Origin of the sequence: Flavobacterium sp. GP15 (genome assembly GCF_014281985.1) — a bacterium.
Classification (GTDB): Bacteria; Bacteroidota; Bacteroidia; order Flavobacteriales; family Flavobacteriaceae; genus Flavobacterium; species Flavobacterium pygoscelis.
In genome coordinates this window covers 115,343-346,028 of record NZ_JACFTC010000002.1, presented here as the reverse complement: position 1 = coordinate 346,028, position 230,686 = coordinate 115,343, and the positions used below count along the sequence as shown (strand labels likewise).

Genomic DNA, 230,686 nt, shown 5'->3' with positions numbered 1-230,686 from the left:
GGTTTTGAAATTGAAGAAAACTCTTTAAAATCAATTACAAAAAATGCGGAACGAATCAAAATTATTTCTGGAGAGCGCATCGTAGAGGAACTCAATAAAATTCTTTCTACAGACAAACCGTCTATTGGTTTTTTACTGTTATTTAAAACTGGACTTTTAGATATTATTCTTCCGGAATTAACAGCTTTAAATCAAGTAGAAGAAATTGAAGGACATACACATAAAAATAATTTTTATCATACATTAGAAGTTGTAGATAATATTTGCCCTAATACCGATGATGTTTGGTTGCGTTGGTCCGCTTTGTTACACGATATTGGAAAAGCGCCCACCAAACGATTTAATAAAAAACAAGGCTGGACATTTCACGGACATGAATTTCTTGGTGGTAAAATGGCCAAAAAAATATTCGAACGCTTGCACATGCCATTGAATCACAAAATGAAATTTGTTCAAAAAATGGTAATGATGAGTTCTCGTCCTATCGTTTTGTCGCAAGATACCGTAACAGATTCTGCGGTTCGCCGTTTAGTTTTTGATGCTGGAGAAGATGTTGAGAACTTAATGACTTTATGTGAAGCAGATATCACTACTAAAAATCCAAATAAATTTAAAAAATACCACAATAATTTTGAAATCGTTCGAAAGAAAATTGTCGAAGTAGAAGAACGCGATCAAGTACGCAATTTTCAACCTCCTATTTCTGGTGAGGAAATCATGGTTCTTTTTAATTTAAAACCTTCTAAGGAAATCGGAATGTTGAAAGAAGCCATTAAAGAAGCCATTTTAGAAGGAGAGATTCCTAACGAATATAATGCTGCTTATGCATTTATGCTAAAGAGAGCTGCAAAAATTGGACTAAAGATTAACGCTTGTTGAATTGAGAAATAAACAGATTTCAAATACCTTTGTATAAATTAATTTTGAACAATGAAAAAAGAGAATAATTACGTGATCATCTGGTTGCTATCCGGTTGTTTATTATTGTTTATAATGGTTGTTGTTGGAGGAATCACCAGATTGACAAATTCTGGTTTGTCTATGACGGATTGGCATTTGGTAACAGATACTTTCCCTCCACTTACAGAGGCAAAATGGTTACAAACATTTGAAGAATACAAGAAATTTCCAGAATATCAAAAAATCAACATCCATAATGATTTTACGCTAAGTGACTATAAATTCATTTATTTCTGGGAATGGTTTCACCGATTTATTGGTAGAATCATTGGCCTAGTATTTATTATTCCATTCTTCTACTTTTTATTAAAAAAACGTCTTTCAAGCCCAACTATCAAAAAGTGTATCGTATTACTTTCTATGGGTGCTTTTCAAGGTTTTTTAGGATGGTTTATGGTTAAAAGTGGTTTAATTGATGATCCAGACGTAAGTCATTTTAGATTAGCATTACACCTTACTTTTGCATTTATCACGTTTGCTTATACGCTTTGGGTTGCACTAGATTTAATCTATCCAAATAAAATTGAAGTAATCGTTTCTCTACGAAATCTAGCACGAGTTGCATTAGTCTTTTTGATAATTCAAATTATTTATGGCGGATTTGTAGCGGGTTTAAACGCCGGTTTAATTCACAACCACTGGCCACTAATGAGTGATGGACAATTTATACATGACAGTGTTTTTATAGAACAAAAAACATTATTCTTGAATCTTGTTGAAGGAAAAAGTGGGGTTCAATTCGTTCACAGAACTATGGCCTATTTTGTAGTTGCTCTTATAATTGCTTTGTACATAAGAAGCAAAAAATTTGCCCTTACAAGTATTCAAAAAAGAGGAATAAACACTTTATTAATTTTCGTATTTATACAATTTACATTAGGTGTTTTCACTTTATTGTATGGCGTTCCGTTGTGGTTGGGTTTGGTACACCAAATTATGGCCTTCTTTTTACTTACAGCCATGACCTTTACCTTACACAGATTGTCTAAATAGTATTGTAAAAAACATAAATTATTTAACTTACTTTTACTAACAACCAATTGTTACACAATACCAAAAATACAACCAGACTATATTGTCGCATTTCTTTGCTTATAAACTTAAATGTCTAAACTAGCTCCTCAAGATAAATTTTTAGATTTATCAGATTATGGAAGACCTATTGGAAATTTTATTGCCAATCAACTTAAAAACACTCGCTTTACTCCTATACATGTTACGCTTGTTTTTGGTGTTTCTGGATTAATTGCCATTTACTTTATTTTAATAAATCAGTATTTATTAGCTGGTTTTTTCATCATTTTAAAGTCAATTATTGATGCAGCCGATGGTGAATTAGCACGATTAAAAAACACACCTTCTTATACCGGAAGATACTTAGATAGCGTATTTGATATCATTTTAAATTTTTTGTTTTTGATGACCATTTGCTATGTTTCAAACACTAGTATTTGGCTTACTTTAATGGCATTTATTGGCATTCAATTGCAAGGCACTTTATACAATTATTACTATGTAATTTTAAGAAATAAATCGGTTGGTGGAGATACTACGAGCAAGATTTTCGAAAATAAATCACCTCGCGCTTTACCGGGAGAGCGTCAAAAATCAGTAGATATTTTGTTCTTTATTTACACCATTGTATATGGCGCTTTCGATAAAATAATTCACCTATTAGATAATGATGCTTATAAGGTTAAGACGTTTCCTAATTGGTTCATGACATTAGTCAGTCTATACGGATTAGGATTTCAGTTATTGATTATTGCCATCATGTTACCTCTACAACTTATTGAATATATAGTTCCGTTTTTTATTGCTTACACTGGGCTTATATTTGCACTGATTGGAATCAGAAAATTAGTTTTTAAGGTCTAAAACTATCATAGTAATAATCTATTGCAGACCTTTATTTTATTATATTCCAGCCACTTATATTAGTCTATACAAATCTTTTATTTAAGTCAACATAAATATATAATTATCTGAAAGTTAGAATTATATAAAACTAAATTTTAATTCTGTAAGAGAATTTGTGAGTATATTTCTGAAATTTGTATAACACAATTATTAATTCAAAACTTAGAAATTATGCCAAATTCAAAAGAGATTAAAGGAAACTGGAATGAGTTTAAAGGAAAACTTAAACAAAAATATGCTGAATTAACTGATGATGATTTGCTTTACGATGAAGGAAAAGAAGATGAAATGTGGGGTAAATTACAGCAAAAATTAGGTAAAACAGAAAAAGAAATTAAATCATTATTTGATTAATTTTAAAAAACTGTTTAGTTAATTTGACTGTCTCAAATACTGTTGCAACTATTCATTTTGAATTGCTGCACTTAGTATCTGAGACAGTTTTTTTATTACTAATACTTAGTTTATCCATGTTTTAAAATCACTTACTTTTTCTCTACTCACCACAACCTCATCTTCTTTATATGTGGGCAAAATTATCTTTAAGCGAGAGTTACTATGCACTAAAATTTCTTTAATTGCTTTGAGAGGTATAATAAATTTTCTACTAATTCTAAAGAAATTTGCTCCATCTAAATCTTGTTCTAAAACTTCTAAAGTCGAATCTATCAAATAATTTCGATTGTCAAAAGTATGTATATAAGTTCCTTTATTTTCACTGAAAAAACATTCAATTTCTTCAACCGAAATCACTTTTAAGTGTTGACCAATTTTTACCGTAAAACGTTTTTTATAGGTTTTATCAAAAGGATTGGAAAGCATTTTTTTAATTTGTTCGAAATCAAATTGAAGCGTTTCTTGTTTGGGTAATCGAGCTTTAAATTTAGAAACAGCTACTTCCAAGTCCTCTTCATCGATAGGTTTTAAAAGATAATCAATACTATTTAATTTAAAAGCTCTTAAAGCATATTCATCGTATGCTGTTGTAAATATTACAGCACTTTTTATTGTTTGCTGCAAAGTAGAAAAATGCTCGAAAATTTCAAACGACAAACCATCTGATAATTGAATATCTAGAAAAATTAGATCAGGATGTTCATTTTTGGTAAACCAATCAATTGCTTCTTCTACTGAATGAAGCATTACTCCTACCTCTATATCTAGTTTTTGCAGCTTTCTTTGCAATAATCTTGCAGCTGGTTTTTCGTCTTCGATGATGATTATTTTCATTTTTTAATCTTAAAGTTGTAAACAAATAAATTTAGAATTATTCCCATTTCTGACTTTTTTCTTTGTCCATAAATTGCTTTATTTTTTTCTCCTCCCAATTTTCACCAAAAAATATATTTCTTCCAAAAACCGACAATCCATGAGCTACTAAGCCTATGCCCCAAAACAATGCCGTTGAATAAGTTTGCCAATTTAGAAAATCTCCATTTTGAAATGAATTTCTATTCATACTCGAAAGAATAATAAAAGCATTTACTAAAACATACACCATTAAATGAATATAAAAACCTTTAATTTTTTTTACTTTTCGGTAGGCCATTTCATATTCAGAATCCGGATTATTTAAATCCATTTCTTTTCTATCATATCTATTTTCGCGGTCTCTTTTCATGATACTTAAATTTAACTTCTTACTCTATTATTTATATTCTCTATCTCTTTCCTATCAATTCTTTTGTCTTTTTTTATTCCCAATCCTTATCAAAGTAAGGTATATAATTAAAGACTTTTATTGCTGCTACTCTTTCAACTGCTTTGGAATACTATTCTTCATTATTATATTTCTTTTCTATTATTTCTTTTTCTTTACGTTACTTATAAATTTCTTTACTGTTTTGTTTTTGCATTATCTCTTTTATTTTTCGTTCTTCCCAATTAGTACTATAACCAAATACTTTTAGAGCATGCATAATTAATCCAAAACCCCAACCTGCAGCTGAAAACCAAAACCATTGAAAATGGGGTGAATAAGTGAGATTGATAAATATTAAAATAGGAATGACAAAACAATACGATAATAAGTTTCCGTAAAATCCTTTCAGTTCTTCAACACGTTTTTTAGCTCTAAAATAAGAGTTCTCTTTTCCATAATTTATAGATGCTTCCATGATTGTTATTTTTTTTGTTAAAACTGGTATTTTGACTGCAAATACCTTTTCATTTTGATCAATTTGTATTTTTCTATTGGTAATAATTTCGTATCGACTGATAATATTTTGAAGTCCTACGCCTTGCCTTTCTTGCAAAACATCTTTTTTTTGATAATCATTTTCAACAACAAGATAATCACCTTCTAAAAATATTCTGATGTGTAAAGGTTTCTGTTCACTAACTACGTTATGCTTTACTGTGTTTTCTAGTAAAAGCTGTAAGGACAGCGGAACCACTTTTGCCTCTGGATTTATATTGGTTGTAGGCAATTCATAAAAAAGGCTATTTTCAAAACGCATTTTTAATAAGTTCATATAGGTTTTGGCGAAAGCTAATTCTTCGTCTACACTAACCAACTCTTTGTCTTTTTGTTCTAAAACATAGCGATACACTTTTGATAAGGAAGTGGTAAATCGCTGCGCATTATCTGGATTTTCTTCGATTAGAGAACTCAGGACATTCAGACTATTAAAAAGAAAGTGAGGATCTATTTGGTTTTTTAAAGTCTCAAATTTTGCCGAAGCAGTTCCTGCAATAATCTTATGTTCAATAATTTCTTTTTTAGAAGCTTGTTTCCAGTTGACCATAAAGCTTCTTGCATGAATAAAAATGGAAACTCCCAATGACAAAACGATATAAAAAAGATGAACAAAAATCATTTTCTCACTAAAAAATTGTCCCGGATCTAAATCCTGAAACATCACAAAAGTGATATAATCAATTAGTAAAACAACAGGAACGGTGTATAAAACTGTTGTAATGATTCCAAAATAAACTCTCAAATTGGTTTGTTCAAGCCAATCCCATCTTCGATCGAGGAATACGTTAATCATTCCGTTACCAAAACCAATACCGAAAGAATACAGGGAACTTACCAAGAAGGTTCGTATGACATTCTCTAATTCAAAATTCATTTGAACTATAGAAAAGACTAAAGTAAAAATTAAGCTAATTTTGAAACAAACCATGAAGCCTTTGCTAAACTCTGTAAATGTTTTGATTCTGTGATTTTCCATTATTTTATGCTGTTATTTACAATTTGCTGATGCTGCAATAGCGCTCTCCAATCCCCATTTTGGAGAAAAAGTAGTTTCAGGTTTAAAAGTAGCAAAAAGTCCAATAGCTTTTTGAATTTGAGCACACATTGGTTTGGTATCGGTTCCCCAAAATTTTGCGGCACCAATTTCAAATTGTGCTTTCTCGAAAACAACTCTCGGATTTTCTGGAGCAATAGCTAAGGCTTTGCCATACAACTCCATTACTTTTCCAGATAACTTTTGTCCGTTTGTCATGGGGTCATAAGCTATCCAAGCAGTGTGAATCATCGCTTGCAGTACTAATAATTCGGGATTATTAGGATTTTTAGCCATTTCTATAGTTACTGCATTTTGCGCTTTTGTCAACAATAAATTTATTTGCTCCTTATCTTTCGTTTGAAAAGCCGCAGTTGTATTTATTAATGCTACGTAATAATTAGGCAACCAACTTGTTTGCTCTGCAGCAGCAATTCTTTCAAATAAATCTGATGCTTCTGTATTTTTTCCTTGTCCCCAAAGCTGAAAAGCTTTTCCCATGCCTTGATCAAATTGGCTTTGAGCCGACAATAAACTACAAATAAATAAGGCGATGCTAGTGATAATTTTAGTCATGATTTCTAGTTTTTAAATGATTGTATTTTATAAATGTGTTTGATATTGATTCTCTCTAATTCTATTTCAAAAGTATGGCTATGCCTTTTCTTTTAAAATTTATACTTACTCAAGTGTTGAAATAATAGGATGAACTGTTTTTAGACCACAATTTTTAGAGAGTTAAAAGTTTTTTATTAAAGATTCTTTAATTGATTGTCTTTTTTATCTGCACTAATGGTCCAAAAGAAGCCTACAAACAAAAAGCGATCTGCAGTGGGTGTTATTGCGGTACGATTATAAATTCCATTTGAATTTGGATTTTTTGCATAATCGTAGCCATAAACGTTTTGAGTTCCTAAAACATTTGAAACAGAGAAATATAAAATCTTTTGTTGGGATAGTAAATACGCCCAATTAAAACTTAAATTATTATATGCTTTTGTTTTTCCGTTCATAAATTCCGTTTCATTGGGATTATTATACGGTCTGCCAGTGCTGAATGAATTAGTAAAACCAATTTGTGATTTCCAATCGTTAATCCAGTATTTAGCAACTAATGAAAGACTATTATTAGCAATGAAACTTGGTGTAGCTTGAGTAGGAAAGTTTTTGTAATCTCTTTGCGAATCAATGTAGGAATAAGAAATCCAATATTCTAAATTTTTAAAAGTCGTTCCATCTCTCCAAAATAAATCTAATCCTTTAGCATATCCAGAACCTGAATTATTAAAAACCGAATTGTATTGAATGGTTGGCGTATCATATTTTACTAAATTGTCATAGCTCTTAAAATACGCTTCTGCAATTAAAGTTTTCCCTGTTTTACTAAACTGATAATTAACAATATAATGAGAAGCTTTCTCACTTTCAAATTGATGAAATTTAGAATATTTGATGTATTGTGAATTTGGAGACTGGCTAAAATCTCCGTAAGCCAAAGAAAACTGACTGTTTTTTGTCATTTTGTAAGCCAGTGATATTCTAGGAGCAATTGCCGTTTCCTCCAGTAAACTATTATTTGAAAATCTCAAACCAACTTTTGCAGCCAGTTTTTTAGAAAAGTAAATATCTGATTCTGTAAAAATAGCTGCAATAGCACTATTGTATCCAACAGCATTTGCTATTCCAGTATTGGGTTTAAAATCTTCATCAAATTGGGTTATAAAATAATCAGCTCCAAAAGACATTTTAAATCGATTAGAAATATTCTTTTTTAATTTCAATTTAAAGTGCGCTGCGTTTTCATCATTATCAACATCGTCTAAATCAAACTTGATTTTATTCTTACTATAACCGTAGCTTATTCCTGAATTAATTTGCCAATTTGAACCAAAAACTCCTTTGTATGTAGTATTAAAATAAAAATTATTATTGTTTAAATTTACTCTTATTTTTTGTGGTGCATTGATGTTTTCCTGATTTACGTCAAACCTTGAGGAATCAAAAGCAGCGTAAACTTTTAAAATTCCATTCGTGAAATTATAGCGGTAAACGGTTTCTCCTGATACCGATTGAAAAGGTCTATTCCAATCTACGTTTTGTTTTATTGCATATTGATAAGGAGCTAAATTGATGTAAGAGGCATTGACCGTTAGTGCACTTTTTTTCCATTTTTGAGTATTTCCAACGCCTAAACCTACCGTCATTAAAGAAATTTCTGTTTTATTGTAATCGGCTTCATCTTTTGTATTCAGCAATAAAACACTTGATAAAGCTTCGCCATATTCTGCAGAATAACCTCCTGTAGAAAAGGAGATTCCGTCGAATAAAAAAGGAGAAAAACGACCTCTAGTAGGCAGATTTTGTGCCGAAGCACCATAAGGTTGTGCTACTCGAACTCCATCAACAAAAGTTTGTGTTTCATTGGCTTCGCCTCCACGCACAAAAAGTCTCCCGTCTTCTGCCACGTTTTGCGTTCCAGGTAATGTCTGTAATGCCGCGATAATGTTTCCAGCAGAACCAGCTGTAGTTACAATATCAAGCGCTTTTAAAACAGAAACTTTTGCTTTTCCTCCAGCCTCAAAAGTTCCTGCAGTAATTACAACCGCATCCAATGCATTGACATTGTCTTTTAGCTTGATGATTTTGTTTTGAAAATTGGAAACATCAATCTGTGTTTTAGAGGTTTCAAAAACAAGAAAACTCACAACCAAAATTTGATTGCCAGTGGTAGTAGTCTCAAAGTTAAAATCGCCTGTTTCTGAACTCGAACTTCCGTCATACGTTCCTTCAATATAAATATTTGCACCGGCAATTGGCTTTCCTTTTTGATCTACTACTTTACCAGAGATAATTGTTTGAGCAAAAAATACAGTGGAAATTAATATAAGACAAGCAGTGATTAAAATTTTCATATCATTTGATTTAGTTGATGAAGCAAATATATTGGTGCCCAACTAACATTAAAACAAAAGCTAACCGAACTGTCAATAAATGGGGATGAGTTGCGATATGAACGATTTTCTTATACATTTACAACACTAAAAATATGCTTATGAATACCGAAAAAGAGAAAATGATCGCAGGAGAAAATTATTTTTCAGGTGATCCTATTCTAGTAAAAGACAGACGAAAATCGAAAAATCTATTGCATCGTTTGAATGTAACAGAATACCGAATAACAAAAAAAGCACGAGAAATATTAAAAGAACTTATTCCTAATGCTGGAGCAAATCTTTATATAGAGCCTCCTTTTTTTTGTGATTATGGCTACAATATCATTTGTGGTGAGAATGTTTATTTTAATGTAAATTGTGTGGTATTGGATGCGGCTCAAGTAACAATTGGATCTAATGTTTTTTTTGCTCCAGGCGTTCAGTTATACACCGCGAGCCATCCACTTGATGCAGAATTACGTAAAACAGTAGCAAACGCAATGCCTATAAAAATTGGCAACGATTGCTGGATTGGCGGAAACACGGTTATTTGTCCTGGAATTACTATTGGGAATGGTTGTGTTATTGGTGCTGGATCAGTGGTTACAAAAGACATACCTGATAATAGCCTAGCTGTTGGAAATCCAGCAAATATTATTCGGAAATTAAATGAATCCCAAAAATAATTGAATTACATTTATCTAACTTTCAAACTATTAAATAAAAAATATGAAGCATTTTAAATTATTTCTAATATTTATCCTTGTTTTAATTGTCAACTCAGTTTCTGCACAATCAACTTTTGACAAATGGCCGGCTATCAAAGAATTTCATGAAGTAATGTCAGCTACTTTTCATCCTGCCGAAGAAGGAAATCTAGCTCCTATTAAATCGCGTTCGGAGGAAATGATGAATCAAGCCGCACAATTATTAAAATCAGCTATTCCTGTAGAATTTAGAACTGACAAAATTTTAGCAGCAGCACAAAAACTACAATTAAAAAGTAAAGGTTTACATAGATTAGTTCAATCTCAAGCAACTGACGATGAAATTTTGAAATCGATTACTGATTTACATAACACTTTTCATGAAATAGTTGGGCTATGTTCTGAAGAGAAAAAATAAGAACAGCAAAATAATTTTTTGATTTCTTTTTGATTAAAAACAATTTGCATTTCGTTTTGCCATTCAAAATAGCAATTAGAATTTTTAGTATTTCTACAAACAACTTACCCTTATGCTTTTATGAAAAATAAATGAATTTTGATTTTTTATAGGCTAAATAAATGAAGAAATCATAAAATACGGCAAGAACCTGTATTTTTCAATTCTATTGTGGTTTTGTTTTTTTAAATTTGTGAAACACAAACTCATTCCTTTTAAAGAATGTGCTTTCTCATCTTATCTTATCTAAACAAAAGAATACAAACTACTCACAATGAATACTACTGCAAAAATTAAAAAAAATTATCAGTTTATTAAAATTAAAAAATTAGTTATAGTATCCATTCTTATTGGTTTTCTTTCTGCTTTTTTAGGAATCGTTTTAAAGAATGCTACGGAGTATTACGAATCTATATTTTTTCACAGAGCCACTATAAATTCAGTATTTTTTGTAGTATTTCCTATTTTTGGTTTGTCTATAATCTTTTTTCTTAGAGAATATCTTTTTAAAAAAAAGGAAAACAAAGGGATCAAAGAAATTTTTGAAAGTGTAAATTCTAAATCAAAAAACTTACCCAGTTACAAAATCCCTTCCCATTTTATCAACGGATTACTGACTGTAGTTTCAGGTGGATCTACAGGAATTGAAGTATCAACGGTTGTGGCAACAGCAACTATTGGTGCGGTAGCACAACGCAAACAAAATGTTTTTAGACAATACAAAACAGAATTAATATGTGCGGGAATTTCAGCCGGAATTACAGTATTATTTAGTAGTCCTATAGCAGGAATATTATTTTCCTTTGAAGTAATTTCTAAAAAAATAACTCGAGCGTTTATACTCTCCAATGTAATTTCCGTTACAGTGGCTTATGCGCTATGCTACATATTACATGAAGAACCTTTATTTGCAGTTGATATAACAGCATGGCACTTAAAAGCGGCTCCCTATTTTATACTTTTAGGAGTTTTGGCCGCCCTTCATTCTGTATATCTTACGCGAGCGGTACTCTTTTTTAAAGCACAGTTCTATAAAATAAAAGAAGCTCATTTTAAAATAATTTTGGGGTCCTTAATACTAAGCTTATCCTTTATCTTATTCCCACAATTATACGGAGAAGGTTATCATACAATGAAAATCTTATTTTTAAATCCTAATGCGACAACACTTACGTTTTCATTAGCTTTAACATTTATCGGAATCATTTTATTAAAACCAATTGTAACTTCGGCCACCTTGGCTTCTGGAGGTGACGGAGGTGTTTTTGCTCCTAGCCTTTTTATTGGTGCTTTTTTAGGTTTATTTTTGGCCTTACTTTTAAATCGTTATTTGGATGCAAATGTGATTCCTCTAAATTTTATGATTATTGGAATGGCTGCGGTTTTGAGTTCTAGTATCCACGCTCCCTTTACCGCTATATTTTTAGTGTGTGGATTAACTAATGACTATACCTTATTTCTACCTATTTTAGTAGTTTGTTTGATTTCTAAATATACTGCAAAAATGATTTATCCTTTTACCGTATATACTTATTCACCTAGTCTAGCAAAATAAGCACATGTCATCTATTCATAAAATAAAAAGGAACTACCGCAAAACTAAATACATTCTCTATAAAGAAACATTAGTTGATTTTAAAGAACATTTTTGGGCTTTTGTAGGCGGATTTGTAGGCATGGGTATTATTGCTTATTTGCAATCTACAGTGCTTCCAAAATCAGATATGGTTTATTTAATTGGTTCTTTTGGTGCTTCTAGTGTTTTAGTGTATGGCGTTATTCAAAGCCCTTTAGCACAACCCAGAAATCTCATCGGAGGACATGTAATTTCTGCCCTGATTGGCGTTACTATTTATAAATTTTTACCAGATATCCTTTGGTTAACTGCTCCACTTGCTGTAGCTTCCTCTATTGTATTAATGCAAATTACCAAGACCTTGCATCCTCCTGGTGGCGCCACAGCATTAATTGCAATTGCGGGTTCTGAAAAAGTTAAAAATCTAGGCTATTGGTACGTTCTTTCGCCTGTCTTAAGTGGCGCATTAATCTTACTTGCAGTAGCCTTAATTACTAACAACATGGCACATAACAGACTCTATCCGAGTCATAAAAAATACCACAAATTCAGAAAAAGAATCTCCAAAGTTTTTACCAAAAAAACCTCTTTTTAAATCATTAGAAATTAGTTGTATAACCAAAAAAAGAAGTCGTTTGACACTTTTTTTAATGTGATAATAGCTAAATAAATTTTCTCTTTTATCGCTTTTGATTCTCTTCGCATACGCAAAAATCTTATCAACAAAACTAAAATCTGTCTCAAAACTTCGAGACAAAATCTAAAATTATATTTTACCTTTGACCATTCAAAAAAACAGGAACGATTATGGTTTATAAATTTAGAGTGATTCTAGACGCAGAAGAAGATGTTTTTAGAGATATTGCAATATTAGAAGAAGATACATTAGAAGATTTACACAATGCTATCTTTAATTCCTTTGGTTTTGATGGGATGGACGTTGCTTCTTTTTATACTTGCGACGAGACTTGGAATCAAGAAGATGAAATCTCTCTTTTTGATACTGGAGATGTAGTTGGTGAACAAAAAATAATGAGTGATTATCCATTATCTGAAATTTTAGATAAGGAAAATACTAAGATTATTTATGTTTATGATTTCATTAATATGTGGACATTCCTAGTAGAATTAGCAGCTATTGAAGATCCAGTTACTGGTAACAGTTATCCTGAAACTATTTTTTCTCATGGTGAAATTCCTGATGAAGCAATGGAAAAAAACTTTGAATCAGACAATGCCGATGATTACAATGATGAATATGAGGACGGCTTAGACGAAGATGATTTGGATATGTTTGAAGGAGACGACAGTTTTGAAGACTTCGGATTTGAAGAGAACTGGAATTAGTCAAAACTCGTGCTCTAGTTAAAAACAGAGTCGATCAAAACACCTAAAATTAAAACATTTCCCAAAGATGAAATGTTATTTTGTTTGCACATAATAACTTGAACTTAACACTTCTATTTATAAGTGTAAACAAATGTCAAAACCTAACTCTAAACACTTTCAAAAAAAATGATCAACCTATATAATACCCATATCGAAAACTTATCAATTCATAGAGTTGGTAACAAAAGTAGAAATGAGCCAATTTTTTTATCAGAGCAACCTTTTAATTTGAATGATGAAATTGTGCCTTTGATGAAAGAGTTCTTCTTTAAACCGTTTAGAGAAAAAGAAGAAAACTATTTTCAGTTTGCTCATGAAATCGATTTAGATTACAATGACATGTTCAAGTTTGCTACTGAAGTTTTTGATAATCCATCGACTATTCACGAAGTTTCTAAAAAAATAACAAATCATTTATTTGAGCAATCCAATCATCCACACATCAAAAACGGTGAAGTATATGTCACGTACTTAACTAACTTGAGTATTGACAATAATGTGGTTGATGCTATTGGGATTTTTAAGAGTGAAATTCAAGCTGACTTTTTACAATTTGAAGAAAAAGCAACTCACTTAGAAATGATTTTGCAACAAGGTGTAAGTTTAAATAAATTAGACAAAGGTTGTTTGATCTTTAATTACAAGAAAGAAGAAGGATATAAAATTCTTACTGTAGATAGCAACCGTTATGATGCTCGATATTGGTTAGAGCATTTCCTTTCTGTTGATGCATTTGAAGACGAAAATTTTATCACAAAAAAATATTTAAAGTTCTGTCAAAACTTTGCTAAAGATGTAGTTTTTCCTGCGGAAGATAAAAAAGAAGAGGTTATGTTCATGAACCGTTCTGTGAATTACTTTGCCAAAAATGATGAGTTTGAAGAAACTGCGTTCTTGAATGAAGTACTAGACAATCCAGACTTAATTCCGGAGTTTAAAAATTATAAAATAGATAAAGGAGAAAAATACAGCATAGAAGATGTCACTTCTTTCCCAATAGCAAATGCAGCTGTTTCTGATGCGCGTAAGTCAATCAAAAACGTAATTAATTTAGACACGCATATCCAAATTAAAATGGATTTTATTAATCCTGAAAGTGCTGAGAAATATGTTGAAAAAGGTTGGGATGAAGAAAAACAAATGTACTATTACTTAGTTTACTTTAATAAAGAACAAAAATCGTAAGGTTTATAATTAAAATAGAGAATCCCTAATTACAAAAGTAATTGGGGATTTTTTTTTAAGTGTAATTATAAAATAGTGTACAAACAGAATCCATTGTATTAAAACAGTCATTCTTTTAGTATTATTCGTAAATTTACATTTATACCATTAAAATAAAATGACAGATCATTTTTTCACAGAAAGCCCCTTCAAAACACTTATTTCCTTTCATAAACTCATTGAGAGTTTAGAGGAGATTGCCGTTTCTGATATAGATTATCGCGCTAATTATGCTAAAGCTTTATTAAAAGAAATTGAGCCATTTCCAGAATTCAGATCCGGAATTGAAAACTTAGATTTAATTTATAAAAACGAAAAGTTAATAAAAAACTTATTAGCAGATTTGTTTCCAACGGCTTTGACCCATAATGAAATTAAGGCCGTAACTATTCCTTTTCAGAATTTTAGTTTTAACTATACAGAACGCTTAAAAAAAATAGTAAAAGAAGCAGGTGTATCTTTTGATATGTCGATCAGTAATCTCAATGAACATCAGTTTTATATCATGAACTGCACCTTGATTTTAAATGAACATTATGGGCAGAAAATTGATTATAATAATCCTTTGTTTTATGACATTCCAAATCAAAATGGAATAATCAATCAATATCGGATTTTATATAATGCCGATTTTATTGAAATAACACCAACCGCTGCAGTAAAAAAATTGACACAAGATGAAATCGATTTATTAATTGATAATTATGATAACATTGCACTCTGGAAAGAGAAATTCCCTGTTAATAGCTGGATTTTAAAAGGTTTTGGAATTGCTATATTATTTGATGCTACCATAGAAAGTGCCATTTCTAAATTAAAAAGCAATTTATTAAAACCCGAAATGGAGCAAATATCACTTCAAAATAATTTTGAATCTATTTTCCGCTCTATTTTTAAAAATTCTAATTTAAGAATCGGTTTGGTTATTTACGATACCGAAGAAAATAAATTTATAAACACCAGTTTTAACGAAGATGGAAGTTCTGGAAGTTTTATACTGTCTGAAGATCAAGAATTAAATTGTGAAAATGAATTATTAGGTTGCTCTTTTGAAAAATTATTAGAAACAAAGAAACCTTTATGCATTTCTAATGTCGAAAAATTTACTTTGATTCCAGGAAATGAAAAACTAGGAAATCATTTATTAGATCAAAATATTCAGAGCTGTATATTTGCACCTATTATAAACAACAATACCATTTTGGGTATAATTGAGTTGGTTTCTTCCAATAAAAGAGAATTAAACAGTCTAAATGCGAGAAAATTAGATTTAATCATACCGTACTTGATAGATACGGCAGAGCGCCACAATTTAGACAAACAACATCAAATTGACGCCATTATTCAGAGAGAATATACTGCTATTCATCCGAGTGTTTATTGGAAATTTAGACGGGAAGCTTCAAAATACTTTGAAACAAACCGTCAAAACAAAGACTATATTTTTAAAGAAATAGTTTTCAAAGAAGTGTATCCTTTGTATGGACAGATAGACATTCAGAGTTCCTCTGAGCATAGAAATCAAACGGTAAAGCAAGACTTAATAAATCAGGTAAGTACACTAATAAAAATTCTTGACCACAGAGAATCACACTCTAGCTTGGTCGTATTAGAACAACGTAAATTTGAATTAAAATCATTTTTAAACCAACTTCAATTCCCCTTAAAAGCGGATACGGAACAGCAAATTCAGCTTTATATTGAAAATGAAATTCACCCCATTCTAAACAATAGAGAAAGTGGTTTTACAAAAGAAATTTCTGTTATCAATTATTTTGAAAGTTTAGATAAGAAATCAGGAATGTTCTATCATTCAAGAAAGAAATTTGACAATGCAGTTTCTATAATTAACAAAAAACTTGCTTCACTACTAGACGAAAAACAAGCAGAAGCACAACTTATTTTCCCTCATTATTACGAAAGATTTAAAACCGACGGAATAGAACATAATATTTATATCGGATCGTCTATTGCTCCATCAAAGACTTTTGACATTCTATACCTTCATAATTTAAGGCTTTGGCAGTTGCAAATAGTATGTGAAATGGAAATGATGCACCACCAACTTAAAAACTCCTTACCTTATGAACTGGAGGTAGCTTCATTGATATTAGTTTTTAGCTCGTCGATTTCAATTCGATTTAGGATGGACGAAAAGCGATTTGATGTTGACGGAACTTATAATGCGCGTTACGAAGTTGTAAAAAAACGGATCGACAAAGCCAATATTAAAGGAACAAAAGAGAGAATTACAGCAAAAGAAAAAATCACGATCGTGTATTCGCACAGTAATGAAAAAACCGAATATTTAAATTATATTAAATTTTTACAGTTCAAAAATATTTTAGAACCTACTATTGAACAGTTTGAAGTAGAAGAATTGCAAGGCGTATCCGGTTTGAAAGCCATACGTGTTAAAGTTCGAAATGATAATGAAATGCTGACTTTAAAAAAATATTCCTATCAAGATTTATTAAATGAATTAAACTAGGCTCCAATTGACATAAAAGCGATTACAAATGAAATAACAGACAATACAATTCCTATCATAAAAAAATTATAGGTGATTCTTAATAAACGGTATTTTCTTTCGAGAACCAGTCCCAAAAAATATAAATCCTTAATCATAGAATTGTATAAGTAATCTTTATCTTTCATCATTTCATTCATCGCCCACTGATACTCGTCTAAAGGCATTTTGTAAAAATTACCAAAGAACAATAAATTTACTTTTTTATTTTCAATATCTTGTCTTGTAAAAACGCCATTAGTTACTTTAGGTCTTGTAGAAAGTATAGCAAAAATGATAGTAATTACACTTGATAGCAACATTATAAAAGTAGGAATCAATAAATGTGCATTACTTGGGCTATCTAACTTTGGGATTAAAGTAGAAAGAGCAATCGAGATAATAATAGCATTTACAGATAACAAAATATTAGCTTTACTATCTGCAATTCCGCTTAAGGTTGTGTGATTGTTTAAAGTAATTCGAAACAAAGTATCAACAGCTCTATCTGGTTTTTCGTCTTTTTGTTTTTTCTTTGATTCTTTGGTGGTATTTAATTCCATTTTGGATTTATTTTTTTGAAGTATTTTTATCGTATTTTCTTTAGAGGGCTGCCAATTTTTTATGGCATATTCGGTATAATACTGATGTTTATTGGTTAAAAAATCAATGTTTTCTTTTGTCCATTCTGCATCAGAAAGTTTTGATTTGTTTGTATTTTCTAATTCCATTCGCAAAGCATTACAAGTAAAAGTATAGTGATTTGTTGATAAGTGGAAATAATCAGCATCGGCAATTACTTTTTCTAAAAAGTTTTGAGGCACAAAACCAAAAGTAGTAGCTTTTATCAAACTAGACACTTTTTCTATAAAGTCACCTGACATTCCATTATTTAACAGGAACTCAGTAACAATCTTTACACTAAAATCTTCGTGATTCTCGAAACCATTTACATAACCAGCATCATGAAACCAAGCGGCTACGAGTAAAGCTTGTTTGTCATCTAAATCTAAATTTGTTTGCTCAATAATTTGTTTAACTGCATTAACTACATCATGCGTATGATTTATATTGTGATAGGTATATGAAGCAGAAAGATTATCTTTGAATAATTTCTCAATAAATTTTTCTGCCTGTTCTATTAGGTTCATAGACTAATTTTTATATTACTAAATTATGAAATTATTTTCGGATAACTATTTTATTACTTTCAATAAAGCGATTTATACCTGCCTTATTTCGCTACTCCTTTTGCAATCGTGCGCTACGAAACACGAACAATATGGCAAAAACATTAAAAATCCGATTCCAATAAGTACTATTGACACATCAAAAGTAACACATACTTTCTATTTAGTAGGCGATGCTGGAAATTTGAGTAAAGAAACAACACAAAAAAAGCTGGGTACGTTATCGAATCGATTGCAAAAGGCAGATAAAAACACCACTTTATTATTTCTAGGCGATAACATATACCCTAAAGGATTACCTAGCGCCGAAAGTACAAATGAAAGATTGGTTGCTGAAAGTAAACTAAACAGTCAATTAGAATTGTCAAAAAAATTCAAAGGACAAACTATTTTTATTCCTGGAAATCACGATTGGTACAGTGGCATAAAAGGACTAGAACGCCAAGCTAAGTTTGTAACAGAATATCTCAATGATAAAAAATCTTTTCTTCCAAGAAAAGGTTGTGGTATTGATGATGTGACTATAAATGAAAATTTAGTTTTAATAACCATTGACAGTCAGTGGTTCTTAGAAGACTGGGACAAAATACCCACTATAAATGACGATTGTACTATAAAAACTAGAGAAGCTTTTTTTACTGAACTTGAAGATCTACTCAATAAAAACAAAGAAAAAACAGTCCTTTTAGCTTTACATCATCCCTTGATGAGTAACGGAACGCATGGTGGACAGTTTTCTGTTGAAAAACAACTTTTCCCTTTAGAACAAAAAATTCCGCTTCCCGTGATTGGTTCTGTTATTAATTTCATCCGAAAAACTTCAGGTATAAGTCCGCAAGACATTCAAAACAAATTCTATTTTCAGTTTGTTCAAAGAGTCAAAACACTATTACAAAGTCAAGATAATGTTATAGTAGTATCTGGTCATGATCACAATTTACAATATATAGATAACGATAATATTAAACAAATTATTAGCGGAGCTGGATCAAAATCGGAAGCAGCAAAAGCTATATATCCCAATGATTTTACTTATGGAAAAAACGGATATGCTGCACTTAAATTTTTTGATAACGGTATTGCAAAAGTTTACTTTTATAGTCAAGAAAATGGAAAAGAAAAATTACTTTTTGAACAAATAGTTTTAAATCAAAAAGACGATTACAATACCGCAATATTCCCAAAATCTTTTCCTAAAAAAACCACAGCAAAAATCTACACTGCAGAGCAAACTCAGAAATCAAAATTTTACAAATTCCTGTTTGGTAAACACTACAGAGCTTACTATAGTCTTCCAATAGAAGCTACAACAGTTACAATTGACACTCTTTTTGGAGGATTAAAACCCAAACGTTCCGGAGGAGGACATCAATCTAATTCTTTACAGTTGGTTGATAAAAATAACAAAGAATATGTAATGCGTGCTTTAAAGAAAAGCACCTCACGTTTTATACAATCTGTTGCTTTTAAAAATCAGTTTATTCAAGATCAATTTGACGGAACATTTGCTGAAAGTTTATTGTCTGACTTTTATACTACAGCACATCCTTATACCCCGTTTGCCGTTGGTAATTTAGCCGAAAAAATTGGCGTTTCTCACACCAACCCACAATTATATTATATTCCAAAGCATCATGCTTTAGGCACTTTTAATGCCAATTTTGGAAATGAGTTGTATATGGTTGAAGAGCGTCCTACAAATAGTCAAATCTCGGTAAAAAGTTTTGGAAATCCTGAAGCAATTTTAAGTACAGAAGATGTTCTAAAAAATTTACAGAAGGACGAAAAATATACTATAGATGAAGACGCGTACATAAGAGCTCGACTTTTTGATATCCTTATAGGAGATTGGGACAGACATGATGATCAATGGCGTTGGGGAGCTTATACTGTAGATCAAAAAATAGTTTACAAGCCTATTCCAAGAGATCGCGATCAAGCTTTTACAAAATATGATGGTACGTTACTTTCTTTGTTAATGAAAAGTGTGCCTTTACGTCACATGCAATCCTTTAAGGACGAAATTAAAAATGTCAAAATAATGAACCGCGAGCCTTATCCATTAGATTTAGCTGTTTTAAAAAAAGCAAGCGAAAATGACTGGATTAAACAAGCGAAATACATTGAAGACAACCTATCTGATGACGCTATAGATGCTGCCTTTACTACCTTACCAATCGCAGTTCAAGATCAGACTATAACTGATATAAAACGCAAATTAAAATTACGAAAAAAAGATTTAGAACGTGCCGCAAAGGAATACTACCTAGTATTACAACATACTGTTTTGATTGTAGGAACTAATAAAAAAGATAAGTTCGTCATTAACAACATCGAAAAAAACAAACTGGAGATTCAAGTTTTTAGATTAAAAAACGAAAAAGAGGAACTACAATATGTTAGAAATTTTGATGCTGCAGAAACAAAAAAAATATGGATTTATGGCTTAGATGATGATGATGTTTTTGAAGTAAAGGGAAAATCAAAATCAGGAATTAAGATTCGATTAATAGGGGGACAAAACCAAGATTCCTATCTTGTTGAGAATGGAAAAAAAATAAAAATACATGATTTCAAATCAAAAGAGAACACTTATTCCTTAGATCACAAGATAAAAAAATTATTATCAGATGACTACGAAACTAGTTTATATGATTACAAAAAACCGAAATATAATTTCTTCTCGTTGCTTCCAAACATCGGGTATAATCCAGACGATGGTATAAAATTAGGTATTATTACGGGTTTCAAAGTAAATGATTTCAAACAAAATCCATACACTCAGAAACATAGTTTAAAAACGAATTTTTATTTTGCTACAAAGGGATTTGAGGTTTTTTACACCGCTAATTTTCCTAAATTATTTGGGTCATGGGATTTGGATGTGGAAAGTCAATATACTAGTCCAAATTTTACAGTCAATTATTTTGGCTATGGTAATGATACGGAAAATAATGAGGAGGTTTTTGGTAAGGATTACAATCGTGTTCGCTTAAAAATGCTAAATGTATTACCGTCTATAAAAAAAGTAGGGAAACAAGGAAGTACTGTTCTCTTACAAACTAGTTTTGAAAGAATAACTGTTGAAGAAACTATTAGTAGATTTATAGAGATAGCACCAAACATAAATCCAACTGTTTTTGATAATCAATTATTTGCTGGAGCCAATTTAAAATACAGTTTCGAAAATTACGATTTTCCGGCTTATCCATCAATGGGAATGGGTCTTTCTTTGACTGCTGGTTGGAAAGTAAATTTGGAAGATACAAAAAGAAATTTCCCAACCGTAGAAGGTAAACTTAATTTTAATCATAAAATAGATGCAAACGGAAAATTAATATTAGCCACAATTCTGAAAGGGAAAACGGTGCTAAATAACAATTTCGAGTTTTACCAAGGGGCAAATTTAGGAGGAGATTACGATTTAAGAGGTTTTAGAAACCAGCGCTTTCTAGGAAACAAATCTTTTTATCAAAGTAGTGATATTCGATGGAACATCGGAAAAATTAAAAGAAATGTTATACCAATGTCTTTTGGAATTCTAGGTGGTTACGACTACGGACGAGTTTGGCAAAAAGGTGAAAATTCAGAAAAATGGCATCAATCCTTTGGAGGAGGATTATGGATTAATGGTCTAAATACACTAACAGCACGATTAACTTATTTTAAAAGTATTGGTGATGAAGAAGCCCGAATTGGATTTGGTTTAGGATTTGGATTTTAATTTTTTCAGACTAATTTCATATACGTTTCCAAAAGCATTTTTAGTACGTTCATCAGCTATAAATAAACGATCATTATCCTTGAAGCAAACTGATTCTTTTTGAGAAAAGTGGTTTAACTCGAGTGTCGTTTTTTGTCCATTTAGAAAATCATCCTTTTTAAAATTTTCAAATAGAAATAACTTATCATGTGTTAATACTACTACTTTAGTTTCATCTGGACTTATTGCAGCACTTGTAATAGCGCAACCGTTGTAAGTCCCGCAAGTATTGAATTTACCCATTAAAACAGCTTGATGAAATCCTGCTTTATTGGGAACCTTGTATAAAAATGAGGTACCGTCAAAACCTTTACTTCTATTTTTTGTGAAAAGATAAAAGTGATTTCTAAACTCAAAAAAACCTTCAACATCATAAAAAAGTTGGGATTTTTTGGGCGGAAAACTTTTTTGCTCAGGATAAGCAAATGAGATTTTGTAACTTGGTTTTACGTTTTGGGACTGTAAATCTTTTTTTTCTATTTTATAAATACTCAAATCCTTTCTAACATTATCATTATTGCCAAAATCTCCAATATAAAGATTGCCCTGATTATCTTTTGTCAAATCTTCCCAATCAATATTTTCAGTGTTGTCGATAGTAATCGTTCTTTCTATTTTACCTTTGGTATTTAAACCATAAATAGCATTTGCATTACCATGATCTTCAACGGCCCAAAGTAAATTGCTATTTGAAGCATAAATAATACCTGAGACCTCTTTTAGTTTTTTAGGTAATTGATACAATATTGGCAAAGAAGTCATCTTTTGTTGACAAGCTAATAGCACAAAAACAGCAATTAATAACGAACCTTTTTTCATAAGATAATTAATTAGAACTTATATAACATCAATTAAATTTAAATTCTATTTTTTAAGACAGCACTACTTTTATAATTCCTAACAATAAATTCAAAAGCAGCATTCATGATATTTCCCATTGATTTTGCTTTTTTGAAATTCAAATCATTAGTATAGCGATAGAGTTCCATTTTTAATTGTTCTAAATGGGATTCGGGTGCCAAAACATCTTCGCCCATTATTTGAAGCAAAATCTTTATACGATTTTCAGCAGATAGAATTCTTTTGGCAAGAACAGAGCGCTCTTCGTCTTTATATTGCTCAATAGAGCTGTTTTGAAGTTTTTCTTTGACTAATTTAACCATTGGATAATTCTCTTTGAAAAACTGAGGACGATAGACTTTAAAATTCCCTTCATAACACTGCTGATCAAAATCTATAGCCCGTATTTTATAAACTACATGATCAAAATCATGTGTAGGAACGATTACATAATTATAAGAACGCATGTCGCCTAATAAGCGTATCATACAACGTTCGTTGAACTTTACAAACTCTTTAGCAATTTGTGCTTTTTCGGTTGCAGTACAATCGGCAAGTAATGTTTTTATAAATACATCGCCAGGAATTCCCATAATATGTTCCTCTATCAAAGTGTCTTGATAAACTAAAAAATTAATTTTATCTGGAGAGAGAATGTGTTCTAATTCCAGTCCATAAACGCGAGAAGCATCAGCTTTTTTGATATAAAAATGGGTATAATTATCATTAAGAATATTTCTAACTTTTATTCTAAATGGTTTCGAATTTCCAAAAGTGCAATAATCAATAGAGTCTACATTAAGAAACTTGATAATACCTAAATTTCCATCGGAGTGTAAAAGGGAATAGATTTTTTTTAGATTTAAATCGATTTCTTGTCTTTCATATTCATTGTAATACACTCTAATCCATAACGTATCTTGATCGTTTTTATCATAAACAGTTACAGAGCCTGAAAAACGCAATAAATCATCATAAAAAATAGAAACTTTAGAGATGCGATCAAACCGTTCCAGATACTCCAAAAGAGAATCATTTATAGGATAAGAAGGCTTTTTAAAAAGCATTATTGGCTCACTCATTAGAAAAATATTTACTACAAAATTACAATAAAATAGAGAGGTAAAGAAGAATTATAAAGTACTATAGCAATAAAGAATGTAGAATAGAAAAGTAATAAAAATCTTGATTCTTAAATGGATGAATGATTTAATAATAAAAAATTAAAATATAAATTATTTCCTATAATTTTCTTAGTAGTCAAAATAGTCTAAGCAAGCGACACAATTTGATAAATTTCATAAAATTAACTCTTTATAATTGAAATTTATAAAAAAATAAAACGGATAGATAAATATATGCTTTATATTTGATAACCCAAATTAGCTATATTTTAGAACCTACTATGTCAGATAAACTCGAACTTTATTTTAAAGCAGCACAGTCCGCCAAGATTGGTATTTGGAAAATGAATTTGCAAAACAACCACATCTATTGGGATTCTGTGACCAAACATATTCTGGAAGTTCCTGATGAGTACGAACCTGTTAATGGCAATGGTATTAGTTTTTATACAGAGGGAGAAAATAGAGAAAGAATTAAAAGCCGTATTTTTAGTGCTATTTATGAAGGTATCTCCTTTAATGATAAATTCCAGATTACAACTGCCAAAAATAATATTAAATACATAGAATGCATTTGTATAGTAGAAAGTATTGATGGCAGACCTACTAACTTATTAGGTACCTTTCAGGATATTACAAATGAGCAAAATTTAATAAATGAACTTGAACTTAACGTACAAAAATTTTCTTCAATTTTTTCAAGTGCGAATGACGCCATATTTATTATTGACACTTCAAACGGAATTATAACCGATTGTAATACGAGATCAACCGCACTTACAGGATATGAAATTTCAGAATTAAAAGGCTTACACAATTCGGAATTATTCCCCGAAGAGTTCAAAAAAGAAGTCCGCTTTTTTTTAAAGTATAATTTGCATCGAAATGAATATACGGTTGATGAAACTTATATTAAAACAAAATCAGGTCATTCTTTGCCTGTAGAAATAGCATCGGGAAAAAAATTTCAAGTAGATAATGTAACTTACCTAGTCTGTTTTATCAGAGATATTAGTGAAAGAAAGAATGCAGAAAACAAACTAAATCTACTTTCTCTAGCTGCATCTGAAACTACTGATACAATTGTAATTGCTGATGATAAAGGAATTGCTGTTTGGGTAAATAAAGCCTATTTAGAGCTAACGGGTTTAACTATGGAAGAAGTACTTGGAAATAAAGTAGGTTACTTGTCTAAAGGTCCAGAAACAGACCCTCAAGCTTCATTGCTGATGCGTAAAGCAATTTTGAATAAAGAGAGTATAAAAATAACCATTCTCAATTACAGCAAAAACAACGAAAAATATTGGTTTGAATTAAATATTACCACTGCATTTGACAACAAAAACAACTTTGTCAATTTTATTGGGGTGGGTCGAAATGTAACTTCTAGAATTGAAAAAGAGTTAGAATTAAAAGCTCTTTTAGAAGTAACCAGCAATCAAAATAATAAATTATATAATTTTACCCATATCGTTTCTCACAATATTCGCTCTCATACTAGCAACTTATCAATGGTTGTCGATGTGATTGAAAACACAACAGATATTGATGAAAAAATTTCCTATTTTGACTTGTTTAAAGAAGGAACCGAGAAATTATCTGAAACTATCGAATATTTAAATGAAATTATAACTATTCAGCAAAAAACTAACATAGAAAAAAAACAAGTTTATTTAAAAGCTGAAATAGAAAAAACAAAAAAAGCCTTACGATTAGTCATAAAAGATAGTAAAATAACAATAACCGATACAATTCCTGAAGACTTGACGGTTAACGTAATCCCTGCTTATCTTGACAGTATTTTACTTAATTTATTTACAAATGCAATAAAATACAAATCACCTAATCGAAATTCAACCTTAGAAATAGGATATGAAATTATTAATGAATACATTGTCATACACTTCAAAGACAACGGTTTAGGTTTAGATTTAATCAGAAACGGTCATAAACTTTTTGGTATGTACAAAACCTTTCATGGCAATGAAGATGCCAAAGGAATTGGTTTGTTTATTACAAAAAATCAATTAGAAGCCATGAATGGTAAAATAGAAGTCGAAAGTAAAGTAGATGAAGGATCTAATTTTAAAATTTATTTAAATGAAAAATAAATTGACCTATATTATAGACGATGATAAACTGACTGTCAAATTAATGACTATTCTAATTTCTAAAAATGAATTTTGTGAGGAAATAAAATCTTTTTATAATGCACAGTTTGCATTAGAACAATTAAAACAGAATTCTGATAATCACAATATTTTACCTGATGCGATACTTTTAGATCTCAATATGCCACTAATGGATGGCTGGCAATTTCTGGATGAATTTATTCATTTATCGATTACAAAAAAGATTTCAATTTTTATAATGACCTCTTCAATCGATCCCGCTGATATAGAAAAAGCAAAGAAATATAATGTGGTTAAAAATTATATTGAAAAACCAATTACATCAAAAAAACTTGATACACTTTGCAGACTAATTAGCGACATAAATAAACCTAATTAATACAAAATAGCGGTTACATTTCTTTTATTTAAAGAAATATAAAACGGATAACATTTAATCAACAAGATGTTAGAAAATTGTAGGAGTTTGCTTTTTTTATTTAAGAAACATATTTATTTATTCTATTCTTTTAATATATTTAAAAAACAGATTTATGGTATATTTGTGGTATTATGAGATCACTAAAAAATGTATTATTCTTTATTTTCTTTTGCTATTTTTTTAATACCGCTACAGCCCAATACATTGTAGTTGACAACACATTGAATGCCCAACAACTTGTAGAAAATGTTTTAGTTAAAAGTGCCTGCGTAACTATTACTAATTCAAAAGCAAGTGGAGATGATTTTTCAGGCAGCAACACAAGCTACTCATACTTTAATGCAGGTAGTAGCAATTTCCCTTTTCAAGAAGGCGTTGTTTTAAGTACCTGGAGCAGCACAAACTCTGTTGGTCCATTTATTCGAAATAGTGGTGGTGGTTCAGAAAATTGGAAAGGGGATACTGATTTAGAACAAGCATTAAATTTGAGCAATACATTTAATTCAACTGTTTTAGAATTCGATTTTCTACCTCTAACAAATTTTGTCAGTTTCAATTATATTTTTGCTTCAAATGAATACCAAGATTATTTTCCTTGTCAATTCTCTGATGGATTTGCTTTTTTAATAAAAGAAAAAGGAACTGCAGATCCTTATATAAACATAGCAGTGTTACCTAATACTACAACTCCTGTTTCTTCTGCTAATGTTCATCCCCAAATTCCATCTTTTAATGGTTCGAATGGTGTTATAAGAGGTTGTAGTGCTAAAAATGAAAATTATTTCAATGGATACAATACAGATTCTAGTCCCATAAATTACAGTGCACAAACCAAAGTATTAAATGCTCAAAGTCCTGTGATTGCGGGCAAAACGTACCACATAAAATTAGTAATTGCGGATCATTTAAATGTAGATTATGATTCAGCTGTTTTTATAGAAGCTGGTAGTTTTTCTCCTAAAATAGATTTAGGTTTAGAACAAACTGTTTGTTTTGGAGAAAAGTCAGTTATCGATACTGGACTAAACAATAGTGCTTATACTTATAAATGGTTTAAAAACGGTACCGAATTACCCGAAACAAACGCAAGTATTACTGTAGAAAGCCCTGGAGAATATACTGTAAAAGTTGTAATTGCAGGAAGTTGCGAAGCAGAGGGTAATGTTATTATTAAGTACACAAGCCCTGTCACAACTCAACTTGCGCAATGTGGAGATGATAGTGGGAATGCGCTATTTGATTTAACCCAATTGAATACTACAGTTAATGGAGGAAATACAGACTCTGTAAACTATTACGAAACTTTGGCAGACTTAATCAATAAGAATCCAATTATAATAAACCCATCAAACTATAGTGCTGCATCCAAAACAATTTATGCTAAAGTAAGCAACACTTCCTCAGGATGTGAGAAATCTGCTGAGATACAACTTCAAGTTTTAAGGACTTCAAGTCCGGTACAAACAATTAATTTATGTGATGGCAATGTTACTCAAAATAGCTTTCGTTTATTTGACTTTAGAAAAGAAATCAGTCCGCAAATTCTACCTAAGGTTGTGGCACCAAATGCAATTCAAGGATATTATTTAAACGAAAATGACGCCATTCTAAAAACCAATATTCTCGCTAATAATTACGCTACTACAACCAATCCACAAAACATTTTTGTTCGCATTGAAAATGGATTAGACTGTTATGGTATCTATGAAATAGAGTTAAAAATAGTTCCTTATACTACAAGTGTACCGTCTATAATTACTGGAACTGAAATCAGTGATTTTTCTGGAGATACTAATTCTGTTTTAATACAAACCAATAAAACGGGTCCAATAGAATACTCGCTAGATGGAACGCAATTTCAGAAAGAACCAATCTTTAGAAATGTAAAAACTGGAATTTATACCGCATATGTTAGAGAAACTTTTAGCTGCAGTCTCTCTACAATGCTGATTTATGTGCTTGATTATCCTCGTTTTTTTACGCCAAACGGCGACGGAATTAATGATTCATGGAGCATTAAGAACTTAAATTTATTTCCCAATGCAACAATAAGCATCTTTGATCGATACGGAAAGCTATTAAAGCAAATGAGTTCAAATAACTTAGGATGGGACGGGACTTTTAATAATGTACAACTACCTTCCGATGATTATTGGTTTAATATTGATTTTAAGAATGGAAAAATCATAAAAGGAAATTTTTCGTTAAAAAGATAAGAGTTATTTTCTTATTTTTAGCAAATGAGAAAAACATTACTTATCCTTTTTATTTTTATATCAATTAGTTGCCTAGCGCAATTCAGTAAATCTCATTACATACCACCATTAACTAGCGCTGAAGGTTTAGAAGGAGATCAATACATCTATATCTCAACACCAAGTCTTGTAAAAGTAAATTTTGAAATTAAAGAAATTGGAGGAAATACAATTAAAGGAACTGTTTCTAATAATTCTCCCTATATTCATAGTATTGGGCAAGGAATTAATACACAGTTATTTGTTGACAAAAATCAAATTGGAAAAACGAGCAATAAAGGATATATAATTGAATCCGAAGATTTAATTTATGTAAGTGTAAGAGTTAATTCAGCTCGGAACCAAAATGGATCTTATAATCATGCAGGAGGACTCGTTTCTAAAGGAAATAGCGCTTTGGGCAAAACCTTTAGATTGGGCGCAATGCTAAACCCAATTTTTGACAGTACATTACTCAACTTCGCTTCGATATTATCGACAGAAAATGACACCAAAATTACTATTTCTAATATTCCAAACGGAACCCAACTTGCTAACGGCACATTAATTACTGGCCCGATAAACATTACTTTAAATAAAAACGAAAGTTATGTTTTAGCCTTGCAGAATACTGACGGCAACACGCCATCAAACAGCTCGAAAATGATTGGCGCCTTGGTTGTGTCTGACAAAGATATTGTTGTTAATTCAGGCTCTTTTGGAGGAAGCAACAGTTCAACAGTAGATAATAGAGGTAATATATCTGGTAGAGATATAGGATTTGATCAAATTGTTTCGTTAGAAAAAACAGGTAAAGAATACATTTTTGTAAAAGGAAATGGATCTGATGATATCGAACGCGTTTTGTTAGTAGCTCATCAAAATACTATTGTTTATCTAAATGGATCAACTGATCCTATCACCATTAATGCCGGAAATTATATAGCAATTGACGGATCGAGTTTTAGTAATGGTAATTTATATGTTACTTCCTCTCAAAATATTTTTGCTTACCAAAGTATAGGCGGAACAAATGCTGCAGCAAACCAAAATCTATTTTTTGTTCCGCCTATAAAATGTACTACTCCTAATACGGTCAACAATATTCCATTTATAGAATCTATTGGTAACATAAAATTTAACGGAGGTTTAAATATAGTTACAGAAGCTGGAGCAATCGTAACTATAAACGAACAACCTATAGGAGTTCTGCCTACACCAATTAGTGGAAATCCCAATTTTGTTAGCTACACAAAAAATAATTTATCTGGAAATATAACGGTAAAATCTACTAAGCAAGTCTATGTTTCTTACTTTGGTACCAACGGAGCTGCTACATACGGAGGCTATTATTCTGGATTTGACACTAAACCAGAAGTAGTTACAGAAAGAGTTTCTATTACCAATTCGAAATGCATACCCAATATAATTCTAAAAATAAGCTCTCTTTCCTCCTACGATAGTTTTCAATGGTATAAAAATGACAGTCCTATTCTTGGAGAAATATCAAATTCTTTTACTCCGACTGAACCAGGATATTATCAAGTACAAGGAACGATATCTGGATGTCCGAATACATTCCCAATATTTTCTGATAAAATACCTGTTAGCAACTGCCCTACAGATATGGACAATGATGGTACAAATGACAATGTAGATATTGACAATGATAATGATGGAATTACAAATTGTACAGAATCGTATGGAGATCTTTCAATTAACCTTTCCAACTTAGAAAGCGGAAGCATTTCTAAAGAAAACTATAATAATTCTTTTTCTGGCGTCATATCAACTTCAATCCTTGCAGTTTCTAATCCTTTGACAGGAAAAAGCAATGGAGTTTTCACATCCGAAATTCCAACAGGAAAGGACAATAGTGTTGGTTATGTAATGAATTTTGCTAAACCAATTTCTATAGCTTTAGAATATGTAAATACTGCAAATACAGCGGATCTACTAAATTCTAATGCAGAATTTATAATAAAAGCACCTATCGACAAAACAATAACGATTCTTAATCCGGACAATCAGTTGTTAATAGACACTAACTATGATGGAATTTTTGAAAGTGAAGTAAAAGAATACTCCTCTTTTGAAATTCGTTTTCGATTGAACAGCACAGTTCCTTTAGCTGCAGGAACCGGAACTTTTAGCTTGCGATCCTATTTGACCGATTCATTAACTTTCATTCACAAGAACTTATCCGATACTTCAAATAATAAAGCTACCTTTCAAATTAAAGCTACTTGTTTACCAAAGGATTCAGATGGGGATGGAATTCCAGATCAACTTGATTTAGACAGCGATAACGATGGAATACCTGATACTATTGAAGCTCAAATAGACAATGCAGTTGCGTTCTCCAATATTGACACGAACAAAAATGGTTTAGACGATGCTTTCGAACCCGGTTTTTTTCCTGTAGATACTGATAATGATGGAGTTCCCGATTATCTAGATGTAGATAGCGACAATGACGGAATATACGATTCTATTGAAACAGGAAGTTTGGGCACTGATACTGATAATGATGGCATCAAAAATTACCGTGATTTAGATAGTGACGGCGATTTTTGTTTTGATGTCATAGAAGCTGGTTTTTTAGATCCCAATTTTGATGGACTATTAGGTAACAATCCTGTAGTAGTAGATGTAAAAGGAAAAGTAATTAGTGCAACAGCATACACGGCTCCAAATAGCAATTACAATATTGCCGCTCCAATAATTATAACTATTCAACCACAACCACAAATTATTTGTGAGCTACAAAACACAACAATATCTATTACTGATAATCTTGGAAATACCTACCAATGGCAAATTTCTATGGATGGAGCAAATTGGACGGATATAACAAACAACGTTACTTATTCTGGGGTTACTACAAATACACTTTCCTTAACAAGCGTAAAAAGCGCAATGAATGGCTATAAATACCGCGTAAAACTAAATAAAATAGGTAATAGTTGTGGATTAATTTCAAATGAAATCACACTTCAAACTTATGCACTACCCATTGTCAATAACATTAACCTAGTACAATGTGACGATGATTTTGATGGGATTACCACTTTTAATCTTACAATAAAAAACAATGAAATTACAAATAACGCAACTGCACAAACCTTTACTTTTTACAAAACTTTAGTAGGTGCAAATACACAAGATGCTTTACAATTAATTGCAAATCCTTTAGCTTTCACAAATGAAATTCCTTTTAATCAATCCGTTTGGGCAAGAGTTACTAACAGCAATGGTTGCTTTAGCGTAGCACAAATTGACTTAAAAATTTCAGCAACAGCAATTCAATCTTCTTTCGAAAGGACATTTGAAACTTGTGATGATTTTATTGATTCTACAAATGATGACACTGACGGAATCGCAACATTTAATTTCAGCAGCGTCACAGATGATATAAAAAATATACTTCCGGTTGGCAATTATACTATTACCTATTACCAAAATCAAGCAGATGCTTTATCCCAATTAAATAAAATTACAAATTACACCAATTACAGAAACACAAGTAGCCCAATAAAACAACAAATTTGGGTTCGAGTAGACAGTGATTTAGACAATACTTGTTTTGGGATAAAACCTTGTATAACGCTAAAAGTCAATCCAACACCCAATATAAATCTGAATAAAGACCACAGTCAAGATCAATTAATTTGCTCTAATATCCCTACTTTATTTGTAACCTTAGATGCCGCAATTTTAGATAATTCACTCACTTCTAATTATACTTACATATGGACAAAAAATAATGTCATTTTAAACGGAGAAACCAATCCTACCCTAGCAGTAAATACCGAAGGAAATTATACTGTTGAAGTTAGCTCGGGATTAGGATGTAGCAGAATCAGAAGTATAAAAGTCAGTCCGTCAGACATCGCTACATTAACTAATATTGAAATATCAGATCTAACTGACGATAACACAATTATAGTAAATACAAAAGGACCTGGAAAATACGAATACAGTTTAGATGGTCCCACTGGCCCTTTTCAAACATCGAATACTTTTACCAATGTGCCGCCAGGAATTCATGATATCTACGTAAACGATGCAAATGGATGTGGAACAATTAGTAAAACCATAGCAGTACTTGGTATACCAAAATATTTCACTCCTAATAATGATCACTACAATGATTACTGGCAGGTAAAAGGAATAAACACTTCCTTTAATGCCAATACAACAATATATATATTTGATCGCTACGGAAAATTACTTAAGCAATTAATTGCCACAAGTGAAGGTTGGGATGGCACTTTCAACGGAATTCAGTTGCCGTCTGATGATTATTGGTACACTATAAAGTTAGAAGATGGTAGAGAATTAAAAGGACATTTTAGTTTAAAAAGATAATAAAGAATTATAGGACGTGCCACCACAAACAAAAAGGGCCAAACGCATCATAGTGATGAGTTGGCCCTTTTTGTTTGTGCTGTCGGGCTATCCACGCTACTTCGGTAGCTTGTTCCTATCCCTCACGCAAGTAAAGTGATACAAACGCTACATAAAATTCTAAAACAGTTAAGAAATATCAACAAACAAAAAACCCATTCAAATAAATGAATGGGTTTTTTAATATAATAAAAGATAAATTAGATTTTAAATCTTTTTCTATCAGTTTCAGTCAAGTAAATTTTTCTCAAACGAATAGATTTCGGAGTAACCTCAACATATTCATCTTTTTGAATGTACTCTAAAGCTTCTTCTAAAGAGAAAATGATTGGAGGAATAATTCTCGCTTTTTCATCATTTCCAGAAGAACGTACGTTAGATTGTTTTTTCTCTTTAGTTACGTTTACACACATATCATCTCCACGAGAGTTTTCTCCAATCACCTGACCTTCATAGATTTCAGCATTTGGCTCAACGAAGAATTTACCACGATCTTGTAATTTATCAATAGAATAAGGAATAGCTTTTCCTTTTTCCATAGAAATTAATGAACCTTTGTTACGTCCAGAAATTTCTCCTTTGTAAGGCTCGTATCCTATGAAACGGTGTGCCATAATAGCCTCACCAGCAGTAGCAGTAAGCAATTGATTACGCAATCCGATAATTCCACGTGATGGAATATTGAATTTTACAATCATACGCTCGCCTTTAGTTTCCATGCTTAACATTTCACCTTTACGCATCGTAACGAATTCAACTGCTCTACCTGAAAGATTTTCTGGTAAATCGATAGTTAATTCCTCTATTGGCTCACATTTTTTACCATCAATTTCTTTGATGATAACTTGTGGTTGACCGATTTGTAATTCATAACCTTCTCTTCTCATTGTTTCAATAAGAACTGACAAGTGAAGTACTCCACGACCAAAAACCATGAACTTATCAGCAGAATCAGTTTCACCCATTTTCATGGCTAAATTTTTCTCTAATTCTTTTGTTAATCTTTCACGAATATGACGAGAAGTTACAAATTTACCTTCTTTACCAAAGAAAGGTGAGTCATTAATAGTAAACAACATACTCATTGTTGGTTCGTCAATAGCAATAGATGCTAATCCTTCAGGGTTTTCATAATCAGCGATTGTATCACCAATTTCAAATCCTTCAACACCAATAATAGCACAAATATCTCCAGCAATTACTTCTTGAACTTTTTTACGTCCTAGACCTTCAAAAGTATGTAATTCTTTAATTTTTGATTTTGTTACAGTACCATCTCTTTTCACTAATGAAATTGGCATTCCTTCTTTCAAAACTCCTCTTTCCAAACGACCAATAGCGATACGACCTGTAAAAGCAGAGAAATCTAAAGAGGTAATTAACATTTGTGGAGTTCCTTCTGATACTTTTGGAGCAGGAACATTTGCAATAACCATATCCAATAATGGCTCAATGTTTTCAGTTTGAACTTTCCAGTCATCAGACATCCAGTTATTTTTAGCTGAACCGTAAACTGTTGGGAAATCCAATTGTTCTTCAGTAGCACCTAATTCAAACATTAAGTCAAAAACTTTCTCATGAACTTCTTCAGGAGTACAGTTTTCTTTATCTACTTTATTAATAACTACGCAAGGTTTTAAACCAAGGTCTAAAGCTTTTTGCAATACAAAACGCGTTTGTGGCATTGGCCCCTCAAATGCATCCACCAAAAGACAAACTCCATCAGCCATATTTAATACACGCTCTACCTCACCACCAAAATCGGCGTGACCAGGAGTATCAATAATGTTGATTTTTGTTCCTTTATACTGAACAGAAACATTCTTTGAAGTAATTGTAATACCTCTTTCGCGCTCTAAATCGTTGTTGTCAAGGATTAAGTCTCCTGTGTTTTCATTGTCACGAAACAATTGACAGTGATACATAATTTTATCAACCACTGTAGTTTTACCGTGATCGACGTGGGCAATAATTGCAATATTTCTTATAGATTCCATCTGTGTTTTTTAATGGGCGCAAATGTACAATTTTTTTTTAAATAAATAACATTTCCGTAATAGTTTCCATACGCTTAACCTATTACACCTAAAAAAGCACCCTAAAAAACTTAAAAAAATAAGTTCTAAATGATGTTTAAAAAGTTGATAATATTTATTTATATTTGAGTAATGAAAAGCAAAACCAACCAAGTAATCCTAGTTTACATCGTAATTTCGATGTTTGCTGTTATTATGAGTCATAAACTACTGCAGCACTTCCTATCTGATGATAAAAGCAACAATTATAATTTTATCAAAGAAATTCTTTTTATACTATTTACGGGAGGAATTTTCAAACTTATCCTCGCCAAAAATGATCAAAGAAACATTGCTGTTTTTAAAAAGCTAAAAAAAACCAATGAAAAAATAAAGGAGAGTAACGAAAAATACAATATCGTTGCAAAAGCAACTAGTGATACAATTTGGGATTGGAAAATACAGGACAATAGCTTTTCATGGAATAAAGGCATAGAAAGCATGTTTGGTTACACTCAAGAAGAAGTAATTAACAGTTCTGATTGGTGGTTTGACAAGATTCACCCAGAAGACAGTATAAAAATGTCTGTTAAACTTTATTCATTTTTAGAACAAAAAACTAAAAATTGGCAGGATCAATATCGTTTTAGATGTGCGGACAACTCTTATAAATATGTTTTAGATAGAGGTTTTTTATTAAAAGACAATCAAGGTAAAGCTACAAGAATGATTGGAGCAATACAAGACATTACTAAACAAAAGGAAGAAGAGCAAAGATTAAGACTACTAGAAACCGTCATCACACAATCTAAAGATTCTATTGTTATCATAGAACCAAATCCTAATGAGATTGGAGTTTCAAAAATAATATATACCAATCCCGCTTTCTCTATCATGTCTGGTTATAAAAAAGAAGAGGTATTAGGAAAAACTACAGCTATTTTTAAAGAAATGTATTCTGATCAAAACGAATACGACAAATTGATTGATGCGCTTAAAGAAAAACAGGAATGCATAATAGAGACAATAACCTATAAGAAAAACAAAGAGAAATACTGGATTAGATTTACTATGATTCCTATTTATAATTCAGAAAAGATTCTCACTCATTGGATATCGATACAAAGAGATGTATCCGAAGAAAAAAACAACGAAAAAGAAAAAGAACAATTAATTAGAGAATTAACACAGAACAATAAAGATTTAAAGCAGTTTTCATACATCACTTCCCACAATTTAAGAGCTCCTTTATCAAACCTAATTGGTCTTTTAAACTTGATCGAAGATATTCCGATTGAAAATCAAGAGTTAAATGAAATCTTAATGGGTTTTAATAAATCTACTCACCTATTAAACGATACTATAAACGATTTAGTAAAAGTTATCATTATTAAAGACAAACCGTCTATTAAAAAAGAAGAAGTACTACTTAAAGAAGTGTTTGAAAACGTGTTCAGCCAGTTGAATTTCCAAATAGAATTACATAAGCCGACTATAAAATTAGATTTTGAAAAAGCAAAAACAATTCACGCCAATAAAGCCTATATCGAAAGTATTTTATTAAACTTGATGACCAATTCAATTAAATACAAATCTGAAAATAGAAAATTAAAAATAGCCATTACCTCAAATCAAATCGACAATACAGTTATTTTAACATTCAAAGACAACGGCATAGGAATAGATTTAGTGCGCAATAGAGCTAAAGTATTTGGCTTATATCAGCGCTTTCACAATTATCCTGACAGCAAAGGACTTGGATTATACCTTGCAAAATCACAAGTAGAAACTATGGGAGGAACAATAGATATCGAAAGCGAAGTTAATATAGGAACTACATTCACATTAACATTTAAAAACAAAGAATAATGCTAGATCAAATCCTATGCATTGATGACGATCCAATAACACTGATGCTTTGCAAAAAAGTAATCAGTAAAGCTTTGTTTTCTAAAGACACCATCGCTTTGAAAAACGGAGAAGAGGCAATAAACTACTTTAGAGATCTTAGAGATAACAAAGAGAAAAATGCATCAATTTTAAAACCGCAACTTATTTTTTTAGATTTAAACATGCCCGTTATGGGTGGTTGGGGATTTCTAGACTATTTTACAAAGGAAGAATTTGCAGAATTTAATACCATAAAAGTTATCATTCTCTCCTCTACAATTGATCCAGATGATTTAGAAAAGTCTAAAACCTATCCAATGGTTATTGATTTTTTACCAAAACCAATTAGTAAATTAATGCTAGAATACTTAACCAATAAATTAGAAAAGTAAGGTATATAAAAAAAGCTCTCATAAAATGAGAGCTTTTTTTATATACACAAAATTGTATTAATTACAATTTAGAAACAAGTTTCGTTAATTTAGATTTTAAATTAGAAGCTTTGTTATCATGAATAATATTCTTTTTAGCTAATTTATCAATCATAGAAATTACATTAGATAATTTAGATGTAGCATCTGTTTTATCTGTAGCTATTCTTAGTGCTTTGATAGCATTCCGAGTAGTTTTATGTTGGTATCTATTTAATACTCTTCTCTTTTCGTTAGTTCTGATTCTCTTTAGAGCTGATTTATGATTTGCCATTTTATTACTTTTTTTTCTTTTACTAATTTTTTGTAGTCCGTAAGGGAATCGAACCCCTGTTACCAAGACGAAATCTTGGCGTCCTAACCCCTAGACGAACGGACCATTATCCCCTAAGTTTTTTCAATATGAATTGAATTGTAGCCCGTAGCGGAATCGAACCGCTCTTACATGGATGAAAACCATGCGTCCTAACCGATAGACGAACGGGCCATTTTCCCTCTAAGTTCAGGAGAACTTCATTCTGCAATAAAAATAGTAGCCCGTAGCGGAATCGAACCGCTCTTACATGGATGAAAACCATGCGTCCTAACCGATAGACGAACGGGCCCTGCTTCTCTAATGCGGATGCAAAAATACAACTATTTTTGAAACGTACAATAGCTTACGCATATTTTTTTATTTTTTTTCAATATGCCTTAGCAAACAACACTCTCCCAACGGAACTTTCCCCAGTAAGCACACAGTTTCCCGCTTCAAGAACTCTATCTAAAGGGATACATCTAATGGTTGCTTTAGTCAAGTCTTTAATCTTTTCTTCAGTAGCCGCAGTTCCGTCCCAATGTGCTGATACAAAACCTCCTTTAGTATTTAATACTTCTGTAAATTCTTCAAAACTATTCACCTCGGTGATATGCGAATTTTTATAATCTAACGCTTTATCAAATAAATCTTTTTGAATTTGAATCAATAAATCACTAATATAAACTTCGATTCCATTTTTAGAAACCACTTCTTTAGTTAAGGTATCTCTTCGAGCAACTTCAAAAGTTCCGTTTTCTAAATCTTTAGGACCTACAGCCACTCTAATTGGCACCCCTTTTAATTCCCATTCCGCAAATTTAAAACCTGGCTTTTGAGTCGTTCTATTATCAAATTTAACAGTAACATTCAATTTTCGCAAGGCTGCTGTCAAAACAGCCACTTCGGCTGCTATTAAATCCAATTGTTCCTCTGTTTTATATATAGGAACAATTACCACTTGTATCGGTGCCAAATTAGGAGGTAAAACCAATCCTTGATCATCAGAATGAGTCATTACTAACGCCCCCATCAAACGAGTTGAAACTCCCCATGATGTTCCCCAAACATATTCTTGCTTTCCTTCTGTATTAGCAAACTTCACATCAAATGCCTTAGCAAAATTTTGACCTAAAAAATGCGAAGTACCGGCCTGTAATGCTTTTCCATCTTGCATTAAAGCCTCGATACAATACGTTTCCTCAGCACCAGCAAAACGCTCCGTTTCTGTTTTTATGCCTTTTACAACTGGAATTGCCATGAAATCCTGAGCAAAATCAGCATAAACATTCATCATTTTTTCAGATTCCTCTACAGCTTCTTCTCTTGTTGCATGAGCAGTATGCCCTTCTTGCCATAGAAATTCTGCAGTACGCAAGAACAATCTAGTTCGCATTTCCCATCGCACTACATTTGCCCACTGATTAATTAATAAAGGTAAATCTCTATAAGACTGAACCCATCCTTTATAGGTAGACCAAATTATAGCTTCACTAGTAGGACGAACTATCAATTCTTCTTCTAGTTTTGCATTTGGATCAACCATCAATTTTCCAGGTTTATCTGGATCATTTTTCAATCTATAATGTGTTACAATAGCGCATTCTTTAGCAAATCCTTCTGCATTCTTCTCCTCTGCTTCAAACATACTTTTTGGCACAAATAAAGGAAAATAAGCATTTTCATGCCCCGTTTCTTTAAACTTTCGATCCAATTCGGCTTGCATTTTCTCCCATATCGCATATCCGTAAGGCTTGATCACCATACAGCCTCTCACTCCTGAGTTTTCGGCTAAATCGGCCTTGACAACCAATTCGTTATACCATTTTGAATAATCTTCTGATCTCTTAGTTAAGCTCTTACTCATATTGAATAGTTTGGCATAAATTTTGCATTAATAATTTTACGTAAATAGTTTAGCAAAACTAACTATTTTTGTAACGTCCAACAATAAAAAACTCCATAGATATGAAAACTAATACTCTTTCACCCAGAAATACATCAATATATTACTTTGTTGTTTTTTTTAGTGTCTTATTGACTTCATGCGGCTCCTACCAAAATAGTTCTTATTACGACTCTGATGGAATTTACGGAAGCAGCGCTAATAGAACAATTGAAACAAGAAGCCAAAACAACTCGTACGATAGAAACCAATATAAGGATTATTTTGCTACTTTACAGAAAGACAATACATCAGATGAAATTTTCACCAATGTTGATGACTATAGCAGTTATGATTTGAATTCTGAATCGGTTCAAAATAATGAAACAAATTATCCAGGTTGGGGAAGCAATCCGCAAAATATAAGCATTAATTTCAATGATAATAATTGGTACGGGAATTATTGGTACGGAAACAATTGGTATGGTAATAATTGGTATAGAAATTACTGGGGATGGAATGGTGGATATGGATGGGGATTAAATGTAGGTTTAGGATGGAATAATTATTACGGAAATGGTTTTTACGGAAATAGCTATTATGGAAATGGTTACTACGGGAACGCTTACTACGGAAATGGATATTACGGAAATAGTTACTATGGAAATAATTGGACAAATTCAAATTACTACAATAGTAGAACGCGTTCTTACAATTCTAGTAGAAGAGGTTCTACCTACGATAATGCAGGTATTAATGGTCGAAATTCTGGTACCTATTCAAGAACACAAAATAACAACAATAGAAGGACTATAAACTCAGAAAACAGACAATCGACTGATTTTAATAGAAATTCATCTAGTAGAACTAGTCCTACTTTTTCAAGAAATCCACAACAAACTCCAAATTACCCTCAAAACAATACACAGAGCGCTCCTAGAAGAGGTAATACAAATAATGGTCGTATTGAAAGCACTACACCAACCAAAACCTATTCACCAGAACCTAGATATGACAATTCTTCAAGATCTTACAATAACACAAGATCTTCAGGTAGTGAAACTAGATCTTCAGGAGGCGAAACTAGATCTTCGGGCAGTAGAGGTGGCAGAAGTGGCGGTAGAGGATAATTCAATTTACACTATTAAATTTAAATTTTAAATCAGATGAAAAAATATATATTTTTACTAGCATTAGGCTTTTCTGTTAGTGTGGCACAGTCTCAAGAGTTATCGGACGCGCTACTTTATTCTCAAGAAAATTTAAACGGAACGGCGAGATTTAGAGCAATGGGAGGTGCGTTTGGAGCATTGGGAGGTGATTTTTCTGCTATTACTGTAAACCCTGCAGGTTCAGCTATTTTTTCAAATAATCAAGTAGGACTTACTATAACCAACTTTAACACCAAGAATAATTCAAATTACTTTGAAAACAAGACTTCTGATAAAGAAAACACTTTTGATCTAAATCAGGCCGGAGCAGTTTTTGTATTTAACAACAGAAAAGAAAGTAACTGGAAAAAAATCTCTCTAGCAGTAAATTACGAAAACACTAATAATTTTGATAATAAACTATTTTCAGCTGGTATAAATCCAACGAATTCTATAGATAAATATTTTTTAAGTTATGCTAATACGGGTAATAACGGAGCTCCAATACCACAGGAATTTGTAACTAGAAAAAATGGAGAATCAATATCTGATCTTTACTCCTACTTAGGAAATAATTTACCCTACGGTTTTGCAGCACAACAAGCGATGATTGCATTTTATAATCAGGGTTTTATAATTGATGTCGTTGATTTTAATAATCCGAATAGCACTTACTCATCATTGGTACCCACTAGAGGTAATTATTATCAAGACAATTATACAACGAGTACGGGTTATAACGGAAAATTATCTTTTAATGCAGCTACCTCTTATAAAGATAAACTATTTTTAGGTTTAAATTTAAATTCTCATTTTACAGATTTAAAGAAATCAACAAGTTTTTACGAAGACAACAATGCACCATTAATAAGTGACTATACTATTACTTCGATACAGTTTGACAATAACTTACATACGTATGGAAATGGATTTTCGTTCCAAATGGGAGCTATCGCCAAATTAACTAACGAGGTACGTGTGGGATTAGCTTATGAATCTCCGACATGGTATACTTTAAATGATGAATTATCTCAAAAACTTATTACAGTTAGTAGTGCTACAACTGGAAATGACTTAAAAGAAACCGTTGATCCAAGAGTAGTTAATATATACGAATCATATAAATTACAGTCTCCTAGCAAATTAACTGGAAGTTTCGCCTATGTTTTTGGTAAATCTGGATTAATAAGTGTTGATTATGCTATGAAAGATTACAGTAATATTAAATTAAAAACTGGCTTTGATGGCTTAAATAAAGAAATAAATAATGTACTTACCAATACAGGTGAATTAAGAATAGGAGCTGAATATCGAATTGATGCTTTAAGCTTAAGAGCAGGTTATCGTTACGAACAAAGTCCTTTTAAAAACGGTAATACTATAGGGGATCTAACAGGTTACTCTACAGGTTTAGGATATAACTTTGGATCTACTAAGTTAGATTTAGCCTATTCTTACGCAAAAAGAAACTCACAACAAGGTTTCTTTGCACAAGGATTTACAGATGGTCCAAAAATAGATGCCATTAATAATAATATTTCTGTATCACTTATATTTGAACTATAATTATTCTAAAAATAAAATTTAAAATCCGCTTCATGTTTTTGAAACGGATTTTTTTTTAGGTTTAGAGCTACAAAAACTAATTCTATTTATACCAAATCATATTTTGGTTAGGAGTGTATTAACTCTAAAAAAAAAGGAAAAGAATAGTAAACAAGTTCAGTTTGAATAAAAAGTTGTAATTTTGCAAAATTCCCAAATTATCGGGATTCTAATGATATGAGAACGAAGTCTTTAAAAAAGAATAAAATAAATGTAATCACTCTTGGATGTTCTAAGAATGTGTATGATAGTGAAGTACTTATGGGTCAACTTCGCGCGAGCGGAAAAGAGGTGACGCATGAAGCTCCAGAAGCCGAAGAAGGAAATATAATTGTAATTAATACTTGTGGATTTATAGACAATGCCAAAGCAGAATCTGTAAATATGATACTAGAATATGCAGATAAAAAAGAAAAAGGAATAGTAGACAAAGTATTTGTTACAGGATGTTTATCGGAACGTTATAGACCTGATTTAGAAAAAGAAATCCCTAACGTAGATCAATTTTTTGGAACTACCGAACTACCTGCATTGTTGAAAGCTTTGGGAGCCGATTATAAACATGAATTGTTAGGAGAACGTTTGACAACTACTCCTAAAAATTATGCTTACTTAAAAATATCTGAAGGATGTGACAGACCGTGTAGTTTTTGTGCTATTCCTTTGATGCGAGGTAAAAACGTATCGCAAACCATTGAAAAATTGGTAAAAGAGTCTGAAGGTTTAGCAAAGAACGGTGTAAAAGAACTAATTCTTATTGCTCAAGATTTAACCTATTATGGTTTAGATATTTATAAAAAAAGAGCTTTAGGTGAATTATTAGAAGCTTTAGTTAAAGTTGAAGGTATTGAATGGATTCGTTTGCATTATGCATTTCCTACAGGCTTCCCGATGGACGTTTTAGAAATTATGAAACGTGAACCAAAAATTTGTAATTATTTAGACATTCCATTGCAACACATTTCAGATTCTATTTTGAAATCTATGCGTCGTGGAACAACACAAGATAAAACAACAAAATTATTAAAAGAATTTCGTGCTGCAGTTCCAGGAATGGCTATAAGAACTACTTTGATTGTTGGTTATCCTGGAGAAACACAAGAAGACTTTAATACTCTAAAAGATTTTGTACAAGAAATGAAGTTTGACAGAATGGGATGTTTTGCTTATTCTCATGAAGAAAATACTCATGCTTATTTACTAGAAGATGATGTTCCTGATGCGGTAAAACAAGAACGAGCTAATGAAATCATGGAATTACAGTCTCAAATTTCATGGGATTTAAACCAAGAAAAAATAGGTCAAACATTCAAATGTATCATTGATAGAAAAGAAGGCGCACATTTTGTAGGTCGCACTGAATTTGATAGTCCAGATGTAGATAATGAAGTATTAATAGATGCTTCAAAATATTACTTAAAAACAGGTGACTTTGCTATGATAAAAATTATTGAGGCAACTGAATTTGATCTTTATGGTGAACCTGCTTAAAATTTATTCTAATTGATTTAAAAAAGCTAATTATGAAACTATTACAATCCATTTTTATTATTCTAGTTGTATTTTTATTTTCTACTACTGTTTCCGCACAATATGGAAATGGTGGATATAATAACGGTTACGGAAACAATTATGGTAGTAATCGTCGAATGAATAGCGGCATGGATCAATCAATGTCTCAACAAAAACCAAAGGAAATACCTGTTGAAGTAACCGTTGCTAAAATTATTGAGCGCATAAAACCAGAATTAAATCTAGATGAACTTCAAGCAATTGCGATTTCTAACATTTTGACCGAAAATATTAGAACACAAGGAATGCTTATTAAAGCTGAAGTAAGTCAAGACGATAAAATGGCAAATATTAAAGCTCTATCAGAAGCAACAGACAGAAAAATCATGGAGTTGCTGAATAAAGAGCAAAAAGAAAAATATACTGCTTTGAATCAAGAAGCAAATAGTCCTAAAAAATCTAAGAAGAAAAAGTCTGAATAATAAATTGTAGCGCTTCGATAAACTATCCTTATGAGAAATTTTTATTATTACCTTTTTTTTGTAATCTTCGTGACTTCTTGCGCGGTTAATCCGTACAAAAAAACAGAAAAAATATACGATGAAAAACTAAAATCTTTACAAGAAACCATTTCAAATAAAGAAAGCGTAACACTACCGATGGTTAATAACTTTAAAATAACCGTTGAACCCACTTACTCTGACAATTTATTAAATATAAAAGATTCTATTTCAAAAATGGAACTTACAATTTTAAGAAATGGTGTAAATACAGAATGGATTGGAACGGTTAACTTTAACTTAAGAAAGCCAAACTTTATTATTTTACATCATACGGCTCAGGATTCTATACAGCAAACTATCAAAACCTTTACATTGGCGCGAACCCAAGTTAGCGCACATTATGTTATTGGAGATGATGGTCGTGTCGTACAAATGTTGAATGATTATTTAAGGGCTTGGCATGCCGGTAATGGTTCTTGGGGAAAAAACACAGACATTAATTCTGTATCTATTGGAATTGAATTAGACAATAATGGCTCTGAACCATTTTCTGACTTACAAATTAATAGCCTATTGGCATTATTAACAAAGTTAAAAAAAGATTATAATATTCCTGTTCAAAATATAATAGGTCACTCCGATATTGCTCCTAAACGAAAAGTAGATCCAAGTGTGCTTTTCCCTTGGAAAACTCTTGCAGAAAAAGGATTTGGAGTTTGGCCAGACGAAGAACTGGAGCCTGCGCCTGCTGATTTTAATGTAGAACAAGGTTTAAGAATCATTGGTTATGACACTAAAAATTTGTCCGCAGCGATTAGTGCTTTTAAATTACATTTCATTCAAAGTGAACTAAGTACTACTTTAGATGAGAAAACAATTAACACTATTTATTCTATTTACAAGAAGCAATAAAGGCTATTTGTAAAAAGACAAAAAAATAAAATTGTAAAAAAACGAGAGTAGAATTGGTTTAACCTATTCTACTCTCGTTTTTTATTTTTAAAATATTTAATTATTCAATTACCAATGATTTCATATTCATAAACTCTTTAATCCCAACTGCTCCTAATTCTCTCCCGTATCCTGATTTTTTTATACCTCCAAAAGGAACTTGAGAAACTGAACGAACAAGAGAGTTTACAAAAACATTCCCTGATTCTATTTTCCTAGCTAATTTATATGCCTTTTCTCTATCTTCTGTCCAAATTGCAGCGGCTAATCCATAACGATGGTTATTGGCTATTGCAATGGCATCGTTTTCATCTTTTGCTCTGATCACAGTTGCAAGTGGACCAAAAGTTTCTTGCTGAAATGCTATTGAGTCCACACTAACAAAGTCAATTAAAGTAGGTTGAAAATTACAATTTTCATATGATCCGCCTGTGACCAATTTTGCTCCCTGTTTAAGTGATTTTTGTAATTGATCTGCTAATGTATCTACTAAATCCAATCGCGCTAAAGGTCCCAAATCAATTCCATCCTGCAAAGGATTTCCTTGCTTCAAAGAGGCTATATTAGCTGAAAAAAGAGAAACAAATTCATCTGCTACTTTTTCAGTTACAATAAAACGTTTGGCACAAATACAGGCCTGACCTGCGTTTAACATTCTAGAATGTGCAGCTACCTCAGCAGCTTTACTAAGATTAGCATCTTCTAAAATAATAAAAGGATCAGATCCACCAAGCTCCATTACCGACTTTTTAATATGTTTTCCCGCTAATGAGGCTACCGAAGAACCTGCAGCTTCACTACCTGTTAAAGTAATTCCTTGCACAATATTAGAACTAATAACCGTCTCAACTTGAGATACTTCTATACTTATCTGCTGAAAAACACCTTCTGGAAATCCTGCTTCTAAAAAGGCACTTTCGATCGCTTTAGCACAACCGATAACGTTTGAGGCGTGTTTTAATAGTGTTACATTACCCGCCATAATTGCTGGAGCAGCATAACGAAGAACTTGCCAAAAAGGGTAATTCCAAGGCATCACTGCAAAAACAGCTCCCATTGGATCGTAAACAGACATACTTTTGAATGGTGTTTCATAATACACATCTTTCAGCATTTGTTCTGCATTTTCTGCATAATAATCGCAGTTTGATGAAGACTTTTCAACTTCGGCCACACTTTCTGATAAGATTTTACCCATTTCATTTGTGATGAGTAAGCCTAATTTTTGTTTATTCTCTCTAAGAATATTTGCCAATTTTTGCATCATCTCCGCTCTTTCCTGAAAGGAGGTTTGTTTCCATTTGCTAAAAGCGTTTTCAGCTAATGTAATTTTTTTGTTTAATGCTGCATTGGTTAAAGATTCATACTCTGCTATTACTTCTTGTGTAAATGGATTTATGGATTTAAATATCATCTTTACTTAATTTTATGGAATGTATTTTTAATAAATACAACAGTTTTTTTTATAATATCTAAGGTACTGAATTTAAAGAAAAGAGGTGTTTAAAGGAATAATTTTAATAAAAATTTATATGTTGTAACTACCAAACAAGTAAAATTTAATAAAACTAAACCATTCGATAATTTTTTTTTCCAGTGCTTAGAGAAAAAAATAAAGCAATTTAAAATCAATTGTGTATTTAATAAAAAAGAATAAATAGTAGTCCAATTATTGATAAATATATGATGTTTTATATAGCGCTTATTAATTTTCAACCTTACTGTTTTTCATAAAAAAACCCGCAAATTGCGGGTTTTGATCTTTTAATTTTTATTATTTAGAAAACTCTAAACTTTTTAGTTTATTCCATCCACCACGTGTAAAATCAGGAATTTCAACTGGAGCCGAATTATTATCCAGAGAAATCTCTGTCAATGGTGCCAAGCAAGACCATTCTGCTAAATCATAAACATCCATATCTAAGGGAAGTCCATTTTGAAGACAATAAATCAAACGGTAATCCATGATAAAATCCATACCACCATGACCACCAACTTTTTTGGCTTGTTCTTCAATACCTTTTACTATTGGATGTTGGTATTTTTCCATTAAAGCTTTTTTTACCTCATCAGGAACAAAACTATGTGCACTTAGATTCTCGTGATTTGGTGCTACATCTGTCCCAATACTTTTAGAATCTAATGCATAACCTTCAAATGGATATTTATTAGCAAATCCTTTAGTTCCGCTTAATTGATACATACGACTGTAAGGACGAGGCGAAGTTACATCATGCTGAATTTGGATTGTCTTTCCTTTTTCTGTACGAATCATAGTCATCGTATGATCACCGTTTCTAAAATCTTTAACCTCTTCGCCTGTTTTTTCTTTGATAAATGCAGGATTTCCAACCGCTTTAGTATCCATAGAAACTAAGAAATTCATTTTGTCTCCACGGTGAATATTTAATGCTTGACAAGCAGGTCCCATTCCGTGAGTAGCATAGATATCGCCACGGTGTTTTTTGTTATAATCCATTCTCCAGTTGTCCCAATAAGCTCCCCAAAAAGGTTGTAATCCATGAATATAAGAACCTTCTGCATGCAAAATCTCACCAAAAAGTCCTTGCTGAGCCATATTTAATGTTGTCAATTCAAAGAAGTCATACACACAGTTTTCTAACATCATACAATGTTTGCGCGTTTTCTCAGAAGTATTGATAAGATCCCAAATTTCTTTCATATTCATGGCTCCTGGAACTTCTATAGCTACATTTTTACCATCTTTCATTGCTTGAACTCCCAATTCTGCATGATGCTTCCAATCTGTAGCAATATAAACAAGATCTACATTAGGGAGAGCTGTAACTTTTCGCCAAGAATTTTCTCCATAAAACTCTTGTGCTTTAGGCAAACCTGCTTTTTCTAATATTTTATTAGCAGACTGTGTTCTGTCTTCTAACATATCGCAAAGCGCAACAATTTCAACTCCTGGAATATGTGTCATTCGCTCTACTGCACCAGGACCGCGCATTCCTAATCCTATAAAGGCAACACGGACTGTAGGAATTGGAGCTATTGCTAAACGCAAAACATCTGTTTGTCCTTTGGCTCTTTTTGGCGTTGGGGTTTTAATCATTTGGGCAGAGGCACTAGCCCATCCTAAAAACAAAAAAGCAATTAGGAAAAATTTAGAAATTGTACTTTTCATATTAAATTATTTTATTTAGTTTTCATTAAGATACCATGCTTTTTATTAGTATCATTATTACAATTATAAAGCTTAAATTATCAAAATATAAATCTTTTTTAAGGCAAGGTTTTAAAATCTATATTCGGTTTGTTGTGTGTTATTGGTCTGGTAAATAGTGTTCCCATTTCAGTATAATCGATTTTAAATCCTCCGTTTTTGAGATAGAAACCTTCTTGGTTTAAGCCTCCTGAATAATCTTTTCTATATCCCTTTTTAGCGGTGTTATCAGCAGAGAATTTCGCAGTATTTACTTCATTCCAATTTCCTTTATCATCACAATACCATTGGTTGTAAAATACAACCATTCTAGAAAAATTACCCTGCTCAGGAATAAAATTTTCTAAAAAAGAATGAAATCTTTTTAAATAAGTTTTAGTTTGCGGACGACTAAAACTTGCTATAATTTCCCAAGTCTGAGTTTCAGGCGCAAAAAAATAGGCTGTGTACGCTGTTGAATTATTTTCTTGTGGAATGCCTCTAAGTAGAAACTTGTAAGTGTTGCCAGCTACCCAATTGTATTTTAAATAGCTTTGTCCACCTGAACCTTCATTACCAAACTCTCCTACAATTACATTTTTCCCTTTTTTTAGCAATTTTATCTTATGCGATTCTGGAATACTTTTGGGATCATCTGTGGTAAAAGGACTCCAAACAGAAAATAAAACTCTTCTTTCTTCAGCAGAGTTCACTTGAATACCAAAGTAACCTTCGCCAAAACCATTTGCCATAAAGTAGGAACCTATTTTGTCTTGTCCTACAGGAACCATTAGTTCATTATAATACCATTCTGCATTTACATTTTCTGGAATTTGATAATTCAAATGCACGGATGCTCCTCGCCTGCCCCAATGATAAAAATTATCTTCATTATTTGGAACGTAATCAATTTTACCGTCAAAATCCGTACTAGTTACCACTAACGTATTGAAAGAAGGGAAATTTTTCCCTGTCTTGCTAATAGCTTTAATGGTAAGTGCTACATAACCTTCTTTATTTATATTCCAACTGCCAATGGCTATTGATTTTTTATTTGATGATGTATTAATTTTTACTTTTTTAGCGATAGCATTAATAGCAAATTCTAATTCTGTTTTTCCTGAATCGATACTAAAATCATTTATTGCAAATTGAAAATTTCCGGGTTTCGAAATTCTAAAATAAACTGTAAAATACTCCTTTGCATCGGTCCAATTTTCTATTCCATTGTCTGTAATTACAGGAACTCCTTCTGTATGCTTAGAACTGTATGCGTTTCCGGCTAAAGGAATTGCTATTTGAAAATTAGAAGTTTTTTCACTTCTTTTAAACTCAGAAAACTTATTACTGTTAGCAATAACAATTGTTACTGATAAAATAGTAAAAAACAATCCATATAAATTTTTCATTTTAAGTAATGTGCTCATTTGTTAACTATATATACATCTTTCATTATTACTATTCTAAAGTATAACCTTTCTAATTTTTACATTAGAAAGGTTAAAAACTAATTAACAAACCAACAATTATGGATTCTGTGTCAATGTTCCTGGATATGCATTTATTTCTGATTGTGGTATATATTGTACCACTCTTAAACTAGAAGCAGGATAATCTACCATTGGTGTATGAGGCCCTGGATAATGACGGGTCATTGTTTGACCGTTTCTATAAACATCATATCCGCGATGTGCTTCAAAAGCTAATTCTAATTGGCGTTCTTCATCGATTAATTGAGCTGCATTTGCAGTTGTTAAGGAACTATAACCTCCTCCAACAATTGCTCTTTCTCTAATAATATTTAAATTAGTACGGGCATTTTGATAATCTCCTTTTTTAGCATAAGCTTCTGCAAGATTCAAATACATTTCTCCTAATCTAGAAATAATTGGAGAGTGCAAATGAGAATCATTATTTTGTAAAGAACATTTAGTTACGTAAAACATAGGATAAACACGATTTAATAACATCATATAATCCTTTTCGCCCACATAGGTTTTTCCCTCATAGTTTATGGAATAACTATTTTCAGCTGCATCTACTACGGTTAAATTATATTTAACATTAGCAATAGTTATAAAAAAAGAGCCATCACTATTTTTCTCTAATGGCTGTTGCAAATAATTGTAACCCGTTTGTACACCACTATTATCTTTTAAATCGTATATAAAACGGAAGGCTTCCGTTTTTTTGTTAGACGCATCCATAGTATATTGTGGATCTATAAAAGCCCAACGTGCATCATTTTTTTTCCCTGCTTTACGCAACAAATCTAAATACTCTCCACTAGCATACATTTCGCCCCAACCTTGACCTTGTATGTTTGCGTACATACCACCTACTCCATAAAAGTGATCTTCACCTGAGAACTCTGAAGCAACCCGTTTCACTGCAAAAATAGTTTCTGTTTGTGGTGAGTCATCCGGAGCATAAGTATTGTATTTCATAAACTCAGAGCGAGATAATAAAGTGTATCTTCCGCTATTAATTACTTTATTAGAATACTCAATAGAAAGGTCAGCATACTGTTGATTTGGGTTTTGATAAGTACCACTCATGTATAAATAAACTCTAGAAAGCATGGCTTGAGCAGCTTCTTTTGTTGCATAAGCAGCATTTCTGTTTTCATTCATTAGTGCTTCTCCTTTTTTCAAATCACTGATTGCTTGTTCATAAGTCGCTTTGACGGTAGCGCGATCCGGAAGTTGTAAATTATCAATACTGTCTGGCATACCATTTACGATTGGCACTCCTAAATTAGTTTCAGGAGCATCATAATAAGGTCTTCCATAAGCACGAGTTAAATAAAAATAAATCATTCCTCTTAAATAATATGCTTCTCCCAACTTTTGATCAATTTGAGTGCTTTCGCCCTCCTTTATGATTTTTATCAAATCGCTTGATTGTGAAATAATTTTATAACTATTATTCCAAAAAACAGATAATCTGTCGTTATTAGGAATGTGTTGATAGGAAATAAAAGAATAAAATGAATCTGTAGAAGTACCTCTAATCATAACATTATCTCCTGGATATTCACCAATACGATGCATTACATCAGACCAACCTTTAAGTTGAGCATAACATCCATTTAAAAGTACATTTACCGAAGCTTCTTTATCAGCAAGAATTTTATCTTCAGTATAAGAGCTAAATGGTTCTCTGTCCAACTCACATGAGGAAAAGAAGGTAACAGATAAAATTAATATAACTATTTTTTTCATAATTTAAGTTTAAAGTGAAACATTAACTCCTAACACAATTCTACGAGTTTGAGGATATACAGAAGTGGCAACTCCTGTCACAGAGGTTGTACCATTTACATTTGCTGGTGGAATTTCAGGATCAACTCCTGAAAAATCTGAAATTGTAAATACATTCTCAGCAGACATAAACAATCTGATATTAGTTGAATTTAATGCTTTGATAGTTGGCAAATTATATCCTAGAGTTATATTTCTCATTTTTAAGTAAGTTCCTGTTTCTAAGAAACGTGAAGAAACTTTATTAGAATTGCTAGAGTTATTATAACTGGCTTGCGGATGTGTAGCAATATCGCCTGGTTTTTCCCATCGGCTCCAGCCTTTTTGAAGATTCATCTGATTGCGATCCGTGTAAGCTCCGTCAGAATCAAACTCAGCTCTTGCATAATTGTAAATCTCACCTCCAACAGAATAGCTAAAGACTGCTGATAAATCAAAGTTTTTATATACTAAATTAGTAGAGAATCCTCCGAAAAAATCAGGAGTATAAGCTCCTTTAACGATAGGATCTTTAGCAGCTTCACTGTAACTAAAAGTTTTTACGCGTTCTCCAGCAGCATTGGTTTCAAACCATTGAGGTTTTCCCGTTTGCGGATCTACACCGGCCCATTCTGGTAAGTACCAGGTATCTACATCCAGTCCTGGTTTTAATAATTTTGAGGCAGATCCAGAAATACCAGACCCATCACCCACAATTATTTCGGTTCTAGAACCATACAAACTAGTAACTTTATTTTTGTTGAATCCAATATTGGCATCCACAGACCATTTAAAGTTTTCATTATTAATAAGCTCTACATTAAGAGCAGCTTCAAACCCTTTGTTTCTAACCGCTCCAACATTTTTCCAAATACTTGTTACACCAATAACACCTGGCAAAGGCACTTGGTACAGTAAATCGGAGGTGTTTTTGTCGTAATAATCCAATGTCAAATTAAAACGTTTCAAGAAAGAAATGTCTAATCCTAAACCAGTCGTAAATGTTTTCTCCCAACTTAAATCTGGATTTGATATTTGTGAAATCAGAGCTCCTGGATTTTCATTATAACCCGTAGTTAACGAATAAAGTGCTTGATGTGGATACAAACTATTAGGACGATTTCCTACAGAACCATAACTAGCTCTTAGTTTAAGATTAGTAATATAATCTGCTTTAAAAAAAGTTTCGTTGTGAATATTCCATCCACCACTTACAGAGAAAAAGTTTCCATACTGTGCATTAGGTCCAAAATTAGAAGCACCATCTCTCCTGATTGAAAACTGTCCCAAGTAACGATTGTCATAGGAATAGTTAGTATTTGTTAGTAACGATTGAACCGCCCATTGTGATCTATTTCCTTTAACTTTTTCTGGAATAGACGCCACATCACCTACAACAAATCCTGGTGCTAATCCTGTAGCAATTCCGGTGTTCCATTTAGAGTTATACTCGTTCCATTCATACCCTGCAATCGAATTAATGGCGTGTTTGCCAAATGTTTTATTGAATTTAAAAAGTTGATTCGTATACATTCTGTTATAAGAAGAAGCATCTTGCTGAATTCTTCCTTGTACTGCTAATCCACTTGAAGAACGCGGATCTGAATAATACATCGACTCACCATTAGAAAAAATATAATTATTTGTAGAAGTGAAAGTAAGCCAATCATTAAATTTAATATCAAAATCAAAATTACTTCGTACATCATAACTTTGAGATTCCCCATAATTCCATTGCAGGTCATATAAATAGTTTGAGCCTGTAGTATTTACCCAAGTAGGATTAGGTTGATTTCCTACCAAAGTACCGTCTGGTAAATAAGGACTATCCCAAGGCATATTACCATACATTGCTCCCACAGAATGCTGTTTGTCTAATACGTCTTTGCGAGTTGCATTTACTTGTGGTCTAATGGTTAACCAATCATTTACTTTATAACTGACCTTCAAAAGTAAATTGTAACGATTAAAGTCATATCCTTTTACAGCACCAGTTTCATCGTAAGCGCCTAAAGAAACATAGGTTTTAAAATTCTCACCACCTCCACTTATAGAAATATTATGATCTCTTACTAAACCTGTTCTTGCTGCATTATCCCACCAATCAAAGTTTTGATTTCTTAATGCTGGAGTCCACCAACTATTAGTTGAAAATTGATTTTTATTAGGGAAAGAGTCATAAAGATCATAAAGTTCAGCACCATTCATAATTTTAAAGTTTCCCGTATTAAGAGTAGTAGCAGCCATTTTTGTAGAGATACTTATCACTGACTTACCACTTTTACCGCTTTTAGTAGTTACCACAATAACACCATTAGCACCTTGAGAACCATATACTGCAGTTGAAGCCGCATCTTTTAGAATCGTCATCGTCTCAATATCTGATGGATTAACATTACTAGATCCAGATCCTACAATAACACCATCAACAACCCAAAGCGGATCAGTACTACCGTTTACAGTACTTTTTCCTCTAATAATAATTTTTGCACTTCCGCCAGGCTGTCCTGAACCTGTATTTACATAAACTCCAGTTGCTTTACCTGCTAACAAATTTTCTACAGAAGAGGTAGTAGCGTCCAATAATTTTTTATCATCCAGAGTTTGTAAAGAACCTGTGAGGCTTTCCTTTTTTACACGGCTATATCCCATTATCACTACCTCATCTAATTTTTGACCTGTTTCGTTCAAAACTATACGAAGTGGACCATCTTTAACAGTAACTTCTTGATCTTCCATACCAACAAAAGAGACAATTAAAACTGTTACAGTGTTAGGGACGTCTAATGTAAAAACACCATCAAAATTAGTTTGTGTAGAAACCGTACTTCCTTTTGCAATTATATTAGCTCCAGGTAATGTTTCTCCGTTTTTATCATATACTGTTCCTGTAACTCTTCTTTGTGTTTGCTGAAAATTATTAGCAACTTTTAAATTAGCCTCATTAAAAAAACTATTTCTTTCTTTAATAATTATTCCAAAATTATTTTTTTCAGTTGCCGCTACCGATATAGGAATAGCGAATGCCAACATCGATAAACTCGTAAATTTTATGGCTTTATGCGTAATTGCATTTACCCAAATACGAGTTGGTTTGCTTTTGTTTAATAAATTCATACTTGTGAATTGGTTTTTGGTTAATATTCAATTTCAATAGGTTATTTTATTATTTATAAATGCAGTAAAAAAGACACTACAAACTTTTATTTTTTTGAAAAAAACATAATATAATCACTTATAAAACAAATACTTAATTCCTGTAAAACACAGTAACAATCAATTAAAAAGACTTTTTAATTAGCTCTTTTTTTAGGTGATTTTTTGATAGTATTTCTTTTAAGAATGACGAAACTATATATTAAAATTTAATAAAACAAGGAAACAGAACAAAAATGTGTTCGAACACATAAAAATAGTGTTATCGAACACAAAAAATCTTGTTAAAATAATTTTTATACTAATTTTTAGGATTTACTTTAAAAAAATAAGAAGAAAAAAATAAATTCGGTGATTAATTGATGCTATCCTGATTAACAAAAAAACAGATTTTGAAAATTAGGATTAAAATAAAACAATGAAGAAAAACAAAATCTAAGAAGATAGAAATCTAAAAAAAACAAAATAATGTAGTGTGTTTTGATAGGAAGAGAAAAATGGGAATTATTTTTTTTATTATAAGACAATAAGATTTCAAACTTATTATTTTTTAAATTCCAGAAAATAGGTGTGTTAAGCAACAATAATAGAGCAGAAAAATAGGTGCTGAATACTTAATATAATCACGACTAAAATTATTAGTTTATAAATAAGTCAATTTCAAAAAATTCAAACTACACAGTGTAAAAATAGATACAATCTATTTGAGTAGCGTTCCAGTATGGAAATTACAAGTTTTTAATATATATGAAACAGACAAACTATTTTTTAAGCTTTATTTATTTGAGTTATAAAAAGCAAAAACTTAAATTATCTTAACTACAATAAATGAAATAGGAAGTAAGAAATTAAGCCATATAAAAAATTGAGTTTTCACAATTGACGATATCAATAGGTAAAAGTGTAGTTCCTGGAATTGATTTGCCAAAAATAAAATGTTCAACCAAGCTAGTTAAAGCGAGATAAACTTGCCTTTTAGGATTTTGATGAATTAAAAAATCGATACTTCCTTGATGCAAGTAAGCAACATTTTCTTCTATTAAGTCATAACCAATAATAGCTATTTTGGAGCGTTGGGTTTGATTAAATATTTTTGCAATTTGGTATCCTTTCGAAGTGGTAACAAAGATCCCCTGCAAATTAGGATTCTCTTCTAGAAATTTTGTAAAGTTCAGTTCTATGCTAGGATTTTTTAATTTTAAAGTTATTATAGCTTCTTCTTGAACGCCTTTCTCTTTAAAAAAAGTTCTAAACCCTCTCTCCTTTTCTTGCATGTGCACCGCATTCTTAAACTTCTCATTGATGTGGATGATTGCAAATTTTCCATTATTAGCAATCGAATCTAACAATTTTGCGCCTACTCTACCACTTTGATACAAATCTTGTCCTACAAAATTTAGATCTTCTGCAGATTGCACTTGATTATTAAATGTACTAACGACAACTCCTTTTTCTTTATAAAGATTCATTGCCGTTATGGCTTCCTTGTAAAATAATGGAGCCAACAAAACGGCATCTGGAGATAAAGCTAAGACATTTTCATTAACCGTTATAAATGACTTTGTACTTTCTGGGTTAAAATAATGCGCTTTGATAGATAAATTGAATGCTTTAAATTCTTTGATAGCTTCTTCGATCCCTTTTACACATGGCAACCAATAAGGATCAAAAGAAGGATCTGGTAGTACAACAACTAGACTATAAATTTTATTGTTTTTTAAATTTCGGGCAATAAGATTAGGTTCATAATCTATTTCATTTAAAACAGCATTAACACTCTCAAAAGCTTTTGTAGAAACCTTGCCTCTTTTGTGCAATACCCTATCCACAGTTCCTTTTGAAACTCCTGCAAGCAAAGCAATGTCTTTAATTGTAAGTTTTTTATCCATCGTGAGCAAATATATAAAATCTTTATATTAAAAAATTTTGATTTTCTATTTCTATATTTTCTTATCAATCTATTTCCTGAAAACTAATTTTAATTCCAATAAAACTAAAACTTTTTACTTCATTTTATAACTTTGATCATTTCTTTACAAATGAAACCCATTAAGAGTAAAAACTTTTTCCAGACCATTTTGATCTATTATTTAAAAAATTAAAATTAAATCTCGAATAAAATTCTGATTCAGTGCTATTAAAAAACCACATCTAGCATACATTATAAATCTAATCAGAACATTATTTTTAAATTAAAAACCAATATAAGGAATTAAATCAAATAAAAATGTGTTCGAACACATTTTTAGCAACTTCTCTTGTTTAATTAAAATAAAAGATATAGTTTCGTCTTTTAAACCTACTTAATGCAATTTTTTTTTGGCAAATAACAGCCTGTTTTTTCAAATAAAATACCATTTAAAAAATTATTTACTACTATTTTTAACATATTTAAAGTGAAAGAAATAATCTCAATAGCTCCAGGCAGAACTTGTCTTTTTGGCGATCATCAAGACTATCTTGGACTTCCTGTAATTGCATGTGCCATTAGCAGAAGTATAAAATTAACAGCTGTTCCAAATGATGCTGGACTATTTAAAATTAACATGATCGACATTGATCAACTCAGAATTATACCTATAGATCAATTATATGATAATTTAGCTCCTCGTGACTATTTTGCTTCTTCCTTGCGTGTCCTTAGAAGATACGGATGCATTCCAAATAGCGGGTACGATATTACCATAACAGGAAATATACCAATTAATTCGGGAACCTCTAGTTCCTCTGCTTTATTAGTTGCATGGATTAATTTCTTAGTAAATGCTTTTGGAGTTGATCCAGAAATTACACCCGAATTTATTTCTAAAATGGGTTACTTATCTGAAGTTGTAGAACATGGAGAACCAGGTGGCATGATGGATCATTACAGTATTGGCGTAGGTAATATTGTTCATATAGACACTAGAGATCCTTTTTCTTGTACAGTAATAGGCACTGAATTAAACGGATTAATTACTGGTGTTTCTGGTATACCAAAAGAAACAATAGGATTAATTGGTGACTTAAAAGGAAATGCTCTGATGGCAATTAGCACTATTAAAGAACATTTTCCTGATTTTGATTTAAATAAAGCTAAAATTAATGATTTAGACAAATACCTTAATTATTTACCCGATCGCTTAAGTCCTTTTTTCGAAGCGGCTATAAAAAATCATCATTACACTAAAAAGGCTTTGATCGAATTTCAAAAACCAGTACTAGATCTAAAAAAAATTGGAGCATTAATGAATGAACATCATGTTGTATTACGAGATTTACTAAAAATAACCGTACCAAGAATTGATGCTATGATTAATGCCGCACTAAACGCAGGTGCTTACGGAGCAAAAATTGTAGGATCTGGTGGCGGAGGAAGCATTGTAGTAATGGCAGAACCCGGAAATGAAGCTCCAATTGTAAAGGCATTACTAGATGCAGGAGCTATAGAAGCCTATGCTGTAACTGTTGACCCAGGTTCTAGAATTCAATAAATTAAGTGAAATTAAAAAAAATAATCATGCATAATAATTTAGTTATTTTAGCAGGCGGCGCCTCTTCAAGGATGAAAAAAGAAGTGGCAGTAGACAATTTAACAACCGAAGAGATTGCACAAGCAAATGAAAGAAGTAAAGGATTGATAGGTGTTGGTCCAAACGGAAGACCGTTGTTAGACTATCTTTTATTAAACGCAAAAAAAGCGGGATATAAAAACATCTACATCATTATAGGGGAACAAGGAGATTTATTTAAGGAATTCTATGGTACCAAAACCAAAAACAACAATTTTCATGATTTAAACATCTCCTTTGCAACTCAGTATATTCCAAAAAACAGAGTAAAACCATTTGGAACCGCTGATGCTTTGTACCAAGCTGTAGAACAATATCCCGAATTAAATTCGCAGTCCTATTCCGTTTGCAATAGTGATAATTTATACTCTACCGCTGCTTTATTAGCCCTAAGAGAATCTATAATTACTCATGCATTTATTGCGTATGATAGAGATTCTATGGAATTCCCTTTAGAGCGAATTTCTCGATTTGCAATTGCAAAACTTAACCAAAAAGGATTTTTATTAGATATTCTTGAAAAACCTACTGCTGAAATTTTAGCCGAATATAAAGATAGCGAAGGCAAATTACGTGTGAGTATGAATGCTTTTAAGTTTGATGGAAAACTTATTTATCCTTACTTACAAAATTGCCCAGTACATCCCGAAAGACAAGAAAAAGAACTTCCAACGGTGCTTTTAAATTTCTTACAAGAACACCCTAATACAGCTCTGGGAATTCCTTTCTCTGAACATGTGCCTGATTTAACAGCTAAAGAAGATATTGCAGAAGTCAAAGAATATCTTAAAATTCATTATCCTGAATTAAACTGGCAAGACTAATGTAAGAGTAACTTCATATAGCATTCTAAATTATTATTTAAATTATTGCAAAAAAAATAAATATGTCCCACACAGAAAGTACTTCGTATAAGAATCAAAATAGTGTATTAATTCCGATGGTTATATTAACCTTGTTATTTTTCATTTTAGGATTTGTAACCTGGCTTAATGGTCCGCTTATACCTTTTTTTGAATTAGCCTGTGAACTAACCGAGTCTCAAGCCTATTTTGTGGCCTTTGCATTTTATATTGCCTACTTTGTTATGGCAATTCCTTCGTCATGGGTAATAGAAAAAGTAGGATATAAAAATGGCGTTTCGCTGGGATTAATCGTAATAGCCTTGGGCGCATTTATGTTTTATCCTGCTGCAGAAACTAGAACTTTTTTGTTTTTTCTTGTTGCCTTATTTGTAATGGGAACAGGATTAGCCATTTTGCAAACTGCGGCAAATCCTTATGTTGTCGTTATAGGTCCAAGAGAAAGTGCCGCAGCGAGAATTAGTATTTTAGGTGTTGCCAATAAGTTAGCAGGTTTTATAGCTCCATTGGCATTAACTGCTTTAGTGCTATCCAACATGAAAGAGTATACTGCAGAAAAAATAGCTGCACTAGATAGTATAGCAAAAACAAGAGCATTAGACTTATTAGCACTTCAGCTACAAACTCCTTATATTTATATGGGAATTGCAATTTTAGTACTCGCATTATTGATTCGATTATCCCCTTTACCAGAAATAGATTTAGATGAAGATGGTAGTGTGTCAAATCAGGGTCTTTTAAAACAAATGATCAATGCGTGCAAACATCCTCAACTGGTTTTGGGTGTTATAACGCTTATCTTATATGTAGCTGCAGAAGTTATTGCAGGAGATACAATAGGTAAATTTGGTAAACAATTAGGAGTTTATGGTTCTAATGGAGACTTTTATTTAAAATTAACTTCATTTACAATGACTGCAATGGTTATTGGTTATATTTTAGGCATAACATTGATTCCAAAATATGTTTCTCAAGTGAATGCATTAAAAGCTTCTGGACTATTGGGCATTGTTTTAGTATTGTTGATTGTATTTATTTCACCAACTATTAGTATTCAAATACCATTGATCCCCGCTTTGCCTTTAGTCGTAATTTTAGTTGCGCTTCTAGGACTTGCTAATGCACTTTGTTGGCCTGCCATTTGGCCTTTGGCGCTTCAAGATCTTGGAGGTTATACAAAAATAGCAGGTGCAATTTTAATAATGGGTATTATCGGTGGTGCAATTTTCCCTCTATTTTATGGCTTCTGGGCAGAAAGTATAAATCTAGCAAATGAGGCCAAAGGAATTACAGCAACTGCAAAAAGTGGGAATCAAATTGCTTATTTAATGCTTCTACCTGCTTATATAATGATTCTATTTTTTGCTATCAAAGGACATAAATATAGAAGTTGGTGTAGATAATAATTCTAATATTATAATTTTTAAATAGTAAAAGATCATGTTAAAAAGTAAAATAGACCAAGCTACAGATTTTGAAAAAAGATTCGAAAATATTGATACTGTCGTTTTTGAAAACGCTACCGAAGCCTCTAAAGCAGTTGCGCAACAAATTGCAACTATCATTAAATCTAAGCAACAAAAAAACGAATCTTGTGTTTTAGGTTTAGCTACAGGTTCCTCTCCTAAGGGTTTGTATGCCGAATTAGTTCGTTTGCATAAAGAAGAAGGGCTCAGTTTTAAAAACGTTATCACATTCAATCTTGATGAATACTATCCTATGGAACCCGACTCTATAAATAGTTACGTTCGCTTTATGAAAGAATTGTTATTAGATCACGTAGATATTTTACCCGAGAATTATAATATCCCTGACGGAACCTTATCAAAAACAGAAATTGCAAGGTATTGCGCTACTTACGAGGAAAAGATTGAAAGCTTAGGCGGAATTGATCTGCAAATATTAGGAATTGGAGGAAACGGACATATTGGTTTTAACGAATCAGGGTCATTACAAAACTCAAAAACCAGATTGGTAGCCTTAGATCACATTACAAGAGTGGCTGCTAGTAAGGATTTTTCTGGCTTGAATAATACTCCTAGAACAGCCATTACATTAGGAGTAAAAAAAATAATGGAAGCTAAACAAGTCATTTTGATGGCTTGGGGAGAAGGAAAATCAAACATTGTAAAAGCCTCTGCCGAAGGAACTGTTACCAACCAAGTTCCTGCTTCCTTTTTGCAAGAACACAATAATGCTGTTTTTGTATTGGATAAAGAAGCGGCATCAAAATTAACGAGAATCAATAGACCGTGGCTCGTTTCTACAATTGACTGGACGGAACAATTGACTCGCAAAGCTGTTTTAGGATTAGCACTCGACCTTAAAAAACCAATTTTAATGCTTACTGATGCTGATTATATCGAAAACGGAATGAGCGATTTATTGGCTGATTCTGGTCCAGCTTACGACATCAACATTAAAATTTTTAATAATTTACAAAACACTATCACTGGATGGCCTGGTGGAAAACCAAATGCAGAGGATATAAATCGCCCAGAAAGAGCAGAACCAGCTAGAAAAAGAGTCCTTATTTTTAGTCCACATCCTGATGATGATATCATTAGTATGGGAGGAACTTTTATGCGTTTGCAACAACAAGGCCATGAGGTTCATGTTGCCTACCAAACTTCTGGTAATATAGCCGTTGCAGATGATGAAGCCTTGCGGTTTGCTCGTTTTGTATGCGATTACAATGATAAATTTTCAATAAAAAGTCCCGAAGCAGAGCAGATTTATAAAAATGCAACAGCCTTCCTTAAAAATAAAAAGAACAGCGAAATAGACATTCCAGAAGTTCGCTATTTAAAAGGTTTAATTCGAAAAGGAGAAGCGCGTTCTACCAGTAATTTCGTAGGATTAACAGATGATAAAATTCATTTTATGGAACTGCCATTTTATGAAACCGGAACAATAGAGAAAAAACCTCTTGGACCAGAAGACATTCAATTAACGATGGATCTCATTGAAAAAATAAAACCACATCAAATATATGCTGCTGGAGATTTGGCAGATCCACACGGAACTCATAAAGTATGCTTAGACGATATTTTTACTGCGGTAAAAAATCTTAAATCCAAAGACTACATGAAAGATTGCTGGGTTTGGCTCTATAGAGGTGCTTGGCAAGAATGGGGAATTGATGAAGTCGAAATGGCTGTTCCTATGAGTCCTGATCAAGTATTAGCAAAAAGACATGGGATTTTTAAACATCAGTCCCAAAAAGACGGTGTTGTATTTCAAGGATCTGATGCCAGAGAATTTTGGCAAAGAGCCGAAGATCGAAATAAAGAAACAGCCGAATTGTACATTCAGTTGGGATTATCCAATTATGCTGCAATGGAAGCTTTTGTGAGATGGCATTATTAATAATTAATCTAAAATTTAAATAATAAGCGATCATAAAACTATTTAATATTTATTTTTAAATTGAAAAAACCGCATATCCTTTAGCCTCTTTTTTGTATTTTAAGAGAATGATAAAGTGATATGCGGTTCTTTTTTATCAATTTAATAGTAAACAAATTAGTCACTAATTTTTTAAAATAGATTATTCTCCAGAAATAATACAATTAAAATTTACCCATTTATAAAGTTTAAAAAAAGTCTATAAAGAAATTGATATTGTTAAATTTATTTTTACATTTGCGTTATTCTTATTTGTTCTAAATAAAGAAACGTAAATCATTACTAAATTGTATTACAATGCCTAAAAAAATATTAGTTTCATTAGCCTTGATCGTTAGTTTTTTTGTTTCTGCACAAAAAAATAGTCTTTTAGAACCTTCATTCTGGAAAACAGCTCCTACAATTACAACTGTAAAAGCAGAAATAGATAAAGGAAACAATCCTTCAGAAAAGACTAAAAATGCTTTTGATGCTGTTGTATATGCCATAAATAATGATGCACCTGCAGCAACAATTCAGTTTCTAATAGAACAACCCGGAAATGGTGTAGAAAAATTAACACACGATAATAGAAGTTACCTGCATTGGGCAACCAACAAAGGAAATTTAGAAATTGTAAATTATTTAATTACAAAAGGATCTGATATTAATTTAGAAGATAGTCATGGCGCTACTCCTATTACCTTTGCTGTAACAAATGCGCAAAGCAATATCGCAGTATATGATGCTTTTTTTAAAAAAGGATTGGATCCAAAGAAAAAATACAAAGATGGAGCTACACTTTTATTAATGGGGATTTCTAACGATAAAGAGTTAGCCTTGAGCAATTACTTTATTTCAAAGGGATTATCTTATAAAGATACCGATAGCAATGGCAATACTGCTTTTAATTATGCTGCAAGAAATGGAAACATAACGATTTTAAAATCTTTACTTCAAAAAGGAGTAAAATATACTGATAATGCGTTAATTATTGCTGCAGAAGGTTCTCGTAGGGAAGCTAATACTTTAGAACTTTACAAATATTTAGTAGAAGACTTAAAATTAAAACCAACAGTAATTTCAGCAGACGGTAAAACAGTATTACACCATATTGCTCGCAAGCCCAATCAAACAGAGATTATTAACTATTTTATAAAAAAAGGAGTAAATACTAATAAAGCAGACAATGATGGTAATACTGCTTTGATGAATGCAGCTGCAGCAAAAGATACTGAGGCATTAGAATTACTATTATCAAATACAGACAATGTAAATGTTCAAAATAAAAAAGGGGAATCTGCTTTATCATTTGCAGTTCTATCTGGAACGCCTCAGTCTGTATCACTTTTACTTAATAAAAAAGCAAATAGTAATGTTATAGATAAAGAAGGTAATAATCTAGGGTATTACTTAATTCAATCTTTTCGTCCTCAAACATTAGAGCGCGGAACAGTAATTACAAATACTTCTAAAGCAGATCCTTTTGATGTAAAATTAAAATTGCTACAAGAAAACGGATTAAACATAGCACAAGTTCAAAAAGACGGAAGTACTTTATACCATTATGCGGTTGTAAAAAATGATTTAAATTTGCTTCAAAAAATCAGCACCTTAAACATTGATATCAATGCCAAAAATAAAGATGGATTAACGGCCTTGCATCGTGCGGCTATGATTGCAAAAAATGATACTATTTTAAAATATTTACTATCTATAGGAGCAAAAAAAGACATTAAAACGGACTTTGACGAAACAGTTTATGACCTAGCCAAAGAAAACGAAACCGTACAAAAAGACAATATTTCATTAGAATTTTTAAAATAAAAAAATGAACTCATTATTTAAAACAGCACTATTATGTGCATTTATCAGCCTTATTTCTTTTCAAGCTACTGCTCAAAGCACTAAATATAAATGCATGCTTCAAATGTCTAATTACATGGGCGAAGGTGCTTATGTGGTGGTTTCTTTAGTAAATGCAAAAGGAACTTATGAAAAAACCCTTTATGTAATGGGAGAAGATAAAAAATGGTATAAAAGTCTGAAGGAATGGCATAAATTCTACTCAAAAAAACCAACGAATATTAGTGCTATTACGGGCGCTTCTGTAACTGGCGGTGATCGTAGCATTACTACTATAGAAATTGAAGATTCTAAAATAAATACTGGTTATAAACTGCGTTTTGAATCTGCTGTAGAAGATCAAAAATACAACACAACTGATATAGAAATTCCACTAACTACTGCTGCAATGTCCGAGAAAACAGAAGGTAAAGGTTATATTCGTTATGTCCGTTTAAGCAAAATATAATAGTACAATTAGATGACTCTTTCATTTTGGAGGTATTCACACCTCGCTTTGGCGGTATTCTCGTCCCTATTTTTAGTTTTAGCTTCTGTTACAGGTTCTATTCTTGCTGTAGATGCGATTCAAGAGCAACTTCCAAATTATAAGGTTGAAAATTTTGACGCGATCACATTAACTAAAAGTTTGCCTAAGCTACGTGCCATTTACCCTGAAATAAATGAAATTCAGATTGATCATAATCAGTTTGTAAGTATTCAAGCAATTGATTCTTTAGGCAATGACGTAAATGCTTATATCGATCCAGTAAACGGAAAAGTGATTGGTTCAATATCAAAAAAAAGTGATTTCATTCAATGGATTACTGCTTTGCATCGTTCCTTATTTTTACACGAAACGGGTCGTATATTTATAGGTATTAATACCTTTTTTCTCTTTTTAATCGCTATTTCTGGAAGTGTTTTAATTCTTAAAAGACAAAAAGGATTGCGCAGTTTCTTTTCTAAAATTGTAAAAGAGAATTTTAGCCAATATTATCATGTTTTCTTAGGGCGAATAGCCTTAATCCCCATCTTGATTATTGCACTCTCTGGAACTTATTTGTCTATGGAGCGTTTTCATCTTTTTGATAATAAAAAAGAAAGTGTTTCGGAAATGAATACAGTTTCTACTATAGCTGCAAAAAAAATCGATTTAAAACACACTCATTTATCAGCTGTTACTAAAATCATATTCCCTTTTTCTGACGATAAAGAAGATTATTACACGTTTGAATTAAAAGATAGGAAAATTGAAGTAGATCAATATTCAAATGAAATTATAATAGAAAATATTTTCCCCAGAGCTGTTTTATTAACCAATCTGAGTTTGGATTTGCATACAGGTAGATCGAGCATAATTTGGGCAATTATACTTGGATTAGCTTCTATAAATATTGTATTTTTTATTTATTCTGGTTTTAGAATGACGCTTAAAAGAAGAGCCAATCGTATCAAGAATAAATATAAAGCTACTGAAAGCAAATATATAGTATTAGTTGGTTCAGAAAACGGAAGCACCTTGCGTTTTGGTAATGCCATTTTAAAACAACTAAATGATCAAGGTGAAAAAGCCCATCTTGCAGAATTAAATAACTATACCAATTATCCTAAAGCTGCTCATTTAATTATTCTTACTTCTACTTATGGCTTGGGCGATCCGCCATCTAATACCACAAAATTTATATCTCTTTTAGAAAAAAATAAGCAACAACAAGAAATTAATTATTCGGTAATTGGTTTTGGTTCTACCTCTTATCCTGATTTTTGTGCTTATGCTAAAGCCATAGATAGTTTGCTAGCTAAACAATCTTGGGCGAATCGTTATATAGAATTACAAACTGTGAACGATAAATCAGCACATGAATTTGTAAACTGGGTTCAATTATGGAATGCTCAAAGTAATATATTATTTGCTTCTACTCCTTCTTTATACAATCATATTCCGAATGGCTTAGAAAAATTGGTGGTTTTAGACAAAACAATGGTTTCAGAAAAAGATCAAACTTTTTTACTCACTTTGCGAGCAGGAATTCGAAGTAAATTTACCTCTGGTGATCTTTTGGCAATTTATCCCGCGAATGACAACAGGGAACGCTTGTATTCTATTGCTAAAAATAATGGAAATATTCAGTTAGCAATAAAACTACATCCTTCAGGACTTGGTTCTAGCTATTTAAATGAGCTGAAACCTGGAGAAACAATTAAGGCTCAATTATTAAATAATAAAACTTTTCATTTTCCTAAAAAAGTAAAAAAAATAGCGCTAATATCAAATGGAACTGGAATTGCACCTTTCCTTGGAATGATTTCACAAAACAAGAAAAAATCCGAAATTCATTTGTACTCTGGTTTTCGCCAAAACACCGCAATTACCACTGTCTATCAAAATTTTGCTTCAGAAATGAAACTTAAAAACCAACTATCTAACTTTCATATAGCTTATTCTCGCGAAGAAAATCATCAATATGTAATGGATCTTATCAAAAGAGATTCTGAATTCTTTGCCGATTTATTAGTAAATAATGGTTCAATAATGATATGCGGATCACTAAAAATGCAATTTGACGTCGAAAGTGTTTTAAATTCTATTTGCTTAATCCAAAATAAAACTCCTCTCTCTGAATATAAAACTATAGGTCAGATTCTAACCGATTGTTATTAATCTAAAACTGAAAATGAAATTTAGTACTACCTATTACATATTAATACTGCTACTCTGCTCTTTTTATACACAAGCTCAAGTGTTGCGCAAAAGAACTACAGTATTGATGGGTGGCCGTTTTGAAATTACTCTAGTTGCCAAAGATTCCTTAACAGCCGAACAAAGCATTGATGAGGTTATTTCTGAAATTTCCCGTATCGAATTTTTAATCTCAGATTGGAAGTCTACGTCTCAAGTATCCGAAATTAATCAAAACGCAGGAATACGACCTGTAAAAGTCCACAAAGAAGTTTTTGATCTAACTAAAAGAGCCATTCATTTATCTCAAATCACTAACGGTGCTTTTGACATTAGCTTTGCAGCAGTAGATAAAATCTGGAAATTTGATGGCTCCATGACAGCCATGCCTTCCGAAGAAAGCATTAAAAAATCAATAGAAAAAATAGGCTATAAAAACATCATTTTAGACAGTATAAACAGCACCGTTTTTTTGAAATTAAGAGGAATGAAAATTGCTTTTGGCGCACTTGGTGAAGGCTACGCCACAAATAAATGCCAAGAAATAATGCAAGCCAAAGGAATTCAATCCGGAATCATAAATGCCACAGGAGACATGAGTGTTTGGGGTACACAACCCAACGGAAAATCGTGGAATATTGGTCTTACTAATCCTTTTCATCCCAAAGATCTGTTAGCGATCATCGCATTAAAAAATACCGCAATTACCACCTCTGGATCCTACGAAAAATTTGTTGTTTTTAATGGTAAACGCTATTCTCATATTATTAATCCAATAACAGGTTATCCTGCAACGGGGTTATGCAGTGTAACTATTTTAGGACCAAATGCAGAAATAGCCAATGGTTTTAGCACATCGGCTATGGTTTTAGGAAAAAAAGAAGCAACAAAATTATTGAATAATTTTCCTAATTATCAGTATCTTTTTATTACGGATTCTGGTAAAATAATAAAATCTAAGAATTTCCCAAAGTATCAACGAAAGAAATAAAATACTACTTGGCCAATCTACTTTTTGATTTTTAACATCTTAACAAAATGATTGTTATTTTTTAAAGATAATAGGAATTATTCATTTAGAAACGACTCAATAAAGTAGCTGTTTTATTAAGTAAATATTAATTAATTTTTCTGAATTGATTTGAATAATTATCTATATTTGATTAGTAATCTTTAAGATATCAAAAAATAAAAATAATTTAATATTTATAAAATGAAAAAAATAATAACAGTAATTGCCATTGCATTCTTTACTATTAATCTGAGTGCGCAAGAAGTAAAAACTACTAAAGAAAAAGCTAAAAAAGAATCTTGCTGTGCAAAAAAAGAGAGTAAAACTATGAGTGCATCAGAAATTGCCAAGTGTCAAGCCAAATGCAAAGCAGAAGGTAAAAAATGTGATTCTGGTTCCGGAAAAAAATGCTAATCTATACCATTTGTATTTAATATATAAAAAACGCCTCTACAATTAGAGGCGTTTTTTATATATTAATAACTAGTTGTCAATCGTATGAACTGGTTTTATTTAACTCGAACACTCCATTCAAAATCCATTTCAGATACTTGAACTCCTTTTTCATCAGTTCCAATTGATTTCATCCAGAAGGTTTTTCCTTCACCAGTTGCTACAGTTTCCTGTATTGCTTTTTCTATAAGATGTCCATCATTACATACAAAAGTAATTCTACCGGTTGCTTTTTTTGTAAAATTACCTTTATTATTAGCAACTAACATAGAAATTTTCCTTCCACTCTTTTGAATTTGAAACATTACCAGAGCACCAGTAGAAAGCTCTGCAGCCATAGCTTGCACAGCAAAATACATGGAATTAAAAGGGTTCTGGTTAATCCATCTGTGTTTTACAGATACTATGCATTTGTTCTCATCTATATTTTTTACGCGAACACCACAAATAAATGCAGAAGGCAATTTGAACAATAGAAATTTATTAAGTTTTGATACGGTAAGTTTCATTATCAGTGGTTTTTTTGCTAAAATACAAAAAAATAGTATGCGTACATACAAAAATACATTTGTTAAATTTGTGTTAAATTTAGGTACTATGCGAAACAAGATACTGTCTTTTGAACATATATTTGCATAAGAAATTACTAGGTAAGCTATCTGGTACTAAAAAAAAGAGTTTCAATCATCATCATCAAAAAATCAAAACCATGGAATCAACAACTGAAAAAAACATTGCCACATTTACGCACTTGAGTGCCTTAACGAAATACTTTATCCCTTTTGGAAATTATATTTTTCCTATAATATTGTGGACCAGTAAAAAAGACAAATCTGAACTTGTAGATGAAAGCGGAAAACAGATTCTTAATTTTCAATTGAGTTTATTACTTTACTCTTTAATACTACTTGTAATTGCAGTTCCCACTTTTTTAGTTACGCTATTTAAAAACACTTCTTTTCAAAGCTTAAACTATAACAATGATTTTGAAATCTCAAATTTTAACTTTGAAGGTAATATCGGTTTACTAACTTTAGGATTTACATGTTTGTTAATTTTTGCCCTTTTAAAAATATCAGAATTCTTTTTAATCATTTATGCTTCTATAAAAACATCAAACGGTGAAAAATATAAATATCCTATCACAATTCCATTTATAAAATAAAAAACGATCTCATCATTCGTATCATGCAAAATCAATTTTCATCTTGCCAAGAAATAATGCTGGCACATCAATCAAAAAAAGAACAGTTTAATCAACTAAAACAACAAATGAATTATGAACATTGAAAACACAAAAGCCCAAATGCGCAAAGGGGTTCTCGAGTTCTGCATCTTATCTGTATTAAAAGAGAAAGATGCCTATACATCGGAGATATTAGACACTTTAAAAAACGCAAAATTACTAGTGGTTGAGGGAACTATTTATCCGCTACTAACTAGACTTAAAAACGACGGATTACTCAACTACCGTTGGGAAGAATCGACCTCTGGACCACCCAGAAAATATTATGGACTAACCGAAATAGGCCAAACTTTCTTAAACGAACTTAATGGTACTTGGACAGAACTATCCGATGCCGTAAACCTTATAACCAACCAAAAACAATAGTCATGAATAAAACTGTAAATATAAACTTAGGCGGAATGTTCTTCCATATAGATGAAGATGCATACCAAAAACTAACTCGTTATTTTGACGCCATAAAACGTTCTTTATCAAACTCATCTGGTCGTGATGAAATAATAAAAGATATTGAAATGCGCGTTTCAGAATTATTACATGAAAAACAAATTAGTGATAAACATGTTATTGTTTTAAAAGATGTAGATGAAGTTATTGCAGTAATGGGACAACCCGAAGATTACATTATAGAAGAGGAAAATACAAGCCATACTACCTTTAATAATTCGGATACTAGAGGAACTAAAAAACTGTATCGTGACAAAGAAAAAGGAATGATTGGTGGCGTTGCTTCTGGTTTAGGATATTATTTTGGAATAGATGCCGTATGGATCAGAGTGGTACTTATTCTATTAGTATTTGCTGGGTTTGGAACTGGTATTTTAGCTTATATCATTCTGTGGATTGTAACTCCTGAGGCAATAACTACTTCCGAAAAACTAGAAATGACTGGAGAACCAGTAACAATTTCAAACATAGAGAAAAAAGTTAGAGAAGAGTTTGAGAATGTTTCAGACAAATTCAAAAACGCAGATTATGACAAATACGGAAATCAAATTAAGAGTGGTGCTGGTAAATTAGGAAATTCATTAAGTGATTTCATCGTGACTCTTTTTAATGTGTTTGCAAAATTTCTAGGAATAATTTTAATCCTATCTGGTTTAGCAATGATTATCGTTTTTTTAGTTGGCGCCTTAACTTTAGGTTCTACTAATTTTGGAAACTTTCCTTTTCACCAATTTATTGAGTCAGGAAATTTTACAGATTATCCGATTTGGGTTTTTGGAGCATTGGTTTTTATAGCAATAGCAATTCCAAATTTCTTCTTGATACTTTTAGGATTTAAATTAGTGTCACCTAACATAAAATCAATAGGAAGCATTGCTAAATATACTTTATTAGCACTTTGGATAATTGCAATGGCGTTGTTAATTTCTATTGGAGTCAAACAAGCAAGCGCATTTGCTGTAGATGGTAGAGTCGTAAAAAAAGAGATCTTAAATTTAAAACCTACTGATACTCTTTTTATAAAGTTTACGCACAGTGATTATTTCGCAAAAAACATTAATGATCGCAATGACTTTATAATTTCACAGGACTCAACAGGAACAGATGTAATTTATTCGAATGAAGTTTCTTTAAAAATAGAAAAAACGAATGAAAAACTACCTTATATTCAGATTGAGAAAGAAGCAAAAGGAAAATCATTATCTGAAGCCAAGAAAAGAGCTGAACAAATTAAATACAGCTATAAAATAGAAGGAAGTCATTTAATTTTAGACAACTATTTGTTAACAGATTTAAAAAACAAATACAGAGATCAAGAAATTGAAATCACTTTATATTTACCAAAAGGAACTTTATTAAAACCGGATGAATCTTTGCGAAACTATGACCGCACCGATGCAGATTACTTTTTGTGGAATCCAGAATCTAATACTAATGTTTACAAAGTTGAGGAGAACAAAGTAAGATGTTTAAATTGTGATACTGAAGAAGACTATAATAGTGATTACGATTCTGAAAATGATACTAAGCAAACCTCAATAACTATCAATGAGAATGGGGTATCAGTTAAAGGAGATACTATAAAAAATTCAAAAAAAGTGTTTAAAGAATTAAAAATAAATAAAGACGGTATAATAATTAAAACTAACTAGTCATGCTAAAAATTTTAACATTAATCACAAAATTTATTTTAGTAACCTTAACCGCACTGTTGTTTGCATCTTGTAATTATTCTATAAATCTCAAGTCAATTAAAGGTAGCGGAAATATTACTACTGAAAAAAGAAATGTAGAAAGTGATTTTACAAGTATTGAAGTAAACAATTCTATTGAGGTTGTAATCGAACAATCGAATACTACAAAAATAATGGTTGAAGCTGATGATAATTTGCAAAAACACATCACTACAAAAGTAGAGAATGGCACTCTTATTATTTCATGCGATAAAAATTTTCAAATCGATACGAAAACAAAAAAAGTAAGTGTTAAAATGCCGATTATTGATGAATTAGAAGCTACTAGTAATTCAAAAATCACCAGCAAAAACACTTTAAAAGGAGAAAACATTCGTTTAAATACTTCTAGTGCTGCACGCATTAACATCAATATTGAATCGGATAATATTAGTTGTGATACCAGTAGCGGAAGCATCATTATACTTAATGGTAAATCATTAAAATTAGAAGCGAATGCATCTAGTGGAAGTGAAATAATTGCTGTAAAGATGCTTGCTAATGAAGTTATTGCAGATGTATCTAGTGGAGCAAGGATTAGTGTTCATCCAATTGTTAAGTTAAATGCTGAAGCTTCTAGCGGAGGAAGTATTACATATGACATTCAGCCTAAATCGATATCTAAAAATACAAGTTCTGGCGGAAGTATCGATCAAGAATAAAAAAAAGCAGGTAAATATAAAAAAATCATCCATCAAAAAATGGATGATTTTTTTATATTTGTAAATACATTAATACAAATAATCATGAAAAAATACCTTACGCTACTCCTACTCTTTTTAGCAACAACGATCTTGTTTGCTCAAAAAAAAGAAAAGATAAAAGGATCTAAAATAGTAACCATAGAACGTAGAGAAGTTGGTAAATTTTCAGCTTTGCTGATTGAAGATAATCTTGAGGTATATTTAGAAAGAGGAGAAAAAGCAGAATTAAAGATAGAAGCTGACGAAAATTTACAGGATATTATTTCTTTTGAATTGCATGACAGCACCTTGCGTATTTTTACGACAAAGAATATCACTAATTACAAAAAAATAATAGTAAAAGTCACTTATACCGATGAATTAAATCTAATCACTTCAAAAGATGATACGACCATCAACTCGATTCAGGAACTTTTATTAAATTCAATTACGATAAAAGCACAAGATGCGTCAAAATTATTTTTAAATGCCAATACCAAAGATTTTTTACTTCAAGCAGGAGACAAAACAAAAACAGAACTGAATTTAAAATCAGAAAATGCAACTGTTGAACTAAATAAAAATGCTTCTTTAAAAGCATTGATCAACACCAGTTTTTTAAAGGTGGATCAGTATCAAAAAACAAATGCAACTATTGAAGGAACTGCTCTAAACACGGCTATTCGATTAGACAATAATGCAACCTTTGTTGGAAATAAGTTAACTACTAAAAAAGGAGACATTACAGCAGAAAGCTATTCTTCCTGCAGTTTATTTGTAGAAAAAGAAGTGATGATTGAGGCAACAAATAAATCTGAAATTCAACTCTTGGGAAATCCAAAAATAGAAATACGCAAGTTTTTAGATGAAGCTAAACTTCTTAAAAAATTGAAGTAAAAACATGTATTTTATAATTAAGAAAAATTCTTTAATACAGTATATGAAGTATAAAAAAAGAGTCCCAATTTGTAAAAATTGGGACTCTTTTTTTATACTATTTTATAATCACTTATTCTTTAGAAGCTAAATAGCGTTCTGCATCTAGAGCAGCCATACAACCTGTTCCAGCAGCAGTAATTGCTTGACGGTATACGCTGTCTGCAGCATCTCCGGCAACAAAAACACCTGGCACATTCGTTTTAGCACTTCCAGGAGTATTAACAATATATCCTGTTTCATCTAGAGTGATGTAATCCTTAAAAATATCAGTATTAGGCTTATGACCAATAGCTACGAAAAAACCTGTAGCCTCAATTGTAGCAGTTTCACCATTATTTTTATTCAACACTTTTACTCCAGTTACTACTTGCTCGTCTCCTAAAACCTCAATAGTATCGTGATTCATTAAAATGGTAATATTTTCGGTTTTGCGAACACGTTCTTCCATAATTTTAGAAGCTCTAAATTTTTCGCTTCTAACCAACATGGTTACTTTTTTACAAAGTTTAGATAAGTAATGTGCTTCTTCACAAGCAGAGTCTCCTGCTCCAACGATAACTACTTCTTGATTTCTGTAGAAAAAACCATCGCATACCGCACAGGCAGAAACTCCACCACCCATTTTTAAATAATGTTGTTCTGAAGGTAAACCTAAATATTTAGCAGAAGCTCCTGTAGAAATAATTACAGTTTCACAATGCAATTCTTTAGTTCCGTTGATCCACACTTTATGTACATTATCTGAAAAATAAACTTCAGTTGCCCAGCCATCACGTACATCTGTACCAAAACGTTTAGCTTGCGCTTCTAAACCTACCATCATCTCTGGACCCGTTATTCCTTCTGGATTTCCAGGCCAGTTTTCTACTTCATTAGTTGTTGTTAGTTGTCCACCGGGCTGCATACCTTGATATAAAACAGGATTCATATTTGCTCTTGCAGCGTATATTGCAGCTGTATAACCAGCGGGACCAGAACCTATAATAAGACATTTAATTTTTTCTATTGTATCTGACATAATGGAATTTTATAATAATTTTTATTGATGCAAATGTATGTTTTTTATTAAAAAATCGATTCAAAAACCCATCACATTTAGCTATTTAAAAATAATCGCAATCAATTTAAAACTATCACTTGTAAAACACAAAAAAAGTTTTATCTTTGCACTCGATTACGGGGTGTAGCGTAGCTCGGTTATCGCGCCTGCTTTGGGAGCAGGAGGCCGCAGGTTCGAATCCTGCCACCCCGACAAAAAAGCTGAACAGCAATGTTCGGCTTTTTTTATGGAACTAATTTAAAAAAAAGCAACTCCACTTTTCAACTTGATTTTTAAACCAAAAACGGGATTTCAAACCAATAAAAATACCCAAAAGAACAATAAAACAATTGTAAACTGTATTGATTTGTTATTGTTAGAGAATAAAACCAACCAAAACACCTTTGTTTTTAAAACCCTGAAAAACCGATAATAGGATAAAAATTCACGTCAATAGTAGGAACAACAGCTATAAAATAGTGATAGACTGTCAAAATAAAAATGGGTAAATAGCAAGGAATCAAACTTTAAGAAATGTTTACAAAATAGATTTTTTGAAACCATAAATAATTGTATTTTTACCGTTCAAAATTATAAAAATAAATGGGCAAAATCATCGCGATTGCTAATCAAAAAGGAGGAGTTGGAAAGACTACAACATCGGTTAATCTTGCTGCTTCATTAGGAGTTTTAGAAAAGAAAGTATTACTTATTGATGCTGATCCACAAGCAAATGCCAGCTCTGGAGTTGGAATTGATGTTGAATCTGTTGAAATTGGTACCTATCAAATTCTAGAACACAGTCATACTCCAAAAGAGGCTATTATAAAGTGTAATGCTATAAACGTAGATATTATTCCAGCACATATTGATCTTGTGGCTATCGAAATAGAATTGGTAGACAAAGAGAACAGAGAATATATGTTTAAAAAAGCGCTAGAAAGCATTAAAGATGACTACGACTACATCATTATTGATTGTGCTCCTTCATTAGGATTGCTAACTTTGAATGCATTGACTGCTGCTGATTCTGTAATCATTCCAATTCAATGTGAATATTTTGCATTAGAAGGTCTAGGTAAATTGTTAAATACTATAAAAAGTATCCAAAAAATACACAATCCAGATTTAGATATAGAAGGATTATTATTGACGATGTTCGATTCTAGATTGCGTTTGTCTAACCAAGTAGTAGAAGAGGTTCAAAAACATTTTAATGACATGGTTTTTGACACAATCATACAAAGAAATGTAAAATTGAGTGAAGCACCTAGTTTTGGCGAAAGCATTATAAACTATGACGCAACAAGTAAAGGGGCTATTAATTATCTGCACTTGGCTCAAGAAGTTATAAAGAAAAACAGTAAATAGTTTTATGGCAAAAGCACTTAAAAAACAAGCCTTAGGAAGAGGGTTATCAGCATTATTAAAAGATCCAGAAAACGATATAAAATCTGTTGATGATAAGAATGCAGATAAAGTAGTGGGAAATATTATTGAGCTTGAAATAGAAGCTATTGAAATAAATCCTTTTCAGCCTAGAAGTAACTTCAATGAAGAATCGCTAAGAGAACTAGCAACTTCTATTAGAGAATTAGGTGTTATTCAGCCTATTACTGTTAGAAAGCTAGAATTTAATAAGTACCAATTAATTTCTGGAGAACGTCGTCTTCGCGCTTCTACTTTAGTGGGATTGACTACTGTTCCTGCTTACATTCGTATTGCAAATGATAACGAATCGCTGGTTATGGCATTGGTAGAAAACATCCAGCGTCATGATTTAGATCCAATAGAAATTGCACTTTCTTACCAACGTTTAATTGATGAAATTCAATTAACGCAGGAGCAAATGAGTGAACGTGTGGGTAAAAAAAGATCTACAATCGCCAATTATTTACGACTATTAAAGTTAGATCCAATTATCCAAACTGGGATTCGTGATGGTTTTATTAGTATGGGTCATGGACGTGCGATAATCAATATTGAAGATCTTGATATTCAAACTGACATCTATCAAAAAATCGTAAGTCAAAACTTATCGGTACGTGATACAGAGGCATTGGTAAAAAACTATCAAGAAAGTTTAAAACCTAAACCCGAAGGAAAGCCTAAAACAGCTTCTTTTGAAATTGAGGACTCTCAAAAAAACCTCTTTGTCAATTATTTTGGAGCTAAAGTAGATGTTAAAATAGCTGGAAATGGCAAAGGTAAAATTACCATTCCTTTTGACTCTGAAGAAGATTTTAATAGAATCATTAAATTAATAAACGAATAAGTGAATAAAATTATTTTCATAGTTCTATTCTTATTTAGCCTTGGAACTGCAACTGTTTATTCGCAAAAAAAAACAGATGCAGTTCTTGTGGCTAAAGACACTTTGAAATCAAATGACATTGATCCTTTGACTCCAGCAAAAGCTGCTTTTTTCTCAGCAGTTTTACCAGGTTTAGGACAAGCCTACAACAAAAAATATTGGAAAATTCCTTTAGTTTATGGTGCTCTTGGTACCAGTCTTTATTTTTATATTGATAATAATAAAAAATACCATCAGTATAGAGATGCTTATAAAAGCAGATTAGAAGGATATGTCACCGACGATTTAGCTTTTTTAGACAATACTCGATTAATTGCTGCACAAAAATTTTACCAAAGAAATCGCGACTTATCGGCTTTAATTACAATCGCATTTTATGCGTTAAATATTATTGATGCCAATGTAGATGCCGCTTTAATCCAATTTAATGTTGATGAATCTCTATCGATACGTCCAGTACTTTACCCAAATGATGTAACATTAAAAACAAATGTTGGACTAACCCTTAATTACCGTTTTTAATAGGTAAAATTAAGAACATACAAATTTAAATAAATACCCAGTATGAGATTAAATGACAAAATAGGAAATAGGTATTATTTAATAATCATTTCGTTTCTAATTTTGATTAATTTAATAAATTACTCCAATATCAAAAGTTTTGAATCCTTAAGAATGAATGATTTTTTTTCAGGAGCATTTATTGGAATACTCATACCATTAGCTTTTGTAGGAATGCTAAATTACATAAAAACTAAATAAATGAAAATTGCGCTTTTAGGATATGGAAAAATGGGTCAAGTTATTGAGCGAATAGCGCTTGAAAGAGGCCATGAAATCGTTTTGAAAAAAGACGAAAACAGCACTTTTGAAGGACTTTCTAATGCTGATGTAGCAATTGATTTTAGTGTTCCCTCTGCTGCAGTTCAAAATATCTCTGCTTGTTTTCATGCTAATGTTCCTGTAATTTCAGGGACAACAGGTTGGCTCGAACACTATGATGAAATGGTCGCGTTGTGTAAGTCTACTAATGGTGGATTTATCTCTAGCTCTAATTTTAGTTTAGGGGTAAATATTTTCTTTGAAATCAATGAATATTTGGCAAAAATCATGTCAAAATTTGATTCTTATTCTGTAAATATGGAAGAAATTCATCATACTCAAAAATTAGATGCACCAAGCGGAACGGCAATTTCATTAGCCAGAGGAATAATCGAAAATAGTTCTTACACGGAGTGGACTTTAGAAAATGCAGCGCCAAAACAAATTCATATAGAAACCAAACGAATAGGATCAGTACCGGGAACACACACGGTAACTTACAATTCGGGCGTAGACGCAATAGAAATAAAACATACTGCTCACAATCGAGAAGGTTTTGCTCTTGGAGCCTTAATTGCTGCAGAATGGATTGTTGGCAAACAAGGCGTTTTTACTATGAAGGATGTTCTAGAACTTTAAAAGGGTTTTAATCTATTATTTTTTGTATTTATTTTATAATTTTCAATCAAATATATTAATCACAAACATTGTCGAGTTAGCTCCTGTTTAGCTTAGCAATTATTTAATCAAAAAAACATCATATTATGTCAGTATATCAATGGTTTATTTTTTTCTTGCTTATCCAAATCGTTCACTTTTTAGGAACTTGGAAATTGTATGAAAGCGCTGGTAGAAAAAAATGGGAAGCAGCAATTCCTGTGTATAATGCAATCGTTTTAATGAAAATAATAAAAAGACCTACCTGGTGGACCATTTTATTATTTCTTCCTATTATCAACTTGATTATGTTTCCTGTTGTTTGGATAGAAACGTTACGTAGTTTTGGAAAACGCTCTACTTTAGATACTTTTTTAGGAATTTTTACTCTTGGATTTTATATCTATTATGTAAACTACACACAAAAATTAGAGTTCGTATCAGACAGAAGTTTAGTTCCAAAATCAAAAACAGCAGATACGATAAGTTCTTTGCTTTTTGCAGTTATTGTAGCCACATTGGTACATACTTATTTAATTCAACCGTACACAATCCCAACTTCTTCATTAGAAAAATCATTATTAGTTGGAGATTTTCTATTTGTTAGCAAAATGAATTACGGAGCTAGAGTACCTATGACTACTATTGCATTACCGATGGTTCATGACTCAATTCCCTTGACAAAACTAAAATCCTACTTATCCTATCCTCAATTGCCGTACATGAGATTACCGGGAATTCAGAATATTAATCGTACCGATATTGTAGTTTTTAACTGGCCCGTAGATACTGTATATCGTTTTTTTGACACATCAAAAAGACGTGCTTATAAGCCTGTTGACAAAAAATCAAATTATGTAAAAAGATGTGTTGGTATACCTGGAGATTCTTTGGCTATAAAAGATGGAGTCGTTTACATTGATGGTAAAATATTACAATTACCAGAGAGAGCAAAACCACAATTCTCTTATAAAATTGCTTTTGATGGAAAAACTGCTGTTAATCTTGAATATTTATTTAAAGATTTAGACATAACAGATCCAGCTTTTTTTACAAATGACGTAAAAAGAGATACTCTTTTTTTAAGTGCATTAACAGAAGTTGGAGCGCAAAGATTTAAAGACACACCCGGAATTACAGCTGTTATAAGACAAATTTCTACTGCTCCAGACAATGGCGTTTTTCCACATATTAACAAATGGAATAAGGATAATTACGGACCAATATACATTCCGCAACAAGGAAAAACTGTTGCTTTGAACTTAGAAACGTTACCTTTTTACAAAGCGATAATAACAGATTACGAAAATAATGAGTTAAAGGTAGAGGGTTCAGAAATAAAAATTAATGGCAAAGTAGCAACTACTTATACCTTTAATCAAAATTATTATTGGATGATGGGAGACAACCGTCACAACTCTGAAGATAGCCGTTATTGGGGTTTTGTACCACAAAATCATATCGTAGGAAAACCTATTTTTATCTGGCTAAGTATTGATCCGAACGGTAAAGGAATAAATAAAATACGCTGGGATAGAGTTTTTACTACAGTTAGTGGTGAAGGACAACCTCAATCCTACTTTAAATTGTTCTTACTCGGTTTAGTAGTTTTCTTTGTAGGTGAATATTTTTGGAAAAAAAGAAAAAAGACAAAAGTGTAAACATAAGGAATTGAAAGGGTAAGGTTTAAAATAATATTAGACTTTACTCTTTACTTTTTAAACTAGTAAACAAATGAATACTTTAATACACCCTACCTATTTCCCATCGATTAGTCATTTCGTTGCTATGGCTCAGGCGGATAAAATTACTTTTGAAATTGAGGATAATTTCCAAAAACAAACCAATAGAAATAGAACTTATATCTACAGTCCAAACGGAATTTTATTACTAAACATTCCAATTAAGCATTCAAAAGAAAACCGTCAAAAAACAAAAGAAATTAGAATTGAACCTGATTTTGATTGGCAAAAACAACATTTTAAATCTTTAGAAGCAGCCTATAGAAGTTCTCCTTTTTTCGAGTTTTTTGAAGATGATCTTCGTCCTCTTTTCGAAAAAAAGTATGAGTTCTTATTAGATCTTAATTTTGAAGTATTAGATATTGTATTCAAATGTTTAAGAATGAAAGTGGAATACAATAAAACTACCGAATATTTTCATCAATTAGATCAGAATAATATGTCTGACTATAGAAATTTAGTTGAAGGAAAAAAAGACATTTCTGAATTTGAGAAATACACTCAGGTTTTTGATGATAAATATGGATTCCTTAACAACCTTAGTATTTTGGATCTATTATTCAATGAAGGCAAATATGCAATGGATTATCTTAAAGAACAAAAATTAATCATCAAATAGTAAAGTCACTTTTACTCTAATGATAATCGTGCAAGGATAGGAAAATGATCTGAATTGATAAAACTAGGGAAGCTTTCAAAACTCTTGACAGTCATTTTTTCATCAGTAAAAATATAATCAATTCTAGCGGGATAATATCTAAATTTATAGGTGCTTCCAAAACCAGTTCCAGCTTCTTCAAAACCATCCTTCATTTTCCCCTTAATACTTCTGTAAACATAAGAAAAAGCACTGTTATTCATATCTCCGCAGATGATAATTGGATAAGTACATTCCGTTTTATGAGTAGCAAATATTTCAGCTTGTTGCTGTTGTTGCTTAAAAGCTTTACTGATTCTAATAAACAACTTTTGCGATTTCTGCTGGTTAATGACATCAATATTCTCATCTATTTCATTTACATCTGGAGAAATTTTAATGGATTGCAAGTGCATGTTGTACACTCGGATAATATCCTTTCCTTTTTTTATATCTGCAAAAACAACATTATTATTAGAATTTGGAAAAATGATATTTCCCTGATTGATAATAGGAAATTTAGAGAAAATAGCTTGACCGCCTTTAATTTTATCACCTGTTGTAAAAATATAGCGGTGTGGATAAACTTTTAGATCAATATTAGCAGAAGGTGCGTATTCCTGAATGCACAAAATATCGGGATTTTTTTCATTTATAAAACCTACAATATCTGTTGGAACATCATCTCTGTCAATCCACTTAAAAACGTTTAACAGACGAACATTATAACTCATTACAGTAAAGTCATCTTCTTCTACAGAAAATTTTGGAGCAGAAAATTTGTAGAATTTATTTATAAAAGTAATTCCTAACAATAAAACTAAACCGGAAACTACCAATTGTTTTTTAAATTGAAATGCCCAATAAATAAAAAACAAAGCATTAAATATAAAAAAAAGAGGCATGAAAAGAGTTAATACTGACAACAAAGGAAAAGATTTTGGGGCCAAGAAAGGCAAAACATAAGCAATGAAAGTCACCAGTGTAAGAACAATATTTAAAAAAAACATTACTTTATTAAACCATGACAGATTTTTCATTTGCTATATTTTAGTATTATCAAACAGACATAAAAAATAGATAGGATATGGGCCAAAACTTATAAACGTATTTTATATCTAAAAGGTATTTATTTCCCCACTTTAAACAAGAATTCTTTTTCTTCTTTTGTTAAACTATCATAACCGGATTGACTAATTTTATCTAAAATCTCATCGATTTGCTGCTGAGATTTGTCTTTAGTAACTATTTTAGAAACAACTTTTTCAACGGGTTTATTGTAGTTTTTATGTACTTTTTTAAATGGTGTGCTTTGTCTTTTATTGAATAAATTTGCAAAAAAATCTAAAACTGAAGTAACAACTTTACTTAAATCAGTTCCATTTTGTAGCAATTTAATAAATATAAAACCAAAAAAAGCACCTGCAAGATGTGAAATATGTCCTCCCATATTTTCAGAACGGATTTGCATCAAGTCAATAAGAACAATCACTGCCGTTACATGCCACAATTTTACATTTCCTATGATAAACAACCGTAGCTCCATGAAAGGATTATAGGTTGCCGTTGCAACCAAAATCGCCATTATTGCTGCAGAAGCACCCACAATTGGAGCATTAATATTAAGAATATAAAATACCGAAATATAAATAATTCCAGCAAAAATTGCACTAAAGATATATAAACCCAATAATTGCTTCCCTGTAAAATACGTCATAAACAATCGGCCAGCAAAATTTAAAACAATCAAATTAAAAATAATGTGCATGAAACCACTGTGAAAAAAAGCATAGGTAAGCAAAGACCAAGGTTTCCATAATAAAAAAGAAGGATTTGACGACAAACTTACATAATCTATATAATCAATAGTAAGACCTAAGAAAGATAAAATGGCAAAAAATAACCAAGGGATTACAAATAATGAAATATTCCAGAAAATTAGCTTAATTACTATTCCTCCTGCCTTGTATTGCAATTTTAAGTCGTCTAATATATTCATATCCTTCTAGGAGTTTTATGGTATTAAATTAATTCCAACGATTTTGATTGAATTGGTTCTTCTTCCAATACCACATAATGATAAATCCAAATAAAGCACCACCAACATGGGCAAAGTGTGCAATTCCTCCACCGCCAAAAATAGACTGTCCAGAAATTCCTAAATACAAATCGATTAATACTAAACCAGGGACAAAATATTTTGCCTTAATAGGTACTGGAATAAACATTAAAGCTAACTCTGCATTTGGAAACATAAAAGCAAAAGCCACAATAGTTCCATAAATAGCACCAGAGGCTCCTACTGCAGTTCCCATGTAAGCGCTAGTAAAGTTTTGGAAATCAGAAACGGTTAAAATTTCTTGCCATCTCGTATTTATCTTTCCTTCATTTAATAATTGTAAAATTTCTTGCTTTTGAAATCCATGACTTATTAAGGTATTTAAACCATCTTGAAAGTAATAATAATTTACACCTGTGTGTAATAAAGCAGCACCTAAACCACATGATATATAGAAAAATAGAAATTTTTTGCTTCCCCAAAAGCTCTCTAAAGCAGATCCAAAAGAATACAAGGCGAACATATTAAAGAAAATGTGCATGTATCCACCATGCATAAACATATGGGTAATGGGTTGCCAAAATTGAAAACTAGGATTCTCAGGAAAATATAGCGCTAAATACTTATACGCAACATCTCCTAAAGCTAAAGTACCAACAAAAAACAAAACATTAATAATAATTAATTGTTTAACGGTCTCTGTTACATTTCTCATATTACAAATTTTTTATCTAAATCTTCCACACGCATAGTGATGAAAGTGGGTTTCTGAAATGGGGAAACATTAGGATCTTTACAAGCAAAAAGCCCGTTTACCAAATTTTCCTGTTCTTTTTCTGTCAAATGTGTCCCGGTCTTTACCGCCAGACTTTTAGCCATTGACTTGGCTATTGTATCGTTTTGACTAAAACTACTTTCGGGAATTCCGTCTTGTAAATCACTCAATAACTGTTCAAAAATTATAGATACTTCACTTTCTGTAACATTCACTGGAATTCCAGAAATAACAATATGGTCCTTATTATTCTCTTCAAAAACAAATCCAGTATTCATAAGCGATAGCTGAAGTCCACTAATAAGTTCCATTTCGGTAGTTGAATAAAACAAGTTTAACGGAAACAGCAATTGCTGACTAGAAGCTTGATTTACGGTCATATTTACCAAAAACTGTTCATATAACACCCGTTGATGAGCGCGTTGCTGATCTACAATTACCATTCCTGATTTTATTGATGAAATGATATATTTTTTATGTATTTGGTAAGTTTTATGAACTGATTGCTCAATTTCTTCATCATTAAATAAAGAAGAAGTCATCTCTTCATTCTCGAAAGTAAGATGCTCCATTTCCTGTGAATCTTGTTCTAAGCCTACATATAAACTCTCCCAATTGGCAGTTGGTTCTGGTTTTTTATAAGAAGTAAATTGTTTGCTTGGTCTTTGTTCAGCAAAGGGATTAAAACTTCCATCCACTTGTATTGTGGGAGTTTCTCCATCTAAATCTTTATAATGATAAGGCGTATCCAAATTAGAATCGCGATCAAAATCTAAAACTGGCGCAACATTAAACTGACCCAAACTATGCTTAATTGATGCTCGTAAAATAGCATATAATGCTTGTTCATCATCAAACTTGATTTCCGTTTTAGTAGGATGAATATTAATATCGATGGTGTTGGGTGGCAAAGTTAAATTCAAGAAATAACTCGGCTGTGTCCCTTCTTTTAAGATTCCATCATAAGCAGCCATCACCGCATGATGCAAATAACCACTTTTTATAAATCGATCATTTACAAAGAAAAACTGTTCTCCCCTACTTTTTTTTGCAAATTCAGGTTTACTTACAAATCCTTCAATTGTTATTATTTCGGTTTCCTCTTGTACCGGTATTAATTTTTCATTGGTTTTACCTGAAAAAACAGCAACAATTCTTTGACGCAATGTCGAAGAGGGCAAATTAAACATTTCGCTACCGTTATGATAAAAAGTAAAATGAATTTTAGGATGTGCCAAAGCTACGCGTTGAAACTCATCAATTACATGACGGTATTCAACGGTATCCGATTTCAAAAAATTGCGTCGCGCAGGAATATTAAAGAATAAATTTTTGACAGCAAATGAAGTCCCTTTTGGTAAAACAGCAACTTCTTGAGATACAAATTTACTTCCTTCAACCACAATATGAGTTCCAAGTTCCTCTTGATCTTGCTTGGTTTTCATTTCAACATGAGCAATTGCAGCAATAGAAGCCAAAGCTTCACCGCGAAAACCTTTTGTATGTAATGAAAATAAATCTTCGGCTTGACGGATTTTTGAGGTGGCATGGCGTTCAAAACACAAACGCGCATCGGTAACACTCATCCCTAAACCATTATCAATTACTTGTACTAATGCTTTCCCAGCATCTTTGATAATTAACTTGATATCGGTTGCCCTTGCATCAACAGCATTTTCAAGTAGTTCTTTGACCACCGAAGCAGGTCTTTGAACCACTTCTCCAGCAGCAATTTGATTGGCAACGTGATCAGGAAGTAATTGAATTATACTCGACATTAAAAAATTTAATTTTAAAGATTTTTGTTTTAATTTTCGAAAGTAAGAGTCGCAAATTTAATAATTTTCTACTGGGAATTGTAGCTTATTTAATCATTAATAAAACAAAACCTATACTATCAAAATAGTATAGGCTTAAATTTTTATAAATTATTTTAACAATTTATTCTTTCAATTCTAGCGGACCACCTTCTTCTATTTGAATAGGCCCTGAGGACAACAAATGTTGATTGTCTATTTGATGTGTTAGAGAAGCTTGCTGACGAATAAAAGCCATCTTTATAGCTGCTATTGCAGCTTCTGTACCTTTATTACCATGAATTCCTCCGCTTCTGTCAATAGATTGTTGCATTGTATTATCAGTCAATACACAAAAGATAACTGGAATATCAGTTTGAACGTTTAAATCTTTAATTCCCTGAGCAACTCCTTCACAAACAAAATCAAAATGCTTAGTTTGACCTTGAATAACACATCCTATGGCTATAACGGCATCAACATTTTGTGTTTGTAACATTTTTTTTGAACCATAAATAAGTTCAAAACTACCAGGAACATTCCAACGTATTATGTGATGAGCCGGAACTTGATTTTCTAAAAGTGCTTCTACAGCACCTCTACAAAGTCCTTCAGTAATCACATCATTCCATTCAGAAACAACAATCCCAAAGCGAAAGTCTTTCGCGTTTGGGATTGAATTTTTATCGTACTCTGATAAATTTTTATTTACAGTAGCCATTTGATCTCTATTTAAAATTTTAGATTATAATTTAAGTAGTTAAAGATACCATTTTGAAATCAAAAATACCTAGTCTCAAATTCAATCTTAAATCAATTTTAACTATTGCGCTAAACCAATTAAAACATCCGCTGAACCTGATTCCGGAGATCCATCGTAATTATCTTTAATATCATTTAGATATTTTAAAGCATCCGATTTATTACCCAAAGCCAATGCTGTTTTAGCTGCTTTTAATAAAAAACGTGGTGTAGTAAAATCATTTTTGTTTGTATTAGCTGCTTTAACATAAAAATCTAAAGCTTCTTTAGCTTGATTTTTTTCAGCATAAGCGTCTCCTATTGCTCCTTTAGCTAAAGCACCAAGAACAATATCATCCGACTTAAATTTATTTAAATACTCAATTGCTTCTGTATATTTTCCAGTATTCAAATACGCAATTCCAGCATAATAGTTCGCTAAATTACCAGCATCAGTTCCTGAATACTCATCTGCAATTTTCAAAAAACCAAATTTACCTTCAGCACCATTTAATGACAATTTATATAAAGAGTCGCTCGCTACACCATCAGTTGCTTTTTGAAAGTTTTGCTCTGCAAGAAACATTTCATTAGCCGCTTCTTCTTGTTTTGGTGAAGCAATAAAACGTTGATACGCCAAATAACCAATAGTAAATATCGCTGCTGCTGCAACTAATCCTATAATTATTTTTTGATTTTTAGCTACCCAATCCTCTGTCATTGAAGCCGTTTGATCTAATTTAGAAAAAACTTCAGCTGTTGTGCTGTCTTTTTCATCAATTACAGTTGCATTAACTGCATCATCTTTTACTTCTTTTTCTTTTGGTGCTTTATATCCTCGTTTATTGTACGTTGCCATTTTTTATTATTTAGTGAATCGCAAAAATAAAATTTTTATTCAAACCCACACAAGAAATATGCTTTAATATTAAAAAAAAACGTTATTAATGATTCTTTACTAGTTAAGGCAAATTATTTACCAGAGAAACAAACAGAAAAATGCTTTATATCGATAATTTTCGATAATTTGCACCCTCTTTAAAAAAATGGCCTAAAAACAGCAAAATTCTCAATACCAGCAAGCTTTATACATGTATTTAAAAAATATTTCCCTCTTCAATTACAAAAATTTTTCAGAAGCAAATTTTGATTTCGACACCAAAATAAACTGTTTTGTTGGCAAAAACGGCATTGGAAAAACTAATGTTCTCGATGCAATTTATCATTTATCTTACGGAAAAAGCTATTTTAATCCATTGGCTGTGCAAAACATCAAACATGGTGAAGAGTTTTTTGTAATTGATGCGACATTCGAAAAAAACGAGAGGAGTGAACAAATTGTTTGCAGTTTAAAAAAAGGGCAAAAAAAAATACTTAAACGAAATGGTAAATCCTATGATAAGTTTTCAGATCATATTGGTTTCATCCCTTTAGTGATTATATCACCAGCTGATAGAGATTTGATTGTTGAAGGAAGCGAAACTAGAAGAAAATTTATGGATAGTGTAATTTCGCAATTGGACGCTCAGTATTTACAGCAACTCATTCAATATCAAAAAGTAATCAACCAGCGTAATGCATTATTAAAATATTTTGCTTTAAACCATGTTTTTGAAAACGATACATTGTCTATTTATAATGAGCAACTAGACGGTTTAGGAAAATTTATTTTTGAAAAAAGAAAAGAATTTATCGAACAATTTATTCCTATTTTCAATAAGCACCATCAAGCAATAACAGGTTCACAAGAAAGCGTACGATTGGTATATGAAAGTCATTTATTCGAAAAAGAACTCCTCCTACTTTTGCAGGAAAACATCAATAAAGATCGGGCTTTGCATTATACAAGTGTCGGTATTCATAAAGATGATCTAGCTTTTGAAATCGACCATTACCCAATTAAAAAATTTGGTTCTCAGGGACAGCAAAAAACCTATCTTATCGCTCTGAAATTAGCGCAATTTGAATTTTTAAAAAAACAAAGTGGCGTAAAGCCCATTTTACTGTTTGATGACATCTTTGATAAATTAGATGAAAACCGAGTTTCAAAAATAATCGAAATGGTAAATAGCGATACTTTCGGTCAGCTTTTTATTTCTGATACGCATGCGGATCGCACAGAAGAAATTTTAAAATCTACACATCAATCCTATAAAATTTTCAATTTATAGTTTTATTTAAGACTTCATTAGCCTTGGCAAAGTGAAAAAATAACTAATTTAGCCTAATCATTTTAAAATTAAAACACCTTGAAATTCAATCTAAAAATACTCGTAATTATTTCCTTTATAATATTCTCGTGCAATGCACAAAACGCTAAGGACGTAAAAACAATAGAAGCAAAAGATTTTGCCGAAAAAATAGCCGAAACTCCAAATGCACAAATTTTAGATGTAAGAACTCCTGAGGAATTTTCGGGATCACACCTAGATAATGCCATAAATATTAATTGGTTAGGAAATAGCTTTGTGACAGATGTAGAAAAGATAGACAAAACAAAACCTGTTTTTGTGTATTGTAAAAGTGGCGGAAGAAGTCAAAATGCTGTTAATAAATTAGAAGAATTAGGTTTCAAAAACATTTATCAACTACAAGGTGGAATCTTGAAATGGGATGCTGCAGGCTTGTCTAAGCCAAGTGATAAAGTGAGCGGAATGTCTGTTCAAGAATACAACAAATTAGTAAATTCAGATAAAAAGGTACTTATTAATTTTTATGCAGAATGGTGCGCTCCTTGTAAAAAAATGGCTCCTTACCTTGCTAAAATGCAAAAAGAAGAAAATGAAAATGTTGTAATTATTAGATTAGATGCTGATAAAAACAAAACATTGATGGATGCACTGAAAATTAGTGAACTTCCTACATTATTTGTACATGAAAAAGGAGCGATAAAATGGAAACATTCTGGTTATATAAGTGAAGAAGACTTAAGAAAACAAATACAATAACCGAACATGCTTTCAAAAGAAACAATACAATTTCTAGACGATTTAAAAGCCAATAACAATAGAGATTGGTTTTTAGAAAACAAGAAAAGATATGAGGCCTTCAAAAAAGATTATCAGCAATTAGCAGCTTCCTTTCTAGACGCTCTGAAACCGCTTGATCCTTCCTTAGAAATGCTCGAAGTAAAAAATTGCACCTTTCGAATTAATCGAGACATTCGGTTTTCAAAAGACAAAACTCCCTATAAAACACATTTAGGACTTTGGTTCTCCTCAGGAAGTAAAGGTTTGAACCGTTCTGGATACTACATACATTTAGAAAAAGGCGCTAGTTTTATTGCAGGCGGACTTTACTGTCCTGAATCTGAAGACTTAAAAAAAATGCGTAAGGAAATTGCTTATTTCCATGATGATTTAGAAGCTATTCTTGAAGAAAAAAACTTTAAAACAGAATTTAAGGATTTTGATCGCAATGAAAAAAATACCCTGAAAAATCCACCTAGAGGTTACGAAAAAGAACATCCAGCTATTGAATTACTTAAATTAAAAAGTTTTGAATCCTCTCAAGCAATCGATTTTTTGTCCGTTTCCAAAAAAGACTTTGTTACTGTGATGAGTAGAAAACTAATAGCATTAAAACCTTTAAATGATTTTATAAATCGCGCCTTAACGTCGGAATAATTATAAATGAAAAAAAAGAAAATACTTTTTCTTGGAGAAACCTACAGAGCCGATGCAATTACTTGGATGAATGGTCTTCGGGAATTTGGCGATTTTGAAATTATTACGTGGGAATTAAAAACACCAAGCAATTCTAATCTAAACCGAATTTTAAGAATATTTGAGTTTCTATTTGCAATTTTTAAAATAAAGAAAATTAGCCGACTCCAAAAACCGGATATGATTATTGCTGAACGAACCACCAGTTATGGTTTTCTTGCTGCCTTATCTGGCGTAAAACCTGTAGCGATTGCTCAACAAGGCAGAACTGATTTATGGCCTGAAAAATCATTTTCGTTTCATTTAAAAAAAATGATTCAAAAATATGCATTTCAAAAAGCCGATTTAATACATGCTTGGGGACCCGTAATGACGGTTTCTATGAAGGAGAGAAATGTAGCTATGAAAAAGGTTTTGGTTCTACCAAAAGGAATTGATCTCAAAAAATTTAAAAATATAAATAGCGCTAATCCATCAAAAATTAATGCAGTACTAACTCGTTCTTTATTGCCTGAATACTGTCATGATACTATCCTTAAAGCTTTTTCATTGCTAAATGAAAAAGGTATAGATTTCTCCCTTACAATTATTGGAGACGGAAATCAATTGACAAATTTGAAAGATTTAGCCCGAAATTTAAATATTGAAAAGAAAGTTAATTTTACGGGAAGAATTGCTAATACCGAATTACCCAAAATACTTCAAAAATCAAATTTTTACATCAGTATGCCAATAACAGAAGGTGTTTCGGCCTCTTTATTTGAAGCTATGGCTTGCAATTGTTTTCCCATTGTTACCGATATTCCTGGAAATAGATCTTGGATTCAACATCGTAAAAACGGACAACTTATTCCAATTGATGATTATGAAAAGCTTGCCTCGGAATTAATATGGTCCTTTGAAAACAAGAATTTTAGAGAAGAAGCCGTAGTAAAAAATAGAAAATTTGTAGAAAAAAATGCAGATTATAATATAAATATGAAAATCATTTCTGAAAGATATCACGAGTTAATCAATACTACTAAGAATTAAAAACGAGAAATAATTCTATTGAAATTTTCAATTGAATAAGATATTATTTTTTGATTCAGTTTCAAAACATTCCCTCAAATATTTCAAAATTCATAATTGAGAAAATAATAAATTAAACATTCATAAAATTAAAAAACACATCTATGAATGAAAAATTATCCAACTAAATTATAATTATTACTTTTGGATTAAGAATTCAAAAAAGCAAACACTTTCATGGACATACAACATCAATTTTCTTTAAAAAAACACAATACTTTTGGCATTGAAGCCAAAGCAAAACAGTTTGTAGCCATTCACACACTTGAAGAACTAAAAGACATTTTAGAGTTAAAAAAATCTGATAAAAAATTCATTTTAGGAGGAGGAAGCAATATGCTTTTGACAAAAGACATAGATGCCCTTGTAATACATATCGATTTAAAAGGCAAAAAAATTATAAAAGAAAATGAAGATTTTGTTTGGGTTGAAAGTCAAGCGGGAGAAAACTGGCATGAATTTGTTCTTTGGACCATTGATCACAATTTTGGTGGTTTAGAAAACATGTCATTGATCCCGGGAAATGTAGGCACCACTCCTGTTCAAAATATAGGAGCTTATGGAACTGAAATCAAAGACACCTTCGTTTCATGTGAAGCCATTGCAGTAAAAGATCAGGTAATAAAAAACTTTACAAAAGAAGAATGCCGTTTTGGATATCGAGAAAGCATCTTCAAAAACGAGGCAAAAGACCAATACATCATTACTTCAGTTGTTTTTAAATTAACCAAAAACAATCATCAAATTAATACTTCCTACGGAGACATAATTAGTGAATTAGCAAAAAACAACATAACTAATCCTTCCTTAAAAGAGGTTAGCAATGCAGTAATTGCTATTCGTCAAAGTAAATTACCCGATCCTAAGGAGTTAGGAAATAGCGGTAGTTTTTTTAAAAATCCAATTCTTTTGAAATCAGAATTCGAACCAATAAAGCAGCAATTTCCAGAAATGAAATATTATGAAATTTCTGAAACTGAAGTTAAAGTTCCTGCTGGATGGCTAATAGAACAAGCTGGATTTAAAGGGAAGCGTTTTGGAGACGCAGGAGTTCATAAAAATCAAGCTTTAGTTTTAGTCAATTATGGCAATGCTACTGGAGCAGAAATCCTACAGGTTTCAAGGAATATTCAGGAAACTATTTTGAAAAAATTTGGTATTCGTATAGAAGCAGAAGTCAATATTATTTAAAAAAAATAATAGTATTCTATTCAAAATTTTTTTGCTTGATAAACAGTTTTTTTCAAAATTTAAATTCTTTAATAATAAAAATTCCACCATGTTTACACCAGACATATACAAAAATGAGAATCCGGAAGAAGTAAATAAATTTCTAGAGGAGAATAGTTTTGGCATATTGATCAATCAGACTAACGGAAAATTGTGGGCCACTCATATACCGCTTGAACTTGCGATTAATAATGAAGGGAAAACCATTTTAGAAGGTCATATCGCTAAGGAAAATCCACAATGGGAAGGCTTTAAGCAAAACGAAGAAGTTTTAGCAATTTTTTCTGGACCAAATTCATATATATCTTCTTCATGGTATGATCATGAAAATGCGCCAACTTGGAATTATATTGCCGTACATGTATATGGAAAAATAAAAATAATTGAAGGTGAAGCCGTTGTAAATTCGTTAAAAAGATTAGTGGATAAACACGAACAGCAGTCTGAAAAACCAATTCGTATAGAAGATTTATCTTCAAAAACGATGAGACAAGTTAATGGAATTGTTGCTTTTGAAATTGAAATTGAAGAAATTCAAGCCACTCGCAAGATGTCACAAAATCGAGACGAGAAAAATTATCAGAATATTATTCTAGAATTAGAGAAAAAAAACACAACTGAGTCTATTGCCACAGCAAAAGAGATGAAAAAATGTCCTTATGAAAAACTTTAAAATTCATAAATTTATAATTTACTAATGATAATTGTATTTCATACCTTTGCACTTTCTTAAAATTAAGGAAATAAAATTACACTAAACTCTGATGCTTATTATCATTCTTTACATTTTTATATTTATTGTTGCAGTTCAAATTTTGTATTATTTGGGTATCTTTAGCAAATTTGCTTTTGCAAAAACGCAACAGACAACACCAAATACGCTCCCTATTTCAGTTATCGTATGTGCTAAAAATGAGCAAGAAAACATAGTTCGTTTTATTCCTCTCCTTGCTGAACAGAACTATTCAAACTTTGAAATCGTATTAATTGATGACGCTTCAAGCGATAATACTTTGGCTATTTTTGAAGAATTTGAGAAGCAATATTCTAATATTAGATTAGTAAAAGTTCAAAATAACGAAGCCTTTTGGGGAAACAAAAAATATGCTTTGACATTAGGAATTAAAGCAGCTAAAAAAGAATATTTACTCTTTACAGATGCCGATTGTTATCCCACTTCAAAAGATTGGATAACCGCTATGAGTGCTCAATTTACGGCACAAAAAACAATAGTTTTAGGATATGGTAAGTATGAAAAGATAAACAACTCGTTTTTAAATAAAATAATTCGTTTTGAAACTTTATTAACTGCAATTCAATATTTTTCATGGGCAAAAGCAGGACATCCTTACATGGGTGTAGGTAGAAATTTAGCGTACAAAAAAGAAGAGTTTTTTAATGTAAACGGTTTCATAGATCACATGAGAGTTCGTTCTGGAGATGATGATTTATTTATCAATCAAGCTGCGAATTCTAAGAATACAACTATCGCATATACACCAGAAAGCATTACACTTTCTAAACCAAAAACTACGTATAAGGATTGGTTGATTCAGAAAAGAAGACATATTGCTACTGCGAATTATTACAAAAAATTTGACAAGTTTCAATTGGGACTTTTCTATTTCTCGCAACTAACTTTTTTAATACTTTCAATAGTATTATTAGCAATACAATTTGAATGGATTGTGGTACTCCTATTAATCGGTTTTCGTTACCTTATAACTTGGCTGGTGATCGGATTTTCTGCTGGAAAATTAAAAGAAAAAGATGTCGTATATTGGTATCCGGTAATTGAAATAGTATTAATATTTACGCAAATCAATATATTTGTAACAAATATATTCTCAAAACCAATACATTGGAAATAAAAAATCAAATAGAAAAAGCAAAACAAGGTGATCAAGTTGCTTTCACTTTTCTATTGAATCATTATTGGAACGAAGTGTATGGTTTCATGCTAAAACGTACTGAAAATGAAACCAACGCAGAGGATATAACTATTGAAACATTCTCAAAAGCTTTTGATAAAATTGCTTCCTACAACTCAGAATTTCAGTTTAACACTTGGTTGATTGCTATTGCAAAAAATGTTCATATCGATATTTTACGCAAAAAGAAAGCCAGTTTATTCGTAGAAATCACAGACGAAGAAGACCAACAAGCTTACAATATTGCCGATACTACTCCGTCTGCAGAGGACAAATTAATCACAGAACAAAATTTATCTTTATTACTGCAGTTTATCAAAGAATTGAAGCCACATTATCAAGAAGTAATTCAGTTACGCTACTTTCAGGAAATGACTTATCAAGAAATAGCCACTAAAATTAATGAACCCTTGAGCAATGTTAAAGTAAAATTACTTCGTGCTAAAAAATTACTGGCTGAAATAATTCAGAAAAAAAAATAATTTACTTTCAATTATTTTACACCAACAAATTCATTTCCCTCCTTAATTCGTACTATTTTAATTATAAAAAACACTATCTTTTTTTTATACAATTAAAATTATATAGCATTGAAAATTAACACTATACATCTTTTTTTAAGTAAAAAATTAATTAGCAATAATTAGATAAAATGATGTAATATTGAAATTTTAATTACTATAGTAGTTAAATAAGTGTATAATATCTACGATTATATTAAAATAATTACTAAATTCACATAAATAAAATAAACCCCTTGATGATTTTAAAAAAACATGCTTATGATCTGAATGTTACTTAACCATTAAACCCACTAATTATGTCAAAATTAAGCATCTACGAAACCAGTTGGTTGAACCTTGTTTTTGAGAACAGAAACAAAGAATACGGAGCCTATCAACTCCGTAAGGAAAGTAATAAAACCTTACTATTTGCCCTTTTAATGGGGGTATTATTTTTATTTGGAACTATAAGTATTCCTAGATTCTTAAATTATTTTAGTGCTGATTCTTCAGAAAACGTAAGTACTCCTGATTTTACTAATACTATAGTACAAATTAATGAGATCATTCCAAACCAAGTTAAACCCAACGAATCAGTTCCGGCGGTAAAAAGTAATACAACAGAAGTACCAATTATAAAAAAACAATTAGTAAATCCAGAAATCGTACAAGCCGCGCAAGCTACACAAGACGTTCCTAAAAATACTGATAACCAAAGTACTACAACTGTTGTAAATGATGGAACTGGAATAACAGGAGTAAATCCTACTGCAGGCACAACAAGCGGAACAGATAACACTAATGGTACTGATTTAGGCAATACTATTGTCGCTAGTGTAGCACTAGACAAACTTCCTGAATTTCCGGGTGGTATTAATAAATTCTATGTTTATGTTGGTAATAATTTTGAAAAACCAGAAATAGAAAACACAAGTAACATTCGCATTTTTGTCTCTTTTGTGATCGAAAAAGATGGAAGTATGACCGACATTCAAGTAAAAAAAGATCCAGGTTATGGATTAGGAAAAGAAGCGATTCGAGTTTTGAAATCATTACGAACCAAATGGACGCCTGGAATGATTGATGGAAAAGCAGTTAGAACAGCTTATAATCTTCCTATTATCATAAAAATGGAGTAAATTATTAATTGAAAATATTTTAATAAAAGCAGCATCTATAAGTGCTGCTTTTATTGTTTAGATTCTTTTTAGGAAAACCTCTTTAGCACTACAAAAAGTTCTAACCTAGCCCTGATAGAGCCGATATCCTTGTAGCATCGCGGAGAGATAAAGGGGAAAGCAGGACAACTATTTGTAAAAAAACGAAAAAAATCTGCTTTAAATATATCTATTTACATTGCTTTAAATAAAAGGACAAACGAATCCACAAATAGACTACAATCGTTATCTTTGCACTTTGAAAATTGATATATGGAAACTGTTTTAGAAAATACTTTACCGGTTGGAAAACCGAAATGGTTGAAGGTGAAACTACCAATAGGCCAAAAATACACTGAACTTAGAGGATTAGTTGATAAATATAGTCTGAATACAATTTGCACCTCAGGAAGTTGTCCAAATATGGGAGAATGCTGGGGAGAAGGAACGGCAACTTTCATGATATTGGGAAATATTTGCACTCGTTCTTGTGGTTTTTGTGGTGTAAAAACCGGAAGACCAGAAACCGTAGATTGGGATGAACCTGAAAAAGTAGCTCGCTCGATAAAAATCATGAATATCAAACATGCGGTAATTACAAGTGTAGATAGAGATGATTTGAAAGATGGTGGATCTATTATTTGGATAGAAACGGTAAAAGCGATTCGAAGAATGAATCCTACTACTACTCTAGAAACATTAATTCCAGATTTTCAAGGAATCGAAAGAAATATAGATCGTATTGTAGAAGCCAACCCAGAAGTTGTTTCTCACAACGTAGAAACCGTTCGAAGACTAACACGTGAAGTTCGTATACAAGCAAAATACGATAGAAGTCTAGAAGTTTTAAGATACCTGAAAGAAAAAGGAATTAATAGAACAAAATCCGGGATCATGCTTGGACTAGGAGAACAGGAAGAAGAAGTTTATCAAACCATGCGTGATTTACGTGAAGCTAATGTAGATATTGTGACTATTGGTCAGTACTTGCAACCTAGCAAAAAACATTTACCTGTAAAAGAATTCATAACTCCAGAGCAATTTAAAAAATATGAAGATTATGGATTAGAACTTGGATTCCGTCATGTAGAAAGTGGTCCTTTAGTTCGTTCTTCTTACAAAGCTCAAAAACATATACTATAATACAATGGTATAACATCATAAGTTAAAATTCTGAAGATTTTAACTTATGGTGTTTTACTTTAAGAACCTACACTTTCCTACTTATGATAAGAATCGCTATAAATGGTTTTGGAAGAATTGGGCGCAATTTATTTCGCTTACTCTTAAATCATCCTAACATTGAAGTAATAGCCATAAATGATATTGCGGATACAAAAACAATGGCTCACTTAATAAAATACGACAGCATTCACGGTGTTTTACCAAATGTTGTAAGTAGTGATAAGGAAGGAATTATAATTGATGACAAACACTTTTTATTTTTTCATGAAAAGAGTATTCTAAATTTAGATTGGAAAAGTTTAAATATTGACTTTGTTATTGAATCTACAGGAAAATACAAAACTTTTGAAGATTTAAATAATCATATTTTAGCTGGAGCCAAAAAGGTAATTCTTTCTGCACCGTCTGAAGTTGACACTATAAAAACAGTAGTTTTAGGGGTGAATGAAAACATACTTGATGGTTCAGAAACGATTATATCAAATGCCAGTTGCACTACTAATAATGCAGCACCTATGATAAAGGTAATCAATGAGCTTTGCGGTATTGAGCAAGCTTATATAACCACTATACACTCCTATACAACAGATCAAAGTTTACACGATCAACCTCATAAAGACTTGCGTCGCGCCCGTGGAGCAAGCCAATCAATTGTCCCTACAACAACTGGAGCTGCAAAAGCATTAACAAAAATTTTCCCCGAATTTGAAGGTAAAATTGGGGGTTGTGGTATTCGTGTCCCAGTGCCAGATGGTTCATTGACCGATATTACTTTTAATGTAAAAAGAGCGGTAACAATAGAAGAGATCAATAAAGCTTTTAAAGTTGCTGCACAAACCAGCCTGAATGGCATTTTAGACTATACTGAAGATCCAATTGTATCAGTAGATGTAATTGGCAATAAAAATTCTTGTATATTTGATGCTCAGCTAACTTCAGTAATTGACAAAATGGTAAAAGTCGTTGGTTGGTACGATAATGAAATAGGGTATTCCTCCAGGATAATTGATTTAATTCTTTTGACTAATTTAAAAAAGCCATAAAAATAAGAGTCATAAAATTGGTAACAAATGAAATGGTCTTTCGTTTATTTACTTTTTTTAACTTCGTTACTATATTCTCAACAACGCGAGAAAATAGATAGCACAGCTTACTATGTTAGCTTAAACTACCCTTTAGTTGACAATAACAATTACAAAGAAGCACTATCAAATACTCAGAAAAAGATAGTAAAAGCAGAAAGAAGCAATAATATCAAAGAGCAAGCTTCAGAAAATTATAATTTAGGAAAACTATATTATGATTTAAAAAAATACAATGATGCTATTGGGACACTTCTTAAAAGTGCTTCACTGTATTCTTCGTTAAAACCAAACACAAAACAAGTTGCGACATTATACACAATAGCAATGTGTTATATAGAAAAAGAAGACTTTAGCAATGCCGAAATCTTCTTAAACAAAGCCAAAGTAATTCAAGATTTTTTAAAGATACCTGATACTGCCGAATTATTCTCTCTTCAAAAAGGAATATTATACAAGTCCGAAAATAAATTGGATGAAGCTTTAACAATATTTAAAACCATAATAGCAAAACCTGATAACAGTAGTAATTTAAATTCGAAAATAGAAGCGCTTTATCAAACTGGCTATATTGAAAATCAAAACAACAGAAGTAATTTAGCGCTGAATTATTTATATAAAGCACTAGAATTAGGTGATAATTCAGATAATTTAGAACAGCGATCTAATATTTTATTGGCCCTTAGTACCGTTTATGAAAAAATTCTAGATAAAAGCACTGCCTACTCCTATTTAAAACAACATCTGAATTTAAAAGAGCGTATTACTATTAGAAATAATAAAAGACTCGGAATAGATGATTATACCAAATTCAAACAATCACAACGATTAAAAGAAATTATTCAGAATAACAATGAGATTAAGGAACAGGAAAAAACAAGTAAATTTTCTAAACTGATCAGCATCTTAGCTATAGCTTTAATCTCAATATTGTCTTTGTTAAGTCTTTCTTTATACAAGAACAATATCATTAGAAATCAATCAAATTTATTATTACAAGAAAAAAATAACGAGCTAGAAATTGCAAAAAACAAAGCCGAAAAAGCATCAAAAGCAAGATCTGAATTTCTTTCTACTGTGAGTCATGAACTTCGAACACCATTAAACGCCATTAATGGAATTGCACATTTACTATTAGAAGAAAAACCGAAAAAAAACCAATTGGATTATTTGCATTCTTTAAAATTTTCGGGAGATTATTTGACAAAGTTTATCAATGAAATATTAGAAATAAATAAAATAGAATCTGATAAATCTGAAGTAGAACAAACTAATTTTAATTTAAAGCAACTGCTATTTGACATTAAAAATTCTTTAAAAGAATTAGCTGTCGCAAATAACAACGATTTAGTACTAAAAATTGATGAGGGAATACCCGATTATCTAATTGGAGATCCAACAAAATTATCTCAAATAATACTAAACTTGATTAATAACGCGCTAAAGTTTACAAAGAATGGTACAATCCAATTAATTACCAATCTTGAAATGTTAGAAGATAAAATAGCCACGCTTTATTTTGAAATTAATGATACTGGAATTGGAATACCTGAGGACAAATTAAGTAGTGTTTTTGATAGTTTCTCCCAAGGCTCAATAGAAGTGAACCGAAAGTATGGAGGCACAGGATTGGGCTTAACTATTGTAAAAAAATTAATTAAAATCCTTGGAGGTAAAATAAAGTTAACAAGTATTGTAGGCAAAGGCTCTACTTTTTCTTTCAAATTAGCTTTTGAAATAAGCCAAAGCCCAGTAGAAGTAAAAGTGCTTCCAAAAATTGATTATGATTTTAAATTAATAAATAAAAAGATATTAGTAGTTGAGGATAATAAAATCAATCAAATGATCACTCGTAAAATGCTACATAATAAGAAAATTATATGTGAGATAATTGATAATGGAGAAGATGCAATTGATTGGGCTAGGAATAATAAATTTGATTTAATACTGATGGACGTTCACTTACCCGGAATTAACGGAACTGTTGCTACAGAACACATTCGTAGTTTTGATAAAACTACACCTATTATAGCACTTACAGCTATTTCGCTTCACGAAAACCGCGAAATGCTTTTATCCTTTGGGATGAATGAAGTAATAACTAAACCGTTCGTCCCAGAGGATTTTTATAGCACAATCGCAGAATATATTTAGTCTATTAATAGTTTAAAATTAATTCTCTAATAAGTTTTCTTACTTTAGGTTCTGCTCCTTTAGCAGCCTCTAATACTTCATCATGAGAAATAGTTCCAATACTTTCTTCGTCACCCATATCTGTTATTACAGAAATACCAAATGTTTCTAAATCCATATGGCGCGCTACGATTACTTCTGGAACAGTTGACATTCCCACACAATCAGCACCCAAAATTTTCACCATTCTATATTCGGACAAAGTCTCAAAAGTAGGACCTTGTAAGCCTAGATAGATTCCTTCTTGCACTTCTATATTCAAGTTTTTTGCTAAAGCTTTACTGGTAGCAATCATCTTTCTAGAATAAGGCTCGCTCATATTTACAAAACGAGGTCCAAAACGCTCATCGTTTTTGCCACGCAAAGGATGTTCTGGAGTCATATTAATGTGATCTGTAATCATCACAATAGATCCTACTTTATAGTTTGGATTTACTCCACCAGAAGCATTTGAGACTACTAATTTATCAATTCCTAAAAATTTCATTACTCGCACCGGAAAAGTAACTTCAGTCATAGAATATCCCTCATAAAAATGAAATCTTCCTTGCATAGCAACTACTTTTTTAGAACCAATGGTTCCGAATACTAAGGCTCCTTTATGACCCTGAACGGTTGAAACTGGAAAATTTGGAATCTCATTATACGGTAAAATGTACTCAATTTGCATTTCATCGGTAAAACTCCCTAATCCTGATCCTAAAATAACACCATATTCTGGCTTAAAATTGATCTTCTCGTTGATATAACTAACGGTTTCTTGTACTTGTTCCCACATAATTTATAATTGTTTTATCAAATTTCTCACTATCACACAGAAAAGAACTTTTTATGGGCAAATAGAAAAGCTGTTCTTTTGGCAAACTTCCTTTCAAACGCATATAATCTTTCTCGGTAGTAATAATAATATTGTTTTGAGCTATTTTTTTTATTTCTAAAATGTCTTTATCAGTAAAATTATGATGATCTGGAAAAGACAAACAGACTTTATTATTATTTTGTAAATGTTCAAAAAAAGGTTCTGGCTTTGCAATTCCTGCAATTACTATTTTGGGTGTTGATTGCAGTTCATTAAGGTTTAACTTTAGATTTTCGCTAAAAATAAATGTATCATACGCTATAAAAGTAAAGTATAATTCTTGATCTAAAGAAATATTCAACTTGTTTCTGATTTTGTTTTTCTCCTCTGATGAAAGCGTATCAGGACATTTAGTTACAATGACAACATTCGCTCTTTTTACCCCACTTCTGCTTTCTCTTAAATTTCCTGCTGGCAATATAAAATCATCTGAAAATAAATCTCCATAAGAAGTTAGCAAAATATAAAATCCAGCTTTTACTTTTCGGTGTTGAAAAGCATCATCTAATAAAATAACTGCTGGCTTGTCTTTTTGGTTAAGTAATTGCTTAATCCCATTTTGTCTATCAGTATCAACAGCAACTTGAATTTCTTTAAATTTTTCAAAAAATTGAAAAGGTTCGTCACCAAGAATAACAGCAGTCGCAGTTTGATCAGCCAAAATAAAACCTTTCGATTTCCTTTTATAACCTCTACTAAGAGTGGCTACTTTATATTGTTTAGAAAGCAAACGAATTAAATATTCTATTTGAGGCGTTTTACCAGTCCCTCCAACACTAAGATTTCCCACTGCAATAATTGGCAAATCAAAAGAATAGGATTTTAAAATCCCTTTATCAAAAAGAAAATTACGAATACTTGTGATTATACCATACAAAATGGAAATTGGAAACATTATTTTTCTAAGTAAATTCATAAAACAAATATAAAAAGATAAGCTACCAATTCACGAATAAAACGGTTCAAATATTAAAAAAACATCGTTTATGCTTATATTTGAAAGTACAAATCGCTAAGATTCTCATTTAGTCAAACATACACTTTTCTCTTAAATAGATTCTTAAAAAATTTGATGATTTATAAATGCAAAACAATTAATAATGAGTAAAATAAAAGACATTCTTTCTATTCTGGAGGAAATGGCGCCGCTTGCTTACGCTGAAGATTTTGATAATGTAGGTTTATTAGTTGGAGATCAAAATAATGAAGCAACGGGAGTTTTAGTTTGTCATGATGCGCTAGAAAGCATAATTGATGAAGCCATAGCAAAAAAATGCAATCTTGTAGTTTGTTTTCATCCTATATTATTTTCTGGCTTAAAAAAAATAACAGGCAAAGATTATGTAGAACGCTCGATTATCAAAGCTATAAAAAATGATATTGCTATATATGCAGTTCATACTGCTTTAGACAATCATCAAAATGGAGTGAATAAAATTTTCTGTGATGCGCTTGGTTTAATAAATACTAAAGTTTTAGTTCCAAAGGAAAATTTCATTCGGAAACTAGTGACTTATACAATTGCTGAAAATGCAGAAAAAGTTCGAAAAGCACTCTTTGATGCTGGCGCTGGAAATATAGGAAATTATGAAGATTGCAGTTTCAATTCAAAAGGCATAGGAACTTTTATGGGAAATGAAAATAGCAATCCTAAATTAGGAGAGCGATTTGAATTTGTTCAAACAGAGGAAATTAAAATTGAAGTTACTTTTGAAAAACATTTAGAAAATAAAATATTAAAAGCATTGTTTCAAAATCATGCTTATGAAGAAGTGGCGTATGAAATTTACGATTTAAAAAACCAGCATCAAAATATTGGTTTAGGAATGATTGGTGAATTGAAAGAACCAATGAAAGAAAAAGATTTTTTACTATTTGTAAAAGAAAAAATGCAATCAGAAGGGATAAGGCATTCTAACTTTATCGGAAAAGAAGTAAAAAAAATAGCCGTTCTTGGTGGAGCTGGAAGTTTTGCCATAAAAAATGCAATTCAAGCTGGCGCAGATGTATATTTGACCGCTGATTTGAAGTATCATGAGTTTTATCAAGCCGAAAATCAACTTTTATTGGCAGATATTGGACATTTTGAAAGCGAACGCTATACAAAAAATTATATTGTTGAGTATCTTCGAAAAAAAATCCTTAATTTTGCCGTTATTTTATCAGAAGAAAATTCAAATCCAGTTAAGTACTTATAGAATATGACGAATACGAAAGAATTAAGTGTTGAGGACAAGTTAAGAGCGATTTACGATTTACAACTTATTGACTCCAGAATTGACGAAATTAGAAACGTAAGAGGAGAGCTTCCTTTAGAAGTTGAAGATTTAGAAGATGAAGTGGCTGGTTTAAGTACGCGTTCAGAAAAATTGAAAGGAGAACTTGAAGTAATTGAGGACCTTATCAAAGTAAAAAAGAATGCCATTGAAGACCACAAAGAGTCTATCAAAAAATATACGAAACAACAAGAAACGGTTCGTAACAACAGAGAATTTAATTCGCTGACTAAAGAAATAGAATTTCAAGAATTAGAAATTCAATTGTCTGAAAAGCAAATTAAAGAAATGAAAGCTTCTATGGAACACAAGAAGGAAGTAATTGCAAGCTCTAAAGAAAGATTAGAAGCAAAATCAAATCACTTAAAGCATAAAAAATCTGAGCTAGACGCTATCATGGCTGAAACAGCAAAAGAAGAGGCATTCTTATCTGAGAAATCTCAAGAATTCCAAGCTTTAATTGAAGAAAGATTATTGAAAGCATATACAAGAATCAGAACTAGTGTTCGTAATGGTTTAGCTGTTGTATCTATCGAAAGAGGAGCGTCTGCAGGATCATTCTTCACTATTCCGCCACAGACTCAAGTAGAAATTGCTTCGAGAAAGAAAATCATCACAGACGAACACTCTGGAAGAATATTAGTAGACAGCATGCTAGCTGACGAAGAAAAAGAAAAAATGGATCAATTATTTGCTAAGTTTTAATTACATTAAAGTCCCGATTTACATCGGGACTTTTTTTTATATTATATTTGGTCTGCTTTGCAGACTTTTTTTGTTTGTATAGTTTGATAATTTTATTACATGAAAAAGAGTTTTTATATTTTGTTAACTAAATCAATTGGTGCTTACATCAATCTTATGAGCTATGTTTTTCCTGATAAAGCTATTCAAATAGCACATGGATTTTTTAGCCAACCTAGAAAAGGAAAAATCAATAGCAACAAAATTCCTAAAACACTACAAGGTGCAATTCGAGACACAATAATTGATAATGATAATGTAATACAAACCTACATTTGGAAAGGAAACGATACCAATATATTACTTATTCATGGTTGGGAAAGCAATTCATCTAGATGGAAAAAAATGCTACCCTATCTTATCGACTCAGGAAGTACCATAATTGCTATTGATGGACCAGGACAAGGAATGTCAAGCGGAAAAGAATTTACCGTACCAAAATATGCAGAATTTATTGATATTGTTGCTAAAAAGTACCAACCTCAATATATGATTGGTCACTCTATGGGAGGAAAAACAAGTTTGTACTATCAATATAAACACCAAAACCCTAATATTCAAAAAATGGTAATTCTAGGTGCGCCTAGTGATTTTGTTATTATTTTAAAAAACTTTACTAATCTATTAAGATTGAACAATAAAGTTACACAAGCTTTAAAAAACAAATACACGCAGGTATTGGATAAAAATTTAGATGAATTTGCATCAAAAGAATTTGTTTCCAATAATGAAACTAAAGGATTTTTAGCGCATGATGTTGATGATACTATTGTCTTATTTACAGAAGGAAAAAAAATAGCCTCCGCATGGAAAGACGTTCATTTTGAAGAAACAAAAGGCCTTGGTCACAAATTACATGATGAGGAATTGTATAAAAAAGTAAGTGCCTTTTTATTTGATTCAAAGGACTAAAATCCATAATTTTTAATAGTGCATTTTAAAAAAGTGTGAGTGTTTCAAAAATAATATTGACTATTTTAAACACTTAAGATATATAAGAATGCCTAAATTTTAATTTGCTGTAGTTTCTATTTCAAATTTATGAATTAGATTAATTAGGTTTTAAAACTTTAAGGGATTTTTGATATTTATTGACATTTGTGATAAACAACTTTAAAGTTGAATGTCAAATCACTTTCCTACCCAAACATCATTTTTAAAAAAGAGTTTAAGAAACCGATAAAGAAATTTGCTTACTTTTGCACTATGGAAGAAAATTTAAAACGCCTCAATAAATTCATAGGAGAAACAGGATATTGCTCTCGTCGTGAAGCCGATAAAATTATTGAAGAAGGTCGCGTTACCATTAATGGAATCGTACCAGAATTAGGAACCAAAGTATCTCCTAATGATGAAGTGCGTATTGATGGTAAATTGATAAGAGAAAAAAATGAAAAACCAGTATACCTTGCTTTCAACAAACCAGTAGGTATAGAATGTACTACTAATTTAGAAGTTCGCAATAATATAGTTGATTATATAAACTATCCCACTCGTATTTTTCCAATTGGACGATTAGACAAAGCAAGTGAAGGATTGATTTTTATGACCAATGACGGTGACATTGTAAATAAAATTTTAAGAGCGAGAAACAATCACGAAAAAGAATATACCGTAACAGTAAACAAATTAATTACGGACCGATTTATAGAAAAGATGGGAAATGGAGTTCCTATTTTAGATACTGTAACCAAAAAGTGCAAAGTAGAGAAAATTAGTTCTACCACATTCAAAATTATACTTACACAAGGTTTAAATCGCCAAATTCGTAGAATGACCGAGTATTTAGGTTATGACGTTGTAGCGCTTAAGCGTATTCGAATCATTAATATTTCACTTGATATTCCTGTGGGTCGTTTTAGAGATTTAACGGATGCTGAAATTTTAGAAATGAATCAATTGATTGAGCCTTCAATTAAAACAGAAGAAGGAAGTTTACCTAAACCAGAAGCATCACCAAACAGAAGAAAAACCGAATTTATAAAAAGGGATGATCCTCGATTTAAGAAAAGAGGAGAATATTAAAAAGCAAAAAAGCGTTTCAAAATCTGAAACGCTTTTTTTATATGCTATTGAAATATATTTATTTTTGATTCTCTAAATTCTGGTAATATAAATTTTTAGAAAGGAATGATTTATTTTGATTTATTTCAATTCTTCTTTCCACTAATTCTTCCATGTACTCCCCTGATAATTTATTTTCTTCAAAATAAGATCTTCGCACTTTATCGTTAAAATTAAGTTCACTTAAAAAAACGGGTTCAATTCCTCTTTTAGAATTAATATTGTAGATTGTTATCAAATTACCCCAATTTACACAAGCACAAAGCATTAATAAACCATACAAGTACCAAAGCATTACATTAAATAAATAGGCATTTGTTTTATGATTTTTAATTTTTAAATAAAGATAAACGAGTCCAATTAAAATAATGGCTAAGAAAGCAAAAACTCCTAATCGCTTGTAAGTCAATCCGAAATGGCAAACGTATTCATAATTCTTGATTGCTGAACTAAACACTAAAACTGCATTTAAAAAAATCCAAATTTTAGCCAAAACTTTGAGAAAATTCGCCTTATCATCAAAATTAAAACTTTTCTTAAAATAGAATAAAAGGACACCAATTGCCATAAATATAGAGAGCATCACAGAATTAACTCCATCATGAGTTGCGGAACTTAAAGAAGATGTTTCTTGTATTTGAAAAAACTGCTCATAATTGTATGCTGCAATAAAAAACAGTAACATTACATTTAAAATAATTAAAGAGATTTCACCACTTTTTCGTTCAAAGTCTAAATCTAAAAATGAAAAACTTGGTGTAATTTCACTTTGAGATTCTGAGGTAAATAAATTCTGCAATTTTAAATTTAAGGAATAATTGTAATTAGGAACCCAATAATTCCAAAAAGAAAAAGATATATAAAACCCTAATAGAGTTGTAAAAAAAACAGCTGTAAAGTCAAAATCAATTTCATATCGCAAAAAACCAGAAAAAACATTACTGGCATATGTATAAACAGTAAAAAAAACAACCATGAAAACCAAGGGAATCAATACATAAGCAATTGCTTTTTTTAACGTATTACTTCCAATTTTAGTTTCTGGAAGCCATTCCTTAAATAAAAAAGGTCTTACTAAAGAAGAAAAAAAGTTAATAAATATGATCGGTATAGACAGAATTGTTTTTAGTTTAATTTCTTGATTTTCAAATTGAAGAAAGAGTATAGAAAAAAACAATGCAAAAAAAGAAGCGGCGTCACCAAACCATGCGTATGAAGCAGTAGCTAGTACTGAAGTTAAAGATAAAATTTTAAAAGTAAAGGTCTTATTCTTAGCATTATAATTAATCAAAGCTATTAAAAATAAGGCAAAAAAAGCTAAATTAATACCTAAGCCTTCTTTGTAAAATAAGCTAAAAAATAGCAATGTTGAGCTAAAAATCAAAGTATGTTTTTTCATGTTTAAATATTTAAAAGTACTTTGAATTTCAAAGTAATTAGTTAAAAAAAAGGGGTTATTTATTTTTTATTAATTTTTCAAGACTATTAAGGTGAGAAACAAAAGAAGCTCTACCAAAATTAGTAACTCTATAGGAAGTTTTAGGCTTTTTGCCCACGAATTCCTTTTTAATTTCTATGTAATCTAATTTATTTAGAGCAGCAGAATGGCTAGCCAAATTTCCGTCTGTTACATTTAATAAAGACTTCATTTCGGTAAAATCGATCCAATCATTGACCATAAGGACAGACATAATCCCTAAACGGACTCGACTATCAAAATCTTTATTTAATTTATCGATTATTCCCATTTTATTTATATTTTTTGAACATTATCAAACCATAGAGAATATGCAAAACACCAAATCCTATTCCCCAAAAAATGAGACCTTTTCCTAAATAAAAAAGGGAGACACACCCCAAAATTATTTCACAAAAACCTAAATATTTAATATCAGAAAATGTGTATTTTTCAGCATTTATTAAAGCTAAACCATAAAATAACAAGGTAGAGGGTGCAATTAAAGCTAATAAATTATGATATAGAAGAGCTACACAAAAAACTCCACCAACAGTCAAAGGTAAAATTAGATTAATTATCAATTTCTTGGTAGTATTGGTCCAGATAGGAATATTTAATTTTTTACTTTTTCTGTAAGTAAAAAAAATTCCTGATACTAAGCCTAAAACTAAAATAGAACCTCCAATAAAAGCCAACTCCATAATAAAATCTAAACTATAGCTTACCTCTTTACTATCAAAATAAGCAATTCCTCTTTTTTCGAATAAATAGTAAACATAGACTGAACCTATTAGAGCAAAAGTTCCCGCAAAGATGCCAGAGAGACCGCTTAAGGAAATGAATCGGGAAGAACGTTCCATCATCGAACGAATGTGCATTAAATCTTCTTGATGTGTATCTTTCATTTTAAAGTACTTTGAAATGCAAAGTTATTATAATATTTGAATTTTACAAGTGTTTTAAAAAAAATAAAAAGGAATTTAAAACCAGCGTTTTCTTTTAAATAAAAACACACCAAAAGCAGACAAAATCATAGATATTGCAATTACAATCCAGATTCCATATTTGTTTTCTTGTAAATCATTAGGAACATTCATTCCGTATAAACTAGCGATCAATGTTGGAATCATTAATATAATTGAAATAGAAGTCATCTGTTTCATTATAGTATTCATATTGTTTGAAATTACAGAGGCATACGCATCCATAGTTCCTGTTAAAATATCGCTATAAATATTGGTAGTTTCTTGTGCCTGACGCAATTCAATCTCCACATCTTCTAACAAATCAAGATCAAAATATTCTCTTTGTGATTTTATATTCTTGATTCTGTGTAATAAAATATCATTGCCCTTTAAGGAAGTCATAAAGAAAACCAAGCACTTCTCTATTTGAAGTAAGGCTTGTAATTCTTCATTTTTTATGGATTTCTCCAAATTATCTTCGGCTAATTTTATTTTTTGGTTAACTTGTTTTAAGTATTTCAAAAACCAAACACTAGAGGATAGTAACAATTTTAATACTAAATCAAAATTATCTTTGATATTAATATTCTTGCGTTTGGTGTAGGTTACAAAATCGGCAAGCATTTCTGTTTTGTGAAAACTTATGGTAATGCATATTTCACCTTTAAAAACAATACCAACAGGAATGGTATGAAAAGGCAACTTTATATCATTGCTCTTAACTGGAATTCGCATAATGATTAGAGTCCAACCATTTTCAATTTCTATCCTTGGTCTTTCGTCAATATCTTCAATATCATTATAAAAAGCTTCTGGAATCTCTAGGTCTTCTAGTAAATATTTTTTTTCTGCTTCGGTCGGACATTCTATATTTATCCAGCAGTTTGGGATCCATTTGTCAATGGCAATTAATCCGTTATTGTTTTTGTAAAAAGCTCTCATATCAAAATTCTATAGGTTTATTCATAGCCTCTTGATTTAGTTACAAGGGCTAATTTAGTTCAACATTTCCGAATAATAATCGTCCATTTTAAAATTATTTTTTTTTTTTAAGTGGTGCAAAAGTATTGTTTAAATTTCGTTTAATCGTCAATAAACTAATTTTTAGGTCGTTTTTAAGCAAAAAAAAGCCTTAAACTCACATTTAAGGCTTTTTTTTTAAATCAATTATACTATTTATTTCTTTTCATTTCTCTTGCCAAAAGTGTGTTTTTAAGTAACATTGCTATCGTCATTGGTCCTACTCCACCTGGAACAGGAGTTATAAAAGATGCTTTTTTACTTACTTCATCAAAATCAACATCTCCTGTAATTACATATCCTTTTTCATGATTTTCATCAGGAACACGAGTAATACCAACATCAATAACAACAACACCTTCTTTTACCATATTTGCTTTAAGATAATTAGGAACTCCAAGTGCAGTAATAATAATATCTGCCTGAATCGTTATTTCTTCAATGTTTTTAGTGTAGCTGTGTGTCAGAGTAACTGTTGAATTTCCTGGGAATCCTTTTCTTCCCATTAAGATACTCATTGGGCGTCCTACAATATGGCTACGACCAATAACTACAGTATGTTTACCTTTTGTTTCTACTTCATATCTTTCTAATAACTCTAAGATACCGAAAGGTGTAGCTGGGATAAAAGTTGTCATATCTAATGCCATTTTACCAAAATTCTCTGGGTGAAAACCATCCACATCTTTACTCGGATCAACAGCCATTAAAACTTTTTGTTCATCAATTTGTTCAGGCAATGGTAACTGAACGATAAAGCCATCAATAGCCTCATTCTCGTTTAATTCTTTTATTTTTTTAAGTAATTCAACTTCTGTAGTTGTACTAGGCATTTTTACTAAAGTAGATTCGAATCCTACTCGTTCGCAAGCTTTCACTTTACTGCCAACATAAGTTAAACTTGCCCCATCGTTACCAACGATTAAAGCAGCCAAATGAGGTACTTTTTCCCCATTATCTTTCATTTTTTGTACTTCTACAGCGATTTCACTCTTAATATCTTCCGCTGTTTTTTTTCCGTCTAGTAGTTGCATTTTAATTTAGTTTAAAGGATAATAATTCTTTGCTGTAATCAAACCAACTCAGCAAAAAAAGGATAACATAATAGTTGTTGTAATTGTTCTGCTAAAAAATTAAGGTTTAAAGTTTTAATTTAATTAAAACTTTAAACCTTAAAGATATTATCTCATTCCAGGCATTCCTCCAGGCATTCCGCCTTTCATTCCGCCCATCATTTTCATTAAATTTTTTCCTCCTGGTCCCTGCATCATTTTCATCATCTTGCTCATTTGATCAAATTGTTTCATCAATTGATTGACTTGTTCGATTTTCGTTCCGGAACCTTTAGCAATTCTTGCTTTTCTTTTTACATCAATCAAAGCGGGTTTGCTTCTTTCAATTGGAGTCATCGAGTGAATAATGGCTTCTATATGTTTGAATGCATCATCTTCGATCTCTACATCTTTCATGGCTTTTGAAGCACCAGGTATCATTCCGACCAAGTCTTTCATATTACCCATTTTCTTTACTTGCTGAATTTGAGATAGGAAATCATCAAAACCAAATTCATTTTTAGCAATTTTCTTTTGAATCTTTCTGGCTTCGTCTTCGTCAAATTGTTCTTGCGCTCTCTCTACCAAAGACACAACGTCACCCATCCCTAAAATTCTTTCAGCCATACGAATAGGATAGAATACATCTATAGCATCCATCTTTTCCCCTGTACCAACGAACTTAATTGGTTTATTTACAACTGTTTTTATAGAAATAGCTGCCCCACCACGCGTATCACCATCAAGTTTCGTTAAAATAACACCATCAAAATTCAATCGATCATTGAAGGTTTTTGCTGTATTTACGGCATCTTGACCTGTCATTGCATCTACAACAAATAAGGTTTCTTGAGGCTGAATCGCTTTATGAACACGTTCTATCTCGTTCATCATTTCCTCATCTACCGCCAAACGACCTGCTGTATCGACAATAACCACATTAAATCCATTTGCTTTCGCGTGTTTGATTGCATTTTGGGCAATTTCAACAGGATTTTTATTTTCTGGTTCCGAGTATACCTCAACACCTATTGAATCTCCAACAACATATAATTGCTGAATCGCTGCTGGACGATAAATATCACAAGCAACCAATAGTGGTTTTTTATTCTTTTTTGTAAGAAGATAATTCGCTAGTTTTCCAGAAAAAGTAGTTTTTCCTGATCCTTGTAAACCAGACATTAAAATAACGGTTGGATTTCCAGAAAGATTAATTCCTGCAACATCACCACCCATTAATTCTGTCAGTTCATCTTTAACTAACTTTACTAACAATTGCCCTGGCTGAAGCGTTGTTAATACATCCTGCCCGATTGCTTTTTCTTTTACTTTAGTGGTAAAATCTTTCGCAATTTTAAAGTTAACATCCGCATCAAGCAAAGCTCTACGAACTTCTTTTAAAGTTTCGGCTACATTTACTTCGGTGATTTTTCCGTGACCTTTAAGTATATGAAAGGCTTTATCTAGTTTATCGCTTAAATTATCGAACATGGTTTATTTTTTTATTGAAATGCAAAGATAAACTAATTAGATAATTAGACAATTAGATACAATAGATAATTGAGACTATTTTATGAAATAGAAAAAAATAGAAAAGAGGATTTTATTTTAGCTAAACTGTGTTTAATATGAATACTTTAAAAACAAAAAAGAGGCTAGATAAATCTAACCTCCTTTTCCCAAAATACAAACAAGTAACTCATAAACAGTATTGACATTAACATTTTAGCTTATAGAAGCCAAAATCCAATTGGTTACAAAAAAAGAAATATCAAGACAATATTTTGAACCTAATTATAATACTAGTTTAAGGAGTGTGTTTAATATGCTGAATTGCATCAAATTATCTCAATAATTATTAGTAGGAATAGCTCAAAATAAGTGGCTAAACTTTATAAATCAAAATAAATGGATAGATTCAAAAAAAAAAAAAATTAAAAAGTTGTTGTACTATTGGGCTGATAAGCAAAATTGAAGGTGTAATATCTACCTGTAGAAGTAAGATCTGGTGCTGCAGGTGCATCTTTGTAATAACTTAGGATTTCAAATTTTGCGTATTTCCCATCATGTGTTTTTATAACAAATATCTTTCCCGCTTTAGAGGATATAATATGAGTATTAGAATTGTAATCGTACCACGCATTATCTCCAGACTTTGGAAAAGCATAAATCGCAGCTCCATCTTGTTTAAAGGTTGACGCTAAGGGAATCGATTTTATAGTTGAAAATGCACCAGAAACAATGCTTACAGCAGCATTTCCCGTTCTGTTTGGCTCATCGACAATACCAATTTTAGCTCCTCCGTTTACAATAATTACAGTACCACGAAAAGCTACATCCCAATTGTCATTAGTTACAATTTTATTTTCAGAAAAACTGAATTTTGTGAATGCACCGCCTTCAGGTTGTCCTTGTCCCCCTGTGGCTGGAGCCGGAAGATTAGTGAATTTTTGAGTTATAACTGCTGGAACTAGCTCCTCTTTTTTATCATCATTACTACATGATGTTGTGAAAATTACTAGTGCTAAAAGCGAAAGTTTTAAAAAATTTGTTCTCATTGTAAAAGTGTTTAAATAAATATTAATTAAAAATTGAATTGAATTCGTGCAAAAAGTTGTCTTCCAGAAAGATTAGGAATTTGATTAGGCTCTTTATAATCAAGTAAATTATTAGCACCGATTTGAAAAAGTAATGTATCCGAAATGTATTTTGAAGCCGATAAATTGGTAATAAAATAATCATCTACAAACGTGTCGTATTTATCCAGTATTTGATTACCATTGCTATCAAACATTCCGTATTTACTTCTGTAAAAAATACGCAAATTGATATCTGTTTTTATAGTTGAAATAGTGTATAATAGTTTGAGATTGGCAGTATGTTTCGAGCGATTGTACAATCCGAAATAATCTGATTTATCAATTTTTATCGTTTGTAGTTCGTTGTTTCGTATGTATTGATAGTCTTGAAAGTGGTCCGAAATCGATTTGTCTTTTGCTGTTAGATATTGATAACCAAAAGAAACCATTACATCTTTAGTGAAGTTATAATTCGAATTTAGTTCTAATCCATACGTAAAAACAGCATTAGTATTAAAATAACTAAAAATACTCTGACCATTATTTTTTTGAGCAACTGCCTTAGTATCAATTAAATTATGAATAGAATTATAAAATGTGTTTACCTCTAATTTAAATTTTTCCTTTTTGTAAAAAGTTCCAAAATTAAAATTCACAGCACTTTCTGCTTGTAATGGTTCATCAAAATTAATCCCTGATTCTTTTTTCAATATTTGATCTTGCATCTCATTTAATCGCGCTTCAGCTACATTATATCCCAAAACGGTATATCCTACTGAGGAATTTGTAAAATCGAAATACAATTGGCGAAAATCTGGTGCCTTGTACCCGTATCCAACAGATGTTTTTAAAGAAAAATTAGTGTTAATTTTATAATTTAACGCTAATTTTGGACTTAACTGTGAGGCATATTCACTGTGATTATCGTACCTAAATCCCGCTAGAATATTCCATTTTTGGTTTGGGTTGTAATCATACTGCACAAAAACATATTGAGAATTAAATTTGACAATAGCATTAAAATAAGTTCTATCTAAAGTTTCCTGATTCATTCCTATTCCTGCTGTTAACTTATTTTTATTAATAGAGAAAGTAGTTCTTATTTCAGGTCTAAAAAGCCATTGATTATAAAAGGTTTGATCGTAAAGCACTTTACTTTCATCCTCTAAGAAGGAATTGTTTTTATAATTCGTTGCATATAATTCATACTCAAAATACAACTTTGAATTCAACTTATGTTCTACTTTAACTTGAGAATTCCACTCCTTTTCTTCGGCATCACCTTTGTAATATTCAGTTTCAATGAGGGCGACATTATTCATATTCTGATTGTAAAAGCGATTGCTTATAATTAGCTTAACTTTTTTAGAAAAATCATAATACAATTTGGGATTAATGGTGTAATTATAAAATTTTTCGACATTTTTTAAAGGGGTTGTTTTATCCAAATCAAATCCGTCAGAAGAATAAAAATTAGCGAATACATTAGCAGAAAACCTGTTCTTTTTCCAGAGCAGATTAGCATTCAAGTCATTGGTATTGAAAGTTGCATATCGATAGGAAAAATTACCTGACAGCATATCCTTTTTAGGTTTTTTTGTAATTACATTGAGCACACCACCGATTGCTTCTGAACCATATAAAGCAGAAGATGCCCCTTTTACAATCTCAATTCTATCTATATTCCCTACTGATATTCTTGATAAATCTAAAACTCCTGCATTTCTACCAACAATTGGAACGCCATCAATTAGTACTAACGTGTAGGCTGCGTCTAAACCTTGAATCTGAATCCCCTCAAAACCACTTTCATCAGGAATTAAAATAATACCTGTTTGCTCGCTTAAAATTTCATTTAACCGAGTAACTCCTGTTTTCTCAATTTCTTTGGCAGTTATTATACTTATTGGCAAGGGTAAGGAAGAAAGTACTCTTTCGGTTCTTGTAGCTGTAACAACCTTAACTTCTAATAATTCCTTAACAACTAAACTGTCATTTTGCACTTGTTGAGCAAAGGAAAATTGACAAAAAAGAAGAGTGATATAAAGAGTATTTTTAAATTTCATTATTTTTATTTAGACTTGATAATTTCTACAAAAGTAGTCTTATTTTTATTTATTCTAAATAAACTTTATATATTTGTCAAAAAATTTTAATTAATAAAATCAACTATGTTAACAAAAAAACTCTATTTATCTGCATTAATGACAGTTACAACTCTAACAAGCTTTAGTCAAGAAATCAAAAAAAGTGAAGACATAAAAGCGATCAAAGCTATGTGTGGTTGTTATGAAGTAAAATTCAATTTTGCAGAAACATTTCAATATTCAAAAGACAGCGTTAATTATAAGCCATCTGCGACAAAACATGACAATGGTTTAGAATGGATAGAATTAGTAGAAGATACACCCAACAAAATAATGCTACAACATTTATTAATTGTGAGTGACGACATGATTATCAAACATTGGAGACAAGATTGGCTTTATGAAAACACTAATTTGTATCGTTTTGACAAAGACAATACTTGGAAATTTACTAAGTTGAATAAGATGGATGTAAAAGGACAATGGACCCAAAAAGTATTTCAAGTTGACGATAGTCCAAGATATGAAGGAACTGCTTCTTGGGTTCATATTGACGGAAAAGACTATTGGAAAAACACAACGGATGCTCCATTACCTAGAAGAGAAGATACCAAACGCAAAGATTATAATGTTTTGAAAAGAAGAAACATTCATGAAATCACTAAAACAGGTTGGAACCATGAACAAGATAATGATAAAATTTTAAGAACCGAAGCAGGAAAAGAGTACCTACTTGCTCAAGAAAAAGGAATGGATATTTATACTAAAGTAGCCGATTCTAAATGTCTTGCTGCTCAAAATTGGTGGAAAGAAAACAATAATCTATGGAAAAATATAAGAACGAAATGGGATACTGTTTTTGATCAAAACAAAGATATAAAATTGGAAAAAAAAGTAAATAAAAAGACTTTGTATTCCCAACTATTTGACTTAAAACCAAATGCAACAAAAGACCAAACGGATAGCATTATTGACAGTTTTGTTATCAAAAAATAAAATAACAACTGAATATTTTTAAAAACAAAAGCCGATAATTTTAAATTATCGGCTTTTGTTTTATATTAAATTATAAAAAAAACTACATTCTTTCTGGAACATTAATTCCTAGTAATTTAAAAGAAGAAGCAATAACATCGGCTACTTTTTTTGATAATTGCACTCGGAATATTTTCTTTTCTAAATCTTCTTCACCTAAAATAGGAACTGCTTGATAGAACGAATTGTACTCGCGAACTAAGTCATAAGTATAATTTGCCAATAAAGCGGGACTATGATGTTGTGCTGCATTTTGAATCACTTCTGGAAACAACTCTAATTGCTTTACTAATTCTTTTTCTTTTTCGTGAAGTGTTGTTATTTCTGATTTATTAGTAAAATCGAAATTAGCCTTACGAATTATAGATTGAATTCTGGCGTAAGTATATTGTATAAACGGTCCTGTATTTCCAGCAAAATCAACAGATTCCTCTGGATTAAATAAGATTCGTTTTTTAGGATCTACTTTTAAAATGTAATATTTTAAAGCTCCAAGACCAATAGTATTATATAATTTTGCTTTTTCTTCAGTAGTATAAGTATCTAATTTACCTAAATCTTCGGCAATTTTCTGAGCTGTATCGGTCATTTCTTGCATCAAATCATCGGCATCAACTACAGTTCCTTCACGGCTTTTCATTTTACCAGAAGGTAAATCTACCATTCCGTAAGACAAATGAAATAAGTTTTTAGACCAATCAAAACCTAATTTTTTCAAGATTAAGAATAACACTTTAAAGTGATAATCTTGCTCATTTCCTACGGTATAAACCATTCCGCCTACATCAGGAAAATCTTTCACACGCTGAATTGCCGTTCCAATATCTTGCGTCATATAAACCGCAGTTCCATCTGAACGCAATACAATTTTACGATCTAAACCTTCTTCAGTCAAATCAATCCAAACTGAACCATCTGGATCTTTCTCGAAAACTCCTTTATCTAAACCTATCTGAACTACATCTTTTCCTAATAAATAAGTATTACTTTCATAATAATAAGTATCAAAATCTACTCCTAGATTTTTATAACTAATAGCAAAACCATCATAAACCCATTGGTTCATCATTTTCCAAAGCGTAATTACGGCTTCATCTCCTGCTTCCCATTTCAAAAGCATTTCTTGTGCTTCTAAAATAATTGGCGCTTGTTTTTTGGCTTCTTCTTCCGTTTTTCCAGCGCTCATTAATTGCGCTATTTCTTCTTTATAGGCTTTATCAAAAGCAACATAGTAGTTCCCTACTAATTTATCTCCTTTAAGACCAGTTGATTCGGGAGTTTGTCCGTTACCGAATTTCTGCCAAGCCAACATCGACTTACAAATATGAATTCCTCTGTCATTAATGACTTGGGTTTTATATACTTTTTTACCTGAAGCTTTTATAATTTCGGCAACAGAATATCCTAAAAGATTATTACGTACGTGACCTAAATGCAGTGGTTTGTTAGTATTTGGCGAAGAGTATTCAACCATAACTGCTTTATCCTCTGGATTAGGAGTTACAAAACCAAAGGACTCAATGTTTTTTATTTCATTAAAGAAATTTAAATAATAGTCATCCGAAATAACAATATTTAAAAATCCAGAAACCACATTAAAACGACTTACGGCTGCCAAATTTTCGACTAAATATGTTCCAATTTTATTACCTAATTCAACTGGATTACTTTTTACCAATTTCAGTAAAGGAAAAATTACCATGGTAATATCTCCTTCAAATTCTTTCCGAGTAGTTTGAAATTCAATTTTTTCAACAGTAACATCAAATAAAGCATTTACGGCTTTTTCAATAGCGGGCGTAAGAATCTGTGGTAATGTCATTTTGTGTACTTTTTTAAGGGTGCAAAGATAGTGATTCTGCGGGAATTTTAAAATTGAAGAATAAGATAATTTCCTATTCATTATGAGTTGTTTAGTTTTTATTTTCAACAAACAGATTTATTTTTCAAAAAAAATCTGTAACAAATAATAATTTATGCAGTCTTACTAAGTAACATTAAGTAATTATTTAATGGATTAAAGTTTAAACATCAATCAAATCACAATCAAATCACAATCAATCATGAAAATCAAATTAACACTAATTTGCTTTATTGCAACGCTCTTTTCGTTGCAGGCACAAACAGCTGTCAAACCAACACTTTTAGAAAACTCAGGAAGTATTTCAGGTAAGGTAATTGATCAAAAAACGAACGAACCTTTAGCTTATGTAAACATTACAATAAAGGAAAACAACAAAATTATTACGGGCGGAATTACCTCTGAAAAAGGATTGTTTCAAATCAAGAATTTAGCCTTAAAAGATTATGTGGTAGAGATTCAATTTATTGGATACAAAACCATCACAAAATCAGCAAAACTTACCGAGAACATTACTTTAAACTTAAACACCATTTCCCTTGAGGAAGATGCCATTGAACTAAAAGGAGTTTCAGTAATTAGCGAGCGTTCTACAATTGAACAAAAAATTGATAGAAAAGTAATTAATGTCGGAAAAGATCTTACTACTTCGGGAGCTACGGCTTCGGATATTATGAGTAACATTCCTTCTGTAAATGTTGATCAGGACGGAAAAATATCTTTGAGAGGAAATGAAAATGTTAGGATTTTAATAGATGGTCGTCCTAGCAATATTGATGCTGCACAATTACTAAAACAAATTCCTTCTACTTCTATTAAGAAAATTGAATTAATCACCAATCCAAGTGCAAAATATAATCCAGAGGGAATGTCAGGAATCATTAATATTGTTTTGCATAAAAATGCTAGTGATGGTTTTAATGCCAGTATAAATACGGGATTAACTTTTGCCAAAAAACCAAAAATTAATAGTTCTACTAACATGAACTATAGAACTGGAAAATTAAACTTTTTTGGAACTTACGGGAATAACTTTGGTAAGAAACTCAATGAGGGAAATATCCTGAGATTAGATGACCTTAGCAATCAACATCTTGATATCATCAATAACGATAAATCCCATTTGTTTAAAATTGGAATGGATTATTACATCAATGATAAAAACACCTTATCTGTTTATACAAATCAAAACAAACAACTTGGAAATGCACAAATCGATGTTGCTATTACAAATCCTGATGCCTCCAAAAATCTATTTCAAAATTCGAAATATAAAGGGAATAACACTGACGGAACCTACAATTTAGCCTTTAAACATTTAACAAAAAAAGAAGGAGAGTCATTAGATTTAGAAATCAATCACAGTATTTATACTGGAGATGAAATTTCAAATTTCCGTACCGCTTTTACTAATCCTATAATTCCTAGTAGTAGTTATAGAGACAACATCAACGAAAAAAGACAAAACTCTATCGTTAATCTTGATTACGTAAACCCTTTGAACGAAAAAAGCAAATTAGAATTAGGTGCCGAAACTAGAATTGTTAGAACGGACAATAATTATGTTACTACAAACAGCGCTTTATCAAATTCTAATTATCAATACGATTTAGACATTAATTCGGCGTACGTAACTTTTGGACAAAAATTTAGTAAAATTGGTTATCAATTGGGTGCTCGTCTGGAAAGCTATAAAGTGAATGCGAAACTGAATAACACTGTTGCTTTCAAGGACGATTATATTACGGTATATCCATCAGCGTCGATGACATATTCTCCTAGCGAGAAAGATCAATTTCAAATTAGTTACAGTCGCCGTGTAGACAGACCTAGTTTAGACCAAACAAAACCAATAAGAGAATTTAGTACTCCAAGAATTACCTCTATTGGAAATCCCGAATTACAACCTCAATTTACAAATTCTGTCGAAGTAAATTATACAAAAACCATTACTAAAGGATCGATCACTACAGGTGTTTTTGTGAGATCTATTAATAACGAAATTAACCGAATTATCTATCCAGACCCACAAAATCAAAACCAACAAATTCTAAGTTATGACAACTTTGATAATAATAGAGCTTATGGTTTTGAAGCCTCTTTAAATTATAAGATAAACAGTTGGTGGGATATTCAACCTGCGGTAGATTTCTCAAGCATTGCTCAAAAAGGATTGATATCTGTTTACAATTCGACGTCAAATTCTTTTGACTTTGTAACAAAACAAGTTGATGCCGCTGCATTTAATGCTCGTTTTACAAGTAATTTTAAAGCCAATAAAAATCTTAGATTCCTTTTATTCGGTTTTTATAGATCGGGAGTTGATGGTGTTCAGTTTAATGGTAAGGAAATGTATAAAATTGATGCAGGTGGACGTTACTCTTTCTTAAAAGACAAGGCAACCTTAAGCATTCGTTTTAATGATATTTTCGACACAATGAAAGCTGGTTTTAGCGGAGACAATCCGTATCCTCAAGTAGGACAATTCAGTTGGGAAAGCCAATCGGTTTATGTAGGTTTTAATTATATGTTTGGTGCAGGAAAAAACAAAAGTTTACAGCGCAAACAAAGAGACAACAATACCAAAGAAGGTGGCGGAGGAATGTTTTAATGAAAAATTAGAGAATTAGTTTTTAATAGTTGTTATCCATAAAAAACCCGGAGTATGCCAACTCCGGGTTTTTTTTTGAATAATTTAATGATATCAAACGTTATTCTACCACTTAATAATAGCACTAGCCCAAGTAAATCCGCTACCAAAAGCAGCTAATACAATGGTATCTCCCGATTTTATTTTGCCTTGTTCCCATGCTTCGGTCAAAGCAATTGGAATAGATGCAGCTGTTGTGTTACCGTATTTTTGAATATTATTAAAAACTTGATCGTCGTTTAACTTAAATTTATTTTGAATAAATTGAGAAATTCTCAAATTTGCTTGATGCGGAATTAACATATCGATATCAGAAACCTCTAAATTATTAGCTTCTAAACCTTCATTGATTACTTCACTAAAACGAACTACTGCATTTTTAAATACAAATTGTCCATTCATGTGAGGAAAGTAACTCTCATCGTCTGGATCGTTATCCGCCAAAATATCAGATACCCAACGACCACCCATTCCTGGTGCTTTGAGCACTAACTCTTCAGCATGTTGTCCTTCAGAGTGTAAATGTGTTGATAAAATCCCTTTTGTCAAATCTTCTTCTCTACTCAAAACTGCTGCTCCTGCTCCATCTCCAAATATTACAGAAACACCACGACCGCGCGATGTCATATCTAATCCAGATGAATGTACTTCAGAACCAATCACCAAAATATTTTTATACATACCCGTTTTTATGTACTGATCTGCAACAGATAAAGCATAAATAAAACCAGAACATTGGTTTCTAACATCTAATGCGCCTATAGTTTTTAATCCCAAATCTCTTTGAACCAAAACTCCTGGTCCTGGAAAATAATAATCTGGACTCAAAGTAGCAAAAACAATAAAGTCAATATCCTCTTTAGCCACTCCAGAACGAGTAATTGCAATTTCAGCTGCTTTTACGCCCATTGATGTCGTGGTATCTTCACCAGGTACAATATGCCTTCTTTCTTGTATTCCTGTTCTCTCTTGAATCCATTCATCATTAGTATCAATGAGTTTAGACAAATCATCATTTGTCACTACGTTTTCGGGAACATAAAATCCTAACCCTGTTATTTTTGAATGATACATATTATATTATTTTATTAAAATACGATTGCAAATTTAAAACATACTTAAAAATATGAGCTACCAAATTACCATTATTTTAGCAATTTACAATTTTTATGCTTTTAAGAGAACTAAAACTGAATTCGAATTCACACAAATAAAAACATTAAAGGAATAATTTTGATAAATATCAAGCTCTTGCAAAAGTTAAAAAGAGTCATTTACTTTCAAATCTAATAACATTACTTTATTTTCGGTTGCTAATTTAAAATCACTTAAATCATGAAATTGAAAATTCCATTTTTTCTTTTCCTCGGACTGAGTTTAACCACCTATGCTCAAGAAAATCTCAGCTATCAAAAACCTTCTAAATCTATTTTAGAATTAGCCGATTATGAAAGAGCACCTTCAGTATCTATGGATACTAAAAAAGAATATTTATTATTATCCTATAGAAATACCTATAAATCATTAGATGATTTGAACCAAGACGAACTGCGATTGGGAGGTTTACGCATCAATCCCGTAACCAACATTTCTAGTACCGTTACGTATGTCAACAACCTTAAACTTCAAAAAGTAAGCGATAAGAAGGAGATGCAAGTTGCTGGATTGCCTGACAATCCTCGTATTAGCAATCTATCTTGGTCTCCAAACGATAAAAAAATTATTTTCTCACATACTACGAATACTGGGGTTGAACTTTGGGTAATTGATGTATCTACAGCAAAAGCTACAAAATTAACAGAAGCTACAGTCAATGCAAATCTTGGCAATCCATTCAGTTGGATGAATGACAATGAAACTATTTTGGTAAAAATGCTACCAAAAAATAGAGCTGCACTTTTAGATTCCAAAAAAGATCTTCCAACTGGTCCGATAATTTCGAATGCTGACGGAGAAAAATCTCAAAACAGAACGTATCCAGATATGTTGAAAAACAAGAATGATGAGATCAACTTTGAAAACATCATGACGTCTGAATTATATAAGATAAACTTAAACGGAACGGCTACTTTATTTCAAAAAGCAGCTATGTATGCCGGAGAAAGTTTCTCGCCAGACGGAAATTACTTGATGTTAAATACCATACAAAAACCGTTTTCCTACATTGTTCCCTTAAGTCGTTTTCCAATGAAAACAACTATATATGATGTTGCAGGAAAAGAAGTAAAGGTTGTAAATGAAGTGCCTCTTACAGAAATAATTCCTAAAGGTTTTATGGCCGTTAGAAAAGGAAGAAGAAACATGAGTTGGAGAGCAGACAAACCAGCAACATTAGTATATGCAGAAGCATTAGATGGTGGAGATCCTGCTAATAAAGTAGATTATAGAGACGAGGTTTTTCTTTGGAACGCTCCTTTTACAACTGCTGCAACTTCATTGGTAAAAACACCTCAACGCTATAGCAGAATGATTTGGGGAAATGACAATATTGCAATTGTAACAGACGAATGGTACGATACTCGTAATACTAAAACTTATTTAATCAATCCATCAAATCCTAGTCAAGAACCAAAAGTAATTTTTGATAGAAATTCACAAGATTCTTATTCTAATCCGGGGAACTTTGAAACCAAAAAAAATCAATACAATAGATATGTTTTGGCCATAGAAAATGACAATGCATTTCTTATAGGTGATGGATTTACTAAAAATGGTCAATTTCCTTTTATCACAGAATATAATTTAAAAACATTGCAATCAAAACGTCTTTACACATCTGCATATACAGATAAAAAAGAGGATATCATTGAAATTGAAGATTTTAAAAAAGGAACGGTTTTAGTACAAATACAATCTAAAAACGAATATCCTAATTACTACATTAAAAATATTAAAGAGAAAAATAAACTTACTCCAATTACTGCCTTTAAAAATCCTTTTGAGAGTATCAAGAACGTAAGCAAAGAAGTAATCAAGTACAAACGTAAAGATGGTGTTGAGTTATCGGGAACATTATATTTACCGGTAGGTTATGACAAAGTTAAAAAAGAAAAAATGCCATTGCTTATTTGGGCCTATCCAGCAGAATACAAAGACAAAAACTCAGCAGGGCAAGTTACTCAAAATCCAAATGAATTTACATTTCCTAGCTATGGTTCCTTTGTATATTGGGTAACCAAAGGTTATGTGGTTCTTGATGATGCTGCTTTCCCAATTATTGGAGAAGGAACAACTGAACCAAACGATAATTTTATTTCGCAATTAGTTGATAATGCCGAAGCAGCAATTAATGCTGTTGATGCTTTAGGATACATCAATAGAAAAAAAGTAGCTGTTGGCGGTCATTCTTATGGTGCATTTATGACAGCTAACTTGTTAACACATTCAAATTTATTTGCTTGTGGAATTGCTAGAAGTGGCGCATACAATAGAACACTAACTCCATTTGGTTTTCAAAGTGAGCAACGTAATTACTGGGAAACTCCAGAAGTTTATAATACGATGTCACCGTTTATGAATGCTGATAAAATGAAAACACCAATGCTTTTGGTACATGGTGAAGCAGATAATAATCCAGGAACATTTACCTTACAAACAGAACGTTATTTTCAAGCGTTAAAAGGATTGGGTGCTCCCGCAAGAATGGTCATTTTACCAAAAGAATCTCATGGGTACGCTGCGAAAGAAAACATATTGCACTTATTATGGGAACAAGATCAGTTTTTAGAGAAGTATTTGAAGAATTAAGCTACTTACCACTAAGAAATATGTTTTATTGCCACAAAGTCAAAAAGTTTTTAAGGTTGATTAAATTCACGCCTTTTTGCTTCATCGGCAAATGATTCAAAAATTTAAAATGACTGAATCTACGATTAAAAATAAGCTTAATTATAATAAATGGAAAACCCCGAAAATCATTGAATTTCGGGGTTTTTTATTTTAAGCTAGCATTAAGTGTACTTCCTGATTTATTTCTAATTCTGTATCATTTTCAAAGAAAATGGCTCTTCGCTCAAAAGCAGCTTTTACTAAGTAATGACTGCCTTTATAATAACATTGTTTTACTACAACTTGCATCACTCCACTGTCAACCAATTTTAGTTGATGTGGATAAAGCAATAAAAACTCATCCTCTTCTTCTTCGATAGGAATTAATTGAGATAATTTCAATTCATTAACCTCACCAAAAAGAGAAGCTGTATATTTATTAATTGGATTTTCATACACCAGCTTCGAGTTTCCTTTTACAACCAGTTTCCCGTTTTGAATCACTATCGTTTCATCAGAAAAAGCCAAGGCGTCTGTACTATCGTGAGTTGCAATGATACACGTAACACCTTTATCTTTCAAGTATTTAAATAAATTGCGACGCAATGAATTCTTTCTAAAAGAATCGATTTGACTAAAAGGTTCATCTAGTAATAGAATTTCTGGTTCTAACGCCAAAACTCTAGCCAATGCCACTCTTTGTTGTTGGCCACCACTCAAAAATTTCGCTTTTACTTTGGCGAAAGCGGTCATTTCGACCATGTCTAACAACTCATAAACACGTTGTTTCTTTTCATCCGGAAACATGTTCGATAAAAACTTACCTACATTTTCCTCTACCGTAATATAAGGCATTAAATCAAAATCTTGCGCTAAATATTTAATATAATCTTCTCCTGGAACCAGATTGTGCTTGGGTCCCAAAATAGGATTTTCATTATAGGTTATTACTCCAGCATCTAAATCGTATAAACCATAAATAAGTTTTAGCAAAGTACTTTTTCCACAGCCACTTTCGCCAATAATCGCTGTATTTTGACCTTTTTCAATCGTAAAACTAACTTCCTGAATTACCGGAATATCAATATACGTGAAGGATATGTTATTTATCTCTAGCATCATCTTTATTTGAGAGCACAAATTTACAATGTTTAATTTGCTTATGCCACGATTTATTTAGGTTTATAATTGATTTTCCACACAGATAAAGCTTCATAAATAATAATATTTAACTTTTAAAAAAATCAAATTAATAAATTATTCTTTCTTCAGTTTGAAATAAGCAACTGAAGGTTAATATTTAAAACTAAAAATTTTAGTATCATCAAATCATTCCAATCAAATCATAAAAAAAGGCTGCTTCTAGGAGAAACAGCCTTAAATTTTATTGTAATGTTTGCTTATTTTTTACTTTCAGCTTCAGCGTCTTTGATCATTTTATCATTTGCAGTAATAGCAAATTCTACACGACGGTTTTGGCTTCTTCCTTCAAGTGTCTCATTAGAAGCAATTGGATCAGCAATACCTAAACCAGTAACCTGAAATCTACTAGAAGAAACACCTTTACTATTTAAGTATGATTTTACAGCTCCAGCTCTTTCTCCTGAAAGTTTCAAGTTATAATCAGCAGCACCTGTATTATCAGTATAACCGTAAATAGTAATATTAGTATCTGGATATTCAGCAAAAACTGGAACTAATTTATCTAAATTAGCTTTAGCAGCAGCAGTCAAAGATGATTTATTAGTATCAAATCGTACTGCATTTTCATTTAAAACTAATTTAATACCTTCTCCAACACGAACTACTTCAGCTCCTGGAAGAACTTGATCAATTTGTCTTGCTTGTTTGTCCATTTTATTACCAATAACTCCACCGGCAACTCCACCAACAACTCCACCAAGAACCGCTCCCATTGCACCATTACCACCTTTACCAAGATTGTTACCTAAAACTCCTCCTAATACAGCTCCTGCAACAGCACCTATTCCTGCTCCTCTTTGCGTTTTGTTTGTGTTTTTTACCGCTTCACAGCTCGTAAACATTGAACCTATAACCATTATTGTTGCTATTGCAACTATTGAAATCTTTTTCATAATTGTATTTTTTTTAATATTAATTTACTTTTTGGAATTGATAAACAACGTCCGTCATTTTACCTGCAACATCAATTTTATCGATCAATTGAAAAGAAGTTTCTGATTGATTAGCTAAACCTAATACATAACCATCTCTTACTTTTCTTGCTTTTTCGCCTGCATCTAATATCTTAAGAACAAATTGTCCGTCTGCATTAACAAACCAAGTAATTGGAGAACTAAAAGCTACACAATTTGTTTTTGTTAAAGCCATTGTTCCTTTATTGTTATTAGAAACGAATTTCCATGTACTACCAACAAAACATTCTGAGTCTGCTAATTGAAAAGTGTTCACTTTCACATATTGTGAACCTGGATACGTTACTGAACTAATTTCCCAATTCCCTTTTATAGCTACTTGCGATTTTCTATCTGTTTTCGTACTTGTAGCTGAGTTCGATTTACATGCAAACATCAAAACTGCTAATGTGCATACTAAAATAACTTTTTTCATCTTTCTAAATTTAATGTATTAATACTGATACAAAGATACACTGCATTATAATATTTTTGTTTCAAAATTATAATATTTTGTATCATAATTAAAGGCTACGACAATTTGTCACTTCCCCTATCATTGGTATCTTATTTGAAAGAATAGTAGGCTATAAAACAAACTTAAAAACTCAAAATATGACAACAGGTAAAATTAATGTTTCGGTAGAAAACATCTTTCCCTTGATCAAGAAGTTCTTATACAGTGATCACGAAATTTTTTTAAGAGAATTAATATCGAATGGTACTGATGCCACTTTAAAATTAAAACATTTAACTAGTATTGGTGAAGCCAAAGTAGAATATGGCAATCCAATTATTGAAGTAAAAATAGACAAAGAGGGCAAAAAAATACACATCATCGATCAAGGTTTAGGAATGACTGCCGATGAAGTTGAAAAATACATTAACCAAGTTGCATTTTCTGGAGCAGAAGAATTTTTAGATAAATACAAAGATTCTGCAAAAGATTCTGGAATTATTGGTCATTTTGGTCTTGGTTTTTATTCGGCTTTTATGGTTGCCGAAAAAGTAGAAATCATCACTAAATCTTTCAAAGACGAACCAGCGGCACATTGGACTTGCGATGGAAGCCCAGAATTCACATTAGAACCAGCAGATAAAACCACTCGTGGAACGGAAATTATTTTACATATCGCTGAAGATTCTTTAGAATTTTTAGAAGAATCTAAAATTAGTGGGTTATTAAATAAGTACAATAAATTCATGCCTATTCCGATTAAATTTGGAACTAAGACAGAAAAAATTGAGCAAAAAAAGGGTGAAGAAGTTGCTGAAGAAGATAAAGACAAAACTTTTACTGAAGTAGAAGTTGACAATATCATCAATAACCCAAATCCGGCTTGGACCAAACAACCAACAGAATTATCTCCAGAGGATTACAAGAATTTCTATCATGAATTGTATCCAATGCAGTTTGAGGAGCCGTTATTCCACATTCACTTGAATGTTGATTATCCTTTTAACCTAACTGGTATTTTATATTTTCCAAAATTAGGTTCTGATTTACAAATTCAGAAAGACAAAATCCAATTGTACCAAAATCAGGTATATGTAACGGATAATGTAGAAGGAATTGTTCCAGAATTTTTGATGATGCTAAAAGGGGTTGTTGATTCGCCAGATATCCCATTAAATGTTTCTCGTTCTGGATTGCAGGCCGATGCTGCTGTTAAGAAAATTTCAAATTACATTACTCGAAAAGTAGCCGATAAACTGAAATCATTGTTCACAGAAAATCGCGCTGATTTTGAACAAAAGTGGAATGACATTAAAATCGTATTGGAATACGGAATGCTTTCTGAAGATAAATTCTATGAAAAAGCAGGCGCATTTGTTTTGTACCCAACAGTAGATGATAAATTCTACACGCTTGAAGAATTAAAAACAAATCTAGCCGCTACGCAAACCGATAAAGACGGAAAACTAGTAGTTTTATACGCAGGAAACAAGGAAGCGCAACACTCTTATATCGAGACTGCGAAAGAAAAAGGATACGAAGTTTTATTACTAGATTCGCCAATTATCTCTCATTTAATTCAAAAAATTGAAGGCGATAACAGCAACATGACTTTTATCCGTGTCGATTCAGATCATATTGATAACTTAATCAAAAAAGAAGAAACTGCTATTTCTAAATTATCTGAAGAAGAGCAAACTAACTTAAAAACCGTTCTAGAAGCTATCGTTCCTAAACAAACGTACTCTGTGCAGCTAGAAGCTTTAGATAGCAATGCATCTCCATTTATCATCACGCAACCAGAATTTATGCGTAGAATGAAAGAAATGAGTCAATCCGGTGGCGGTGGCGGAATGTTCGGAATGGGTAATATGCCAGAAATGTACAATTTAGTTGTAAATACTAACTCTGAATTGGCAACAAATATTTTGAACAATACCGATAAAGCAGCTCAAGAAAGTTTAATCAAACAAGCCCTTGACTTAGCTAAATTATCGCAAAATCTTCTAAAAGGAGAAGCGCTAACGGCATTTGTAAAAAGAAGTTTCGAGATGATTAAATAAATCCTTTCCTAACTCCTATAAAGTAGAGAATTGAAGACCTGCAAGTGAAAACTTGCGGGTCTTTTTTTTGGAGCAGATCGAATGTTTTACTAAGAAGTTTTGTCCCGCTATTTGCTACAATCTTTGCTTTTGGCTACCGCCACAACAAAGGATTTTCACTACTATCGGGGCTAAGTTTGAACAATTTGTATTTATATGTTCTTACGGAAAATTGTAAGAAAATTTTAATATATTTGGAATTGCATAAGTTAATTAAAGACATTCCGATTAACCCTAATTAAGTTTGAGAAACAAAAATTTAGTGCATATAAGTACTATTTAACTGCCGTTTAACTAAACCAATCTGCTAATTGAAATGAGAATTATAGAATGGAATTGCCAAGGGGCATTTAGACTAAAGAATAAAGAGATTTTAGATCTAAGACCGGACATTTTAATTGTCCCAGAATGTGAACAAGAAGAAAAACTACAATTTGGACGCTTAACACCACAACCAAACGACTTTCTTTGGTATGGTGACACTGGAAAAAAAGGAATTGCAATTTTCTCATACTCGAATTATAAATTTCGACTTTTAAAAGAATTCAATTCAAATTTTAGATACATAGTACCACTGGAAGTTACAGATGGGACAAATTCGTTTTTATTATTTGCAATTTGGGCAATGGACAATAAACAAAATCCATTATCAAGATATATTGGACAAGTTTGGAACGCTATCAATTATTATCAAAAAAGCTTACAAGAGAATTCTATATTAATTGGTGATTTTAACAGCAATCAAATTTGGGATGAAAAAGAAAGAGTTGGCAATCATACAGATGTTGTGAATTTTTTAAAGTTACATAATATTGAAAGTCTATATCATAAGCAGTATAAAGAAGAACATGGAAAAGAAAGTAGAAAAACTTTCTTTATGTACCGAAAAATAGAAAGGCCTTATCATATCGACTATGTATTTGCATCAAAAGAAATTATAAAAAATGGCTTCAACTTAAAACTTGAAGCTTCTGAAAAATGGATAGATAAAAGCGACCATGTTCCAATTGTTTTAGATATTCAACCGTTTGAAAGCAAAATAATATCAAAAAATACCTATGAAGGCATTGCGTCCAGACATTTAAATAATCTGACAGATTTCACCAAGTCAAAATTTGAACAAAAAATTTATGAAAGTGTAATTTTAGCTAAAATTCTAGATGAAGAACCCGAGGACAAGAACAAAATTACTAAGCTTATCAATGATATTGAAATTTTAAAACAAATAGATAAATTAATAATACAATTACAAAAAAATGAAACTTAACAGCTAGCGCAAAAAATAAATAAAGCCAGCAGGTAAAAGCTATTTGGAAAGATTGCGAAATATGTGATAAATTCACGTTTATCTTTTGCAAGAAATTTAATCTTAACATAAAAATCTCGGTTAGGAAGTTCGCAACTCCCGACGCTTCGGGATATTACCATCTTTGCTTTTGGCTACCGCCACAGCAAAGGATTTTCGCTGCTATCGGGGCTAAGTTAGAACAATTTTTATTTATATGTTCTTGCAAAAAATTGTAAGAAAATTTTAATATATTTGAAAATTATCTAGTAAAAAAACTATTTACAATCATAAAACATATAAGTCCTAAATTAGGAATGGATTCAAAGAACTTAGCATAATTCTGAAAATTAATCTTTGGAAACAGCCAATTATAAATTTAATAACGAAACATTGATTAAATGAAAAATAAAATAAACTTTAATATCGTTTTTGCAATAATTGCATTTCCCATTGGATTAGCTTTGTATAAACACACCGATTTTGCCACTTTTACATTTAAAAAACCAGCATTAGATTGGCTATTCTTAATTACATTTATTATCTGTATTTTTCTAACATTTAAAAAGAAAAACAAGAAAATATAGAACCTATAAAATCAATAAAGATTCTAAAATCGATTGTTAGAGACTTTTAATACATACCAAATTAAAATTATCTAAATAGAATATTTGGCTAAAAATTTACCGCTTTTAAAAAGGGAAAATGGATAAAAAAATTTTCTGTCAGACAAATTTAATCCTGTTGAAATTCACTAATAGTTTATAGACTCATTATCAAATTAATTTGAGAGTTATTCTATTTCCAATTTTTAATTCCACTTGTATTTTTAATTTAGACGAAGATATTTAAATCCAAAAAATAGAGAATGAGAATTATAATATTACTATTTTTTTTAACCGCATTGAGTTCTTGTGGTTCCAAATACATTCAAGAAGTATCTGCTGCTCAAAAAACAAAGTTTGGTTTTGAAATAACAGCTCCAAAACAAGCTATCTATTTTGTGACAAATGAAAAAATTGAATTTAGGAATGTAACCAAAAATAATCCTGAGAAAATAGCCAACGCACTTTATAATAAATACGGACCAGCGAGAGATGACTTTTTTATTGGAAGTACAAATGCAATCGACTTTAAATTTAATTTAGAAAATAAAACCTATTATATCGCTATCGATAAATTCCGGAAAAGAAATGCAATGCTATTATTTGACGGAAAACACAAACCAAAAATTGAATTTAATCCTAAGAAATACAACCAATTAATTATTAAAAGTAAGCACTGAGGTATGATCCTAAAATTTTACTCCTTACAGAAATTATTGGTTTTATATTTTTTTTGATTCTCGCTTCTATCAAGAAAGCTAGTCAAAGATTTATCGGTAATTTTACCTGAAAATCCATAAAAAATAGTCTTTTTTAAAAATTTAAAATGAAAACATTTATAAAAACTTATGGAGCTTTTTCAATAAAGAAAATATTTATAAACATTTGCATTGTTTTTCTATTTACATTTTTGCAATCCTATTTATCAATGATAAAACTCTCTGACAGCATTTCCAGTGCATGTCTAGATTGTAGTTTTTTTGAAGACATTTTTGTTATATCAATCTTTTCCAGTTTTTTCTTTATAATGCTATTTTACTTCTTTTCAGTGATTAAGCAGAAAATTATGAGAATAACACTTCAATATATATTCTTGATATTAATTTGGTTTTTCTTTAATTACACTATTTTTGTAGACCGAGAATCATCATGGAGTACTTATCTTTTTCATGAAGAAATCTATTTCACTATTCGATATTCATTTATACCTATTCTAATTTTATCTACAGTTTTGATATTAATTCTAAATTTTATAAATAGTGATCGACAAAAAAAATAATAATTGATTTGTTTCTTAAAACGTTTCTATTTTGTATCGTAAAACTTAGTGCTACCAACCTTTTTCAGGACGATTTAATACATTATTTTGATTAACATATATTAGCATGTTTTAATAAAAAAATAATTTATATTGTAAATATGAGCGGGAGGCTTTGGTTGTAGGCAAAATTTCGAGCAATCATTCCTCGTAGTTATAACTAAGTAATTACCTAATTTTCGGTTACAGCAAGTATAATTTTCACCCAGATATTCTACCTTAGCAAAGACAATGTAATGCGATTTAACCTCTATGTAAGTTTATAGGTAGAACTTTTATTAAAGACCTATATTAAATCGGTAAAAAAAATAATACATCTATGAAAACCAATAAAATAATTTATTTAGCAACACTTTTTTTAATAGTTGCATCTATTTGCTCTTGCAAAACAATCCCAGAAAATGTGACAGCAGTTAAGCCGTTTTACAAAGAAAAATATCTTGGAAAATGGTATGAAATAGCCCGATTAGATTTCAAATTTGAAAAAGATTTAAATAATACAACAGCAGAATACTCTTTAAAAGACGATGGGGAAATTAAAGTCGTAAACAAAGGATACAACGTAAAAAAACACAAATGGACACAAGCAATTGGAAAGGCTAAATTTGTTGGCAGCGAAGATATTGCAATGCTTAAAGTCTCTTTCTTTGGTCCTTTCTATGCTGGATATAATATAATTGCAATTGATGAAAATTACAAATACGCCTTAGTTGCAGGAAAGAGCACAAAATATTTATGGATCTTATCTCGAGAAACGACTATTCCTGATGCTATTAAAAAAGACTACTTGAGAATTGCAGAAAAGACCGGTTATACAACAAAGGACCTTATCTGGGTAAAACAGGATAAACAAAATTAAAAGTATTGCTCCATTGAAATTAGCTTCTACAATTCCCTCCCTTTTTACCATAAAATACTTGCTTGCTAATAGGATAGATTACCCAAAAAGCAATGAAGAAAAAGAAAAAATAATAAAAATTTAGAGAGAATTATTTTTTCTTCTTAAATTGCTAAAATGACTATTTCATCCTTATATAAAAAAATAACGCCATTTGTAAAGCCTTATCGTAAAATGGTAATGGCTACCTTATTCCTTGCATTTATTGGTTCCTTTGCTGCTCAAGTGAACGCCTTAATACTAAAATATACTGTAGATTCTATCAGTGATTTAATGGTAGCTAGAGAACCGCTTTCAAAAGGTTTCTATTTGTTGGGCATTATTAGTATCATTTTGCTTTCAAAAGAATTAATCTACTCAGTAGTTCAATTTGGACAAAAGTTTTATGGAGAAAAACTACGTATTTTTATTTCACGTGATATTTCACAAACCATAACTGAAAAAATCCTTAGCTATCGCATGGAATTTTATACTTCTAGCGAAAATGATAGTGGTAAACTCCAAACGCGTATTGATTTAGGAATAAGTAGCTTAACCAGATTAGTCCAGAACTTTTTTATCGATATTTTACCGCTTTTTGCTAATGCAATTGTGGCTTTAGGATTAATGTTTTACGCTAATTTTTATGTAGGTTTGGTTAGTTTATGCATCATTCCCATTTATTTTTACATCAGTCAATTACAAGCTACTAAACTAAGTGGTTTTAGAAGACGAATGCGAACCTATAGAGAAACCAAAAATAATGGCATCATTAGTTTGATAGAATCAATCACGGTTATTAAATCCTTTGTGCGAGAGTCGCTTGAAGCCAAACGACACCAAGACATACAATACGAAATGACCGAAAACCAGCTAGCTACGAGAAAAACCAGTTTTATGTTTGAAAGTATAAAAGGTTTTGTAGAGCAAATTGGAGTGGTAATTATAATAATCCTAACTGCCTATTTTGTATTAAACGGAACCATGACCATTGGTGCTATTATGTTTCACATTATGTTATTTAACAATGTTTCGGCACCAATACGACAACTACACCGAATTTATGATGAAGTAAATGATGCTTTAATTTATTCAGAAGGATTTTTTGATATTTTAGAATCGGACCATCAAAAAGAAGTAAGTGGTTCTTATAAACCTAAAAAAATAACAGGATTACTAGAAGTTAAGAATATAGATTTTAGTTATCCAAACGGGACGAAAGCATTAGAGAATGTAAACTTTACAATAAAACCAAATCAAAATACCGCGTTAGTAGGATTAAGTGGTGCTGGGAAAAGTAGTATTATAAATTTATTGGATAAATTTTACCAACCAACCAAAGGCACTATTTTATTAGATGGTATTGATTTAAAAGAGTATGATACTAATTTTTTAAGGCAAAATATTGGATTGGTATTGCAAAAGAATCACATTTTCAAAGGTACAATTTCAGAAAACATTCTTTATGGCAATCCAAATGCAACTGAAAATGAGTTAATAGAAGCTTCGAAAAAAGCCTATATTCATGAACAAATTAGCGCCTTGCCAAACGGCTATCAATCGGAAGCGCATTTACTTTCGGGAGGACAACAACAGCGAATCGCTATTGCAAGATTATTTTTGAAAAACCCTCCTATCATATTTTTAGATGAACCCACAGCAAGTCTAGATGCTATCGCAACAGAGCAAATAAAAAAATCGTTAGATGCGATAAAAAAAGACAGAACGGTCATTATTATTTCGCATAGTATTTCTCAAATTATCGATGCATCTAACATTATTGTTTTAGACAAAGGAAAAGCTGTAGAAGTAGGAACTCATGAAAGTTTGTATGATCTAAAAGGAACGTATTTTAAGATATTCACTGCGATGGCTAATAGTTTAAATATTGGAAAAATAACGCAAACTATCGATTAAAACTCAAAATGGAAACTTTAATAAATAGGAATAAGTATCCGAATATTTAGAAACACATTTTACACCCACATCTCTTAAACTCTTTCCTTTAAAGATAAATAGGTAAGCAAAAAAGTATTTCAGCTTTACATCGTATTTAGTTGTAGTTTTGAGGTTCCTTACTTTGACACTACAAATTTGCAATCCTTGCTTATCGGTCATAGTGATAAAATTAAATTCCAAACCTATGTGGTGGCATTATCTCTTAGTTTTTTTTGGCTCTTTATTATTTGACATTGTACCATTTCCTTTTGCACCAGCATTTACAATAATGGTATTTCTTCAAATTTTATTTGATTTAAACGTTTGGGCTGTTATTGTTATTGGAGTCTTAGGATCGGTTTTAGGTCGATTTATTCTTCTATTATATGCTCCATTATTAGCCAGCAAGTTCTTAAAATCCTCAAAAAATGAAGACATAAAGTTCCTTGGTGATAAGATGAACGAAAATAAATGGAAAGGGGTAGTTGTTGTGCTTGCTTATTCTTTGTTACCTCTTCCTACAACACCATTATTTTTGGGTGCTGGTATTTCTAAAATAAAACCTATTTATATTATTATTCCCTTTTTGATTGGTAAATTTACTAGTGATTCTATAGCGCTTCATTTAGGTAAATTTGCAGTTGACAATCAACAAAGTATTATTGATAATATTTTTTCGTGGCAGTCGATTCTGAGTTTTATTTTAGGGTTTATAATGTTATTCTGCTTATTTTTTGTGGACTGGCGTACTTTAATTCAAACTAAAAAACTAGCCTTTGATTTTAAAATTTTGAATTAAATTCCCCTTTATAATCCATTTAATTTACTTAAAAGTTCAATACTATTAATCGTCTTTTATTTATAAACATTCCCTCAAAAACGGCTTTATAGTAAAGAGACCAAATAATATAATAACAAAAAAAAGCGCAAAGTCTAAAACATTTGCGCCATTTAGTTCCTGTATATAAATTATTTATTCCATTTTCCTCCACCAAGGTAAAAGCCTAAATGGATACCTAAATAACTATTTGCAATAGTTCCTACTTCTGCACCAGACACATCTTGTAAAGTAGATTTAGGAACAAGATTATATTCAAGTCCCATTCTAAATTTACCCCATTCAAAACCACCTCTTAATAAACCACCAAATTTACCTGTAGCATCTAAGCCAACAGTTTCTGTAGAGGAATTTACATCATCAAATTCTACATTTGCAATACTATAATACCCAACACCACCACCAACATAAGGTACAAAAGAACCTCCTGAATTATTAAAATAGTAATCGTATGTACCCACATAAGAACCATTTGCTGAAATTTTCGCACTAGTAGATTCCCCATTTCTATTTAAATCACGCACCATAGCAGCGGCTCCAATTCTTAAACCGACATTCATATTGTCTTTTAAGTTGTATTTAGGCTCAATTGATAATAATACTCCACCTCCTCCATTTGAAGGAATTGTATATCCAAAATCTAATCCTACTCTAAATTTACCTTCCTCTTGAGAATAACCCGTAGCAAAAGCAAATACGGCGATGGCCGTTAAAATAATTTTTTTCATGATGTTTATTTTTAATTTTAAAGCGCAAACATACTTTAATTTTCGTAAATATTTACTTATAAAAAACAAATAAAGTAAGATTTGTATTATTTTTAATCATCCAAAATAAATCAAAATGTTCTAATATATCTGTTTTTTATAAAATTATCATCGTATTTTTATTCTTTAAAACTTAACACCAACAATAGTATTGCTACTATTAAGAGCATGATTTTTAATCCAAAATTCCTAACAGGTCTTACCGTTTTATCATAGTCGTTTAAGGCCTCTTTATTGTTTTCTACTTTATTTTTTCTCCACCATAAATCGTATTTATAGAGTACAAAGACAGCAATAAAACAGAATAAACTTTTAATGAAATAAAACCAATTCATATCTAAATTTTAATATTATTATAAAAAGTTAATTGTACAATTATTAAACGAAAAGCCTCTTTTTACCGATGTTTTTTTTGCGCTTTTTAATATTACTCTAAAAAAAACAAATAATTATTTATTAATTACAATCTTATGCGAATACAGATTGCAAATCTACATTAGCCCTGAAAAGATATCCATGCGGCCATATCCTTTGGCTTCAATATTTTGCGAATAACCAGAACTTTATATGACTCTTTCGCCAGCTACATCTTACGTATATTAATGAATTCTTACGTTTTCAATGATTCTCATAAGTTGGTTTCCTAGTTGAAAAGTAATTTTCCTATAGCTACTTTCATCCGTAAAACTTTCTTTTCAGGAGCTATTTCCAGCTATCATTCCAATCTTTTTTTGTCTCGTTTAAAAAAACGAAACTAAAAAAAGGATTTTCCCTTCTATCTGGGCTAGGGCATTCGGTTTCATAAAGAACTATTATATGAAAATTCATCATTAATTTTAAAAATTACTATCTGAACTGAAACTCTATAAAACACAAAAACCAAACAGTTATGCTTGGTTTTCTTTTTGTTTATTTGCTCAACTTTACGGGCACGAGCCAGAGGCATCGCGCTAGCCGTTGAAATTATTTCTGCTCGCGCCAGCTGGGGGAATAAGTCAAAACAAAAAGGAAGGTTTCAGCCTCCATTTTTAATCTTATTCAGAGGCTTTCTATGCCTTGAAAAAACCTAAATCCCAATTTATAAATTGAATAATTCTCAATATATTGGCAAAAAAAACATTCAATATTATTTGGATAACCATAGTAATCACAGATTGCAAATCTAGCGTTGTCGACATATCCTAGCGATCGGGTTTTTTAATTCTTAACGAAAAAATTCAAATCTTTTGAACCAAATATAAATTAACAATAAAATAAAAAACCAACCAAAAAACAAAATACTTGATTTTAATAAATTTGATTTTTTTTTAAATTTTTTCAATAATTCTTCTTCTTTTGAAAAGTACCATTTATAAAATAAAAACCATCCTAGAATATAAATTGAGACATAAATCAACATAAAATAAAAGTTACTATATTGATAAAGCTCTTGAAGATTTAATAACTCAATTAATATCATTAATATTAATATTATGAGCATTGATAAAACTGCAGATATACCAACAATTGGAGGATAGCTTTTTTCCACTTTTACAATTTTTGTGTAAAAATAAAATAATGAGACATATAAATAATTCATTCTAATTTTTAAATAAGTTTATACCTAGTCTATCGTATTCCATATATGTTTGTTCAATTGGTGTAAAATCATTAGTAATAGGGTTATACTGAATATTACAATTACAAGTATGTTCTATTAAATAACCTAAATTATATCCAAAACTTGCTGCAGCTACTATAACACCCATAAATCCAGATGCGTTTGCTATCTGGTCTCGAGCTCTTACCTTAGAAAGATATTCTCTCATGTTAGGTCCATAAGGAATTTTTAAAGAATTTGCATAATTATATTCCGTTAGACCTACTGAAACACCGCCTAAAAACAATCCAAAATATCCAATCTTTGCTGAATTACTCATAGCTAGACCACGACTTCCTGTAAATTGGTTTGGCCCTGAACCTTTAAGTCCGCTATACATTTTTCCATTTATTCCTTTCCAAGATTCAAAGTACTTACTGTATTGTAATTCTTGTGTTGTTACTGTAATTGCCGTAGCTAGAGTAACGGCATCAGCACTATTGAAACTAGATTCTGATTTTTTACTTTTTGCATTAACTACAACTTCATTTAATTGTTCAGTTGGTAAATCTACCCCGTTTGGAGCACCATTTGCAAGATGCCCCTGCATATTTTCCTGTTCCGGGTTTTGGTGGATCAATAGGATCTTCTTCTCCCATCCCAGTAGGATCAATAAGGTTCATTGGCTTTTGGCTTACATAAATGTATGGCGAGTTCATAAAATATTTCTCCGCCAACGGATCCACACTCAACCACAAACTAGTCTTCATATCCAAGTACCTCGCCCCATAATAGCTCAAATTCGTTTCTCTATCTAATTCCTTTCCATTAAACAAGTATGGCGAAGAAAACGAGCTAGAATGCTCCTAAAATAAAACCTCTCCAAATCGATTTTATGAGATTCAACGATTCCAAAAAAACAATAAAAACTAGAGTTAAAGGCTATGTACTCGACATGCTGACTTATGCTTCCGTTTCGGGTTGTAATATACGAAGTACTTCCCAAATGATCAGTTTTTTCTCAACATTATAAAACAAAAAAACCAAGCAATTACGTTTGGTTATTCATTTTGTTTACTTGCTCTACTTTGCGGGCACAGATTGCAAATCCGAGCGATCGGGTTTAATTAAAACCTAACCCAAGTTACTTTGAATTTATATACATTATGAGACAGTAGGAAAATTTTAAAAATTATTTAATAATAAAAATTTTCTTGTTTATATACATATTACTAATTGTACGATCTTCTCTCATTTTTGGAATAGAAAAGATAACTTTATCTATTTTTTGAGGGGTATAAGAATATAAGAGGTAAGTAGATTTGAAAAAATTATTAGTTAATTTTTCAATTTTTATAGGTAAGGCATTAGAAATTCGTAAAAAGGCATAAAACTGATCATAATTATAATCTTTAAATAATTCTGGATCTATCTTTAAAATACTATCAGAAAAATAGTACCTATAAGTACCTGTTTCCCATTTTACTTCAACAATATAACATTCTAAGTCACCTATTTTTTCTTTCTTATTTATCTTTTTAACACTTGGGGGATTTCCTAATTTTTCTTCTAAATCTATTGTCACGTCTATAGCTGATACGATATTGAAATCTCCTATGAAAGTATATAATAGATTATTCTTTTTTATGTAATTACTAATAATATTGTTACTACCATATTTTGAAATAGAAACGAAATCTCCTTTTGAAGAATAAATATAAGTTAAAGTATCTATTGGTATTTCACCTTGACTTTTCAATTTCTCAATCAATTTGTTTTTGCTTATGTTTTGTACTAATGTATCACCTATAATTTCAGTACTCACAAAATATTCTAATTTACCTTCAAAGGATTGCGAGTTCACCTCAAAAGCAAACATTAAAATAAAAAAAACTATTATATTTTTCATTTGAATTCAATATTATATTTTTTAATAACATATATTTCAAAAAAAGATTTACTATATATGATATGTAATATGTGTTTATTAACTATTTCTTCTCTACTTAAATTATCAGTATTGTTATACCTCAAACTATATCTTTTGTCATTAAAATTAAAATAAATCAAATCTGTTCTTCCTGAAATAAAATTCTCTATAGGTAATTTAATCTCTTCGTTTAACATTTTTTCAGAATTTTTAATAATAAAGAAATTGATCGATAATTTTAATATAATAAAAATAAAAAACGACAAAATAAAAATTCCTGTTATATTGATAATATTGTTATTGTTTTTCTTTTTCTTTTTCTTTTTGACTGAATTATATTTATACTGAAAAATAAAAATTATAAATAAGGAAAGTAAAAAAACACATATATTTAAAATTAACGGAACATTTAATATAATCCTGTCTTCCTTTAGAAATAAGACTAGTAAAATCGCCATTAAAATAAAAATCCATTTTTTTGAGAATATTTTTTCTGTCATTGGGTTGGATTTGTTTCTTTATTTAACTTCTTAGATGTAGAGCCATGTAAGACCTTCTCTCCCGTCTTAGTTTTTAGTACTGTTTCAATAGCATCATTCCTTTTTAACTTTTGTTCTGCTACTTTTTTGGCATAATTACTGACTCTTTTTTTTGATTCTCCTGCTGCAATTTTGTTCGCCTGTTTTTCTAATTTATTATACAGTTTTTTATTTTCTTTCTTTAAAGAAGCTAAAACTTCATCAGCTTTACTTCCAAATCCTTGTTCTACTAAAGTTTCAATTGCAGATTCCCAGAACAAGTCGAGCAAACTCACTTTACTAAAACTAAATTCATGATTCGCATCATCATATTTGCCTTGACTATATTTATCTAATGCTTTAGTAGTCATTTTACTAACTACACTAATTACAATTTTCCCTGCGGTTGATTTAGCAAATTTTGCAATTTTCGCAGCAGTAGCTGTACCTGTAGGTGTAACAGTTGAAACCGCATATGCTCCTGCTGCATTCAAACCAGCTGACCACCAGCCTATATCATCATAAGACTGTTGAGATGATTTTCCTTCAATAAGCATTCCACCAAAATAATCCATCCCCACATCTAAAGCAAAACTTGATATTGCATCAATAATGCCTGTTATAGGATCTCGTCCGTCTGGATCTGTATAAATTATAGGGTTGTTAAGACAGAAAACGTTTGAACCTAGGTTTGGATATTTTTCTTTTGAAGGATCCACATTCAACCACAAACTAGTCTTCATATCTAAATACCGAGCTCCATAATAGCTAAGATTCGTTTCGCTGTCAAGTTCCTTCCCATTAAACAAGTATGGCGAAGAAAACGAGCTATTATGTTCCTCAAATAAAACCTCTCCAAAGGCTATGTACTCGACATGCTGACTTATGCTTCCGTTTCGGGTTGTAATATACGAAGTACTTCCCAAATGATCAGTTTTTTCTCAACAATATAAAACACAAAAACCAAGCAATTACGCTTGGTTTTTTATTCTATTTACTTACTAAACTTTGTGGGCACGAGCCAGAGGCATCGCGCTAGCCGTTGAACTTATTTCCGCTCACGCCAGCTAGGGGAATTATTTTAAATTTAATAAATAATCCATATATACAAAACTAATTATAAGAAATATCAGAGAAGAAATTATAAACAAAAAACTTAAAAAACTATATTTCAATCTTTTTTTTCTTGATAAATGATTAAATTCTTTAAAATAATCTTGGTATTTATTTCTTTTAAATAGACAATAGTAATTTATGGCAATGGCAATAATACCAAATATCAAAAGATTTGAGATTGTTAAATTTAACTCATTTAAAAAAAAACCGGTATATAAGCAAAAAAACCCAACACAATAGAATAATACTATTACACTTATAATTCCAGCAGCACTAACACTATTACTTCCATATATAGGATTTAACAATGCATCCTTAACAATTAAGTCAGGATCTTTAATTCCTCTCTTATTGTAAATCTCCCTGATTTTCTTACTCTTTAACAAGGATAAAAAAGGAAAAAAAATTGTTTTTGTTATCATATTCTCAAATAGGAATAAATTATAATAAATTAAATTCCAAAACCATACTAATTTCTTAATCATAAAATTTATTTTACTTCACCAGTTTTTTCCCTAAATCATCTCCTAAAATTGCACCACCAATTCCTCCAATGACTCCTCCAATAATAGCTCCAGGAACAGCTCCAACTCCTCCGAACCAGACTCCAATAGCACCGCCTAGCACAGCTCCTCCTTTTGCGCCTAAATAACCACCAACAGCTCCTCCAACGGCTCCTCCAGTTGCTGATTTTGCATTTTTACCAAAAGTTTTACCATCCAAATTATATCCTTCCTGTACTTGTAGTAATCCAACGCCAACGGTGATGAAAGGCGAAGATTTCCCAACTACATTTGCTATTCCTTTAAATTGAGATACTTTATTCAAGGTAGCCAAACTATTAATAGCATCATCACTTACATCTAAACCTTTAACTGTTGATCTAAATGTTTCACCTGCTATATTACTTTTTGAGCCATACTCTGCTAAGGGCCCTCCAACACTTCCAATGTATGTATTTAATGTGCTAAGATTAGCAAGACTTTCACTTGAACTAATTGTTTTTACTGTTGTCCCTGTAGATGAATTAACAACAACTGTTTTGTTGGCGCCATATGATTTACCAGAATTCATATCTGTTGCAGTACCATTTGAATTTAGTATTAATCCTTGCCCAGTTCCCGCTACAAAATTAGTTGATTTTCCAATATTTCTGTAACCATTTTTAGTTCCACTAGAGTTAAACCATTGAACGTTACCAGTTGTTTTATTTTCATACCAATCATATGGTTTTCTACCATCAGGATCAACAAATTTAACAGGGTTATTAAAAGTATAAATATAACTTCCCACACTTTGCATCATCTCCGTCAACGGATCCACCGTCAACCACAAACTCGTCTTCATATCTAAATACCTCGCCCCGTAATAGCTAAGATTGGTTTCTCTGTCTAATTCCTTCCCATTAAACAAGTACGGCGACGAAAACGAGCTAGAATGCTCCTCAAACAAAACTTCCCCAAATCGATTTTAGGAGATTCAACGATTCCAAAAAAACAATAAAAGAAGAGAGTTAAAGGCTATATACTCGACATGCTGACTTATGCTTCCGTTTCGGGTGGTAATATACGAAGTACTTCTCAAATGATCAGTTTTTTCTCAACATTATAAAACACAAAAACCAAGCAATTAAGCTTGGTTTTTCATTTTGTTAACTTGCTCAACTTTGTGGGCACAAGCCAGAGGCATCGCGCTAGCCGTTGAAATTATTTCTGCTCGCGCCAGCTGGGGCAATTGATTGAACAATTAGACAGCAAACAAAAAGAATCTATTTTTAGTATTATTGATATGGCAATTTATAATCTAAAAATAAAACAGACACTCTCAAACGCCTTAACTCTATAAAACACAAAAAACCGAGCAATTTGCTCGGTTTTTTTTATACTCATTTCTCTTTGTTTACTTGCTCAACTTTGTGGGCACAGATTGCAAATCTGCGCTAGCGTTGTCGACATATCCGAGCGATTGGACTTTTTTCTTACTTTATACCTTTAGTTTTTTTTTTAAATAAAAAATATCAACCAACCACCAAACTGAACCAATTATTATTAGTAAAACGATAGGTAAATATGACCATAGTAAAATTGTATAAAAAACTTCTTCAAAATCATATTTTGAATTTAATCCTTCAAATAAAGAAAAATAATCAATTATAAAACTCGCTAAAGCAATATCAATTAAATATAATATTCCTAAAATTGTTAAATATTTATATAGTATATTTTCCTTTTTTAAATATCTAAGGCACTTCACAAAAATAAACAGAATTGAGATAAAAAGGATGAACAAACTAATTGTCTTCATATTAATTAATTATTAGTTTTTTGGAGACTTTGAACATCTTTTGTTTTATCAACTGTAGTTGTAAATTCAAGATCACCTTGTTTATTTGTATAATCATTATAATCGTATTCTGAAATTTTCTGTGTTGCTGAACTAACAGGTTTTTTAAAAAAATCTCCAAAATTAGCCATTACTCTTCTCCACTGTGCTTTTTGAGCAGCCCTGCTAACTAATGGTGCTCCAAGTAAACTCATACCTGTATTTGTTCTAGTTGTATTATTGATTGTAAAAGTAACGACTCCATTCTTAATTGAACCAGAGAAATAAATCTCTCCAGCATCAGTATGTCCTTCCAAAGTTACAAAATTTGCACTAAAAGAAGTTGAATTTGATGTAACTGACTTAACTTTAACAGATGCATTATCAGGTCCTGAAATATCAATATCTATATGGTCGTTTTTTGACAATTTACCATTACCATCTCTATCAATTAAATCATAAGTTGCAAAAGTATTTGTCGTTATTTTCCCCGGATTTGTGGTAAATACCTCTTTAAATGAATTAAACTGTTTTTGTGAAACTCCCTGAACGGTTGCAGTATATACTTGATTTTGAACGTCACTCGAATAATCTCCATCTTTTAATCCTATATCAGCACATCCCTCACACCAACCTGTTTGTGCTTTTGATTTTACTTGTTTTCCATTTGGATCTATGAGATTAATTGGATTCTGATAACAATACGCATAAGAAGCTAAGTTACCAGAATTATAAACACCTCCATTATGCTGTCCATCAAAATAAAATTGCTTTTCAAAAACAGGATTGTAAGTTGCCAACGGATCAACATTTAACCAAAGGCTAGTCTTCATATCTAAATACCTCGCCCCATAATAGCTAAGATTCGTTTCTCTGTCGAGTTCCTTTCCATTAAACAAGTACGGTGAAGAAAACGAGCTAGAATGCTCCTCAAATAATATCTCTCCAAAGGCTATGTACTCAACATGCTGGCTTATGCTTCCGTTTCGGGTTGTAATATACGAAGTACTTCCCAAATGATCGGGGTGAAAATAAAAAATATCATTCTCAGGCAATCCAATTCCTGTAAAACCTTCTCCAGGCTTCACCGTTGTTGGTTCCACAGGCGGGCCAAATTGCACCGGAGGTCCTGGAACATCGCCGGGTTTATTAAAAATAGGATTTTTTGGCCAGCCTTCGGGTGGTGCTTGGTTTTCTGCCGCGGGTTTTAGCACTTCACTCGGATACGGATTGCCCGTAAACTCGGGTGTGGCATAAATCCCCTGTTGTGTGGGTGGTCCTGGTGGCAAACCTAAACTCTTTACATAAGCGTCCATTGCTTTTTGTTGCTCTGCCGTAAGGTTTGTATAATTTACTCCGCCTGCCGTAATACCCAAAGGTTGTGCAAAGGCGCCGTTTCCTAATTTGCTCACAATTCGTCCTGCGCCTTCAAAATAATGCTTGGTAAATTTCCCTTTGCTGATCACAAAATAAGGAGAAATATATCCTGTATAATCATCGGTATGTACAATAGTTGCTGCCGTTTGCCCGTTGATGGCCACGTTTTGAGAATCTCCAGAACTTTTTATAACTCTTTCGCCTCCTGCATCGTATGTATATTGATGAATTCTTCCGTTATCATTGATTCCCATTAAACGATTTTCTTCGTCCCAGGTCATTTTTCTAAAACTTTTTTCTTCAGAATAATTTGTTGGGTTTCCGTTACCGTCATAAATGTAAACTCTTGGCTCAGATTTTCCTACTTCAACAATTTTGCTCGGCGCATTCGGATGCACTTCGTTATCGTAGTTATAATCCAACACATAGCCTTTTTGCTCATTGTTCACCGTATGCACTAAATTTTTATTAGTAATGTTGTGCATTTTGTTGTAGCTCATGTTCAGCTCATACTTGGCTTCGGTAAACTCTCCGTTGTAAAGCGCTTTGGCAGTTTTCAGTCGGTAAAAATCATCGTATTGGTATTCATGATTGGAGGTTCCGCCCAATGTATTATTGATAATCGGAGCGGTATTTTTAATGTTCAATACATTCCCTACCAAATCATAGCCATACGAATTGTTCATCACTTGTCGCGAACCACTTTTTACTTGCAGTTGTTGCAATCGGCGCATCGTTGGATCGTAGGTATAATTCGTTTCGGTGTCGTTTCCGTATTTCAAATACTTGCGTTGCTCAAACTCATCATACGCCAATTGCTTGATGTAATCATACGTATGACTTTCTTTCTTGCCTTGCATGCTTTGCAAATTACCCGCTCGATTATACGTATAATCCACTACTTCGCCATCGGGATAGGTCATTTTCTGAATTCGGTTCCAAGTATCGTATTCGAACTGCGAAATATAGGTTTGCACATCGGTTGGTGTAATACGCAAGGTTCGAATTTCTTTTTCGACTTCGCCTAGTTTGCCATAGAAAAATTCTTGTCCGCCACTGGCGTCTTGCACAAACCACAGTCTGCCTCTGCGCGATGCCGTTCCGTTGGCTTTACCATAATTGTATTGTATGTTGTTTTGTGGATTCTTTGGATATTTGATGCTTTCTAAACGGTTGTAATCATACTCGTATTTTATAGCTCCACCATTAGGAACCGTATTTTTAATATCCTGTGTAACACGTTTGGTTAGGTTTCCTGCCAAATCATATTCCATTGCCGTAGTTCCTGCATCGGGATGTGTAAACTCGGTTCTTCTGCCCAGCCAGTCGTAGGTGCTTTTGGTAATGTGATCCATCGCATCCGTGACCTGAATGGTTTCGCCTAAAGCATTAATATCAAACTTAGTCACCAAATCATTTTGAATACTCGCCAAATTGCTGCCTTTAACATCCGTTTGCGATTGCACCGTTTTGTTCAACGCATCGGTTTGCGTAGTCAGCATGGTGGGAACTCCTTCAAAAGTATCTATTTTGAAAGTAGTGGTATTGCTACTTCCGTCTGGCAAAGTGACTTTTACGGCACGACCAACTTCATCATATTCGGTTTTGGTCGGATTCACACTAGATAATGCCGTACTAAAAGCAGCATCTATAGTAGTAGTTGTCGTTGGATAATAACTGGTTGTCGGGCGACCTAAACCATCATAAATAATTTTTCCTGAGACAATTTGGGCTTCCTGATCGGGACTTCCTGCGGCAGTAAACAAACTAGCTGTTTTCTTTACTTGCAAGGCTCTGCCCAATCCATCAGTATAGGTATAGGTTTCGATATCTTTATCCAACTCTGGATCGTAATTTCTAGTTTTTGCGTACGGAACTTTTGCTGTTGGAAAATAATCGTAAGCAATCGTATACGGTTTTCCACTGGCAATTTCATAAGGACCTCGAATAGTTTTGGGACGACCTACGGCATCAATCGTATATTCAGTACTTTGATCGTTTCGATCAGTCGTTTTTAGCGGAATGCCAAAGCGGTAATCGTATTCCATTTTATTCTGATATCCAAAAGCATCTTTTATTTCAGTCAAAAAACTATGATTTTCGCCATCGTACACATAATTCATTGTCATGCGTTGGTCTTTGTAATTGGCTGGACCGGTTATTTTTTGAAGGTTTCCGTATGCATCATAAGCAATATCGGTTATGGCAATTTTATCAGCCGCACTGTAGTTTTTTATTTGAGTAACCTCAGCCGTTGTCGTATTAATGGTCGTGGCTCTCTTGCGGCGCAATCCGTCCTTAGTAAATACTTCCAATTGTTTCGGAATTCCACCAAAATAAGGGGTTGCACTTTCGTGATACGTAATTTTTGCCGTTACTTTATCCGTAGTGGTACCGTTTCCTAAATCGTCGTATTGCGTGATATTTCCGTTGGCATCGTAGGTACTAAAAGTGTTGGTTTCTAAATACTCACTTCCGCCCTCGTACATTTTTTGGTTGGTATGAATCAATCCCACAAAAATACGTTTGGCATCACAGGAAGGCAAATTCAATTCTGAAACTGGCACACTCGCTTGTGTTACTACGTCAATAAAACTGTATTCATTCTCCGATTCTTGACGCATTTTATTGCTTTTGTCCAACGTATAACTGCGTTTCAACAAATTTTTTCTAAAATAATCTTGATTGTAAAATTCCTGCGTAGTGGTTGCAAACACTGAATTATCAGCAGCGTCGATTTGTTGTTGAATCACTTTTGCGAAACCATAAAATTCTCTTTCGCGACGGTCGTAGTACCCATCTTCATACTTGAATTTCGCTATCGAATGATCGATTCCATCACCCACATGTCCATCATTGATATCTACGGATTGCAAAACCCATTTGGCATTTGGATTTTCATAAGTTGGTTTTAGTAATTCGTAATCCACCACGTAACTGTTGCCCGCTGCGTTGGTCACGCCTTTTAGCTTGTTGGTTCTTTTGATGTTCGAAAGGCGGACGGTTAGGTTGTCTTCGTCAGTTGAAAGGATGTAATCGAGGTTACCGTCACCATCGATGTCGTTGAAAGTAGCTTCGGTACGAGAGGTTGAAGTTCCTATTGAAGCGCCAAAACTAGGCACAATTTTTAATAGCCAAACATTAATTGGAATTGAAAAACCTACATTCCCGCCATAACTTGATGAGGTATTTCGTGTCATAGACTCATAACGAGGATAGGTTATCGCTGGTGCAAATGAATTACCCATATTCAATTCGACCAACACAGCATTGTCGTGGTAAGTAATTTTATCTGCCAAACCGTCCGAATTAATATCTAAAAAGGAATTAGAATTATCCGAAGTGGTGTGCGAATAGTTTAATCCTCCAGAAAAGGATCCATTATAAATACTATATCCTGCATTACCAGCTATATCAAGAGATTTTCCTTTGTTAATAACGTTCATGTTAGGCCAAGTTTCAGAGGGAAGAAAACCATAACCCGTATTCAGCGCTACTGATTCGTTATCTTGAATTTTATCCGCTAATCCATCACCATTAATATCGGAATAAATATGTGTGGAATGATCGTTTGAGAAACCTATATTACCACCCAAACTCACCGTACCTCCTACTTTTGCTGCATTGGAACCAGCATTTGTTTTCGCACTATTGAATTTGACACCTGTTTTGCTAATATCTACACTAGCCGAACTTTGAGTCCCTCCATGGCTATAGCTACCCGAAGCACTTCCGCCTAAACTAGTCGTTTTTGAATGACTAAAATTACCCGTATCTTGTAATCTATTTTCTTTTCCTCCCATAGGAGTTGTAAACTGAACCTTTCCATCTCTAATATAATCGGGATATCGATCTCCATTCATATCACTCATGGTTTGAACAACGTAGGAATCTCCTTTTGAAGCAGACAAACCTCCACTGATTGCACCTGAGCCAACGCCAATACCTCCGCCGCCTCCAATACTGCGACTTTTACTTTCGGTAATCATATCTAAAGCTTCTGTTTCGCCTCCTGTTATAGATGTAACAGGTGAAGAAAAATCGGCATATTCTGCAAAATCGTCTTCACCCAATCGACTTGTTCCCATAAATTCCCTTTGAATGAAAATATTTTCTTCACCACCGTAAAAAAAAGTATCGGAATACTTTGCAGCCATAGGAATAAAATACTGATTGTTAGTATTAAATTCTTCCGGCATACTATCTGGGTCTAATGAATTAATGTCTGGAAAATTATCCGTGTCAATGTTATTGTTACTGTTAAATTTCAGCTGTGATTGGTTAATCAGATTTCCCGCAAGATTTCCATTAATTGCAAAGCGACCCCAATTTTTATACTGAATACCAAAATTTGCATCGGTTTCATTCCAATCAGAAAAAATAGAAAAATTATCGGTACTTGCGACCCATCTTAATACATAAGGGGCTTCTTCTATTGGTATTTCAATTTTATAATTAATTTTTAATTTGCCATTAGGATAAGATTTTATAATTTCATTAAGTTTAGTATTACTTACATAAACCTCTAAATCTATAGGCTGATCTTGTTGAGTTTCAGGATAAACATAGGTGTTGTCAAAAACTGAAGTTGTTTCCTCTAATTTACCATCAACCACATCAAACGTTTTTCTTGCCACTAATTTATTAGCTTGTTTTGCAGAAATAATAATTTTCCCATTATAATCTGAGGCAAGAGGTTGTTCTATAAGCTGATAATCTAATGGATTTATACTAATTACTAGTTTTCCTGTAATTGTTGGTTTTTCTCCATTAATAACATAATTTCCATCTATTTTAGAGTAAAAAGAATGTGAAACATCTACTTTTTTGATATTGTCTTCTGGTTTTGTCCCTGGCATTGCAGGGATTGTAACTATAGCATTAAGCTCTAAAGTTTTTACATCAATATTAGTTAAAGTTTCAACTTGCGTTCTGATAAAAGCATTGTCTTCAGGAATATTAAAAGAAAGAGAAGTTAAATCAAAATTGACAATTTCTGAGGCTAAAAATGTTTTTTTGTACAATATTGTTTCAACATTGGAACCCATTACATTTTTTACAATTTTTAAAGTAACATGGTCCGATGTAAATGGCTTTTTAAGAGTACCAGAGAAATTAATTATTCCTGACTTAGGAACCACTATAGGATTGGAAGAACTTACAAAAAAATCTTCTGATGCTTGGAAATTTTTGAGTGAAACTAAATTAGCATCATTATCTGTAGTCAACACATCATTCAATCTGTTTTTAACACTATTATTTTCATAATAATACTCTCGTACTTTGATGTATTCGATTTTTGGATCCCAAGATACTTTATCAAAATTACCATCCTTTATCGAACTCACTCTAAAATATAAACGTTCTCCTTTTGTGACGGTTAGTGTTTGTGCAGGTCTTGTTTTTATTGTATAATCTGTTCCTGAAATGACTTCATCCCAAATAAGATCGTTATTTTTCTGAAAATAAAGGTGCACCCCATCTGCCTTATCAATTCCATTTCTAGTTTTGTAGTCTTGTCTTTGTTTGGAGGTATCTTCTAGTAATTGATAACTTTGGTTTACAGCAATAGTACCATTTACAGGAGCTTGCCATACCCGTACTACATCATTCAATGGATTTTTTTTCAACAATTCATCTAATTCGACTGTTCGATCTGGAGCAGTAAGCGTTAATGTTCCAATGCCTGAAACCGGTGCAGGAGTAGCCAAACTGGATGTTAAAAAAGTAGGGACACCATCCACAATACGATTGTATTGTACTTTTCCATTCTCTACAAAATCAACTAATCCATCTCCATTAAAATCCATAAAATAACTAATCGATCGATTGGTTGAACGCTGTTCATCATACCCAATATTAGCGGAAGTCACTCCATTACCAATACTCGCATCCACACCCCAACTAAAAGATTTGCTTTTACTAACGCCTAAATCATTTATACCCGTTATAATCTTAGGAATATCAAAGGTAAAAGGCACTGTAGCCATCAAGTTTTTACAATAATAAACAACGTTACCTTTTGAAAATACCTTATCAGGATAACCATCTCCATCTAAGTCTTGTAAGACAACGAAAGTTTCAGATTCTCCCCAATTGTTTCCTCCATGAGCTCCTATAGTATTATTTTTATAGCCAGCACTACTAGGACCAACACCTATTCTATAGTTGATTCCCTTTGAATTACCTATCGTACTCCCTACTAATGTGTGGTTACTTTCAAAAAATTTTATACCTGTAAAACCTTGTTTTATGTTATTGTTAGGCACTGTCCAAACCTGTTCCTCTCCAAAAGGCTTATAGACACCTGCTTCTCGCGCATCATCAAAATAATCCAATGTGTTGGTATAAAACAATTTCGATTCCGAATCAAATTCTGAAATCGATTTTAATAAGGTTTTCTTGAATGCACCTTCCTTATAATTCAATTCGTAACTGCGAACCATTTGGTCTTTGTAACGCACTTCAATTTTTCGTAGTAATTGGTTGTTCAATTGCTTGAAACCCAATCTCGCCGAAACCTGAACATCTGCTCGGTTGGGCTCACCCAAATCGGTATTTTTAATAAAAGAAACACTATAATTTCCTTTTTCGGAACCAAAACCGGTATAGTAGACTTTTTTAAGATAGAGTTCGCCTTCCTTTTTATCGTATTCATATTGAACCGTATTCCCTTTCAAATCGACTTGCATTGCCAAAGCCCAATGTCCAATATTTCCCGAAGCATCTTGCAAAATACTATTATCCGCTAAGCCAGATGTCGTTCCACCATAATAACTAGCCACTCCACTTTTATCTCTCACAATCCAATAATAGTCTTTCGGTGAAGATCCTTTGCGGATAATTTTTTGAAAAGCACCTTCTCGACGCGGATAAAATTGTTTGTCTGCAGTTCTACTTACCCAAGCAGCGCGATGTGTATTCGGAATCAAGGCTTCTCCGGCGATCGAATACGATTCCGTTTCTTGATTGGCATCATATCGTGGTGCACCCCAACGAGTTTCTATATTAACGGATGGAACCGAAACATCCCAACCCATTCCTGCCCAGCTGTGTCCACCATCACTGTCGTATTGCAAATTAAAGGAAGGTTGCATTCCGCCTCTTCCGTTCGGTATTGCGATTCCAAAACCGGTACTTGCAGTTCCTCTTCCGTTGGCCGAAGGTGGCGCAATAGACTGAATTCCAACTAATGGACTTGCTGCTTTTAAATCTTTAATACTCGTTGGCGTATAACCAGAAGTTTCTGGAGATTCGGGCATTTTTATAATTCCAGCAATAAAATCCGTGAAATGTGTCGTTTTTGCACTGATCATTCCGCCTTTTATATCCAAAGAATCCTTTCGAACCTCCTGCCAAAGTCGTTTATTTTCATCAAAATAAAATACGTTGATGTCTTTTTCCGTATATCCTTCTGGAATGGCTTTTTTATCAAAAGGTAAAGACAAATGAACTGCTTTTTCAAAAACAGTTCCGTGTGGCAACAATCGAAAACCAGCATTCGTTTTAGTCACATTGACCATAGCCGTATTTAGAGGGGCTATGTCTATTTTTCGCAAACCACTCACAGAAACTGTTACTTTATTTTTCAAAGCACCAATTGGGAAAATAGCCGAGAAATCTTTGTAAACCATTTTACTTTCCGTTTGAAAATCAATAGTTTTAAAAAAACGTTCTTTTGCATTTTCTACAGCAACAAAGCGATCCACTTTTTTGAAATCACTTAACACTAAATTCTCATTGCTTATTTTTCCTGTTATCGTCTCTTTGGTCAACAGTATAGATTTTTCAGCTTCTTTACGATCTAAAACCAATTCAAATTCTGGTTCGCTCATATCTATTGCAATCCCCGCTATAGTTAGTGATTTAATTTGAGACGGAAAATTAGTTCCTTTGATGTATAACTTAGTTTCTGACTGTAAAAGTGTTAGCTCATTTGAAGGAACTACCGATTTATAGACAATTCGAACATTTTTTATTTTATACGAATTCGCCACTCCTTCTGATGCGGTAAACAAAACCACATTATCTCCATTTCTTAATGATTTTTCAGAGAGTAATTCTGATTGTTGGTTCCAACTTTTATTAGGCGATAAAAATTGTCCTCCAATACTAGGCTGATTATTTACACTTCTAGAGATAGAAGCTGCTTGATCAAAACCATATAATTCGTATTCTAAGTAGGCACTTTCAGTTGAAGCAGGTTCCGCATCAATTTTAAAATGAAATACGTTATCATAGGCATCATCCGAATCATTTTCATCTTGAATACCAATTACTCCTAGTTGAATATCTGCATCAAATACTTTTGACGGAGTAACCAACGCGGGATCTAATTTTACCTTTTCAGGAAGGGATTCAGTTGATTCTTCTTCAAAAAAATGAGTAGTTAATAACGAAACAACAGCATTGTTTTTTAAATTTATTGCAAACAAAAAGGAACTAACTAAAAGGACACTAATTATAATTTTATTTTTCATAACGAATAGTAATCGACTGTGGGGCAATCGGTTAATTTTTATTTAAAATGGAACTATTTAACAATCACTTTAAAAGTTTTAGTTCCAAAATCTGATTTTACGGTAACAAGATACATTCCTGATGAAGCGTTGATAACCCCATCATATAGGTAATTTTCTATTTGCTTGAATTCCTTTTCCTGAATTAATTTTCCATTTAACGAATGTATAGCAATTGTGGCATCCGTTTTTTGAACAAATTGCATGGCTATTGTAAAATGACCGTCAATTGTTGGATTTGGATATAATATCAAGATATTAGAATCTAAATTTTCTTTCCCATCTGTAGAAACCGCAATTTTAGTCGAAGTCTTGCATAGATTATCACTTGATAATCGAAGTTCATAAATACCGGCTTGATCTATTAAAATTTTAGGATTATCATCAATAAAATTCCCCTCATAATACCATTTGTATTCATAATTTCCTGGTTTCAACCCTTGACTTGCATCAAGTGTAATTGTGTTACCGTTCGTGAGTTGGTATTGTGATTTTAAATCTGGGAAAGTACCTTCTTTGTCAGCTACAAAAACAGTTTCTGTGTATAAATTGCCTTTTGCATCTTTAACAATATACTCGTAATTCCCCGACGAAAGTTGTACTCCACTAGCACTTTTAGCAGCTTGGTTCCATTGTTTTACGACAGTATCACTTCCTTCTTTTTTTACTGTTACTACAAAAGGAGCTTCACCTCCTTGTATAGTATAATTTAATTCTCCGGATCCCGTTACTCCACAAGTAGCTTCTGTAATCCAAACGCTGCTGAACATTTCTGGAGCAATTTTTATAGTAAAATTAGTTTTTCCTGTTTTTTGTTTGTCCCAATCAAAATCATTCAACACTAGTTTTTGTTGTGTTTCTGTACTTCCTAAACGTATGTATTCTGAATCTTTTTCTTGATAAGTTCCTTTTCCTGAATAATCGACTAACAACCAGTAAAAAGTATTTTTAGGTAAAGTCCCTTTTATTAAACTCGTATTAAAACTCCAATCCAGACTTAAATCACTTGGATTCACAAAATCCAATTGCCATTCTCTCGCAATTCCTATTGGCGCTCCTTGTTCCTGTTTTTTTACTATAAGATTTTTGCTGTTATCACTCCAAAAAGAAAAATAATTATTAGGTATTTTGTTGCTTTTACTTTTAAGAGCAATAGTAAGCAAACCTTCTTCTATCATATTGCTACTTTTTAATTGTAACAATCCACTCGCATCGTCTCTTCCTACAGCAGTTATAGAATTTTCAAATCCCTTGTGTTTATCTATATCCCAAATAATATCTCCTGAACTATTGAGGTAATTTTTACTTTCAAATTGCGAAAGAGAAATTCCATATTTAATACCTAAATAGCTAGCTACTTTTTGAGTTTCTAATCCCGAGAGTACTCTATTGTACACCAAAATTTCACCTATATTCCCTTTAAAATCTTCTGGCGGTAATTTTTCTAACTTAGACCTTTGACCGATGGTTAGTGACGAAGAGCGCGCTATGGTATCGGTAATATTCTGCTGAAAAAAATGAATATTGGCTTTATGAGGTTTTATTTTTTCTTTATAAGACTGGTACGAATATTTTTTTAAATCTACCAAACGTTTATTGGTGGCAAGTGCTACTATTTTTTTCGGATCATTTATTGTCCATAAAAACTGTTCTTTTAAACTATCTTTTACTTTATAGACTAGAAATAAGGTCTGTTTCCTTTTTTTATCCGTTCCTAATGGCAGAATCAAAGAATCTTGTGTCGCATCAAAGATTATACTAGGGTTAAAATTGAAAGCCGTTCCCGTTTGTTTTTTAGCAGTTATTTTACCTTCATTATCCGTACGATTTTCCCAATAATAAGCTTCTCCACTATTTCTTGAAGTCAGCCAAAAAGTAGGATCTTGTACAGCACCAGGTTTTATTTTTTGTTGCGAAAAAATTAAATTACTGGTCGATAACGCAATAAAAACCAATACTAAAAAAATCCTTCTACACATAATTTCTACTATTTTAAAAAATGAAATCGCTATTAAAAATTCGCCAAATCATCAAAATCAAATGAATATCCAATAATTAATGAAATACTATTAATCTTATTTTTATTTTCGCTGTAGCGATGCCCGTTTTCTTCAGTTGCTAAAGCATCTGTAAGCCCCAAAGTATATCTGGCTCCAACAGTCCAATTGGATTCAAATTCGTATCCAGCTGAGAATATTCCGTAAAAATAATTTTTACCGGTAAGCGCTTCTCTCAAAACTTTTTGTACGTTGGCATCAGGCTCAAAATAAACTCCAGAATTTGCAAATAACTCTTGACTATTGGAAGTGTATTTTATATTATTAGCATTGATATTAAAAGACACACCTGGACCAACACCAACATATAAACCTTGATACGGATAATACTTAAATTGAGTGGCGGTATTAAGATAACTGTAACCAAAATTTATTTTGTATTCAAGACCTTTTACATCTTCATAATTCAAATCGGTGGCTTGTTGAGAATACGAAACCTCGGTTTGAATACTTACTTTTGCATACGGATATTTCCAGTTAATTAAAAACCCTGCGGTAGGACCAAACTTTCCTTTCTCTTCTAAAGTGTAGCCTTCATAAATTCCTTTGGGTACAATTACATCAGGAAGATTAGACATTTTTGAATACATTCCGCCCACAAAAAGCCCGTAAGTGATTCTTCTATCTCCTTGAGCTGAAAGTGATTTTGCGCCAATTAAAAAAAGGATTATAATAATTTTTTTCATTTTTTTTGAAATTACCATTGGTGAAAACTATAGCCTAAGGAAAGACTAATAGTGTTGGTTTTATTTTGATTTTCGATAAATTGAAAGGAGGAAGCGTTACTTTTTACTACATCTTTTACACCTAAATAATAGCGTAGATCAAAATGAATACTTTGCTGAAGTTCATATCCGAGAGAAAAGCACATCGAAAAATCATCTGCACCATCTAGACCATCTTGATAAAACTGTCTAGTAGCTACATCATATAATCCGCCAGCTTCATTCGATTTATAAGTAACATTATTGGGTGAAAGGCTCACACCATAAAAAGCACCAAAACCTAAATTTAATCCCTTGTAAGGATATACTTTATACAATGCACCTATTTCTATGTAAGAATAATTGAGCCCTAACTCAAACTCCTTACCTACTTTATCCTTGTAGGTAACGGTCTCTCCCGATTGTCTAAACAAAATTTCGGGCTGAATGGCTACGCGAGTATCATATAATTTAAAATTCAAGAAAAAACCACCTTCTAAACCATAAAGACCTTTGGTTTCCATCTTACTATTATCAAATGTATTATCGCGTCCCTTTATACTCTCTGGAAGATTACTGATTTTTGAGTGTAAAGCCCCGAACTTCAAACCATAAGTAATGTTGGTGTCGTGTTGGGAATAAATCAAAGTGTTAAAAAAACAACAAAAAATTGATAAGTATTGTATTACTTTCATGCAAAATTTTTTTGCAAATATAGAAGGTAATATTTTAAATATCAACACATTTTTAAAATACAAATGTTAAATATACAAATGATTAAAATAAAAAAATAGCTACATATTTTATTAATTATTAGTTTTATTAATAAAGAATAATCTGATATATTTTAAAAAAAAATAACAATATTTATATTATTTTACTATTAAAAAAAGTTTTTAAAACCTCAGTTTCTTTTGTTATAGTAAGACTTTAAGTTAAAAAATACAAGAAGCATTAAGTGATCATATTTAAAAAAAAAGAGGTTTTTTTGAGAATCATAAAAGTGCTGTTCTTTTTATTTTATGATAGAAATTGATTTATTTTAATTCACTAATCAAGATTACATCGTCTTTTCTCTCTTCTCGAATCAATCTTCTTTATTAAACCTTTTGGTAAAATGGCTGTCCTAATTGAGAACTAAAAGAGAAAAATCACAGCAACATTGTTCCTTTTTCTTGATAATTATCATTCGATTTTAATCCCATTAATAGTATGGACAATACAGTACTTTGGTCATTACGACTTGGTTTTTCCTCTAAAGAAGCACAAACTATTTCAGAAATTGGTTTGAGTTCATTTCTTGAAAAGTCTTTCCAGAAAAAATCAGAAAAACAAATACCCGATTTTCTAGAAAATAGTCCTAAAACGGCGGAAGATTTCAAGCAACTCCGAATGCAATACAAAGAAGATAATACGGAGGCTAGAAAGCAATTACGTATTACTGAAGCTAAAGTTTCACTAGAAATGAAAGCGTGGTGGATTGATAAAATGAGAAATGAAGAATTTCCTCTACGAGAGAAAATGACCTGTTTTTGGCACAACCATTTTGTAGCAACTTTTCAAAAGGTAAAAGTCAATTATTATATCTATCAACACCATCAAATTCTAGAAGAAAATGCTTTTGGAAATTTCAAGGAATTGACAAAAAAAATATTAAAAAGCAACGCAATGGTGCGTTATCTTGATAATACGGACAATAAAAAAGGGAAAAACAACGAAAATTTAAGCCGAGAGTTATTAGAATTATTCACATTAGGAATTGGAAATTATACGGAGTCTGATATAAAAAATGGTGCCAAAGCTTTAGCAGGTTTAGGAATTGGAAAAGAAGGAGCTCAATACCGCCGCGTTTTCGAGGATAATGACGTGAAGACTTTTTTTGGAAAAACCGGAAACTTCAAATGTGATGATATAGTAGATCTAATTTTCGAACAAAAGCAAATTCCTTATCTCCTTACAAGAAAAATTCTAGGATGGTTTATTTACGATACACCAAAAGAGAAATTAGTTGAATATTATGGTGATTATTTTCGAAAAGTTGATTTTGAAATTCAGCCTTTATTAATAAAAATATTTACTGAGGAATACACTAAAAATAATGCCGGTTCTAAAATAAAAAATCCGTTGGAATATGTTTTACAACTACTATCCGAACTTCATATTGAAAATTCAAACCCAAAATTGATTGCCAATTTTATAAAAGAACAAGGAATGGATTTATACAACCAACCCAATGTAAAAGGATGGGTTGGCGGAAATTCTTGGTTGACTTCACAAGTCTATTTACAACGGAATAATCTTGCTGATTTACTTTGTAGCGGCCGCGGTTTAAATAGAAAAAATGTCAAACCAAACGAGGAAATGATAGACAAAAACATTAAAACAAAACAGGTTGAAATCAATTGGAACAATAATGGTAATAACAAGCAAATTATAACGGAACTAAAAAATAGATTGTTGTGTTCGGTAGATATTGCATCCCAAAAAGATTTTGAGAATATCATTAAATATGATTTCAATCCAAAAGCAGAGAATGCCAATCAGGTTGTTTTGCGCTTGTATAATGCCATGATAAAAATGCCCGAATATCAATTGATTTAATTTTAAAATTGCGAAAATGAATAGAAGAAACTTTTTGACACTTACGGGAACATTTACTGGAGGCGCGCTACTTTTACCCGATTTTTTACATGCTTTTGGTTCGCAACAAAACTTAATTATTGGAGATCAATGCATTGTTTTTGTACAATTAAATGGAGGAAATGATGGACTGAACACCTTCGTTCCTTTTGAGGATCCATTGTATTACAACTTGCGTCCACAAATCGCTTTATCTAACGAGGCTGTTGTTAGCAAAAATAAAGGAATGGCATTTCATCCAGCCTTGAAAGGATTTGCAGAAATGCAGCAAAATGGCGATTTATCGGTAATTCAAAATGTGGGTTATCCTGAACCTAATCGCTCGCATTTTCGCAGTCAAGAAATTTGGCAAACTGCTTCAGATTTTAATAAATATAGCAACGAAGGTTGGCTAGGTCGCTATCTGGATTTGCAATGTAAAGATCATCAACCAACTGCCGGAATCAACATAGACACTATTGATAATTTGGCATTAAAAGGCTTAGAACCTAATTCGATTACGGTGAAAAACCCGAATGTTTTTAAAACTAAAAATCAAAAAGAGGACACAATAACTTTATCTGATAATCCGCAATTGGATTTTGTTCGAAAAATTGCCAATTCGGTTACTGAAGGTTCTGATGAGATTCAGAAAGCATTAGCTAAATCAAACACTGAAATTAGCTATCCTAAAACGGGTTTGGCTACAAATCTAGCTTGGATTGCCCGTTTAATTAAAGGAAATTTGAATTCAAAAGTATATTATACTTCGCTAAACGGATTTGACACGCACGACAACCAATTGGCGATTCAAAACAACAAATTAACGGAATTGAATGATGCGTTATTTTCATTTTATACCGATTTAAAAAAAGCCTCTTTATTACAAAATGTAACTATTGTTGTTTTTTCTGAATTTGGTCGTCGCGTAAAAGACAATGGCAAAGGAACGGATCACGGAACAGCAGCACCAATGTTTGTTATTGGCGGTAACAACCGAGGCAAAATCATTGGTAATAATCCCAATCTATCAGATTTAGATCAAGGTGATTTAAAATACGAAACAGATTTTAGAAGTGTATATGCGAGTTTATTAAAAAACAAACTAGACTTTGATCCTACTAAAATAGGAATACAGAATAAAGCATTGCAAGGACTATTTTAAAGATTTCTCGTTAAAGATTAACGATTTTTGAAGGCCGATTTTGTGGTTGAAAATAAATTATTTACTTATCTAGATTCTCACATCAGAAATCAAAAATCGTTAATCAAAAATCATAAATAAAACTTACTGATTCAAATTGCCTTCTTCTTCCTTTTTTTCTTTGTTCAACAAACTTGGACCTTCTTTAGCCAATTTGTTTTTAGTTGGAATTTTATAATTAATACTAAAGCCAAATCGACGAGAGTCATATTTGCTTGACAATAATAATGGCGTATTATAGGAGCTCACCACAGTGCGATTAGAATTAAAAATGTCACTAGCACTCAATGAAACGGAAAGTTGATCTTTGAAAAACTTTTTAGAGAAAGTCAAATCTAAGCTATTTCGCATCGGTTTATCTACAATAAAATAAAAGTAATTCCCCTTTGGAAACATATAAGTAAAGTTGGCCACAAACTTAATATCTTTTGGCAATAAGAGTTGCGACATTAAATTTAACATCCAAAAACCATTGGTTTTAATATCTGGAATTTGATGGTATTGATACGCCGTATATACATATAAGAAATTCATCGTGTCTGGATTGACATTCATTTTCATCGTTTCTTTAAGTCCTTTGGTAAACAACATATACGGAACTGGCATTCCAATATTAAAATTGTGAACTTTAATTTGTGGCACATTCACATTGGTATTGATCACCACATCATTCGTTAGCAAAACTCTATTAACCACTTGATTTTGAGCAGAACTTACATTGTATCCAATAAATGCATAATCAAACGCGCTTAATTTTACTTCATAATTATCAAAGATTGTAGGTTGTAAGTTTGGATTTCCAGAGAAATCTACATTGGGATTTTGATAATTGGTATTGTTAGGATTTAATGCAGAAGTACTCGGCAAACTAATTTTCTTGTTGTAATTGACATTAAAATAAACAGAGTTACTAAAATTGTATTGCGCACTTGCGTTAGGAAAAAATCGAAATTGTTTAAACGGAATTAAATCTGTCGTATTGGTTTTTCCGCTAATATCGTAATCCTCAGCTCTAGCACCAACGATAAAATTGAAATTACTAAATTTAGTTTGCAATTCTGAATACGCAGCCGCTGTTCTACGTTGATAGTCTAAATTGACCACATTCCTATTTTGAGTTTCAAAAAACAATCCTTCATATAAACCACCAAAACTCAATTTTCCTTCATCTGAAAAGTTTATTGGCTGAGAATAATCAATTTTAGCATTGAATAATTGCTGATTTGATTCATTGTTTAAAACGTTTGTATTATTGATTCTAGAGTCTAATAAAAAATCATTTTTATTATCATTATAATTGAATTTAAACTCTAATTTCTTTGATCTGTCGTCAAACTTTTTTTGGTAAGTCACCACGAAATCTTGGCGCAATGCATCTGTGTAAGAGTCATCATCCGTATTAAACCCAGGACCATTACTCGTAGTTACACTATTATTATTGCTGTAATTTAAATCATAATTAAGCAACAATCTATCTTTACCAATATCAAAAGTTAGCGCTGATTTTACAAAATTTGTTCTTCCAATACGATCCGCATCTGTAGCCGAAACTAAAGTAGTTACATTATTCTCGTTTTTAGTTAAGGAAGTCCACAAAGCGCTTTCAGAATAACTTTGTCCAAGATTCAGTTGCCAACCAAAATATTTATTTCTAGCACTCAGCAGCAAACTATTGTTTACACGCCATCTCAAATGATCATAATTAGTAATATTCGTGCTGTTTGTAAAGGTTGCGCTTAAATATTTTTTAGCATTTACATTCGTAATAATATTCATAATAGCTCCACCAGAAGTTGCTGGAAACTCAGCACCAGGTTGTGTTATGATTTCAATTTTCTCAATAGCATTTGCAGGCATTCCTTCTAAAAAAGAATTGAGTTCATTTGTAGTTATATTTAATGGTCTTCCATCTAAGTAAACATCCAATTGCTTTCCTTGATACATCATTCCAGCGACATCAGATGCAAGTAATCCAGGTAGTTTTTTTATTCCGTCTAATACAGATCCTGTATTTAAACTGGGTTGACTTGCAAAATCAAAAATAGTTCTGTCTGCTTTTTGTTCTACAGCTTTCTTCACTTTTACAATTGATACTTCGCTTAATTCAACTGCTTTTGCAGGTGTTTCCTGTGCTTGAAGTGTACATAAACTTCCAAAAAGGAATAGAGCCAACAAGATATTATTTTTCATCATGGATATTTTATTATCTAAATAGACTCGTAAGTAGAACAAACGTTACAAGAATTAGGTTCTAATTTAGAAAAATGTATTTTTAGAATAAATACGACATAATAATTTTAGGAAATCGCTGATCTAGAATTAATAAAAAAAGGAGAATAAACTTCTGAAATATTAACTTCTAAATTCTACTCATAAGTTGCAACTAAAGCCTATCTTTGCCCGCTTTTTAAAATTTAAAAAAAATGACAAAGAACAGCGTATTAAAAGGAGTTTTCTTAGTAGCAATTGGTGCAACGAGCTACGGAATGTTAGCCACTTTTGTAAAAATAGCTTACGGAGAAGGTTTTACAACAGCAGAAGTAACAACTTCGCAATTTATATATGGAATTATTGGAATTCTACTTTTAAATTTAATTCAGAAGATTAAAAACAAGAATACAACTCCAAAAGCTACGAAAAAAAATATTCTACATTTGATGCTTGCGGGAACTTCGTTGGGAACAACCAGTCTTTTTTATTATTTAGCCGTGAAATACATTCCTGTTTCTATCGGGATCGTTTTATTGATGCAAACTGTTTGGATGGGAGTTTTACTAGAAATGATTTTAGAAAAAAAACTACCATCGACCCAAAAAATTATTTCAGTAATTATTGTTTTAGTGGGAACCGTTTTGGCAACTAACTTAATAAACAATGAAATACAATTAGATTGGCGCGGCATTATGTGGGGAGTTTTAGCAGCTGCTTCCTTTACTACAACTATGTTTACCGCTAATCGTGTTGCGACCACAATTTCTTCAACCCAACGAAGTTTGTATATGCTTCTTGGAGGCGCGGTAATTGTATTTACATTTGCTTTATTTACGCAAGTTACTCCATTTAACTTTGATATTTTTTTAAAATGGGGAATTATTATGGCTCTATTTGGAACTATAATTCCACCGATGTTATTGAATGCTGGTTTTCCGTTAACTGGAATTGGACTAGGAAGTATTGTCTCTGCGCTAGAGCTTCCGGTTTCGGTTATGATGGCTTATACTTTATTAAATGAAAAAGTAGATCCGCTACAATGGTTTGGTATTGTCTTAATTATTTTAGCGATAATCATTATGAATGTCAATTTTAAGAAAACTGCTAAAGATTTACACTAATAAATCGTGTTATAATACTAGTAAACTCATCGATTTTTTTATAAATTCGTAACAAACAAATTATTATGAATTTACCTTGGCATTTGTATGTAATGGCATTTATCTATTTCATTGCAGGAATAAACCATTTTAGAAATCCACGTCTTTACATAAAAATTATCCCTCCTTCTTTTCCAAATCCAAAATTATTAAATATAATTAGTGGTTTGGCCGAAGTACTTTTGGCTATAGGTTTGTGTATTGCAAGTATTTCGAATTATGCTGCTTGGGGAATTATTGCTTTATTGATCGCTGTTTTTCCCACGCATCTTTATATGTATTTTAATGAAAAGGCGAGAATGGGATTGCCAAAATGGGTATTGCTTTTAAGAATGCCCTTGCAGTTAGTATTGATTTACTGGGCTTTTCAATATACGTAAAAAATGAATTCTTTATTTGAGGGACACTCCGAACCAATATTTCTGGGATTACCAGATGCTGAAATTATTTATTATCCCGAATTTTATAGTCAATCATCAGCCGATTTAATTTATTCGGAACTACAAAGAGACATTCTCTGGCAACAAGATGAAATCAAAATTTTTGGAAAAATTCATCCGCAACCCAGATTGACCGCTTTGTACGGTAATGAAGGAAAATCATACTCCTATTCGAATATAAAAATGCAACCTCATCCGTGGAGTTTGCTTTTGCAAAAAATAAAACTGGAAGTTGAAAAGGTTGCTGAAACAAATTTTAGTACGGTTTTACTCAATTATTATCGCGACGGAAAAGACAGTAACGGTTGGCACGCAGACGACGAAAAAGAATTGGGATTAAATCCTATAATTGCTTCGGTTAGTTTTGGTGCGGAACGCGTATTTCAATTAAAACATAAGACTGATTCACTACAGAAAAAAACCATCAATTTACAACATGGAAGTCTGCTTTTGATGAAAGGAACTACACAACATTTCTGGAAACATCAAATTCCTAAAACAGCCAAACCAATAACACCGCGAATAAACCTCACCTTCAGACTGATAAAATAATTTTCGTATTGATTTATCATTATATTTGATATAATAAATCATTCCTATGAACGAAATTATATCTTACTTTTCTAGTATTCCATCTTCTCATCGCAGCTTAATTCTGGTAGCGGGAATCACTATTTTTTGGATGATTGAGAATGCCTATCCACTTTTTAAATTCAACTATAAAAAATGGCATCATGCAGGAATCAATATTTTCTTGACGCTAACCACAATTATTGTCAATTTCTTGTTGGCTTTTATTTTACTAAAAACCGCTGATTGGACAATTAATAACAATTTTGGAATACTACAATGGTTGCCTAAAATGTCCATTTTACTTTATACACTTATCGGATTACTTTTGCTAGATTTAATTGGTGCTTATTTAGTTCACTTAGTAGAACATAAAGTAAAATTCTTATGGCGTTTTCATTTAATACATCATACCGACACTTGGATCGATACTACAACAGCCAATAGACATCATCCTGGAGAAAGTATCATTCGATTTGCCTTTACCGCAATAGGTGTTTTTATTATTGGAAGTCCAATGTGGATGGTTTTTTTATATCAGACTTTATCGGTGATTGCCACACAATTTAATCACGCGAACATTGCACTACCCAAAAAAGTAGATACACTTTTAAGTTATTTTATTGTCTCGCCAGACATGCACAAAGTACATCATCATCATGTAATGCCCTATACGGATAGTAATTATGGAAATATATTTTCTATATGGGATCGTTTATTTGGGACTTTTAGGACGCTGCCAAAAGAAGAAATAATTTACGGAATTGATTCGCATCCTAATCCTACAGAACACAATAATTTAAAAAATTTATTAAAAATACCTTTTCAAAATCAACCTGTAAAAGAAAAGAAGTAAAAAATATAAAAAAAAATAAGTTTTGATAGAATCTAACTATTTTTTTCTTAATATTGGTATCAAATTAGAAATGTAATTTATTAATCATTAACAACTTATTTGAATTAATTTTCACGTGATGAAAAAGAGTAACCGAAAAGAATTAAACTGGGAACAAACAGAAAAACTTGTTACAATGGCTTTAGAAGAAAAAAACCCTTTTGAAATCATCAAAAAAGAATTTGGTCTGGCAGAAAAAGAGATTCTGGAAATCATGAAGAAAAAAATGCCAGCAGAAAAATTTGAAATGTGGAAAAAGAAAGCAACAGCAAATAAACCAAAACCAAAACCAGTTAAAATTGATGATTTTGATGAAGATTTGGATGGCAAATATTATATAAAAAATAAACTAGATTAGTTTTACAAACTCCTATCATTTAGGAGTTTTTTTTTGTTTTAATCTGAATAAAAACTAAGTTTATAATTAAAAAAAAATCCATTCTGCGAATTAATATTCACAAAATGGATTTTTTATATTCTAATCTAAATATTATTTCCCTTCTTTTTGAAAATCTTGTCTAATTTTTTGTTCTTTTAAAATAGACTCTACAAAAGGCTTTGTTACTGTTTCAATTTCATTTTCAGAAATAGTTAATGCTTTTGAATTTTTAACTAATTCTAACCATGGTTTAGGAGCTTTAAAATCATAACTACCAAAAACAATTACTGGTGTACCTTTTACCTTTACTGTTTCTGGATTGGCTAATTCCCATTGGTCTGCGAAATCATATAATTTACGAGCATCTTTTTCTTGAAGCCTCAAACAAGAATGAGAAGCAGGATATCCTGGCAAAGTATATTGATGCCATCCTACACCCAATTTATTTTCGATATTAAAGTTCCAACGCAAATCCCATTCGTCGTCAAAAGTACTAGTAGTTTCTTCAGCTTTCCAGTTCGTAAAAAAAAGTCCCGTTGGTGTTTTATCTTTCTCTCTACCCATATTAGTAGGACCTGTATATACTAACTCGCCTTTTTCGTACGCCGCAAATGTTTGTGTTGGATAAGAGAAAAACACGATTTTATTAATCTCTTTTAATGACGAAACCGATAATGGAAATGGTAAATAAAATTCAATGTCTCCACTCATATCATCTGGAATAACGACAGAATCCATTTTTTTAAAATTAGCAGCATCCGTTCTATTGACAGCATAAGCTATAGCAAAGTTCGTACTATCTGCACTATTTTTAGACAACCATTCTTTTGTGTTTTCGAGATGAAAAGAAGTTTTTTTAGGTTCATTTCTTTCTTTAACGGCAATTTTGTCAATTGTAGACTCTGTTTTACTTTCTTGCTTGCAACCAATAAATAATAATGCAATACTGATATTTAAAAATAGAACTATTTTTTTCATAATAAAATCTTTTATTTTTGATTTATAACTTCAACTAAAATTCTGTTTTACAAACTTCAGCCATTTATGTGACCTTGATGTTACATAATTAGAGGGTTTTCTTGTCAAATTATTAGATGAAAATAATTTAAATTTTTAGAGTTGACAAACGTTAATACTATCTTATTTTACTTTTTAATAACAGTTACAAAAAAGGGAATGGCTTAACTTTGTACTTCATTTTAGAAAAACAAAACATGAACGATTTAAAAAATAAAAATGCACTTATTACAGGTGCCGGAAAAGGTATTGGAAAAGCAGTTGCAATTGCATTGGCTAAAGAAGGTGTAAATGTAATCTTGATGGCAAGAACACAATCTGATTTAGATGAAGTCGCTAAAGAAGTAAATGCACTTGGAGTAAAATCTATGACTGTTATCGCTGATGTTGCAGATATTACTTCTGTAAACACAGCTGTAGAAAAAGCATTAGCAGAATTTAAAACAATTGACATCCTAGTTAATAATGCTGGAATTGCTGCTTTTGGTAAATTTTTAGAACTAGAACCATCAGCATGGGAAAACATTATTAAAGTGAACTTAATGGGAACATATTATGTAACACGTGCTGTTTTACCTAATATGATTGAAAGACAAATGGGTGATATTATCAATATTTCTTCCACTGCAGGATTAAACGGAAATGCAATGACTAGCGCGTACAGTGCGTCAAAATTTGCTGTTTTAGGATTAACTGATTCGTTAATGCAAGAAGTTCGCAAGCACAATATTAGAGTAACTGCTTTAACGCCAAGTACCGTTGCTACAAATATGGCGAAAGAATTAAAACTTACCGATGGTAATCCTGATAAAGTAATGCAAGCAGAAGATATGGCCGAATTAATTATCGCTCAATTAAAATTGAACCGAAGAGTTTTTATAAAAAACAGCAGTATTTGGTCAACAAATCCATAATCACATTGATTTTAAAACTACAAAACCCCTTATAATAAAGGGGTTTTGATTTTATATATTGTTATGATTCTGAATTACCTTTCCCAAGGACAGGATTTAAACCAAAGCCGAAATAAACTCCATTCTTACGCTTCCGTCATCATCAATTTTAGTCAAATTGATTTCGTGTAATGTATTTACTAATTCTGGATTCCACGGTGTTTTTACTTTTACGTAATTTTCTGTAAATCCATGAATGTATCCTTCTTTATTTTCACTTTCAAAAAGCACGGTTCTGTTACTTCCCAATTGACTTTCATAAAAAGCACGACGCTTTTTAACAGACAATCCACGCATCATTTTACTTCTCTTGGCTCGAACATTGGCAGCAACTGCTCCATCCATTGCTGCAGCTTCTGTATTATCCCTTTCCGAATAAGTAAAAACATGTAAATAAGAAATATCCATTTCATTAAGAAAATTATAAGTCTCCAAGAAATGCTGGTCAGTTTCGCCAGGAAAACCAACAATCACATCCACACCAATACAAGCATGTGGCATTACTTCGCGTATTTTATTTACTCTTTCGGTATAAACTTCTCGCTGATAGCGACGCTTCATCAATTTTAGAATAGCATTGCTTCCAGATTGCAAAGGAATATGAAAATGCGGAACAAAAGTGCGACTTTTGGAAACAAACTCAATCGTTTCGTTTTTCAACAAATTAGGTTCAATAGACGAAATACGCAAGCGCTCAATTCCTTCTACTTTATCTAATTCCTGAACCAATTCTAAAAAAGTATGCTCGTGTTTTTTATTACCAAATTCTCCTTTTCCGTAATCGCCAATATTCACTCCAGTAAGAACAATTTCTTTGATGTTTTGTGCAGAAATATCCTTTGCATTTTTCAATACATTCTCTAATTCGTCACTTCTAGAAATTCCTCTCGCTAATGGAATGGTACAATAAGTACATTTATAATCGCAACCATCTTGTACTTTTAAGAAAGCGCGCGTTCTATCCCCAATAGAATAACTTCCTACATAAAAATCAGCTTCAGAAATCTCGCAAGAATGAACTTCCCCGATATCATTTTTAGACAAGTCGTTAATATAATCTGTGATTTTAAATTTTTCTGTGGCACCAAGAACTAAATCAACACCATCTACTGAGGCTAATTCTTCTGGTTTTAATTGTGCATAACAACCTACTGCAGCAATAAAAGCTTGATTATTTAACTTCATTGCTTTTTTTACAATTTGCTTAAATTGTTTGTCTGCATTTTCCGTTACAGAACACGTATTTATCACATACATATCAGCAACTTCCTCAAAATCGACACGATCAAAACCTTCATCCTCAATAGAACGAGCAATTGTTGATGTTTCCGAAAAATTCAGCTTACAACCAAGCGTATAAAAGGCAACTTTTTTTCTATTTCCCATAATAAATCTTAAACTAATGAAATCGTTGTCAAAAAATTTAAGTGTGCAAATTTACAAACTAAAATCTATTAATGAGTAGAGGTTACGCATTTTATTAAAACACAAATCCGATACCTTATGATTCATACATAAGGTATCGGATTTATTTAATTTTTTTAAAAAAACTTATTGTAATATAAAACGTCTTACTACTTCGGCCACGCCATGATTATTATTTGAGGCAACAATAACAGTTGCTCTATCTCTCAATTCTGGATCTACATTATCAACCCAAACACCTAATCCTGCATATTCTATCATCGATAAATCATTACCGGCATTACCAACCGCTATAATTTCGCTTTGAAGAATATTAAGTTTTTCAGCTAAGAATTTTATACTCGCTCCTTTATCAATTCCGTTTGGAGCCACTTCTAAGAAAAAAGGTTTTGACATAGAAACACTCAAATGTGGCATCGCTGCTTTTAAGTCGGCTTCAACCTTTTTTAGATAAGTTGGTTCTTCTAATAAAATACATTTTACCGCAGATGAAGTGACCGCATCCTTGAAATGAGGAACTTTATTGTGTTGTAATCCTGTAATATTTTTTTCTACTTCAATATATTCTGAATCCGTTTCGCTTACAATATTCCCATCAATATAAGTAATGATATGGGTTTTACTTTTTAAACTGTAATCGTATAACTCATGAATTTGTTGTTGTGTCAAGCTTTCTTCGAATAGGACTTTATCTTCTTTTAAATCTGTAATTACAGCTCCGTTATAAGAAAGCATAAAAGAATTATTGACATCTAGTTTTAATTCTTTAGCAAAAGCAATCATTGCTGAAGTAGGTCTGCCGGAGGCCAAGACAATATAAACACCTAACTTTTGCGCCTCAAATAACATTTCCTTATTCTCGTCTGAGATTTTATGGTCATCAGTCAATAAGGTATCATCCAAGTCCAGAACCAACATTTTGTATTTCATTTTACTCTTTTAAGCAATACTAATGAGTTTAGATACTCATTCTAAATTCTTCGATAACTGGATTTACTTTTGCAAATTCTGTTTCTTGCACGAATAATTCAACTGCTAAATCTGAATTACCAAAACCACCTAATCGAGCCGATTGTATGTTGTTTTTAGCTACTACATCTACACCAATTGCTTCAATTTTTTCTTGTAAAGCCATTGCTAGAATTTCACTTCCCGAAAATACTTTCATTAATCCCATGATGTTTATTTTATTTATTAGTATTATTATTTTTCTTCTAAATTTTCATTTTCATCCTCTAGATCATCTTCATCTTCTTCACTTTCATCTTCATCCTCTTCATATTCTTCTTCCTCATCCATTTCAAAAACGAAAGGTTCTATCAACATTTTATCAACTAAAATCTCAATACGATCTGTTATTCGATCAGCAAAAACGATTCTCTGAGTTTTGTTGATGCTATTAGATATGCGCATGATTTTAGTTTCATTACGCAATCGTAAAATAGGATCTGGATCATCAACAATAAACATTTTTAAACGATTGACATTAAAACCTGCCGTGGTAAACATATCATTCAATTTAGTAGCCGTTCCTATTAGCACATCAACTCCTGTAGAAATATAATTTTTATCATATTCCATGTCGCCTTTATCATGAACACCAAACACCTGAAGATCGGTATATTTACCATATTTTTCAAAAAGATCTTCCATTTCTAAAACCTTCGCTTTGTCTTCAACAATAATTAAAGCACGTGGAGATTCTTCGGTTTCTCTAGCCAATTGCTGAATTACATTCAGCACAATTGTAGTTGTTTTTCCGCTGCCTTTTTCAGAAATAATAAGGCAATCAGCACCACTTTTTATTGTAGAAAAAGTTTCTTGCTGCAATGCATTCGCTTCGGTTAGACCGTTCTCAATTAAACCTTCTTGTAACTTCTCGTTTATTTTTTTTAATTTCATTTTTTTATAGCTTAAAGCTCAATTCTATAATTTATTCGAATGCTATTATTTACTTGCAAAAAGTTTCACATCATTTTCGGAAATTTCGCTTCCGCCAAGGATAATCAAACGCTCTACTACATTTCTCAATTCCCGTATATTTCCAGTCCAATCGTATTCTTTAAGCAAATTTATTGCAGCAGCAGAAAACTTCTTGACTGCATTTCCTTGCTCTGTAGCAATTTTATTTGCAAAATGACTTATTAACATCGGAATATCTTCTCGTCTATCATTTAGCGCGGGCACTTTTATTAATATAACGGCTAATCTGTGGTATAAATCCTCGCGGAAACGACCTTCGGCAATTTCTACTTTTAAATCTTTATTTGTTGCTGCAACTACACGCACATCTACTTTTATGTCTTTATCGGCTCCTACTCTAGTAATCATACTTTCTTGTAGGGCTCTTAAAACTTTGGCTTGTGCCGAAAGACTCATATCGCCAATTTCATCTAAAAAAATGGTTCCTTTGTCCGCTGCTTCAAATTTTCCTGCACGGTCCTTTACTGCCGATGTAAAAGCTCCTTTGACGTGACCAAACAATTCACTTTCTATCAATTCTGAAGGAATAGCAGCACAGTTAACTTCGATTAATGGAAAATTAGATCGTACACTTTTTTCGTGCAATTGATGCGCAACTAATTCTTTTCCCGTTCCGTTTGGTCCTGTAATTAAAACTCTAGCTTCGGTTTCTGCTACTTTATCAATCATCACTTTGATGTGATTAATCGCTTCGCTTTCGCCAATCATTTCGTAGTTCTTACTTACTTTTTTCTTTAGAATTTTATTTTCGACAACTAGTTGTTTTTTGTCTAAAGCATTTCGAACTGTGTTTAGCAAACGGTTTAAATCGGGTGGTTTTGAGATGTAATCAAAAGCTCCCAAACGCATTGTATTTATAGCTGTTTCCATATCGCCATGACCAGAGATCATCACCATTGGAATTTCAGGTTTAATTTTTTTTACGGCCTCTAGCACCTCAACACCATCCATTTTTGGCATTTTGATATCACATAAAACGAGATCGTAATCGTTATTTTTTATTTTTTCGAAACCAGCAACTCCATCTTCTGCTTCTTCAACTTGATAGGTATCATTTTCTTCAGAAAGTATTTTACTGAGCACTCTTCGTATTGCGGCTTCGTCTTCTATTACTAATATTTTCGGCATTTTTTACTGTTTTTTTAATGGCTATAAATTGACCAAGGCTTAAATTTCTATTTTTTGTTAAAAGCATATATCCTCTTGCAAATAATATGCCCTAGCCCCGATTGCAATGAAAATCCTTTTGTAACTCGCCCTAGCGAGGTATAAAAGATTGTAATGAAAAGCGGGAAATAGCTCCTTACAATTAATTGTTTATTGTGAAAATTCAAACAATTAAAATCTTAATATTTCAACCATTTGTATAATTCCAACCAACTTGGTTTTTTGCCGTACATCAATATTCCTATTCTATATATTTTTGCAGCAAACCAAACTACTGCAAAAAAGCTAGCAAATAGCAAGGTGACTGATATAGCAATTTGCCACAAAGGTACGCCAAACGGAATTCGCATGAGCATTACTATAGGAGATGTAAGCGGAATCATTGAAAAAACTACCGCGACGGTTCCGTGTGGATCATTGATTACTGTAAAAAACCCGATATAAACTGCTAAGATTAGTGGCATCATTATAGGCAAAAGAAATTGTTGCGAATCCGTCTGATTGTCAACCGCGGCACCAATTGCTGCATAAAAAGAGCTATAAAGGAAATAACCACCGATGAAATAAACGACAAATCCGATTAGAATGCTGGCAATAGGCAAATTCCATAATTCCTTAATATACATTTGTGCTGTTCCTGCCATTTCTTGCTGTGCAGCCTGCATTAATTCGGGTGATATTTTTGCCGTAGGTGACACATTTACGCCAAAAAAAGTAGAGGCTGCAAACATTAATGAAAGTCCTATGGCCGCCCAAATAAAGAATTGTAGTAAACCTGCCAATGAAGTTCCAATAATTTTTCCAATCATCAATTGAAATGGTTTTACTGACGAAATAATAATCTCTACAATTCTACTCGTTTTCTCTTCGATTACGCTTCGCATTACCATATTACCATAAATTATAATGAACATCATAATTAGATAACCAAAAGCACCACCAATTCCTATTTTTATTTCATTGAGTCCTTTGACACTTTCTTCTCCAGAAGCTTTTGTCAAGTTAATATTTACAATGGCTTTGGCTTTATTTATAGCAAGAGTGTCTAAATTAGCTTTGACAAGATTGGTCTTTGTTAGCTTAGAGGCAATTATATACTGAACTTTTTCTGTAAATGAAATACTAGGACTATTGTTTGAAATAAACTGTATGTTGTTTTCAAAATCCTTTGTATCAACTGCTTTTGGAATGTACAAAAGTCCTTCATAACTTTCATTAGTGATACTATCCTTTAGAGACTTTAAATCTATCCTTGATAAATCTAGGTATTTATAAGTTGCATTTTTGTTGTTCTTGGCTGTGAATTCTTGGACAAATACACCGGATTCATCATGAATTGCAATTTGTTTTGTATCGGCTTTCATCGAACTTAAATATCCTACAAATCCTGCTAATGCAACAAACAACAACGGACTTAAAAAAGTCATTACGATAAAAGACTTATTGCGAACTTTCGAAATAAATTCTCTTTTTATAATTAATGAAATAATACTCATTTAGTTTTTTATTTATTAGTAGTGATTTTACAATATAGATTTAAAATCACAACATTAGAATTTATTTAATTTCCGCTAACGGTTTTGATAAAGATATCGTTGACACTTGGTATTTTCTCTAGAAAATGTGTGACTTGCCCACGTAGCGTTAAGAGATTTAACAACTCATTTGGCGTGGCATTACCCAATTGTACTTCTAATTTCAGAGAATCGTTGAGTGATTTAAAATTGGCTGGACTAACAGTGAATTTTTGAGTAATATCATACATCAACCCTTCAACGTTATCAGTCAATATACCTACTTCGTAAGAATTGGTTTTAAATTGTCGCTTAACATCGTTCAGCTTTCCTTCGATCAATTTGTTTGATTTATGTATTAAAGCAATGTGATCGCATAACTCCTCTACACTTTCCATTCGGTGTGTAGAAAAAATTATAGTAGCTCCATCTTCACGAAGCTTTAAAATCTCGTCTTTGATAACATTTGCGTTTACAGGATCAAATCCAGAAAAAGGTTCGTCAAAAATTAATAATTTGGGCTTGTGCAAAACACAAACAACAAATTGAATTTTCTGTGCCATCCCTTTTGATAATTCTTGGATTTTTTTGTTCCACCAGCCTTGAATTTCTAATCTTTCAAACCAATATTCCAATTGTTTTTTTGCTTCTGCTTTTGAAAGTCCTTTCATTTGAGCCAAATACAAGCATTGCTCTCCCACTTTCATAGTATTGTACAAACCTCTTTCCTCTGGAAGGTAGCCTATGTGCTGAACGTGCTTGGGCTGTAATTTTTCACCATCAAGAATAATTTGCCCACTATCCGGTAAGGTAATTTGATTGATGATGCGAATAAGAGATGTTTTTCCTGCTCCATTTGGCCCCAGAAGTCCATAGATACTGCCTTTGGGTACGGATAATGTAACTTCGTTTAGCGCAACATAATCACCATATTTCTTTACTACTTTATTAACCTCAAGTATATTACTCATGCTTTATTTTTAATTGATGTAAAAGTAAATAATTAGTGCCGAAATAGGCATAATTGTTACACAAAAAAACCCATCCTTATCTAATTTAAGGATGGGTTTTTATTTATTGATAAGTCTGCGTTTGTTCGCGAACCTATTTATGAAAACATATCTTTTACTTTCTCGAAAAATGATTTGTCTGATTTTTCAGGATTTGGAATAAAGTTATCATCCGTTAAGGCATTTTCAAAAAACTGTTTTTGCTCTTTGTTTAATGTTTTTGGTGTCCAAACATTTACATGAACCAATAAGTCTCCGTTACCATAACCGTTGATACTTGGAATTCCTTTACCTTTCAATCTAAGAATTTTACCGGATTGAATTCCTTCCTCTAATTTAATTCTTACTTTACCATTGATAGCCTCAATATCTTTAGAAATACCAAGAACAGCTTCGGCAAAGCTAATGTATAAATCATAGTGTAAATTCTCTCCTTCACGTTTCAAAAGATCATGCTCTAACTCTTCTATGGCAACAATTAAATCTCCTGGAATACTATTTCCTGGAGCATCATTTCCTTTATTAGAAACTTTTAACTGCATACCATCTACCACACCCGCAGGTATTTTGATAGATACTGTTTCATCTTCTAAAATCATCCCTTGCGAATCTGCATTCGATGGTTTTTTATCTAAAATTTGACCAGAACCACTACAAGTAGGACAAGTAGAAGCAGATTGCATACGTCCTAAAATTGTATTAGTTACACGCATCACTTGTCCTTGACCATTACAAGTAGAACAAGTTTTATAAGTAACACCAGGAGCTTGAACCTTACGTTTTACTTTAACTTTTTTCTCAACACCATTAGCAATTTCTTCTAATGTTAGTTTTACTTTGATACGAAGATTACTTCCTTTAGCACGACGAACTCCGCCACCGCCTCCACCTCCGAAGCCACCAAAACCGCCTCCGAAAATATCACCAAACTGGCTAAAAATATCATCCATATTCATACCGCCATGACCACCGCCACCAAAACCACCAGAACCATCAAATGCTTGATGACCGTACTGATCGTATTTAGCTTTTTTCTGAGGATCACCTAAGACTTCATATGCTTCTGCAGCTAATTTAAATTTATCTTCTGCCGATTTGTCTCCAGGGTTTTTGTCAGGGTGATGCGCTATAGCTTGTTTTCTATAGGCTTTTTTTATCTCGGCAGCATCAGCACTTTTAGTAATGCCTAAAATTTCGTAAAAATCTTTTTTCATTTTTATTTTTTCTTACAAACCTAAAGCAGCAATAAATTACCACTATAAATTAAAGTATTACTGACCTATAACAACTTTTGGAAAACGGATAATTTTATCTCCAAGTTTATATCCTTTTTCAAGAACATCAACAATTTTTCCTTTCATCTTATCCGATGCTGCAGGAATTTGAGTAATCGCTTCAGCAAAATCAGCATCAAATACATCTCCTGCTTTTACATCAACTTGCTCTAATCCTTTAGAAACTAAAGTAGTTTTTAATTTCTCATTAATAAGCGCAACACCTTCTAATAAAGGACCATCATCTGTCTTACTGATTTCTGTAATTGCTCTATCAAAATCATCTAAAACTGGTAACAATGCTAATAAAACTTCTTGGTTAGCCGTTTTGAATAACTCAATACGTTCCTTAGTAGTTCTTCTTTTATAGTTTTCAAATTCAGCAAATAATCTTAAATATTTATCTTTCTCTTTCGCTAAGTCTTGTGTTAATTGCTCTTCTAAGCTTAATTCCTCAACAACAACTTGCTCCTCACCGCCATTATTCTCTAATGTCGTCTCCTCTAATTCCTGATCGATTTCTGTATTTTCAGTAGTCATATTACTTGTATTTTTAAAAATATTCTTAAAGTTCATTGTTAATCTTTTCCATGGATTGCAAAAGTACTGCCAATTGTTTTAAAATGTCAAATTGTCACCTTTTTAGCAATTTGACTTCTGTTATTTATAAAAATGGAGTTTTTAATAAATTTTAGGATTATTTTAAGATTATTTTATTGTCTTTTTTTTTATTTTTGGAGTTGGTGTTATTTAGACCTTCAAAATAAAATTTGACAATTTAAATTTCAACTTTTAAAATTATTAATTCACAGTTTTTATAAAAAAAAGCTTCGTTTATATCTTAAACGAAGCTTTTTTTATATTTAGAAATAACGGACAGTCTATAATAACGTCGATTTTAAATTTTCAAAATCAATGACAACTTGTTCTCCCGTGACAAGATTTTTAAGAGCATACGAATTGGTTTTCATTTCATCTTCTCCAATAATAACAGCATACGGAATCCCTCTTTTATCAGCATGTTGAAATTGTTTTCCCACTTTTGCATTTTCAGGATACAATTCTACTTTTACGCCTAAAGCTCTTAATTTTTGTATGGCTTGCATGGCATAAAAAGCTTCTTTATCACCATAGTTAATAAATAACGCTTTTGAAGTTGCTGTTACGGTTTCTGGAAATAAACTTAACTCTTCTACAACCAAATAAATTCGGTCTAAACCAAATGATATACCTACACCGCTCATGTTTTTTAATCCAAAAATACCCGTCAAATCATCATAACGACCACCGCCTCCTATGGATCCCATTGCTACTGTTTTTGGTGGAGCTACTTCAAAAATGGCTCCTGTGTAGTAATTCAAACCACGAGCTAACGTTACATCTAAGTCTAAAACGGCACTGTTTAATCCTAATTTCAATACATTTTCACAAATAAATCGCAACTCTTCAACTCCTTTCATACCTTCTGAAGAAGCAGCAAGCAACTGCGATAATTTTTCTATTTTCTCCGTAATTGTTCCGGTAAAATTGAATAAAGGCTGTACTTTTTCGATAGCTTCTTCATTAATTCCTTTTTCGACCATCTCCTTTTTTACACCCTCTTCGCCTATTTTATCGAGCTTATCTAAGGCAACTGTAAAGTCTATCAATTTATCCGAAGCACCTATTACCTCAGCAATTCCAGATAAAATTTTTCTATTGTTGATTTTTATAGTTGCACCCACCAGTCCTAAGTCGGTAAATACAGCATCATATAACTGCACCAATTCTACCTCCTGCCAAAGGGATTTAGAACCTACTACATCGGCATCACATTGAAAAAACTCTCTAAAACGGCCTTTTTGAGGGCGGTCTGCACGCCAAACCGGTTGAATTTGATACCGTTTAAAAGGAAATTCAATTTCGTTTTGATGTTGCACCACGTAACGTGCAAAAGGTACGGTCAAGTCATAGCGCAACGCTTTTTCTGAAATGCTCGAAGTGAGCTTAGTACTGTCTTTATTTTCTAAATGACTTGCATTGGCTTTTGCCAAATAATCACCTGAATTTAATATTTTAAAGATCAATCGATCGCCTTCTTCGCCGTATTTTCCCATTAAAGTATCGGAGTTTTCAAAAGAAGGTGTTTCTATAGGTTGGAATCCGAATTTTTCGAAATTACTTTTTATAATTTGAATGATATACTGACGTTTTGCCACCTCGCTTGGTGAAAAATCTCTAGTTCCTTTTGGAATACTCGGTTTTGATGCCATTTTATGAATATTGAATTTTAAATTTTCAGATTGAAGAACATAAAAAACGAACAAATCTGATTGGGTGCAAATATCTTATTTTTTAAATTATTCTCTTTACAAATTACATCATTTTATTACACAAACCATAGCCCTGATTGTAGTGAAAATACAGTTGTAAAAAATAATATTATTTTCTTGACTAAAAGAGCGACCAGAGGAAGCTCCTTTTAGGCAATTGAAAATAAATTATTTTACAACTGGATTGTAACGTAAAGCAGGAAATTGCTCCAGATAAAAGAGATTGCAGGAAATTATATTTTAGCTACAGAAAAATTGTAACAAAAATTGTATTTTCGTGTCAAACTTGTATGATGCTAAAATTATTTAAGGAAAATGTCCGAATTGCGTTTGGTTCAATACGTACGCAATTGCTAAGAACGGTTCTTACTGTGATGATAATTGCGATAGGAATTACGGCTTTAGTAAGTATTCTTACTGTTGTTGCAGCACTTGAAAACACTATTTCGAGTGATTTTGCATCGATGGGAGCGAACACTTTTAACATAAAACAATATGAAAACGTAACGCGAAATCGAGGTGGAGACGAGCGTGAAATCATAAATCCAATTATTTCTTATCCTGAAGCCGTTGCGTTTAAGAATAAATTTCAATATCCATTTACAGAAACCTCACTTTCCTTTACAGCTACCTCAACAGCTGAGATAAAATATGAAGCGATAAAAACAGATCCAGAGAATTCTATTCTAGGAGTTGATGAATATTTTATGTCTAACTCTGGATTAGAAACTAGTTTAGGACGCAACTTTACTGGATTTGACATAGATAACAATGCCTATGTATGTATTGTAGGATCTGATTTTGAGAAAGGTTTATTAAAAGACGTGAACCCGATTGACAAAGTAATTTCGATTCGCGGAGCTAGATTTAAAGTCATTGGTGTTCTGAAAGAAAAAGGATCCACTTTTGGTAACAATCAGGATTTACGGGTATTAATTCCCATACAAATTGCCCGTTCCTTATTTACGGCACCCAATATAAATTATACGGTAAGTGTAATGGTTGATAAAAAAGAATTACTAGAACAAGCATTAGATAATGCAACGAGCACCATGCGTAGAGTTCGAAAATTAAGTCCTGTAAAAGACAATAATTTTGGTGTGGTTCGAAGTGACGATTTAATCAATCGAATTTTAGGAATTACGAAATACTTAGGACTTGCTTCCTGGCTTATTGGTATTATTACTGTATTGGGTTCCTCTATTGCTTTGATGAATATCATGATTGTTTCGGTTACAGAACGTACTAGAGAAATTGGAGTTAGAAAAGCTTTGGGAGCCAAGAAAACCACTATTGCGATTCAGTTTTTTATAGAAACTTTACTCATTGGCCAATTAGGTGGTTTAGTAGGAATTATTTTTGGTATTCTTATTGGTTTTGGTATCGCTACCGCTATGGATTTTGCATTTGTAATTCCGTGGGGAGCAATAATGGCAGCATTCCTCACCAGTTTTATTGTTGCAATTGCTTCTGGATTATATCCAGCTATTAAGGCGGCAGTTTTAGATCCTATTGAGGCGTTGCGTTATGAATAATTTAGAGGTATTCTATTTAGTTTTTAAATCAGAAATATAACTATGACAATACTTTATGTTATTTTTTAAAAAAGTGTAATCAATAAAAATCGTTTAATTATTTCTCCTAAACTTATGGTTTAGGAACATTAAAGTAATAGTAAAGTTTGCTTGAATTTTTATTTATTAGCAAAAATCATTCGATCGTTGCCATAAATGTCTTTTCGTAATTCGATATTTTTGAAATTCATTTTTTCGAGCAAATCAATCATTTCTTTGCCTAAATATTGATTAATTTCAAAATACAGTTGCCCGTTTTCGGAAAGGTTTTTTTGAGCTAATTCTGCTATTTTTTTATAAAAAATCAAAGCATCATTGTCTTCTACAAAAAGAGCCAAATGAGGTTCATTATCTAGTACATTTTTTTTGATTTCCTCTTTTTCGAGGTTTCTAACATATGGAGGATTAGAAACGATAATATCATACTGTTCTTCTAAGTTGTATGTTTTAAGAATGTTTCTATTCCAAAAAGTAATTTCAACTTTATTGTTTTGTGCATTTTTTTCGGCTGTAGCCAAAGCATTTTCAGCAACATCAATCGCAAAAACTTGAGCATTTGCAAAATTCTTAGCCAATGAAATAGCGATGCAACCACTTCCGGTTCCAATATCTAAAATTTTTATATTTTTTGAAAATGAATCTTTTGTATTGCTTTTAATTATCCAATCGACTAGTTCTTCCGTTTCTGGTCTTGGAATTAAAACATTTTTATTCACTTCAAAATCCAATCCATAAAAACTAGTCTTCCCCAATATATATTGTACTGGGATTTCTTGTTTTAATTGTTCTAAAATGACATTCCAAACCTTAATTTCATTCTCAGAAAAAGTTAAATCAATTTGCAAGGCCAAATCAATTCTTTTTAATTGATGCTTTTCTTCTAATATCAAATAGAAAAAGCTTTCCGCTTCATCTCCTCCAAAAATGGAATCTAGCTCTTGAATAAAATAGGATCTGTATGCTCTAATTTTCATGTTGTATTTTATAAAAGAAGTAGTAAAAGTATTTTAAATTAAAAGTGATGATTTAAAACTATAGTTTTTTCAGCATCCAAACAGGACAACTATCGTGACCAGTACTTCCCATGGGTGCATCAATAGATTCAAAACCGGATTTTTTATATAGTTTTTGTGCGTCAAGCATAAAAGGCATTGTTTCTAAATAGCAACTTTCGAATCCAAAATTTATAGCACTTTGCAAACATACAGCCATCATCTCACTACCAATTCCCAAACCGCGAATTTCTGGTAGAAAATACATTTTTTGCAATTCACAAATAGTTTCAGCTTCATTTTCTAGTCGTGCTATACCGGCGCAACCTACTACTCTTCCGTTATGTTCTACCACATAATATACAGATCTAGGCTTATTATACTCTTCGTACATTAAGTCAAGATAAGGATCAGCATAGGCAGTTCCTACTTTAGGAATATCCATTTCATCAAAAACAGCACGTATTAATTGTGCAACTTGCTGATTGTCTTCTTTATTTATTTTTCTGATACTGTAATTTTCCATTTTATCTACAATCTAATTATATACGCAAAAATAGAAATTGTTTGTTGTAAATCTTCGTTGTTTTCAAACAAAATCATAAAAGCAAAAATCACTACTTTTGTATTGTGAAAATACATGAAAAATACATCAGAAGGTGCATAGAATTAGCTAAAAATGGACTAGGCACAACATATCCAAATCCACTTGTAGGTAGTGTAATTGTTTATGACGGAAAAATAATTGGTGAAGGTTGGCATAAAAAAGCTGGAGAACCACATGCAGAAGTAAACGCTATCAAGTCGGTAAAAGATAAAACGCTCCTAAAAAAAGCGACTATCTATGTTAGCTTGGAACCTTGCAGTCATTTTGGCAAAACACCGCCTTGTTGTAATTTGATCATCGAAAATGAAATTCCTAATGTGGTCATTGGCACCGTTGACCCCAATATTAAAGTAGCTGGAAACGGAATCAAAAGACTACTTGACGCCAGAATTAAAGTAACCGTGGGGATTCTAGAAGAAGATTGTTATGAATTGAATAAGCGTTTTTTTACTTTTCATGAAAAGAAAAGACCCTATATAATATTAAAATGGGCCGAAAGCCAAGATGGATTTATTGCTCCAATTGAAAAATCCGAAAAAAAACCAATCTGGATTACCAATTCTTATTCTAGGCAACTCGTGCACAAATGGCGCAGTGAAGAACAAGCAATACTAGTAGGAACACAAACGGTTATTGATGATGATCCAAAATTAGATGTGCGAGATTGGAAAGGTCATAATCCCGTTCGTATAGTTTTAGACCAAAATAAAAGAATACCAAATAGTAGTCAAATTCTTGACAATCAGACAAAAACAATTTTATTTTCTAAATCAAAAACTACTATTGAAAAAGAAAATACTATCTTTGAAAACATCGATTTTAAAGAAAACATTGCTATTCAAATAGCACAAGTGCTTTATAAACATCAAATACAATCTGTTATTATTGAAGGCGGAAGTCAAACTTTACAGACATTTATTGATGCTAAACTGTGGGATGAATCTCGAATATTTATAGGGAAAATCGATTTTATAACGGGTATAAAAGCACCTTCCTTGGCTAAGAAAAATTTTGAGAAATCAACAATTAGTAACGACGAACTTATAATTTCAAGAAACTATGATTAATACTATAATTTTTGATTTTGGAGCTATTTTTATCAATTTAGATTTACAAGGAACCGTTAATGCTTTTAAAAAACTAGGATTAACAGAATGGAATGAGGAGCTAATGCATTTGAATTCTCAGTTTGAAACTGGTAAAATATCTCGTGAAAATTTCCTCTTAGGCATTCAGAAACACATTCCAAATTCGAGTATTGCCGAAATACAAACAGCGTGGAATGCTATTTTACTAGATTTTCCTTTGTATCGTTTAGAGTTCTTGCAATTACTTTCTGAAAAATACCGTTTATTTTTACTTTCTAATACTGATGCTATTCACATCGAAACTTTTGAACAAAAAAACGGCGTTTCTTTTTACAGTGATTTCTATAGTTGTTTTGAAAGAGTGTATTTTTCTTTTGAAATGGGATTACGAAAACCAGATTTAGACACTTTCAAGCACTTAATTAGCAACCACGAATTAGATCCAAAGCGCACTTTATTTGTAGATGATAAAAAGGAAAATACAGATGCAGCACTTTCGTTAGGCTTTAATGTTTGGAACTTACAAGTGGGAGAAGAAGATGTAATACACTTATTCGACAAAAAAATAATTTAGAAAAACCGGCACTTTTTGGAAATTAAAGATACTTATAAAACGATAGCACAAACTCCAGAGGTAGTGTTATTCAAAGAAAAAAATAGCAAATTTTTTGGTTACGCTTTCCCAATACAATCAGAAGATAGTGTAAAATCCCAAATAGATGTTTTGCGAAAGCAATATCCTAATGCAGGGCATTTTTGTTACGCTTATCAAATTGGAAATGAAACAATATCATACAGAGCCAATGATGATGGAGAACCGAGTAATACAGCTGGGATGCCTATTTATGGTCAAATCCAATCGTTTTCGGTTACTAATATCTTGGTAGTAGTTATTCGGATTTTTGGAGGTGTAAAACTAGGTGTTGGAGGATTAATTAGTGCCTACAGAACAACAGCACAATTAGTTCTAGAAAGCGCTGAAATTATTGAGAAAACCATCGATAATCATTTTATGATCACTTATGATTATAAAAATATGAATAAAATAATGCGAGTGATTAAGGAAAAAAAGCTCGAAATTGTGAGTCAAGAAATGGAAATTAATGAGGAATCTGGAATTCCATTAGGCAAAATTGAGATAAAAACACGAAAAAAAAATGCCGAAATAGTTTACGACATTTTTAATTCTATGTTTGAAATCGATATAAAACCTCTTTAATTTTTTAAATAAAACAGCATTATTTTCAACTTTATTCCATTGCTTTAAACAATTCTAAAATATAATCTGGCGGAGACACTGGTTTGCCAGATTTTAATGACACAAATACTAAGATAAAATGGGCGGTTGTTAATAACTCATTCGACTCATTATAAATAGCGCAATCAAATTCTATCTTTACGGAGGACTGACTTTTAAAAACCGTGTGAACTGTCAATAACTCATCATAACGCGCTGATTTTTTATAATTTATAGTCATAGACACAATTGGCAGAGCAATACCACTTTCTTCCATACTTTTATATGAAATCCCTTTGTTTCTAAGCCATTCCACGCGTCCTATCTCAAAATAAGGAACGTAATTCCCATGATATACCACTCCCATTTGGTCTGTTTCTGAATAACGCACCCTAACTTCTACCTTATGATCTTTCATTGATTATATATTAAAAATTTTAAATTTAAAGAACCCCTTACGACATTTATTCGTGAAATTTCCACCCCATAAATTTTTTTTTACAGAAATTTGTTCACATATTTGTTACCCCGATAAAAGACATCAAAACATCTTTTTTTTAGTAAGATAAAAATTACCAAATTAAAACAATTTAATAGAATATATGAACAAAACTGCTCAATCAGTATGGGAAAACTGTTTGTCTTTTATCAAAGACAACATTCAAGATCAAGCTTACAAAACTTGGTTTGAACCAATCAAGTCAGTTGAACTTACCGATAACGCATTATACATTCAAGTTCCTAGTAAATTTTTTTATGAATGGTTGGAAGAGCACTATGTAAAATTATTAAAAGTTGCCCTTACCAAAGAACTTGGAAAAAACGCTAAGTTACTTTATAAAATTAGAATGGAAAACACTTATGGTAACAAACAACCGTTTACGGAACAGTTACCAAGTGCCAACAGAGTTCCGATGAAACCGCAAGAAGTTGATGCTCCCTTTAAAAATTTAAACCCAGAATTAAAAAATCCTTTTGTAATTCCAGGAATTAGAAATTTAAAAATTGAATCGCAATTAAATGCTAATTATAGTTTTGATAATTTTCTTGAAGGTGATTCTAATCGTTTGGCGCGTTCTGCAGGAATGGCTGTTGCGAATAAACCAGGTGGAACATCGTTTAATCCGTTATTAATTTTTGGTGGAGTTGGTCTTGGAAAAACACATTTAGCACATGCTATTGGTGTAGAAATAAAAGACAAATATCCAGAAAAAACCGTTTTGTATATTTCTGCTGAAATTTTCACACAACAATATATTGATTCTGTAAAGAAAAATAATCGTAATGATTTTATCCATTTCTATCAATTAATTGATGTATTAATCATTGATGATGTTCAATTTCTTTCTGGTAAATCAGGAACTCAAGATGTATTTTTTCACATATTCAATTACTTGCATCAAAATGGAAAACAAGTAATTTTGACTTCGGACAAAGCGCCAGTTGATATGCAAGATATCGAACAACGTTTGTTATCTCGTTTTAAATGGGGATTATCCGCAGAAATTCATCAACCCGATTATGAAACTAGAATTTCTATCTTGAAAAATATTCTTTATAGAGATGGAGTTGAAATTCCTGATGAAATTGTAGAATATGTTGCTCGCAATATTAAATCGAATGTAAGAGAACTTGAAGGAGCCATCATTTCATTGATAGCGCAATCTTCTTTTAACAAAAAAGAGGTTACTATTGAATTGGCGAAAAGCGTTGTCGAAAAATTCGTGAAAAATGTAAAAAGAGAAATTTCGATCGATTACATTCAAAAAATCGTTTCGGATTATTTCCAATTGGATTTAGAAACTTTACAATCTAAAACGAGAAAAAGGCACGTTGTACAAGCAAGACAATTAGCGATGTTTTTCGCAAAGAAATTCACTAAAGCATCTTTAGCCAATATTGGTTCTCAAATTGGAGATCGCGATCACGCAACGGTATTACACGCTTGTAAAACGGTTGACAACTTAGTGGCAACTGACAAACAATTCAAAAAATTTGTTGAAGATATCAATAAGAAATTAACGCTATAAACGCTTTTATGCCTATTAAAATTTTAATGGTTTGTTTAGGGAATATTTGCAGATCACCTTTAGCCCAAGGAATTCTAGCTTCAAAACTGCCAAAAGATAAATTTTTAGTTGACTCTGCAGGAACTGGTGCTTGGCATGTTGGTCATTCGCCTGATGAACGTTCTATTACAGTAGCGAAAAAAAATCAAATAAATATCTCGGAACAAAGAGGACGTCAATTTAGCACTTCTGACTTTGATACTTTTGATTATATTTATGTGATGGATAGCAACAACTACAGTGATGTACTGGATTTAGCCAAAAATCAAGATCAAAAAGACAAAGTTCAAATGATTTTGAATGACTTATTTCCAAATGAAAATGTAGATGTGCCAGATCCTTATTTTGGCTTACCAAATGGATTTGAAATTGTGTACAACATGCTTGATGAAGTATGTGATGTGATTTCGGAGAAATTAATACAAAAACACCAATAACATTCTTTAGTAAAATAGCTCTTCAATCTATTTTTTAGTTTTTATTTTCAATACAAAATAAAACTAATTTCAACTTTACTTTAGAATATAAATAAAGAATATGAAATCAAATACTGTTTTAGGAAAACTCTATCTAATTCCTACCACTATGGGTGATTGCGATCCTATGGATGTTTTTCCGCAGACTATAAAAAGAAGTATTGATCTTATTGATTATTATATCGTTGAAAATGATAAAACTGCTCGAAAGTCTATTAAAACAGTAAATCCGGAAAAGAAACAATCAGAATTAAAACTTTTTGTTTTAAATAAACACACGGAAACTAAAGAACATTTAGACTTTATAAAACCCTTGTTAGAAGGCATTAATATGGGTTTAATGAGTGAAGCAGGTTGTCCTGGAGTAGCTGATCCTGGTGCTGTGATTGTAAAATTAGCACATGATAGAGGAATTCAAGTAATTCCATTAGTTGGACCTTCTTCAATTCTCTTAGCGATGATGGCCTCAGGAATGAACGGACAAAGTTTTACTTTTCATGGCTACTTACCTATCGAGAAAGACGAAAAGAAAGCCAGTTTTAAAACACTAGAAAGAGTATCATTCGAAAAAAATCAATCACAAATTTTCATCGAAACACCGTATAGAAATAATAAATTACTGGAAGATTTAATTCAAACCTTGCATCCTGATACGCATTTGTGTATCGCAACAGATATTACTTTGCCAACAGAGTACATTAAGACCAAGAAAATTGCGGCTTGGAAAAAAGAGACAATCGATTTACACAAGCGTCCAACTATTTTTATCATCCATAAAATGTAAATATCAGAGTCAATTTTAAAGACTGTAAAAGTTTATTTTACTTTCCTTAAAGTATTGTAACACTAGACAAATAGTAAATCATTGATTCTAATTATAAAATGTCTATTTTTATAATTAGAATTAATGATTTTTTTTATGAGCAAACTTCCCAATATTGGCACGAGTATATTTACAGTAATGTCAAAAATGGCTTCAGAACACAACGCTATTAATTTATCTCAAGGTTTTCCTAATTTTCCAGTTGACAAAACATTAACAGAAATTGTTGCTAAACTCGCTACCGAAAATGTACATCAATATACGCCTATGTCTGGTTATCCGCCGTTATTATCAAAAATAGCTGCATTTACTAAGAAATCCTATTCAAGAGTTGTTCATCCTGAAACCGAAATTTTAGTAACGGCAGGAGCAACTCAAGGAATTTTTACAATTATTACCACTTTAGTAAAAACAAATGAGGAAGTACTAATTCTAGATCCGAGTTATGATTGTTATGAAGCGCCCGTACTACTTTGCAATGCTAAGCCAATTCGAGTAGCTTTGAACGATGATTACACTCCCAATTGGGAAATTATAGACAAAGCATGCTCTTCGAAAACGAAGATGATTATCATTAATAATCCACACAATCCAACTGGAAAAATTTTAAAAGAATCTGACTTCCAATCATTAGAACTTTTACTAGAAAAATACCCAAACATTTTAGTCCTATCCGACGAAGTTTATGAATACATCACTTTTGAAGAAAAGCACATTTCAGCCAATACAAGAGAAAAATTGATCAATCGTTGTATTATAGTTTCTTCTTTTGGGAAATCATTTCATATCACCGGATGGAAAATAGGGTATTTGATTGCGCCTGAACACTTAATGAAAGAAATAAAAAAAGTACATCAATTTTTAGTTTTTAGTGTAAATAGCATTTGCCAAGTGGCCATTAGCGACTATTTAGACATAGTTTCTACTGATGATATTAAGAAAATGTACCAAGAAAAGCGAGACTATTTCAGAGGATTATTAAACGGAAGTCGTTTTGAACTCATGCCTTGCGAAGGAACTTATTTTCAAGTTGCTTCCTATTCTGCTATTTCAAATGAAAATGATGTTGATTTTTGTAAACGATTAATCACTGAATATGGCGTTGCTGCCATTCCAATCTCTACTTTTTATGGAGATGGAAAAGACTTAAAGTTAATTCGCTTTTGTTTTGCAAAAGACAATGCAACATTAGAAGAAGCTGCTAAAAGATTATGCACGATATAAAAGTGCTGATTTATTTATTTTTATTATGCATGCATACTATTTGATTTCGTTATATTTACAATTCAAAAAATAGAAATTATGAGTTATACAGATAAAATGTTACGCGATGATGCTCTTAAAGGCAAAGTGATTGTAGTAACCGGTGGCGGAAGTGGTTTAGGAAAAGCAATGACCCAATATTTCCTTGAACTTGGCGCTAAAGTTGCCATTACATCCAGAGATTTAGAAAAATTAAAAAACACGGCTAAAGAACTAGAAGCAGCAACTGGCGGATCTTGTCTTCCTATACAATGTGATGTGCGTCATTATGAAGAAGTAGAAAACATGCTACAAGAAGTTTTGAAAACTTTTGGTAAGGTAGATGTCTTATTAAATAATGCAGCTGGAAACTTTATCTCTCCTACCGAAAGATTGTCTGCAAACGCTTTTGATACCGTTATTGATATTGTTTTAAAAGGAACCAAAAACTGTACACTTGCTTTTGGAAAACATTGGATTGATACCAAACAAAAATCATCTACTGTTTTAAATATTGTAACTACTTATGCTTGGACGGGTTCCGCTTATGTAGTTCCTAGTGCTACTGCAAAAGCAGGAGTTTTAGCCATGACCAGAAGTCTTGCTGTTGAATGGGCAAAATACGGAATTCGCACCAACGCGATTGCTCCAGGACCATTCCCTACAAAAGGAGCTTGGGACCGATTATTACCAGGTGACTTAGCGGAGAAATTTGACATGGCAAAAAAAGTGCCTCTACAACGTGTTGGTGATCATCAGGAATTAGCCAATTTAGCAGCTTATTTAGTTTCTGACTTTTCAGCTTATGTAAATGGAGAAGTAGTAGTTATTGATGGTGGAGAATGGCTTAAAGGTGCCGGACAATTTAATTTGTTAGAAGCAATTCCAGAAGAACTTTGGGATCAACTCGAAATGATGATCAAAGCAAAAAAAAATAAATAAGAATAATAAAAGAGAGTAAATAATGAATATGCCCCAGAAAGTTAGATACTTTTTAGGGCATTTTTTATGAAAAAAATATTACTTTACTTAATATAAGTATATTGCCATAATGTTGAATTTACCGATATACTAATAGTAAATTATTGTTTGATAAATTGTAATTCAATAACCAAACGTACTTCTTCGCCAACTAAAACGCCACCCGTTTCAAGTGCTGAATTCCAGTTTAATCCCCAATCTTTTCTATTAATTTTACCTTCTAATGAAAAAGCTAATTTTGTATTTCCCCAAGGATCTTTCATTAAGCCACTAAATTCTGCAGGTAATTTTATAGATTTAGTAACACCGTGCATCGTTAAGTCACCGGTTAAATCGTATTCAGAATCTTTAATTTTGGTAAACGATGTTGCTACAAATTTAATTTCTGGAAACTTTTCAGCATCAAAAAAATCAGCACTTACTAAGTGCGTGTCTCTATCTGCATTACCTGTAGCTATTGAGTCTATTGCTCCGGTGAATTGAATTTTAGCATTTTCAAAATCAGTTTCATGAGATTCAATAGAAGCATCAAATTTGGTAAACTTACCTGAAACATTAGTAAACATCATGTGTTTTACTTTAAAACCAATTTCTGAATGTGTAGGGTCTATTGCCCATTTTGTTGTTGTCATAATAGTATTATTTATTTTTTTATTTGTTAAATTATAATTGCATCGGTACTTCCATCAATAAAATTTCTGCTCCTTCGGAATCAGCAGTTATTTTGATAGATTCCGTATCCCAAATTCCTAAACCATCACGTTCATTAAGATGAATGTCTCCTACCGTAAAATCGCCTTTCAAAACAAAAGCATAAATTCCGTTTCCTGATTTTTTTAATGGATAAGAATTGGAGAATCCTTTATCAAATCTCCCTATATGAAACCAAGCATCTTGATGAAGCCAAACCCCTTCATCCTCTGGATTTGGAGATAATATTTGCTGTAATTTATTATGGCGATCTTTTAGATCAAGAGTAATTTGGTCATAACGCGGAGTTACATTTTTTTTGTTAGGATAGATCCAAATCTGCAAAAACTTAACTAATTGATTCTGATTCTTATTTTTCTCACTGTGAAATATCCCTGTTCCAGCACTCATAATCTGAATATCACCTTCTTTGATAACAGTGGTATTTCCCATACTATCTTGATGTTCTAAATCACCTTCTAGCGGAATAGAAATAATCTCCATGTTATCGTGCGGATGTTTTCCAAAACCCATTCCCTGATTTACTCTATCATCATTAAGCACTCGCAAAACACCAAAATTCATGCGATCCTTATTTTGATAATTCGCAAAACTAAAAGTGTGATAGGACTCTAACCAGCCATGATTGGCATGACCTCGAGAATCGGCTTTATGCAAAATGTAATTAGCAATTTTATGGTTTACGGTAGTATCTTTATTTTCCATTGTCGTTTTCTTTAATTTTATGGTACAAAGTTGCGTCAAAAAAAAAGTCAATACATTGAACTAGGACAAGAAATAAAAAAAAATGAAATTTAATGTTTTGCCATTTTTGTCCTTATTTTACTCAAAAATTCAGCCGAAATACCCAAATAAGACGCTATGAAATGTTGAGCAACACGTTGCGGAAGTGCTGGATAATGTTCTAAAAACTCTATATATTTTTCTGTAGCAGTTTTAGAAATAGTATTAAAAAGTCGTTCTTGAGTAACGGCCAAACTGCGTTGCATCAAAATTCGAAAAGCACGTTCAAACTTTGGTGCTTTACTAAAAAGCTCTTCTTTCGTTTCGGGATTAAACATAAAGAACTCACAATCTTCTATAGTTTCAATATAAACTCTACTCGGATTTTTTTCATAGATACTAAACGAAATATCACTAATCCAAGCATTTTCAATGGCAAACTGAAGAATAACTTCAAAGCCATTGGCATCAATATAATACTTTCGAACACAGCCTTTAATAACAAAAGCTTCAAAATTGCACATTTCACCTTCATGAAGCAAAATCGTTTTTTTAGGAACAGCTTTAAACTCCATTAAGGAATTAAAAATAGCTAATTCATTAGTGTCAAAAGAGACGTATCTTCCTATATTAGTATTGATTTGTGAATGCAAAGTGAGTAGTTTTAGAAACTAAAGATAAAAAATGTTTATCAAAAATGAATACTAGACCTATTAAATTAGCAAATATTTCTACTAAAACAAAATTCACTCCCGATTAAATTCCTACTTTTGTACCACTATAAATATAACAGAAATTTTATGCTCATTATTGGAATTGCAGGTGGTACGGGAAGCGGAAAAACAACCGTTGTACATCAGATTATGAATGAATTACCCGAAACAGAAGTCGGTATTATTTCTCAAGACTCGTATTACAAAGAAAATCACGGTCTCTCTTTTGACGAAAGAGCTTTAATTAACTTTGATCATCCTCGCGCAATTGATTTTGAATTATTGGTAGCACATCTCAAAGAATTAAAGGAAGGAAATAACATCAATCAACCCGTATATTCTTTTGTAACACACAACAGAACCGATGATACTGTTTTTACTCATCCCAGAAAAGTGATGATTGTAGAGGGAATATTAATTCTCGCAAACCCAGAGTTAAGAGAACTTTTTGATGTAAAAATATATGTTCATGCTGATTCTGACGAAAGATTAATTCGCCGTCTGAAAAGAGATATCGCAGAACGCGGACGAGATATGACAGAGGTTATTAACAGATATCAAACTACATTAAAACCAATGCACGAACAGTTTATAGAGCCTACAAAAGCATTTGCTGATATCATTATTCCAAACGACAAATACAATACAGTAGCCATAGATGTAGTCCGGGCAGTAATTAATCAAAAAATACTTTAAATTAGTTGTATTTTTAAATTTACTAATGATTAGGAGCTATTCCCGCTTTTCATTTCAATCTTTTTCCCTCTAAAGAACGAGGAAAAAAGGATTTCCATTACAATCGGGGCTAAAAATAAAAAAATGAAAAATCCATATAAAGACAAACCTTGGTTTAAATTTTTAAGTAACAAATACGTTTGGGTACTAATGTTCTTTTGTATATGGATGACTTTTTTAGATAATTATTCTTATTTTGATCATCGAATTTTAGACCAGCAAATTCAAGATCTTGAGGATAATGCTTCCTATTATAAAGAAGAAATAAGGAAAGATCAGGAGAACATTAAGCAATTAAAAAACTCCGAACAGATAGAAAAATACGCCCGCGAAAAATACTATATGAAAAAAGATAGTGAAGATATTTATATAATAGAATTTGAAGGCGACACAATTGAAAAAAAATAATTAAGTTTTGATTATTAAAAACCATCACATAATAAACGAATAAAATGGCTGCTACTCTTTTCGATGATTTCAATCCCATTTCTTCTAAACAGTGGAAACAAAAAATTCAATTTGAACTCAAGGGAGCTGATTACAATGAAACCTTAGTTTGGAATTCTCCAGAAGATATTCAGGTAAAACCGTTTTACCATAAGGATGAACTGGGTAAAACATTTTCTGTTGCCACAAAAGCGACTCAATTTAAAATATGTCAAAACATCTTTGTGTATGATGTAGAAAAATCAATTGAAAGAGCCATAAATACACTATGTCGTGGCGCAGACAGTATTCGATTTTCAATTGAAAATGAATCGATTGATATTACCAATTTATTAGAGAATTTGCCGTTATCTAATGTTACTGTTTATTTTAACCTAAGCTTTATTTCAACCGATTTCGTAAAAAAGATTGACGCTTTTGCTGCCAAAACCAACACAACTATCTTTTGTAATCTAGATCCAATTGGACAATTAGCCAAAGACGGCAATTGGTTTACGACCAAAGAAAAAAATAATTTTGAAACACTAAATTTACTTTCAAAACAAACCAAAGCGATTTCTTTAATCAGCATTAATTCTTCTTTGTATCAGAATGCTGGTGCAACTATTGTTCAGCAAATTGCCTATAGTTTAGGTCATGTCAATGAATATTTTAATAGAATAGAGTCGATCGAGCAACCTATAGTTTTTAAAGTAGCAGTAGGAACAAACTACTTTTTTGAGATTGCAAAATTACGTGCATTGAGACTATTATTTAATCTTATCGCTAAAGAATACAACCATAATTTAGATTGTAACATTATAGTTTCACCTACAAAACGAAATAAAACATTATACGATTATAATGTAAACATGTTACGTACTACAACCGAATGTATGAGTGCTATTATTGGCGGTGCAAATGCTATTGCTAATTTACCTTACGATGCTTTATACCACAAAGACAATGAATTTGGTGATCGAATAGCCAGAAACCAATTGTTGATTTTAAAAAATGAAAGCTATTTTGATAAAGTAAATAATCCAGCTGACGGAAGTTATTATATAGAAAACCTTACCAATCAATTAGCGGAAAAATCGCTAACATTATTCAAAGATATCGAGGCAAATGGTGGTTTTCTTAAACAACTGAATGACGGAATTATCAAAAGAAAAATTCAAGAAAGTGCCGATGCCGAGCAAGATTTATTTGATACGGGAAAAGAAATATTATTAGGAACCAACAAGCATCCTAATAAACAAGATAGAATGAAAGAGGATTTAGAATTGTTCCCTTTCGTAAAGCAAAATCCAAGAAAAACATTAATCAAACCGATAATCGAAAAGCGTTTAGCGGAAAGCTTAGAACAAGAGCGTTTGAAATTAGAAGATAATTAATTCCTTTTTTGCATTATTTAATATAAACAATAAAATTATGGAAGCTATTCGACAATTTGTAAAAGTAAAGAACCAGAAAATAAGTATCACTTTACCTGATGATTTTAAAGCTGAAGAAGTGGAAGTAATTATTTTACCTAAACTAAATTCATATGAAATTCCACAATGGCAAATAGATGAAGTTAGGGAAAGAACTAAAGAATATTTAAAAAATCCAAAAAATATTTTAAATTTTGACGATGTTTTAAAAGAAATGGAAGATGATTTATAATCTAAAAATTCTACCATTAGCCAAAAATGATTTAATTGAAATAGTAGATTGGTATCAAAACATTCAAAAAGGTTTAGAAAAACAATTCTTAAATTCAATACGTGAAGAGGTTAAAATAATTAGGTATAATCCTAAAATTTACCAAATAAGATATGATTCAACAAGAGTAGCATTAATTAAAACTTTCCCATATTTAATTCATTTTGAAATAAATAAAAAAGAAATTATTATTAAAGCGATTATACATTCATCTAGAGATTCTAAGACTTGGAAGAACCTAAAAAACCACTAACTGTTTTAGTGTTCAATAATCAGTATTAATGAAATGAGAAAAGACATACAACATATAAAACTAGGACAGTCACAAGATAAAGCAGTACGTGCAGACGAAAAAAGTTTTCTAACTGCTGAAAATATTGAACTGAAACAAACCTACTCCGAAAAAGATATACAAAATCTTCATCATCTTGATTTTGGAGCTGGCTTTGCGCCAAATTTACGCGGACCTTATGCCACTATGTATGTTCGCAGACCCTGGACAGTTCGTCAATATGCGGGATTTTCAACAGCGGAGGAAAGTAACGCTTTTTACAGAAGAAATTTAGCGGCTGGTCAAAAAGGACTTTCTATCGCTTTTGATTTACCTACACATCGTGGCTATGATTCCGATCATGAGCGCGTAGTTGGTGATGTAGGAAAAGCTGGTGTTGCTATCGACTCTGTAGAAGATATGAAAGTATTATTCGACCAAATCCCCTTGGATGAAATGTCTGTTTCTATGACGATGAACGGGGCCGTTTTACCAATTATGGCTTTCTATATTGTAGCTGCGGAAGAACAAGGAGTGAAACCGGAATTACTTTCTGGAACGATTCAAAATGATATTTTGAAAGAGTTTATGGTGCGTAATACGTATATCTATCCGCCAACGCCGTCTATGAAAATCATTGCTGATATCTTTGAATATACCAGTAAAAAAATGCCGAAATTCAATTCAATTTCAATTTCTGGATACCACATGCAAGAAGCGGGAGCAACTGCTGACATTGAGTTGGCTTACACGTTAGCGGACGGATTAGAATACATTAGAACTGGTTTAGCAACAGGAATGAAAATTGACGAATTTGCACCAAGATTATCCTTTTTCTGGGCAATTGGAATGAACCATTTTATGGAAATTGCCAAAATGCGTGCAGGGAGAATGATATGGGCAAAATTGGTCAAACAATTTGAACCAAAAGATGATAAATCTTTAGCTCTTAGAACGCATTGCCAAACTTCTGGTTGGAGTTTAACTGAACAAGATCCTTTTAACAATGTAGCACGAACTTGTATTGAAGCTGCCGCAGCAGCATTTGGAGGAACACAATCGCTACACACCAATGCGCTGGATGAAGCTATTGCATTACCAACCGATTTTTCTGCTAGAATTGCTAGAAATACACAATTGTATTTACAAGAGGAAACAAAAATCACTAAAACAGTAGATCCTTGGGCAGGAAGTTACTATGTAGAAAGTTTGACCAATGAAATCGCTGAAAATGCTTGGAAACTAATAGAAGAGGTTGAGGAATTGGGAGGAATGACCAAAGCAATCGAATCTGGAATTCCAAAATTGCGTATAGAAGAAGCAGCTGCAAGGAAACAAGCACGTATTGATAGTGGACAAGATATTATAGTTGGAGTCAATCAATATCGATTAGAAAAAGAAGACCCTTTGCAAATATTGGATGTAGATAACCAAATGGTTCGCAAACAACAATTAGAGCAATTAGACCGCATTAAGGCAACTAGAGATTCCGAAAAAGTGCAAAATTCTCTAAAAAAATTAATACTATGTGCTCAAACTGGCGAAGGTAATTTACTAGATTTAGCTGTTGATGCTGCTCGAAATAGAACCACATTAGGAGAAATTAGCGATGCATTAGAAACAGTTTTCGGAAGATACAAAGCACAAATTAAATCCTTTAGCGGTGTGTATAGTAAAGAGATAAAAGACGACAAAAGTTTTGAAAAAGCAAAACAAATGGCTGATGAATTTGCTAAGCAAGAGGGACGAAGACCTCGAATCATGATAGCAAAAATGGGGCAAGACGGTCACGATCGCGGAGCCAAAGTTGTTGCTACTGGTTACGCTGATGTTGGTTTTGATGTTGACATAGGTCCTCTTTTTCAAACCCCTGAGGAAGCAGCAAAACAGGCCATAGAAAATGATGTTCACATTTTAGGTGTTTCTTCATTAGCAGCAGGACATAAAACATTAGTTCCTCAAGTGATAGCAGAGCTTAAAAAATATGGTCGTGAAGATATTATGGTAGTTGTTGGAGGAGTGATTCCCGCACAAGATTACCAGTTTTTGTTTGACTCTGGTGCTGTAGCGGTTTTTGGACCTGGAACAAAAATCAGTGAAGCAGCAATTAAAATATTAGAAATTTTAATGGGAAGTTTTGAAGAAAGTAAAGAATAATATTTTTACTGTTTAAAAAAAAAGAAGGCTATCAAATAATGATAGCCCTCTTTTTTTATTCTATATACTATTTTAAATATTTTTTGCTTTTGCATTTACGTCAGCAACAATGAATGAAGTATCATAGCCACCAAACATTTTCATATAACTTCTTATTGAAGTTCCATAGGCATCCGTAAAATTGCGTTTTCCATTGTACCGAAAGAATTTCTTTACAGAACCAGCACCACCAAGATGAGCAGCCGCTAATATTCCTGATTCTGTAATGCGAAGACCATTCATAACAGTACCTTCGTATTTTTCAATTTCATTTTTTAATTCCCATTTATTCTTAGCTAAAAGAGCCAAAAAAGCTTTTTCTTGCAATTCAGGACTATTCAGAAAAGCAACCCTATCATTAATACCTACAGATTTTAATGTTTCAATACCAAATTGGTATTTACCCATATAACCTAAGGAATTAATTTTTTTGTATTTGCTTTCTGATTCTTTAAAGCCAACTGCTTCTCTGAAACCAACAAAGAAATTACCAGTAAAAGGGATACTTAAATTAGTGTACTCCTCCGCTTCTTGAGATGGATATAAGTAGTGTGTACCATCTTCTTCATTTATTAGAAACCAGGGGTGGGTTTCTAAATTAGCAGGTTTAAAACCTAAACTTAAAAAAACTGTAATAACAGTTAGACTTGTATAAAAATACCATTTCTTTATCATAAATTGTTTTTCTTCAAACGCTGTCCCGTTATGAAATTTCTACGTGCAAAGATACAATAAAATTATTTATACTGATAATCAGATAGTTAAAGTTTTCTAAAAATAGATTAAGTGGTATTTTACATCGTTAAAACGCTTAAACTCAATTGTTGGGGCTGGAACCTTAATAGTATTTATAACAGAAAAAAGAGTTTTAAGTAAAGAAGAATTTGTGTTAATTTTTGTAAGATTAATATCTAAACTTAGATAAAACTGCCTAAATGGCCTTGTACCAGTTGAAGAATAAATACTATTATTTTTTTGATTTGCTGAAATCATTGCTTCTGCTCCATAACCAACAGCCAGATTTAGCCATTTAGGAATTTTAGTTCCTTTTGCAAAAGAATATAAATTAAAGGAAAGCCAATATGTTTGACCATTATAATCCTTTAGAATTTGTTCAGAAAAAGAACTTCCTAAAACATCAGGTCTTAAATCAGCATATTTTGTAGTGTGAAAAGAGAATTTTGGGGTTATACGTTGTTCGTTCCAGATTAACTCTTGTGAAACATATAAAGCCGTTCCCGAAGCATTCGCTATAATATCTCCAGTAGAGGCTCCCCATTGTGATGAATATCCATCTAGTACCTCAACAGCGGTAAGAAATACAAATCCCACACCCGATCCGTAGAGTAACTGTTTTCTCTTAGAAACTCCACTCCATTTTAGCATTTCTGAACTCAATCGACCCAAATGGTATGAAGAAAATGCATGCCCTGCTTTATCCATTTGTAGCCAGTCTGAATTGTCATTTATAAAATGAAAATTTGATCTGGGATAATCAGCATACCAAAGTTGATTTAAACCGATCAAAGTTCCCGCACCAATTGCAATTTCTGAAATAAGAACAGTATTTTTTCTGATGTGATTTAAAGAATCTGATGGCCTTAATGTATTTTCAAATGGACTCTTTTGAGAATAGCCCATTTGAAAATATATTAAAATAAAAAAAAGAAGTGGTACTTTAAATTTCAAAACTATCTTTTGACTCCTTGACTGTTAATCCAGTCAGAATATTTTTTTGCATTTAAATTATGTTCAGCTAATGTAGCAGCAAATTCATGATATCCAAAACGTTCAATACTTGCACAAAAATAAATAAAGTCGTTTTTCTCTGGGTTCAATACCGCTTCAAGAGCAGTAATATCAGGCATAGCAATAGGCCCTGGAGGTAGTCCCAAATTTTTATAAGTATTATAAGGATGACTCATTGTCAAATCATTATAAAAAACTCTTTTGATAATTTGCTCAAAATCATTCGATTTCTTTTTGATGGCATAAATTACCGTAGGATCAGCCTGAAGTGGCATTCCTGCTCTTAAACGATTTAAATAAACACCTGCAATCCTTGGTCTTTCATCTTTTTTAACCGATTCTTTATGAACGATAGAAGCTAATATTGTTGCTTCAATTGGGGTTAAACCTTGTTTTTCTGCTTTAGCCACTCTTTCCTTAGTCCAAAAACTACGGTATTCCTTGATCATTTTATCACGGAACTTAAACGCAGTGGTGTTCCAGTATACTTCGTAAGTATTTGGAATAAACATCGCTAACACATTTTCTTCATTAAATCCGTTTTCCTTTAAAAAAATAGAATCTTTAAAAGAAGTAAGTAGTGAAAGACTGTCTGCTTCTATTTGCGAACCCACACGTCCGGCTAAATCCTCAATACGCTCTTGATTATTAAAAGCTAATTTCACAGCAGAATTAAGCCTCATTGTTTTTACTAGCGCAAAACTATTCATGTCTTTTGTTAATAAAAAACGACCTGGAATCACATTGTCGGAATACCCTCGTTTATCTGCAACCAAATCAAAACGATCCATATTTTCTACGTAAGGTGCAAGTATTTTTTGTACATCCTTATAGTTAGAATCAGTAGGAACATATACATACACTTCGTTTTCTGAGAATTTTGTATTCGGCGAAAAAATTTGGTTTAAGAGAATAAATCCGTAAATTAATAATACCGTTATTAAAGCAACAGCTACTATTGTTATAATTTTTTTTAATTTCATTTGTGGCATTTTATTTTGTAGAATATCTATTTAAAAGCTTTGGTAACTGATTTTTAAATAAAAATCAGAAAGTAGTATTGATCAATTGAAAAAGAGCTTCGTCTTTGTATTTTCCTTTTACAAAAGTCCATTCTTTTTTCACACCAATCATTTCGAATCCAAATTTAGTAAAAAGTGCATTACTTGCTACATTTTCAGTACCAATATTTGCATATAATTGATGTAAATTTAAATTAGAAAATGCATATTCAATTAATAGCTCTAATGCTTCAGAACCAATGTTTTGATTTCTGTTTTCAGTGCCTTGTAAAACAATACCCACTCCTGCTCTATTATTTTTTGGATCAAAATCAAATAAATCTACTAATCCTAATGCTGGAAAATCTTGATCTTTGCAAATAGCCAAACGCAATTGCTTGGCTTCGTAAATATCTTGATGTGCATTCTCTAAATATTGTTTCACTAAAAAACGACTATATGGGGTGTGCGTATTACTAACTTCCCAAATAGTTTGGTCATTTTCTATTGCATAAATAAACTCTAAATCATTTGGTTCTAATGCACGAAGATAAATAGTACTGCCTTTTAATGTTTTCATTTTTACGTTATTAAATTTCAATAATTCCATTAAAAACGAATTTTGCCGGCCCTTTAAGCATTACTTTTTTGAAAACAGAATCCTCTTTTACAAAAGAAACGATTAATTTACCACCTTGTACATTCAAATTTACAGTACAAGAATCTGTTTTACCCAGTACATTCATTGCTATAGCAACTGCGGTAGCACCTGTTCCGCAAGATAGTGTTTCATCTTCTACGCCTCTTTCATAAGTTCTTAAAGTAAAAGTACTTTCGTCAATTTGCTTGACAAAATTGATATTACTTCCTTCTTTTCCATACAATTCACTGTATCTAATTTGAGAACCGTTTTCTTTTACATTATACTGTTCTAAATTGTTGACTAACTGAACATGATGTGGAGATCCTGTATTAAGGAATACAAATTCCGGATTAACATTCACATCAGAAACATCAATCATTTGAAGTGCAACTAATCCATCGTCACTAATATGAGCATGATGTAAGCCATCTGTTGCCATGAAAGTAGTTGTTTTTTGGATCACATTTAATTTTTTAGCAAAAGCAACTAGACATCTACCTCCATTACCGCACATTGAACTTTGATTACCATCAGAATTGTAATAGACCATTTTAAAATCTGTTTCGGTATCGTTTTCCAACAAAATCAAGCCGTCTGCACCGATGCCAAAACGTCTGTCACACAATTGAGCAATTAGTTTTGTATTCTCTTTTGGAAAAAAATTGGTGCGATTATCTACCATTACAAAGTCGTTGCCTGTTCCTTGGTATTTAAAAAATTCTAATTGCATTTTAGGATGTATTAATTTACACAAAAGTACGAACTATTAATGAAATGTTAATCATTGTTAAAGAGCGTTAAACTAGAAATTATGGAATGATTTTAGTGTTAATTTTACGTATAAAATATTTTAAAACGAATTTAATATGAAAAAATTTTCAACACTTTTATTGGTTTCGTTATTAAGTGGAACAGTAACACTAGGCGCTTACAAAGTATTATTTGACACAAATGGGTATTTTTCTCAGCAGAAAAACGGAACCGTTACTACTGCTCCAGATTCTTATTCTAAAAAAATAGGATTATCAGCTGATGTGCTCGATTTTACTGAAGCTGCAGATAAGACAATTCATACCGTTGTTCACGTAAAGAACGTTTCTAGAAGAACGGTAAGCAATCCGATCTTAGAATATTTTTATGGATACAAAGGAGGACAATCTCAAGAACAAGTAGGAACAGGATCTGGAGTAATAATTTCAGAAGATGGATATATTGTTACTAATAATCATGTAATACAAGGAGCATCTGAAATTCAAATTACCTTGAACAATAAAAAATCGTATCAGGCAAAATTGATCGGAACCGATTCAAAAATGGATATTGCCTTATTGAAGATTGATGCTAATGAAAAATTACCGTACACCGTTTTTGCCAATTCAGATTCTGTTAAAGTTGGAGAGTGGGTTTTAGCAGTAGGAAATCCTTACAATTTAACCTCAACAGTAACTGCCGGAATTGTTTCAGCGAAAGCGCGAGACCTTAACACTAGCGGAATACAATCGTTTATACAAACAGATGCGGCTGTAAATCCTGGAAACAGTGGTGGTGCATTAGTAAATACTCGTGGCGAATTAATTGGTATTAATACCATGATTTCTTCGATGACAGGATCGTATGTTGGATATTCATTTGCTGTACCGTCCAACATTGCAAGAAAAATAATCGAAGACTTGATGGAATTTGGTAATGTTCAAAGAGGAATTTTAGGGGTTGAAGGTGGGGAATTAAACGGAATCGCATCTAAAGAATTAGGTATTTCTCAAACACAAGGTTTTTACATTAATAAGGTAACTAAAAATTCTGGTGCTGAAAAATCTGGATTAACAAAAGGAGATGTTATCATCAAATTAGACGATCAAAGCATTGCCACTTTTGCAGATCTTTCTGGATACATCAATACAAAAAGACCCAATGATAAAATACAAGTTACTTATATTAGAAATGGAAGTACAAAGGTCGTTCCTGTAATTCTAAGTAAAAATGAATTTTTTAGTACTGAATTTAAAGGAATCGAATTAGAAAACTTAGACGCAGCAGACAAAAAGAAATTTAAAATTGATTATGGTGTCAAAATAAAATCGATCACAAGTGAAAACTTAAAACAATATGATGCTGAATTAAGAGGAAATATAATCTTGAGCATTGATAATGTAAAAGCAACAGATATTGAAACTGTAGCTAAGATTATTAATAAAAAAGAAGAAAATCAAACTGTACGTTTAGAAATGATTAATAAAAATGGAGAAGTAATCCGTGTTATTATTTAAACTAAAATAAAGTTATTGTTAAATACCAAATGTAATTAAGTCTCCTAAATTTATTTTTAGGAGACTTTTTTTTTAAAATTATTACAAGTAACTTTTAAGCAAGATGTTTTTTAAACTTTCTTAATAAAATAAATCATGTATTTATATTTAAATTATTTTCTAGTTTTCCGTAACGACTTCCTAACTTATTTTTCAATCTTTGTTTTGATTTCTTTATCGCGTCAATGGTAACACCTAACAATTCAGCTATTTCACTATTACTAAAATTAAGTTTTTGCAACAATAAAATACGCATATTAGAATCGGTAATTTCTTTAAATTCTGATAAAATCATTTGGTAAAAATCAGGAAACTCTTTTTTAAATTCCCTTTTAAAGAGTAACCAATTATTTTCTGTCATCAAATGAGACTCTAATAGAGCAGTTAATTTTCCGTTTTTTTCTTCCAAATAATAGGAAGAAGAGTGTTGAATAGCACTAATTTCACTTTTCAATTTTTTAATTTGAATATTCTTATTTTTTAAATAATCAATTTGCGTGTTTAAATTTACTTATAGCTGAAATCATAAATCACATTTTTAAACTTTTAAGAGTAACACAAATTTAAAATGACAAATATTTTTTTATAAATATTTCGAAAAACAAGTTACGAAATCGATTGAAATGGGTACTTTTGCACCAAATTTTAAAAAATACACTAACTTATTTTCATTAAATTTTCAACATGGCTACTACAACTTTATACGAAAAAGAAGTCTCTTTTCAAGCCGACAGGCGACGTGCAGGAGTAAAACTTATCAAAATCATTAGTGATTTATGGTACGATAAATCCATAGAAATGGTTTTATTCCGCAATCAATTAATAGATCGAAATGTAAGCGATATCATCAACCTACATGGTTATGCTGGTGAATTCGTTGGAAAACCAATTTCTATCTTCGATTCTGTTAAAATTGCAAAAGCTATTTTAGAATTGGATCTACCACCTGCTAAACTAGATATCGGAAAACTAGCGTATGAATTTGCTTTAGAAGAAGACAAATATCCTGATGCCAAATATTTTGTTATTGACAAATTAAAAAATGCAAAAAACTCTGAGGAAATTCATCCTAAAGATGTGGTTTTGTATGGTTTTGGTAGAATTGGTCGATTATTGGCTAGAGAATTAATGTCAAAAACAGGTAAAGGAAGCCAGTTAAGATTGAGAGCTATTGTAACACGTGATAAAAATGATGCTACAACACTTGAAAAAAGAGCTTCTTTATTAAGATATGATTCGATTCATGGTGATTTTGAAGGCTCAGTAACTGCTGATATAGAGAACAATGCTTTGATTATCAATGGAACAACTGTACATATTATTACAGCTAATTCTCCAGAAGAAATTGATTATACTCTTTATGGAATCGACAAAGCTTTAGTTATTGACAATACGGGTGCATTTACTACTCACGAAGCTTTAAGCAGACATTTAGTATCAAAAGGTGCTGATAAGGTATTATTAACAGCTCCTGGAAAAGGGGTTCCAAATATTGTTCATGGAGTTAATCAGAACGAATATAATCCTGACGAAATTGATATTTTTTCTGCAGCTTCTTGTACAACTAATGCAATCACTCCTATTTTAAAAGCAGTTGAAGACACATTAGGCGTAGTAAAAGGACATTTAGAAACTATTCATGCCTACACAAATGACCAAAATTTAGTAGACAACATGCATAAAAAGTACCGTCGCGGAAGAGCAGCGGCTTTGAACATGGTAATTACTGAAACAGGGGCTGGAAGTGCTGTTGCAAAAGCATTGCCATCTTTAGAAGGAAAACTAACCTCAAATGCAATTCGAGTTCCTGTTCCTAACGGTTCATTAGTAGTTTTGAATCTTGAAGTTTCAAAAGCAACTTCAGTTACTGAAATCAATGCGATAATGAAAAAATATGCTCTAGAAGGAGAACTTGTTGAGCAAATTAAATATTCAATGAATAATGAGTTGGTTTCTTCAGATATTGTTGGAACTTCTCAACCTGCCATTTATGACAGTAATGCTACTATAGTTTCAAAAGATGGTAACAATATTGTTTTATATATATGGTATGATAACGAATACGGTTACAGCCACCAAGTAATAAGATTAGCAAAATATATTGCCAAAGTAAGACGTTTTACTTACTACTAGCCAATTATATACAGGTTGTAGATACTGATTGTTATTTTTAGTCTTAATCCTCATACTCAATAAAAATAATAATACAATCTTAATTAAATATAAAATCCGTCTCGTTTTCATAACGGGACGGATTTTTTAGTTAATTTATTTATACATCAAAAATAAAAACCTCTCACGAACTAAAGTTAAATAGATGATCGTTTATAACTAGATAGAAAAACTATTCTTTTGCTTTGGTTAGATAATAAATTGGAATCCCAGCTAACATTATTAGCACACCCCAACCGCAAGTACTTGTTTTTACAACTAATAATGCAATACAAATTGCTGTAGAAACCACAATGTAAAATCCTGGTAAAAAAGGATAACCAAAAGCTCTATAAGGACGTTCTAAATTTGGTAACTTCCTGCGAAGGATGAATATTCCTAATATAGTTAGCATGTAGAAAATCAAAACTACGATAACCACAAAATCTAATAAATCTCCATATTTTCCAGTCAAACATAACACAGAAGCCCAAAGACATTGTACCCAAATCGACCAAGCTGGAACACTTGCTTTATTAAGTTGAGCGGCTTTTTTGAAAAACAGACCATCTTGAGCCATCGTATAATAGACCCTTGCTCCTGCCATGATCATTCCGTTGTTACAAGCAAAAGTGGAAATCATAATCATTACCGCAATTAGAAATGTTCCTATCGGACCAAAGATATATTGCGACGCTACAACTGCAACTCTATCAGACTCGGCTGTTGCAATGCCTTGCATAGGCACAACTGCTAGATACATTAAATTTGCTAAAACGTAGATTACACAAACGATAACTGTCCCTAAGAATAAACTCAAACCTACATTCCGTTTAGGGTTTTTAATCTCGCCAGCAATAAAGGTAACTCCCTCCCAAGCTCCACTTGAGAATAGTGAACCGACTAATGCTGCAGAAATAGCAGAAATTAATGCCATACCGCTTATTGGCAACCAGTTCCCAGTTTCTACATTGAAGGATTGCGAAGCCCAAGCATTGGTCCAGTTTGCATCCCATACCTGAGCCTTAGCTGCCATGAAACCAAAAATTATCAAACCCGCCAATGAAACAATCTTAATCAAAGTAAGAACTGTTTGTAATATTTTAGAGTTTTTTACACCGCGACTATTAATATAACTCAAAAAAATAATGGTAATTATAGAGAGAACTTGCGCAGCATTTAGCTTAAAACTTCCTATTTCGTATAAAATATTTTTATCACTTAAAGGCGCGTATAAATAAGCTGAAAATTTTGCAAAAGCAACGCCAACTGCCGCAATAGTACCTGTTTGAATTACAGCGAAGAAACTCCAACCGTATAAAAAACCAACTAACTTTCCGTATGCTTCCTTGATATAGACATATTGCCCTCCTGCCTTTGGAAACATCGCACTCAATTCTCCATAACTAACTGCTGCAATAACTGTAATCACACCAGTAAGAACCCACATAGCAATAAGCCAACCTGCAGATCCTAATTGGCGCACCATGTCTGAACTTACAATAAAGATTCCTGAACCAATCATGGATCCTACAACGAGCATTGTTCCGTCTAGTAATCCTAATTCTCTTTTAAAATCTTCGGGTTTATTTTCTTCCATATAATCGTTTTTGGTTTTGGTTTCGATAAAGATATATCTTTTTTTAAAAATGCAAATCATAAAAGTAAATCACATGACATCAAGCAAAAAAAATGTAATAAAAAAGACGCTATCTTTACCAATAGTGGAAGATAGCGTCTATTATTCTATATTAATCCAAAATGCAGACAGGATTATTTAAATTTATAAAAGAAATATTTAGAAATAAATCTTTTATTTTGCTTTAACCGGTGGCAAATCAAATGCTAAGGCATCATGTTCAAATGCATTGCGGTGCGAACCATCACAAAAAGGTTTGTTTTTAGATAAACCACAACGACAAAGTCCTAGAGCAGTTCTTCCCTCTAATCCGTATACATTACCATCAGCATCTGTTATTTCAAAATCTCCTTCGATTTTTATAGATCCGTTACGATTAATTGTAAGTTTTGTTTTGCTCATACTATTTTATTTTTTTTTAATGTCCAAAGATTGTAATTATAAGTTGATCAATCAAGATCGTTTAAGTTTTTTTATAACCGCTTGTCACAATTTACAACGGTTCTATTTAATAAAAAAACCACCAAAATTAAATTTTGATGGTTTTAATCTAGAATTGTTATTAAAAAGATAAATCATCATTTTAATAACTACCTCAACCTAATTACATTATTGTAATAAAGCGTCAAACTCAGCCTCAATTGTAGGACTAGAAGGACGTTGTGCATCGGCTTTAACTATTTTTCCATTGGGATCAATTAATATAAATCTAGGAATTCCTGTTATATTATAGTCTTTAACAAATTGAGAATTCCAGTCATTATCAGCAAAAACTTGTACGCCACCTAATTCTTTATCTTTAATTAATTTGCGCCATTTTTCTACATCCTTTAATTGATCAATTGACAAACTTACAAACACAATATTTTTTTGATGGTATTTTTCCTCTAATTTTTTTAAAAATGGAATTTCAGCACGACATGGAGCACACCAAGTTGCCCAAACATCAATATATACATATTTACCTCTAAAATCCTCTAATTTAGTTTTCCCTCCTTTATAATTGTCATACTCAAAAGTTGGAGACATAGCGCCATCCATTTTTTTAGTTTTCATTGCTTCATCATAATATTTTGCCATACTCACCAATGACTTATCAATATTTTTCTTTTGCAATGTTACAAAATTGACATCTAATTTTTTGTTGTCCAATACTAGTAAATCAGCATTTTTTTTATCATTTATGCTTTTAGTGAAAATTTCTTCAGATGAAGCCAAAAGTGAATCGTAATCATATGCTGCATCTTTTATAGCGTTTTGCGCTAATATATTATTCTCTAAAGCTCCTTTACCACTATAAACAATAGATTCATCAAATTTCTTAGCATCCATTTTTAAACTTAGATCATATCCGTTCTTCAAAAATAATTGCGTGTATTCTTTACCATCAAACAACATATAAAACCCTTCCTCTACAGGAAATGAATCTTTAAAAAAACCATCTTTATTTACTGAAATCTTTTTTATTTCTTTTCCGTTGTTGCTGTCTAAGAAACTTATAGCATTGGTATTTCTGTTCGCAATTTCAGCTTTAAAAGACAAAGCAGTTTTAGATTGTCCTATCACATTTGCAGTAGTAATAAATGTTAATGCGATAAAAAGTAATTTTCTCATTGAGTTATAATTTTATTATTCGCTCCAAAAATAATTTATTAAAATTAAGTCATATTATTAATTAACATAAAATTAATGATAAGTATTCCTTATAACATCTTTTTTAATAAAATATATAAATAGAATTTATAAATTAATAGATATCCTTTATTTAAATCCTGAAAAATGACATAAAATCTCATCAGATATTATATTTGTTTTTAAAATTCTAAATATTATAAAATTGAAAATATCACATCAAATTGTGTAATGTTTTTTAAGTTTAAGTTCACCAACTTTGTAATCAAGCATATAAATAATTGTTGAAACATAAAAAATAAAATATCATGAGCGATAATGAAACTAAACACACAATTGAAGGCGTTGATAAATTGAAAGAACTAGTAGAAGCGATTCGTATTTGTCTTTTTTCAACTAAACTAAAAACTCAAGATGGTGCAACTACAAGACCAATGAGTGCTGTAAAAGTATGTGATCAAGGAAATATTTATTTTTTTAATCAAAAAGACAGTGATAAAAATAAAGAAATTGAGGAAGACCCAAAAGTTCAATTATTTTTTTCACATCCTGCGAAGGGAAGCTATTTAGTAGTTAATGGAACTGCATCAATTACTACAGATCGAAAAAAGATTGAAGAATTATGGAATCCTGCAGTAGAAATTTGGTTTGAAAAAGGAAAAGACGATCCCAACATATCTATTATAAAAGTTACTCCATCCAGCGCCTATTTTTGGGATACCGATGGCAATCAAATGATCAATATCTTAAAGATGGCAGCATCATTTGTTACAGGAACTAATTTAGTGAGTGGTTCTGAAGGGGAAATTGTAATTTAATAAAAAAAAACGCTCTACAAGTAGAGCGTTTTTTTTTATTTCCAATAAGTCTATTGAAGAACTCGATTGATCTGAGTGAAATTTTTCTGATAATATTTTTCTTTAGTAGATGAAATGATAACTCCACTACTCACAGAGGAATGAATAAACTTAATTTCACCTTCATTAACTTCAACAACCATTCCTACATGGTTAATTTGACTTCTTCCATTTGTTTTAAAGAAAATTAAATCGCCTTTTTGTGCTTCTTCTGTATTAATTTTAGTTCCAATTCCAGATTGTTCTCGAGAAGTTCTTGGCAACTTGATATCAAAAGCTCCAAAAGTTGTACACATAAGTCCTGAGCAATCAAACCCAGATTTTGTTGTTCCTCCTGTGCGGTAACGTGAACCTATATTTTGTGAAGCACTTTCAATTAATTCATCCAAAAACTCATGATCAAATGTTGGTTTTATTGAATTATTAAAATCAATCTTAGTATTTTGTATAGTTGCTTTAGCATCTGCTACTGCATTATTTTCTAAAGATAGATTAGCAGCAGTTATACTCAATTTATGACCTACACGGAGTTTATTTTTTATCTCCGGATTCTGTCTTTCTAACTCCTTAACTGTTATTCCATATTCTTTTGCAATTGCAAATTTTGTTTCCTTTGGCATCACTTCTCTAATTATAGTATTCAAAGAATTATTTTCTTTAATAACATCTATAGAAGCTACCATATTAGTATCATTTTTTATCTCCTGCTTATTTGTATCCATTGCTATTTCAGCAACTACATTTCCAGGTATAAAAACTTTTTGCCCCACTTTAAGAGATTTAACTCCTAATCCTGGATTGACTTTGTCAAAATCCTTAATGGTGATTCCGTATTTTTTTGTAATGGAGTATTTAGTTTCTTTAGGTAAAACTTCCCAAATAAAAGTAGATGATGACACAACTGGAGTGGCAGCAATTTCTTGCTTTATTACAATATCTTTTGTTGATTCATATACAACATCAACAGGAATTGCGTTAGCTGGAATATTTATTTTTTGCCCAATTTTTAAATCTGAAGAAGCAAGAGTTGGATTAATTTGATTTAATTCTTTAATACTTATTCCATATTGCTTTGCTATACCATAAAGGGTTTCTTTAGCTTGAACTTGATGCTCTTTTCCAGTATAATTTTGAGCAATTTGAGTTGAAGTGGCAGCTGTCTTAGTTGAAGAGGCAACAGGTATTAATAATATTGAATTTAGTTTTAGAAGATTTTTAGCTTTGGGATTTAATTTTAAAATCGCACTTTGCTTTACTTCATATTTCTCTGCAATGCTGGATATAGTTTCTCCTTTTACGATAGTGTGTTTTGTTATTTTTTCTTGTGAAAAAAGCACGATGCTATTTAAAAAAACTAGTATTACAATTATTCTTAAACTCATATTCATTTATTTCAAATTACTTATCCCTGGATATTTTTATGACGATTTCGGGATATAATTATTAAATTTCGCCATTATGAATTTCTAAAAAAATTAGGAAATTCTCTACATAAAATTGCTTTATAACTTCATAGAAAATATCTATTGATTAATGTACAAACAGTAGAATTCTAATAAATGCTAATATAGAATTATTTATCAAAAAACGCACTATTTTGTTTCATAATTTTTAAACATTCTTATATAATAACGGTATTTTCAAGTTTTTCCGCTGTTTTTTGAATATTTCAATAGCCTTAAACTATAATATACTTAGATTTTTATTTTTTATTACTATAGTACTAACTTTATCATAATAAATCGGTATTCTTAAATAAAAGAACTAATCAAGGATTAAAAAAACATTCTTTTTTTTATAAATAAAATTAGACTCATGAATTCATTGTGGTTTTGTGAAAAAGAAAATGAGTCAAAACCTTTTAAAAATAATGTGAAAAAAATTCAAAATTAAATGTAAAAAAAATGTTTAGTACTTAATTTGCAGTTTTTAAAAAACAACAAACCAAGTCCTAAACACTTTATATTGTAATAATAATTTTTTTTTAAAAGATCAATTTAAGATTTTTTAAATTATGCTTCAGCTGCAATTAAATTTAGTGCCGAACCAGCAACAAACCAACCAATTTGTCCTTCATTATAGGTATGATTTGCCATTATAACATCTGTAGTTCCATCAGCATGGACAAATTCTAATGTTAATTGTTTTTCTGGAGCAAATTCTATTAAATCTAAGAAATTTATAGTGTCATCTTCCTGAATTTTATCATAATCCGCTTCGTTTGCAAAAGTCAATCCTAACATTCCTTGTTTTTTAAGGTTTGTTTCGTGAATTCGAGCAAAAGACTTAACCAAAACCGCTTTAACACCAAGAAAACGAGGTTCCATAGCAGCATGTTCACGAGAGGAACCTTCACCATAATTATGATCTCCCACAACTACTGAAGGAACTCCAGCCGCTTTATATGATCGTGCTACCGAAGGAACAGTATCATAAATACCGGTTAACTGATTCTTAACTGTATTTGGTTTTTGATTGAAGGCGTTAATAGCACCAATCAACATATTATTGGAAATATTATCTAAATGTCCACGGAAACGCAACCACGGTCCAGCCATAGAAATATGGTCTGTTGTACATTTTCCAAAAGCTTTGATAAGCAATTTAGCCCCTGTAATGTTTTTTCCATCCCAAGGTGCAAATGGAGCCAATAACTGTAAACGTTCTGAATCTGGATTTACAGAAACTACTATATTCGAACCATCGTGAGCGGGTGCTTGAAAACCGGGATCAACCACATCAAATCCGTTAGGTGGTAATTCATCTCCAGTTGGTTCTTCTAAACGAACTTCTTCACCATCTTCGTTAATTAAAGTATCTGTCAAAGGATTAAACCCTAAATCTCCTGCAATTGCCATAGCAGTAACTAATTCTGGAGACCCTACAAAAGCTAATGTATTTGGATTACCATCCGCTCTTTTTGAGAAATTACGGTTAAAAGAATGCACAATTGTATTTCTTTCTTCTTTCTCTGCTCCTTCTCTATCCCACATTCCGATGCAAGGTCCGCATGCATTTGCAAAAACAGTAGCACCAATTTTCTCGAAAGTATCAATAAATCCATCACGTTCGATTGTGTAACGAATAGTTTCAGAACCTGGATTTATAGTAAACTGCGCTTTTGTTTTTAACTTTTTATCTGCAACTTGTCGTGCTAAAGAAGCTGCACGTGAAATATCTTCGTAAGAAGAGTTAGTACAAGAACCAATTAAGCCAACTTGAATTTGTAATGGCCAATCATTTTTAATAGCTTCTTCTTTCATTTTAGAGATTGGAGTGGCTAAATCAGGAGTAAATGGACCATTTAAATGAGGCTCTAATTCAGATAAATTAATCTCGATTACTTGATCAAAATATTTCTCTGGCTCGGCATAAACTTCAGGATCACCAGTTAAATAAGGCGCAATTTTATCTGCAGCATCGGCAACATCTGCTCTGTTAGTAGCACGTAAATAACGCCCCATCGAATCATCGTAACCAAAGGTTGAAGTGGTAGCTCCAATTTCAGCACCCATATTACAAATTGTACCTTTACCAGTACAAGACATCGCTATCGCTCCTTCACCAAAATATTCAACAATAGCGCCAGTTCCTCCTTTTACAGTCAGAATACCAGCTACTTTTAAAATAACATCTTTTGGTGCAGTCCAACCTGATAGTTTACCAGTTAATTTTACTCCAATTAATTTAGGAAATTTTAATTCCCAAGCCATTCCTGACATTACATCTACTGCATCGGCTCCACCAACACCAATGGCAACCATTCCTAAACCACCTGCATTAACCGTGTGAGAATCGGTACCAATCATCATTCCGCCTGGGAAAGCATAATTTTCAAGAACTACTTGGTGAATAATTCCAGCTCCTGGCTTCCAAAAACCGATACCATATTTATTAGAAACTGATGATAAGAAATCAAAAACTTCATTACTTTGTGTTTTGGCTCTAGCCAAATCTTTCTCTGCTCCTACTTTTGCTTGAATTAAGTGGTCGCAATGTACCGTAGTAGGAACTGCTACTTTGGGTTTTCCAGCGTGCATAAATTGCAATAATGCCATTTGTGCAGTTGCATCTTGACAAGCGACTCTATCCGGAGCAAAGTCAACATAATCAGTGCCTCGCGTAAAAGCCTGAGTAGGTTTTCCTTCCCAAAGGTGATTGTACAAAATTTTCTCAGTTAAAGTAAGTGGACGACCAACTATTTTTCGTGCTTCGTCAACACGACTTGTCATGTTATCATACACTTTTTTAATCATTTCAATATCAAAAGCCATAGTATATAGGTATAATTATTATTCATTTTTTAAACACTACAAGTTACAAAAAAATAGTATAGCTCACAAAAGTTAGGAGTCTGAATATTTCTAAACAAAAAGTTAAACTACTGAATGTTATTTAATCACAAATAATCAAGATAAAGAATAATCAAAATCAATTTGGATTTTAGCAAGGTGTAAAAACAAAAAAAGCCTGAATTAAATCAGGCTTTTAAATAATATATAAAATATAGAATATTATTTAACTAACAATTTATGAGAAGGTGCAAATTGAGTTAAATTAATTCCTTTTACAGCAGTTTTATATTCATCTATTGTTGGTGTTCTACCTAAAATAGTCGAAAGTACTACTACAGGAGTTGATGAAAGTAACGACTCGCCTTTTTTACCTTCACTATCCTCAACAACTCTTCCTTGAAAAAGACGTGTAGAAGTTGCCATTACAGTATCTCCTTTTGCTGCTTTTTCTTGGTTACCCATACAAAGGTTACAACCAGGACGTTCTAAATATAACATCTTTTCGTATGAAGTACGAGCAACACCTTTTGGAGCATTATCATTGAATTCAAAACCAGAATATTTTTGTAAAATATCCCAATCGCCTTCAGCTTTAAGCTCATCTACAATATTATAAGTAGGAGGCGCAACTACTAATGGCGCTTTAAACTCAACTTTACCATATTGTTCGTCAATATTCTTCAGCATTTGAGCCAAAATTTTCATATCACCTTTATGTACCATACAAGATCCAACAAATCCAAGATCTACTTTTTTCACTCCACCATAAAAAGACAACGGTCTAATGGTATCATGCGTATATCTTTTAGAAACGTCAGCATTGTTAACATCTGGATCTGCAATCATTGGCTCATTGACTATATCTAAATCAATAACAACTTCAGCATAATATTTAGCATTTGCATCCGGTACTAAAGCTGGTTTTACACCTGATTTAATTTCCTCGATTCTGTTATTTGCTATATTGATTAATCCTTGAAGGACTTGTTTTTCATTATCCATCCCTTTATCGATCATGATTTGAATTCTACCTCTTGCAATTGCAAGTGATTGAATCAAAGTATCATCTTCAGAAATACAAATAGAAGCTTTCGCTTTCATTTCTGCAGTCCAGTCTGTAAAAGTAAAGGCTTGATCTGCAGTCAAAGTCCCTAAATGAACTTCAATAATTCTTCCTTGGAAAACATTCTCTCCACCAAAAGTTTTAAGCATTTGAGATTGTGTAGCATGAACCACATCACGGAAATCCATGTAAGTTTTCATTTCTCCTTTGAAAGTAACTTTTACAGATTCCGGAATTGGCATTGAAGCTTCACCAGTAGCCAGTGCCAATGCAACTGTTCCTGAATCTGCACCAAAAGCAACCCCTTTGGACATTCTGGTATGAGAGTCACCACCAATAATAATTGCCCACTCATCTACAGTAATATCATTTAAAACCTTATGTATAACATCGGTCATTGCAGGATAAACTCCTTTTGGATCACGTGCAGTAATCAAACCGAAGTCATTCATAAATTTCATTAATCGAGGAATATTTGCTTTCGATTTATTATCCCAAACGGAAGCAGTATGACAACCTGATTGGTAAGCACCGTCAACGATTGGAGAAATAACCGTAGCAGCCATAGACTCTAATTCCTGAGAAGTCATCAAACCAGTGGTGTCTTGCGAACCTACAATATTTACAGTAACACGAACATCAGAACCAGCGTGTAAAACTTTACCCGGAGTGTTTCCAACTGCATTTTTATTAAATATTTTTTCTACAGCCGTAAGACCTTGCCCTTCAATAGTAACTTCTTTCGATGGTGCAAATACTGGCACAATACCAATACCTAAAACCTTTGATGCAAAAGTTTGCAGTTTTTTTCCAAATACAATTGCATACGAACCACCCGCTTTTATAAATTCCATTTTCTGAGGAGTAAATGCCTTAGAAATATCGATTAATTCTTGATCGCCATTATATAATTTCTTAGTTTTTGTATTAATAGTAAGTACTGTTCCGGTAGCAACAGAATAGGCTTCCTCTAAAATAACATCACCATTTTCATTACGAATTGCATTGCCGTTTTCATCTAGTTTTTTAACCCAGTTTTTAAGATCCAAACCAATACCGCCCGTAACATCTACAGTGGTTAGGAAAATAGGAGAAATTCCATTTGTCCCAGCAACAATAGGAGCAACATTAATAAAGGGAACATATGGACTTGCTTGTTTTCCTGTCCAAAGTGCTACGTTATTTACACCCGACATCCTTGAAGAACCCACACCCATAGTTCCTTTTTCAGCAATTAACATCACACTTTTATCTGGATGCTGCATTTGTAAAACTCTGATTTCATCTTGAGCTTCAGGAGAAATTAAACATTTCCCGTGCAATTCTCGATCCGATCTTGAGTGCGCTTGATTTCCTGGAGAAAGTAAATCTGTTGAGATATCTCCCTCACCAGCTATGTAAGTAACTACTTTAATTTCTTCAACTACTTCTGGAAGTTTAGTAAAAAATTCCGCTTTAGCATAACTTTCTAAAATTGCTGCAGCAATAGGATTTCCTTCTTTGAAAGCTACTTCTAAACGATTTGTATCTGCTTCGTATAAGAAAAATTGTGTTTTAAGAACTTCAGCAGCATCATTTGCGATAGCAGCATCACTCCCTAAAGCTAAATCTAGCAAAACCTCTATAGAAGGACCACCTTTCATGTGAGATAATAACTCAAAAGCAAAAACAGGAGTAATTTCTTTAACGACTGCTGTTCTTAGAATAATTTCCTTTAGAAATACCGCTTTTACAGCAGCAGCAGGAGTAGTTCCAGGAACTACATTATAAATAAAGAACTTAAGAGATTCTTCTCTATTGGCATTATCTATTTCTTTAATTTGTGCAATGATTGCGCTTAGCAATTCAGAACCATCAATTGGCTTAGGATGAAGACCCTGAGCTTTTCTTTCTTCGATTTCTTTGAGATAATCGTTATAAATGTTCATAATAGCAGTATTTCAATGTTAAAGGCAGATTATTCTGATTGACTCAAAATAAAAAACCAAATAGTTAGGTTTTTTTTATTGTTATGCAAATTTAGTTATTTCATATGATATTAGAAAGAATTTAATAAAACACATCTTTCCAAAAATTATTATTATTAAATAGCCAAATTCATTGTATAAAGTTGCGAAAAAAACAAAATAATTGTTTTAAATTATAATATTATCATTGAATTTACTAATCTCTTTTACTATCTGTAATAGTAGTATTTTAGCTTGACACTTAAAAAAAAAATTATAAATAAAAAACTGGAATTGCATTTTATTAAAATACAATTCCAGTTTTTTATTTTTGTTTATTTAATATAAATCTACCTTCCAAACAATCTTGAGAAAAAACCTCTATTACCAGAGTCTTCTTCTACCTCTAATTCTTCTCTTTTTAAAGAATTCTGAGTTTTTTCATAATCTAAAATGCATTCCTCTACAAACTCTACATAGGTTCTTTTTTTCTCTTCTAAAAAACCAATTAAGTAACGCTCACTCGCTTCCATTCCACTCGCTTGCTCAATTTGCAACAATCTTTTATACAAGGGCTCAATGTGTTTACTAATTACTTCTTGAGGAACAGCTTTTCTTCTTCCAAAATAATGAGTAATCTCTCCATTAGAGTCTTTAGAAATTTCGAAATCAGTTACTACCCAATAGTATCTTCCAGATTTAGCTAAGTTTTTAACAACCGCATAAAAATTCTTTCCCGCTTTTAAGTTATCCCAAAGTACTTTAAAAATTACTCTAGGCATATCTGGATGCCTTATCATACTATGAGGTTGAGACATTAATTCGTAATCCTCGTATCCACTAACATCAACAAAAACTTCATTGGCATATTCTATAATTCCTTTAGAATCTGTCTTACTCATAATTGTTTGGGTTTTATCCCAAGAAACCTCTTTATCAATTGGAATTGGTCTTGTAAAAATCACATTGTTCTGGCTCATATTAAAGTATATTTTGTGAATAAATTATACGCAAAAGTATGATTACAATCACAAACCAAATATGATTATTATCATGACATATAAAAAAAATCAACAAAATAATCCTAATTTGAAATTAGAAAGTTTAAGCTTTAATGATACACAAATAATAGATTATTGCTACTTACTGATTACATCAATTTAGCAATAATCATTTCTTCGGTTATCCCCTCTGCATCTGCTTTGTAATTTTTAATAATACGATGACGCAAAATTCCAGTTGCAACAGCTTTAACGTCCTCTATATCTGGAGAAAACTTACCATTAAAAGCAGCATTTGCTTTAGCAGCCAAGATTAAATTTTGTGAAGCTCGCGGACCCGCACCCCAATCTAAATAGTTTTTAACAAACTCATTTGAAAGCGGATTATCAGGTCTAGTTTTACTTACCAACGCAACAGCATATTCAATTACATTATCAGCTACTGGGATTCGGCGAATTAAATGCTGAAAATCAATTATTTCCTTTGCCGTGAATAATGCATTTATAGTAGTTTTAACATCCGAAGTTGTACGCTTTACTACTAAAACTTCTTCATCAAATGAAGGGTATTCTAATTTTATAGCAAACATAAATCGATCCAGTTGCGCTTCAGGCAAAGGATAAGTTCCTTCTTGCTCGATAGGATTTTGAGTAGCTAGAACAAAATAAGGCAAATCTAACTTGTAATTTTCTCCCGCAATAGTAACAGAGCGTTCTTGCATTGCTTCAAGTAATGCCGCTTGAGTCTTAGGAGGTGTTCTGTTAATTTCGTCTGCTAAAACTATATTTGAAAAAATAGGCCCTTTTATAAATTTAAAGTTTCTGTTTTCGTCTAAAATTTCACTCCCTAAAATATCAGAAGGCATTAAATCTGGTGTAAATTGAATTCTTTTAAAATCTAAACCTAAGGCTTGAGCCAGCGTATTTACCATTAATGTTTTTGCCAATCCAGGAACACCCACCAACAAAGCATGGCCTCCAGAAAAAATGCAAAGCAAAATTTGATCTACTACTAAATCTTGGCCTACAATTACTTTTGCTATTTCATTTTTTAATTCATTTCTCTTTTGAACTAAGTTTTGTATTGCAACGACGTCTGACATTTATTAAGTATTTAAAATTAAAAAGAGTTAGCATTATGAAAACATAAAACTAACTCTTTTTATTTATTTAACGAAAAATTATTTAAGCTCTTGTTACTTCTATGAAGTAAGATCCAATTATTTTTTTAGCCAATTATTGGTAAAATCACAGTCTCTGTATTCACCAATAATTTTAATATAGGTTTCTTTAATTTTTTCATCAAACCATTTACCTATAGCAGTTATTTGTTTACTTTTTAATGCTAAATCTTTTATTTTAATATAATCTTTAGCATAATCTGCTGCATGCTCATCAATTCTATTAGTTACAGTAATCAATTTAAATTTTTTCTTACCTTCTTCAGTTTGATCTAAAATTGGTTCAGAAATTTGATTGGTTTTCAAATTAGAAACTTGACTATAAAAAACAGGATCCATTTTTGTCAATTCAAAACGAGTATCTTGTGTTTTAGGATTAATAAGTGCACCACCATTAGCTCTTGTTTCTTTCTCATCAGATAAAGTTCTCGCCGCTTCAGCGAATGTAATTTCTTTATCTTCAATTCTCTTTTTAATCAAAGTAATTTTCTCTTTAGCCTCCGCCAAAGAAGCTTCGGTAGCAACAGGAGCTAATAAAATATGTCTCAATTCTATCTCTTGTCCTTTAATCTTCTCTACATATATAATATGAAAACCAAAATCAGTTTCAAAAGGAGCAGAAATCTCACCCTCGGCCAAACTAAAAGCAACATCTTTAAATTCTTTTACAAATGGTGTCTTACGATTCATTTTATAATATCCTCCTGCTGCTCTAGATCCAGGATCTTGAGAATATAAAACTGCTTTTGTAGAAAAACTCGACCCTTCTTCTATTTCTTTTTTGAAACCATTTAAACGGTCAATAACTTTTTGCTTATCTTCAGCCGAAACCTTTGGAGTAACAACAATTTGTGCTACTTCTAATTCTACACCAAAGAATGGCAAATCATTTTTAGGAATTGTTTTGAAGTAATTACGTACTTCTTCTGGAGTAATTTCTACTGCATCTACAATTTTCTTTTGCATTTCAGAAGTTAGCCTACCTTCTTTTAAGATATCAGAAAAGTAGCTTCTGAATTCTTCTTCAGAATCTTTTTTATAATATTGAACTACTTTTTCCATAGATCCGATTTGCTCAACCATATAACGTAATCTATCTTCCATCATACCTTTAACCTCAGAATCTGTAACAACAATACTATCCTGAACAGCCTGATGAGCATATAATTTATCCTCTAATAACTTCCCTAACATTTGACATCTTGTTATGTCTTTTACAGATCCGCCTTGAGCTGAAATTTCTAGAAATGACTTGTCAATATCTGAATCTAAAATGATATAATCACCAACTGTTGCAATAATGCCATCTATTTTAAGCTTTCCTGTTGATTGCTTTTTAATTATTGGAGAGGAAACCACAGAATCTTTAATAATCTCTTGAGCACTTGTAACGAAACTTGTAAAAACTAAGAGAAAAAAGGCAAGTGCAAATCTATTACTAATGAATTTCATTGGTGTTTTATTTATTGGCATTGGTATAATTTAATATTAAAAGGGAATAAAGTGTGCTATTATTAGTTTTTATAAAGAACTAAATATTTTCGGCAAATATACAGTTTTAAGAATCAAGTTTATAAAGTACATAATACAATAGACATTTTCAAATTTTAAAACAAACAAAAATAGTAATTCAATTAGATAATACAAGTTTCCTAAGTAGTATTAACAAAAAATTATATCGCATTTTTTTCATTACTCAAACTCTTTAGATTGCTTATAATAAAACAGCAAAAATTACCCTAAAATACTGTAGCATTTATTTAAAAAAAGATTAGTTCAATAATTAAGACTGCATAAAAACATCTTGATTAATTGAAATAAACTAAAAAAAAGATATTAAAAATAATATTAAATAAGTCAATTATTAATTTTGCATTAAATTTTGAAAATCCAACAGAGTAATTAAAGGATAGTATTTTTTTAATTGGCATTTATAAATAGTACTTTTGCACCCTATTTATATAAATATGGGCTTTTTAGAAGAAATACAACGCAGAAGAACTTTCGGGATTATCTCACATCCTGATGCAGGAAAAACAACACTTACGGAAAAATTACTACTTTTTGGTGGTGCTATTCAAGAAGCTGGTGCTGTAAAAAATAATAAGATAAAAAAAGGTGCAACGAGTGACTTTATGGAAATTGAACGCCAAAGAGGTATTTCAGTTTCCACCTCTGTCTTAGCATTTAATTATAAGGACAAAAAAATAAACATTCTGGATACTCCAGGACACAAGGATTTTGCCGAGGATACTTTTAGAACATTAACAGCTGTTGACAGTGTTATTGTAGTAATTGACGTAGCTAAGGGTGTGGAAGAGCAAACAGAAAAATTAGTAGCTGTTTGTAGAATGCGAAAAATTCCAATTATTGTGTTCATTAATAAATTAGACCGAGAAGGAAAAGATGCTTTTGACTTAATGGACGAAGTTGAACAAAAACTAGGTTTAAGGGTTACCCCTTTGAGTTTCCCGATAGGAATGGGTTACGATTTTCAAGGTATTTATAATCTTTGGGAGCAAAACATTAATTTATTTAGTGGAGACAGCAGAAAAAACATCGAAGAAACTATCGCTTTTTCAGATGTACAAAGTCCTGAATTAGAAAAAATTATAGGTCAAAAACCAGCCAATACACTTAGAGAAGAAATAGGATTAATTGACGAAGTATATCCAAAATTTGATCGTCAGGAATATCTAGATGGTAAATTACAACCCGTATTTTTTGGTTCTGCTTTAAATAATTTTGGAGTAAGAGAATTATTGGATTGTTTTGTTCAAATTGCTCCTTCACCAAGACCAAAAGATTCAGAAACGCGATTGGTTGATCCAAAAGAAGAAAAAATGACCGGTTTTGTATTTAAAATCCATGCTAATATGGATCCTAAACACAGAGACCGATTGGCTTTCATAAAAATTGTTTCTGGAACTTTTGAAAGAAACAAACCGTATTATCACGTACGCCAGAAGAAAAATTTAAAATTCTCTAGTCCAAATGCTTTTTTTGCTGAGAAAAAAGAAATTGTAGATATTTCTTATCCGGGTGATATTGTAGGTTTACATGACACTGGAAACTTCAAAATTGGAGATACATTGACTGAAGGAGAAATCATGAGTTTCAAAGGAATTCCAAGTTTCTCACCGGAACACTTTAGATACATCAACAACGCTGATCCAATGAAAGCTAAACAATTGGACAAAGGGGTTGATCAGTTAATGGACGAAGGTGTTGCGCAGTTATTTACGCTAGAAATGAACAACAGAAAGATCATTGGAACTGTTGGAGCACTACAATACGAAGTTATTCAATATCGTTTAGAGCATGAATATGGCGCTAAATGTACGTATGAAAATTTTCCTGTTCACAAAGCGTGTTGGGTAAAACCAAACGATCTTAAAAGCGATGAGTTTAAAGAATTTAGACGTATTAAGCAAAAATTCTTGGCGCACGATAAATATGGACAACTCGTATTCCTTGCAGATTCAGATTTTACGATTCAAATGACTCAAAACAAATATCCAAATGTTAAGTTATTCTTTACATCAGAATTCGAATAATAATAACTCTATATTTAAAACATAAAAAAACGCTAATTTAAAAATTAGCGTTTTTTTTATGTTTTAAAATGATTTCAATTAAGCAATCATACTATCCAATTCTACTGCTTTTTTTAAAAAAGCTTTGATCAATAAACGATTAGGTGCTGTTCCTGAAATAATCACTTGTTTTTTAGTATTGTTCCCTTCTGTCGAAATTGAACTTTTTGGATCTTGTTTAGACCCCATAAACCACAAAACAAAGTTCATGCTATTTGAAGAGGAAACTGTAGAAACATTTTCTTTTTTAGTTGAAGGAGAAATAGTAACTGATGCATCTACAAGGAAATCATTTTCAGTTTGAGCTGAAACAGAAGTACTACTTATTAACATAAAAACGAATAACATAAGACCTGTAAAAATGGTTTTTTTATTTATTTTTAAAGAAGAGTATTGCATGTAAATCTGTTTTTAAATGATATTTTAATCGCTATCTTATTTCGAGTGCGAAAGTATAGCATTAAAGAGATAGCAAAAAATAATTCCGACAAACCACCTGAATACTCGTTTAAAGGACATATTCCTATTTAAAATTAAATTATCAAAAACAAAACAAGGTTAAAATCACTAATTTTTTAATTTACAAAAAGTAATATTTAGCTTCTTAGACACTATTGCGAAAGAGATTAAGATTTTTTTGGTCTAACTTACTTTTAAACGACCAGAGAACAATAAAACTTATAATTCAGTTATTGGTCCTTTAAAAAGGAATGTGTCTTTGATAGTTAAATCATACACGTTTCAGACAAAAAATTAAAGAATAGCTTTAAAACAAAAAGGCTTTCACCGAAGTGAAAGCCTTTTAAAATATTATGCTTGTCCCGCGGGACCAAAATTAAGCGGAATTGGAACTTGTTCCGTTTCTTTGATTTCGCCATGAGCTACTTCAAATCGATGGATATTTTCCCCAATAGCTTTAAATAATCTTTTAGCATGTTGTGGTGTCAAGACAATTCTTGATTTTACCTTAGCTTTAGGTATACCAGGCATGATACTTACAAAATCTAAAACAAATTCAGATGAAGAGTGATTGATAATAGCCAAATTAGAATAAATTCCTTCAGCCGTTTTTTCGTCTAACTCAATATTAATTTGCTCTTGTTGTTGATTAGAATTACTCATATCTTAGTAAATATATTCCTCTTTATTAGCCATCATATCATTGTAATCCTCTTTAGAACCTACAATAGTATTATCATATTCTCTCATACCAGTTCCGGCAGGGATTCTATGTCCAACAATAACATTTTCTTTCAATCCTTCTAAGTAATCGATTTTACCTGCAACAGCAGCTTCATTCAATACTTTAGTAGTTTCCTGGAACGATGCAGCAGAAATAAATGATTTCGTTTGAAGCGAAGCTCTGGTAATACCTTGTAATACTGGTGTTGCAGTTGCAGTAACAACATCACGAGCTACAACAAGATTTTTATCTGTACGTTTCAATAGAGAGTTTTCATCACGCAAATCACGAGGCGTAATTATTTGTCCTTCTTTAAGCGCACTAGAATCTCCAGCATCTTCAACCACTTTCATACCGTATAATTTATCGTTTTGAACGATAAAATCTTTAGTGTGAATTAATTGATCTTCTAAGAATAAAGTATCACCTGGATCCTGAACTCTTACTTTACGCATCATTTGACGTATTACTACTTCAAAGTGTTTGTCGTTAATTTTCACCCCTTGTAGACGGTATACTTCTTGAATTTCATTAACCAAATACTGTTGAACAGCTGCTGGTCCTTGAATTCTTAAAATATCATCTGGAGTAATAGCTCCATCAGACAATGGAACACCAGCTCTTACGAAGTCATTTTCTTGAACTAGAATTTGGCTTGATAATTTAACCAAGTATTTTCTAATATCTCCGAATTTAGATTCGATAACAACCTCACGGTTACCTCTTTTGATTTTTCCAAAAGAAACAACACCATCAATCTCAGAAACTACAGCTGGATTAGAAGGATTACGAGCCTCTAACAACTCTGTAATTCTAGGTAAACCTCCTGTAATATCTCCTGATTTAGAAGAACGACGAGGGATTTTTACCAATACCTTACCTGCTTTAATTTTCTCACCGTTATCAACCATCAAGTGGGCTCCAACTGGTAAGTTGTAAGAACGAATCAATTCACCATCTTTACCGTAAACCAATAGAGTTGGTATTAATTTATTAGCTCTTGATTCAGAAATTACTTTTTCTTGGAAACCAGTTTGCTCATCAATTTCAACCATGAATGATTGACCTTGCTCTAAATCTTCGTAAGCAATTTTACCAGTAAACTCAGAAACAATAACTCCATTATATGGATCCCATTTACAGATTACATCTCCTTTTGCTACAGACTGACCGTCTTTAACAAAAATACTTGAACCGTAAGGGATATTATTAGTACTTAATAAAATACCTGTTTTCTCATCAATTAATTTCAATTCAGTAGAACGAGAAACTACAATATCAACTGCATTACCTTCACTGTCTTCTCCTTTAACCGTTTTCAAATCTTCGATTTCAAGTCTACCAGCAAATTTAACAACAATACTAGATTCTTCAGAAATACCTCCCGCAACCCCTCCAACGTGGAAAGTACGAAGTGTTAACTGTGTTCCTGGTTCTCCAATAGATTGAGCTGCAATTACACCAACTGCCTCTCCTCTTTGTGTCATTTTTCCAGTAGCTAAGTTTCTACCGTAACATTTAGCACAAATACCTTTTGTAGCTTCACAAGTTAATGGTGAACGAACTTCAACTTTCTCGATTGGAGAAGCGTCAATTGCTTTCATTATAACTTCTGTAATTTGCTCACCAGAATGAATTAATATTTCATTATTCAAAGGATTAACTAAGTCTTGTAATACTACACGACCCAATATTCTTTCTCCTAATGACTCAACTATTTCTTCATTTTTCTTCAATGCTGAAACTTCAACACCTCTAAGAGTACCACAATCATCGATATTAACAATAACATCTTGAGATACATCATGCAATCTACGAGTCAAGTAACCAGCATCCGCTGTTTTCAACGCCGTATCCGCAAGTCCTTTACGAGCACCGTGAGTAGAGATAAAGTACTCAAGGATCGAAAGTCCTTCCTTAAAGTTAGAAAGAATCGGGTTTTCAATAATTTCTCCACCACCAGCAGTCGATTTTTTAGGCTTAGCCATCAATCCACGCATACCAGTTAACTGACGAATTTGTTCTTTAGATCCCCTTGCTCCAGAATCAAGCATCATATACACTGAGTTGAAACCTTGTTGGTCTTCTCTAATGTTTTTCATTGCTAACTCTGTTAATTGAGCATTCGCTGAAGTCCATACATCAATAACTTGGTTGTAACGTTCGTTATTAGTAATAAGACCCATGTTATAGTTCATAGAGATACCTTGAACTTGTTCTCTAGCGTCAGCAATCAATTTTGGTTTTTGATCTGGAATTCTAATATCACCTAATGAGAATGACAAACCACCTTTGAAGGCAAATTTGTACCCCATGTCTTTCATGTTATCCAAGAAAGCTGCAGTTGTAGGCACATCAGTAGAACTTAAAACGTGACCAATAATATCTCTTAAGTTTTTCTTAGTCAATACATCATTGATATATCCAGCTGCTTCCGGCACTACTTCATTAAATAATACACGTCCAGCAGTTGTTTGAATGATTTGGTACACTAAATCACCAGCTTCATTAAAGTGTTTTGCTCTAATTTTAACTGAAGCATTCAATTCTAATCTTCCTTCATTCAAAGCAATATTTACTTCTTCAGCAGAATAGAAAGTGATTCCTTCTCCTAAAATTTTCTTTTCAGGAGTTGACAAACGTTCTTTGGTCATATAATATAGACCCAAAACCATATCCTGAGAAGGTACTGTAATTGGCGCTCCATTTGCAGGATTCAGAATATTGTGAGAACCCAACATTAAAAGTTGTGCTTCCAAAATAGCTTCTGGTCCTAAAGGCAAGTGAACTGCCATTTGATCCCCATCAAAATCCGCATTAAATGCAGTACAAACTAAAGGGTGCAATTGGATTGCTTTTCCTTCAATTAATTTTGGTTGGAATGCTTGAATACCTAATCTGTGCAAAGTAGGAGCACGATTCAGTAATATTGGGTGACCTTTAATTACATTTTCAAGGATATCCCAAACTACTGGCTCTTTCTTATCTATTATTTTTTTAGCTGATTTTACAGTTTTTACAATTCCTCTTTCTATCAATTTACGGATAACGAAAGGTTTGTATAATTCTGCTGCCATATCTTTAGGGATACCACATTCAGATAATTTTAATTCAGGTCCAACAACAATTACCGAACGGGCAGAATAATCCACACGTTTACCAAGTAAGTTTTGACGGAAACGTCCTTGCTTACCTTTAAGGGAATCAGATAATGATTTTAATGGTCTGTTTGATTCTGTTTTTACTGCAGATGCTTTTCTTGTATTATCAAATAATGAATCTACTGATTCTTGCAACATACGTTTTTCGTTTCTTAAGATAACTTCTGGAGCTTTAATTTCCATTAATCTTTTCAAACGATTGTTACGTATAATTACACGACGGTATAAGTCATTTAAATCCGAAGTTGCAAAACGACCTCCATCAAGTGGCACAAGTGGACGTAATTCTGGTGGAATAACTGGTACAACTTTCATAATCATCCATTCTGGACGATTCTCACGGTTCAAGTTAGACTCACGGAAAGATTCAACAACTTGCAATCTTTTTAATGCTTCCGTTTTACGTTGTTTAGACGTTTCATTGTTTGCATTATGTCTTAATTGGTAAGACAATTGATCTAAATCAATTCTAGCCAATAAGTCCATAATACACTCTGCTCCCATTTTGGCAACAAATTTATTAGGATCAAAATCATCCAAATATTGGTTGTCAGCAGGAAGAGTATCAAGAATGTTCAAATATTCTTCTTCTGTAAGGAAGTCTAATCTTTGAACTGATTCCCCTTCTGCATTTTTAGCAATACCTGCTTGAATTACTACATATCTTTCGTAGTAGATGATCATATCTAATTTCTTAGATGGAAGTCCAAGAATATAACCAATTTTATTAGGAAGAGAACGGAAATACCAGATATGAGCAATTGGCACAACAAGGTTGATGTGACCTACTCTATCTCTACGTACTTTTTTCTCAGTAACTTCAACACCACAACGGTCACAGATGATCCCTTTGTAACGAATTCTTTTATATTTACCACAAGCACATTCAAAATCTTTTACTGGACCGAAAATACGCTCACAGAAAAGTCCATCACGCTCTGGTTTGTGCGTTCTGTAGTTGATAGTTTCTGGCTTTAGAACCTCTCCTCTTGACTCTTTCAAGATAGATTCTGGCGAAGCTAATCCTATCGAAATTTTATTGAATCTTTTTACAGGATTCTTGTCTTTATTATTGTTATTTCTATTATTGATCATAGTTTTTACTATTGATTTATTTGCAATTAAAAATTGATTTTTATTATAGTCGAAAGTTTGAAAGTCAAAAGTCAAAAGTCACATAGGGCTTTAAAAACTTTATAACATTAGACTTTAAGACTATTAAAACACCTCGAGTTACTTCTCTAAACTTCAAACTAGTTTTGAAGCGCTAGTTATAAAAAACAGTGTTTTTTATAAAAAATCGGAACGGTTTACGGGTATAAATCCTAAAAACTTATATAAATGCCAAAGTAGAGATGCGATTAATCACATCTCTACCGTAACAAATTTTAATCTATTCTTCTAAACGAATGTCAAGTCCAAGACCTTTTAATTCGTGCATCAATACATTGAATGATTCTGGCAATCCAGGTTCTGGCATAGACTCTCCCTTAACGATTGCTTCGTAAGTTTTAGCTCTACCAATTACGTCATCCGATTTAACTGTCAAGATTTCACGTAAAGTACTTGATGCTCCATAAGCTTCAAGTGCCCAAACCTCCATCTCTCCAAAACGTTGACCTCCAAATTGTGCTTTACCTCCAAGTGGTTGTTGTGTAATCAAAGAGTACGGTCCGATAGAACGGGCGTGCATCTTATCATCAACCATGTGTCCAAGTTTCAACATATAGATAACTCCAACTGTCGCTGCTTGGTGGAAACGTTCTCCAGTACCACCATCATAAAGGTGTGTATGTCCAAAACGTGGTATTCCAGCTTCGTCAGTCAATTCATTAATTTGATCTAAAGTTGCTCCATCAAAAATTGGTGTAGCGAATTTTCTACCCAAATTTTGTCCAGCCCAACCTAATACCGTTTCATAAATTTGACCAATGTTCATACGTGAAGGTACCCCAAGTGGGTTCAATACGATATCAACTGGCGTTCCGTCTTCCAAGAAAGGCATGTCTTCATGACGAACGATACGAGCAACAATACCTTTGTTACCGTGACGTCCTGCCATTTTATCCCCAACTTTCAACTTACGTTTTTTGGCAATATATACTTTAGCTAATTTCAAAATTCCAGCTGGCAACTCATCACCAACAGTAATTGTGAATTTCTCTCTACGTAATGCACCTTGTAAATCGTTCAATTTAATTTTATAGTTATGAATTAAATCATTAACCATTTTATTAGTTGCATCATCAGCAACCCATTGACCTTTACTTAAGTGAGCAAAATCTTCAACTGCATAAAGCATTTTTTGAGTATATTTTTTACCTTTTGGTAAAACTTCTTCACCCAAATCATTCATTACACCTTGAGATGTTTTTCCGTTTACGATCAAGAACAATTTCTCTACTAATTTGTCTTTTAATTCAACAAATTTAGTTTCGAATTCCATTTCAAGTGCTCCTAAAGCATCTTTATCTTGCGTACGTTTACGTTTATCTTTAACTGCTCTTGCGAACAATTTTTTGTCTAAAACAACACCATGTAAAGAAGGAGACGCTTTTAATGAAGCATCTTTTACATCACCTGCTTTATCCCCGAAAATTGCACGAAGCAATTTCTCTTCTGGAGTAGGATCTGATTCTCCTTTTGGAGTAATTTTTCCGATAAGAATGTCGCCAGGTTTAACCTCTGCTCCAATTCTAATCATACCATTTTCATCTAAATCTTTAGTAGCTTCTTCAGAAACGTTCGGTATATCGTTCGTTAATTCTTCGTTACCTAATTTAGTATCTCTCACTTCTAATGAATAATCATCAACGTGAATAGATGTGAAAATATCATCACGAACTACTTTCTCAGAAATAACGATTGCATCCTCAAAGTTGTATCCTTTCCATGGCATAAACGCCACTTTTAAGTTACGACCTAAAGCTAATTCACCATTTTGAGTAGCATATCCTTCAGATAATACTTGTCCAAGAACCACTCTATCCCCTTTTCTTACGATAGGTTTAAGGTTGATACTTGTTCCTTGATTGGTTTTTCTAAATTTAATTAGATTGTATGTTTTCTCATCAGATTCAAAACTAACCATTCTTTCTTCCTCAGTACGGTCGTATTTGATAGTGATGATGTTTGCATCTACATATTCTATAACTCCATCTCCTTCAGCATTAATCAATACTCTAGAATCAGAAGCTACTTGACGCTCTAAACCAGTTCCAACAATAGGAGCTTCAGGACGAATTAATGGTACGGCCTGACGCATCATGTTAGATCCCATCAAGGCTCTATTCGCATCATCATGTTCTAAGAAAGGAATCAAAGAAGCAGATATTGAAGCAATTTGATTTGGAGCTACATCCGTATAATCAACTCTTGTAGGTTCAATTACAGGGAAATCACCTTCTTGACGTGCAATTACGTCTT

Annotated in this window: 188 protein-coding genes and 4 tRNA genes (2 of these 192 cut by a window edge); 98 read left to right on the top strand and 94 right to left on the bottom strand. The window is 31.9% G+C overall.

Going from position 1 to position 230,686, the window contains the following annotated elements; translation table 11 throughout:
• The 4 genes from H2650_RS05700 to H2650_RS05685 form a co-directional block, all read left to right on the top strand.
• A protein-coding gene (locus H2650_RS05700; RefSeq protein ID WP_370566830.1) for a CCA tRNA nucleotidyltransferase crosses the window boundary here: on the top strand, nt 1-879 show its 3' portion. The gene continues 549 nt to the left of window position 1, outside the view; only the last 879 of its 1,428 coding nucleotides appear in the window; the start codon falls outside the window, past its left edge; the stop codon is at nt 877-879.
• A 51-nt stretch (nt 880-930) separates the two neighbouring features.
• On the top strand, nt 931-1,953 hold the full coding sequence (locus H2650_RS05695) for a COX15/CtaA family protein (protein ID WP_188049791.1): 1,023 nt from the start codon (nt 931-933) through the stop codon (nt 1,951-1,953).
• A gap of 111 nt (nt 1,954-2,064) precedes the next feature.
• The gene (locus H2650_RS05690; protein ID WP_188049790.1) at nt 2,065-2,838 is read left to right on the top strand and encodes a CDP-alcohol phosphatidyltransferase family protein; all 774 of its coding nucleotides are present in this window, start codon (nt 2,065-2,067) and stop codon (nt 2,836-2,838) included.
• Between the two features lie 213 nt (nt 2,839-3,051).
• A complete protein-coding gene (locus tag H2650_RS05685; protein ID WP_188049789.1) occupies nt 3,052-3,234 on the top strand; it encodes a CsbD family protein in 183 nt (60 codons plus the stop codon).
• A gap of 105 nt (nt 3,235-3,339) precedes the next feature.
• Here the strand turns inward: H2650_RS05685 and H2650_RS05680 are convergent, their stop codons facing one another.
• The 5 genes from H2650_RS05680 to H2650_RS05660 all read right to left on the bottom strand — a co-directional run bounded on the left by H2650_RS05680 (nt 3,340) and on the right by H2650_RS05660 (nt 9,025).
• Nucleotides 3,340-4,110: a LytTR family DNA-binding domain-containing protein gene (locus H2650_RS05680; RefSeq protein WP_188049788.1), complete on the bottom strand. Its 771-nt coding sequence runs from the start codon at nt 4,108-4,110 to the stop codon at nt 3,340-3,342.
• 37 nt (nt 4,111-4,147) lie between these two features.
• Nucleotides 4,148-4,501, bottom strand: coding sequence for a 2TM domain-containing protein (locus H2650_RS05675; RefSeq protein ID WP_188049787.1), 354 nt, complete (start codon nt 4,499-4,501; stop codon nt 4,148-4,150).
• A gap of 199 nt (nt 4,502-4,700) precedes the next feature.
• Nucleotides 4,701-6,056, bottom strand: coding sequence for a histidine kinase (locus tag H2650_RS05670; protein ID WP_188049786.1), 1,356 nt, complete (start codon nt 6,054-6,056; stop codon nt 4,701-4,703).
• 12 nt (nt 6,057-6,068) lie between these two features.
• Nucleotides 6,069-6,689, bottom strand: a complete 621-nt coding sequence (locus H2650_RS05665) for a hypothetical protein (protein WP_188049785.1) — start codon at nt 6,687-6,689, stop codon at nt 6,069-6,071.
• A gap of 176 nt (nt 6,690-6,865) precedes the next feature.
• Nucleotides 6,866-9,025 carry a TonB-dependent receptor gene (locus tag H2650_RS05660; protein ID WP_188049784.1) on the bottom strand — a complete coding sequence of 720 codons (2,160 nt, stop codon included), beginning with the start codon at nt 9,023-9,025 and terminating at the stop codon, nt 6,866-6,868.
• A gap of 140 nt (nt 9,026-9,165) precedes the next feature.
• On the opposite strand from H2650_RS05660, the gene H2650_RS05655 reads away from it, so the two are divergent.
• The 7 genes from H2650_RS05655 to H2650_RS05625 all read left to right on the top strand — a co-directional run bounded on the left by H2650_RS05655 (nt 9,166) and on the right by H2650_RS05625 (nt 16,890).
• A complete protein-coding gene (locus H2650_RS05655; protein ID WP_188049783.1) occupies nt 9,166-9,732 on the top strand; it encodes a sugar O-acetyltransferase in 567 nt (188 codons plus the stop codon).
• A gap of 43 nt (nt 9,733-9,775) precedes the next feature.
• The gene (locus H2650_RS05650; RefSeq protein ID WP_188049782.1) at nt 9,776-10,171 is read left to right on the top strand and encodes a hypothetical protein; all 396 of its coding nucleotides are present in this window, start codon (nt 9,776-9,778) and stop codon (nt 10,169-10,171) included.
• 313 nt (nt 10,172-10,484) lie between these two features.
• Nucleotides 10,485-11,765: a chloride channel protein gene (locus tag H2650_RS05645; protein ID WP_188049781.1), complete on the top strand. Its 1,281-nt coding sequence runs from the start codon at nt 10,485-10,487 to the stop codon at nt 11,763-11,765.
• A 4-nt stretch (nt 11,766-11,769) separates the two neighbouring features.
• Nucleotides 11,770-12,381: an HPP family protein gene (locus H2650_RS05640; RefSeq protein WP_188049780.1), complete on the top strand. Its 612-nt coding sequence runs from the start codon at nt 11,770-11,772 to the stop codon at nt 12,379-12,381.
• A 212-nt stretch (nt 12,382-12,593) separates the two neighbouring features.
• A complete protein-coding gene (locus H2650_RS05635; RefSeq protein ID WP_188049779.1) occupies nt 12,594-13,133 on the top strand; it encodes a hypothetical protein in 540 nt (179 codons plus the stop codon).
• Between the two features lie 168 nt (nt 13,134-13,301).
• Entirely contained in the window at nt 13,302-14,360 is a 1,059-nt protein-coding gene (locus H2650_RS05630) for a nucleoid-associated protein (RefSeq protein ID WP_188049778.1), read from the top strand.
• Nucleotides 14,361-14,517: 157 nt separating this feature from the next.
• Nucleotides 14,518-16,890: a GAF domain-containing protein gene (locus H2650_RS05625; RefSeq protein WP_188049777.1), complete on the top strand. Its 2,373-nt coding sequence runs from the start codon at nt 14,518-14,520 to the stop codon at nt 16,888-16,890.
• On the opposite strand, the gene H2650_RS05620 is transcribed toward H2650_RS05625, so the two are convergent.
• Nucleotides 16,887-18,059: a Pycsar system effector family protein gene (locus H2650_RS05620; protein WP_188049776.1), complete on the bottom strand. Its 1,173-nt coding sequence runs from the start codon at nt 18,057-18,059 to the stop codon at nt 16,887-16,889. The genes H2650_RS05625 and H2650_RS05620 overlap by 4 nt on opposite strands.
• 25 nt (nt 18,060-18,084) lie before the next feature.
• On the opposite strand from H2650_RS05620, the gene H2650_RS05615 reads away from it, so the two are divergent.
• Nucleotides 18,085-21,822, top strand: coding sequence for a metallophosphoesterase (locus tag H2650_RS05615; protein WP_188049775.1), 3,738 nt, complete (start codon nt 18,085-18,087; stop codon nt 21,820-21,822).
• On the opposite strand, the gene H2650_RS05610 is transcribed toward H2650_RS05615, so the two are convergent.
• A complete protein-coding gene (locus H2650_RS05610; protein WP_188049774.1) occupies nt 21,805-22,680 on the bottom strand; it encodes an SdiA-regulated domain-containing protein in 876 nt (291 codons plus the stop codon). The two genes, H2650_RS05615 and H2650_RS05610, sit on opposite strands and share 18 nt — an antisense overlap.
• 38 nt (nt 22,681-22,718) lie before the next feature.
• Nucleotides 22,719-23,783 carry a hypothetical protein gene (locus H2650_RS05605; protein WP_188049773.1) on the bottom strand — a complete coding sequence of 355 codons (1,065 nt, stop codon included), beginning with the start codon at nt 23,781-23,783 and terminating at the stop codon, nt 22,719-22,721.
• Between the two features lie 323 nt (nt 23,784-24,106).
• On the opposite strand from H2650_RS05605, the gene H2650_RS05600 reads away from it, so the two are divergent.
• From H2650_RS05600 to H2650_RS05585, 4 genes are all read left to right on the top strand, one after another.
• On the top strand, nt 24,107-25,936 hold the full coding sequence (locus H2650_RS05600) for a PAS domain S-box protein (protein WP_188049772.1): 1,830 nt from the start codon (nt 24,107-24,109) through the stop codon (nt 25,934-25,936).
• On the top strand, nt 25,926-26,336 hold the full coding sequence (locus H2650_RS05595) for a response regulator (RefSeq protein ID WP_188049771.1): 411 nt from the start codon (nt 25,926-25,928) through the stop codon (nt 26,334-26,336). Before H2650_RS05600 ends, H2650_RS05595 begins: the two co-directional genes overlap by 11 nt.
• 173 nt (nt 26,337-26,509) lie before the next feature.
• Nucleotides 26,510-28,594 (top strand): choice-of-anchor L domain-containing protein, encoded by a 2,085-nt coding sequence (locus H2650_RS05590; RefSeq protein WP_188049770.1) that lies wholly within the window; start codon nt 26,510-26,512, stop codon nt 28,592-28,594.
• A 24-nt stretch (nt 28,595-28,618) separates the two neighbouring features.
• Nucleotides 28,619-32,983, top strand: coding sequence for a T9SS type B sorting domain-containing protein (locus tag H2650_RS05585; protein ID WP_188049769.1), 4,365 nt, complete (start codon nt 28,619-28,621; stop codon nt 32,981-32,983).
• A gap of 239 nt (nt 32,984-33,222) precedes the next feature.
• Here H2650_RS05585 and typA read toward each other — a convergent pair whose 3' ends face one another.
• The gene (typA, locus tag H2650_RS05580; protein ID WP_188049768.1) at nt 33,223-35,019 is read right to left on the bottom strand and encodes a translational GTPase TypA; all 1,797 of its coding nucleotides are present in this window, start codon (nt 35,017-35,019) and stop codon (nt 33,223-33,225) included.
• 171 nt (nt 35,020-35,190) lie between these two features.
• On the opposite strand from typA, the gene H2650_RS05575 reads away from it, so the two are divergent.
• Both H2650_RS05575 and H2650_RS05570 read left to right on the top strand, forming a co-directional pair.
• Complete coding sequence (locus H2650_RS05575) at nt 35,191-36,906, top strand: PAS domain S-box protein (RefSeq protein ID WP_188049767.1); 1,716 nt, start codon at nt 35,191-35,193, stop codon at nt 36,904-36,906.
• Entirely contained in the window at nt 36,906-37,319 is a 414-nt protein-coding gene (locus H2650_RS05570; RefSeq protein ID WP_188049766.1) for a response regulator, read from the top strand. Before H2650_RS05575 ends, H2650_RS05570 begins: the two co-directional genes overlap by 1 nt.
• Before the next feature lie 61 nt (nt 37,320-37,380).
• Here the strand turns inward: H2650_RS05570 and rpsT are convergent, their stop codons facing one another.
• The 5 genes from rpsT to proS all read right to left on the bottom strand — a co-directional run bounded on the left by rpsT (nt 37,381) and on the right by proS (nt 39,520).
• A complete protein-coding gene (gene rpsT / locus H2650_RS05565) occupies nt 37,381-37,632 on the bottom strand; it encodes a 30S ribosomal protein S20 (protein ID WP_066078122.1) in 252 nt (83 codons plus the stop codon).
• Between the two features lie 33 nt (nt 37,633-37,665).
• Nucleotides 37,666-37,737, bottom strand: a tRNA-Glu gene (locus tag H2650_RS05560).
• Between the two features lie 36 nt (nt 37,738-37,773).
• Nucleotides 37,774-37,845 (bottom strand) — tRNA-Glu (locus tag H2650_RS05555).
• Nucleotides 37,846-37,891: 46 nt separating this feature from the next.
• A tRNA-Glu gene (locus tag H2650_RS05550) sits at nt 37,892-37,963 on the bottom strand.
• A 78-nt stretch (nt 37,964-38,041) separates the two neighbouring features.
• On the bottom strand, nt 38,042-39,520 hold the full coding sequence (proS, locus tag H2650_RS05545) for a proline--tRNA ligase (protein ID WP_188049765.1): 1,479 nt from the start codon (nt 39,518-39,520) through the stop codon (nt 38,042-38,044).
• A gap of 101 nt (nt 39,521-39,621) precedes the next feature.
• Here proS and H2650_RS05540 point away from each other — a divergent pair, with 101 nt between their 5' ends.
• The 5 genes from H2650_RS05540 to H2650_RS05520 all read left to right on the top strand — a co-directional run bounded on the left by H2650_RS05540 (nt 39,622) and on the right by H2650_RS05520 (nt 45,221).
• Complete coding sequence (locus H2650_RS05540) at nt 39,622-40,668, top strand: hypothetical protein (protein ID WP_188049764.1); 1,047 nt, start codon at nt 39,622-39,624, stop codon at nt 40,666-40,668.
• A 36-nt stretch (nt 40,669-40,704) separates the two neighbouring features.
• Nucleotides 40,705-42,255, top strand: coding sequence for an OmpP1/FadL family transporter (locus tag H2650_RS05535; protein ID WP_188049763.1), 1,551 nt, complete (start codon nt 40,705-40,707; stop codon nt 42,253-42,255).
• A gap of 216 nt (nt 42,256-42,471) precedes the next feature.
• Nucleotides 42,472-43,785, top strand: coding sequence for a 30S ribosomal protein S12 methylthiotransferase RimO (rimO, locus tag H2650_RS05530; protein WP_188049762.1), 1,314 nt, complete (start codon nt 42,472-42,474; stop codon nt 43,783-43,785).
• Nucleotides 43,786-43,817: 32 nt separating this feature from the next.
• A complete protein-coding gene (locus H2650_RS05525; protein ID WP_188049761.1) occupies nt 43,818-44,288 on the top strand; it encodes a hypothetical protein in 471 nt (156 codons plus the stop codon).
• A gap of 30 nt (nt 44,289-44,318) precedes the next feature.
• Nucleotides 44,319-45,221: an N-acetylmuramoyl-L-alanine amidase gene (locus H2650_RS05520; RefSeq protein ID WP_188049760.1), complete on the top strand. Its 903-nt coding sequence runs from the start codon at nt 44,319-44,321 to the stop codon at nt 45,219-45,221.
• A gap of 100 nt (nt 45,222-45,321) precedes the next feature.
• Here the strand turns inward: H2650_RS05520 and H2650_RS05515 are convergent, their stop codons facing one another.
• From H2650_RS05515 to H2650_RS05490, 6 genes are all read right to left on the bottom strand, one after another.
• Nucleotides 45,322-46,674, bottom strand: coding sequence for an NAD-dependent succinate-semialdehyde dehydrogenase (locus H2650_RS05515; protein WP_188049759.1), 1,353 nt, complete (start codon nt 46,672-46,674; stop codon nt 45,322-45,324).
• A 360-nt stretch (nt 46,675-47,034) separates the two neighbouring features.
• Nucleotides 47,035-48,411: a Gfo/Idh/MocA family protein gene (locus H2650_RS05510; protein WP_188049758.1), complete on the bottom strand. Its 1,377-nt coding sequence runs from the start codon at nt 48,409-48,411 to the stop codon at nt 47,035-47,037.
• A gap of 98 nt (nt 48,412-48,509) precedes the next feature.
• A complete protein-coding gene (locus tag H2650_RS05505; protein WP_188049757.1) occupies nt 48,510-49,838 on the bottom strand; it encodes a DUF3472 domain-containing protein in 1,329 nt (442 codons plus the stop codon).
• 117 nt (nt 49,839-49,955) lie between these two features.
• Entirely contained in the window at nt 49,956-51,653 is a 1,698-nt protein-coding gene (locus tag H2650_RS05500; protein ID WP_188049756.1) for a RagB/SusD family nutrient uptake outer membrane protein, read from the bottom strand.
• 9 nt (nt 51,654-51,662) lie between these two features.
• Nucleotides 51,663-54,788 carry a TonB-dependent receptor gene (locus H2650_RS05495; RefSeq protein WP_188049755.1) on the bottom strand — a complete coding sequence of 1,042 codons (3,126 nt, stop codon included), beginning with the start codon at nt 54,786-54,788 and terminating at the stop codon, nt 51,663-51,665.
• 887 nt (nt 54,789-55,675) lie between these two features.
• Nucleotides 55,676-56,716 carry a LacI family DNA-binding transcriptional regulator gene (locus H2650_RS05490; RefSeq protein WP_188049754.1) on the bottom strand — a complete coding sequence of 347 codons (1,041 nt, stop codon included), beginning with the start codon at nt 56,714-56,716 and terminating at the stop codon, nt 55,676-55,678.
• Nucleotides 56,717-57,223: 507 nt separating this feature from the next.
• Between H2650_RS05490 and H2650_RS05485 the strand changes: the two genes are divergently transcribed.
• The 9 genes from H2650_RS05485 to H2650_RS05445 all read left to right on the top strand — a co-directional run bounded on the left by H2650_RS05485 (nt 57,224) and on the right by H2650_RS05445 (nt 68,582).
• A complete protein-coding gene (locus H2650_RS05485; RefSeq protein ID WP_188049753.1) occupies nt 57,224-58,300 on the top strand; it encodes a galactokinase family protein in 1,077 nt (358 codons plus the stop codon).
• Nucleotides 58,301-58,326: 26 nt separating this feature from the next.
• Nucleotides 58,327-59,202, top strand: coding sequence for a sugar phosphate nucleotidyltransferase (locus H2650_RS05480; protein ID WP_188049752.1), 876 nt, complete (start codon nt 58,327-58,329; stop codon nt 59,200-59,202).
• A 62-nt stretch (nt 59,203-59,264) separates the two neighbouring features.
• On the top strand, nt 59,265-60,644 hold the full coding sequence (locus H2650_RS05475; RefSeq protein ID WP_255462800.1) for a sugar MFS transporter: 1,380 nt from the start codon (nt 59,265-59,267) through the stop codon (nt 60,642-60,644).
• A 37-nt stretch (nt 60,645-60,681) separates the two neighbouring features.
• On the top strand, nt 60,682-62,610 hold the full coding sequence (nagB, locus tag H2650_RS05470) for a glucosamine-6-phosphate deaminase (protein WP_188049751.1): 1,929 nt from the start codon (nt 60,682-60,684) through the stop codon (nt 62,608-62,610).
• 336 nt (nt 62,611-62,946) lie between these two features.
• Nucleotides 62,947-64,455: an ankyrin repeat domain-containing protein gene (locus tag H2650_RS05465; protein WP_188049750.1), complete on the top strand. Its 1,509-nt coding sequence runs from the start codon at nt 62,947-62,949 to the stop codon at nt 64,453-64,455.
• Between the two features lie 4 nt (nt 64,456-64,459).
• Nucleotides 64,460-64,942 carry a DUF2271 domain-containing protein gene (locus tag H2650_RS05460; protein WP_188049749.1) on the top strand — a complete coding sequence of 161 codons (483 nt, stop codon included), beginning with the start codon at nt 64,460-64,462 and terminating at the stop codon, nt 64,940-64,942.
• A 12-nt stretch (nt 64,943-64,954) separates the two neighbouring features.
• The gene (locus tag H2650_RS05455; RefSeq protein ID WP_188049748.1) at nt 64,955-67,138 is read left to right on the top strand and encodes a PepSY domain-containing protein; all 2,184 of its coding nucleotides are present in this window, start codon (nt 64,955-64,957) and stop codon (nt 67,136-67,138) included.
• Between the two features lie 13 nt (nt 67,139-67,151).
• Nucleotides 67,152-68,147 carry an FAD:protein FMN transferase gene (locus H2650_RS05450; protein WP_255462799.1) on the top strand — a complete coding sequence of 332 codons (996 nt, stop codon included), beginning with the start codon at nt 67,152-67,154 and terminating at the stop codon, nt 68,145-68,147.
• A 222-nt stretch (nt 68,148-68,369) separates the two neighbouring features.
• Complete coding sequence (locus H2650_RS05445) at nt 68,370-68,582, top strand: hypothetical protein (RefSeq protein ID WP_188049747.1); 213 nt, start codon at nt 68,370-68,372, stop codon at nt 68,580-68,582.
• 95 nt (nt 68,583-68,677) lie between these two features.
• On the opposite strand, the gene H2650_RS05440 is transcribed toward H2650_RS05445, so the two are convergent.
• Nucleotides 68,678-69,130, bottom strand: a complete 453-nt coding sequence (locus H2650_RS05440; RefSeq protein ID WP_188049746.1) for a DUF4442 domain-containing protein — start codon at nt 69,128-69,130, stop codon at nt 68,678-68,680.
• Between the two features lie 200 nt (nt 69,131-69,330).
• On the opposite strand from H2650_RS05440, the gene H2650_RS05435 reads away from it, so the two are divergent.
• The 5 genes from H2650_RS05435 (at nt 69,331) to H2650_RS05415 (ending at nt 73,627) form a co-directional block, all read left to right on the top strand.
• Nucleotides 69,331-69,786 carry a DUF4870 domain-containing protein gene (locus tag H2650_RS05435; protein WP_188049745.1) on the top strand — a complete coding sequence of 152 codons (456 nt, stop codon included), beginning with the start codon at nt 69,331-69,333 and terminating at the stop codon, nt 69,784-69,786.
• A 114-nt stretch (nt 69,787-69,900) separates the two neighbouring features.
• On the top strand, nt 69,901-70,233 hold the full coding sequence (locus H2650_RS05430; RefSeq protein ID WP_091205948.1) for a PadR family transcriptional regulator: 333 nt from the start codon (nt 69,901-69,903) through the stop codon (nt 70,231-70,233).
• Nucleotides 70,234-70,235: 2 nt separating this feature from the next.
• Entirely contained in the window at nt 70,236-71,966 is a 1,731-nt protein-coding gene (locus H2650_RS05425) for a PspC domain-containing protein (RefSeq protein ID WP_188049744.1), read from the top strand.
• A gap of 2 nt (nt 71,967-71,968) precedes the next feature.
• Nucleotides 71,969-72,709, top strand: coding sequence for a head GIN domain-containing protein (locus H2650_RS05420; protein WP_188049743.1), 741 nt, complete (start codon nt 71,969-71,971; stop codon nt 72,707-72,709).
• Nucleotides 72,710-72,793: 84 nt separating this feature from the next.
• A complete protein-coding gene (locus tag H2650_RS05415) occupies nt 72,794-73,627 on the top strand; it encodes a GIN domain-containing protein (RefSeq protein WP_188049742.1) in 834 nt (277 codons plus the stop codon).
• Between the two features lie 112 nt (nt 73,628-73,739).
• Here the strand turns inward: H2650_RS05415 and trxB are convergent, their stop codons facing one another.
• Nucleotides 73,740-74,687: a thioredoxin-disulfide reductase gene (gene trxB / locus H2650_RS05410; RefSeq protein ID WP_188049741.1), complete on the bottom strand. Its 948-nt coding sequence runs from the start codon at nt 74,685-74,687 to the stop codon at nt 73,740-73,742.
• 159 nt (nt 74,688-74,846) lie between these two features.
• On the opposite strand from trxB, the gene H2650_RS05405 reads away from it, so the two are divergent.
• From H2650_RS05405 to H2650_RS05370, 8 genes are all read left to right on the top strand, one after another.
• Nucleotides 74,847-74,921, top strand: a tRNA-Pro gene (locus H2650_RS05405).
• A gap of 390 nt (nt 74,922-75,311) precedes the next feature.
• A complete protein-coding gene (locus tag H2650_RS05400; RefSeq protein WP_188049740.1) occupies nt 75,312-76,079 on the top strand; it encodes a ParA family protein in 768 nt (255 codons plus the stop codon).
• Between the two features lie 4 nt (nt 76,080-76,083).
• Nucleotides 76,084-76,983 (top strand): ParB/RepB/Spo0J family partition protein, encoded by a 900-nt coding sequence (locus H2650_RS05395; RefSeq protein ID WP_188049739.1) that lies wholly within the window; start codon nt 76,084-76,086, stop codon nt 76,981-76,983.
• Nucleotides 76,984-77,544, top strand: coding sequence for a DUF5683 domain-containing protein (locus tag H2650_RS05390; protein ID WP_188049738.1), 561 nt, complete (start codon nt 76,984-76,986; stop codon nt 77,542-77,544).
• Between the two features lie 42 nt (nt 77,545-77,586).
• Nucleotides 77,587-77,784 (top strand): hypothetical protein, encoded by a 198-nt coding sequence (locus H2650_RS05385; RefSeq protein ID WP_188049737.1) that lies wholly within the window; start codon nt 77,587-77,589, stop codon nt 77,782-77,784.
• Nucleotides 77,785-78,483: a 4-hydroxy-tetrahydrodipicolinate reductase gene (gene dapB / locus H2650_RS05380; RefSeq protein WP_188049736.1), complete on the top strand. Its 699-nt coding sequence runs from the start codon at nt 77,785-77,787 to the stop codon at nt 78,481-78,483.
• Nucleotides 78,484-78,608: 125 nt separating this feature from the next.
• Entirely contained in the window at nt 78,609-80,162 is a 1,554-nt protein-coding gene (gene lepB, locus H2650_RS05375; protein ID WP_188049735.1) for a signal peptidase I, read from the top strand.
• Between the two features lie 73 nt (nt 80,163-80,235).
• Complete coding sequence (locus tag H2650_RS05370) at nt 80,236-80,862, top strand: WbqC family protein (protein ID WP_188049734.1); 627 nt, start codon at nt 80,236-80,238, stop codon at nt 80,860-80,862.
• Between the two features lie 11 nt (nt 80,863-80,873).
• Here the strand turns inward: H2650_RS05370 and H2650_RS05365 are convergent, their stop codons facing one another.
• From H2650_RS05365 to H2650_RS05340, 6 genes are all read right to left on the bottom strand, one after another.
• Nucleotides 80,874-81,920 carry an endonuclease/exonuclease/phosphatase family protein gene (locus H2650_RS05365; protein ID WP_188049733.1) on the bottom strand — a complete coding sequence of 349 codons (1,047 nt, stop codon included), beginning with the start codon at nt 81,918-81,920 and terminating at the stop codon, nt 80,874-80,876.
• 89 nt (nt 81,921-82,009) lie between these two features.
• The gene (locus H2650_RS05360) at nt 82,010-82,879 is read right to left on the bottom strand and encodes a rhomboid family intramembrane serine protease (protein WP_188049732.1); all 870 of its coding nucleotides are present in this window, start codon (nt 82,877-82,879) and stop codon (nt 82,010-82,012) included.
• A gap of 28 nt (nt 82,880-82,907) precedes the next feature.
• Entirely contained in the window at nt 82,908-83,654 is a 747-nt protein-coding gene (locus tag H2650_RS05355) for a rhomboid family intramembrane serine protease (protein WP_188049731.1), read from the bottom strand.
• Nucleotides 83,651-85,492: a DNA mismatch repair endonuclease MutL gene (gene mutL / locus H2650_RS05350; protein WP_188049730.1), complete on the bottom strand. Its 1,842-nt coding sequence runs from the start codon at nt 85,490-85,492 to the stop codon at nt 83,651-83,653. The genes H2650_RS05355 and mutL overlap by 4 nt, the downstream gene beginning before the upstream one ends.
• A gap of 163 nt (nt 85,493-85,655) precedes the next feature.
• Complete coding sequence (gene ribH, locus H2650_RS05345) at nt 85,656-86,231, bottom strand: 6,7-dimethyl-8-ribityllumazine synthase (RefSeq protein WP_188049729.1); 576 nt, start codon at nt 86,229-86,231, stop codon at nt 85,656-85,658.
• 102 nt (nt 86,232-86,333) lie between these two features.
• The gene (locus H2650_RS05340) at nt 86,334-87,110 is read right to left on the bottom strand and encodes a tol-pal system YbgF family protein (RefSeq protein WP_188049728.1); all 777 of its coding nucleotides are present in this window, start codon (nt 87,108-87,110) and stop codon (nt 86,334-86,336) included.
• Nucleotides 87,111-87,342: 232 nt separating this feature from the next.
• Here H2650_RS05340 and H2650_RS05335 point away from each other — a divergent pair, with 232 nt between their 5' ends.
• The 12 genes from H2650_RS05335 to H2650_RS05280 all read left to right on the top strand — a co-directional run bounded on the left by H2650_RS05335 (nt 87,343) and on the right by H2650_RS05280 (nt 100,229).
• A complete protein-coding gene (locus tag H2650_RS05335; RefSeq protein ID WP_188049727.1) occupies nt 87,343-88,422 on the top strand; it encodes a DNA replication/repair protein RecF in 1,080 nt (359 codons plus the stop codon).
• Between the two features lie 78 nt (nt 88,423-88,500).
• Nucleotides 88,501-89,199: a thioredoxin domain-containing protein gene (locus H2650_RS05330; protein ID WP_188049726.1), complete on the top strand. Its 699-nt coding sequence runs from the start codon at nt 88,501-88,503 to the stop codon at nt 89,197-89,199.
• A gap of 6 nt (nt 89,200-89,205) precedes the next feature.
• Nucleotides 89,206-89,877: a DUF2461 domain-containing protein gene (locus H2650_RS05325; protein WP_188049725.1), complete on the top strand. Its 672-nt coding sequence runs from the start codon at nt 89,206-89,208 to the stop codon at nt 89,875-89,877.
• Between the two features lie 6 nt (nt 89,878-89,883).
• A complete protein-coding gene (locus H2650_RS05320) occupies nt 89,884-90,948 on the top strand; it encodes a glycosyltransferase (protein ID WP_188049724.1) in 1,065 nt (354 codons plus the stop codon).
• Nucleotides 90,949-91,164: 216 nt separating this feature from the next.
• Nucleotides 91,165-92,178 (top strand): UDP-N-acetylmuramate dehydrogenase, encoded by a 1,014-nt coding sequence (gene murB / locus H2650_RS05315; RefSeq protein ID WP_188049723.1) that lies wholly within the window; start codon nt 91,165-91,167, stop codon nt 92,176-92,178.
• An 88-nt stretch (nt 92,179-92,266) separates the two neighbouring features.
• The gene (locus H2650_RS05310) at nt 92,267-92,890 is read left to right on the top strand and encodes an FMN-binding negative transcriptional regulator (RefSeq protein WP_188049722.1); all 624 of its coding nucleotides are present in this window, start codon (nt 92,267-92,269) and stop codon (nt 92,888-92,890) included.
• Nucleotides 92,891-92,981: 91 nt separating this feature from the next.
• Nucleotides 92,982-94,088 (top strand): glycosyltransferase, encoded by a 1,107-nt coding sequence (locus tag H2650_RS05305; protein ID WP_188049721.1) that lies wholly within the window; start codon nt 92,982-92,984, stop codon nt 94,086-94,088.
• Nucleotides 94,079-94,630, top strand: coding sequence for an RNA polymerase sigma factor (locus H2650_RS05300; protein ID WP_188049720.1), 552 nt, complete (start codon nt 94,079-94,081; stop codon nt 94,628-94,630). Before H2650_RS05305 ends, H2650_RS05300 begins: the two co-directional genes overlap by 10 nt.
• 338 nt (nt 94,631-94,968) lie before the next feature.
• A complete protein-coding gene (locus tag H2650_RS05295; protein ID WP_188049719.1) occupies nt 94,969-95,790 on the top strand; it encodes an energy transducer TonB in 822 nt (273 codons plus the stop codon).
• A 291-nt stretch (nt 95,791-96,081) separates the two neighbouring features.
• Nucleotides 96,082-96,951 (top strand): lipoyl synthase, encoded by an 870-nt coding sequence (gene lipA / locus H2650_RS05290; RefSeq protein WP_188049718.1) that lies wholly within the window; start codon nt 96,082-96,084, stop codon nt 96,949-96,951.
• A gap of 83 nt (nt 96,952-97,034) precedes the next feature.
• Nucleotides 97,035-98,036: a type I glyceraldehyde-3-phosphate dehydrogenase gene (gap, locus tag H2650_RS05285; protein WP_188049717.1), complete on the top strand. Its 1,002-nt coding sequence runs from the start codon at nt 97,035-97,037 to the stop codon at nt 98,034-98,036.
• Between the two features lie 27 nt (nt 98,037-98,063).
• On the top strand, nt 98,064-100,229 hold the full coding sequence (locus H2650_RS05280) for an ATP-binding protein (protein WP_188049716.1): 2,166 nt from the start codon (nt 98,064-98,066) through the stop codon (nt 100,227-100,229).
• A 4-nt stretch (nt 100,230-100,233) separates the two neighbouring features.
• Here the strand turns inward: H2650_RS05280 and H2650_RS05275 are convergent, their stop codons facing one another.
• Both H2650_RS05275 and lpxK read right to left on the bottom strand, forming a co-directional pair.
• Complete coding sequence (locus H2650_RS05275) at nt 100,234-101,046, bottom strand: purine-nucleoside phosphorylase (protein WP_188049715.1); 813 nt, start codon at nt 101,044-101,046, stop codon at nt 100,234-100,236.
• Nucleotides 101,018-102,043 (bottom strand): tetraacyldisaccharide 4'-kinase, encoded by a 1,026-nt coding sequence (lpxK, locus tag H2650_RS05270; protein ID WP_188049714.1) that lies wholly within the window; start codon nt 102,041-102,043, stop codon nt 101,018-101,020. Before lpxK ends, H2650_RS05275 begins: the two co-directional genes overlap by 29 nt.
• A gap of 184 nt (nt 102,044-102,227) precedes the next feature.
• Here lpxK and H2650_RS05265 point away from each other — a divergent pair, with 184 nt between their 5' ends.
• The 4 genes from H2650_RS05265 to rluF all read left to right on the top strand — a co-directional run bounded on the left by H2650_RS05265 (nt 102,228) and on the right by rluF (nt 106,172).
• Nucleotides 102,228-103,325, top strand: a complete 1,098-nt coding sequence (locus tag H2650_RS05265) for a Nif3-like dinuclear metal center hexameric protein (protein ID WP_188049713.1) — start codon at nt 102,228-102,230, stop codon at nt 103,323-103,325.
• 3 nt (nt 103,326-103,328) lie between these two features.
• Nucleotides 103,329-104,108, top strand: coding sequence for a zinc ribbon domain-containing protein (locus H2650_RS05260; RefSeq protein WP_188049712.1), 780 nt, complete (start codon nt 103,329-103,331; stop codon nt 104,106-104,108).
• A gap of 99 nt (nt 104,109-104,207) precedes the next feature.
• Nucleotides 104,208-105,059 (top strand): alpha/beta fold hydrolase, encoded by an 852-nt coding sequence (locus tag H2650_RS05255; protein ID WP_188049711.1) that lies wholly within the window; start codon nt 104,208-104,210, stop codon nt 105,057-105,059.
• 294 nt (nt 105,060-105,353) lie between these two features.
• Nucleotides 105,354-106,172, top strand: coding sequence for a 23S rRNA pseudouridine(2604) synthase RluF (rluF, locus tag H2650_RS05250; protein WP_188049710.1), 819 nt, complete (start codon nt 105,354-105,356; stop codon nt 106,170-106,172).
• Nucleotides 106,173-106,230: 58 nt separating this feature from the next.
• On the opposite strand, the gene H2650_RS05245 is transcribed toward rluF, so the two are convergent.
• The 8 genes from H2650_RS05245 to H2650_RS05210 all read right to left on the bottom strand — a co-directional run bounded on the left by H2650_RS05245 (nt 106,231) and on the right by H2650_RS05210 (nt 115,352).
• Nucleotides 106,231-107,610 carry a DUF4173 domain-containing protein gene (locus tag H2650_RS05245; RefSeq protein ID WP_188049709.1) on the bottom strand — a complete coding sequence of 460 codons (1,380 nt, stop codon included), beginning with the start codon at nt 107,608-107,610 and terminating at the stop codon, nt 106,231-106,233.
• Nucleotides 107,611-107,665: 55 nt separating this feature from the next.
• Nucleotides 107,666-107,959 (bottom strand): transcriptional regulator, encoded by a 294-nt coding sequence (locus H2650_RS05240; protein WP_188049708.1) that lies wholly within the window; start codon nt 107,957-107,959, stop codon nt 107,666-107,668.
• 1 nt (nt 107,960) lies between these two features.
• On the bottom strand, nt 107,961-108,575 hold the full coding sequence (locus H2650_RS05235) for a hypothetical protein (protein WP_188049707.1): 615 nt from the start codon (nt 108,573-108,575) through the stop codon (nt 107,961-107,963).
• A gap of 75 nt (nt 108,576-108,650) precedes the next feature.
• The gene (locus tag H2650_RS05230; RefSeq protein ID WP_188049706.1) at nt 108,651-109,577 is read right to left on the bottom strand and encodes a magnesium transporter CorA family protein; all 927 of its coding nucleotides are present in this window, start codon (nt 109,575-109,577) and stop codon (nt 108,651-108,653) included.
• A gap of 230 nt (nt 109,578-109,807) precedes the next feature.
• A complete protein-coding gene (locus tag H2650_RS05225; RefSeq protein WP_188049705.1) occupies nt 109,808-110,689 on the bottom strand; it encodes a bifunctional 5,10-methylenetetrahydrofolate dehydrogenase/5,10-methenyltetrahydrofolate cyclohydrolase in 882 nt (293 codons plus the stop codon).
• A 147-nt stretch (nt 110,690-110,836) separates the two neighbouring features.
• Nucleotides 110,837-112,198 carry a signal recognition particle protein gene (gene ffh, locus H2650_RS05220; RefSeq protein ID WP_188049704.1) on the bottom strand — a complete coding sequence of 454 codons (1,362 nt, stop codon included), beginning with the start codon at nt 112,196-112,198 and terminating at the stop codon, nt 110,837-110,839.
• Nucleotides 112,199-112,641: 443 nt separating this feature from the next.
• Nucleotides 112,642-113,265 (bottom strand): HmuY family protein, encoded by a 624-nt coding sequence (locus tag H2650_RS05215; protein ID WP_188049703.1) that lies wholly within the window; start codon nt 113,263-113,265, stop codon nt 112,642-112,644.
• Between the two features lie 26 nt (nt 113,266-113,291).
• Entirely contained in the window at nt 113,292-115,352 is a 2,061-nt protein-coding gene (locus tag H2650_RS05210; RefSeq protein ID WP_188049702.1) for a TonB-dependent siderophore receptor, read from the bottom strand.
• Between the two features lie 105 nt (nt 115,353-115,457).
• Here H2650_RS05210 and H2650_RS05205 point away from each other — a divergent pair, with 105 nt between their 5' ends.
• On the top strand, nt 115,458-116,369 hold the full coding sequence (locus tag H2650_RS05205; RefSeq protein WP_188049701.1) for a DUF6607 family protein: 912 nt from the start codon (nt 115,458-115,460) through the stop codon (nt 116,367-116,369).
• An 82-nt stretch (nt 116,370-116,451) separates the two neighbouring features.
• Here H2650_RS05205 and argS read toward each other — a convergent pair whose 3' ends face one another.
• Nucleotides 116,452-118,230 (bottom strand): arginine--tRNA ligase, encoded by a 1,779-nt coding sequence (gene argS / locus H2650_RS05200; protein ID WP_188049700.1) that lies wholly within the window; start codon nt 118,228-118,230, stop codon nt 116,452-116,454.
• 241 nt (nt 118,231-118,471) lie between these two features.
• On the opposite strand from argS, the gene H2650_RS05195 reads away from it, so the two are divergent.
• Complete coding sequence (locus H2650_RS05195) at nt 118,472-120,880, top strand: TonB-dependent receptor domain-containing protein (RefSeq protein WP_188049699.1); 2,409 nt, start codon at nt 118,472-118,474, stop codon at nt 120,878-120,880.
• Nucleotides 120,881-120,985: 105 nt separating this feature from the next.
• On the opposite strand, the gene H2650_RS05190 is transcribed toward H2650_RS05195, so the two are convergent.
• Nucleotides 120,986-121,993, bottom strand: a complete 1,008-nt coding sequence (locus H2650_RS05190) for a 3-oxoacyl-ACP synthase III family protein (RefSeq protein ID WP_188049698.1) — start codon at nt 121,991-121,993, stop codon at nt 120,986-120,988.
• A 261-nt stretch (nt 121,994-122,254) separates the two neighbouring features.
• On the opposite strand from H2650_RS05190, the gene H2650_RS05185 reads away from it, so the two are divergent.
• Nucleotides 122,255-124,666 (top strand): prolyl oligopeptidase family serine peptidase, encoded by a 2,412-nt coding sequence (locus tag H2650_RS05185; RefSeq protein ID WP_188049697.1) that lies wholly within the window; start codon nt 122,255-122,257, stop codon nt 124,664-124,666.
• A gap of 192 nt (nt 124,667-124,858) precedes the next feature.
• On the opposite strand, the gene H2650_RS05180 is transcribed toward H2650_RS05185, so the two are convergent.
• The 3 genes from H2650_RS05180 to H2650_RS05170 form a co-directional block, all read right to left on the bottom strand.
• Nucleotides 124,859-125,806: an ABC transporter ATP-binding protein gene (locus H2650_RS05180; protein ID WP_188050271.1), complete on the bottom strand. Its 948-nt coding sequence runs from the start codon at nt 125,804-125,806 to the stop codon at nt 124,859-124,861.
• Between the two features lie 281 nt (nt 125,807-126,087).
• A complete protein-coding gene (locus H2650_RS05175; protein WP_188049696.1) occupies nt 126,088-126,783 on the bottom strand; it encodes an OmpA family protein in 696 nt (231 codons plus the stop codon).
• A 19-nt stretch (nt 126,784-126,802) separates the two neighbouring features.
• Nucleotides 126,803-127,279: a lipocalin family protein gene (locus H2650_RS05170; RefSeq protein ID WP_188049695.1), complete on the bottom strand. Its 477-nt coding sequence runs from the start codon at nt 127,277-127,279 to the stop codon at nt 126,803-126,805.
• Nucleotides 127,280-127,458: 179 nt separating this feature from the next.
• Between H2650_RS05170 and htpG the strand changes: the two genes are divergently transcribed.
• From htpG to H2650_RS05135, 7 genes are all read left to right on the top strand, one after another.
• Nucleotides 127,459-129,363, top strand: a complete 1,905-nt coding sequence (htpG, locus tag H2650_RS05165) for a molecular chaperone HtpG (RefSeq protein WP_188049694.1) — start codon at nt 127,459-127,461, stop codon at nt 129,361-129,363.
• Between the two features lie 355 nt (nt 129,364-129,718).
• On the top strand, nt 129,719-130,669 hold the full coding sequence (locus H2650_RS05160) for an endonuclease/exonuclease/phosphatase family protein (RefSeq protein WP_188049693.1): 951 nt from the start codon (nt 129,719-129,721) through the stop codon (nt 130,667-130,669).
• Nucleotides 130,670-131,088: 419 nt separating this feature from the next.
• A complete protein-coding gene (locus H2650_RS05155; protein ID WP_188049692.1) occupies nt 131,089-131,274 on the top strand; it encodes a hypothetical protein in 186 nt (61 codons plus the stop codon).
• Nucleotides 131,275-131,555: 281 nt separating this feature from the next.
• The gene (locus tag H2650_RS05150; RefSeq protein ID WP_188049691.1) at nt 131,556-131,972 is read left to right on the top strand and encodes a hypothetical protein; all 417 of its coding nucleotides are present in this window, start codon (nt 131,556-131,558) and stop codon (nt 131,970-131,972) included.
• Between the two features lie 957 nt (nt 131,973-132,929).
• The gene (locus H2650_RS05145; RefSeq protein WP_188049690.1) at nt 132,930-133,469 is read left to right on the top strand and encodes a lipocalin family protein; all 540 of its coding nucleotides are present in this window, start codon (nt 132,930-132,932) and stop codon (nt 133,467-133,469) included.
• A gap of 156 nt (nt 133,470-133,625) precedes the next feature.
• Nucleotides 133,626-135,404, top strand: coding sequence for an ABC transporter ATP-binding protein (locus H2650_RS05140; protein ID WP_188049689.1), 1,779 nt, complete (start codon nt 133,626-133,628; stop codon nt 135,402-135,404).
• 226 nt (nt 135,405-135,630) lie between these two features.
• Nucleotides 135,631-136,224, top strand: a complete 594-nt coding sequence (locus tag H2650_RS05135; protein ID WP_188049688.1) for a hypothetical protein — start codon at nt 135,631-135,633, stop codon at nt 136,222-136,224.
• A 170-nt stretch (nt 136,225-136,394) separates the two neighbouring features.
• Here the strand turns inward: H2650_RS05135 and H2650_RS05130 are convergent, their stop codons facing one another.
• The 14 genes from H2650_RS05130 to H2650_RS05065 all read right to left on the bottom strand — a co-directional run bounded on the left by H2650_RS05130 (nt 136,395) and on the right by H2650_RS05065 (nt 157,847).
• The gene (locus H2650_RS05130; RefSeq protein ID WP_188049687.1) at nt 136,395-136,991 is read right to left on the bottom strand and encodes an OmpA family protein; all 597 of its coding nucleotides are present in this window, start codon (nt 136,989-136,991) and stop codon (nt 136,395-136,397) included.
• Between the two features lie 158 nt (nt 136,992-137,149).
• The gene (locus H2650_RS05125; protein ID WP_188049686.1) at nt 137,150-137,365 is read right to left on the bottom strand and encodes a hypothetical protein; all 216 of its coding nucleotides are present in this window, start codon (nt 137,363-137,365) and stop codon (nt 137,150-137,152) included.
• 869 nt (nt 137,366-138,234) lie between these two features.
• On the bottom strand, nt 138,235-138,558 hold the full coding sequence (locus tag H2650_RS05120) for a hypothetical protein (RefSeq protein WP_188049685.1): 324 nt from the start codon (nt 138,556-138,558) through the stop codon (nt 138,235-138,237).
• 52 nt (nt 138,559-138,610) lie between these two features.
• The gene (locus tag H2650_RS05115) at nt 138,611-139,219 is read right to left on the bottom strand and encodes a hypothetical protein (RefSeq protein WP_188049684.1); all 609 of its coding nucleotides are present in this window, start codon (nt 139,217-139,219) and stop codon (nt 138,611-138,613) included.
• Nucleotides 139,167-139,409, bottom strand: coding sequence for an RHS repeat domain-containing protein (locus H2650_RS15770; RefSeq protein WP_370566810.1), 243 nt, complete (start codon nt 139,407-139,409; stop codon nt 139,167-139,169). The genes H2650_RS05115 and H2650_RS15770 overlap by 53 nt, the downstream gene beginning before the upstream one ends.
• 392 nt (nt 139,410-139,801) lie before the next feature.
• The gene (locus tag H2650_RS05105) at nt 139,802-140,518 is read right to left on the bottom strand and encodes a hypothetical protein (RefSeq protein WP_188049683.1); all 717 of its coding nucleotides are present in this window, start codon (nt 140,516-140,518) and stop codon (nt 139,802-139,804) included.
• Nucleotides 140,515-141,039, bottom strand: a complete 525-nt coding sequence (locus H2650_RS05100; RefSeq protein ID WP_188049682.1) for a hypothetical protein — start codon at nt 141,037-141,039, stop codon at nt 140,515-140,517. Before H2650_RS05100 ends, H2650_RS05105 begins: the two co-directional genes overlap by 4 nt.
• The gene (locus H2650_RS05095) at nt 141,036-141,983 is read right to left on the bottom strand and encodes an RHS repeat domain-containing protein (RefSeq protein ID WP_188049681.1); all 948 of its coding nucleotides are present in this window, start codon (nt 141,981-141,983) and stop codon (nt 141,036-141,038) included. The genes H2650_RS05100 and H2650_RS05095 overlap by 4 nt, the downstream gene beginning before the upstream one ends.
• Before the next feature lie 150 nt (nt 141,984-142,133).
• Nucleotides 142,134-142,658 (bottom strand): hypothetical protein, encoded by a 525-nt coding sequence (locus H2650_RS05090; protein ID WP_188049680.1) that lies wholly within the window; start codon nt 142,656-142,658, stop codon nt 142,134-142,136.
• Between the two features lie 10 nt (nt 142,659-142,668).
• The gene (locus H2650_RS05085) at nt 142,669-143,625 is read right to left on the bottom strand and encodes an RHS repeat protein (RefSeq protein WP_188049679.1); all 957 of its coding nucleotides are present in this window, start codon (nt 143,623-143,625) and stop codon (nt 142,669-142,671) included.
• A gap of 857 nt (nt 143,626-144,482) precedes the next feature.
• Complete coding sequence (locus H2650_RS05080; protein ID WP_188049678.1) at nt 144,483-154,352, bottom strand: DUF1990 family protein; 9,870 nt, start codon at nt 154,350-154,352, stop codon at nt 144,483-144,485.
• A 53-nt stretch (nt 154,353-154,405) separates the two neighbouring features.
• Nucleotides 154,406-156,370 carry a T9SS type A sorting domain-containing protein gene (locus tag H2650_RS05075; protein WP_188049677.1) on the bottom strand — a complete coding sequence of 655 codons (1,965 nt, stop codon included), beginning with the start codon at nt 156,368-156,370 and terminating at the stop codon, nt 154,406-154,408.
• A 32-nt stretch (nt 156,371-156,402) separates the two neighbouring features.
• Nucleotides 156,403-157,134, bottom strand: coding sequence for an outer membrane beta-barrel protein (locus H2650_RS05070; protein WP_188049676.1), 732 nt, complete (start codon nt 157,132-157,134; stop codon nt 156,403-156,405).
• Nucleotides 157,135-157,145: 11 nt separating this feature from the next.
• Nucleotides 157,146-157,847 (bottom strand): outer membrane beta-barrel protein, encoded by a 702-nt coding sequence (locus tag H2650_RS05065; protein ID WP_188049675.1) that lies wholly within the window; start codon nt 157,845-157,847, stop codon nt 157,146-157,148.
• A 517-nt stretch (nt 157,848-158,364) separates the two neighbouring features.
• Here H2650_RS05065 and H2650_RS05060 point away from each other — a divergent pair.
• Both H2650_RS05060 and H2650_RS05055 read left to right on the top strand, forming a co-directional pair.
• Nucleotides 158,365-159,753, top strand: a complete 1,389-nt coding sequence (locus H2650_RS05060; RefSeq protein ID WP_188049674.1) for a DUF1800 domain-containing protein — start codon at nt 158,365-158,367, stop codon at nt 159,751-159,753.
• A 16-nt stretch (nt 159,754-159,769) separates the two neighbouring features.
• Nucleotides 159,770-160,936: a DUF1501 domain-containing protein gene (locus tag H2650_RS05055; protein WP_188049673.1), complete on the top strand. Its 1,167-nt coding sequence runs from the start codon at nt 159,770-159,772 to the stop codon at nt 160,934-160,936.
• A gap of 123 nt (nt 160,937-161,059) precedes the next feature.
• On the opposite strand, the gene H2650_RS05050 is transcribed toward H2650_RS05055, so the two are convergent.
• The gene (locus tag H2650_RS05050) at nt 161,060-163,165 is read right to left on the bottom strand and encodes an outer membrane beta-barrel family protein (RefSeq protein ID WP_188049672.1); all 2,106 of its coding nucleotides are present in this window, start codon (nt 163,163-163,165) and stop codon (nt 161,060-161,062) included.
• 233 nt (nt 163,166-163,398) lie between these two features.
• On the opposite strand from H2650_RS05050, the gene H2650_RS05045 reads away from it, so the two are divergent.
• From H2650_RS05045 to H2650_RS05025, 5 genes are all read left to right on the top strand, one after another.
• The gene (locus H2650_RS05045) at nt 163,399-164,307 is read left to right on the top strand and encodes a DMT family transporter (protein WP_188049671.1); all 909 of its coding nucleotides are present in this window, start codon (nt 163,399-163,401) and stop codon (nt 164,305-164,307) included.
• Nucleotides 164,308-164,372: 65 nt separating this feature from the next.
• Nucleotides 164,373-164,726 carry a DoxX family protein gene (locus tag H2650_RS05040; protein WP_188049670.1) on the top strand — a complete coding sequence of 118 codons (354 nt, stop codon included), beginning with the start codon at nt 164,373-164,375 and terminating at the stop codon, nt 164,724-164,726.
• A gap of 3 nt (nt 164,727-164,729) precedes the next feature.
• Nucleotides 164,730-165,338 (top strand): alpha-ketoglutarate-dependent dioxygenase AlkB, encoded by a 609-nt coding sequence (locus tag H2650_RS05035; protein ID WP_188049669.1) that lies wholly within the window; start codon nt 164,730-164,732, stop codon nt 165,336-165,338.
• 46 nt (nt 165,339-165,384) lie between these two features.
• A complete protein-coding gene (locus tag H2650_RS05030) occupies nt 165,385-166,212 on the top strand; it encodes a sterol desaturase family protein (RefSeq protein WP_188049668.1) in 828 nt (275 codons plus the stop codon).
• Between the two features lie 118 nt (nt 166,213-166,330).
• A complete protein-coding gene (locus tag H2650_RS05025; protein WP_066081282.1) occupies nt 166,331-166,609 on the top strand; it encodes a DUF2805 domain-containing protein in 279 nt (92 codons plus the stop codon).
• Nucleotides 166,610-166,741: 132 nt separating this feature from the next.
• Here the strand turns inward: H2650_RS05025 and H2650_RS05020 are convergent, their stop codons facing one another.
• Nucleotides 166,742-167,608 (bottom strand): L,D-transpeptidase, encoded by an 867-nt coding sequence (locus H2650_RS05020; protein ID WP_188049667.1) that lies wholly within the window; start codon nt 167,606-167,608, stop codon nt 166,742-166,744.
• 236 nt (nt 167,609-167,844) lie between these two features.
• On the opposite strand from H2650_RS05020, the gene H2650_RS05015 reads away from it, so the two are divergent.
• The gene (locus H2650_RS05015) at nt 167,845-168,561 is read left to right on the top strand and encodes a 3-ketoacyl-ACP reductase (protein ID WP_188049666.1); all 717 of its coding nucleotides are present in this window, start codon (nt 167,845-167,847) and stop codon (nt 168,559-168,561) included.
• A gap of 96 nt (nt 168,562-168,657) precedes the next feature.
• Here the strand turns inward: H2650_RS05015 and mtaB are convergent, their stop codons facing one another.
• From mtaB to hisS, 10 genes are all read right to left on the bottom strand, one after another.
• Nucleotides 168,658-169,986 carry a tRNA (N(6)-L-threonylcarbamoyladenosine(37)-C(2))-methylthiotransferase MtaB gene (gene mtaB, locus H2650_RS05010; protein WP_188049665.1) on the bottom strand — a complete coding sequence of 443 codons (1,329 nt, stop codon included), beginning with the start codon at nt 169,984-169,986 and terminating at the stop codon, nt 168,658-168,660.
• 165 nt (nt 169,987-170,151) lie between these two features.
• Nucleotides 170,152-170,955, bottom strand: coding sequence for a Cof-type HAD-IIB family hydrolase (locus tag H2650_RS05005; protein ID WP_188049664.1), 804 nt, complete (start codon nt 170,953-170,955; stop codon nt 170,152-170,154).
• Between the two features lie 28 nt (nt 170,956-170,983).
• Entirely contained in the window at nt 170,984-171,202 is a 219-nt protein-coding gene (locus H2650_RS05000; protein WP_121925889.1) for a DUF2007 domain-containing protein, read from the bottom strand.
• Between the two features lie 26 nt (nt 171,203-171,228).
• Nucleotides 171,229-171,927, bottom strand: coding sequence for a DEAD/DEAH box helicase (locus H2650_RS04995; RefSeq protein WP_188049663.1), 699 nt, complete (start codon nt 171,925-171,927; stop codon nt 171,229-171,231).
• Between the two features lie 45 nt (nt 171,928-171,972).
• Nucleotides 171,973-173,136: a sigma-54 dependent transcriptional regulator gene (locus H2650_RS04990; RefSeq protein WP_188049662.1), complete on the bottom strand. Its 1,164-nt coding sequence runs from the start codon at nt 173,134-173,136 to the stop codon at nt 171,973-171,975.
• A gap of 218 nt (nt 173,137-173,354) precedes the next feature.
• On the bottom strand, nt 173,355-174,671 hold the full coding sequence (locus tag H2650_RS04985; RefSeq protein ID WP_188049661.1) for an ABC transporter permease: 1,317 nt from the start codon (nt 174,669-174,671) through the stop codon (nt 173,355-173,357).
• A gap of 65 nt (nt 174,672-174,736) precedes the next feature.
• Nucleotides 174,737-175,660, bottom strand: a complete 924-nt coding sequence (locus tag H2650_RS04980) for an ABC transporter ATP-binding protein (protein ID WP_188049660.1) — start codon at nt 175,658-175,660, stop codon at nt 174,737-174,739.
• Nucleotides 175,661-175,797: 137 nt separating this feature from the next.
• Entirely contained in the window at nt 175,798-176,913 is a 1,116-nt protein-coding gene (gene dnaJ, locus H2650_RS04975) for a molecular chaperone DnaJ (RefSeq protein WP_188049659.1), read from the bottom strand.
• A gap of 57 nt (nt 176,914-176,970) precedes the next feature.
• Nucleotides 176,971-177,549 carry a nucleotide exchange factor GrpE gene (locus H2650_RS04970; RefSeq protein WP_188049658.1) on the bottom strand — a complete coding sequence of 193 codons (579 nt, stop codon included), beginning with the start codon at nt 177,547-177,549 and terminating at the stop codon, nt 176,971-176,973.
• A gap of 305 nt (nt 177,550-177,854) precedes the next feature.
• Nucleotides 177,855-179,225 (bottom strand): histidine--tRNA ligase, encoded by a 1,371-nt coding sequence (gene hisS / locus H2650_RS04965; RefSeq protein WP_188049657.1) that lies wholly within the window; start codon nt 179,223-179,225, stop codon nt 177,855-177,857.
• A gap of 350 nt (nt 179,226-179,575) precedes the next feature.
• Here hisS and H2650_RS04960 point away from each other — a divergent pair, with 350 nt between their 5' ends.
• Nucleotides 179,576-180,820, top strand: a complete 1,245-nt coding sequence (locus H2650_RS04960; RefSeq protein ID WP_188049656.1) for an ABC transporter permease — start codon at nt 179,576-179,578, stop codon at nt 180,818-180,820.
• A gap of 158 nt (nt 180,821-180,978) precedes the next feature.
• Here the strand turns inward: H2650_RS04960 and prmC are convergent, their stop codons facing one another.
• The gene (prmC, locus tag H2650_RS04955) at nt 180,979-181,833 is read right to left on the bottom strand and encodes a peptide chain release factor N(5)-glutamine methyltransferase (RefSeq protein WP_188049655.1); all 855 of its coding nucleotides are present in this window, start codon (nt 181,831-181,833) and stop codon (nt 180,979-180,981) included.
• Nucleotides 181,834-181,891: 58 nt separating this feature from the next.
• Complete coding sequence (locus H2650_RS04950) at nt 181,892-182,377, bottom strand: GNAT family N-acetyltransferase (RefSeq protein ID WP_188049654.1); 486 nt, start codon at nt 182,375-182,377, stop codon at nt 181,892-181,894.
• A 104-nt stretch (nt 182,378-182,481) separates the two neighbouring features.
• Between H2650_RS04950 and ribD the strand changes: the two genes are divergently transcribed.
• Genes ribD through H2650_RS04935 form a run of 3 tightly spaced genes read left to right on the top strand, consistent with a single transcriptional unit; the run spans nt 182,482 to nt 184,765 of the window.
• A complete protein-coding gene (ribD, locus tag H2650_RS04945) occupies nt 182,482-183,525 on the top strand; it encodes a bifunctional diaminohydroxyphosphoribosylaminopyrimidine deaminase/5-amino-6-(5-phosphoribosylamino)uracil reductase RibD (RefSeq protein WP_188049653.1) in 1,044 nt (347 codons plus the stop codon).
• Nucleotides 183,518-184,120 carry an HAD-IA family hydrolase gene (locus tag H2650_RS04940; protein ID WP_188049652.1) on the top strand — a complete coding sequence of 201 codons (603 nt, stop codon included), beginning with the start codon at nt 183,518-183,520 and terminating at the stop codon, nt 184,118-184,120. The genes ribD and H2650_RS04940 overlap by 8 nt, the downstream gene beginning before the upstream one ends.
• Before the next feature lie 15 nt (nt 184,121-184,135).
• Nucleotides 184,136-184,765 carry a YigZ family protein gene (locus tag H2650_RS04935; RefSeq protein WP_188049651.1) on the top strand — a complete coding sequence of 210 codons (630 nt, stop codon included), beginning with the start codon at nt 184,136-184,138 and terminating at the stop codon, nt 184,763-184,765.
• Between the two features lie 31 nt (nt 184,766-184,796).
• On the opposite strand, the gene H2650_RS04930 is transcribed toward H2650_RS04935, so the two are convergent.
• Nucleotides 184,797-185,201, bottom strand: a complete 405-nt coding sequence (locus H2650_RS04930) for a thioesterase family protein (protein WP_188049650.1) — start codon at nt 185,199-185,201, stop codon at nt 184,797-184,799.
• Nucleotides 185,202-185,385: 184 nt separating this feature from the next.
• Here H2650_RS04930 and dnaA point away from each other — a divergent pair, with 184 nt between their 5' ends.
• The 5 genes from dnaA to H2650_RS04905 all read left to right on the top strand — a co-directional run bounded on the left by dnaA (nt 185,386) and on the right by H2650_RS04905 (nt 190,335).
• Entirely contained in the window at nt 185,386-186,813 is a 1,428-nt protein-coding gene (dnaA, locus tag H2650_RS04925) for a chromosomal replication initiator protein DnaA (protein WP_188049649.1), read from the top strand.
• An 8-nt stretch (nt 186,814-186,821) separates the two neighbouring features.
• Nucleotides 186,822-187,289: a low molecular weight protein-tyrosine-phosphatase gene (locus tag H2650_RS04920; RefSeq protein ID WP_188049648.1), complete on the top strand. Its 468-nt coding sequence runs from the start codon at nt 186,822-186,824 to the stop codon at nt 187,287-187,289.
• Nucleotides 187,290-187,389: 100 nt separating this feature from the next.
• Nucleotides 187,390-188,112 carry an SAM-dependent methyltransferase gene (locus H2650_RS04915; protein WP_188049647.1) on the top strand — a complete coding sequence of 241 codons (723 nt, stop codon included), beginning with the start codon at nt 187,390-187,392 and terminating at the stop codon, nt 188,110-188,112.
• Between the two features lie 135 nt (nt 188,113-188,247).
• A complete protein-coding gene (locus H2650_RS04910) occupies nt 188,248-189,375 on the top strand; it encodes a methionine aminotransferase (RefSeq protein ID WP_188049646.1) in 1,128 nt (375 codons plus the stop codon).
• A gap of 78 nt (nt 189,376-189,453) precedes the next feature.
• Entirely contained in the window at nt 189,454-190,335 is an 882-nt protein-coding gene (locus H2650_RS04905) for an SDR family oxidoreductase (protein ID WP_188049645.1), read from the top strand.
• Between the two features lie 140 nt (nt 190,336-190,475).
• Here H2650_RS04905 and H2650_RS04900 read toward each other — a convergent pair whose 3' ends face one another.
• The 3 genes from H2650_RS04900 to H2650_RS04890 all read right to left on the bottom strand — a co-directional run bounded on the left by H2650_RS04900 (nt 190,476) and on the right by H2650_RS04890 (nt 192,461).
• A complete protein-coding gene (locus H2650_RS04900; RefSeq protein WP_188049644.1) occupies nt 190,476-191,006 on the bottom strand; it encodes a YceI family protein in 531 nt (176 codons plus the stop codon).
• Between the two features lie 31 nt (nt 191,007-191,037).
• The gene (locus H2650_RS04895; RefSeq protein WP_188049643.1) at nt 191,038-191,790 is read right to left on the bottom strand and encodes a pirin family protein; all 753 of its coding nucleotides are present in this window, start codon (nt 191,788-191,790) and stop codon (nt 191,038-191,040) included.
• Nucleotides 191,791-191,879: 89 nt separating this feature from the next.
• Nucleotides 191,880-192,461 carry a Crp/Fnr family transcriptional regulator gene (locus tag H2650_RS04890; protein WP_255462797.1) on the bottom strand — a complete coding sequence of 194 codons (582 nt, stop codon included), beginning with the start codon at nt 192,459-192,461 and terminating at the stop codon, nt 191,880-191,882.
• A gap of 147 nt (nt 192,462-192,608) precedes the next feature.
• Between H2650_RS04890 and udk the strand changes: the two genes are divergently transcribed.
• From udk to scpA, 6 genes are all read left to right on the top strand, one after another.
• Complete coding sequence (gene udk / locus H2650_RS04885; RefSeq protein ID WP_188049642.1) at nt 192,609-193,217, top strand: uridine kinase; 609 nt, start codon at nt 192,609-192,611, stop codon at nt 193,215-193,217.
• Nucleotides 193,218-193,340: 123 nt separating this feature from the next.
• On the top strand, nt 193,341-193,664 hold the full coding sequence (locus tag H2650_RS04880) for a septum formation initiator family protein (protein ID WP_188049641.1): 324 nt from the start codon (nt 193,341-193,343) through the stop codon (nt 193,662-193,664).
• A 44-nt stretch (nt 193,665-193,708) separates the two neighbouring features.
• The gene (locus H2650_RS04875) at nt 193,709-195,079 is read left to right on the top strand and encodes a methylmalonyl-CoA mutase subunit beta (RefSeq protein ID WP_188049640.1); all 1,371 of its coding nucleotides are present in this window, start codon (nt 193,709-193,711) and stop codon (nt 195,077-195,079) included.
• Nucleotides 195,080-195,116: 37 nt separating this feature from the next.
• Complete coding sequence (locus H2650_RS04870; RefSeq protein WP_188049639.1) at nt 195,117-195,350, top strand: hypothetical protein; 234 nt, start codon at nt 195,117-195,119, stop codon at nt 195,348-195,350.
• A complete protein-coding gene (locus tag H2650_RS04865) occupies nt 195,340-195,642 on the top strand; it encodes a type II toxin-antitoxin system RelE/ParE family toxin (RefSeq protein ID WP_188049638.1) in 303 nt (100 codons plus the stop codon). Before H2650_RS04870 ends, H2650_RS04865 begins: the two co-directional genes overlap by 11 nt.
• A gap of 33 nt (nt 195,643-195,675) precedes the next feature.
• Nucleotides 195,676-197,817, top strand: coding sequence for a methylmalonyl-CoA mutase (scpA, locus tag H2650_RS04860; RefSeq protein WP_188049637.1), 2,142 nt, complete (start codon nt 195,676-195,678; stop codon nt 197,815-197,817).
• Nucleotides 197,818-197,889: 72 nt separating this feature from the next.
• On the opposite strand, the gene H2650_RS04855 is transcribed toward scpA, so the two are convergent.
• From H2650_RS04855 to dapF, 5 genes are all read right to left on the bottom strand, one after another.
• Nucleotides 197,890-198,531, bottom strand: coding sequence for a peptidoglycan-binding protein LysM (locus tag H2650_RS04855; RefSeq protein WP_188049636.1), 642 nt, complete (start codon nt 198,529-198,531; stop codon nt 197,890-197,892).
• Between the two features lie 96 nt (nt 198,532-198,627).
• Entirely contained in the window at nt 198,628-199,497 is an 870-nt protein-coding gene (locus H2650_RS04850; RefSeq protein ID WP_188049635.1) for a DUF2279 domain-containing protein, read from the bottom strand.
• 50 nt (nt 199,498-199,547) lie between these two features.
• The gene (gene mltG / locus H2650_RS04845; protein WP_188049634.1) at nt 199,548-200,588 is read right to left on the bottom strand and encodes an endolytic transglycosylase MltG; all 1,041 of its coding nucleotides are present in this window, start codon (nt 200,586-200,588) and stop codon (nt 199,548-199,550) included.
• Nucleotides 200,589-200,652: 64 nt separating this feature from the next.
• Complete coding sequence (locus H2650_RS04840; protein WP_188049633.1) at nt 200,653-201,186, bottom strand: GNAT family N-acetyltransferase; 534 nt, start codon at nt 201,184-201,186, stop codon at nt 200,653-200,655.
• Nucleotides 201,187-201,196: 10 nt separating this feature from the next.
• Complete coding sequence (gene dapF / locus H2650_RS04835; RefSeq protein WP_188049632.1) at nt 201,197-201,979, bottom strand: diaminopimelate epimerase; 783 nt, start codon at nt 201,977-201,979, stop codon at nt 201,197-201,199.
• 136 nt (nt 201,980-202,115) lie between these two features.
• On the opposite strand from dapF, the gene H2650_RS04830 reads away from it, so the two are divergent.
• On the top strand, nt 202,116-203,516 hold the full coding sequence (locus tag H2650_RS04830; protein ID WP_188049631.1) for a trypsin-like peptidase domain-containing protein: 1,401 nt from the start codon (nt 202,116-202,118) through the stop codon (nt 203,514-203,516).
• A gap of 133 nt (nt 203,517-203,649) precedes the next feature.
• On the opposite strand, the gene H2650_RS04825 is transcribed toward H2650_RS04830, so the two are convergent.
• Nucleotides 203,650-204,009: a hypothetical protein gene (locus H2650_RS04825; protein WP_188049630.1), complete on the bottom strand. Its 360-nt coding sequence runs from the start codon at nt 204,007-204,009 to the stop codon at nt 203,650-203,652.
• Between the two features lie 230 nt (nt 204,010-204,239).
• On the opposite strand from H2650_RS04825, the gene H2650_RS04820 reads away from it, so the two are divergent.
• On the top strand, nt 204,240-205,688 hold the full coding sequence (locus H2650_RS04820; RefSeq protein ID WP_188049629.1) for a glyceraldehyde-3-phosphate dehydrogenase: 1,449 nt from the start codon (nt 204,240-204,242) through the stop codon (nt 205,686-205,688).
• Between the two features lie 211 nt (nt 205,689-205,899).
• Here H2650_RS04820 and H2650_RS04815 read toward each other — a convergent pair whose 3' ends face one another.
• The 3 genes from H2650_RS04815 to H2650_RS04805 all read right to left on the bottom strand — a co-directional run bounded on the left by H2650_RS04815 (nt 205,900) and on the right by H2650_RS04805 (nt 208,959).
• A complete protein-coding gene (locus H2650_RS04815; protein WP_188049628.1) occupies nt 205,900-207,306 on the bottom strand; it encodes an APC family permease in 1,407 nt (468 codons plus the stop codon).
• Between the two features lie 213 nt (nt 207,307-207,519).
• Nucleotides 207,520-207,747, bottom strand: a complete 228-nt coding sequence (locus tag H2650_RS04810; protein ID WP_188049627.1) for a CDGSH iron-sulfur domain-containing protein — start codon at nt 207,745-207,747, stop codon at nt 207,520-207,522.
• A 207-nt stretch (nt 207,748-207,954) separates the two neighbouring features.
• Entirely contained in the window at nt 207,955-208,959 is a 1,005-nt protein-coding gene (locus H2650_RS04805) for a TlpA disulfide reductase family protein (RefSeq protein WP_188049626.1), read from the bottom strand.
• A gap of 326 nt (nt 208,960-209,285) precedes the next feature.
• Between H2650_RS04805 and H2650_RS04800 the strand changes: the two genes are divergently transcribed.
• Nucleotides 209,286-209,795, top strand: coding sequence for a pyridoxamine 5'-phosphate oxidase family protein (locus H2650_RS04800; RefSeq protein ID WP_188049625.1), 510 nt, complete (start codon nt 209,286-209,288; stop codon nt 209,793-209,795).
• A 50-nt stretch (nt 209,796-209,845) separates the two neighbouring features.
• Here the strand turns inward: H2650_RS04800 and H2650_RS04795 are convergent, their stop codons facing one another.
• The 6 genes from H2650_RS04795 to H2650_RS04770 all read right to left on the bottom strand — a co-directional run bounded on the left by H2650_RS04795 (nt 209,846) and on the right by H2650_RS04770 (nt 220,772).
• A complete protein-coding gene (locus H2650_RS04795; RefSeq protein WP_188049624.1) occupies nt 209,846-211,216 on the bottom strand; it encodes a peptidoglycan endopeptidase in 1,371 nt (456 codons plus the stop codon).
• A gap of 630 nt (nt 211,217-211,846) precedes the next feature.
• Entirely contained in the window at nt 211,847-214,108 is a 2,262-nt protein-coding gene (locus H2650_RS04790; RefSeq protein ID WP_188049623.1) for an aconitate hydratase, read from the bottom strand.
• A gap of 240 nt (nt 214,109-214,348) precedes the next feature.
• On the bottom strand, nt 214,349-217,120 hold the full coding sequence (locus H2650_RS04785; protein WP_188049622.1) for a bifunctional aconitate hydratase 2/2-methylisocitrate dehydratase: 2,772 nt from the start codon (nt 217,118-217,120) through the stop codon (nt 214,349-214,351).
• A 368-nt stretch (nt 217,121-217,488) separates the two neighbouring features.
• A complete protein-coding gene (locus tag H2650_RS04780) occupies nt 217,489-218,118 on the bottom strand; it encodes a PAS domain-containing protein (RefSeq protein WP_188049621.1) in 630 nt (209 codons plus the stop codon).
• A gap of 170 nt (nt 218,119-218,288) precedes the next feature.
• Nucleotides 218,289-219,242: a MoxR family ATPase gene (locus tag H2650_RS04775; protein ID WP_188049620.1), complete on the bottom strand. Its 954-nt coding sequence runs from the start codon at nt 219,240-219,242 to the stop codon at nt 218,289-218,291.
• A 117-nt stretch (nt 219,243-219,359) separates the two neighbouring features.
• Nucleotides 219,360-220,772 carry a peptidylprolyl isomerase gene (locus H2650_RS04770; RefSeq protein ID WP_370566809.1) on the bottom strand — a complete coding sequence of 471 codons (1,413 nt, stop codon included), beginning with the start codon at nt 220,770-220,772 and terminating at the stop codon, nt 219,360-219,362.
• Between the two features lie 515 nt (nt 220,773-221,287).
• On the opposite strand from H2650_RS04770, the gene H2650_RS04765 reads away from it, so the two are divergent.
• Entirely contained in the window at nt 221,288-222,877 is a 1,590-nt protein-coding gene (locus H2650_RS04765) for a peptide chain release factor 3 (protein ID WP_188049618.1), read from the top strand.
• A 78-nt stretch (nt 222,878-222,955) separates the two neighbouring features.
• Here the strand turns inward: H2650_RS04765 and H2650_RS04760 are convergent, their stop codons facing one another.
• The 4 genes from H2650_RS04760 to rpoB all read right to left on the bottom strand — a co-directional run.
• Complete coding sequence (locus H2650_RS04760; protein ID WP_188049617.1) at nt 222,956-223,315, bottom strand: hypothetical protein; 360 nt, start codon at nt 223,313-223,315, stop codon at nt 222,956-222,958.
• 411 nt (nt 223,316-223,726) lie between these two features.
• Entirely contained in the window at nt 223,727-224,038 is a 312-nt protein-coding gene (locus H2650_RS04755) for a DUF3467 domain-containing protein (protein ID WP_188049616.1), read from the bottom strand.
• A 3-nt stretch (nt 224,039-224,041) separates the two neighbouring features.
• Nucleotides 224,042-228,355, bottom strand: a complete 4,314-nt coding sequence (gene rpoC / locus H2650_RS04750) for a DNA-directed RNA polymerase subunit beta' (RefSeq protein WP_188049615.1) — start codon at nt 228,353-228,355, stop codon at nt 224,042-224,044.
• 298 nt (nt 228,356-228,653) lie between these two features.
• Nucleotides 228,654-230,686, bottom strand: the 3' portion of a protein-coding gene (rpoB, locus tag H2650_RS04745; RefSeq protein WP_188049614.1) for a DNA-directed RNA polymerase subunit beta. The gene runs 1,780 nt beyond the window's last position; 2,033 of the gene's 3,813 nt are visible here — the last part of the coding sequence; its start codon lies beyond the right edge, outside the window; it ends in the stop codon at nt 228,654-228,656.

Coding starts and splice junctions, on each gene's coding strand:
- H2650_RS05695 (WP_188049791.1), top strand. CDS start 931: ATGAAAAAAGAGAATAATTACGTGATCATCTGGTTGCTATCCGGTTGT.
- H2650_RS05690 (WP_188049790.1), top strand. CDS start 2,065: ATGTCTAAACTAGCTCCTCAAGATAAATTTTTAGATTTATCAGATTAT.
- H2650_RS05685 (WP_188049789.1), top strand. CDS start 3,052: ATGCCAAATTCAAAAGAGATTAAAGGAAACTGGAATGAGTTTAAAGGA.
- H2650_RS05680 (WP_188049788.1), bottom strand. CDS start 4,110: ATGAAAATAATCATCATCGAAGACGAAAAACCAGCTGCAAGATTATTG.
- H2650_RS05675 (WP_188049787.1), bottom strand. CDS start 4,501: ATGAAAAGAGACCGCGAAAATAGATATGATAGAAAAGAAATGGATTTA.
- H2650_RS05670 (WP_188049786.1), bottom strand. CDS start 6,056: ATGGAAAATCACAGAATCAAAACATTTACAGAGTTTAGCAAAGGCTTC.
- H2650_RS05665 (WP_188049785.1), bottom strand. CDS start 6,689: ATGACTAAAATTATCACTAGCATCGCCTTATTTATTTGTAGTTTATTG.
- H2650_RS05660 (WP_188049784.1), bottom strand. CDS start 9,025: ATGAAAATTTTAATCACTGCTTGTCTTATATTAATTTCCACTGTATTT.
- H2650_RS05655 (WP_188049783.1), top strand. CDS start 9,166: ATGAATACCGAAAAAGAGAAAATGATCGCAGGAGAAAATTATTTTTCA.
- H2650_RS05650 (WP_188049782.1), top strand. CDS start 9,776: ATGAAGCATTTTAAATTATTTCTAATATTTATCCTTGTTTTAATTGTC.
- H2650_RS05645 (WP_188049781.1), top strand. CDS start 10,485: ATGAATACTACTGCAAAAATTAAAAAAAATTATCAGTTTATTAAAATT.
- H2650_RS05640 (WP_188049780.1), top strand. CDS start 11,770: ATGTCATCTATTCATAAAATAAAAAGGAACTACCGCAAAACTAAATAC.
- H2650_RS05635 (WP_188049779.1), top strand. CDS start 12,594: ATGGTTTATAAATTTAGAGTGATTCTAGACGCAGAAGAAGATGTTTTT.
- H2650_RS05630 (WP_188049778.1), top strand. CDS start 13,302: ATGATCAACCTATATAATACCCATATCGAAAACTTATCAATTCATAGA.
- H2650_RS05625 (WP_188049777.1), top strand. CDS start 14,518: ATGACAGATCATTTTTTCACAGAAAGCCCCTTCAAAACACTTATTTCC.
- H2650_RS05620 (WP_188049776.1), bottom strand. CDS start 18,059: ATGAACCTAATAGAACAGGCAGAAAAATTTATTGAGAAATTATTCAAA.
- H2650_RS05615 (WP_188049775.1), top strand. CDS start 18,085: ATGAAATTATTTTCGGATAACTATTTTATTACTTTCAATAAAGCGATT.
- H2650_RS05610 (WP_188049774.1), bottom strand. CDS start 22,680: ATGAAAAAAGGTTCGTTATTAATTGCTGTTTTTGTGCTATTAGCTTGT.
- H2650_RS05605 (WP_188049773.1), bottom strand. CDS start 23,783: ATGAGTGAGCCAATAATGCTTTTTAAAAAGCCTTCTTATCCTATAAAT.
- H2650_RS05600 (WP_188049772.1), top strand. CDS start 24,107: ATGTCAGATAAACTCGAACTTTATTTTAAAGCAGCACAGTCCGCCAAG.
- H2650_RS05595 (WP_188049771.1), top strand. CDS start 25,926: ATGAAAAATAAATTGACCTATATTATAGACGATGATAAACTGACTGTC.
- H2650_RS05590 (WP_188049770.1), top strand. CDS start 26,510: ATGAGATCACTAAAAAATGTATTATTCTTTATTTTCTTTTGCTATTTT.
- H2650_RS05585 (WP_188049769.1), top strand. CDS start 28,619: ATGAGAAAAACATTACTTATCCTTTTTATTTTTATATCAATTAGTTGC.
- typA (WP_188049768.1), bottom strand. CDS start 35,019: ATGGAATCTATAAGAAATATTGCAATTATTGCCCACGTCGATCACGGT.
- H2650_RS05575 (WP_188049767.1), top strand. CDS start 35,191: ATGAAAAGCAAAACCAACCAAGTAATCCTAGTTTACATCGTAATTTCG.
- H2650_RS05570 (WP_188049766.1), top strand. CDS start 36,906: ATGCTAGATCAAATCCTATGCATTGATGACGATCCAATAACACTGATG.
- rpsT (WP_066078122.1), bottom strand. CDS start 37,632: ATGGCAAATCATAAATCAGCTCTAAAGAGAATCAGAACTAACGAAAAG.
- proS (WP_188049765.1), bottom strand. CDS start 39,520: ATGAGTAAGAGCTTAACTAAGAGATCAGAAGATTATTCAAAATGGTAT.
- H2650_RS05540 (WP_188049764.1), top strand. CDS start 39,622: ATGAAAACTAATACTCTTTCACCCAGAAATACATCAATATATTACTTT.
- H2650_RS05535 (WP_188049763.1), top strand. CDS start 40,705: ATGAAAAAATATATATTTTTACTAGCATTAGGCTTTTCTGTTAGTGTG.
- rimO (WP_188049762.1), top strand. CDS start 42,472: ATGAGAACGAAGTCTTTAAAAAAGAATAAAATAAATGTAATCACTCTT.
- H2650_RS05525 (WP_188049761.1), top strand. CDS start 43,818: ATGAAACTATTACAATCCATTTTTATTATTCTAGTTGTATTTTTATTT.
- H2650_RS05520 (WP_188049760.1), top strand. CDS start 44,319: ATGAGAAATTTTTATTATTACCTTTTTTTTGTAATCTTCGTGACTTCT.
- H2650_RS05515 (WP_188049759.1), bottom strand. CDS start 46,674: ATGATATTTAAATCCATAAATCCATTTACACAAGAAGTAATAGCAGAG.
- H2650_RS05510 (WP_188049758.1), bottom strand. CDS start 48,411: ATGAAAAGTACAATTTCTAAATTTTTCCTAATTGCTTTTTTGTTTTTA.
- H2650_RS05505 (WP_188049757.1), bottom strand. CDS start 49,838: ATGAAAAATTTATATGGATTGTTTTTTACTATTTTATCAGTAACAATT.
- H2650_RS05500 (WP_188049756.1), bottom strand. CDS start 51,653: ATGAAAAAAATAGTTATATTAATTTTATCTGTTACCTTCTTTTCCTCA.
- H2650_RS05495 (WP_188049755.1), bottom strand. CDS start 54,788: ATGAATTTATTAAACAAAAGCAAACCAACTCGTATTTGGGTAAATGCA.
- H2650_RS05490 (WP_188049754.1), bottom strand. CDS start 56,716: ATGGATAAAAAACTTACAATTAAAGACATTGCTTTGCTTGCAGGAGTT.
- H2650_RS05480 (WP_188049752.1), top strand. CDS start 58,327: ATGCATAATAATTTAGTTATTTTAGCAGGCGGCGCCTCTTCAAGGATG.
- H2650_RS05475 (WP_255462800.1), top strand. CDS start 59,265: ATGTCCCACACAGAAAGTACTTCGTATAAGAATCAAAATAGTGTATTA.
- nagB (WP_188049751.1), top strand. CDS start 60,682: ATGTTAAAAAGTAAAATAGACCAAGCTACAGATTTTGAAAAAAGATTC.
- H2650_RS05465 (WP_188049750.1), top strand. CDS start 62,947: ATGCCTAAAAAAATATTAGTTTCATTAGCCTTGATCGTTAGTTTTTTT.
- H2650_RS05460 (WP_188049749.1), top strand. CDS start 64,460: ATGAACTCATTATTTAAAACAGCACTATTATGTGCATTTATCAGCCTT.
- H2650_RS05455 (WP_188049748.1), top strand. CDS start 64,955: ATGACTCTTTCATTTTGGAGGTATTCACACCTCGCTTTGGCGGTATTC.
- H2650_RS05450 (WP_255462799.1), top strand. CDS start 67,152: ATGAAATTTAGTACTACCTATTACATATTAATACTGCTACTCTGCTCT.
- H2650_RS05445 (WP_188049747.1), top strand. CDS start 68,370: ATGAAAAAAATAATAACAGTAATTGCCATTGCATTCTTTACTATTAAT.
- H2650_RS05440 (WP_188049746.1), bottom strand. CDS start 69,130: ATGAAACTTACCGTATCAAAACTTAATAAATTTCTATTGTTCAAATTG.
- H2650_RS05435 (WP_188049745.1), top strand. CDS start 69,331: ATGGAATCAACAACTGAAAAAAACATTGCCACATTTACGCACTTGAGT.
- H2650_RS05430 (WP_091205948.1), top strand. CDS start 69,901: ATGAACATTGAAAACACAAAAGCCCAAATGCGCAAAGGGGTTCTCGAG.
- H2650_RS05425 (WP_188049744.1), top strand. CDS start 70,236: ATGAATAAAACTGTAAATATAAACTTAGGCGGAATGTTCTTCCATATA.
- H2650_RS05420 (WP_188049743.1), top strand. CDS start 71,969: ATGCTAAAAATTTTAACATTAATCACAAAATTTATTTTAGTAACCTTA.
- H2650_RS05415 (WP_188049742.1), top strand. CDS start 72,794: ATGAAAAAATACCTTACGCTACTCCTACTCTTTTTAGCAACAACGATC.
- trxB (WP_188049741.1), bottom strand. CDS start 74,687: ATGTCAGATACAATAGAAAAAATTAAATGTCTTATTATAGGTTCTGGT.
- H2650_RS05400 (WP_188049740.1), top strand. CDS start 75,312: ATGGGCAAAATCATCGCGATTGCTAATCAAAAAGGAGGAGTTGGAAAG.
- H2650_RS05395 (WP_188049739.1), top strand. CDS start 76,084: ATGGCAAAAGCACTTAAAAAACAAGCCTTAGGAAGAGGGTTATCAGCA.
- H2650_RS05385 (WP_188049737.1), top strand. CDS start 77,587: ATGAGATTAAATGACAAAATAGGAAATAGGTATTATTTAATAATCATT.
- dapB (WP_188049736.1), top strand. CDS start 77,785: ATGAAAATTGCGCTTTTAGGATATGGAAAAATGGGTCAAGTTATTGAG.
- lepB (WP_188049735.1), top strand. CDS start 78,609: ATGTCAGTATATCAATGGTTTATTTTTTTCTTGCTTATCCAAATCGTT.
- H2650_RS05370 (WP_188049734.1), top strand. CDS start 80,236: ATGAATACTTTAATACACCCTACCTATTTCCCATCGATTAGTCATTTC.
- H2650_RS05365 (WP_188049733.1), bottom strand. CDS start 81,920: ATGAAAAATCTGTCATGGTTTAATAAAGTAATGTTTTTTTTAAATATT.
- H2650_RS05360 (WP_188049732.1), bottom strand. CDS start 82,879: ATGAATATATTAGACGACTTAAAATTGCAATACAAGGCAGGAGGAATA.
- H2650_RS05355 (WP_188049731.1), bottom strand. CDS start 83,654: ATGAGAAATGTAACAGAGACCGTTAAACAATTAATTATTATTAATGTT.
- mutL (WP_188049730.1), bottom strand. CDS start 85,492: ATGTCGAGTATAATTCAATTACTTCCTGATCACGTTGCCAATCAAATT.
- ribH (WP_188049729.1), bottom strand. CDS start 86,231: ATGGCTACTGTAAATAAAAATTTATCAGAGTACGATAAAAATTCAATC.
- H2650_RS05340 (WP_188049728.1), bottom strand. CDS start 87,110: ATGGCAACGTACAATAAACGAGGATATAAAGCACCAAAAGAAAAAGAA.
- H2650_RS05335 (WP_188049727.1), top strand. CDS start 87,343: ATGTATTTAAAAAATATTTCCCTCTTCAATTACAAAAATTTTTCAGAA.
- H2650_RS05325 (WP_188049725.1), top strand. CDS start 89,206: ATGCTTTCAAAAGAAACAATACAATTTCTAGACGATTTAAAAGCCAAT.
- H2650_RS05320 (WP_188049724.1), top strand. CDS start 89,884: ATGAAAAAAAAGAAAATACTTTTTCTTGGAGAAACCTACAGAGCCGAT.
- murB (WP_188049723.1), top strand. CDS start 91,165: ATGGACATACAACATCAATTTTCTTTAAAAAAACACAATACTTTTGGC.
- H2650_RS05310 (WP_188049722.1), top strand. CDS start 92,267: ATGTTTACACCAGACATATACAAAAATGAGAATCCGGAAGAAGTAAAT.
- H2650_RS05305 (WP_188049721.1), top strand. CDS start 92,982: ATGCTTATTATCATTCTTTACATTTTTATATTTATTGTTGCAGTTCAA.
- H2650_RS05295 (WP_188049719.1), top strand. CDS start 94,969: ATGTCAAAATTAAGCATCTACGAAACCAGTTGGTTGAACCTTGTTTTT.
- lipA (WP_188049718.1), top strand. CDS start 96,082: ATGGAAACTGTTTTAGAAAATACTTTACCGGTTGGAAAACCGAAATGG.
- gap (WP_188049717.1), top strand. CDS start 97,035: ATGATAAGAATCGCTATAAATGGTTTTGGAAGAATTGGGCGCAATTTA.
- H2650_RS05280 (WP_188049716.1), top strand. CDS start 98,064: ATGAAATGGTCTTTCGTTTATTTACTTTTTTTAACTTCGTTACTATAT.
- H2650_RS05275 (WP_188049715.1), bottom strand. CDS start 101,046: ATGTGGGAACAAGTACAAGAAACCGTTAGTTATATCAACGAGAAGATC.
- lpxK (WP_188049714.1), bottom strand. CDS start 102,043: ATGAATTTACTTAGAAAAATAATGTTTCCAATTTCCATTTTGTATGGT.
- H2650_RS05265 (WP_188049713.1), top strand. CDS start 102,228: ATGAGTAAAATAAAAGACATTCTTTCTATTCTGGAGGAAATGGCGCCG.
- H2650_RS05260 (WP_188049712.1), top strand. CDS start 103,329: ATGACGAATACGAAAGAATTAAGTGTTGAGGACAAGTTAAGAGCGATT.
- H2650_RS05255 (WP_188049711.1), top strand. CDS start 104,208: ATGAAAAAGAGTTTTTATATTTTGTTAACTAAATCAATTGGTGCTTAC.
- rluF (WP_188049710.1), top strand. CDS start 105,354: ATGGAAGAAAATTTAAAACGCCTCAATAAATTCATAGGAGAAACAGGA.
- H2650_RS05245 (WP_188049709.1), bottom strand. CDS start 107,610: ATGAAAAAACATACTTTGATTTTTAGCTCAACATTGCTATTTTTTAGC.
- H2650_RS05240 (WP_188049708.1), bottom strand. CDS start 107,959: ATGGGAATAATCGATAAATTAAATAAAGATTTTGATAGTCGAGTCCGT.
- H2650_RS05235 (WP_188049707.1), bottom strand. CDS start 108,575: ATGAAAGATACACATCAAGAAGATTTAATGCACATTCGTTCGATGATG.
- H2650_RS05230 (WP_188049706.1), bottom strand. CDS start 109,577: ATGAGAGCTTTTTACAAAAACAATAACGGATTAATTGCCATTGACAAA.
- H2650_RS05225 (WP_188049705.1), bottom strand. CDS start 110,689: ATGCAACTACTAGACGGAAAAAAAACAGCGGAAGATATTAAGAGTGAA.
- ffh (WP_188049704.1), bottom strand. CDS start 112,198: ATGTTCGATAATTTAAGCGATAAACTAGATAAAGCCTTTCATATACTT.
- H2650_RS05215 (WP_188049703.1), bottom strand. CDS start 113,265: ATGAGAACAAATTTTTTAAAACTTTCGCTTTTAGCACTAGTAATTTTC.
- H2650_RS05210 (WP_188049702.1), bottom strand. CDS start 115,352: ATGAAATTTAAAAATACTCTTTATATCACTCTTCTTTTTTGTCAATTT.
- H2650_RS05205 (WP_188049701.1), top strand. CDS start 115,458: ATGTTAACAAAAAAACTCTATTTATCTGCATTAATGACAGTTACAACT.
- argS (WP_188049700.1), bottom strand. CDS start 118,230: ATGACATTACCACAGATTCTTACGCCCGCTATTGAAAAAGCCGTAAAT.
- H2650_RS05195 (WP_188049699.1), top strand. CDS start 118,472: ATGAAAATCAAATTAACACTAATTTGCTTTATTGCAACGCTCTTTTCG.
- H2650_RS05190 (WP_188049698.1), bottom strand. CDS start 121,993: ATGTATCATTCAAAAATAACAGGGTTAGGATTTTATGTTCCCGAAAAC.
- H2650_RS05185 (WP_188049697.1), top strand. CDS start 122,255: ATGAAATTGAAAATTCCATTTTTTCTTTTCCTCGGACTGAGTTTAACC.
- H2650_RS05180 (WP_188050271.1), bottom strand. CDS start 125,806: ATGCTAGAGATAAATAACATATCCTTCACGTATATTGATATTCCGGTA.
- H2650_RS05175 (WP_188049696.1), bottom strand. CDS start 126,783: ATGAAAAAGATTTCAATAGTTGCAATAGCAACAATAATGGTTATAGGT.
- H2650_RS05170 (WP_188049695.1), bottom strand. CDS start 127,279: ATGAAAAAAGTTATTTTAGTATGCACATTAGCAGTTTTGATGTTTGCA.
- htpG (WP_188049694.1), top strand. CDS start 127,459: ATGACAACAGGTAAAATTAATGTTTCGGTAGAAAACATCTTTCCCTTG.
- H2650_RS05160 (WP_188049693.1), top strand. CDS start 129,719: ATGAGAATTATAGAATGGAATTGCCAAGGGGCATTTAGACTAAAGAAT.
- H2650_RS05155 (WP_188049692.1), top strand. CDS start 131,089: ATGAAAAATAAAATAAACTTTAATATCGTTTTTGCAATAATTGCATTT.
- H2650_RS05150 (WP_188049691.1), top strand. CDS start 131,556: ATGAGAATTATAATATTACTATTTTTTTTAACCGCATTGAGTTCTTGT.
- H2650_RS05145 (WP_188049690.1), top strand. CDS start 132,930: ATGAAAACCAATAAAATAATTTATTTAGCAACACTTTTTTTAATAGTT.
- H2650_RS05140 (WP_188049689.1), top strand. CDS start 133,626: ATGACTATTTCATCCTTATATAAAAAAATAACGCCATTTGTAAAGCCT.
- H2650_RS05135 (WP_188049688.1), top strand. CDS start 135,631: ATGTGGTGGCATTATCTCTTAGTTTTTTTTGGCTCTTTATTATTTGAC.
- H2650_RS05130 (WP_188049687.1), bottom strand. CDS start 136,991: ATGAAAAAAATTATTTTAACGGCCATCGCCGTATTTGCTTTTGCTACG.
- H2650_RS05125 (WP_188049686.1), bottom strand. CDS start 137,365: ATGAATTGGTTTTATTTCATTAAAAGTTTATTCTGTTTTATTGCTGTC.
- H2650_RS05115 (WP_188049684.1), bottom strand. CDS start 139,219: ATGCAGGGGCATCTTGCAAATGGTGCTCCAAACGGGGTAGATTTACCA.
- H2650_RS05105 (WP_188049683.1), bottom strand. CDS start 140,518: ATGAAAAATATAATAGTTTTTTTTATTTTAATGTTTGCTTTTGAGGTG.
- H2650_RS05100 (WP_188049682.1), bottom strand. CDS start 141,039: ATGACAGAAAAAATATTCTCAAAAAAATGGATTTTTATTTTAATGGCG.
- H2650_RS05090 (WP_188049680.1), bottom strand. CDS start 142,658: ATGATTAAGAAATTAGTATGGTTTTGGAATTTAATTTATTATAATTTA.
- H2650_RS05080 (WP_188049678.1), bottom strand. CDS start 154,352: ATGAAAAATAAAATTATAATTAGTGTCCTTTTAGTTAGTTCCTTTTTG.
- H2650_RS05075 (WP_188049677.1), bottom strand. CDS start 156,370: ATGTGTAGAAGGATTTTTTTAGTATTGGTTTTTATTGCGTTATCGACC.
- H2650_RS05070 (WP_188049676.1), bottom strand. CDS start 157,134: ATGAAAAAAATTATTATAATCCTTTTTTTAATTGGCGCAAAATCACTT.
- H2650_RS05065 (WP_188049675.1), bottom strand. CDS start 157,847: ATGAAAGTAATACAATACTTATCAATTTTTTGTTGTTTTTTTAACACT.
- H2650_RS05060 (WP_188049674.1), top strand. CDS start 158,365: ATGGACAATACAGTACTTTGGTCATTACGACTTGGTTTTTCCTCTAAA.
- H2650_RS05055 (WP_188049673.1), top strand. CDS start 159,770: ATGAATAGAAGAAACTTTTTGACACTTACGGGAACATTTACTGGAGGC.
- H2650_RS05050 (WP_188049672.1), bottom strand. CDS start 163,165: ATGAAAAATAATATCTTGTTGGCTCTATTCCTTTTTGGAAGTTTATGT.
- H2650_RS05045 (WP_188049671.1), top strand. CDS start 163,399: ATGACAAAGAACAGCGTATTAAAAGGAGTTTTCTTAGTAGCAATTGGT.
- H2650_RS05040 (WP_188049670.1), top strand. CDS start 164,373: ATGAATTTACCTTGGCATTTGTATGTAATGGCATTTATCTATTTCATT.
- H2650_RS05035 (WP_188049669.1), top strand. CDS start 164,730: ATGAATTCTTTATTTGAGGGACACTCCGAACCAATATTTCTGGGATTA.
- H2650_RS05030 (WP_188049668.1), top strand. CDS start 165,385: ATGAACGAAATTATATCTTACTTTTCTAGTATTCCATCTTCTCATCGC.
- H2650_RS05025 (WP_066081282.1), top strand. CDS start 166,331: ATGAAAAAGAGTAACCGAAAAGAATTAAACTGGGAACAAACAGAAAAA.
- H2650_RS05020 (WP_188049667.1), bottom strand. CDS start 167,608: ATGAAAAAAATAGTTCTATTTTTAAATATCAGTATTGCATTATTATTT.
- H2650_RS05015 (WP_188049666.1), top strand. CDS start 167,845: ATGAACGATTTAAAAAATAAAAATGCACTTATTACAGGTGCCGGAAAA.
- mtaB (WP_188049665.1), bottom strand. CDS start 169,986: ATGGGAAATAGAAAAAAAGTTGCCTTTTATACGCTTGGTTGTAAGCTG.
- H2650_RS05005 (WP_188049664.1), bottom strand. CDS start 170,955: ATGAAATACAAAATGTTGGTTCTGGACTTGGATGATACCTTATTGACT.
- H2650_RS05000 (WP_121925889.1), bottom strand. CDS start 171,202: ATGGGATTAATGAAAGTATTTTCGGGAAGTGAAATTCTAGCAATGGCT.
- H2650_RS04995 (WP_188049663.1), bottom strand. CDS start 171,927: ATGAAATTAAAAAAAATAAACGAGAAGTTACAAGAAGGTTTAATTGAG.
- H2650_RS04990 (WP_188049662.1), bottom strand. CDS start 173,136: ATGCCGAAAATATTAGTAATAGAAGACGAAGCCGCAATACGAAGAGTG.
- H2650_RS04985 (WP_188049661.1), bottom strand. CDS start 174,671: ATGAGTATTATTTCATTAATTATAAAAAGAGAATTTATTTCGAAAGTT.
- H2650_RS04980 (WP_188049660.1), bottom strand. CDS start 175,660: ATGAGTAATATACTTGAGGTTAATAAAGTAGTAAAGAAATATGGTGAT.
- dnaJ (WP_188049659.1), bottom strand. CDS start 176,913: ATGAAAAAAGATTTTTACGAAATTTTAGGCATTACTAAAAGTGCTGAT.
- H2650_RS04970 (WP_188049658.1), bottom strand. CDS start 177,549: ATGAACTTTAAGAATATTTTTAAAAATACAAGTAATATGACTACTGAA.
- hisS (WP_188049657.1), bottom strand. CDS start 179,225: ATGGCATCAAAACCGAGTATTCCAAAAGGAACTAGAGATTTTTCACCA.
- H2650_RS04960 (WP_188049656.1), top strand. CDS start 179,576: ATGATGCTAAAATTATTTAAGGAAAATGTCCGAATTGCGTTTGGTTCA.
- prmC (WP_188049655.1), bottom strand. CDS start 181,833: ATGAAAATTAGAGCATACAGATCCTATTTTATTCAAGAGCTAGATTCC.
- H2650_RS04950 (WP_188049654.1), bottom strand. CDS start 182,377: ATGGAAAATTACAGTATCAGAAAAATAAATAAAGAAGACAATCAGCAA.
- H2650_RS04940 (WP_188049652.1), top strand. CDS start 183,518: ATGATTAATACTATAATTTTTGATTTTGGAGCTATTTTTATCAATTTA.
- H2650_RS04930 (WP_188049650.1), bottom strand. CDS start 185,201: ATGAAAGATCATAAGGTAGAAGTTAGGGTGCGTTATTCAGAAACAGAC.
- dnaA (WP_188049649.1), top strand. CDS start 185,386: ATGAACAAAACTGCTCAATCAGTATGGGAAAACTGTTTGTCTTTTATC.
- H2650_RS04920 (WP_188049648.1), top strand. CDS start 186,822: ATGCCTATTAAAATTTTAATGGTTTGTTTAGGGAATATTTGCAGATCA.
- H2650_RS04915 (WP_188049647.1), top strand. CDS start 187,390: ATGAAATCAAATACTGTTTTAGGAAAACTCTATCTAATTCCTACCACT.
- H2650_RS04910 (WP_188049646.1), top strand. CDS start 188,248: ATGAGCAAACTTCCCAATATTGGCACGAGTATATTTACAGTAATGTCA.
- H2650_RS04905 (WP_188049645.1), top strand. CDS start 189,454: ATGAGTTATACAGATAAAATGTTACGCGATGATGCTCTTAAAGGCAAA.
- H2650_RS04900 (WP_188049644.1), bottom strand. CDS start 191,006: ATGACAACAACAAAATGGGCAATAGACCCTACACATTCAGAAATTGGT.
- H2650_RS04895 (WP_188049643.1), bottom strand. CDS start 191,790: ATGGAAAATAAAGATACTACCGTAAACCATAAAATTGCTAATTACATT.
- udk (WP_188049642.1), top strand. CDS start 192,609: ATGCTCATTATTGGAATTGCAGGTGGTACGGGAAGCGGAAAAACAACC.
- H2650_RS04880 (WP_188049641.1), top strand. CDS start 193,341: ATGAAAAATCCATATAAAGACAAACCTTGGTTTAAATTTTTAAGTAAC.
- H2650_RS04875 (WP_188049640.1), top strand. CDS start 193,709: ATGGCTGCTACTCTTTTCGATGATTTCAATCCCATTTCTTCTAAACAG.
- H2650_RS04870 (WP_188049639.1), top strand. CDS start 195,117: ATGGAAGCTATTCGACAATTTGTAAAAGTAAAGAACCAGAAAATAAGT.
- H2650_RS04865 (WP_188049638.1), top strand. CDS start 195,340: ATGATTTATAATCTAAAAATTCTACCATTAGCCAAAAATGATTTAATT.
- scpA (WP_188049637.1), top strand. CDS start 195,676: ATGAGAAAAGACATACAACATATAAAACTAGGACAGTCACAAGATAAA.
- H2650_RS04855 (WP_188049636.1), bottom strand. CDS start 198,531: ATGATAAAGAAATGGTATTTTTATACAAGTCTAACTGTTATTACAGTT.
- H2650_RS04850 (WP_188049635.1), bottom strand. CDS start 199,497: ATGGGCTATTCTCAAAAGAGTCCATTTGAAAATACATTAAGGCCATCA.
- mltG (WP_188049634.1), bottom strand. CDS start 200,588: ATGAAATTAAAAAAAATTATAACAATAGTAGCTGTTGCTTTAATAACG.
- H2650_RS04840 (WP_188049633.1), bottom strand. CDS start 201,186: ATGAAAACATTAAAAGGCAGTACTATTTATCTTCGTGCATTAGAACCA.
- dapF (WP_188049632.1), bottom strand. CDS start 201,979: ATGCAATTAGAATTTTTTAAATACCAAGGAACAGGCAACGACTTTGTA.
- H2650_RS04830 (WP_188049631.1), top strand. CDS start 202,116: ATGAAAAAATTTTCAACACTTTTATTGGTTTCGTTATTAAGTGGAACA.
- H2650_RS04820 (WP_188049629.1), top strand. CDS start 204,240: ATGGCTACTACAACTTTATACGAAAAAGAAGTCTCTTTTCAAGCCGAC.
- H2650_RS04815 (WP_188049628.1), bottom strand. CDS start 207,306: ATGGAAGAAAATAAACCCGAAGATTTTAAAAGAGAATTAGGATTACTA.
- H2650_RS04810 (WP_188049627.1), bottom strand. CDS start 207,747: ATGAGCAAAACAAAACTTACAATTAATCGTAACGGATCTATAAAAATC.
- H2650_RS04805 (WP_188049626.1), bottom strand. CDS start 208,959: ATGAGAAAATTACTTTTTATCGCATTAACATTTATTACTACTGCAAAT.
- H2650_RS04800 (WP_188049625.1), top strand. CDS start 209,286: ATGAGCGATAATGAAACTAAACACACAATTGAAGGCGTTGATAAATTG.
- H2650_RS04795 (WP_188049624.1), bottom strand. CDS start 211,216: ATGAGTTTAAGAATAATTGTAATACTAGTTTTTTTAAATAGCATCGTG.
- H2650_RS04790 (WP_188049623.1), bottom strand. CDS start 214,108: ATGGCTTTTGATATTGAAATGATTAAAAAAGTGTATGATAACATGACA.
- H2650_RS04785 (WP_188049622.1), bottom strand. CDS start 217,120: ATGAACATTTATAACGATTATCTCAAAGAAATCGAAGAAAGAAAAGCT.
- H2650_RS04780 (WP_188049621.1), bottom strand. CDS start 218,118: ATGAGCCAGAACAATGTGATTTTTACAAGACCAATTCCAATTGATAAA.
- H2650_RS04775 (WP_188049620.1), bottom strand. CDS start 219,242: ATGTCAGACGTCGTTGCAATACAAAACTTAGTTCAAAAGAGAAATGAA.
- H2650_RS04770 (WP_370566809.1), bottom strand. CDS start 220,772: ATGAAATTCATTAGTAATAGATTTGCACTTGCCTTTTTTCTCTTAGTT.
- H2650_RS04765 (WP_188049618.1), top strand. CDS start 221,288: ATGGGCTTTTTAGAAGAAATACAACGCAGAAGAACTTTCGGGATTATC.
- H2650_RS04760 (WP_188049617.1), bottom strand. CDS start 223,315: ATGCAATACTCTTCTTTAAAAATAAATAAAAAAACCATTTTTACAGGT.
- H2650_RS04755 (WP_188049616.1), bottom strand. CDS start 224,038: ATGAGTAATTCTAATCAACAACAAGAGCAAATTAATATTGAGTTAGAC.
- rpoC (WP_188049615.1), bottom strand. CDS start 228,355: ATGATCAATAATAGAAATAACAATAATAAAGACAAGAATCCTGTAAAA.